The 163,640-nt window shown below is 72.7% G+C and carries 152 protein-coding genes, 6 tRNA genes, 2 pseudogenes and 1 riboswitch (1 of these 161 cut by a window edge); of the genes and pseudogenes, 76 read left to right on the top strand and 84 right to left on the bottom strand.

Translation table 11 applies throughout. From position 1 onward, the window contains the following. The 7 genes from ABD361_RS09460 to iolC all read right to left on the bottom strand — a co-directional run. On the bottom strand, positions 1 to 661 hold the beginning of the coding sequence (locus ABD361_RS09460; protein WP_344434424.1) for a sigma-70 family RNA polymerase sigma factor. Its footprint begins 1,049 nt before the window's first position; the window shows 661 of its 1,710 coding nt (coding positions 1-661); it begins with the start codon at positions 659 to 661; the stop codon falls past the left edge of the window. A gap of 164 nt (positions 662 to 825) precedes the next feature. Continuing rightward, positions 826 to 2,922 carry an FUSC family protein gene (locus tag ABD361_RS09465; protein ID WP_344434425.1) on the bottom strand — a complete coding sequence of 699 codons (2,097 nt, stop codon included), beginning with the start codon at positions 2,920 to 2,922 and terminating at the stop codon, positions 826 to 828. Between the two features lie 71 nt (positions 2,923 to 2,993). Further along, positions 2,994 to 4,490: a CoA-acylating methylmalonate-semialdehyde dehydrogenase gene (locus ABD361_RS09470; RefSeq protein ID WP_344434606.1), complete on the bottom strand. Its 1,497-nt coding sequence runs from the start codon at positions 4,488 to 4,490 to the stop codon at positions 2,994 to 2,996. Positions 4,491 to 4,520: 30 nt separating this feature from the next. Continuing rightward, on the bottom strand, positions 4,521 to 6,401 hold the full coding sequence (iolD, locus tag ABD361_RS09475) for a 3D-(3,5/4)-trihydroxycyclohexane-1,2-dione acylhydrolase (decyclizing) (protein ID WP_344434426.1): 1,881 nt from the start codon (positions 6,399 to 6,401) through the stop codon (positions 4,521 to 4,523). After that, positions 6,398 to 7,285, bottom strand: coding sequence for a 5-deoxy-glucuronate isomerase (gene iolB, locus ABD361_RS09480; RefSeq protein ID WP_344434427.1), 888 nt, complete (start codon positions 7,283 to 7,285; stop codon positions 6,398 to 6,400). The genes iolD and iolB overlap by 4 nt, the downstream gene beginning before the upstream one ends. Positions 7,286 to 7,331: 46 nt before the next feature. After that, positions 7,332 to 8,213, bottom strand: coding sequence for a Cgl0159 family (beta/alpha)8-fold protein (locus tag ABD361_RS09485; protein ID WP_344434428.1), 882 nt, complete (start codon positions 8,211 to 8,213; stop codon positions 7,332 to 7,334). Beyond that, complete coding sequence (gene iolC / locus ABD361_RS09490) at positions 8,210 to 9,163, bottom strand: 5-dehydro-2-deoxygluconokinase (RefSeq protein ID WP_344434429.1); 954 nt, start codon at positions 9,161 to 9,163, stop codon at positions 8,210 to 8,212. The genes ABD361_RS09485 and iolC overlap by 4 nt, the downstream gene beginning before the upstream one ends. Before the next feature lie 242 nt (positions 9,164 to 9,405). Here iolC and ABD361_RS09495 point away from each other — a divergent pair, with 242 nt between their 5' ends. The 5 genes from ABD361_RS09495 to ABD361_RS09515 all read left to right on the top strand — a co-directional run bounded on the left by ABD361_RS09495 (position 9,406) and on the right by ABD361_RS09515 (position 13,187). Continuing rightward, entirely contained in the window at positions 9,406 to 10,329 is a 924-nt protein-coding gene (locus ABD361_RS09495; protein ID WP_344434430.1) for a sugar phosphate isomerase/epimerase family protein, read from the top strand. A 30-nt stretch (positions 10,330 to 10,359) separates the two neighbouring features. Further along, positions 10,360 to 11,403 (top strand): Gfo/Idh/MocA family protein, encoded by a 1,044-nt coding sequence (locus ABD361_RS09500; protein WP_344434431.1) that lies wholly within the window; start codon positions 10,360 to 10,362, stop codon positions 11,401 to 11,403. Between the two features lie 61 nt (positions 11,404 to 11,464). Continuing rightward, positions 11,465 to 12,466, top strand: coding sequence for a Gfo/Idh/MocA family protein (locus ABD361_RS09505; RefSeq protein ID WP_344434432.1), 1,002 nt, complete (start codon positions 11,465 to 11,467; stop codon positions 12,464 to 12,466). Positions 12,467 to 12,677: 211 nt separating this feature from the next. Beyond that, a complete protein-coding gene (locus tag ABD361_RS09510; protein WP_344434433.1) occupies positions 12,678 to 12,872 on the top strand; it encodes a MerR family DNA-binding transcriptional regulator in 195 nt (64 codons plus the stop codon). Between the two features lie 102 nt (positions 12,873 to 12,974). Then, positions 12,975 to 13,187, top strand: coding sequence for a heavy-metal-associated domain-containing protein (locus ABD361_RS09515; protein WP_344434434.1), 213 nt, complete (start codon positions 12,975 to 12,977; stop codon positions 13,185 to 13,187). Between the two features lie 487 nt (positions 13,188 to 13,674). On the opposite strand, the gene ABD361_RS09520 is transcribed toward ABD361_RS09515, so the two are convergent. From ABD361_RS09520 to ABD361_RS09540, 5 genes are all read right to left on the bottom strand, one after another. After that, positions 13,675 to 14,964 (bottom strand): citrate synthase, encoded by a 1,290-nt coding sequence (locus tag ABD361_RS09520; protein ID WP_344434435.1) that lies wholly within the window; start codon positions 14,962 to 14,964, stop codon positions 13,675 to 13,677. Between the two features lie 169 nt (positions 14,965 to 15,133). Beyond that, positions 15,134 to 17,362, bottom strand: a complete 2,229-nt coding sequence (gene recD2, locus ABD361_RS09525; RefSeq protein ID WP_344434436.1) for an SF1B family DNA helicase RecD2 — start codon at positions 17,360 to 17,362, stop codon at positions 15,134 to 15,136. Positions 17,363 to 17,659: 297 nt separating this feature from the next. After that, positions 17,660 to 18,490, bottom strand: coding sequence for a sugar phosphate isomerase/epimerase family protein (locus ABD361_RS09530; RefSeq protein WP_344434437.1), 831 nt, complete (start codon positions 18,488 to 18,490; stop codon positions 17,660 to 17,662). Continuing rightward, positions 18,487 to 19,638 (bottom strand): DUF993 family protein, encoded by a 1,152-nt coding sequence (locus ABD361_RS09535; RefSeq protein WP_344434438.1) that lies wholly within the window; start codon positions 19,636 to 19,638, stop codon positions 18,487 to 18,489. Before ABD361_RS09535 ends, ABD361_RS09530 begins: the two co-directional genes overlap by 4 nt. Then, on the bottom strand, positions 19,635 to 20,795 hold the full coding sequence (locus ABD361_RS09540) for a Gfo/Idh/MocA family protein (protein WP_344434439.1): 1,161 nt from the start codon (positions 20,793 to 20,795) through the stop codon (positions 19,635 to 19,637). Before ABD361_RS09540 ends, ABD361_RS09535 begins: the two co-directional genes overlap by 4 nt. Positions 20,796 to 20,873: 78 nt before the next feature. Between ABD361_RS09540 and ABD361_RS09545 the strand changes: the two are divergent. Next, positions 20,874 to 21,656 (top strand): annotated as a pseudogene (locus tag ABD361_RS09545) (sugar phosphate isomerase/epimerase family protein); the annotation flags it as partial. Here the strand turns inward: ABD361_RS09545 and ABD361_RS09550 are convergent. Beyond that, entirely contained in the window at positions 21,538 to 22,512 is a 975-nt protein-coding gene (locus ABD361_RS09550; protein ID WP_344434440.1) for an EamA family transporter, read from the bottom strand. The pseudogene ABD361_RS09545 and the gene ABD361_RS09550 overlap by 119 nt on opposite strands. A 107-nt stretch (positions 22,513 to 22,619) precedes the next feature. Between ABD361_RS09550 and ABD361_RS09555 the strand changes: the two genes are divergently transcribed. The 3 genes from ABD361_RS09555 (at position 22,620) to ABD361_RS09565 (ending at position 25,142) form a co-directional block, all read left to right on the top strand. Beyond that, the gene (locus tag ABD361_RS09555; protein ID WP_344434441.1) at positions 22,620 to 23,534 is read left to right on the top strand and encodes a LysR family transcriptional regulator; all 915 of its coding nucleotides are present in this window, start codon (positions 22,620 to 22,622) and stop codon (positions 23,532 to 23,534) included. Positions 23,535 to 23,593: 59 nt separating this feature from the next. Continuing rightward, positions 23,594 to 24,220: a TetR/AcrR family transcriptional regulator gene (locus tag ABD361_RS09560; protein ID WP_344434442.1), complete on the top strand. Its 627-nt coding sequence runs from the start codon at positions 23,594 to 23,596 to the stop codon at positions 24,218 to 24,220. A 280-nt stretch (positions 24,221 to 24,500) separates the two neighbouring features. Next, entirely contained in the window at positions 24,501 to 25,142 is a 642-nt protein-coding gene (locus tag ABD361_RS09565; protein WP_344434443.1) for a hypothetical protein, read from the top strand. Positions 25,143 to 25,175: 33 nt separating this feature from the next. On the opposite strand, the gene ABD361_RS09570 is transcribed toward ABD361_RS09565, so the two are convergent. From ABD361_RS09570 to speB, 4 genes are all read right to left on the bottom strand, one after another. Continuing rightward, on the bottom strand, positions 25,176 to 26,606 hold the full coding sequence (locus ABD361_RS09570; protein WP_344434444.1) for a S28 family serine protease: 1,431 nt from the start codon (positions 26,604 to 26,606) through the stop codon (positions 25,176 to 25,178). A 111-nt stretch (positions 26,607 to 26,717) separates the two neighbouring features. Further along, positions 26,718 to 30,479 carry an ABC transporter ATP-binding protein gene (locus ABD361_RS09575; RefSeq protein ID WP_344434446.1) on the bottom strand — a complete coding sequence of 1,254 codons (3,762 nt, stop codon included), beginning with the start codon at positions 30,477 to 30,479 and terminating at the stop codon, positions 26,718 to 26,720. Positions 30,480 to 30,592: 113 nt separating this feature from the next. Continuing rightward, positions 30,593 to 32,749 (bottom strand): potassium-transporting ATPase subunit KdpB, encoded by a 2,157-nt coding sequence (kdpB, locus tag ABD361_RS09580; RefSeq protein WP_344434447.1) that lies wholly within the window; start codon positions 32,747 to 32,749, stop codon positions 30,593 to 30,595. 130 nt (positions 32,750 to 32,879) lie between these two features. Then, positions 32,880 to 33,851, bottom strand: a complete 972-nt coding sequence (speB, locus tag ABD361_RS09585) for an agmatinase (RefSeq protein ID WP_344434449.1) — start codon at positions 33,849 to 33,851, stop codon at positions 32,880 to 32,882. A 187-nt stretch (positions 33,852 to 34,038) separates the two neighbouring features. Between speB and ABD361_RS09590 the strand changes: the two genes are divergently transcribed. Further along, entirely contained in the window at positions 34,039 to 34,821 is a 783-nt protein-coding gene (locus ABD361_RS09590; RefSeq protein ID WP_344434450.1) for a phosphatase, read from the top strand. Positions 34,822 to 34,846: 25 nt separating this feature from the next. Here the strand turns inward: ABD361_RS09590 and ABD361_RS09595 are convergent, their stop codons facing one another. From ABD361_RS09595 to ABD361_RS09610, 4 genes are all read right to left on the bottom strand, one after another. Then, positions 34,847 to 35,071, bottom strand: coding sequence for a hypothetical protein (locus ABD361_RS09595; protein WP_344434451.1), 225 nt, complete (start codon positions 35,069 to 35,071; stop codon positions 34,847 to 34,849). A 14-nt stretch (positions 35,072 to 35,085) separates the two neighbouring features. Further along, positions 35,086 to 35,994: an acyl-CoA thioesterase II gene (gene tesB / locus ABD361_RS09600; RefSeq protein ID WP_344434452.1), complete on the bottom strand. Its 909-nt coding sequence runs from the start codon at positions 35,992 to 35,994 to the stop codon at positions 35,086 to 35,088. 10 nt (positions 35,995 to 36,004) lie between these two features. Beyond that, on the bottom strand, positions 36,005 to 37,162 hold the full coding sequence (locus ABD361_RS09605; protein ID WP_344434453.1) for an acyl-CoA dehydrogenase family protein: 1,158 nt from the start codon (positions 37,160 to 37,162) through the stop codon (positions 36,005 to 36,007). A gap of 103 nt (positions 37,163 to 37,265) precedes the next feature. Then, positions 37,266 to 37,892: an SACE_7040 family transcriptional regulator gene (locus ABD361_RS09610; RefSeq protein ID WP_344434454.1), complete on the bottom strand. Its 627-nt coding sequence runs from the start codon at positions 37,890 to 37,892 to the stop codon at positions 37,266 to 37,268. Positions 37,893 to 37,982: 90 nt separating this feature from the next. Here ABD361_RS09610 and ABD361_RS09615 point away from each other — a divergent pair, with 90 nt between their 5' ends. The 6 genes from ABD361_RS09615 to glmS all read left to right on the top strand — a co-directional run bounded on the left by ABD361_RS09615 (position 37,983) and on the right by glmS (position 46,189). After that, the gene (locus ABD361_RS09615; RefSeq protein ID WP_344434455.1) at positions 37,983 to 39,614 is read left to right on the top strand and encodes a carboxyl transferase domain-containing protein; all 1,632 of its coding nucleotides are present in this window, start codon (positions 37,983 to 37,985) and stop codon (positions 39,612 to 39,614) included. 8 nt (positions 39,615 to 39,622) lie between these two features. Continuing rightward, positions 39,623 to 41,704 (top strand): ATP-binding protein, encoded by a 2,082-nt coding sequence (locus ABD361_RS09620; RefSeq protein WP_344434456.1) that lies wholly within the window; start codon positions 39,623 to 39,625, stop codon positions 41,702 to 41,704. After that, the gene (locus ABD361_RS09625; RefSeq protein ID WP_344434457.1) at positions 41,701 to 42,651 is read left to right on the top strand and encodes a hydroxymethylglutaryl-CoA lyase; all 951 of its coding nucleotides are present in this window, start codon (positions 41,701 to 41,703) and stop codon (positions 42,649 to 42,651) included. The genes ABD361_RS09620 and ABD361_RS09625 overlap by 4 nt, the downstream gene beginning before the upstream one ends. A gap of 9 nt (positions 42,652 to 42,660) precedes the next feature. Next, complete coding sequence (locus ABD361_RS09630; RefSeq protein ID WP_344434607.1) at positions 42,661 to 43,821, top strand: acyl-CoA dehydrogenase family protein; 1,161 nt, start codon at positions 42,661 to 42,663, stop codon at positions 43,819 to 43,821. A gap of 157 nt (positions 43,822 to 43,978) precedes the next feature. Next, a complete protein-coding gene (locus tag ABD361_RS09635) occupies positions 43,979 to 44,254 on the top strand; it encodes a hypothetical protein (RefSeq protein ID WP_190128819.1) in 276 nt (91 codons plus the stop codon). A 114-nt stretch (positions 44,255 to 44,368) separates the two neighbouring features. Next, the gene (gene glmS / locus ABD361_RS09640; RefSeq protein WP_344434458.1) at positions 44,369 to 46,189 is read left to right on the top strand and encodes a glutamine--fructose-6-phosphate transaminase (isomerizing); all 1,821 of its coding nucleotides are present in this window, start codon (positions 44,369 to 44,371) and stop codon (positions 46,187 to 46,189) included. Between the two features lie 179 nt (positions 46,190 to 46,368). On the opposite strand, the gene ABD361_RS09645 is transcribed toward glmS, so the two are convergent. Next, entirely contained in the window at positions 46,369 to 46,890 is a 522-nt protein-coding gene (locus ABD361_RS09645) for a universal stress protein (RefSeq protein ID WP_344434459.1), read from the bottom strand. A gap of 365 nt (positions 46,891 to 47,255) precedes the next feature. On the opposite strand from ABD361_RS09645, the gene ABD361_RS09650 reads away from it, so the two are divergent. From ABD361_RS09650 to ABD361_RS09690, 9 genes are all read left to right on the top strand, one after another. Further along, complete coding sequence (locus tag ABD361_RS09650) at positions 47,256 to 47,588, top strand: hypothetical protein (protein WP_344434460.1); 333 nt, start codon at positions 47,256 to 47,258, stop codon at positions 47,586 to 47,588. Between the two features lie 348 nt (positions 47,589 to 47,936). Next, positions 47,937 to 49,328, top strand: a complete 1,392-nt coding sequence (locus ABD361_RS09655) for a helix-turn-helix domain-containing protein (RefSeq protein ID WP_344434461.1) — start codon at positions 47,937 to 47,939, stop codon at positions 49,326 to 49,328. 5 nt (positions 49,329 to 49,333) lie between these two features. Further along, positions 49,334 to 49,939, top strand: coding sequence for an oligoribonuclease (orn, locus tag ABD361_RS09660; protein ID WP_344434463.1), 606 nt, complete (start codon positions 49,334 to 49,336; stop codon positions 49,937 to 49,939). A 118-nt stretch (positions 49,940 to 50,057) separates the two neighbouring features. Then, positions 50,058 to 50,130: transfer RNA gene (locus ABD361_RS09665), tRNA-His, on the top strand. A gap of 146 nt (positions 50,131 to 50,276) precedes the next feature. Further along, positions 50,277 to 50,480 (top strand): cold-shock protein, encoded by a 204-nt coding sequence (locus ABD361_RS09670; protein WP_344434464.1) that lies wholly within the window; start codon positions 50,277 to 50,279, stop codon positions 50,478 to 50,480. Next, positions 50,480 to 51,802, top strand: a complete 1,323-nt coding sequence (locus tag ABD361_RS09675) for an ABC transporter substrate-binding protein (RefSeq protein WP_344434465.1) — start codon at positions 50,480 to 50,482, stop codon at positions 51,800 to 51,802. Before ABD361_RS09670 ends, ABD361_RS09675 begins: the two co-directional genes overlap by 1 nt. Beyond that, complete coding sequence (locus tag ABD361_RS09680) at positions 51,799 to 52,773, top strand: carbohydrate ABC transporter permease (protein ID WP_344434466.1); 975 nt, start codon at positions 51,799 to 51,801, stop codon at positions 52,771 to 52,773. The genes ABD361_RS09675 and ABD361_RS09680 overlap by 4 nt, the downstream gene beginning before the upstream one ends. A 9-nt stretch (positions 52,774 to 52,782) precedes the next feature. Further along, positions 52,783 to 53,622, top strand: a complete 840-nt coding sequence (locus ABD361_RS09685; protein WP_344434467.1) for a carbohydrate ABC transporter permease — start codon at positions 52,783 to 52,785, stop codon at positions 53,620 to 53,622. A 64-nt stretch (positions 53,623 to 53,686) separates the two neighbouring features. Beyond that, positions 53,687 to 55,078 (top strand): GH1 family beta-glucosidase, encoded by a 1,392-nt coding sequence (locus tag ABD361_RS09690; RefSeq protein WP_344434468.1) that lies wholly within the window; start codon positions 53,687 to 53,689, stop codon positions 55,076 to 55,078. Positions 55,079 to 55,085: 7 nt separating this feature from the next. Here the strand turns inward: ABD361_RS09690 and ABD361_RS09695 are convergent, their stop codons facing one another. Both ABD361_RS09695 and ABD361_RS09700 read right to left on the bottom strand, forming a co-directional pair. Continuing rightward, positions 55,086 to 55,955, bottom strand: a complete 870-nt coding sequence (locus ABD361_RS09695) for a spermidine synthase (protein WP_344434469.1) — start codon at positions 55,953 to 55,955, stop codon at positions 55,086 to 55,088. A 31-nt stretch (positions 55,956 to 55,986) separates the two neighbouring features. After that, the gene (locus ABD361_RS09700; protein WP_344434470.1) at positions 55,987 to 56,472 is read right to left on the bottom strand and encodes a hypothetical protein; all 486 of its coding nucleotides are present in this window, start codon (positions 56,470 to 56,472) and stop codon (positions 55,987 to 55,989) included. 277 nt (positions 56,473 to 56,749) lie between these two features. On the opposite strand from ABD361_RS09700, the gene ABD361_RS09705 reads away from it, so the two are divergent. Beyond that, on the top strand, positions 56,750 to 58,129 hold the full coding sequence (locus ABD361_RS09705) for an NsdA family TPR-like regulatory protein (RefSeq protein ID WP_344434472.1): 1,380 nt from the start codon (positions 56,750 to 56,752) through the stop codon (positions 58,127 to 58,129). A gap of 40 nt (positions 58,130 to 58,169) precedes the next feature. Here the strand turns inward: ABD361_RS09705 and ABD361_RS09710 are convergent, their stop codons facing one another. Continuing rightward, positions 58,170 to 58,763, bottom strand: coding sequence for a histidine phosphatase family protein (locus tag ABD361_RS09710; RefSeq protein WP_344434473.1), 594 nt, complete (start codon positions 58,761 to 58,763; stop codon positions 58,170 to 58,172). 224 nt (positions 58,764 to 58,987) lie between these two features. On the opposite strand from ABD361_RS09710, the gene ABD361_RS09715 reads away from it, so the two are divergent. The 7 genes from ABD361_RS09715 (at position 58,988) to ABD361_RS09745 (ending at position 65,442) form a co-directional block, all read left to right on the top strand. Continuing rightward, the gene (locus ABD361_RS09715) at positions 58,988 to 59,980 is read left to right on the top strand and encodes a phosphatase PAP2 family protein (RefSeq protein WP_344434474.1); all 993 of its coding nucleotides are present in this window, start codon (positions 58,988 to 58,990) and stop codon (positions 59,978 to 59,980) included. Next, on the top strand, positions 59,901 to 61,109 hold the full coding sequence (locus tag ABD361_RS09720) for a hypothetical protein (RefSeq protein ID WP_344434475.1): 1,209 nt from the start codon (positions 59,901 to 59,903) through the stop codon (positions 61,107 to 61,109). The genes ABD361_RS09715 and ABD361_RS09720 overlap by 80 nt, the downstream gene beginning before the upstream one ends. Continuing rightward, entirely contained in the window at positions 61,100 to 62,683 is a 1,584-nt protein-coding gene (locus tag ABD361_RS09725; RefSeq protein WP_344434476.1) for a hypothetical protein, read from the top strand. Before ABD361_RS09720 ends, ABD361_RS09725 begins: the two co-directional genes overlap by 10 nt. After that, positions 62,680 to 64,032, top strand: coding sequence for an AAA domain-containing protein (locus tag ABD361_RS09730; protein ID WP_344434477.1), 1,353 nt, complete (start codon positions 62,680 to 62,682; stop codon positions 64,030 to 64,032). The genes ABD361_RS09725 and ABD361_RS09730 overlap by 4 nt, the downstream gene beginning before the upstream one ends. Positions 64,033 to 64,128: 96 nt before the next feature. Next, on the top strand, positions 64,129 to 64,494 hold the full coding sequence (locus ABD361_RS09735; RefSeq protein WP_344434478.1) for a hypothetical protein: 366 nt from the start codon (positions 64,129 to 64,131) through the stop codon (positions 64,492 to 64,494). A 134-nt stretch (positions 64,495 to 64,628) separates the two neighbouring features. Continuing rightward, positions 64,629 to 65,312 carry a bifunctional DNA primase/polymerase gene (locus ABD361_RS09740; protein WP_344434479.1) on the top strand — a complete coding sequence of 228 codons (684 nt, stop codon included), beginning with the start codon at positions 64,629 to 64,631 and terminating at the stop codon, positions 65,310 to 65,312. Positions 65,313 to 65,368: 56 nt separating this feature from the next. Beyond that, positions 65,369 to 65,442 (top strand) — tRNA-Lys (locus ABD361_RS09745). A gap of 65 nt (positions 65,443 to 65,507) precedes the next feature. Here the strand turns inward: ABD361_RS09745 and ABD361_RS09750 are convergent. Next, on the bottom strand, positions 65,508 to 66,743 hold the full coding sequence (locus tag ABD361_RS09750; protein WP_344434480.1) for a M6 family metalloprotease domain-containing protein: 1,236 nt from the start codon (positions 66,741 to 66,743) through the stop codon (positions 65,508 to 65,510). A 547-nt stretch (positions 66,744 to 67,290) separates the two neighbouring features. Between ABD361_RS09750 and ABD361_RS09755 the strand changes: the two genes are divergently transcribed. Next, positions 67,291 to 68,955, top strand: a complete 1,665-nt coding sequence (locus ABD361_RS09755) for a putative bifunctional diguanylate cyclase/phosphodiesterase (protein WP_425583187.1) — start codon at positions 67,291 to 67,293, stop codon at positions 68,953 to 68,955. Positions 68,956 to 69,181: 226 nt separating this feature from the next. Here ABD361_RS09755 and ABD361_RS09760 read toward each other — a convergent pair whose 3' ends face one another. Continuing rightward, positions 69,182 to 70,282, bottom strand: coding sequence for an LLM class flavin-dependent oxidoreductase (locus ABD361_RS09760; protein ID WP_344434481.1), 1,101 nt, complete (start codon positions 70,280 to 70,282; stop codon positions 69,182 to 69,184). 183 nt (positions 70,283 to 70,465) lie between these two features. On the opposite strand from ABD361_RS09760, the gene ABD361_RS09765 reads away from it, so the two are divergent. From ABD361_RS09765 to ABD361_RS09785, 5 genes are all read left to right on the top strand, one after another. Further along, complete coding sequence (locus ABD361_RS09765; RefSeq protein WP_344434482.1) at positions 70,466 to 71,224, top strand: IclR family transcriptional regulator; 759 nt, start codon at positions 70,466 to 70,468, stop codon at positions 71,222 to 71,224. A gap of 98 nt (positions 71,225 to 71,322) precedes the next feature. Further along, positions 71,323 to 71,396 (top strand) — tRNA-Lys (locus ABD361_RS09770). Positions 71,397 to 71,481: 85 nt separating this feature from the next. Then, positions 71,482 to 71,883, top strand: a complete 402-nt coding sequence (locus ABD361_RS09775; RefSeq protein ID WP_344434483.1) for a hypothetical protein — start codon at positions 71,482 to 71,484, stop codon at positions 71,881 to 71,883. A gap of 78 nt (positions 71,884 to 71,961) precedes the next feature. Beyond that, the gene (locus tag ABD361_RS09780; RefSeq protein WP_344434484.1) at positions 71,962 to 72,729 is read left to right on the top strand and encodes a DsbA family protein; all 768 of its coding nucleotides are present in this window, start codon (positions 71,962 to 71,964) and stop codon (positions 72,727 to 72,729) included. Beyond that, positions 72,726 to 73,589: a cytochrome c biogenesis CcdA family protein gene (locus ABD361_RS09785; protein WP_344434485.1), complete on the top strand. Its 864-nt coding sequence runs from the start codon at positions 72,726 to 72,728 to the stop codon at positions 73,587 to 73,589. The genes ABD361_RS09780 and ABD361_RS09785 overlap by 4 nt, the downstream gene beginning before the upstream one ends. 49 nt (positions 73,590 to 73,638) lie before the next feature. Here the strand turns inward: ABD361_RS09785 and ABD361_RS09790 are convergent, their stop codons facing one another. Further along, a complete protein-coding gene (locus tag ABD361_RS09790; protein ID WP_344434487.1) occupies positions 73,639 to 74,229 on the bottom strand; it encodes a lytic polysaccharide monooxygenase auxiliary activity family 9 protein in 591 nt (196 codons plus the stop codon). Positions 74,230 to 74,408: 179 nt separating this feature from the next. Further along, positions 74,409 to 75,215 carry a C40 family peptidase gene (locus tag ABD361_RS09795; protein ID WP_344434488.1) on the bottom strand — a complete coding sequence of 269 codons (807 nt, stop codon included), beginning with the start codon at positions 75,213 to 75,215 and terminating at the stop codon, positions 74,409 to 74,411. 251 nt (positions 75,216 to 75,466) lie between these two features. Here ABD361_RS09795 and ABD361_RS09800 point away from each other — a divergent pair. The 3 genes from ABD361_RS09800 to glxA all read left to right on the top strand — a co-directional run bounded on the left by ABD361_RS09800 (position 75,467) and on the right by glxA (position 79,714). Then, positions 75,467 to 75,540 (top strand) — tRNA-Lys (locus ABD361_RS09800). Between the two features lie 323 nt (positions 75,541 to 75,863). Continuing rightward, positions 75,864 to 77,714 carry a glycosyltransferase family 2 protein gene (locus tag ABD361_RS09805; protein ID WP_344434489.1) on the top strand — a complete coding sequence of 617 codons (1,851 nt, stop codon included), beginning with the start codon at positions 75,864 to 75,866 and terminating at the stop codon, positions 77,712 to 77,714. Next, on the top strand, positions 77,714 to 79,714 hold the full coding sequence (gene glxA / locus ABD361_RS09810; RefSeq protein WP_344434491.1) for a radical copper oxidase GlxA: 2,001 nt from the start codon (positions 77,714 to 77,716) through the stop codon (positions 79,712 to 79,714). The genes ABD361_RS09805 and glxA overlap by 1 nt, the downstream gene beginning before the upstream one ends. Before the next feature lie 43 nt (positions 79,715 to 79,757). Here the strand turns inward: glxA and ABD361_RS09815 are convergent, their stop codons facing one another. The 6 genes from ABD361_RS09815 to ABD361_RS09840 form a co-directional block, all read right to left on the bottom strand. Then, on the bottom strand, positions 79,758 to 80,804 hold the full coding sequence (locus ABD361_RS09815) for a glycoside hydrolase family 6 protein (protein WP_344434492.1): 1,047 nt from the start codon (positions 80,802 to 80,804) through the stop codon (positions 79,758 to 79,760). 161 nt (positions 80,805 to 80,965) lie between these two features. Continuing rightward, positions 80,966 to 81,658, bottom strand: a complete 693-nt coding sequence (locus ABD361_RS09820) for a class F sortase (RefSeq protein ID WP_344434493.1) — start codon at positions 81,656 to 81,658, stop codon at positions 80,966 to 80,968. 23 nt (positions 81,659 to 81,681) lie between these two features. Then, the gene (locus tag ABD361_RS09825) at positions 81,682 to 82,332 is read right to left on the bottom strand and encodes a hypothetical protein (protein ID WP_344434494.1); all 651 of its coding nucleotides are present in this window, start codon (positions 82,330 to 82,332) and stop codon (positions 81,682 to 81,684) included. A 140-nt stretch (positions 82,333 to 82,472) separates the two neighbouring features. Further along, positions 82,473 to 83,252 (bottom strand): HAD-IIA family hydrolase, encoded by a 780-nt coding sequence (locus tag ABD361_RS09830; protein ID WP_344434496.1) that lies wholly within the window; start codon positions 83,250 to 83,252, stop codon positions 82,473 to 82,475. Positions 83,253 to 83,364: 112 nt separating this feature from the next. Further along, entirely contained in the window at positions 83,365 to 84,126 is a 762-nt protein-coding gene (locus tag ABD361_RS09835) for a hypothetical protein (protein ID WP_344434498.1), read from the bottom strand. A gap of 67 nt (positions 84,127 to 84,193) precedes the next feature. Further along, positions 84,194 to 85,321 carry an ROK family transcriptional regulator gene (locus tag ABD361_RS09840; protein ID WP_344434499.1) on the bottom strand — a complete coding sequence of 376 codons (1,128 nt, stop codon included), beginning with the start codon at positions 85,319 to 85,321 and terminating at the stop codon, positions 84,194 to 84,196. Positions 85,322 to 85,377: 56 nt separating this feature from the next. Here ABD361_RS09840 and ABD361_RS09845 point away from each other — a divergent pair, with 56 nt between their 5' ends. Further along, on the top strand, positions 85,378 to 86,460 hold the full coding sequence (locus ABD361_RS09845) for a Gfo/Idh/MocA family oxidoreductase (protein ID WP_344434500.1): 1,083 nt from the start codon (positions 85,378 to 85,380) through the stop codon (positions 86,458 to 86,460). Positions 86,461 to 86,585: 125 nt separating this feature from the next. On the opposite strand, the gene ABD361_RS09850 is transcribed toward ABD361_RS09845, so the two are convergent. After that, entirely contained in the window at positions 86,586 to 87,518 is a 933-nt protein-coding gene (locus ABD361_RS09850) for a phosphotransferase (RefSeq protein ID WP_344434502.1), read from the bottom strand. 92 nt (positions 87,519 to 87,610) lie between these two features. Between ABD361_RS09850 and ABD361_RS09855 the strand changes: the two genes are divergently transcribed. Then, entirely contained in the window at positions 87,611 to 88,243 is a 633-nt protein-coding gene (locus tag ABD361_RS09855; RefSeq protein WP_344434503.1) for a pyridoxamine 5'-phosphate oxidase family protein, read from the top strand. Between the two features lie 20 nt (positions 88,244 to 88,263). Here ABD361_RS09855 and ABD361_RS09860 read toward each other — a convergent pair whose 3' ends face one another. The 7 genes from ABD361_RS09860 to ABD361_RS09890 all read right to left on the bottom strand — a co-directional run bounded on the left by ABD361_RS09860 (position 88,264) and on the right by ABD361_RS09890 (position 95,025). Further along, positions 88,264 to 89,616, bottom strand: a complete 1,353-nt coding sequence (locus ABD361_RS09860) for a choice-of-anchor A family protein (protein ID WP_344434505.1) — start codon at positions 89,614 to 89,616, stop codon at positions 88,264 to 88,266. Between the two features lie 109 nt (positions 89,617 to 89,725). Then, positions 89,726 to 90,583 (bottom strand): fumarylacetoacetate hydrolase family protein, encoded by an 858-nt coding sequence (locus tag ABD361_RS09865; protein WP_344434506.1) that lies wholly within the window; start codon positions 90,581 to 90,583, stop codon positions 89,726 to 89,728. A 133-nt stretch (positions 90,584 to 90,716) separates the two neighbouring features. Further along, positions 90,717 to 91,457 carry a YidC/Oxa1 family membrane protein insertase gene (locus ABD361_RS09870; RefSeq protein ID WP_344434508.1) on the bottom strand — a complete coding sequence of 247 codons (741 nt, stop codon included), beginning with the start codon at positions 91,455 to 91,457 and terminating at the stop codon, positions 90,717 to 90,719. 117 nt (positions 91,458 to 91,574) lie between these two features. After that, positions 91,575 to 91,889 (bottom strand): DUF6412 domain-containing protein, encoded by a 315-nt coding sequence (locus ABD361_RS09875; protein ID WP_344434509.1) that lies wholly within the window; start codon positions 91,887 to 91,889, stop codon positions 91,575 to 91,577. Between the two features lie 72 nt (positions 91,890 to 91,961). Next, on the bottom strand, positions 91,962 to 93,449 hold the full coding sequence (locus tag ABD361_RS09880; RefSeq protein ID WP_344434610.1) for a sodium:solute symporter family protein: 1,488 nt from the start codon (positions 93,447 to 93,449) through the stop codon (positions 91,962 to 91,964). Positions 93,450 to 93,490: 41 nt separating this feature from the next. Continuing rightward, entirely contained in the window at positions 93,491 to 93,691 is a 201-nt protein-coding gene (locus ABD361_RS09885; RefSeq protein WP_344434510.1) for a DUF3311 domain-containing protein, read from the bottom strand. Between the two features lie 41 nt (positions 93,692 to 93,732). Continuing rightward, positions 93,733 to 95,025 (bottom strand): DUF445 domain-containing protein, encoded by a 1,293-nt coding sequence (locus ABD361_RS09890; protein WP_344434511.1) that lies wholly within the window; start codon positions 95,023 to 95,025, stop codon positions 93,733 to 93,735. 176 nt (positions 95,026 to 95,201) lie between these two features. On the opposite strand from ABD361_RS09890, the gene ABD361_RS09895 reads away from it, so the two are divergent. Next, positions 95,202 to 96,524, top strand: coding sequence for an SGNH/GDSL hydrolase family protein (locus ABD361_RS09895; protein WP_344434512.1), 1,323 nt, complete (start codon positions 95,202 to 95,204; stop codon positions 96,522 to 96,524). Between the two features lie 245 nt (positions 96,525 to 96,769). Further along, complete coding sequence (locus tag ABD361_RS09900; RefSeq protein WP_344434513.1) at positions 96,770 to 99,055, top strand: transglycosylase domain-containing protein; 2,286 nt, start codon at positions 96,770 to 96,772, stop codon at positions 99,053 to 99,055. A gap of 24 nt (positions 99,056 to 99,079) precedes the next feature. On the opposite strand, the gene ABD361_RS09905 is transcribed toward ABD361_RS09900, so the two are convergent. The 3 genes from ABD361_RS09905 to ABD361_RS09915 form a co-directional block, all read right to left on the bottom strand. Further along, positions 99,080 to 99,400, bottom strand: a complete 321-nt coding sequence (locus tag ABD361_RS09905; RefSeq protein WP_344434514.1) for a DMT family transporter — start codon at positions 99,398 to 99,400, stop codon at positions 99,080 to 99,082. Between the two features lie 31 nt (positions 99,401 to 99,431). Beyond that, positions 99,432 to 99,496: riboswitch (guanidine-III (ykkC-III) riboswitch) on the bottom strand. 16 nt (positions 99,497 to 99,512) lie between these two features. Then, entirely contained in the window at positions 99,513 to 99,815 is a 303-nt protein-coding gene (locus ABD361_RS09910; protein ID WP_048831771.1) for a GroES family chaperonin, read from the bottom strand. A gap of 122 nt (positions 99,816 to 99,937) precedes the next feature. Next, positions 99,938 to 100,288, bottom strand: a complete 351-nt coding sequence (locus ABD361_RS09915) for a DUF3618 domain-containing protein (RefSeq protein WP_344434515.1) — start codon at positions 100,286 to 100,288, stop codon at positions 99,938 to 99,940. 146 nt (positions 100,289 to 100,434) lie between these two features. Here ABD361_RS09915 and bcp point away from each other — a divergent pair, with 146 nt between their 5' ends. Then, positions 100,435 to 100,902: a thioredoxin-dependent thiol peroxidase gene (bcp, locus tag ABD361_RS09920; protein WP_344434516.1), complete on the top strand. Its 468-nt coding sequence runs from the start codon at positions 100,435 to 100,437 to the stop codon at positions 100,900 to 100,902. 61 nt (positions 100,903 to 100,963) lie between these two features. On the opposite strand, the gene ABD361_RS09925 is transcribed toward bcp, so the two are convergent. Both ABD361_RS09925 and ABD361_RS09930 read right to left on the bottom strand, forming a co-directional pair. After that, a complete protein-coding gene (locus ABD361_RS09925) occupies positions 100,964 to 102,226 on the bottom strand; it encodes a sensor histidine kinase (RefSeq protein ID WP_344434612.1) in 1,263 nt (420 codons plus the stop codon). Continuing rightward, positions 102,226 to 102,753: a hypothetical protein gene (locus ABD361_RS09930; protein WP_344434517.1), complete on the bottom strand. Its 528-nt coding sequence runs from the start codon at positions 102,751 to 102,753 to the stop codon at positions 102,226 to 102,228. The genes ABD361_RS09925 and ABD361_RS09930 overlap by 1 nt, the downstream gene beginning before the upstream one ends. Positions 102,754 to 102,995: 242 nt before the next feature. On the opposite strand from ABD361_RS09930, the gene ABD361_RS09935 reads away from it, so the two are divergent. Continuing rightward, positions 102,996 to 103,079, top strand: a tRNA-Leu gene (locus ABD361_RS09935). 47 nt (positions 103,080 to 103,126) lie between these two features. Here ABD361_RS09935 and rdgB read toward each other — a convergent pair. The 3 genes from rdgB to ABD361_RS09950 all read right to left on the bottom strand — a co-directional run bounded on the left by rdgB (position 103,127) and on the right by ABD361_RS09950 (position 104,862). Beyond that, positions 103,127 to 103,738: an RdgB/HAM1 family non-canonical purine NTP pyrophosphatase gene (gene rdgB / locus ABD361_RS09940; protein ID WP_344434519.1), complete on the bottom strand. Its 612-nt coding sequence runs from the start codon at positions 103,736 to 103,738 to the stop codon at positions 103,127 to 103,129. Then, entirely contained in the window at positions 103,735 to 104,466 is a 732-nt protein-coding gene (gene rph / locus ABD361_RS09945) for a ribonuclease PH (protein WP_344434521.1), read from the bottom strand. Before rph ends, rdgB begins: the two co-directional genes overlap by 4 nt. A gap of 96 nt (positions 104,467 to 104,562) precedes the next feature. Beyond that, on the bottom strand, positions 104,563 to 104,862 hold the full coding sequence (locus ABD361_RS09950; RefSeq protein WP_344434523.1) for a PTS sugar transporter subunit IIB: 300 nt from the start codon (positions 104,860 to 104,862) through the stop codon (positions 104,563 to 104,565). A 108-nt stretch (positions 104,863 to 104,970) separates the two neighbouring features. On the opposite strand from ABD361_RS09950, the gene ABD361_RS09955 reads away from it, so the two are divergent. Both ABD361_RS09955 and ABD361_RS09960 read left to right on the top strand, forming a co-directional pair. Next, the gene (locus ABD361_RS09955; RefSeq protein ID WP_344434524.1) at positions 104,971 to 106,284 is read left to right on the top strand and encodes a PTS transporter subunit EIIC; all 1,314 of its coding nucleotides are present in this window, start codon (positions 104,971 to 104,973) and stop codon (positions 106,282 to 106,284) included. Positions 106,285 to 106,544: 260 nt separating this feature from the next. Continuing rightward, positions 106,545 to 107,822 carry a PTS transporter subunit EIIC gene (locus tag ABD361_RS09960; protein ID WP_344434525.1) on the top strand — a complete coding sequence of 426 codons (1,278 nt, stop codon included), beginning with the start codon at positions 106,545 to 106,547 and terminating at the stop codon, positions 107,820 to 107,822. Between the two features lie 89 nt (positions 107,823 to 107,911). On the opposite strand, the gene ABD361_RS09965 is transcribed toward ABD361_RS09960, so the two are convergent. The 5 genes from ABD361_RS09965 to ABD361_RS09985 all read right to left on the bottom strand — a co-directional run bounded on the left by ABD361_RS09965 (position 107,912) and on the right by ABD361_RS09985 (position 111,100). Continuing rightward, positions 107,912 to 108,664 carry an MBL fold metallo-hydrolase gene (locus tag ABD361_RS09965; RefSeq protein WP_344434526.1) on the bottom strand — a complete coding sequence of 251 codons (753 nt, stop codon included), beginning with the start codon at positions 108,662 to 108,664 and terminating at the stop codon, positions 107,912 to 107,914. Positions 108,665 to 109,058: 394 nt separating this feature from the next. Beyond that, positions 109,059 to 109,193, bottom strand: coding sequence for an eL43 family ribosomal protein (locus ABD361_RS30640; protein ID WP_361746852.1), 135 nt, complete (start codon positions 109,191 to 109,193; stop codon positions 109,059 to 109,061). A 110-nt stretch (positions 109,194 to 109,303) separates the two neighbouring features. Beyond that, positions 109,304 to 110,254: a PLP-dependent cysteine synthase family protein gene (locus tag ABD361_RS09975; protein WP_344434528.1), complete on the bottom strand. Its 951-nt coding sequence runs from the start codon at positions 110,252 to 110,254 to the stop codon at positions 109,304 to 109,306. 13 nt (positions 110,255 to 110,267) lie between these two features. Next, on the bottom strand, positions 110,268 to 110,549 hold the full coding sequence (locus ABD361_RS09980; RefSeq protein ID WP_344434529.1) for a MoaD/ThiS family protein: 282 nt from the start codon (positions 110,547 to 110,549) through the stop codon (positions 110,268 to 110,270). Positions 110,550 to 110,677: 128 nt separating this feature from the next. After that, positions 110,678 to 111,100: a M67 family metallopeptidase gene (locus tag ABD361_RS09985; protein WP_344434531.1), complete on the bottom strand. Its 423-nt coding sequence runs from the start codon at positions 111,098 to 111,100 to the stop codon at positions 110,678 to 110,680. Between the two features lie 41 nt (positions 111,101 to 111,141). Here ABD361_RS09985 and ABD361_RS09990 point away from each other — a divergent pair, with 41 nt between their 5' ends. The 7 genes from ABD361_RS09990 to ABD361_RS10020 all read left to right on the top strand — a co-directional run bounded on the left by ABD361_RS09990 (position 111,142) and on the right by ABD361_RS10020 (position 117,398). Next, positions 111,142 to 111,513: a hypothetical protein gene (locus ABD361_RS09990; RefSeq protein WP_344434533.1), complete on the top strand. Its 372-nt coding sequence runs from the start codon at positions 111,142 to 111,144 to the stop codon at positions 111,511 to 111,513. A 120-nt stretch (positions 111,514 to 111,633) separates the two neighbouring features. Beyond that, positions 111,634 to 113,127, top strand: a complete 1,494-nt coding sequence (locus ABD361_RS09995) for an amidase (RefSeq protein WP_344434534.1) — start codon at positions 111,634 to 111,636, stop codon at positions 113,125 to 113,127. Positions 113,128 to 113,185: 58 nt separating this feature from the next. Beyond that, positions 113,186 to 113,878 (top strand): HAD family hydrolase, encoded by a 693-nt coding sequence (locus ABD361_RS10000; RefSeq protein WP_344434535.1) that lies wholly within the window; start codon positions 113,186 to 113,188, stop codon positions 113,876 to 113,878. Positions 113,879 to 113,907: 29 nt separating this feature from the next. Continuing rightward, positions 113,908 to 115,365 carry an MFS transporter gene (locus tag ABD361_RS10005; RefSeq protein WP_344434537.1) on the top strand — a complete coding sequence of 486 codons (1,458 nt, stop codon included), beginning with the start codon at positions 113,908 to 113,910 and terminating at the stop codon, positions 115,363 to 115,365. Positions 115,366 to 115,403: 38 nt separating this feature from the next. Then, positions 115,404 to 115,952 (top strand): RNA polymerase sigma factor, encoded by a 549-nt coding sequence (locus tag ABD361_RS10010; RefSeq protein ID WP_344434538.1) that lies wholly within the window; start codon positions 115,404 to 115,406, stop codon positions 115,950 to 115,952. Next, positions 115,949 to 116,755, top strand: coding sequence for an MGMT family protein (locus tag ABD361_RS10015; RefSeq protein ID WP_344434539.1), 807 nt, complete (start codon positions 115,949 to 115,951; stop codon positions 116,753 to 116,755). The genes ABD361_RS10010 and ABD361_RS10015 overlap by 4 nt, the downstream gene beginning before the upstream one ends. A 19-nt stretch (positions 116,756 to 116,774) precedes the next feature. After that, positions 116,775 to 117,398 (top strand): methylated-DNA--[protein]-cysteine S-methyltransferase, encoded by a 624-nt coding sequence (locus tag ABD361_RS10020; RefSeq protein WP_344434541.1) that lies wholly within the window; start codon positions 116,775 to 116,777, stop codon positions 117,396 to 117,398. Positions 117,399 to 117,473: 75 nt separating this feature from the next. Here ABD361_RS10020 and ABD361_RS10025 read toward each other — a convergent pair whose 3' ends face one another. The 3 genes from ABD361_RS10025 to clpS all read right to left on the bottom strand — a co-directional run bounded on the left by ABD361_RS10025 (position 117,474) and on the right by clpS (position 120,172). After that, positions 117,474 to 118,943 carry an amino acid permease gene (locus ABD361_RS10025; RefSeq protein ID WP_344434542.1) on the bottom strand — a complete coding sequence of 490 codons (1,470 nt, stop codon included), beginning with the start codon at positions 118,941 to 118,943 and terminating at the stop codon, positions 117,474 to 117,476. Between the two features lie 324 nt (positions 118,944 to 119,267). Beyond that, positions 119,268 to 119,861, bottom strand: a complete 594-nt coding sequence (locus ABD361_RS10030) for a DUF2017 domain-containing protein (protein WP_344434543.1) — start codon at positions 119,859 to 119,861, stop codon at positions 119,268 to 119,270. After that, positions 119,861 to 120,172, bottom strand: a complete 312-nt coding sequence (gene clpS, locus ABD361_RS10035) for an ATP-dependent Clp protease adapter ClpS (RefSeq protein WP_344434545.1) — start codon at positions 120,170 to 120,172, stop codon at positions 119,861 to 119,863. Before clpS ends, ABD361_RS10030 begins: the two co-directional genes overlap by 1 nt. A 112-nt stretch (positions 120,173 to 120,284) precedes the next feature. Here clpS and ABD361_RS10040 point away from each other — a divergent pair, with 112 nt between their 5' ends. Then, on the top strand, positions 120,285 to 121,616 hold the full coding sequence (locus tag ABD361_RS10040; protein ID WP_344434546.1) for a nicotinate phosphoribosyltransferase: 1,332 nt from the start codon (positions 120,285 to 120,287) through the stop codon (positions 121,614 to 121,616). 104 nt (positions 121,617 to 121,720) lie between these two features. Next, positions 121,721 to 122,314 carry an isochorismatase family protein gene (locus ABD361_RS10045; RefSeq protein ID WP_344434547.1) on the top strand — a complete coding sequence of 198 codons (594 nt, stop codon included), beginning with the start codon at positions 121,721 to 121,723 and terminating at the stop codon, positions 122,312 to 122,314. Positions 122,315 to 122,321: 7 nt separating this feature from the next. Here the strand turns inward: ABD361_RS10045 and ABD361_RS10050 are convergent, their stop codons facing one another. After that, positions 122,322 to 122,657 (bottom strand): hypothetical protein, encoded by a 336-nt coding sequence (locus ABD361_RS10050; protein WP_344434548.1) that lies wholly within the window; start codon positions 122,655 to 122,657, stop codon positions 122,322 to 122,324. A 131-nt stretch (positions 122,658 to 122,788) separates the two neighbouring features. Beyond that, a complete protein-coding gene (locus tag ABD361_RS10055) occupies positions 122,789 to 125,206 on the bottom strand; it encodes an immune inhibitor A domain-containing protein (RefSeq protein ID WP_344434549.1) in 2,418 nt (805 codons plus the stop codon). Between the two features lie 341 nt (positions 125,207 to 125,547). Here ABD361_RS10055 and ABD361_RS10060 point away from each other — a divergent pair, with 341 nt between their 5' ends. Continuing rightward, positions 125,548 to 125,811, top strand: a complete 264-nt coding sequence (locus tag ABD361_RS10060) for a hypothetical protein (RefSeq protein ID WP_344434550.1) — start codon at positions 125,548 to 125,550, stop codon at positions 125,809 to 125,811. On the opposite strand, the gene ABD361_RS10065 is transcribed toward ABD361_RS10060, so the two are convergent. Together ABD361_RS10065 and ABD361_RS10070 are read right to left on the bottom strand one after the other, a co-directional pair. Continuing rightward, positions 125,797 to 126,321 (bottom strand): RDD family protein, encoded by a 525-nt coding sequence (locus ABD361_RS10065; protein ID WP_344434551.1) that lies wholly within the window; start codon positions 126,319 to 126,321, stop codon positions 125,797 to 125,799. The genes ABD361_RS10060 and ABD361_RS10065 overlap by 15 nt on opposite strands. 100 nt (positions 126,322 to 126,421) lie before the next feature. Beyond that, positions 126,422 to 127,678 (bottom strand): RDD family protein, encoded by a 1,257-nt coding sequence (locus ABD361_RS10070; protein ID WP_344434552.1) that lies wholly within the window; start codon positions 127,676 to 127,678, stop codon positions 126,422 to 126,424. A gap of 194 nt (positions 127,679 to 127,872) precedes the next feature. Here ABD361_RS10070 and ABD361_RS10075 point away from each other — a divergent pair, with 194 nt between their 5' ends. Beyond that, entirely contained in the window at positions 127,873 to 128,289 is a 417-nt protein-coding gene (locus tag ABD361_RS10075; protein WP_344434554.1) for an SsgA family sporulation/cell division regulator, read from the top strand. 42 nt (positions 128,290 to 128,331) lie between these two features. Here the strand turns inward: ABD361_RS10075 and ABD361_RS10080 are convergent, their stop codons facing one another. Together ABD361_RS10080 and hppD are read right to left on the bottom strand one after the other, a co-directional pair. Then, a complete protein-coding gene (locus tag ABD361_RS10080) occupies positions 128,332 to 129,741 on the bottom strand; it encodes an FAD-binding oxidoreductase (RefSeq protein ID WP_344434555.1) in 1,410 nt (469 codons plus the stop codon). A gap of 151 nt (positions 129,742 to 129,892) precedes the next feature. Further along, positions 129,893 to 131,035: a 4-hydroxyphenylpyruvate dioxygenase gene (gene hppD, locus ABD361_RS10085; RefSeq protein ID WP_344434556.1), complete on the bottom strand. Its 1,143-nt coding sequence runs from the start codon at positions 131,033 to 131,035 to the stop codon at positions 129,893 to 129,895. Between the two features lie 124 nt (positions 131,036 to 131,159). On the opposite strand from hppD, the gene ABD361_RS10090 reads away from it, so the two are divergent. After that, entirely contained in the window at positions 131,160 to 131,624 is a 465-nt protein-coding gene (locus ABD361_RS10090) for an Lrp/AsnC family transcriptional regulator (protein WP_344434557.1), read from the top strand. Positions 131,625 to 131,637: 13 nt separating this feature from the next. Here ABD361_RS10090 and ABD361_RS10095 read toward each other — a convergent pair whose 3' ends face one another. Both ABD361_RS10095 and ABD361_RS10100 read right to left on the bottom strand, forming a co-directional pair. Continuing rightward, positions 131,638 to 132,432 carry a S16 family serine protease gene (locus ABD361_RS10095; RefSeq protein ID WP_344434558.1) on the bottom strand — a complete coding sequence of 265 codons (795 nt, stop codon included), beginning with the start codon at positions 132,430 to 132,432 and terminating at the stop codon, positions 131,638 to 131,640. Between the two features lie 100 nt (positions 132,433 to 132,532). Beyond that, complete coding sequence (locus tag ABD361_RS10100) at positions 132,533 to 133,174, bottom strand: IclR family transcriptional regulator (RefSeq protein ID WP_344434559.1); 642 nt, start codon at positions 133,172 to 133,174, stop codon at positions 132,533 to 132,535. 294 nt (positions 133,175 to 133,468) lie between these two features. On the opposite strand from ABD361_RS10100, the gene ABD361_RS10105 reads away from it, so the two are divergent. Further along, positions 133,469 to 134,464, top strand: coding sequence for an LAETG motif-containing sortase-dependent surface protein (locus ABD361_RS10105; RefSeq protein WP_344434560.1), 996 nt, complete (start codon positions 133,469 to 133,471; stop codon positions 134,462 to 134,464). 57 nt (positions 134,465 to 134,521) lie between these two features. On the opposite strand, the gene ABD361_RS10110 is transcribed toward ABD361_RS10105, so the two are convergent. Together ABD361_RS10110 and ABD361_RS10115 are read right to left on the bottom strand one after the other, a co-directional pair. After that, a complete protein-coding gene (locus tag ABD361_RS10110; protein WP_344434561.1) occupies positions 134,522 to 136,312 on the bottom strand; it encodes a DEAD/DEAH box helicase in 1,791 nt (596 codons plus the stop codon). Positions 136,313 to 136,493: 181 nt separating this feature from the next. Next, positions 136,494 to 137,861 (bottom strand): MFS transporter, encoded by a 1,368-nt coding sequence (locus tag ABD361_RS10115; protein WP_344434563.1) that lies wholly within the window; start codon positions 137,859 to 137,861, stop codon positions 136,494 to 136,496. 305 nt (positions 137,862 to 138,166) lie between these two features. On the opposite strand from ABD361_RS10115, the gene ABD361_RS10120 reads away from it, so the two are divergent. Further along, positions 138,167 to 138,778, top strand: coding sequence for a hypothetical protein (locus ABD361_RS10120; RefSeq protein WP_344434564.1), 612 nt, complete (start codon positions 138,167 to 138,169; stop codon positions 138,776 to 138,778). A gap of 37 nt (positions 138,779 to 138,815) precedes the next feature. On the opposite strand, the gene ABD361_RS10125 is transcribed toward ABD361_RS10120, so the two are convergent. The 3 genes from ABD361_RS10125 to ABD361_RS10135 all read right to left on the bottom strand — a co-directional run bounded on the left by ABD361_RS10125 (position 138,816) and on the right by ABD361_RS10135 (position 141,532). Next, positions 138,816 to 139,901 carry a YeiH family protein gene (locus ABD361_RS10125; RefSeq protein ID WP_344434565.1) on the bottom strand — a complete coding sequence of 362 codons (1,086 nt, stop codon included), beginning with the start codon at positions 139,899 to 139,901 and terminating at the stop codon, positions 138,816 to 138,818. Continuing rightward, complete coding sequence (locus tag ABD361_RS10130) at positions 139,898 to 140,506, bottom strand: cysteine dioxygenase family protein (RefSeq protein ID WP_344434566.1); 609 nt, start codon at positions 140,504 to 140,506, stop codon at positions 139,898 to 139,900. Before ABD361_RS10130 ends, ABD361_RS10125 begins: the two co-directional genes overlap by 4 nt. Positions 140,507 to 140,626: 120 nt before the next feature. Beyond that, positions 140,627 to 141,532, bottom strand: coding sequence for a LysR family transcriptional regulator (locus ABD361_RS10135; protein WP_344434567.1), 906 nt, complete (start codon positions 141,530 to 141,532; stop codon positions 140,627 to 140,629). Between the two features lie 88 nt (positions 141,533 to 141,620). On the opposite strand from ABD361_RS10135, the gene ABD361_RS10140 reads away from it, so the two are divergent. Then, a complete protein-coding gene (locus tag ABD361_RS10140) occupies positions 141,621 to 142,490 on the top strand; it encodes an alpha/beta fold hydrolase (protein ID WP_344434568.1) in 870 nt (289 codons plus the stop codon). A 109-nt stretch (positions 142,491 to 142,599) separates the two neighbouring features. Then, positions 142,600 to 142,671, top strand: a tRNA-Cys gene (locus tag ABD361_RS10145). Here the strand turns inward: ABD361_RS10145 and ABD361_RS10150 are convergent. Next, positions 142,672 to 143,364: a rhomboid family intramembrane serine protease gene (locus tag ABD361_RS10150; RefSeq protein WP_344434569.1), complete on the bottom strand. Its 693-nt coding sequence runs from the start codon at positions 143,362 to 143,364 to the stop codon at positions 142,672 to 142,674. A 247-nt stretch (positions 143,365 to 143,611) separates the two neighbouring features. Here ABD361_RS10150 and ABD361_RS10155 point away from each other — a divergent pair, with 247 nt between their 5' ends. From ABD361_RS10155 to ABD361_RS10165, 3 genes are all read left to right on the top strand, one after another. Beyond that, positions 143,612 to 143,887, top strand: a complete 276-nt coding sequence (locus ABD361_RS10155) for a hypothetical protein (RefSeq protein WP_344434570.1) — start codon at positions 143,612 to 143,614, stop codon at positions 143,885 to 143,887. 180 nt (positions 143,888 to 144,067) lie between these two features. Continuing rightward, positions 144,068 to 144,406 (top strand): hypothetical protein, encoded by a 339-nt coding sequence (locus tag ABD361_RS10160; protein WP_344434571.1) that lies wholly within the window; start codon positions 144,068 to 144,070, stop codon positions 144,404 to 144,406. Positions 144,407 to 144,501: 95 nt separating this feature from the next. Continuing rightward, positions 144,502 to 145,767, top strand: coding sequence for a hypothetical protein (locus ABD361_RS10165; RefSeq protein ID WP_344434573.1), 1,266 nt, complete (start codon positions 144,502 to 144,504; stop codon positions 145,765 to 145,767). Positions 145,768 to 145,774: 7 nt separating this feature from the next. On the opposite strand, the gene ABD361_RS10170 is transcribed toward ABD361_RS10165, so the two are convergent. Next, the gene (locus tag ABD361_RS10170) at positions 145,775 to 146,011 is read right to left on the bottom strand and encodes an ATP-binding protein (RefSeq protein WP_344434574.1); all 237 of its coding nucleotides are present in this window, start codon (positions 146,009 to 146,011) and stop codon (positions 145,775 to 145,777) included. 222 nt (positions 146,012 to 146,233) lie between these two features. Here ABD361_RS10170 and ABD361_RS30645 point away from each other — a divergent pair. The 6 genes and pseudogenes from ABD361_RS30645 (at position 146,234) to ABD361_RS10195 (ending at position 149,838) form a co-directional block, all read left to right on the top strand. Further along, positions 146,234 to 146,669, top strand: a pseudogene (locus ABD361_RS30645) (DUF5753 domain-containing protein). An 86-nt stretch (positions 146,670 to 146,755) separates the two neighbouring features. Then, positions 146,756 to 146,953 carry a DUF397 domain-containing protein gene (locus tag ABD361_RS30650; RefSeq protein ID WP_361746909.1) on the top strand — a complete coding sequence of 66 codons (198 nt, stop codon included), beginning with the start codon at positions 146,756 to 146,758 and terminating at the stop codon, positions 146,951 to 146,953. A gap of 123 nt (positions 146,954 to 147,076) precedes the next feature. Further along, positions 147,077 to 147,505: a hypothetical protein gene (locus ABD361_RS10180; protein ID WP_344434576.1), complete on the top strand. Its 429-nt coding sequence runs from the start codon at positions 147,077 to 147,079 to the stop codon at positions 147,503 to 147,505. 37 nt (positions 147,506 to 147,542) lie between these two features. Then, entirely contained in the window at positions 147,543 to 148,814 is a 1,272-nt protein-coding gene (locus tag ABD361_RS10185) for a hypothetical protein (protein WP_344434577.1), read from the top strand. Positions 148,815 to 148,843: 29 nt separating this feature from the next. Continuing rightward, positions 148,844 to 149,341 (top strand): hypothetical protein, encoded by a 498-nt coding sequence (locus ABD361_RS10190; RefSeq protein ID WP_344434578.1) that lies wholly within the window; start codon positions 148,844 to 148,846, stop codon positions 149,339 to 149,341. Positions 149,342 to 149,343: 2 nt separating this feature from the next. Then, positions 149,344 to 149,838, top strand: a complete 495-nt coding sequence (locus ABD361_RS10195) for a hypothetical protein (RefSeq protein ID WP_344434579.1) — start codon at positions 149,344 to 149,346, stop codon at positions 149,836 to 149,838. Between the two features lie 25 nt (positions 149,839 to 149,863). Here ABD361_RS10195 and mycP read toward each other — a convergent pair whose 3' ends face one another. The 8 genes from mycP to ABD361_RS10235 all read right to left on the bottom strand — a co-directional run bounded on the left by mycP (position 149,864) and on the right by ABD361_RS10235 (position 160,865). Then, positions 149,864 to 150,901 carry a type VII secretion-associated serine protease mycosin gene (mycP, locus tag ABD361_RS10200; protein WP_344434580.1) on the bottom strand — a complete coding sequence of 346 codons (1,038 nt, stop codon included), beginning with the start codon at positions 150,899 to 150,901 and terminating at the stop codon, positions 149,864 to 149,866. 1,709 nt (positions 150,902 to 152,610) lie between these two features. Further along, on the bottom strand, positions 152,611 to 153,057 hold the full coding sequence (locus tag ABD361_RS10205) for a hypothetical protein (protein ID WP_344434581.1): 447 nt from the start codon (positions 153,055 to 153,057) through the stop codon (positions 152,611 to 152,613). A gap of 81 nt (positions 153,058 to 153,138) precedes the next feature. After that, positions 153,139 to 155,505, bottom strand: coding sequence for a xanthine dehydrogenase family protein molybdopterin-binding subunit (locus ABD361_RS10210; protein WP_344434613.1), 2,367 nt, complete (start codon positions 155,503 to 155,505; stop codon positions 153,139 to 153,141). Positions 155,506 to 155,510: 5 nt separating this feature from the next. Further along, positions 155,511 to 156,932 carry a 2Fe-2S iron-sulfur cluster-binding protein gene (locus tag ABD361_RS10215; RefSeq protein ID WP_344434582.1) on the bottom strand — a complete coding sequence of 474 codons (1,422 nt, stop codon included), beginning with the start codon at positions 156,930 to 156,932 and terminating at the stop codon, positions 155,511 to 155,513. Beyond that, the gene (locus ABD361_RS10220; protein ID WP_344434583.1) at positions 156,929 to 157,843 is read right to left on the bottom strand and encodes an FAD binding domain-containing protein; all 915 of its coding nucleotides are present in this window, start codon (positions 157,841 to 157,843) and stop codon (positions 156,929 to 156,931) included. Before ABD361_RS10220 ends, ABD361_RS10215 begins: the two co-directional genes overlap by 4 nt. A 332-nt stretch (positions 157,844 to 158,175) precedes the next feature. Beyond that, entirely contained in the window at positions 158,176 to 159,825 is a 1,650-nt protein-coding gene (locus ABD361_RS10225) for a beta-N-acetylhexosaminidase (protein ID WP_344434585.1), read from the bottom strand. A 122-nt stretch (positions 159,826 to 159,947) separates the two neighbouring features. Then, positions 159,948 to 160,241: a DUF3039 domain-containing protein gene (locus ABD361_RS10230; protein WP_344434586.1), complete on the bottom strand. Its 294-nt coding sequence runs from the start codon at positions 160,239 to 160,241 to the stop codon at positions 159,948 to 159,950. 30 nt (positions 160,242 to 160,271) lie between these two features. Continuing rightward, positions 160,272 to 160,865 (bottom strand): YqgE/AlgH family protein, encoded by a 594-nt coding sequence (locus ABD361_RS10235; RefSeq protein WP_344434587.1) that lies wholly within the window; start codon positions 160,863 to 160,865, stop codon positions 160,272 to 160,274. Positions 160,866 to 161,250: 385 nt separating this feature from the next. Between ABD361_RS10235 and murA the strand changes: the two genes are divergently transcribed. Continuing rightward, positions 161,251 to 162,603, top strand: coding sequence for a UDP-N-acetylglucosamine 1-carboxyvinyltransferase (gene murA, locus ABD361_RS10240; protein ID WP_344434588.1), 1,353 nt, complete (start codon positions 161,251 to 161,253; stop codon positions 162,601 to 162,603). Positions 162,604 to 162,830: 227 nt separating this feature from the next. Here murA and ABD361_RS10245 read toward each other — a convergent pair whose 3' ends face one another. Together ABD361_RS10245 and ABD361_RS10250 are read right to left on the bottom strand one after the other, a co-directional pair. Then, positions 162,831 to 163,112, bottom strand: a complete 282-nt coding sequence (locus tag ABD361_RS10245; RefSeq protein ID WP_190128934.1) for an HU family DNA-binding protein — start codon at positions 163,110 to 163,112, stop codon at positions 162,831 to 162,833. A 286-nt stretch (positions 163,113 to 163,398) separates the two neighbouring features. Beyond that, positions 163,399 to 163,640 (bottom strand): malic enzyme-like NAD(P)-binding protein (locus tag ABD361_RS10250; RefSeq protein ID WP_344434589.1); only part of this gene is annotated, 242 nt, incomplete at its 5' end.

Raw genomic sequence — 163,640 nt, forward strand, 5'->3', positions numbered from 1 at the left:
GGGCGATGCGCTTGCGCCACAGGGCGGAGGGGATGCCGTCCCAATGCGCGACGACCTCCGACAGCTGGGCGCAGCGCGGTTGCGCCGCGAGGGCCTGGACCACGCCCCGCGCGATGTCGAGCTGGGCCTTGGTGCGCTGGATGCGTACGGCCGCGTGCTGCGGGGTCAGCTCCAGTGCGGCGGCGACCTCGGCGCGGGTGAGCTCGCCCGCCGCCTCCAGCCACCACAGCGACAGCACGTCCTGTTCGCCCTCGTCCAGCCAGCGCGTGGCCTCGGCGGCCTCCCTGCGCTGCCCCTGCAGCCCCAGCCGGACGATGGTCAGGTCGACGAAGTCGGCCTTGGGGTCGGCGACTTCGCCCACCACGTCGTGCAGGCCACTGACGGGTGCCTCGGGGTGCGGCTCCCGGCAGTGGCTGCGTATCTGGTTCATGGCTATGGCCACGACCCAGGAGCGGAAGCTGGCGGCGTCGCGCAGTCCGTCCAGGCCGTTGATCACGCGCAGCATGGTCTCCTGGACGACGTCGTCGACGTCCGCGTGGCCGTTCAGGGCCCGCCCGACGATGTTGTAGACCAGCGGCAGGTGGGTGGCGACGAGCTCGTCCTGTGCCGCCGTGTCCCCGGCCCGGGCCGCCTCGACCACGGCCACGTTCACACTCTCCACGCCCGCACCTCTCTGTCGTACCGCCACGTTGGCGTCCGTTCCGACACCTGGGAGACCCGCGGCGGACCGGCCGATAACAAAAAGCCGGGGGCGAATTTACGGAGGTTTCCGGGACCATTGTGTGAAGTGTGAGTGGCCTCACGTTTACACACCGTCAGAAATGGTCAAGGGCGGCGCGAGCTCCGCCTGCGGCCGCGCCCGCCCGGGGCGAGCGCCTGCGCGAGCTCCTGCAGGGCGTCGACCAGCAGCTCCGAGGCCCGTACCGGCACGCCCTCGTCGCCCTCGCGCACGCGCCACTCGGCCAGGGCCGCGCGCGGCCCGGACCAGTCCAGGACCCGGCGCTCGCGCACGGCCGCCTCCGCCGGCGGCAGGGCCTCGCGCAGCGCCGCGGCGAACCGCCCCGCGCCGGCCGACGGCTCGGCGCCGCGGTCCGGCAGGTGCGCCTCCATCAGCATCGTGACGCGGCCCATCGTCGTCAGCGCCGCCTCCGCCTCCCGCTCGGCCTTGCGCGAGATGCCCCGGTGGCGCACGGGTTCCTGCTGCGCGCGGGCGGCCGCGTCCTCCCACTCCCGGCGCGCGGCGCGCGCGTCCAGCAACACCTCGCGCACCCGGCGCGCGGCCCGGTCGGCGGGGCGGGCGTACGCGTCGAGGACGGCGAGCGCGTACTGGCCGTTGGCGGCCAGCCAGTCCGCCAGCCGGTCGCGCAGCCGGGGCGTCTCCCACGTGGGCCACAGGGCGTACGCGACCATGGCCAGCGCCCCGCCCAGCAGCGTCAGCGCCAGCCGGTCCTGCAGCGTCTGGGACCAGCCCTCGCCGGCAATGCCCAGCAGGAAGACGATGTACGCCCCGACGCACGTGGAGACGACGATGTAGCCGGTGCGCATCAGCAAGTACTGCAGCGCCACGGTCGACACGGCCAGGCCGGCGCTGACCCACGGCCCCGGGTGGAACAGCGCCATCAGGCCGGCACCGGCCCACACACCCACCAGCGTGCCCGCGAAGCGGGCGACACCGCGCTGGAAGGTCTGGGCGAAGTCCGGCCGCATCACCATCACCGAGGTCATCGGCGCCCAGTAGCCGTGCCCCAGCGGCAGGGCGCTGCCCAGCACATACGCCGCGCACGAGACCACCGCCACGCGCACCGCGTGCCGCCCCACCGGCGAGGACCACCGTGCCTCGCGGCGCAGCGCGCGCCAGGCCACCGGCAGCAGTCCCGCCCCCGTGGGCCGCAGCAGGTGCCGGCGCTCGGCCTCGGGAACCGGGCCCGTGGCGCGTACGGGCTCGTCGCTGGCCTCCACCGCGTCGCCGAGCAGCGCGGCGAGCCGCAGCGCGCTGCGGCGGGCGGGGCCGGTCAGCCGCCAGCCGGACTCGGCCTCCTGCAGGGTGGCCACGGCCTCCGGCGGCAGCCGCACCGGCTTGCCCCAGCGGATCGCGCGTGCCACCGCGTCCAGGACGGTCGCGGCCGCGGCCAGCAGGTCGCGGACCTGGTCGCGCTCCGGTCCCTCGGCGGGCGCGCCGAGGACGGGGTCGGCGAGCGAGGCCAGGACGGGCCGGATGCGCTCGGCCACGCCGCGCGGACCGCCCAGCTGGCGCGGCCGCGTCCGGGCCTGGCGCGGCGTCAGCACGGCGGCCTCGCGGGCCTCCATCAGCGGCTGCGGGTCGAAGGGCGCCACGGGGTCGTGGCGCAGCCGGCGCGCGTAGTCCGCCTCCGCGGCGAGCGCGTCCGCGAGCACGTCGCGCTGACGGCCCCAGGGGCGGATGGGGAAGAGCAGGATCAGCGCCGCCTGCACCACGCCGCCGAAGACGATGAGCGCGGCGTGCTCGGCCGCGCCGGCGACGGAGGAGGGCAGGGTGACGGTGACGAGCATGACGGCGATCGTCTGGGTGGCGACGAAGCCGGAGACCGGGCCGAGGGCCCAGGCGAAGCCCGACAGCAGGGTCCACGCGGCCAGGAGGACGACGAAGAGGGCGTGGTGGGCGGCGGCGAGATAGCCGATGAAGGTGCTGACGCCGAGTCCGGCGGCGACGCCGAGGGCCAGCAGGGGGCGGGGGCGCCAGCTGCGCTGGAAGGTGACGATGCCGGAGGCGAAGGCGCCGAAGGCGGAGGAGACGGCGAGGGAGGGGGTGGCCAGGGCGAGCAGGAGGCCGATGACGACGGCCACGCCGCAGGCGCCGCGCAGGGCCAGGAGCGGCTCGAGCCGGGCTCGCTCGACGGTGAGCCCGGCGCGGGCGGTCTTCTTCAGTGCGGTCGCCCAGCCCATGGGTGGAGCTTACGGTTCCGCTTCGTGCGGGGCCGGTACGCGGGGCGAGCCGCGGTGCGAGCCGGGGCCGCCTACTTGTGGCTCGGGAAGCCCAGGTCCACACCCGCGTCCGCCGGGTCGGGCCAGCGGGTGGTGACGACCTTGCCGCGGGTGTAGAAGTGCACCCCGTCGTTGCCGTAGACGTGCAGGTCACCGAAGAGCGAGTGCTTCCAGCCGCCGAACGAGTGGTAGCCCACCGGCACCGGGATGGGCACGTTCACGCCCACCATGCCCGCCTCCACCTCCAGCTGGAAGCGCCGGGCCGCACCGCCGTCGCGGGTGAAGATGGCGGTGCCGTTGCCCCAGGGGGAAGCGTTGATGAGGGCCACGCCCTCCTCGTACGTCGCGGCGCGCAGCACGCACAGCACCGGGCCGAAGATCTCGTCGCGGTAGGCGTCGGCGTCGGTGGGCACGTTGTCCAGCAGGGACAGCCCGATCCAGTGGCCCTCCTCGTACCCGGCCGGCGGGGTGAAGCCCGTGCCGTCGAGGACGACGTCCGCGCCCTGGGCGGCGGCGCCGCGCACGTAGGAGGCGACCTTGTCGCGGTGCGCGCGGGTGATGAGCGGGCCCATTTCGGAGGCGGGGTCGTCGCCGGGGCCGATCCGCACCTTCTCGGCCCGTTCGCGGATCTTCGCCACCAGTTCGTCGCCGGTGCCGCCGACCGCCACGACCGCCGAGATGGCCATGCAGCGCTCCCCCGCCGAGCCGTAGGCGGCGGAGACGGCGGCGTCGGCGGCGGCGTCGAGGTCGGCGTCGGGCAGGACCAGCATGTGGTTCTTTGCGCCGCCGAGCGCCTGGACGCGCTTGCCGTGCGCGGAGGCCGTGGTGTGGATGTGGCGGGCGATCGGCGTCGAGCCGACGAAGGAGACGGCGGCGACGTCGGGGTGCTCCAGGAGGCGGTCGACGGCGGTGCGGTCGCCGTTGACGACGTTGAGCACGCCGTCCGGCAGCCCGGCCTCGGCGGCGAGCTCGGCCAGCCGGACCGCGGCCGAGGGGTCCTTCTCGCTCGGCTTGAGGACGAAGGTGTTGCCGCAGGCGACCGCCAGCGGGAACATCCACATGGGCACCATCGCCGGGAAGTTGAACGGCGTGATGCCGGCGACCACACCCAGCGGCTGCCGGATCGCCGCCACGTCCACCCGGCTGGCCACCTGCGTCGACAGCTCGCCCTTGAGCTGCGTGGGGATGCCGCAGGCCAGCTCCACGATCTCCAGGCCGCGGGCCACTTCGCCCAGCGCGTCGGAATGAACCTTGCCGTGCTCGGCGGTGATCAGGCGGGCCAGCTCCTCGCGGTGGGCGTCCAGCAGGGCGCGGTAGCGGAAGAGCACGCCGGTGCGGGTGGCCAGCGAGGACGTGCGCCACGTGGCGTACGCGGCCTTGGCCGCCGCGACCGCCGCGTCGACCTCCTCGGCGGAGGCGAAGGCGACGCGCGTGGTGACGGCGCCGGTCGCCGGGTCGGTCACCGGGCCGTACGTGCCGGAGGTGCCCTCGACGGACTTGCCGTCGATCCAGTGGTGGACGGTCTTCATCTGCTCGACCTCTCTCGTCACATCGGCGGCTCACAGGTGGCGGCGGCGGGCGGCGGCGCCGCGGTCGTACTCCTCCCGCGCCCGCACCGCGGCCGGCCGGGTCGCGGTCTCGGCGACAGGCACATCCCACCACGCCTGTGCGGGGGGCGCGCCCGGCACTGTGTCGGCCGTTTCGGTCTCCACATAGACACATGTGGGCCGGTCGGCGGCGCGCGCCTCGGCGAGCGCCGGGCGCAGTTCCGCGGTCGTGCGCACCCTCAGCACTCCCATGCCCAAAGAGGCGGCATTGGCCGCGAGGTCCACCGGCAGCGGCTCGCCGGTGAACGTGCCGTCGGGGGCGCGGAAGCGGTACGCCGTGCCGAAGCGCTCGCCGCCGACGGCCTCGGACAGGCCGCCGATGGAGGCGTAGCCGTGGTTCTGCACGAGCACCATCTTGAGAGGGACGCCCTCCTGCACGGCGGTGACGATCTCGGTGGGCATCATCAGGTAGGTGCCGTCGCCGACCAGCGCCCACACGGGGCGGCCGGGTTCGGCCAGGCCGACGCCGATGGCGGCGGGGATCTCGTAGCCCATGCAGGAGTAGCCGTACTCCATGTGGTACTGGCGGCGGGAGCGGGCGCGCCAGAGCTTGTGCAGGTCGCCGGGCAGGGAGCCGGCCGCATTGACGATCACGTCCTCATCGCCGACGACGGCGTCCAGGGCGCCCAGCACCTGCGCCTGGGTGGGCCGGGCCCCGTCCTCCCGCCCGTCGGTGGGCCGGTACGCGCGGTCGACGACGCCCTCCCACTCGGTCTTGCCGGCCGTGTACACGCTCACGTACGCGTCGGGAACGCGGTAGCCGCGCAGTGCCTGCGCCAGCGCCTCCAGCCCGGCGCGGGCGTCGGCGACCAGGGGCAGGCCGGCCATCTTGTGGGCGTCGTGACCGGTGACGTTGAGGTTGACGAACCGCACGTCGGGCGCGGTGAAGAGCGTCGAGGAGGCGGTGGTGAAGTCGCTGTAGCGGGTGCCCACGCCGATGACGACGTCGGCCGTGCGGGCGAGGGCGTCGGCCACGGCCGTCCCCGTGTGCCCGATGCCGCCCACGTCAGCCGGATGGTCGTACCGCAGCGACCCCTTGCCGGCCTGGGTGGAGGCGACGGGGATGCCGGTGGCGTCCACGAAGGCGCGCAGCGCGTCCTCGGCCTCGCTGTGGTGCACGCCGCCACCCGCGATCAGCAGCGGCCGGCGGGCGGCGCGCACGGCCCGTACGGCCGCGTCCAGTTCGGCCGGGTCGGGGGCCGGGCGGCGCACGTGCCAGACGCGGTCGGCGAAGAACTCCTCCGGCCAGTCGCACGACTCGGCCTGCACGTCCTGCGGCAGGGCGAGGGTGACCGCGCCCGTTTCGGCGGGGTCGGCCAGCACGCGCATCGCCTGCAGGGCGGCGGGGATCAGCGTCTCCGGCCGCACGATCCGGTCGAAGTACCGCGAGACCGGGCGCAGGCAGTCGTTGACGGAGACGTCGCCGGCGCCCGGGTGCTCCAGCTGCTGCAGCACGGGGTCGGCGGGGCGGGTGGCGAAGGTGTCCCCGGGGAGCAGGAGGACGGGGATGCGGTTGATCGTGGCGAGGGCGGCCCCGGTGACGAGGTTGGTGGCACCGGGGCCGATGGAGGTGGTCACCGCGTGGGCGGAGAGCCGGTCGCGGTGGCGGGCGTAGCCGACGGCGGCGTGCACCATGGCCTGTTCGTTGCGGCCCTGGAGGTAGGGCAGCGCATCACCGGTCTCCAGCAGCGCCTGCCCCACACCGGCCACGTTGCCGTGGCCGAAGATGCCCCAGCAGGCGGCGATCAGGCGCTGCCGGCGCCCGTCCCGCTCGGTGTACTGGTGGGCGAGGAACTCCACCAGGGCCTGGGCGACGGTCAGCCGTCGGGTCATCGGTCTCCTCCCGGATGCTGGGGGAACGGCAGGCGCGGGTCGGGGTCGAGGTCCGGCCAGGTGTCGCGGATCCACGCGGCGTCGGGGTGGTCCCGGATGAGCCACTCGCGCTCCGCGCCGGGTCCCGCCATGACGTTGAGGTAGTACATGTCGTGGCCGGGCGCGGCGATGGACGGGCCGTGCCAGCCGTCGGGGATCAGGACGGCGTCCCCCGTACGGACCTCGGCGAGCACATCCGTGCCGCCGGGGCGCGAGGGCGAGACGCGGTGGTAGCCGTGGCCCGGGGTGCCGGTGGGGCCGCCGGCGATCTCGAAGTAGTAGATCTCCTCCAGCTCGGACTCGACGCCGGGCAGGTGCTCGTCGTGCTTGTGGGGAGGATAGGAGGACCAGTTGCCGCCGGGGGTGAGCACCTCGACGGCAATGAGCCGGTCGCAGTCGAAGACCCCGGCGGCGGCGAAGTTGTTGACCTGCCGGGAACAGGTGCCGGCGCCGCGCAGCTCGACGGGGACGGCGGGGGCCGGCCCGTGGCGCGCGGGCAGCGCCCGCTCGCACCGCGCACCGGCCAGGGCGATCCGCCCGCCGGTGGGAGCGGTGACGGTGACGCGCGCGTCGCGGGGGACGTACGCGAAGTCGGTGACGGCGGCGAAGACGCCGGTGCGGCCCTGCAGCTCGAACTCCGCCCCGGCGTCCGTTGCGACGGTGACGCCGGTGGCGGCGAGCGGCACGACGAGCCACTCGCTGTCGCCGGTGTCGAAGGTGTGGCTGTCGCCGCGCTCAAGGACGAGCACGCGCAGGGCGCAATAGGCCCAGCCGGCGCTCTTCGGGCTGACGTCCAGCACGTACGGGCTGTTGCCGGCGCTGCCGGCGGGCAGGTGGTAGCTCATCCAGCGACCTCCAAGGTTGTGGACAGTCGTGCCGCTGGGAGTGCCGTCACAGCAGTCCCACCGCGGTGTCGACAGCCGTTGCCACGTCGTCGTCCGGCGGGTACAGCAGGGTGCGGCCCACCACCAGGCCGTGGACGGTCGGCAGGCGCAGTGCCGTGCGCCAGCGGTCGTACGTCGCGTCCTGGTCGGGCCCCACGTCCCCGCCCAGGACGACGGCCGGCAACGTCGAGGCCTGCATCACCCGCGCCATGTCGGCCGCGTCGTCCGTCACCGGCACCTTCAGCCACGTGTACGCGGACGTCGCGCCGAGGCCCGAGGCGATGGCGATGGACGTGGTGACGGCCTCGGCGCCGAGGTCGTTGCGGACGGTGCCGTCGACGCGCCGGGAGAGGAACGGCTCGACGAAGACCGGCAGTCGCCGCTCCGCCATGGCGTCGATGGTGCGCGCCGCCGATTCGAGGGTGTCGAGGGAGCCGGGGTCGTCGTAGTCGATGCGCAGCAGCAGTTTGCCGGCGTCGAAGCCGCGGCGCACGAGGTCGTCGGCGCGGGGGCCGGTGAAGCGGTCGTCCATCTCGAAGGCGGCGCCCTGCAAGCCGCCGCGGTTCATGGAACCCATGACGACCTTGTTCTCCAGGGCACCGAGCAGCAGCAGGTCGTCGAGGATGTCGGCGGTGGCCAGGACGCCGTCCACGCCGGGGCGGGAGAGCGCGAGGCACAGGCGTTTGAGCAGGTCGGTGCGGTTGGCCATGGCCAGGGTGCGGTCGCCGGCGTCGAGGGCGCCGCGCGCGGTGTGGTCGGCGGCGACGACGAGCAGCCGGCCGCGGTCGCCGAGCAGGGGCCTGCGGGTGCGGCGGGCGGCGGCCTCGGCGACGGCCTCGGGGTGCCGGCTGCGCACCCGGGGCAGGTCGGCGATGGTCACGGCGGTCACGGGGTGCCGTCCAGCAGGGCGATGACCTCATCGTGCGTGGGCATGGCGGAGGAGCAGGCGAGCCGGGAGGCGACGAGGGCGCCGGCCGCCCCCGCGTAGCGGACGGCGCGGTCGAGGCCGGCTCCGGCGAGGAGCTGGTGGCACAGGGCGCCGCCGAAGGCGTCGCCGGCGCCGAGTCCGTTGACGACGTCGACGGGGACGGGCGGTACTTCGGCGACGGTGCCGTCGCGGTGGACGGCGAGCACGCCGTCGGGGCCTTGTTTGACGACGGCGAGTTCGACGCCGGCGGCCAGCAGGGCCCGGGCGGCGGCGTGCGGGTCGGACTCGCCGGTGGCGACCTCGCATTCGGCGGTGTTGCCGACGGCGACGGTGGCGTGGGCGAGGGCCCGGGCGTACCAGGGGCGGGCGGCGTCCGCGCCGCCGTTCCAGAACATCGGGCGCCAGTCGAGGTCGAAGACGGTGGTGGTGCCCGCGTCGCGGGCTTCGAGCGCGGCGAGGGTGGCACTGCGGCTGGGTTCCTCGCTCAGGCCCGTGCCGGTCATCCAGAAGATGCGGGCCGCGCGGACGGCGGCCAGGTCCAGTTCGGCGGTGTGGATCTCCAGGTCGGGGGCCTTGGGGTGGCGGTAGAAGTACAGCGGGAAGTCGTCCGGCGGGTGGATCTCGCAGAAGGTCAGGGGGGTGGGGTAGACGGCGACGGGGGTGACCCAGCGGTCGTCGACGCCGAAGTCGCGCAGGGCGTCGTGGAGGTAGGTGCCGAAGGGGTCGTCGCCGGTGCGGCTGATCAGTGCGGTGCGGCGGCCGAGGCGGGCGGCGGCGACCGCGACGTTGGCGGCGGAGCCGCCGAGGAACTTGCCGAAGGTCTCGACGCGGGAGAGCGGCACCCCGCTCTGGAGCGGGTAGAGGTCCACCCCCAGCCGGCCCATGGTGATGAGGTCGTACGGACCGGGCATCTCTTCCCCTCGTCTCCCCTGGCCGGCCAGGCGCTCTGGCTGCGGCTCAGGTCTAGCGGGGGGCGCCGGGGCCTGTCAAGCATTTGTCCTTACATACGGACGTGCAGACGTGCAGAGGCTCGTATTGACGTTACGTCCGTATGTCCGGACGTACCCTTGACACCCTTCCGGCCAGTCGGGAAGCTACCGAACGTCCCAGCCCTTGCCCGGTCGACGACGACCGGCGAGAGGAGAGCCGCCGCATGGACCCCACCGCCCCCGCCGCTGCCGCGCCGCTCGACCGGATCCGCGTCGGCTCCGCCCCGGACTCGTGGGGCGTGTGGTTCGCGGACGACCCGGCGCAGGTGCCCTGGCAGCGGTTCCTGGACGAGGTGGCCGAGGCGGGCTACGAGTGGATCGAGCTCGGCCCCTACGGCTACCTGCCCACCGAGCCCGACCGCCTGCGCGAGGAGACCGGCCGCCGGGGCCTGCGCGTCTCCGCCGGCACGGTCTTCACCGCCCTGCACCGGGGGCCGGGCGTGTGGGAGGAGACCTGGGAGCAGGTGGCCCGCGTGGCCGAGCTGACCCGGGCCGTCGGCGGCACGCATCTGGTGGTCATCCCCGCCTTCTGGCGCGACGACAAAACGGCCGAGGCCCTGGAGAGCCCGCACCTGACGGCCGAACAGTGGCGGCACCTCGCGCGCGGCACCGAGCGGCTGGCCGACCGGGTGCGCGACGCCTACGGGCTGACGATCGCCGTGCACCCGCACGCCGACACCCACATCGACACCGAGGCGAACGTCGCGCGCTTCCTGGACGCCACCGACCCCCGACGGGTCGGCCTCTGCCTGGACACCGGGCACTACGCCTACTGCGGCGGCGACAGCGTCGAGCTCATCAAGACCTACGGCGAGCGCATCGCCTACCTCCACCTCAAGCAGGTGGACCCCGCCGTCCTGGCCGGCGTCGTCGAGCGCGGCACGCCCTTCGGGCCGGCCGTGCGCCAGGGCGTGATGTGCGAACCGCCGCGGGGCGTACCGGCCCTGGAGCCCGTCCTGGCCGCGGCCCAGGGGCTGGGCACGGACCTCTTCGCCATCGTCGAGCAGGACATGTACCCCTGCCCGCCCGACCAGCCGCTGCCCATCGCCCGCCGCACCCGCGCCTTCCTGCGCACCTGCGGGGCCTGAAAACCCGCGGCCGACCGAGGAACGAAGACCATGACGCAGCAGACCCGTGCCCACGACATCCCCCTCGGCGTGGCCGTCATCGGCACCGGACGGATGGGCGCGGACCACGTCCGGCGCCTGGCGGAGGCGACGCGCGGCGCACGGGTGACCGCGGTCGTCGACGTCGACGCCGGGCGCGCGCGGGCGGCCGCCGCGCTCGCCCCCGGCTGCACCCCCTACACGGACGCGGCCGCCGCCATGGCCGCCGAGGACGTCGACGCCGTGCTCGTCGCCTCCCCCGGCCCGGCCCACGAGGCGGCCCTGCTGCAGGCGCTCGCCCACGACCTGCCCGTCCTGTGCGAGAAGCCGCTGACGCCGGACGCGGCCGCCGCGCTGCGGATCGTCGAGGCGGAGGCGCGCCTGGGCCGGCGCCGCGTGCAGGTGGGGTTCATGCGGCGGTACGACGAGGAGTACCGGCAACTGAAGGCACTGCTGGACGCCGGCGGGCTCGGGCGGCCGCTGATGCTGCACTGCGTCCACCGCAACGCCTCGACGCCGCCGGGATTCACCGACCGGATGCTCCTCGAGGACTCCGCCGTGCACGAGATCGACGCGACCCGCTGGCTGCTCGGCCAGGAGATCACGGCCGTGCGCGTGCTGCGGCCCGCGCCCTCCCCGGCCGCGCCCGAGGGGCTCGGCGACCCCCAGCTGGTGCTGCTGGAGACGGCCGCGGGCGCGGTCGTCGACGTCGAGGTCTTCGTCAACTGCGGCTTCGGCTACCAGGTGCGCTGCGAGGCCGTCTGCGAACGCGGCAGCGTGCGCATCGGCGAGGAACGCGGGCCGGCCGTCGCCGCGGACGGACGGTGGGGCGGGCCGGTCCCGCAGGACTTCCTCACCCGCTTCCGCGCCGCCTACGACCGCGAGGTGCAGGAGTGGGTGGACGCCACCCGGCGCGGCACGTGCACGGGCCCGAGCAGCTGGGACGGCTACGCCGCCGCCGCGGTGTGCGAGGCGGCCGTACGGGCCCAGGAGACGGGCGGGCGCGTCGAGGTCGCCCTGGCCGAGCGGCCGGCGCTGTACGACGAGGCCGGCTGACCGGGGCCGCCCCTCTCCCCTCTCGCCTTACTTCTGCACCACCAGGAACGGAGCACGTGACATGCGGATCGGACTGCTCGGCGCTGGACGCATGGGTTCCCTGCACGCCGCGGCGCTCACGGCGGCCGACGGGGTCGGCGAGCTGGTGATCGCCGACGCCGACCCGGGCCGGGCGGCGATCCTCGCCGAGGCCGTCGGCGCCCGCCCCGCCCGCAGCACCGGCGAGGTCTTCACCTCCGCCGGCGTGGACGCCGTGGTGATCGCCACCGCCAGCGCCTCCCACACGGGCCTGATCACCCGGGCGGCCCGTGCCGGGCTGCCCGCCTTCTGCGAGAAGCCCATCGCGCTGGACCTGGCGGGCACGATAGCCGCGCTGCGCGAGGTGGAGGCGGCGGGCACCCTGCTGCAGATCGGCTTCCAGCGCCGCTTCGACGCCGGCTACCTGGCGGCACGGGAGGCGCTGCGCTCGGGACGGCTGGGGCGGGTGCACACGATCCGGTGCGTGACCTCCGACGCGGCGCCACCGCCGGCGGACTTCCTGCCGCTGTCCGGCGGGCTGTTCCGCGACTGCCTGGTGCACGACTTCGACGCGGTGCGCTGGCTGACGGGCCGCGAGGTCACCGAGGTGTACGCGCGCGGCGCGAACGGCGGCGCCGACTTCTTCCGGCAGGCCGGCGACGTGGACACCGCGGCCGCCGTCCTGACCCTCGACGACGGCACGCTGGTCACGGCGACCGCCACCCGGTACAACGGCGCGGGCTACGACGTGCGCACGGAGCTGTCCGGCGAGCGCGACCAGTGGGTCGTCGGGCTCGCCGAACGGGCCCCGCTGACCTCGGCCGAGCCGGACGGCCCCGGCGCCCCGCCGCACCCCTGGGCGGACTTCCGGGAGCGCTTCGCGGACGCCTACCGGGCCGAGCTCGCGGCGTTCGTCCGCGCCGCCCGGGGGCTCGCCGGCAATCCGTGCCCCGGGGCGGAGGGGCTGCGGGCCCTGCACGTCGCGGAGGCCTGCGAGGTCTCGCGCCGGGAGGACCGCCCGGTGCGGCTGGCGGACGTCGGCTGACGCCGCGCACAGCCCCGCCCGCACTGTTACCGGGTCACTCCTGGGTCACGGCCGTCACGAACGGGCCGTCTTTCCGTCACAGAGCCCCGACAGGCGCCGCGCGTGATCACGCTACGTCGTTCCCAGGGGCGAGGCTCGCCGCGGAAGAAGCCGCGCCCGGCTCCCCCACGGATCCCCCCTCCGTGACCGCGGCGCGGCGGGAAGGCGAGAGATGACCGACCGCCGACTCTGGTCCTACCGGGAGATCGCCGCGCACATCGGCGTGCGGCCCGACACCGTGCGCTCGTACCGCAAGCACGGACTGCTGCCGCCGCCCGACGCCAGCGAGGGCGGCAGGCCGCACTGGTACGCCGACACCATCCGGCACTGGGTGACACAGCGCCCGGGTGCGGCGAAGAAACGTTGAATCCTCCGATCCCCCACCCCTGACATACCCCCAGGGGGTAAGCTGTCGATCGTTATCCCGGCCGTCGCCGACGCCGGACGAACACGCGCGAGGAGTACGCCCATGACCACCACCGTCTACAAGGTGACCGGCATGACCTGCGGCCACTGCGAGTCCGCGGTCACCAGCGAGCTGTCCGCCCTGGAGGGCGTGACCTCGGTGCGGGCCGTCGCCGCCACGGGCCTGGTCACCGTGGACTCGGCCGCCCCGCTGGACGAGGCCGCCGTGCGCGCCGCGGTGGACGAGGCCGGCTACGAGCTCGCCGGCCCCGCCTGAGCCGGAAGCGCCCCGGAACGGGCCCTCGGCCGAGCACCGGAAGCCTGACCGAAATCAGGTGCTCGATCCTCACAGAATCACCACAAGTGACCCCTTGCCCTCGTGTGCCCGTTATGGCAGGAGACCTAGATCACAGCGATTGGGAGGTAACCATCGCCGGGGGTTGTGGGTCTAACCGTGCAGTGCTGGACGTCTTGGGGGACGGCCCGGCGCAACGCGTGGCCGGGGCACGTACCCGGGGAGCTTTGAGCGGCCCTCCCGTACGTACGCGTCCCGGCAGATCGCGTCCGTCGGCTCCCGGCCGGATCCCGTGGGGGGAATCCGACCGGGGCAAGGAAAGCGCCTCGCTCCGACCCGTGGGGGGATCGGGGGCGGGGCGCTTTTCGCAGCAGCACAGCGACAGGGCCCCCGCACCGTGACGGTGCGGGGGCCCTGTCGCTTGCAGCTGTACGCGCCGCTTACGGCCGTACGGTGCGGCGCCTTCGCGTCAGCGCTGCTCGACCGGGACGAAGTCGCGCTGGACGACGCCCGTGTAGATCTGGCGCGGGCGGCCGATGCGGGAGCCCGGCTCCTTGATCATCTCGTGCCACTGGGCGATCCAGCCGGGGAGCCGGCCGAGCGCGAAGAGCACGGTGAACATCTCGGACGGGAAGCCCATGGCCCGGTAGATCAGACCGGTGTAGAAGTCCACGTTCGGGTAGAGGTTGCGCGAGACGAAGTAGTCGTCGCTGAGCGCGTGCTCCTCCAGCTTGAGCGCGATGTCCAGCAGCTCGTCGCTCTTGCCGAGCGAGGAGAGGACGTCGTGCGCCGCCGCCTTGATGATCTTCGCCCGGGGGTCGAAGCTCTTGTAGACGCGGTGCCCGAAGCCCATCAGGCGGACGCCGTCCTCCTTGTTCTTCACCTTGCGGATGAAGGCGTCGACGTCGCCGCCGGAGTTCTTGATGGACTCCAGCATCTCCAGGACGGCCTGGTTGGCGCCGCCGTGCAGGGGGCCCCACAGGGCGTTGATGCCCGCGGAGATCGACGCGAACAGGTTGGCCTGCGAGGAGCCCACCAGGCGCACGGTCGAGGTGGAGCAGTTCTGCTCGTGGTCGGCGTGCAGGATCAGCAGCTTGTCCAGGGCGCTGACGACGACCGGGTCCAGCTCGTACTCGGCGGCGGGCACCGAGAAGGTCATGCGCAGGAAGTTCTCGACGTAGCCGAGGTCGTTGCGCGGGTAGACCACCGGGTGGCCGATCGACTTCTTGTACGCGTAGGCCGCGATCGTCGGCAGCTTGGCGAGCAGCCGGATCGTCGACAGGTGGCGCTGCTTGTCGTCGAACGGGTTGTGGCTGTCCTGGTAGAAGGTGGACAGCGCGCTGACCACCGAGGACAGCATGGCCATGGGGTGGGCGTCGCGCGGGAAGCCGTCGTAGAACCGCTTGACGTCCTCGTGCAGCAGGGTGTGCTGGGTGATCTCGTTCCGGAAGGACGCCAGCTCGTCGACCGTCGGCAGCTCGCCGTTGATCAGCAGGAAGGCGGTCTCCAGGAACGTGCTGCGCTCGGCCAGCTGCTCGATCGGGTAGCCGCGGTAGCGCAGGATGCCCTGCTCGCCGTCGAGGTAGGTGATCGCGGATTTATAGGCGGCGGTGTTGCCGTAGCCGGAGTCCAGGGTCACCAGACCGGTCTGGGCACGCAGCTTGCCGATGTCGAAGCCCTTGTCGCCCACGGTGCTGTCGACCACCGGGTAGCTGTATTCGCCGTCCCCGTACCGCAGTACTACAGAGTTGTCGCTCACGTCATCCCTCACCGACGTTGTGCCTCTTCTTCGAGGTGCCCTGACTACCCCTACCTTCCCCCATTTGGACGCTGGACGTGCACTCGGGGTCGGCCGTAGGGCCCATGGACGGCACTCAGTGCCGTCCAGCCTGCCCATCCTGCCCCCTTCGCCCGGATTGGTAAACCGCTCAGAGACGAACACCACCTCCTCCCGCGGCCGCGAGCCGGAAATCCAGGGCCGTGCAGCGCCGGCCCGCCGAGACGGTGCGCACCGCCTGGCCGAGGGCGCGCCGGGAGCCGACCAGGACGACGAGGCGCTTTGCCCGGGTAACGGCGGTATAGAGCAGATTGCGCTGCAGCATCATCCAGGCGCCGGTGGTGACCGGGATCACCACCGCGGGGTACTCGCTGCCCTGCGAGCGGTGGATGGTGACGGCGTACGCGTGGGCGAGCTCGTCGAGCTCGTCGAAGTCGTAGCCGACCTCCTCGTCCTCGTCGGTGAGGACGGTCAGCCGCTGCTCGACGACGTCCAGGCCCGTGACCACGCCCACCGTGCCGTTGAAGACGCCGTTCTTCCCCTTTTCGTAGTTGTTGCGGATTTGTGTGACCTTGTCCCCGACGCGGAAGACGCGGCCGCCGAAGCGGCGCTCGGGCAGGTCGGGCCGGGCGGGCGTGATGGCCTGCTGCAGCAGGCCGTTGAGGGTGCCCGCGCCCGCCGGGCCGCGGTGCATCGGGGCGAGCACCTGGACGTCCCGGCGGGGGTCGAGGCCGAACTTCGCGGGGAGGCGCCGGGCCGCCACGTCGACGGTGAGGCGGCCGGCCTCCTCGGTGTCCTCCTCGACGAAGAGGAAGAAATCCTTCAGGCCCTGGGTGATGGGCTGCACGCCGGAGTTGATGCGGTGTGCATTGGTCACCACACCGGACTGCTGGGCCTGGCGGAAGATGCGGGTGAGCCGCACGGCCGGCACGGGGCCGCCCGGGGCGAGCAGGTCGCGCAGCACCTCGCCGGCACCGACGGACGGCAGCTGGTCGACGTCCCCGACGAGCAGCAGGTGCGCCCCCGGCGCAACCGCCTTGACGAGCTTGTTGGCCAGCAGCAGGTCGAGCATCGACGCCTCGTCGACCACCACCAGGTCGGCGTCCAGCGGCCGGTCCTTGTCGTAGGCGGCGTCGCCGCCCGGCTTGAGCTCCAGGAGCCGGTGCACGGTGGAGGCGTCCGCGCCGGTGAGCTCGGCCAGCCGCTTGGCGGCCCGCCCGGTGGGCGCGGCCAGCACCACCTTGGCCTTCTTGGCGCGCGCCAGCTCCACCACGGACCGTACGGTGAAGGACTTGCCGCAGCCCGGCCCGCCGGTCAGGACGGCCACCTTGCTGGTCAACGCGAGCTTGACGGCCTCCTGCTGCTCGGGGGCGAGCTCCGCGCCCGTGCGCCCCGCGAGCCAGGTCAGGGCCTTGTCCCACTGGACGTCGTGGAAGGCGGCCAGCCGGTCCTCCGGGGTGCGCAGCAGCCGTGCCAGCTGCCCGGCCAGGGACAGCTCGGCGCGGTGGAAGGGGACGAGGTAGACGCCGGTGACCGGCTCCCCGCCGTCCGGGGCGGGCACCTGCTCGCGCACCACGCCCTCCTCGTCCGCGGCGAGTTCGGCCAGACACTCGATGACCAGGCCCACGTCGACCTGCAGCAGCTTGACCGCGTCGGCGATCAGCCGCTCCTCCGGCAGGAAGCAGTGCCCCTGGTCGGCGGACTGGGACAGGGCGTACTGCAGGCCGGCCTTGACCCGGTCGGGGCTGTCGTGCGGGATGCCGACGGCCTGCGCGATGCGGTCGGCGGTCAGGAAGCCGATGCCCCACACGTCGGCCGCCAGCCGGTAGGGCTGGTTGCGGGTGACCGAGATGGAGGCGTCGCCGTACTTCTTGTAGATGCGCACCGCGATGGACGTGGAGACGCCGACGCCCTGCAGGAAGACCATGACCTCCTTGATGGCCTTCTGCTCCTCCCAGGCCGCACCGATCGAACGGGTGCGCTTGGGGCCCAGCCCGGGGACCTCGATCAGCCGGGCCGGCTCCTTCTCGATGACGTCGAGGGTGTCGGTGCCGAAGTGGGTGACGATGCGGTCGGCGATGCGCGGGCCGATGCCCTTGATCAGCCCGGAGCCCAGGTAGCGGCGGATGCCCTGGATGGTGGCGGGCAGGACGGTGGTGTAGTTCTCCACGGTGAACTGCCGCCCGTACTGCGGGTGGGAGCCCCAGCGGCCCTCCAGGCGCAGCGACTCGCCGGGCTGCGCGCCGAGCAGCGAGCCGACCACCGTGAGGAGGTCGCCGCCGCCGCGGCCGGTGTCCACGCGGGCGACGGTGTACCCGGTCTCCTCGTTGGCGTAGGTGATCCGTTCGAGGACCCCTTCGACCACTGCCAGTTGCACCATGCCCCGACGGTACAGCCGGGGCCCGACAGTCCGTTCGGCCTGTGGATATCACCGGTTCCGCTTGCCGGTCCGGTTCCTCCCCAGGGCCGGGCCGGCGGCCGCCGCACGGGCCCGGGGACGCTGCGAGGGGCCCGGTCCGACGGCCGGGCCCCTCGTGCTCCCCCCTCCGGGACTTCCTCCTCATCCCCCCGGATCACCCCCGAGGAAGCCCGACGCCGACTACGACCCACTACGGCTCCACGGGGTTGCAGCGATTTCCGACTGTTATCGTTCCGTTACTGACGGTAGAACCTGCGTTCACAGGACGTGTGCCCGATACCGCTCCAGCACCTCGGCCAGGACCTCCGCCCCCGCCCGCCGCCACAGCCGCTCACTGAAGATCTCCACCTCTGCGGGGCCGGTGAACCCGGCGGCCCGCACGCGCTCGTGGAACCAGCGCAGGTCCACGCACCCGTCCCCCAGCTGGCCCCGGCCCAGCAGGACGCCCTCGGGCAGCGGCGTGACCCAGTCGGCGAGCTGGAAGGCCGCGATCCGGCCCCCGCGCCCGGCCCGCTCCAGCTCCCCGGCGACGGTGTCGTCCCACCACAGGTGGTACGTGTCCACCACCACCCCCACCTGCTCGGCCGGGAAGCGTTCCGCGAGGTCGAGGGCCTGGCGCAGGGTGGAGACGACACAGCGGTCCGAGGCGTACATCGGGTGCAGCGGCTCGACCGCCAGCCGTACGCCGCACGCGGCGGCGTACGGGCCGAGTTCGGCCAGGGCGTCGGCCACCCGTTCCCGGGCCCCGGCCAGGTCCCGGCTGCCGGGCGGCAGGCCGCCGGAGACCAGCACGAGGGTGTCGGCGCCCAGGACGGCCGCCTCGTCGACGGCCGCCCTGTTGCCGGCCAGTGCCTCGGTCCGCGCCACCGGGCCCGGAGCCGTCAGAAAGCCGCCGCGGCACAGGCTGCTGACGCCCAGTCCGGCCGCCCGCAGCAGCCGTGCGGCGGCGGCCGGCCCGTACGCGCGCACGGGCTCCCGCCACAGGCCGACGCTGCGCACCCCCGCCTCCACGCATCCCGAGACCAGTTCGGGAAGGCTCCACTGACGCACGGTCTGCTGGTTGAGGGCGAAGCCGTCCGGGGCGGTCACTGCGCCACCCCGTACACCGCCAGCAGGCCGGCCATGCGGGCCTGCGCGCGCTCGGGGTCGGGGAAGAGACCGAGGCGGTCGGCGAGTTCGTAGGCGCGGGCGAGGTGCGGCAGGGAACGGGCCGCGTGCAGGCCGCCGGGCATGGCGAAGTGTTCCTGGTGCCCGGCCAGCCAGGCCAGCAGGACGACTCCGGTCTTGTAGAAGCGCGTCGGGGGCTCGAACAGGTGCCGGGCCAGGGCGAGGGTCGGGTCCAGGGCGGCCCGGAAGCCCCGGCGGTCGCCGGCGTCGAGCAGGCGCAGGGCGTGGCCGGCGATCGGTGCCAGCGGGTCGAGGACGCCCAGCAGGGCGTCGCTGTGGCCCGTCGCGTCGCCCTCGACGAGCTCCGGGTAGTGCAGGTCGTCGCCGGTGTAGCAGCGCACTCCGGCCGGCAGCCGGCGGCGCAGCTCCCGCTCGCGGGCGGCGTCCAGCAGTGAGACCTTCACGCCGGCCACCTTGCCGGGGTGTGCGGCCACGATCCGCAGCAGGACGCCGGCGGCGGCGTCCACGTCGTGGCTGCCCCAGTAGCCGGCGAGCGCGGGGTCGAAGTCCGCGCCGAGCCAGTGCAGGACGACGGGAGCGCTCGCCTGGCGCAGCAGGCCGCCGTAGACCTCCGCGTAGTCCTCCGGCCCGCGCGCGACGGCCGCCAGGGCCCGGGAGGCCAGGAGGACGGCGGGCGCACCCGCCTCCTCCACGACGGCCAGCTGCTCCTCGTAGGCGGCCGTGACGGCGGCCGGGGGGCCGTACGGCGGGGTGAGCTGGTCGGTGCCCGCGCCGCACACGAGGGTGCCGCCCACGGCGCGCGCCTCGGCGGCGGTGCGGCGGACGAGCTCGGCCGCGGCCGGCCAGTCGAGCCCGGCGCCGCGCTGGGCGGTGTCCATGGCCTCGGCGACGCCCATCCCGTGCGCCCACAGGTGGCGGCGGAATGCCAGCGTGGCGTCCCAGTCGAGCCGGGCGGGGCCGTCCGGTGTGGTGCCCGTCAGGGCGTCGGCGACCACGTGGGCGGCCGCCAGGACCGCGCGGCTGCGCGGGGGCGGGCCCGGCGGCGGGGGGACGGCGCGCCCGGGCTCGTACGTCCGCAGCCGCCCCGAGGCGTCGGGCAGCCGGATCACGGGGCCGGCTCCGGGACGGCCACCCGCCGGCCCTCGACGGAGGAGCGGCGGCCCAGTTCGGCCAGCAGGACGCCGCGGGCCCCGGTCAGCAGGTCGTGCCGCCAGGGGCCGCCCTGGGCCACGTGGCGCAGGAAGAGCTCCCACTGGGCCCGGAAGGCGTTGGGGTGGTCCTCGTCGTCGGGCACCTCCTGCCAGTGGGCGCGGTGGTCCCGGCGGTGGCGCACGTCGGGGTCCCAGACGTCCTTCGGCGTGGTGGCCCGGTGCTGGACGCGGCAGTGCCACAGTCCGGCGACGGCCGAGCCCTCGGTCCCGTCGACCTGGATCTCCAGCAGGTCCTCGCGGTGCACGCGCACCGCCCAGGAGGAGTTGAACTGCGCCACCACCCCGCCCTCCAGTTCGAAGACGGCGTAGGCGGCGTCGTCGGCGGTCGCGGCGTAGGCGGTGCCGTTCTCGTCCCAGCGCCGCGGCACGTGGGTGGCCAGCCGCGCCTGGACGGACCGTACGGGCCCGAAGAGCTCGCGCAGCACGTACTCCCAGTGGGGGAACATGTCGGCCGTGATGCCGCCGCCCTCGTGGGCGCGGTAGTTCCACGACGGCCGCTGGGCGGGCCGAGCGTCGCCCTCGAAGACCCAGTAGCCGAACTCGCCGCGCACCGAGAGCACCCGGCCGAAGAACCCGGACGCGAGGAGGCGGGCGAGCTTGCGGATGCCGGGCAGGAAGAGCTTGTCCTGCACGACCCCGTGCCGTACGCCGGCCCGGTCGGCCAGGCGGGCGAGCGCGAGGGCGGCCGCGTAGCCGGAGGCGACCGGTTTCTCGCAGTAGACGTGCTTGCCGGCCTGCAGCGCCCGGCGCAGTGCCGCCTCGCGGGCGGCGGTGGCCTGGGCGTCGAAGTACACCTCGACGGAGGGGTCGGCGAGCACGCCGTCCAGGTCGCAGCTCCACTCCGGCAGCCCGTACCGCTCGGCGAGCGCCCGCAGGCGGTCCGGCGAGCGCCCGACGAGCACCGGCTCGGGCCACAGGGTGCCGCCGTCGTCGAGACGGACGCCGCCGTCGTCGCGGATGGCCAGGATGGAGCGCACCAGGTGCTGGCGGTGCCCCATGCGCCCGGTGACGCCGTTCATGGCGATCCGCACCGTCCTGCCTGCACCGTCGGCCATGAGCACAACCCCCCTCGTGCGGACCGCTTGTTTCGCACTGGGGGCATTTCCCGGCGCGGGACGGGGAAACCGATCACCATGAAGCTGGCTTTCTCCACTCTCGGCGTCCCCGGCATGCCCCTCCCCGACGTGGTGGACCTCGCCGCGTCCTGCGGCTACGACGGGGTCGAGCTGCGGGCCCATCCGGAGGAACCGGTGCACCCGGGGCTGACGCCCGCGCAGCGGGCCTCGGTGGCCGTGCGCTTCGCCGAGGCCGGCGTGGCCGTCCTGGCGGTCGCCGGGTACGCGCGCGTGGCCGGAGCCGGGCCGGACGAGCCGGTCATGGCGGAGCTCGACGCGCTGGTGCACCTCGCGCGGGACGTCGGCGCGCCGTACGTGCGGGTGTTCCCCGGCGGCGGGGAGCGGCCGGCGCAGGAGGCCGACGCGGACGCCGCGCGGCGGCTGGGGACCATCGCCCCGGTGGCGGCGGACGCGGGCGTGCGCGTCCTGCTGGAGACGCACGACTCGCACCGCCGCGCCCAGGACGCGGTGCGCGTGCTCGGCCCCGTCGGGCACGGCAGCGTCGGTGCCCTGTGGGACGTGCTGCACACCTGGCTGGGCGGCGAGGAGCCGGCCGCGAGCTTCCCCGCGCTGGCCCCGCACCTGGGCTACGTGCAGGTCAAGGACGTCGCCTCGGTGGAGGAGACCGCGCCGCTGCCCCTGGGGTCGGGGGTGCTGCCGCTGGGCGCCTGCGTGGGCACGCTCAGCCGCGCGGGCTGGGACGGCTGGCTGTGCTGGGAGTACGAGAAGCGGTGGCATCCGCAGGCGGCAGACTTCGTGCAACTGGCCGGTCCGGGTGCGGAGTACCTGCGGGGGCTGGTCGCCGCCGCCCCGGCAGCGACGTGAGGGCGACGCCGCCGACCAGCAGCACGGCCGCGCACCAGCGCAGCGGGCTCACGCCCTCGCCCAGCAGCGCGAAGGCCGAGGACATCCCGAAGACGGGCACCAGCAGGGTGAAGGGGGCGACGGTGGAGGCGTCGTAGCGGCGCAGCAGGTGCCCCCAGGCGCCGAAGCCCAGCAGGGTGGAGACCCATGCCACGAACAGGACCGCGCCGACGCCGGTGAGGTCCGCCGAGCGCAGGGCGTCCAGGTCGGCCCGCGGTCCTTCGAAGACCAGGGAGAGCAGCAGCAGCGGCAGGACGGGCACGGTGCTCAGCCAGACGGTGAAGCGCAGCGCGTCCGGTGGTGCGGCCTTGCGGGTCAGGACGTTGGAGACGCCCCAGAAGGCCGCGGCGGCCACGACGCAGAGGAAGCCGGCGAGCGGCCCCGAGGCGCCCTCGTCCACGGCGGCCGCCGCGATGCCGGCCATGGCGACGGCCATGCCCGCCAGGCGCCTCGGGCCGGGGCGTTCGCCGAGGGCGGCCACGGCGAACAGGGCGGTGAAGACGGCCTGTCCCTGCAGCACAAGAGAGGACAGCCCGGCGGGCATGCCCACGTGCATGCCGATGAACAGCAGGCCGAACTTGCCCACACCCAGGACCAGTCCCACGGCGATGATCCACCGCCAGGCCACCGGCGGCCGGCCGACGAGGAAGACGGCGGGCACGGCGGCGGCCAGGAAGCGCAGGGCGCAGAACAGCAGGGGCGGGAAGCGGTCGAGACCGGCGTCTATGACGACGAAGTTGACGCCCCACAGGGCGGCAACGCACACGGCAAGGAAGGTGTGGAACGGGCGCATACGAGCCATCATCAGGAGACCCGACCGTGCAGCACCAGCACACGTTCGTACATGATGGATTTCAGCAACGCTCAACAATGACGGGCCGTCCGAGGGGGATCCGAGTCGTGCTGGACCTTGCCCGGCTGCGCGCGCTGTACGCCGTCTCCGTGCACGGCACGGTCACCGCGGCGGCCGACGCCCTGGGGTACACCCCCTCCGCCGTCTCGCAGGCCATAGCCAAGCTGGAGCGGGAGACCCGCACCACACTGCTGGAGCGCAGGGGGCGGGGCGTGGCCCTGACGGACGCGGCCGAGCGCCTGGCCGCTACCGCCAAGGACGTCCTGGCCATCGTGGAGCGGGCCGAGACCGATCTGGAGGAGCGGCGCGGCCTGCCGGCCGGGCGCCTGATGGTCGGGGCGTTCCCTTCGGCGGCCCGCGGTCTGCTGCCGTCCGTGCTGGCCGCCCTGGGCCGCGAGCACCCTGCCGTGGACGCCCGCCTGATGGAGGTCGAACCGCATCTGTCGGTGGGGCTGGTCGAGCAGGGCGTCCTCGACGTGGCCGTCGCGTTCGAGTGGGACGTCGCCCCGCTGCCGGCCCCGGACGGACTGCAGCGCGCCCCGATCGGCGAGGACCTGTGCGACCTGCTGGTGCCGCAGGACCATCCGCTGGCGGAGCGGTCACCGGTGCTCCCGGCCGATCTGGCCCACCAGCGCTGGATCAGCCAGCAGCCGGGCAGCGTCTGCTACGACTGGCTCGTGCGGACGCTGCGCGCCTCCGGCAGCGAACCCGACCTGGCCTACCAGGCCACCGAGAACCACACCCACATCGCCCTCGTCGCCGCCGGGCTGGGCATCGCCGTCGCTCCCCGGCTGGGCCGCGGTCCGCTGCCGCCGGGCGTGGTGGCGGTGCCCGTCGAGCCCGTACCCGTACGTCGGCTGTTCGCCTACTGGCGCACGGGGACCACCCGCCGGCCGGCGATACGGGAAACCGTGCGGCTGCTGTCGGCGCACTGGCACGAGCGGGAGCTGGGAGAGCAGTGACCAGCCCGGTTGAGCGACCGGTTCAACCGTATGATGAACGCTCGGCGAGAGGGCAGCAGATGTCGGTGGAGACCAAGGAACGGCTGATCACCGCCGCGGGCACGGTGCTGCGCACCCAGGGCTACGGCAAGGCCAGCGCCCGGACCATCGCCAAGGAGGCCGGCGTCAACTCGGCGCTGATCTTCTACCACTTCGGCGGTGTCGATCCCTTGCTGTTCGCCGCCCTGGACCGCTCCTCCGCCGAGCGGATGGCCCTGCACACCGCCACCGTGGCCGACGCCCGCACCCTCCAGGAGCTCGCCGAGCGCGCCACCCGCATCTACCGCGACGACCTCGAAGGCGGGCACATCACGCTGCTGTCCGAGCTGGTGGCCGCCGCCGTCGCCAAACCGGAACTGCGCGAGGGCATCCGGGTGCGGGTCGAACCATGGATGGCGTTCATCGAGGAGACGCTGGAGCGGGTCATCGGCGGCACTCCCCTGGCCCGCCTGACGCCACCGCGCGACCTGGCCAACGCCGCGGTCACCTTCTACCTGGGCGTGAACCTCTTCACCGTGCTGGACGCGGACCGCTCCCGCACCGAGTCGGTCTTCGCCATGGTGCGCCGGCTCGCCCCGCGGGCCGGGCTGCTGGCCGTGCGCTCGCCGATACGGGCCGCCCGGGCCCGCCGCCACGGCGCCCCATAGGGGCGCGGGGAACTGCGCGACAAGCCACGGCGGTCCCGCAGATGGAGTGCCGAGCTTCGCCCGGACCCTTCCTGCGGGCCGTCGGTGGCCGATCGCGCAGTTCACCGCGCCCCTATGGGGCACTGCAATCCGCAGGACACGCCGGGGAACCACCGCGGCCGGCGTCGCGTCCAAGCGCCGGAGGAGCGTGATCACCCTCCGCGAACCGTCCCGCACGCCTGGCGTGCGCCCGTGGCCGTCGGGTAACTCTGGAAGCCGGTTTGGCGGGTTGGGGGAAGAGATGCGCCATCGTGCGCTGCCGCGGGCGCTGTTCGCGTTCGCCGTGCTGTACGGATCCTGGGCGCTGACCGGTTGCCAAGCGCCGGCCCGCGGCGCGGCGGAGAGCGTCGTCCCGGGCGATCAGGCCATGGCGCCCGCCCCGACCGGCCCGGGAGCGGGTGCGACGTTCCTGGCGCGAGGCGCGTGCGCCGGCCGGCAGGCGCCGCAGGGCGCCTTCGGCGAGGTGGACTGCGCGAACGAGCGGGCGACGGCCAGCGTCCTGGCCCGCTACTACGGCCCGCAGTCGGGCGGCCCGCGCTGCCCCGACATCACCGACTTCGTGCTGCACATCACCGCCGTCACCGAGGGCACCTCGGAGGCGCTCAGCGCCCCGGAGGGCTACGCCTGCATGCGCAATCTCGCCCCGCCCCACCCGGGCGACCCCGGTATGGGCGGCGGCCCGCTGACGGTGCCCGGCGACTGCGTCTACACCGAGCACCGCGGGGTGGTGAAGGAGACGACGTGCGACGGCTCCCTCGGCCACGCGCCGGAGTACCGGATCGAGTCGACGGTGCGCACACGCTCCGCCTGCCCGCCGGACACCGACCTGTACGTACAGGTGGGCGGCGGGACACCCGTGGGGTGTGCCCGCCGCCTGCCCTAGAACACCGCTCTTGAGGCTCTTGCCTTGAAGCTCTTACGGCCGCAGCGCGTTCTGGCGCTCGACCTTCTGCTTGTCGAGCTTTTCGTTGTACGGGGCGAGCGGCTTGGCCTTGTGCTCGTCCTTCTGGACGGCCGCGGGGGCGACGCCCGCCCAGCGCAGCACCTCGGCCGTCGCGGTGGCCCGCTCGTCGGCGACCAGCTGGGAGATGTTGGAGCCGTGGTTGCCGCCGGGCGCGTAGAAGCGGTAGTCGTGGCGGGCGGTGGCGCCCCGGCCGAGGCGGAACGGTTCGGCGCTCCACGGGTCGTTCTGCCCGTAGACGAAGAGCATGTTGCTGCTCTTCTCGCGCACCCAGCGGTCGACGTCGGCCATCGCGCCGGGGCGGAACTTCATGGGGATGTCACGCGGCACGTAGGTGCGCGGCTGGTAGCTGTCGCGGTAGCGCAGCAGGTCCTTCAGGTGCGCGAACTTGGGCGTGGGCGAGCCCAGTTCGGTGCCGGCCTGGTAGTAGTACGGCGTGAAGCGCTCCAGGCCCTGGTCGGTGTAGCCGTCGAAGCCGGAGATGTCGTCGATGAACTTGTACAGCTCGTCGGTGGACGCCTTCGTCGCCGGGACGGTCTTGCAGTCGCTCTGCAGGTGGTATTGCCAGAACGCCCACACCAGGTCGAGGACGACGTTCTCGTAGGCCTTGTCGGCGCTGCCGACGGTCTTGAAGGTCTTGCCGTTCTCGTCGGCCCACTTCTGGTAGCGGGCGACGATCTCGCCGCGGCGGACGAGGGCCTCGCGCTGCACGGAGTTCAGCTGCGTGCGGCAGGCCTGGTCGCCGACGTTCGCCAGGAAGCGGTCGTAGGCGGAGTCCTCGTCGTTGACCACGTCGTTGGGTGCGACGTAGGCGACGGTGCCGTTCATGTCCTTCGGGTAGAAGCGGCGGTAGTACGTCGCCGTCATGCCGCCCTTGCTGCCGCCGGTCGCCAGCCAGTTCTTGCCGTAGACGGGCTTGAGGGCCTCGAAGAGGCGGTGCTGGTCGCTGGCGGCCTGCCAGATGTCGAGCTTCGACCAGTCGGCCGGCTGCGGCCGCGACGGGGTGAAGAAGCGGTACTCCATCGACACCTGGTTGCCGTCGACGATGCGCGTGGGCTCGCTGCGGGACGGGGTGGTGGAGACGTTGTAGCCGGAGGTGTAGAAGACGGTGGGCCGGTCGGTGGCCTTGTGCAGCAGCGTGAAGCGCTGCTGGAAGGTGCCCTTGGCCGGGTTCCTGTGGTCCACGGGCTGGGTGTAGTTCAGCACGAGGTAGCGGTAGCCCTCGTAGGGCTTCTCCTCGACGAAGCTCATCCCGGGGATCTTCAGGATGCGGTCCTTGATGTCCGGCGTGGCGGTCGTGTCCGCCGCCCCCGCCGCCGCGCTGCTGGCACCGACCGTCCCTATGGACATCGTCAGTGCCAGCAGCCATCTGACAGCCTTGCGCATGCGCCCTCCCCTTGGTTCGCGAAAGTCGCCGCGAACCTACCGGGGCGCACGGCCGCCACGCCAGAGCCCGCGGCGGCGGGAAAACGACCTTGACCGGCGGCCCGGTTCGCCCTAGGCGGGGACGGCCTCTCCCGTGAACGTCCGCCACAGCTGGGCGTACCGGCCGTCCTTGGCCAGCAGTTCGGCGTGCGTGCCGTCCTCGACGACGCGGCCGCGGTCGAGCACCACCACGCGGTCGGCGCGGGCCGCCGTCGACAGCCGGTGGGCCACCACCAGGGTCGTGCGCCGGCCGGCGAGCCGGTCGGTGGCCTGGTTGACCAGGGCCTCCGTCGCGAGGTCCAGGGCGGCCGTGGCCTCGTCCAGCAGCAGGACGTCGGGGTCGACGAGCTCGGCGCGGGCCAGGGCGATCAGCTGCCGCTGGCCGGCGGAGAGGTTGCGGCCGCGCTCGGCGACCGGGTGCAGGTAGCCGCCCTCCAAGGTGGCGATCATCGCGTGCGCGCCGACGGCCCGTGCGGCCGCCTCGACCTCGGCGTCGGTGGCCTCCGGGCGGCCGTAGGCGATGGCGTCGCGCACGGTGCCGGGGAAGAGGTACGGCTCCTGGGGCACGACGCCCAGGCGGTGGCGGTAGCCGACGGGGTCGAGCTCGCGCAGGTCGACCCCGTCGGCCAGGACGGCGCCGGAGGTGGGGTCGTAGAAGCGCGCGACCAGCTTCACCAGGGTGGACTTCCCGGCGCCCGTCTCGCCGACGAAGGCGACGGTCTGCCCGGCGGGCACCGTCAGCCGGATGCCGGACAGGGCCTTTTCACCGTCCCCGTAGGCGAAGTGGACGTCGTCGAAGACGATTTCACCCGTCAGCTCGCGCACAGGCTGCGGATCGGCGGCCACCGGCGTGGCCGTCTTCTCCCGCAGCAGCTCCTGGACACGGCCGAGGGAGACCATCGCCTGCTGGTAGCCGTCGAAGACCTGCGACAGCTGCTGGACGGGGGCGAAGAACAGGTCGATGTAGAGCAGGTAGGCCACCAGCGCGCCTGCGGTCAGCGTGCCGTCGCTCACCCGGCCCGCGCCCACGATCAGCACGCCGGCCGCGGCGACGGACGACAGCAGCTGCACGAAGGGGAAGTACACGGATATCAGCCACTGGCCGTGCACCCGCGCCTGCCGGTACTGCGCGCTGCGCTCGGCGAACCGGCGGGCGCCGGTCTCCTCGCGGCGGAACGCCTGCACGATCCGCAGCCCGGCGACGGTCTCCTGCAGGTCGGCGTTGACCACGCCCACGCGCTCGCGGGCCAGTTCGTACGCCTTGACGCTCTGCCGGCGGAAGACGACGGTGCCGAGGACGAGCGGCGGCAGCGTCGCGAAGACGACCAGGGCGAGCTCGACGTCGATGACCAGGAGGGCGACGAGGATGCCGAAGAAGGTGAGCACGGAGACGACGGCGGTGACCAGACCGGTCTGCAGGAACGTCGACATGGCATCGATGTCCGTGGTCATCCGGGTCATGATCTTGCCGGTCAGTTCGCGCTCGTAGTAGTCGAGCCCGAGCCGCTGCAGCTGGGCGAAGATCTTCACGCGCAGCGCGTACAGCAGCCGCTCGCCGGTGCGCCCGGTCATCCGGGTCTCGCCCACCTGCGCGGCCCACTGGCCGAGGACGACGAGCAGCGCGAGGGCGGAGGCCGCCCAGACCGCACCGAGGGCCAGCTTCTGGACGCCCTGGTCGATGCCGTGCCGGATCAGTACGGGCAGCAGCAGGCCGGCCACCGCGTCACCGGCCACCAGCAGCAGGCCGATGGCCAGCGGCACCCCGAAGCCCCGCAGCATCTGCCGCAGCCCGTAGGACTCCTCGGGCCGGGCGGCCTGCTCCTCGTCGATGTCCGGGGTGTCGGTGGCCGGGGGCAGCGCCTCGACCTTGGCGAGCAGTTCGGGGGAGGCGGGCATGCCGGCCGGCGCCCGGTGCGCGCCGTCGTCCTCCTTGCGCACCCACAGCTGCGGGGTGATGCCGTCGACGACGCGGCGGGGGCCCGCGGGGGCCTCCTCCTGGAGCGCCGGGCGCTCCATCAGGCCGGTGGCGGCCGCCTCGCCGCCGAAGGCGGCGCCGACGGTCACCGCGCCGGCGGGGTCCTTCGTCACCCCGGCGAGCTCCTCGGGGTCCGTCAGCAGGCGGCGGTAGAGGGAGCAGCGCTCCTGCAGCTCGTCCGCGGTGCCCACGTCGACGAGCCGGCCGCCGTCGAGGACGGCGATGCGGTCGGCGAGGGCCAGGGTCGAGGCGCGGTGGGCGATCAGCAGGGTCGTACGGCCCGCCATCACCCCGCGCAGCGCCTCGTGGATCTCGTGCTCCACGCGCGCGTCGACGGCGGAGGTGGCGTCGTCGAGCACCAGCAGCCGGGGGTCGGTGAGGATGGCGCGGGCGAGCGCGATGCGCTGGCGCTGGCCCCCGGACAGGCTCAGGCCCTGCTCGCCGACCTTGGTGTCGTAGCCGTCGGGCAGGGCCGAGATGAAACCGTCCGCCTGGGCCGCGCGGGCCGCCGCCCGTATCTGCTCGTCGGTGGCGCCGGGCACGCCGTAGGCGATGTTGTCGCGGACGCTGTCGGAGAACAGGAAGCTGTCCTCCGGCACCAGCCCGATGGCCGCGCGCAGCGAGGACAGCGTCAGCTCGCGCACGTCCTGGCCGCCGATGCGCACCGCTCCGCCGGTGACGTCGTAGAAGCGCGGCAGCAGCAGCGCGAGGGTGGACTTGCCGCTGCCGGAGGCGCCGACGACGGCCACCGTCTCGCCGGGTTCCAGGCGCAGCGAGACGCCCTGCAGGACGGCCCGGCCGGAGCCGTAGCCGAAGGTCATCTCGTCGAACTCGACGGTGGCGGGGGCGTCCGCGGGCAGCTCGCGCGCGTCCTCGCGCTCCTTGACGACCGGCTCGGTGTCGACGAGCTCCAGGACGCGCTCCACGCCGGCGCGGGCCTGCTGGCCGACGGTGAGCACCATGGTCAGCATCCGCACGGGGCCGACGAGCTGGGCGAGGTAGGTCGAGAAGGCGACGAAGGTGCCCAGGGTGACCTGGCCACGGGTGGCCATCCAGCCGCCGAGGGCCAGCATGGCGACCTGTCCGAGGGCCGGGACGGCCTGCAGGGCGGGGGTGTAGCGGGAGTTGAGCCGTACGGTGCGCATCCGGCCGGCGAACAGGCCGCGGCCGACCTCGCGGAGCTTGGCGGCCTCCTGGGCCTCCTGCCCGAAGCCCTTGACGACGCGCACCCCGCTGACGGCGCCGTCGACGACGCCCGCGACGGCCGCGGCCTGGGCCTGGGCGTGCCAGGTGGCCGGGAAGACCTTGGCGCGGCTGCGCTGGGCGAGGAACCACAGGGCGGGGGCGACGGCGAGGGCGACGATGGTCAGCAGCGGCGAGAGGGCGACCATCACCACGAGGGAGATGACGAACAGCAGGATGTTGCCGATCATCATCGGGAGCATGAACAGCAGCGACTGGATCAGCTGCAGGTCGCTGGTGGCGCGGCCGATGACCTGTCCGGTCGACAGTTCGTCCTGCCGCTTGCCGTCCAGGCGGGCGATCGCGGCGTACATCTCGGTCCGCAGGTCGTGCTGGACGTCCAGGGCCAGCCGTCCGCCGTAGTAGCGGCGCACGTAGGTCAGCGCGTAGACGACCAGCGCCGCGACGATCAGGAGGGTGGCCCAGGGGGCGAGGGGGCGCCGGTGGGCGCCTATGACGTCGTCGATGATCAGCTTGGGTATCAGGGGGACGAGCGCCATGACGGCCATGCCGGCGAGGGACGAGCCGAGGGCCAGCAGCACCGCCCCGCGGTACCGCCAGCAATACCCGGTGAGCCGCCTGGCCCACCCCTGACCGGTCGTGGTCGTCGCGGCCACCCGGAACCTCCCCGTCCTATTCCTGCCTGTCTCCGACGGAAGGCCCCAACGCTCTGGGCTGCGGATTTCATCCCGCTGCAATACGGCGCCTGCAATACGGTGCGCGGTTCGGATCACATGCCCGGCACGTATTGGATCACCAGGTCGATGAGTTTGATGCCGGCGAAGGGCGCCACCAGGCCGCCCAGCCCGTAGATGCCCAGGTTGCGGCGGAGCAGGGCGTGGGCGGAGGCGGGCACGTAGCGCACACCGCGCAGGGCGAGCGGGATGAGGGCGACGATGACCAGGGCGTTGAAGACGATCGCGGAGGCGACGGCGGAGGTGGGGCTGTGCAGGCCCATGATGTTGAGCTTTTCCAGCCCCTCGTAGCCCGCCACACCGCCGAACATGGCGGGGACGATGGCGAAGTACTTGGCGACGTCGTTGCAGATGGAGAAGGTGGTCAGGGCGCCGCGGGTGATCAGCAGCTGTTTGCCGGTCTCGACGATCTCGATGAGCTTGGTCGGGTTCGAGTCGAGGTCGACCATGTTGCCGGCCTCCTTGGCGGCGGAGGTGCCGGTGTTCATGGCGACGCCGACGTCGGCCTGGGCGAGGGCGGGGGCGTCGTTGGTTCCGTCGCCGGTCATCGCCACCAGATTGCCGCCGGCCTGTTCGCGCTTGATGAGCGCCAGCTTCTCCTCGGGCGTGGCCTCGGCCAGGACGTCGTCGACGCCGGCCTCGGCCGCGATGGCCTTGGCGGTGAGCGGGTTGTCACCGGTGACCATGACGGTCCTGATGCCCATGGCGCGCAGTTCGGCGAACCGCTCGGCGATGCCGGGTTTGACGACGTCCTTCAGGTGAACGGCGCCCAGGACGCGGGCCCCCTCGCTGTCCTCCATGGCCACCAGGAGCGGCGTGCCGCCGCCGGCGGCGATGCCGTCGGCGATCCATCCGGCCTCCGCGGGCACCTCGCCGCCGCGCCGGGCGACCCACTCGGTGACCGCGCTGCCGGCGCCCTTGCGGATGCGGCAGAAGTCGCCCTGGTGATGGAAGTCGACGCCGCTCATGCGCGTCTGTGCGGAGAACGGCACGAAAACGCCGTGCGCGAGTTCCGCGGGCGCGTGCCGGATGCCGTACCGCTCGGCCAGGGCCACGATCGAGCGGCCCTCGGGCGTCTCGTCGGCCAGTGAGGACAACTGGGCGGCGTCCGCGAGCAGCTCGGCGGCAACACCGCGGACGGGCACGAAGGAGGCGGCCTGCCGGTTGCCCAGGGTGATGGTGCCGGTCTTGTCCAGCAGCAGGGTGCCCACGTCGCCCGCGGCCTCCACGGCCCGGCCGGAGAGGGCGATCACGTTGCGCTGGACGAGGCGGTCCATGCCGGCGATGCCGATGGCGGAGAGCAGAGCGCCGATGGTCGTCGGGATCAGCGTCACCAGCAGGGCCACCAGGACGGTGATCGACTGGGGAGCGCCCGACCAGCCGGCCATGGGCTGCAGCGAGACCACGGCCAGGATGAAGATCACGGTGAGCGCGGCGAGCAGGATGTTCAGCGCCAGCTCGTTGGGGGTCTTCTGCCGGCTGGTGCCCTCGACCAGGGCAATCATGCGGTCGAGGAAGGTGCTGCCGGAACGCGAGGTGATCCGCACGACGATCCGGTCGGAGAGCACCGTGGTGCCGCCGGTGACGCCGGACCGGTCGCCGCCGGCCTCCCTGATGACGGGGGCGGACTCGCCGGTGACCGCCGACTCGTCCACCGAGGCCACGCCGTCGACGACCTCGCCGTCGCCGGGGACGGTCTCGCCGGCGTCCACCACGACCACGTCGTGGGGGCGCAGGTCGGTGGCCTGCACCCGCTCCTCGTACCACTCGCGGCGGTCCATGCCGACCCGCCAGCTGCGCAGCCGGCGGGCGGTGGTGCTGCTGCGGGCGCGGCGCAGCGACTCCGCCTGTGCCCGGCCGCGGCCCTCGGCAACGGCCTCGGCCAGGTTGGCGAAGACGACAGTGAGCCAGAGCCAGGCGCTGATGAACCAGGTGAAGAACGACGGGTCGAGGATCGCCGAGAGTGTGGTGAGCGCCGAACCGACCTCGACCACGAACAGCACCGGGTGACGGACCATCACCCGGGGGTGCAGCTTGCGCACCGCCTCCGGCAGGGAGGTGAGCAGCTGGCGGGGTTCGACGACCCCGGCTCCCACCCGCCGGTGCCGGCGGTGTCCGCTGCGGCGCGCCGCGGGTGCGGGCGTCGGGGGCTGCTGCTGAGCGGTGTCCTGTCCCGGTACCAGGTGAAGCATCGGCGGTGTCGGCCTTCGGCAGTCGGTGAGGTGATCGGTCACCTCCAGCCAACCGGGCCGGGACACCGCGGGGCCGGGCCCTGACGCCTCCTTGTTGCGTTCGGGGCCCGGCCTTACGCCGCCTTTACGATCAGCCGCGCGCGGCGGCGATCTGGCGCGACATGATCGTCGTCAGCTCGTAGGCGGTGTGCGAGGCGGCGACGCAGGTGATCTCCGCGTGGTCGTACGCCGGGGCGACCTCGACGACGTCGGCGGAGACGAGGTTGCAGGAGGACAGACCGCGGATGATCTCCAGCAGCTCGCGGGAGGTCAGGCCGCCCGCCTCCGGGGTGCCGGTGCCGGGCGCGTGGGCCGGGTCCAGGACGTCGATGTCGATGGAGATGTACAGCGGGCGGTCGCCGACGCGCTGGCGCAGCTGGTCGGCGATCTCGTCCACGCCGCGGCGCATCACGTCGGCCGAGGTGACGATGCCGAAGCCCATCTTCTCGTCGTCGGTGAGGTCCTTCTTGCCGTACAGCGGGCCGCGCGTGCCGACGTGGGACAGCGCCTCGGTGTCGAGGATGCCCTCCTCGACGGCCCGGCGGAACGGCGTGCCGTGGGTGTACTCGGCGCCGAAGTAGGTGTCCCAGGTGTCGAGGTGCGCGTCGAAGTGCAGCAGCGCGACCGGGCCGTGCTTCTTGGCCACCGAGCGCAGCAGCGGCAGCGCGATGGTGTGGTCGCCGCCGAGCGTCATCATGCGGGCACCGGTGCCCAGCAGGTCGTCGGCCGCGGCCTCGATCGTCTCGACGGCCTCGTCGATGTTGAACGGGTTCGCGGCGATGTCGCCGGCGTCCGCGACCTGGGCCAGGGCGAAGGGGGAGGCGTCCTGCGCCGGGTTGTACGGGCGCAGCAGGCGGGAGGCCTCGCGGATGGCGTTGCCGCCGAAGCGGGCGCCGGGGCGGTAGGAGACGCCGGTGTCGAAGGGCACGCCGACGACGGCGACGTCGGCGGTGCCGACCTCGTCCAGGCGGGGCAGGCGGGCGAAGGTGGCCGGGCCGGCGTAGCGCGGGATGCGCGAGGAGTCGACGGGGCCGCGCGGTTCACGGGGGGCGGGGGTGCTCATGCTTCTCGGGCCTCTCGGATCACGGACGGGGCGCCGCCGGGTCACGGTCGCGTCAACGCGCGAACGGCTGGCGTGCTCGTACCCGAGGGTAGGCAGGGAGGCCGTGTGCGCACATGTACGGATGTGCAGGTCCGGCCTCGCCATATGGACACCGCGTCCATCGCGCCGACCGGGGGAGAATGGGTCCATGCCGATAGCACCCAGCCGCAGCGAACTGATCGACCACCTCGTCCGGACGCGCATCGCGGGGAACGTCGCCACCCCGCGGGAGAACAACCTGGAGCACTACCGCAGGCTCGCCCTCGGTGATCGTCACTACTGGTTCGGGCTGGAGTTCGGCGAGCGCTGGACGGACGAGCAGGACGTGCTCGCCGTCATGGCGGAGCGCTGCGGCGTCAGTGACGACGTGGAGCACCGCGCGGGCCAGGACACCATCGACCCCGAGCTGACGGTGGCCGCGCTGGAGCGGGCCGCGGCGTTCCTGCGCAAGGCGGCGGAGGGCCGCCGGCGGGTGCTGTTCGCCACCGGGCACCCCGGGGGGCTGCTGGACGTGCACCGCATGACGGCGGACGCGCTGCGGGCCGCCGGCTGCGAGATCCTCTCCGTCCCGGGCGGTCTGCGGGCGGACGACGGCGCCGTCCACCAGGTCGCGGGCGTGGCGGTGTACGAGCGCGGCGCGACGCTGTGGCACACGCACTCCCCGGCGCCGATGGCGGCGATCCTCGACGGGCTCGCGGCGTGCGGCCTGCCGCTGCCGGACCTGGTGGTCGCCGACCACGGTTGGGCCGGCTGCGCGGCCCAGCGCGGCATCGACGCGGTCGGGTACGCGGACTGCAACGACCCGGCGCTGTTCCTGGCGGAGGCGGAGGGCACGCTGCAGGTGGCGGTGCCGCTGGACGACCACGTACTGGACCCGCGGTTCTACGAGCCGATGACGGCGTACCTGCTGGACGCGGCGGGGCTGCAGTAGGGGACGGGCCCCGGCCGGGGCCCTTTCACTGTGGTGTGCGGCCGCGCAGGCCGTTCCAGCCGCGGATCACCAGCCACGAGCCGCCGTAGAGCACCGCCACCTCGAAGGCCCGCAGGGCGAGGCCCCAGCCGAGCCGGTCCAGGCCGGTCATCTCCAGCACGCGGCCGTGCGCGAAGAACGCCAGCACGATGCCCGCGGCCATCGCGACCGCTCCCCCTGCCATCAGCAGGGCTCGTCCGGCCGCTCCCATCGCGTTCCCCTCCCCTAGGAACCACGCGGTACGCGGATCAGTCCCTCCTGGATGACCGAGACCGCCAACCGCCCGTCCTGGGTGAAGATACGCCCCCGTGCCAGGCCGCGCCCGCCCTGGGCGGTGGGGCTCTCCTGGTCGTACAGCAGCCACTCGTCGGCGCGGAAGGGCCGGTGGAACCACATGGCGTGGTCCAGGCTCGCGCCCACGACGTCGCCGACCGCCCAGCCGCCCCGCCCGTGGGCGAGCAGGACCGAGTCCAGCAGGGTCATGTCGGAGACATAGGTGGCGAGCACGATGTGCAGCAGCGGATCGTCCGCCAGTTTGCCGTTGGTCCGGAACCAAACCTGCGACTTGGCCTCCCTCGGCTCGCCGACGCTCGCGAAGGGCGGCTCGTCGGCGTACCGCAGGTCGACGGCGGCGCGGGCTTCGAGGATGCGCTCGACGCGGTCCTGCCCGCCCAGGTGGGTGGCGTAGCGCGGCAGCATCTCGGCGGCCGTGGGAAGGGTGGAGGGGTCGGCGGCCGCCGGCATGGGCTCCTGGTGTTCGAGCCCCTCCTCGTGCGTCTGGAAGGACGCGGAGAGGTGGAAGATCGGCTGTCCGTGCTGGACGGCGACGACGCGGCGCGTGGTGAACGAGCGGCCGTCGCGGATGCGGTCGACGGTGTAGACGATGGGCACCGCGGGGTCGCCGGGGCGCAGGAAGTAGGAGTGCAGGGAGTGGGCCTGCCGGTCGCCGGGGACCGTGCGGCCCGCGGCGACCAGGGCCTGGGCGGCGACCTGGCCGCCGAAGACGCGCGGCACGAGGATGGGGCGGTCGGTGGTGCCGCGGAAGATGTTCTCCTCGATCGGTTCGAGGTCGAGGAGGGCGAGCAGGTCGTCGAGCGGGGTGGGGGGCTCGCCGGCGGTGGGGGGCTTGTTCATCACGGACCGCCTACAGACCCATCGACTTGGCGATGATCGAGCGCATGACCTCACTGGTGCCGCCGTAGATGCGGCTGACGCGGGTGTCGGCGTACAGGCGGGCGATCGGATACTCCATCATGTAGCCGTAACCGCCGTGCAACTGCAGGCACTTGTCGATGACGACGGCGGCGCGTTCGGTGGTGAAGAGCTTGGCGGAGGCGGCGTCGGCGGCCGTCAGCTCGCCGGCGTCGTGCGCTTCCAGGGCCCGGTCGACGACCGCCTGCATGGCGTCGACGTCGGCCTTGCAGTCGGCGAGGACGAACTTGGTGTTCTGGAAGGCGGCGACGGGCTGCCCGAAGACGGTGCGTTCGCGCACGTAGGTCTTGGCGAACTCCACGGCGGCGGCCGACTGCGCGTAGGCGGTGAAGGCGATGCCGAGCCGCTCCTGCGGGAGGTTGTGGGTGAGGTAGCCGAAGGCCTTGCCCTCCTCGCCGAGGAGGTCTTCGGCGGGCACCTTGACGTCGGTGAACGACAGCTCGGCGGTGTCGGAGGCCTGCAGGCCCAGCTTCTCCAGCTTGCGGCCGACGGCGTAGCCCTCGGAGGAGGTGTCGACGACGAGGAGGGAGATGCCGCCGCGCCGGTCCTCGGGGGTGGCGGGCGAGGTGCGGGCGCACACCAGGACGCGGTCCGCCTGCACACCGCCGGTGATGAAGGTCTTGGCGCCGTTGAGGACGTAGTGGGTGCCGTCCTGCGACAGGCGGGCGGTGGTGCGCATCCCGGCCAGGTCGGATCCGGTGCCCGGCTCGGTCATGGCGATGGCGGTCATCATGTCGCCGGAGACGAACGGCGGCAGCCAGCGCCGCTTCTGCTCCTCGGTGCCGTAGGTCAGCAGGTAGGGCAGGCACAGTGCGGTGTGCACGCTGCTGCCGCCGAAGCTGACCCCGGCGCGGGCGCACTCCTCGCTGATGACCGCCTGGTACTTGTACGTGCGCTGGCCGGCGCCGCCGTACTCCTCGGGCACCTCGATGCCGAAGACGCCGAGCTCGCCGAGTTTCTTGTAGAAGTCGCGCGGGACGGCCCCGGCCTCGCGCCACTCGTCGTAGTGCGGCACGACCTCGGCGGCGATGAAGGCGCGGATCGTCTCCCGGAAAGCTTCGTGGTCCTCGTTGAAGACGGTGCGGCGCATCGCGTCCCCTCCCCGGCTGTCGCTGTATAAGCGCTTGCTCAGCGCAAGCTACCGGCCGGTCAGGGGGCTGTCCAGATCCTTGCCCTCCGCGCGCGGCGGCCGGTCAGCGCGCGAGGGCGGCCAGCGCGCCCAGCGCCAGGCGGCGCAGCAGTGCGGCGGTGGCGTCCCGGCCGGGCAGGGCGCCGGGGCGGCCGAGGTGCGGGGTGGAGTTCAGCAGGCCGAAGACGGCGTGCACGGCGGCCCGCACCTCGGTCTCGGCGGCCTCGGGGTGCAGCCGGCGGACCACCTCGACCCACAGCTCCACGTACTGCCGCTGCAGGGAGCGCACCAGCTTGCGGTCGCTGTCGCGCAGCTGGCCCAGCTCCCGGTCGTGGAGCGTGATCAGGTCGCGGTCGTCGAGGGCGAAGTCGATGTGCCCGTCGATGAGCGAGTCGAGCACGGCGGCGGGATCCGCGCCCGCCTCCGCCGCCTCGGCCACCCGTCGCCGGCCGCCCGCGAAGAGCCGGCCGCTGATGCCCACCAGCAGCTCCGCCAGCATCGCGTCCTTGCCGGCGAAGTGCCGGTACAGGCCGGGGCCGCTGATGCCGACCGCGGCCCCTATCTCGTCCACCCCGACCCCGTGGAAGCCGCGCTCGGCGAAGAGCCGCGCGGCCTGCTGGAGGATCTGCTCGCGGCGGGAGGCGGCGGCCGGGGCGGCGGCGGTGCGGGTGCGGGGGGCTGCGTCGTTCACGAAAAACAATTCTAGACAGCGGCGTTAGTGCTCGTTAACCTGAAGCCAGATGTGTTAACGCTCATTAACCGAGCAAGGGAGCTCGAGGACATGCAGCAGGCACCGGTGCTCGGGAGCGCCGCCGATCCGGCGTCCGAGGCCTGGCGGGGCAACGAGGCCGCCCACCACGAGCTGGTGGCGCAGTTGCGGGCCAAGCTCGCCCGGGCCCGGCTGGGCGGGGGCGAGAAGGCGCGCGCACGGCACACCGCGCGCGGCAAGCTGCTGCCGCGCGACAGGGTGGACGCCCTGCTGGACGCGGGCTCGCCCTTCCTGGAGCTCGCACCCCTGGCGGCCGACGGGATGTACGGGGATGCCGCGCCGGCCGCGGGCGTGATCGCCGGCATCGGCCGGGTCTCCGGGCGCGAGGTGGTGGTCGTCGCCAACGACGCCACGGTCAAGGGCGGCACCTACTACCCCATGACCGTCAAGAAGCACCTGCGCGCGCAGGAGATCGCGCTGGAGAACCGGCTGCCCTGCCTGTACCTGGTGGACTCCGGCGGCGCCTTCCTGCCCATGCAGGACGAGGTCTTCCCCGACCGCGAGCACTTCGGCCGCATCTTCTACAACCAGGCGCGGATGTCCGGCGCCGGCATCCCGCAGATCGCGGCCGTGATGGGCTCGTGCACCGCCGGCGGCGCGTACGTCCCGGCGATGAGCGACGAGGCCGTGATCGTGCGCGATCAGGGCACGATCTTCCTCGGCGGCCCGCCGCTGGTGAAGGCGGCCACGGGCGAGGTCGTCACGGCCGAGGAGCTGGGCGGCGGCGAGGTCCACTCGCGGGTGTCGGGCGTCACCGACCACCTCGCCGAGAACGACGAGCACGCCCTGCGGATCGTGCGCACCATCGTCTCCACCCTCCCCCGCCGCGGTCCCCTGCCGTGGGCGGTGGAGCCGGTCGAGGAGCCGAAGGCCGACCCGGCCGGCCTGTACGGCGTGGTGCCGGTCGACCCGCGCACCCCGTACGACGTGCGCGAGGTCATCGCGCGCCTCGTCGACGGCTCGCGGTTCGCCGAGTTCAAGGCGGAGTTCGGGCAGACGCTGGTCACCGGCTTCGCCCGCATCCACGGCCACCCGGTGGGCATCGTCGCCAACAACGGCATCCTCTTCGCCGAATCCGCCCAGAAGGGCGCCCACTTCATCGAGCTGTGCGACCAGCGCGGCATACCCCTGCTGTTCCTGCAGAACATCTCCGGCTTCATGGTCGGCCGGCAGTACGAGGCGGGCGGCATCGCCAAGCACGGCGCGAAGATGGTCACCGCCGTGGCGTGCACGCGGGTGCCCAAGCTCACCGTCGTCATCGGCGGCTCCTACGGCGCCGGCAACTACTCGATGTGCGGCCGGGCCTACTCGCCCCGCTTCCTGTGGATGTGGCCCAACGCCAAGATCTCGGTGATGGGCGGCGAGCAGGCCGCTTCCGTGCTGGCCACGGTCAAGCGCGACCAGCTGGAGGCGCACGGCGAGCAGTGGAGCGCGCAGGACGAGGAGGCCTTCCGGGCCCCCATCCGCGACCAGTACGAACGCCAGGGCAACGCCTACTACGCGACCGCCCGGCTGTGGGACGACGGCGTCATCGACCCCCTGGAGACCCGGCAGGTGCTGGGTCTGGCCCTGACCGCGTGCGCCAACGCGCCGCTGCCGCAGCGCGACGGCACGGCGCCCGGCTACGGCGTCTTCCGGATGTGAGGCGGAGCATGTTCGACACTGTCCTGGTCGCCAACCGAGGCGAGATCGCCGTACGGGTCGTGCGCACCCTGCGCTCGCTCGGGATCCACTCGGTCGCCGTCTTCAGCGACGCGGACGCCGGCGCCCGCCATGTGCGCGAGGCCGACACCGCCGTGCGCATCGGCCCGGCGGCCGCCGCCGAGAGCTACCTGTCCATACCGCGCTTGATCGACGCCGCCGCCCGTACCGGCGCGCAGGCCGTCCACCCCGGCTACGGCTTCCTCGCCGAGAACGCCGCCTTCGCCCGCGCCTGCGCCGAGGCCGGCCTGGTCTTCATCGGCCCGCCGGCCGGTGCGATCGAGCTCATGGGCGACAAGATCCGCGCCAAGGAGACGGTCCGCGCGGCCGGTGTGCCGGTCGTGCCCGGCTCCTCGGGCAGCGGCCTGAGCGACGCCGAACTGGCGGCCGCCGCGCGCGGGATCGGCATGCCCGTGCTGCTCAAGCCCTCGGCGGGCGGCGGCGGCAAGGGCATGCGCCTGGTGCGCGAGGAGGCCGCGCTCGGCGAGGAGATCGCGGCGGCGCGGCGCGAGGCGCGCGGCTCCTTCGGCGACGACACCCTGCTCGTCGAGCGCTGGGTCGACCGGCCCCGGCACATCGAGATCCAGGTCCTCGCCGACGGCCACGGCCACGTCGTCCACCTCGGCGAGCGCGAGTGCTCGCTGCAGCGACGGCACCAGAAGATCATCGAGGAGGCGCCCTCCCCGTTCCTCGACGAGGCCACCCGGGCGGCGATGGGCGAGGCCGCGGTGCAGGCCGCGCGCTCCTGCGGGTACACGGGCGCGGGCACGGTCGAGTTCATCGTGCCCGGCAACGACCCCTCCTCCTACTACTTCATGGAGATGAACACCCGGCTCCAGGTCGAGCACCCGGTCACCGAGATGATCACCGGGCTGGACCTCGTCGAGTGGCAGATCCGCGTCGCCTCCGGCGAGCACCTGCCCCTCGCCCAGGAGGACGTCACGCTCACCGGGCACGCGGTGGAGGCCCGCATCTGTGCCGAGACGGCGCGCGTCACGGGCGACCGCGTCGACTTCCTGCCCTCGGCCGGCACGGTGCTGACCCTGCACGAACCGACGGGAGACGGCGTCCGCGTGGACTCCGGCCTCGCGGAGGGCATCGCCGTCGGCACGTCGTACGACCCCATGGTCGCCAAGGTCGTCGCCCACGGCCCGGACCGCGCCACGGCACTGCGCCGCCTGCGCGGCGCGCTGGCCCGCACGGTCGTGCTCGGCGTGGACACCAACGCCGCCTTCCTGCGACGCCTGCTGGGGCACCCGGCGGTGGTGGCGGGCGAGCTGGACACGGGCCTGGTGGACCGGGAGGCGGCGACGCTCGTACCGACGGAGGTGCCGCAGGAGGTGTACGTCGCGGGTGCGTTGCTGCGCCAGAGGGAGTTGTTCCCGCGCGAAGACCGGGGCCCGGTGGCTCCCGCGTGGGTGGACCCGTTCTCCGTGCCGACCGGCTGGCGCCTCGGCGGCGAGGCCGCCTGGACGCAGCATCACTTCCGCGTTCCGGGGCACGCGCCGGTGACGGTCCGCGTGCGCGGGGCGGCGACGGACGCGCAGTTCCTGCTGCCGCCGGCCACGGAGGGCGCCACCGAGGCCCCCCGCAGCGCGAAGCTGCTGCCCGCCACGGCGGGAGGGGGCGGGGCGGCGGAGATCAGCCTTGAGCTCGACGGCGTCACCCACGCCTTCACCGTCAGCCACGGTCCCGAGGGCACATGGCTCGCCGGTGCCGAAGGCGCATGGCACCTGCTCCCCCACGACCCGGTCGATGCCGGTCTGCACGGCGGCGCGGCCGGCGCGCACGCCGGGACGCTCACCGCGCCGATGCCCGGCACGGTCACCGTCGTCAAGGCCGCGGTCGGCGACGAGGTCGCCGCGGGGCAGAGCCTGCTCGTCGTCGAGGCCATGAAGATGGAGCACGTCATCGCCGCCCCGCACGCCGGCACCGTCACGGAGCTCGATGTCACGGCCGGCAGCACGGTGGCCATGGATCAGGTCCTGGCCGTGGTCACCCCGGTGGCGTCCGACAGTGAGGTGGAGTCATGACCCACGCCGCCCTGCCCATGGTCGTCCCCGACCCCGCGCTGCCCTCCCGGGTGCGCATTCACGAGGTGGGCCCGCGGGACGGCCTGCAGAACGAGAAGGCCGTCGTGCCGACGGAGGTGAAGGCGGAGTTCATTCACCGTCTCGCCGACGCCGGCCTGACGACGGTCGAGGCGACCAGCTTCGTGCGCCCCGAGTGGGTGCCGCAGCTGGCCGACGCCGAGCAGCTGATGCCGCAGCTGGCCGACCTGAAGGAGGGCGGCGTCCGCCTGCCCGTCCTCGTGCCGAACCGGCGCGGCCTGGACCGGGCCCTGGCCCTGGGGGCCCGGGAGATCGCCGTGTTCGGCAGCGCCACCGAGTCCTTCGCCAAGGCGAACCTCAATCGCACCGTCGACGAGTCGCTGGCGATGTTCGAGCCGGTCGTGGCGTCGGCGCGCGAGGCCGGGCTGGCGGTGCGCGGCTACCTCTCCATGTGCTTCGGCGATCCGTGGGAGGGCGCGGTGCCCGTCGGGCAGGTGGTCCGCGTCTGCCGCAGCCTGCTGGAGATGGGCTGTGACGAGCTGAGCCTGGGCGACACCATCGGTGTGGCCACGCCCGGGCACGTCGCCGCCCTGCTGACCGCGCTGAACGAGGCGGGCGTGCCCACCGGCCGGCTGGCCGTGCACTTCCACGACACCTACGGCCAGGCACTGGCCAACACCCTTGCCGCCCTCCGCCACGGAGTGACCACCGTCGACGCCTCCGCCGGCGGCCTGGGCGGCTGTCCGTACGCCAAGAGCGCCACCGGGAACCTCGCCACCGAGGACCTGGTGTGGATGCTCCACGGCCTCGGCATCTCGACCGGGGTCGACCTCGGCCGTCTCACCGCCACCAGCGTGTGGATGGCCGGCCGGCTGGGCCGCCCCAGCCCCTCCCGTACCGTGCGTGCCCTCTCCCACCAGGAGCCCTGAGTCATGTCGCTGGACCACCGCCTCTCCCCCGAGCACGAGGAACTCCGCCGCACGGTGGAGGAGTTCGCACACGACGTCGTCGCGCCCAAGATCGGCGACTATTACGAGCGCCACGAGTTCCCGTACGAGATCGTGCGGGAGATGGGCCGCATGGGTCTGTTCGGTCTGCCGTTCCCCGAGGAGTACGGCGGGATGGGCGGGGACTACCTGGCCCTGGGCCTGGCCCTGGAGGAGCTCGCCCGGGTGGACTCCTCGGTGGCGATCACGCTGGAGGCGGGCGTGTCGCTCGGCGCGATGCCCGTGTACCGCTTCGGCACCGAGGAGCAGAAGCGCACCTGGCTGCCGCGGCTGTGCTCCGGCGAGATGCTGGGCGCGTTCGGCCTGACCGAGCCGGACGGCGGCTCGGACGCCGGCGCCACCCGCACCACGGCCCGGCTGGACGAGGCGACGAACGAGTGGGTGATCAACGGCACCAAGTGCTTCATCACCAACTCCGGCACCGACATCACCGGCCTGGTCACGGTCACGGCGGTCACCGGCCACAAGCCGGACGGCAAGCCGCGGATCTCGGCGATCATCGTTCCCTCGGGCACGCCGGGCTTCACGGTCGCGGCCCCCTACTCCAAGGTGGGCTGGAACGCCTCGGACACCCGTGAGCTGTCCTTCTCGGACGTTCGCGTCCCGGCGGCGAACCTGCTGGGCGAGGAGGGCCGGGGCTACGCGCAGTTCCTGCAGATACTCGACGAGGGCCGCATCGCGATCTCGGCCCTGGCCACGGGGCTGGCCCAGGGCTGTGTCGACGAGTCCGTGACGTACGCGCGCACCCGCGAGGCGTTCGGGCGCCCGATCGGCGCGAACCAGGCCATCCAGTTCAAGATCGCGGACATGGAGATGCGGGCCCACACCGCCCGGCTGGCCTGGCGCGACGCGGCCTCCCGGCTGGTGCACGGGGAGCCGTTCAAGAAGCAGGCCGCGCTGGCGAAGCTGTACTCGTCGGAGATCGCGGTCACCAATGCCCGCGAGGCCACCCAGATCCACGGCGGCTACGGCTTCATGAACGAGTACCCCGTGGCCCGCATGTGGCGGGACTCCAAGATCCTGGAGATCGGCGAGGGCACGAGCGAGGTGCAGCGCATGCTGATCGCCCGCGAGCTGGGCCTGCCGGCGTGATGAGCGCCACGCCCCGCCGCCCTTCCCGGTGATCGTTACGCGCGGAATCCGCCCTTCCTGAGGCTTTTCCCGCGTTTCTCACCACATTCGCTAGCCATCCTGCCCGATATCGGGCAGGATTCTTGCGAAACCCCCTCCCAGCCCTCAATATCGACGGGTGCTCGAACGCCGCATGTCCCACGACGACCTGGTCGACCACCTGGTGCGCAGCACACCGCTCCAGCGCGGTGAGGCGGCCCGGGTGGTGCTGGACGTGCTGGCGTACTTCGACGAGACGACCGAGGAGTTCGTGCGCCGCCGCCACCGCGAGCTTCAGTCCGGTGGACTGAACAACGCGGAGATCTTCGAGCGCATCGCGGCCGAACTGCCGCACCGTGCGGTGGCGCCACCGGAGCTCTCGCTGCGGCAGCTGCGCCGCATCGTCTACGGCTGACCGGCCGGGACACCCGGGGCTCCCGGTGGCACCGCACGGCCACCGGAGCAGCTCACCGCCGATCGCCGGAATGCGACGTCGGGCACCTCGAACGCCTACTTGGGAGGGTCACCTATGTGTGGAATCGTCGGCTACATCGGCAAGCGCGATGTCGCCCCGCTGCTGCTGGAGGGGCTGCAGCGGCTGGAGTACCGCGGCTACGACTCCGCGGGCATCGCCCTGCACGCCGGCGGCAAGACCGGCGGTCTGAAGAGCGCCAAGGCCAAGGGCCGCGTCCGTGAGCTGGAGGCCCGTCTGCCCAAGCGCTTCAACGGCACCACCGGCATCGCCCACACCCGCTGGGCCACCCACGGCGCGCCGAACGACGTCAACGCCCACCCGCACCTCGACGCCGAGGAGAAGGTGGCCGTCGTCCACAACGGCATCATCGACAACGCCGCCGAGCTGCGCACCCGCCTGAGCGCCGACGGCTTCACCTTCGTGTCCGACACCGACACCGAGGTCCTGGTCCACCTGATCGCCCGCTCCGAGGCCGCCACGCTGGAGGAGAAGGTCCGCGAGGCGCTGCGCCACATCGAGGGCACCTACGGCATCGCCGTCCTGCACGCCGACTTCCCGGACCGCATCGTCGTCGCCCGCAACGGCTCGCCCGTCGTGCTCGGCATAGGCGAGAAGGAGATGTTCGTCTCCTCCGACGTCGCCGCGCTGGTCTCCCACACCCGCCAGGTCGTCACCCTCGACGACGGCGAGATGGCCACCCTCAAGGCGGACGACTACCGCACCTACACCACCGAGGGCTCCCGCACCTCCGCCCAGCCGACCACCGTGGAGTGGGAAGCCGAGTCGTACGACATGGGCGGCCACGACACGTACATGCACAAGGAGATCCACGAGCAGGCCGACGCCGTGGACCGCGCGCTGCGCGGCCGCATCGACGACCGCTTCTCCACCGTGCACCTGGGCGGCCTGAACCTCGACGCCCGTGACGCCCGCGCCGTGCGCCGGGTGAAGATCCTGGGCTGCGGCACCTCGTACCACGCCGGCCAGATCGGCGCCCAGATGATCGAGGAGCTCGCCCGCATCCCCGCGGACGCCGAGCCGGCCTCCGAGTTCCGCTACCGCAACCCGGTCGTGGACCCCGACACCCTCTACATCGCGGTGTCGCAGTCCGGTGAGACCTACGACGTGCTCGCCGCCGTCCAGGAGCTCAAGCGCAAGGGCGCCCGCGTCCTCGGCCTGGTCAACGTGGTCGGCTCCGCGATCGCCCGGGAGACCGACGGCGGCATCTACGTCCACGCCGGCCCCGAGGTCTGCGTGGTCTCCACCAAGTGCTTCACCAACATGGTGGTCTCCTTCGGCCTGCTGGCCCTGCACCTGGGCCGCACCCGCGACCTGTCCGTCGCCGACGGCAAGCGGATCATCGAGGGCCTGCGCAAGCTGCCCGGCCAGATCGAGGAGATCCTGGCGAACGAGGCGCAGATCGAGGAGCTGGCCAAGGAGTACGCGGACGCCAAGTCGATGATGTTCATCGGCCGTGTCCGGGGCTACCCGGTGGCCCGCGAGGCCTCGCTGAAGCTGAAGGAGGTCTCGTACATCCACGCCGAGGCCTACCCGGCCTCCGAGCTCAAGCACGGCCCGCTGGCCCTGATCGAGCCGGCCATGCCGACCGTGGCGATCGTGCCGGACGACGAGCTGCTGGAGAAGAACCGCGCCGCGCTGGAGGAGATCAAGGCCCGCAGCGGCCGCATCCTCGCCGTCGCGCACCAGGAGCAGGAGAAGGCCGACCACACGATCGTCGTGCCGAAGAACGAGGACGAGCTGGACTCCATCCTGATGGGCATCCCGCTGCAGCTCTTCGCGTACTACACGGCCAAGGCCATGGGCCGCGACATCGACAAGCCGCGCAACCTGGCGAAGTCGGTCACCGTCGAGTAGTCGGCACCGGCCCCTCAAGGCTCTCGTACCTGTCCGCACCTGTCCGCGACAGGTCCGAGAGGACGGCCCTTCCCACGCGTGCCACCACACGCCGGGGAGGGCCGCTCCCTTTTTACGGAACGACCAGATCCGGGAACGACCAGGTCCCCGGAACGACCGGGTCCCCGGAACGACCGGGTCTACGGAATGACCACGACCGGGCGCTGGGCGCGGCGCGCGAGCCGGCCCGCCACGGAGCCGAAGATCCGCCCGACCAGCCCGTGCGTGGAGCCGACCACGATGGCGTCGGCGGCGTACTCCCGGCCGACCTCCTCCAGCTCGTGGCAGATGTCCCCGCCGCGCTCGACCAGGATCCAGGGCACCTCGGAGAGGTAGTCCGCGCAGGCCAGCTCCAGGCCCAGGACCTCGGTGCGGTGGTCGGGCACGTCCACGAAGACGGGGGGCTCGCAGCCCGCCCAGACGGTGGTCGGCAGCCGGTTGGCCACATGGACGATGATCAGCCCCGAGCCCGCTCGCCGGGCCATACCGATTGCATACGCAAGCGCTCGTTCACTCGACGTGGAACCGTCGAAGCCCACCACGACACCGTGCTGGAACGCCGGATCGCAGGAATGACGTGTTTCTTCCGCCGCTTCGGGATGCGCCGTCTGATCGGCGATCCGCTTGCGGTCCGCGGGTTCGGAGAATTCGTGACCGGCCATCGGTGTCTCGGCGAAGGAAGCCTCTGATCGAGGGGATCGGCGGGTGGACTGGTTGGAGTTGTCGAGGGGAGTGCCCGTCGATGGACCCCGGGTGGATCGCGGAGCGACCGGAGGGATCTTGGACGGCCAAATCCGTCCGGGATTCATCTTTTCAAGCGCTTACCCCCAGGGTACGGCGGTACTCGCCCCCTGCCCAGGGAGTGCCGGGCGGGCACGGACCCCCGTGGGCGTTCCCCGGAGCATGCACGAGCGCGGCGCGTAGCGCAATGGCCCGGACTGCCCCTCCCGGGCCCGCCGCGGCAGTGACCCGCGGCCCCGGCGCGGCGTTGTAGTACCGCCAGCAGCCGCCACCAGGGAGCCGTTCCGTGCCCGCACGCCGTGATGACGACCGCGAGGAAGCCCCCGAGGGGCCGTCCCCCGATCCGGTGAGCGATGTGGTCCGCTGGGCGGCGTTCAGCTGCGCCCTCGTGCCCGTCGTGCTGCTGATGTGCGGTCAGTCCTTCGGCGGTGCGGCCGGCACGGCGGCCGGTCTGGTGGCGCTCACGTGCGTCTGCCACGCCCTGCTGCGCCAGTCCGAGCGCACCGCCGCCAGGGTGTCCACGGAAAGCTCGGTTCCGCACCGCGGCCGGCACGGCCGGACGGGCAGCGGGAGCCATCGCGGAGCGCGTCATCCGGGCACCGGTAGCTCCGCGGACTGACCCCCTCGCACGCCTGGACCCATACGTTTTCAGCCAACTTCAGGCCGAACCTCGTACCTTGGCCGACACCCCTCCCAACAGCCGGTCGACCAGCAAGGAAAGAACCCCAAAACGCGGTTGCCGCCTACGGAGTGTGGGCAGGGGCGAGAGGCGTACTTTTCACCGGAGCCTGCAGGTGCAACGCTTCGTGATCGAACGCTTCGCGCCAAGTTGTCATGTCGACTTAGAGGCGGGTGGTGAACTGGTCATCGCGTCCCCAAGCGACGCAGTAGATTCGATCTTGGCCATGACCGGCGGGGGAACCGTTCAGGACCGAGGGGACTCGACCGCCGAGGGGGGCTTAGCGCCATGAGCCAGGACTCCACGACCGTACCGGAGACCGCGCGCAAGCTCTCCGGACGCCGCCGCCGGGAGATCGTCGCCGTGCTGCTTTTCAGCGGCGGACCCATCTTCGAAAGCTCCATTCCGCTCTCCGTCTTCGGCATCGACCGCCAGGACGCGGGAGTCCCCCGCTACCGCTTGCTGGTGTGTGCGGGCGAAGATGTGCCATTGCGAACGACCGGTGGCCTGGAACTGACCGCACCGTACGGCCTGGAGGCGCTCTCCAGGGCCGGCACCGTCGTCGTGCCCGCCTGGCGGTCGATCACCCAGCCGCCGCCCGCCGCCGCGCTGGACGCGCTGCGCCGGGCCCACGAGGAGGGCGCCCGCATCGTCGGGCTGTGCACCGGGGCCTTCGTACTGGCCGCCGCGGGGCTGCTGGACGGCAGGCCCGCCACCACACACTGGATGTACGCGCCCACGCTCGCCAAGCGCTACCCGTCGGTCCACGTGGACCCGCGGGAGCTCTTCGTCGACGACGGCGACGTACTGACCTCCGCGGGCACCGCGGCAGGCATCGACCTGTGCCTGCACATCGTCCGCACCGACCACGGCGCCGACGCCGCGGGGGCCCTGGCCCGCCGGCTCGTCGTGCCGCCCCGCCGCAGCGGCGGGCAGGAACGCTACCTCGACAGGTCTTTACCGGAGGAGATCGGCGCCGACCCGCTCGCCGAGGTCGTCGCCTGGGCGCTGGAGCACCTCCACGAGCAGTTCGACGTGGAGACGCTGGCCGCCCGCGCGTACATGTCCCGCCGCACCTTCGACCGGCGGTTCCGCTCGCTGACCGGCAGCGCCCCGCTGCAGTGGCTGATCACCCAGCGGGTGCTGCAGGCCCAGCGGCTGCTGGAGACCTCGGACTACTCCGTGGACGAGGTCGCCGGACGCTGCGGGTTCCGCTCGCCGGTGGCCCTGCGCGGCCACTTCCGGCGGCAGCTGGGGTCCTCCCCGGCCGCCTACCGGGCGGCCTACCGGGCCCGCCGGCCGCAGAGCGGCCCGGTGGACCGCCCGGAGCGGGGCGAGCGGCCCGAGCGGATGGAGCGCGGCGAGCGCGGGGAGCGGTTCGAGCGGCCGGACCCGATGGAGGCCCGGCCCGGCGAGCCGTCCTTGATGGCGATGCGCCGTCCGGCCTTCCCGGGCGCGCCCGGGTCCCCGGCCGCGCCCGCGCACGCCATGTCGGGCGCGCCCCTGGGCGCCGCTCCCCCGGGCGGGGGGCACGGCGCGGGACACGCCGGGCACCTGACCCATACGACCGGTCACTCCCAGGGTCACGGCCCCGGGGGCGGCACGGCGGACGCGGGACGGGGGGAGGCCGACCTGTACGCCCCACGGCTGCCCGGCCAGCGGGAGCGCCCCGTAGGGTGAGACGTATGAACGATCGCATGGTGTGGATCGACTGCGAGATGACCGGACTCTCGCTGTCGACCGACGCGCTCATCGAGGTGGCCGCCCTGGTCACCGACTCGGAGCTGAACATCCTCGGCGACGGTGTGGACATCGTGATCCGCCCGCCCGCCGAGGCCCTCACCACCATGCCCGAGGTCGTGCGCCAGATGCACACGGCCTCCGGGCTGCTCGCGGAGCTGGACTCCGGCACCACGCTCGAGGAAGCCGAGCGCCAGGTGCTGGAGTACGTCCGCGCGCACGTCCCGGAGGCCGGCAAGGCGCCCCTGTGCGGGAACTCGGTCAGCACCGACCGCGGCTTCCTGCTGCGCGACATGCCCGCGCTCGAAGGCCACCTGCACTACCGGATCGTGGACGTCTCCTCGGTGAAGGAGCTGGCGCGCCGCTGGTACCCGCGGGCCTATTTCGCCAGCCCCAAGAAGTCCGGCAACCACCGGGCACTGGCCGACATCCGCGAATCCATCGCCGAACTCCGCTACTACCGCGAGGCGATCTTCGTGCCGCAGCCCGGCCCGGACTCCGACACGGCGAGGACGATCGCGGCCAAGCACGTCCTGCCCGTTCAGGCGTAGCGAAGGCAACGTGACGCAGCTCGCTCCCGGCGAGGCGAAAGCCGGGAGCGAGCACCCCGAAAGACCCTGTACACTTTTTCTCGGCCGGTGGGAAACACGGAAACGAACGCCGGACGTGGTGGGTATAGCTCAGCTGGTAGAGCACCTGGTTGTGGTCCAGGATGTCGCGGGTTCGAGTCCCGTTACTCACCCTGATCGGTCGAAGAGCCCGGTCCGCGCAAGCGGGCCGGGCTCTTTGCCGTTCCCCCTCAGGGGTGATGACGGTGGCGGACGGGGAACGTCTGCCGCCCGTTCGGGGAAAGCTGAAGTGGCGGCACCGGACGAAGGGTCATGACCGATGGCTACAGGAACCGTGAAGTGGTTCGACTCCGAGAAGGGGTTCGGCTTCATCCAGCAGGACGACAACGGCCCCGACGTTTTCGTCCACTTTTCGGCGATCCAGGGGACGGGCTTCAAGTCCCTCGCCGAGGGCGACCACGTCAGCTTCGAGATCGTGCAGGGCGCCAAGGGCCCGCAGGCGGAGCAGGTCGTCCCCGACTGATGCCCTCCTGGTCGAGCGGAGCCGTGCGGCGCCGGGCCCTGTTGCTGGTCGTCGCCGCCCTGCTCGTGCTGGGCATGAGCGTGCTCGACGGCTGCTCGGGGGACGGCGCCGGCCGCGGCCGCGCCGCCGGGCGGACCACGGTCACCGTCGGCACCTTCGGCGTGTTCGGCTACCGGCAGGCCGGCCTCTACCAGGAGTACGAGCGGCTGCACCCGGACGTGACGATCAAGGAACACGTGATCGCGCGGAACGACGTCTACTACCCCCAGCTCCTCACCCACCTCGCCGCCGGCCGCGGCCTGGCCGACGTCCAGGCGATGGAGGTGGGCACCGTCCACGAGCTGGCCGAGGAGCGCGGCGACCTCTTCGAGGACCTCTCCCGGGCCCCCGGTGTGCACCGGGCGGACTGGCTGCCGTGGAAGTGGGCGCAGGCCACCACCCGGGACGGCCGCACGATCGGCCTCGGCACGGACATCGGCCCGCTCGCCGTCTGCTACCGCAAGGACCTCTTCCGCCGGGCCGGCCTCCCGGCGGACCGGGAGGCGGTGGGCCGGCTGTGGGCCGGCGACTGGCGGCGCTACCTCGCCGTGGGCCGGGCCTACCGGCGCCGGGCCCCCGCCGGCACGGTCTTCACCGACTCGGCGGCCGGGCTCTACAACGCCTCGCTCCACGGCCACGCCGAGCGCTACTACGACGCCTCCGGCCGCCTGGTCGCGGGGAGCAGCCCGGCCGTGCGGGCCTCGTGGGACCTGGCGATGGGAGCGGTGCGCGACGGGCTGACGGCCCGGCTGCGGCAGTTCGACAAGGCCTGGGACCAGGCGTACGCGAACGGGCGCTTCGCCACGGTGGCCTGCCCGCCGTGGATGCTCGCCTACATCAAGGAGAAGTCCGGCCCCGCCGGGCGCGACAAGTGGGACGTGGCCGCGGCCCCCCGCCCCGCCAACTGGGGCGGCTCCTTCATCGGCGTGCCGAAGGCCGCCCGGCACCGGGCGGAGGCGGTCCGCCTCGCGGTCTGGCTCACCGCGCCCGCCCAGCAGGCCCGGCTCTTCCGGCGGCAGGCCGCCATCCCCTCCACCCCCGCCGCCTACGACCTGCCGGAGGTGCGGAGCGCCCGGAACCCGTACTTCGGCGACGCGCCCATCGGAGCGATCTTCACCGCGGCCGCGCGGGGCGTGCCCACCCTGGTCTTCGGGCCGAGGGAGCAGCAGATCGGGCTCGCGTTCACCGACGTGGGCATCCCCCAGGTCGAGCAGCAGGGCAGATCCCCCCGGGCCGGCTGGCGGGCGGCGCAGAAGGAGATCGAGAACGCGGTGGACGCATGACGGCCACCGCCCCCGTCCTGGAGGGCGCGCCGCCTTCCCGGCAGAGCCCGCGGCAGGCCGCCGCCCGCGGCGGCCGGGCCCACCGGTGGGACGCACGCTGGAGCCCGTACGTCCTCGTCGCGCCGTTCTTCCTCCTTTTTGCGGCATTCGCGCTCTTCCCCCTCCTGTACACCGGCTGGGCCTCGCTGCACCGGGTGGAGCTGACCTCCCCCGACCGCGCGCAGTGGGTGGGCCTGCACAACTACGCCCGGCTGCTGGGCAACGACTTCTTCTGGAACGCCCTGCGCAACACCGTCACCATCGGTGTGCTCTCGACCGTGCCGCAGCTGCTGATGGCGCTGGGCCTGGCCCATCTGCTCCACCTCCGGCTGCGCGCCGCCACGTTCTGGCGGGTCGCGCTGCTGACCCCGTACGCCACGTCGGTCGCCGCCGCCTCGCTGGTGTTCGTGCTGCTCTACGGGCGCGATTACGGCATGGTCAACTGGGCGCTCGACGCGGTGGGCGTCGGCCCGGTGGACTGGCAGAACGGCACCTGGAGCGCGCGGTGCGCGGTCTCCTCGATCGTCGTCTGGCGGTGGACGGGCTACAACGCGCTGATCTACCTGGCCGCCCTGCAGGCGGTGCCCGACGAGCTGTACGAGTCGGCGGCGCTGGACGGCGCCTCGCGCCTGCAGCAGTTCCGCCACGTCACCGTCCCGGCGCTGCGGCCGACGATCCTGTTCACGATCGTGGTGTCCACGATCGGGGCCACGCAGCTCTTCGGCGAGCCGCTGTTGTTCGGCGGGGCGGCGGGGCAGAAGGGCGGCGCCTCGCACCAGTACCAGACGCTCGGGCTGTACTTGTACGAGCAGGGCTGGTTCGACTACCACCTCGGCCGGGCGGCGGCCGTCGCCTGGACGATGTTCCTGCTGCTGGTGCTGGCCGCGGGCGCGGGCGGGCTGCTGGCGCGCCGGCTGCGCGCGGACCGGTGAGGGGAACGGGTGACCGGGAGCGCTCCACGGGGCCGGCCGCGCGCCGGGCCGGTCGCGTACGCCGTGCTGGTGGTGTGCACCGCCGGCTCGCTCTTCCCGCTGCTGTGGACGGCCGTCGCCGCCTCGGGGGACGACGGCCGGCTGGCCCGCACCCCGCCGCCGCTGTGGTTCGGCGGCCGGCTGCCCGCCAACCTCCGTACGGCGTGGACGGAGGCGAACGTGGGCCGGGCGCTGGGCAACACGGTCCTCGTCGCGGGGACGGTCGCGGCGGGAACGGTGTTCTTCTGCACCCTGGCCGGCTTCGCCTTCGCCAAGCTGCGCTTCCGCGGCCGGCGGACGCTGCTCGCCGTGACGGTGGGGACGATGATGGTGCCGCCGCAGCTGAGCGCCGTACCGCTGTTCCTGCTGCTGTCCCGGCTGGGCTGGACCGACCGGCTGCAGGCGGTGGTGCTGCCGGCGTTGGTGAGCGCCTTCGGCGTCTTCTTCATGCGGCAGTACTTGCTGCAGGCGCTGCCCACCGAACTGCTGGAGGCCGCCCGGGTCGACGGCGCGAACAGCCGGCGGGTGGTGTGGCACGTCGTCTTCCCCATTGCCCGGCCGGCGATGGTGGTGCTGGGCATGCTCACCTTCGTCCAGGCGTGGAACGACTTCTTCTGGCCCGTGATCGCCCTCACCCAGGAGAACCCCACCGTGCAGGTGGCCCTGACCGGCCTCGGCCGCGGCTACGTGCCGGACCAGGCGGTGGTGATGGCCGGGGCCCTGCTGGGCACACTTCCCCTGTTGCTGGTCTTCGTCCTGTGCGGCCGCCGGATCGTCGGCGGCGTCATGCAGGGCGCGCTCAAGGGCTGAACCGTGCGCTGCTCCCACCGTCTTCGCACCTCCTCTCCCCTCTCTCCCGCAGGAGTGTCCGCCCATGACCGTGACCCGGCCGTCCGGCTTTCCCCCCGGCTTCCTGTGGGGCGCCGCCACCGCCGCGTACCAGATCGAGGGCGCCGCACGGGAGGACGGGCGCACCCCTTCCATCTGGGACGCCTTCTGCCATACGCCCGGCCGGGTGCTGGGCGGCGACACCGGCGACGTGGCCTGCGATCACTACCACCGGCGGGCCGAGGACGTGCGGCTGATGGCGGGCCTGGGTCTGGGCGCCTACCGCTTCTCCGTCTCCTGGCCGCGCGTCCAGCCCACCGGCCGGGGCCCGGCGAACCCGCGCGGCCTCGACTTCTACCGGGCGCTGGCCGACGACCTGCTGGCGCACGGCATCCGGCCCGTGGTCACCCTCTACCACTGGGACCTGCCCGAGGAGCTGGAGGAAGCCGGTGGCTGGAGCGCACGCGAGACGGCGCTGCGCTTCGCCGACTACGCGCGGCTGCTCGGCGAGGCGCTCGGCGACCGGGTCGAGCTGTGGACCACCCTCAACGAGCCCTGGTGCAGTGCCTTCCTCGGCTACGCCGCGGGCGTGCACGCCCCCGGCCGGCAGGATCCGGCGGCGGCGCTGCGCGCCGCGCACCACCTGAACCTGGCCCACGGGCTCGCCTGCGGCGCGCTGCGCACCGTGCTGCCGGGCACCGCCCGGCTGTCGGTGACCCTCAACCCCGGTGTCGTGCGGGCCCGCACCGGCTCGTGCGCCGACCTCGACGCTCAGCGGCGCATCGACGCGCTGGCCACCCGTATCTTCACCGGGCCCCTGCTGCACGGCGCGTACCCCGCCGACCTGCTGGCGGACACGCGGCGGATCACCGACTGGTCCTTCGTCCGCGACGGCGACACCGACGTCATCAAGCACCCCCTCGACGCGCTGGGCCTGAACTACTACACGCCCACAGTCGTATCAGCCGCCACTGACAACGACCCCCCGGCGCGTGGCGGCCCCTCGCCCTGGCCGGGTGCCGAGCGGGTGGTCTTCCACCATCCGCCCGGCAAGCGGACGGAGATGGACTGGGCCGTGGACCCCACCGGCCTGCACGAGATGCTGATGCGCTTCACCCGCGAGGTGCCCGGCCTGCCCCTGTACGTCACCGAGAACGGCGCAGCCTACGACGACAAGCCGGACGCCGGCGGGCAGGTGCACGACCCGGAGCGCATCGCCTATGTGCGCGCCCATCTGCGGGCCGTGCTGCGGGCGCTGGCGGAGGGCGCCGACGTGCGCGGCTACTTCCTGTGGTCGCTGATGGACAACTTCGAGTGGGCCTACGGCTACAGCAAGCGCTTCGGCATGGTCTACGTCGACTACGCCACCCAGGCCCGCATCCCCAAGTCGAGCGCCCAGTGGTACGCCCGGGTCGTCCGTACCGGCCGGCTGGACTGACGCGGCGTCACTCGAAGACCGAGGGCGGGGGCGCCGGGGACGGCCGGGCGGCGGCGTCGTCCACCGGGGCCGCGCCGCCGGTGAAGTCGTCGAGTTCCCGTCCGTGTTCGACCCGGCCCTGGTGCGGGTCGGTGGCGGCGCGCCGGGTGAGGTCGGCGAGCGGCAGCGGCCGGTCGGAGGCGAGCAGGACGGCGTTGCCGAAGCGCCGCCCGCGCAGGACCGCCGGATCGGCGGTCAGGCACACCTCGGGGAAGACGGTGCGCACGGTGGCTATCTGGGACTTGAGGTGGGCCAGCGGCGGCCCGTCGGCGAGGTTGGCGGCGTAGAAGCCGCCGGGGCGCAGCGCCCGGCGGACCTCGCCGACGAACTGCGTGCTCGTCAGGTGGGCGGGGGTGCGGGCGCCGCTGAAGACGTCGGCGATGATCAGATCCGCCCAGCCGTCGGGCACCTTGGCGAGCCCCTCCCGGGCGTCGCCGCCGCGCACCCGTATGCGCCAGGCGGGGTCGAACGGCAGCTCGGCCCGGACGAACGCCACGAGCGGGGCGTCGATCTCGACGACCTGCTGGGTCGAGCGGGGGCGGGTGGCGGCGACGTACCGGGCGAGGGTGAACGCGCCGCCGCCCAGGTGCAGCGCCTGCACCGGCCGGCCCGGGGGCGCGACGAGGTCGGCGACGTGCCCGAGGCGGCGCTGGTAGGCGAAGTCGAGGTACGCCGGGTCGTCGGGGTCGACGTGGGACTGCGGGGCGCCGTCGATCAGCAGCGTCCGAGCGCCGGGGCGGTCACGGTCCGGGACCAGCTCGGCGAGACCGCCCGCCACCTGCGCGGATATCGCCTCTGCCGCGCGCCCGCGCTCCTGCTTGCGTCTGCCCTTCGCCACCCGTCCAGTATCGCCGGTGCCGGGAGGTGGCTCAGCGGCAGCGGTCCACGGCCTCGATGGTGCGGGCCGCCTCGCCGAGGGCGGCGCGCAGCACGGCGGGGTCGGTGGCCGAGGCGTAGGCGGCCTCCGGGGCGACGAGCCAGCCGGCACCGCGCACGGGCGGGTCGGCGGGGACGCCGGCGGACAGGGCGTGGGCGTAGGTCTGGGTGCAGGCGCTGCCGGGCAGGTCCCAGGCGTCGGCGGTGCCGGGTGGGACGAGGAAGCCGAGGGTGTCGCAGTCGCCGTCGTGCAGGACGGGCCCGACACCGTCGCGCAGCCGCAGGATGTCGACCGCCTCCAGGCCCTGGCGGGCCGGCACGGTGACGAGGTCGCAGGGCCGGCCGTCGGCGTCCTGCTGGGCGTGCCGCTCCTGTGCCGTGCCGCCGGCGGGCGCCGGGCGCGGGCCGTGGTCCTGGCGCGGCCGGTGGTGCAGTGCCGTCGTCCCTGAGCCGCCGATGTCCACTCCGGCCTCCACCACGGGAAACCCCTCCTCACGCCGTGCCCTTAGCGTCGAGCGCACTCACGCTCACATGCTTCAACGGCGGAGATGCGTCAACGGCTACGGCGACATGCCGCCGCAAAGGATGGCAGTTCATGGCGGATGACAGGTGGGATATCCAGTTTGTAGCCAATTCCCCCATCGGACCCTCAATAGTGGGCCCGTCACAGCCGGTACGGTCATCACGCCGTACGGCAAGCACAGCCGCCGCTTCCGGGGAGCGTCCCGGAGCGGCTCGCCAGGGAGAGGGTCCGCCATGGCGCCGCCCCACCAGTCCCCGTCGCCCCGCCCGAACGTGAAGTTCCGGCAGTTGCGCGGACAGCTCTCACCAGGGGAGTTCGCGGCGGCGGTGCGCCGGGCCGCACGCGAGATCGGTGAGCACGTCTCCTGTGACGCGCGCTACGTCGGGCGCGTGGAGTCGGGGGAGATCCGCTGCCCCAACTACGCCTACGAGCGAGTGTTCCGGCATATGTTCCCCGGCCGGGAACCGGCGGACATGGGCTTCGCGCCGCGCGAGAGCGTGCGCGGCCGGGGGGCGCGCAAGAAGGGCTCCGCGCCGTCCGATCCAACCGAGAGCCCCGCCGAAAGCCGTACCCCCGGGACGGCGGAGAGATCCACCGAGAGCAACGAGGAGAGCGACGTGTTGCGTCGCGCGTTCATGACCTCCGGACCGGCCGCCCTGGCCGCCGCCTCGCTGGGCGGTCCGGCCCCGGCGGGGCCCGGCCACCGCCGCGCCGGCGAGGCCGAGGCCCGCGCCGTCGAACAGGCGGTGCGGCGCATCCGGCTGCTCGACGACCGGCACGGCGCCGACGGCCTCTACCGCCGCGCGGCCCGGCCGCTGCAGGCCGCCTACGACCTGCTGGACGCCGAGACCCGGCGGCGCTCGGTGGCCGACCGGCTGCACCGGGGCGCGGGGGAACTGGCCATCTCGGTCGGCTGGCTGGCCCACGACTCGGGCCGCTTCACCGACGCCCGCTCCCACTACGCCGAGGCACTGGCCACCGCCCGCGTCGCCGGGGACGCGGGCCTGGAGGCGCACGCGTTCTGCAACATGTCCTTCCTCGCCCGGGACGCCGGCCGGCCCCGCGAGGCGGTGCGCGCCGCGCAGGCCGCACAGCAGGCCGGCCGCGCTCTGGGCTCGCACCGGCTGATGTCCCTGCTGGCCCTGCGGGAGGCGGGCGGCCTGGCGGGAATGGGCGACCGCGCGGCGGCCGAGGAGGCGCTGCTGCGCGCCCGGACGCTGTTCGCGCACGGGGCGGACGAGGACGACCCGGAGTGGATGAGCTTCTTCGGCGAGGCGGAGCTGGAGTTCCTCGAAGCCCAGTGCTGGTCCGTGCTCGGCGACTGGCGGCGGGCGGTGGAGCACGCGCGGTGCGCGGTCGCCCTGCAGGACCCGCACTTCGCGCGGAACATCGCGCTGTACACCTCGCAGCTCGCCGGCGACCTGGCCCGCAGCGGTGCGCCGGACGCGGCGGCGGCCGCGGGCGAGCGGGCGCTGGGCCACCTGGACCAGGTGCGCTCGGCGCGGATCAGCTCGATGCTCGCCACGACGGGCCGGATGCTGCGCCGGCACGCGGCCGACCCGGCGGTGGCCTCGTTCCTGACACGCCACGAGACGACCGCCCGGGCGGTGTGAGTTCCGCCTCACCGCCCGGCCGGCCCGGCCGGCCCGGCCGTCAGTCGAGGTGGCCGGTGTCGTTCCAGCGCTCCAGGGCGGGCGCGCCGTACGCCCAGCCCAGCACGGACAGGGAGGTCGGGGCCAGGCGGATGCGGGAGGCGAAGAAGGCATCCTCGCCCATCCAGCGGGCGGCGATCGTGCGCAGGATGTGGCCGTGGGCGAAGACCAGCACGTCGCGGTCGGCCGACCGGGCCCAGGCCACGACCTCGTCCGCCCGCGCGCTGACCTGCGCGATCGTCTCGCCCTCGGGGACGCCGTCGCGCCAGATGAGCCAGTCCGGGCGGCCGGCCTTGATCTCGGCGGGGGTCATGCCCTCGTACGCGCCGTAGTCCCACTCCAGCAGCGCGTCCCAGGGGGTGGCCCGGTCGCCGAAGCCGGCCAGGTCGCAGGTCTCCTTGGCGCGCAGCAGGGGGCTGGTGCGCACCTCCAGGCCCGGCAGGCCGTCCCAGGGCGCGCGGTGCAGTCGCTCGCCAAGCAGCTTGGCGCCCCGCCGCCCCTCGTCCAGGAGCGGGATGTCCGTGCGGCCGGTGTGCTTGCCGGACAGCGACCACTCGGTCTGCCCGTGCCGGGCCAGCAGGATGCGCGGTGCCATGGTTCGGCCCCTCCGGGATGTGAGACGACGTGCGTCTCCATCATCACTCACGTCACTTCCGGGCAACCCTGCGGCCACCTGCGGCGTCTCCCGGACCGCGCTCCGTGGCTCCCGTGAAGTCGTGGGGCGGTGTGCGAGCAATGTGGCGTACACCGTACGGTTGGTTGCTTGCGCGCTCATGGGTCGCCTGAAGATGTCGCCTGAACCGATGGAGAGCCGTCCGGATGTACCGCACCGCACCGCTGGAGAAGCGGCCGCGCTGGTGGACCGAACTGCCACTGATAGCCGTGGTGTACGGGCTCTACTCGGCCGGCCGGCTCCTCGCCAGAGGCGATCAGCAGGACGCCGTGGATCACGGCCTGCGCATACTCGACCTTGAAAAAACGTTTCGCATCAATCTTGAGCACCCGCTCAACCGGTTCTTCACCGAGCACGCGTCGCTCGGCATACCCGCCGACTTCGCCTACGCCTCGCTGCACTACCTCGTCACACCGGCGCTGCTGGTGTGGCTCTTCCGGCGCCGCCCCGGCCACTACCGCCGGCTGCGCACCTGGCTGATGCTCTCCACCCTCATCGGCCTCATCGGCTTCACCCTGCTGCCCACCTGCCCGCCCCGGCTGCTCGACGAGGCCTACGGCTTCGTCGACACGATGCGCCAGTACTCCGCGTACGGCTGGTGGGGCGCCGAGGCCAGCGCCCCGCGCGGACTCGGCGGGCTCACCAACCAGTACGCCGCCATGCCGAGCCTCCACGTGGGCTGGGCCCTGTGGTGCGGCGTCGTCCTGTGGCGCCACGGCCGCTCCCTGTGGGCCAAGGTCGCCGGCGTCGGCTACCCCCTGCTGACCGCCCTCGTCGTCATGGGCACCGCCAACCACTACTTCCTCGACGCCCTCGCCGGCGCCGCCGTCATGGGCACCGGCTACCTGCTCGCACCCCGCGCCCTGCGCCTGGCCGACCGGATCCGGGCCCGGCTCACAGGCACGCCGGCGGCCGGGACGGCCGGTACGGCCGCGAATGTCAGTGGCGGGTGCGAGACTTCGGCGGGTACAGCGCCCACCGGCGCGACCCCGTCCGGCTCCCGCGCCGGGGCGGGCGTGGCGGCGCAGGCGCCACAGACACTTCGCGAGGCGGACGCCAGTGACCAGTTCCCCCGACAGCCGGCCCGGGGCGAGGCCGGAGACACCCGCACCGAAGGCGCTGCGACAGCGGCTCGCTGAGCTGCGCGGGCCGGCGGTGCCACCGCTGCCGCTCGACGCCCGCGCACTCGCCGCCCTGGCCGCCAACCCCGGCTGCCACCGCCGCGCCCTGCTCGACGGCGCGGGTATCGACAAGGCCGCCCTCGCGCGGGCGCTGGGGACGCCCTCGTCCTTCGGCCAGTCGCAGTTCGCCTTCATGCGCGGTCACTCCTTCGAGTCCCGCGTCAAGGCCGACGGCGGCGCGGAGCTGGCCCGCCTGCTGCACGAGCGGCTCGCCGACGGCTCCGAGCCGCCCGCCCCCGGCGCCGTGACCGCCCCCGACCTCACCGCAGCCGGCCCCGAGGGCCGCACGGCCCGCACCGCCCTCGCCCTGCGCGAGGCCACCACTGCCGGCGGATGGGCGGTGCTCGACCATCCGATGCTCGCGCTGCCCGTCGCCGGCACACCCGCCTACCTGGAGCCGGACGCGATCGTCGTGCACCCCGGCGGCGAATGGACGGTCGTCGAGATCAAGTCCTTCCCGATGATCGACGGCGCCGCCGACTCCGCGAAGGTGGGCGCAGCGGCCCGGCAGGCCGCCGTCTACGCCCTCGCCCTCGAAGCCGTCGCCGCGCACACCGAGGGCGCCACCGTGCGGTCCCAGGCCCTGCTCGTGTGCCCGAAGGACTTCTCCAACCTCCCCACCGCCGCCCTGGTCGACCTGCGCAAACAGTGCGCCACCACGCGCCGCCAGCTCACGCGGCTCACCGAGGTCGAGGACATCGCCGCCACGCTGCCCGACGGCACCAGCTTCGACGTGTGCCGCCCGGCCGGCGAGCTGACCGAGGCCCTCGACGCCGTGCCCGCCGCCTACGCCCCCGAGTGCCTGGCCGCCTGCGAGCTCGCCTTCCACTGCCGTGCCAAGGCCCGGGCGGGCGACTCCGTCCAGGCGCTGGGCCGGGGTGTGCGCGGCGAGCTGGGCGGCCTGACCACGGTCGGCTCGGTGCTCGCCGCCGCCCGCGGCGAGCACGGCGACGCGGCCGACCCCACGGTGGCCGCGCTGCGCCGGGCGGCGGCGCTGCGCGCGGAGGCGCTGGCGGGAGCGGGCCGGCCGATCGTGCAGTTCCCCGCGCCCTTGCGGGGCTCCCGGGAGGAGGCCGCATGTCGCTGATCGGTACGCTCGCGCGCCTGGAAGCCGTGCGGGAGGGGCGGGCCACACCGCTGGCCACCGTGCGCCACCGGCACCTCGCCGAGCGCCCGCTCGTCCTCGTCCCCCTGACCACCGCCGGCGAGGCCGGCGCGCCGCTGGGCGCCATGGTGGGCACCGACCGCGACGCCCCCCGGCTGCTGATCGTGCCCCAGCCGCGCGACCGCGACCTGCGCTCGGCGTTCCTCGCCGAGCTGGCCGACGCGCTGCTGCCGCACATCGAGGAGCACCTCGACGCCACCGAGCCCGGCTCGGAGCTGTGCGCCGACGCCCCGCAGCTGCTCGTGCCCGGAGCCGCGGCCGTGGAGTACGTCCGCCTGCTCGGCCGCTCGATGCGCTTCCGCCGCACCGCCGAGCAGGACCCCGACACGCCCCACCCCGCCCCGCCGCGCGTGCCGCTGCTGGGCCGCTGGCTGACCCACTACGGCGAGCGCGCACGGATGCCGGGCTCCTCGCTGCTGCTGGCCATGACCCAGGTCCTGGGCCGGCACTGGGCCACCGGCCAGAGCGTCCTGGAGGACCAGCACCTCGGTGCCCTGCTCGCCTGGATCGACCCGCCCGAGGGCACGACGGGCGCCGAGGCCGCCCTGCGCGCGGAGACCGAGCGCGGCCCGGACGGGCTGCTGCGGCAGCCCCCGGCCGGCCCCGCCACCGACCCCGTCTTCGACAACAAGCTCCTCGGCCCCGCCGTCGCCCGCTACGACACCGCCCGCAGCCGGCTGCTGGAGGCCGCCCCGCACGCCACCGCCGCGGCGCGGGAGCAGCTCGCCGCCGCCGAGCGGGAGATACGCGACCTGCTGGCCGGCCAGCTGCGCCCCACCTGGGACGCCGTCTGGCACGGCCTCGACCTGCTGCGCGCCCTGCCCGAAGGGGCGCACGTGGCCGAGCGCTGGAAGCGCGACCGCTGGTCGTACACCGCCCACCGCGACCGGCTGCGCGCCGGCGAGCCCCCGCAGCCCCGGCGGGACGACGCGGTGACCGCCGCCCGCAAGCTCGCCTCCCGCGAGACGGCCCAGGCGCAGCTGTACGCCCAGGAGGCGCTGGACGACGCGCTGGTGATGGCCGAGCGGCGGCTGGCCGGGGAGGCGTTCGCGGGCGAGGTGAGCGCGGTCGTGATGCTCCACACCGACGCCAAGGTGCCGCGACCGCGGCCGCTGGTGACCCTGCGCACCGGCGACACCCCGCACCTGGCGGACGGCGCCCGGGTGTACCGCGTCCTGCCCGACGGCAGCGGCCGCTCCCAGCCGGCCGAGTTCGTGGCGTACGACGAGCCGACGGGCGAGATCACCGTGCGGCTGACCGGCGGGATGGGACGCGGCAAGGTGCCCGAGAAGGGCTCGGTGCCGGTCCCGGGCGACACCGTGTGCTGGACGCTGTTCGAGCACGCGCCGCGCGGCGGGCCCGAGCTGCCGGACCCCGAGGAGACGCCGTGGACCCACGGCGGCCCGCCGGACGGCCCCGCGGGCGCCCTCGCGAGCGGACCGGCGGGCGGAGAGGCGGGCGGCCCCGATCCCGTGACCCCGGAGGACTACCTGTGACCGTACGCACGGCGCACGGCCGCGTCTTCGACCCCGCCCGGGCGGCCGCAGCGGCCACGGACGCGATCCTGCACGACACCCTGCACGGCCCGCACCGCGGCGTCGTGGTCGACTCCCCGCCGGGCGCCGGCAAGTCGACGCTGGTGGTCCGGGCGGCCCGGGAGCTGGCCGCCGCCGGCCGCCGGCTGATGATCGTCGCCCAGACGAACGCACAGGTCGACGACCTGGTCCTGCGGCTGGCGAAGGAGGACCCCGACCTGCCGGTCGGCCGGTTGCACAGCAACGACAAGGGCGCCTACGACCCCGCCCTCGACGGCCTCGCGTCGGTGGTCACCTCGGCGAAGGCGGCCGAGCTGGCCGGGCTGGAGGTGGTGGTCTCCACGGCCGCGAAGTGGGCGCACACCAAGGTCGCCGAGCCGTGGGGCCACGCGATCGTCGACGAGGCCTACCAGATGCGCTCGGACGCGCTGCTGGCGGTGGCCGGGCTGTTCGAGCGGGCCCTGTTCGTCGGGGACCCCGGCCAGCTGGACCCGTTCAGCCAGGTCGCCGCGGAACAGTGGGCCGGGCTGTCGTACGACCCGTCGGCGAGCGCCGTCAGCACGCTGCTCGCCCACAACCCGTCGCTGCCGCAACACCGGCTGCCGGTGTCCTGGCGGCTGCCCGCGACGGCGGCGCCGCTGGTGTCGGACGCGTTCTACCCGTACACGCCGTTCCGCAGCGGCACCGGCCACGGCGAGCGGCGGCTGGCCTTCGGCGTGCCCTCCGACGGCACGGGCCCGGACCAGGTGCTGGACGAGGCGGCCGCGTCGGGCTGGGGCCTGCTGGAGCTGCCGGCCCGGCACACGCCGCGCACGGACCCCGAGGCGGTGGGTGCGGTCGCCCTGGTGGTGCGCCGCCTGCTGGACCGCGGCGGCGCGGTGACCAGCGAGCGCTCCCCCGAGCCGGCGCCCCTGACGGCCGACCGCATCGCGGTGGGCACGGCCCACCGCGACCAGGCGGCGGCCGTCCGGGCGGCCCTGGCCGGCCTGGGCGCGACCGGGGTGACGGTGGACACGGCGAACCGTCTGCAGGGCCGCGAGTTCGACGTGACGGTGGTCCTGCACCCGCTCTCGGGCCGCCCCGACGCGACGGCGTTCCACCTGGAGACGGGCCGCCTGTGCGTCCTGGCCTCGCGCCACCGCCACGCGTGCATCGTGGTCTGCCGCGCGGGCGTGGACCGCCTCCTGGACGAGCACCCCTCGACGGAGCCGGTCCAGCTGGGCGTGACGGTGAAGTTCCCGGACGGGTGGGAGGCGAATCACGCGGTCCTGGCCCATCTCGCGGAACACCGCATCCGCTGGCAGCCGTGATCGCAGGCCGTGGCAGCGCGCGGGACGAAGTGGGGGCGCACTTGCGCGTGGCAGGACAATGGATGGCGGTGCAGACGAATCTGTGGAGGTATGTACATGTGCGAGCCGAAGCAGGCTCCCGGCGCGCAGGGCAGTGCCCCGCGCCGCCTGAAGCCCGCGCAGCTGCTCTTCGAGCCGCCCGAGGCCGTCGCCGACCCCGAGCACTTCTTCGACCTCGAGTCGATCGAGGATCCGCGTGAGCTGCTGACCCGTTCCACGGAGCTGGCACTGGCCTTCCGGGCGGCCGCGGACCGGGCGATGGAGTTCCAGGCGGTGGCGGCGGCTCAGCTCGCCGATCCCCGGCGCTTCGACCGGCTGCCGATGGCGGTGATCGCGGCGCGCGCCGAGTGGAGCGAGGACTACACCAAGAAGATGGTCGAATTCGGCCGTGACCTGCTGCGGGGCAGCGCCGCCGCCGAGTGACCCGTACGGCCCGTGGTCCCCGACCATGGGCCGTTGGCATATGCGGCGCACAAAGTAGCGCACGGTCCGGGCCTCTGTCCCGAATTCCGGGAAGTAGCCCGAAGACCCCCCGGCGGGGCCCCGACGATGGGGCCATGAGCACCCGGTCGTACCTTCCGCACCCCGTCCCCTCGCCCTCCCCCTCCCCCGCTCGTCGCACCCCCGATCACCGGCCTTCCGCCCGGGGCACCGGAACCGGCACCCGCGCCGGCGCCGGCCCGCGGGCGCAGGGTGCCTTCGTCACGCTGGCGGGCATCGACTGGCTGGCCTCCGCGGACCGCTTCCCCCACCGGGTGCACACGCTGTGGGCGCATCACCCCGGTGCCCCGGTAGAGCTGCCCTGCGGCACCGTCTTCGACGTGATCGACGCGCCCGTGCTCTTCGGCCGCGGGATGCTGGACCGCCTGTGGTCGCCCGGCGCCCCCGGGTCCGGCCCGGTGGCCGCGTACCGGGGCAGGCTGCTGCTGTTCGCCGCGCCGGGCACGGCCCAGCGCCTGCCGGCGCTGCTGGCCTGGGAGGAGTGGAGCCGTACGGGCCGCAGTGCGCCGTCGCTGCTGTACTACGGCACGGGCGACGCGGTGACCGTGCCGCCGCCGTTCCCCGCGGGCGGGGAGGACGGGCCGGCCGCCGCGCGCTGGCTGGTGGCCCCGGAGGTCCGCCGCCCGTGGCTGCCGGGCGCGGACGTGCTGCTGTGGGCGTGTCTGCGGGCCGCGGCGGAAGGAGCCGCAGGGAAAGGCACCGCAGGGAAAGCTCCTGTACCCACGCATCCCGCCCGCTGAAACATACGGATTTTCTTTCCACCGGATCGGGGTGCTAAAGTCTTCCACGTCAGCAGGCGCCGCTAGCTCAGTTGGTTAGAGCAGCTGACTCTTAATCAGCGGGTCCGGGGTTCGAGTCCCTGGCGGCGCACAGACAGCCGAAGGCCCCCACCGCATGGTGGGGGCCTTCGGCGTACGCGCTCCCGGTACGGGGCGTCACCCTCTGGTGACCCTCAGGTTCCAGGCGCCGGTGGGCGCCCGGCCGCGCACCTCCACCCGTACGCCGTCCGCCTCCAGGGACTCCCCCGCGCCCAGCGGGGCGTCCGCGAGCGGGGGGTAGACGGACTCGCCCCAGCAGGCGTGGCCGGCGGGGTGGCCGTCCAGCACCTGGATGGGTCCGCTGCCGGAGGCGGTGTCGCTGCGCACCCGGTAGACGAGCACGCCCTCGGTGCAGGTGCCGGCGTCGTTGCCGTTCGCGGTGCGCGCCTCGACGACGATGGCGCTGGCCGCGCCGGTGCGCACGACCACCATCCGGGTCCGGCCGTCCCCGCTGCCGCGCATGGGCGACTCCAGCGGCTGCAGGGTGTGCAGGGTGCTGCCGGAGCTGCTGACGCAGTGGACCTGGCGGGGGCCGAGCCAGCCCAGCTTCCACTTGTGCCAGGCGAAGGGCTCGGAGGCCAGCCCGAACTGGCTGCCCATGATGTCCCAGTCGCCGACGTGGGTGTCCCAGTCGCCCTTGCCGTCGGTGGGCCGGTGGTACAGGTCGGGCAGGTCCAGGACGTGGCCGGTCTCGTGGGCCAGGACGTTGCGGTCGGGCGGGTGGTGTTCGAAGACGGTGACGACGCGCTGCAGCTCGGTGCCGTCGACACGGATGGGCTCCTCCAGGTTGACGACCTTGGTCGCGTCCGAGTCGACGCCGGGGGCGTCGGGGTCGGCGACGAGGTACACGAGGTTGAAGTGGCGGAAGTCCACCGTCTTGTCCGCGGCGGCGACGGCGTCGCGCAGGTAGGCCGAGCGCCGCTCGCCGTCCCAGTCACGCTGTATGTGGTACTCGCCGGAGGGCCTGGGCATGCGCAGCCACCGCTTGAGGGGGTGCACGCGCAGCGTGAAGCGCCCGTAGGAGGCGCGCTCGAAGAAGCGCGACGTGCCGGGGAAGTGGTCGGCGGCGAGCCGGTCGGGGGTCACCACGGGGCGGGAGTCCGGGAAGGACAGGAAGATCATGACGGCGTCGAGGCGGCCGAGGGGGCGCGGGTAGTCCGGGTTCCAGGTGTCGAGGCCCTCGGAGTGGTGCGCCTGGCTGCGCGGGAGCGCGCAGGGCCCGCCCGGGCCGGTGGTGTGCGCCGGGGCCGCGGCGATGGTCGTGGCGATGGCGCACAGGCTGGTCAGGACCGCGCCCGCGCGGCGCAGCCGGGGCCGCTGCGGGCGGCGGGGCCGCAGCGGGTCCACTCCCATGGGTGTCAGCGGACGCACCACGTCGACCTCCGGGGACGGAATTGGGAGACCTCACCCACCCTCTTGTTATTTGCGGTGTTATGCCCCGTTTCACTACCCCAGTCGAGTGACTAAGCCGACTTCTGGGTACATCACACTCAGTCACGGACGGTCAATCGAGGAAGACAATCAAGAAGATTTGCCAAGCAGTCCCGGGCACGACTGTGCACACGCGCTCACGGACGGACGGAATCGGTCGGGACCACGCCTGCGGCACCACCCCTCGCGGCCGGGCCGCTGGAACGGTCCCTGCGCGGGCTCTATGCTCGCCACACTTCCAGCACGGAATCCCCCTACAGGCGGCCATTTGCCGCCTTTTCCACCACGCGTACGAGACACACGACACCCGCACGGGGATCCGTGCGGAACCGATGCCACGCGGGAGCGAGCGTTGAGCGGAGCACTCGACGGCCGGGACGGAACGCCCGATTCGGAGCCACCAGTCGTCACGCAACGTAACGTCACGTCAATTGAATTCCGCGCTGCCTTCCGAGCCGCGCGCCTCGGCATGGCCGTCGTCGGCAGCGACGGCCTCGTACGCACCGCCAACGACGCCCTCGCCGCCCTGCTGGGCACCGATCCGGAGCACCTGCGGGACCGCCCCGCCGCGGAGTTCACCGGGCTGCGCGACGACCTGCGGCTGTGGAGCGCCTACCGGGAGGTGCTGCTCGGCCGCCGCGAGAGCCTGCACTGCACGCGCAGGCTCAGACAAGCCGGCGGCGGACGGCTGTGGGCGGAGGTGACCGTGACCCCGCTGCCCGAGACCCGCACCGCGCTGCTGTCGGTGGCCGACATCAGCGACCGCCGCGACCTGCGGGCCCGGCTGCGGCACCTGCGGATGCACGACCCCGTCACGGGGCTGCCCAACCGCAGCCTGTTCTTCGAGCGCCTGGCCGGGGCGCTGGCCGCGCCCGAGGCGCTGCCGGCGCCGGCCGGCGAACGCCCCCGGCGCAGCGGCCGGATCGGGCTGTGCTACCTCGACCTGGACGGTTTCAAGGCCGTCAACGACACGCTCGGCCACCGTGCCGGCGACCGGCTGCTGACCGCGGTGGCACGGCGGCTGGCCGAGTGCGCCGCGCCCGGCGGCCACCTGGTGGCCCGGCTCGGCGGGGACGAGTTCGCCCTGATGGTGGAGGACTCCACGGGCACCCAGCAGCTGATCGACCTCGCCGGTGCCGTGCAGAGCGCGCTCGCCCGTCCGTTCGAGGTGGCGGGCCAGCGCCTGGCGGTCTCGGCGAGCATCGGGGTCGTCGAGCGTCCGTGCGCCGGGACGCACGCGACCGAGCTGATGCAGGCCGCGGACACCACGCTGTACTGGGCGAAGGCGGACGGCAAGGCCCGCTGGACGCTCTTCGACCCCGAGCGCAACGCCCACCGCATGACCCGGCAGACGCTGTCGAACACCCTGCGTCCCGCTGTCGAGCGCGAGGAGTTCGACCTGCAGTACCAGCCGCTGGTGGGGCTCGGCGACGGCGTCGTGCGCGGGGTCGAGGCGCTCGTGCGCTGGCGGCACCCGCAGTTCGGCACGCTGGGCCCCAACCGGTTCATCGGGCTGGCCGAGGAGACCGGCGCCATCGTGCCGCTGGGGCGCTGGGTGCTGGCCACCGCCTGCCGCCAGGCCCGCCGCTGGCAGCTGGACCACCCCGGCGAACCGCTCGTGGTCAGCGTGAACGTGGCGGTGCGTCAGGTGTGGGACTCCGACCTCGTCGCCGACGTGGCCGGCATCCTCGCCGAGACCGGGCTGCCGGCGAGCCTGCTGCAGTTGGAGCTGACGGAGTCGGCGGTGATGGGGTCGGCCGGGCGGCCGCTGCAGCAGTTGCAGGCGCTCAGCGACATGGGCGTGGCCATCGCCATCGACGACTTCGGCACCGGCTATTCCAATCTTGCCTACCTCAGTCGCCTGCCGGTCTCCACGCTCAAACTGGACGGATCCTTCGTCCACGGCTTCCGCGCCGAGGAGCACCCCAATCCGGCGGACGAGACGATCGTCGAGGCGCTGGTGCAACTGGCGCACCGGCTGGGGCTGACGGTGACGGCGGAGTGCGTGGAGAGTGCGGAGCAGGCGGAGCGGCTGGGGCGGATCGGGTGCGACACCGGGCAGGGCTGGTTCTACTCCCGCCCGGTGCCGGCGGAGCGCATCTCGGCGCTGCTGAGCACCGGCGTACGGCCGTAGGCCGTGTCCGGCCACGGCGTCCCTCAAGGGGCGCGGGGAACTGCGCGATCGGCCACCGACGGCCCGCAGCCGACACGCCACCTTTGGCCCCCGCCTGCGGGCGCGTCGTGGATTGTCGCGCCCGCGCGGCGGAGCCGCAGATTGACGCTGCCCCGCGCCCCTGCGGGGCACTGCGCGATCCGCCGGACACGGCCTGGCGTGGGGCCGCCCCCGTCCGGCGCGTGGGCTACCGGCCGGCCGGGAAGCCGTACGCGTCCGCGATCAGCTCGTAGCTGCGCAGGCGGGCCTGCGGCCCGTGGACGTTGGCGGTGATCATCAGCTCGTCCACGCCCGTCCGCTTCACCAGCGCGTCCAGCCCCTCGCGCACCTGCTCGGCCGTTCCGTACACCACGTTGTGCAGCCAGTCGGCGACGAACTCCTGCTCGGCGAGCCCCAGGGCGTGGCTCTCGGCCTCCTGCGGCGACGGCACCAGGCCGGGCCGGCCGGTGCGCAGGCGCAGCATCGACAGCGCGCCGGTGAGGACCTGCCGGCGGGCCTCGGCGGGGTCGTCGGCGGCCAGCGCCTGCACGCCGATCTTGGCGTAGGGACGGTCGAGCACGGCCGAGGGCCGGAAGGACTCGCGGTACAGCTCGAGCGCCGGCAGCGTGTTCGCCGAGGAGAAGTGGTGGGCGAAGGAGAACGGCAGGCCCAGCAGCCCCGCCAGGCGGGCGCTGAAGCCGGAGGAGCCCAGCAGCCAGATGGAGGGCCGGTCGGCGCGCTGCACCCCGCCGGGCACCCGGCCCTGGACGGGCCCGGGGACGGCGTGGATGCGGGCGTAGGGGTGGCCGTCGGGGAAGTCGTCGTCGAGGAAGCGGATGAGCTCCGAGAGCTGCTCGGGGAACTCGTCGGCGCCCTCGGCGAGCCGGTCCCGGCGGCGCAGGGCGGCGGCGGTGGCGCCGTCCGTGCCGGGTGCGCGCCCCAGCCCCAGATCGATGCGCCCGGGGGCGAGCGCCTCCAGGGTGCCGAACTGCTCGGCGATCACCAGGGGCGCGTGGTTGGGCAGCATCACGCCGCCGGAGCCGAGGCGTATGCGGTCGGTGCGGGCGGCCAGGTGGGCGAGGATCACGGCCGGGGAGGAGCTGGCCACGCCCGGCATGGAGTGGTGCTCGGCGACCCAGAAGCGGTGGTAGCCGCGCCGCTCGGCGAGCCGGGCGAGCTCGACGGTGGTGCCCAGGGCCTGGTGGGCGGTGCGGCCGGTGCCGACGGTCGCCAGGTCCAGTACGGACAGGGGCACGGGGGCGCTCCCGAGCGCCGTCGCGCGGATGGTGTCGTCCTGTACGTCGGCCACGGTGGCCCGCCTCCTTGATGAACGCCTGTGCCTGCGAGCCGGTGGGCTCGGCCGGTGTTCAACCGGAGTGCCTCTCCGTTTATTCCGGCTGCGCCTCGATCCCGTCAAGTCCCTCTCATGAGCGGCCGGTTCGCCCTTATCGTGGGCGGAGGTACACCCACAGGTAACCGCTAGGGGGAGACCGTGGCGCTCAGGCACGAGCCGACCGCACCGTTCCACGCGGTCCAGCACGCCCTGCGCGTGCTGGAGACGGTCGCCAGGCACACCGGCGGCGTCGGCGAGGACCAGCTCGCCCGCGAGACCGGGCTGCCCGCGACCCACCTGGCCCGCCTGCTGGCGATGCTGCGCCGCGAGCAGTACGTACGGCGCACCGGCGACGGCGGCTACGTCACGGGCGAGGCCCTGGTCCTGCTGAGCGCCGGGTACGACCGCAAGACCGCCCTGGAGCGCAAGCTGCAGCACTCGCTGTCGAAGCTGCGCGACACGGTCGGCGCGGCCGTCTACCTCAGCAGCTACGTGGACGGCGAGCTGCGCATCACGCAGTACGCGGACGGGCCGCGCACCCCCAAGGTCAACGAGTGGGTCGACTTCCGGGCGGCCGCCCACGCCACGGCGCTCGGCAAGTGCCTGCTCACCCAGCTCGACCACGACGGCCGGCGCGACCACCTCTCCCGGCACCGCACGGCGCGCCTGACCTCCCGGACGATCACCAACGAGAAGGTGCTCTTCAGCAAGCTGGACGCGCATCCGGCGAGCGTGCCCGTGCTCGACCTGCAGGAGTACGCGGTGGGCACCGTGTGCGCGGCGGTCCCGATGACCGCGGGGCGCTCGGTCGGCTCCTTGGCGCTGTCCCTGCCGGTGCGACACGCGCACCGGCTGCGCGAGGCGGCGGAGACGCTCAGCCGGCACGCCGCGCCCCTGCTGCTGTCGATGGCCCTGTGAGCCGGCCGGAGCCCTTGCCGGACCGGGGCGCGCGGGGCCGGTGGGGCACGTGGTTCGGAGCACCCCCGGACATCAGGTAGAGTTTTCTCTGTCAGCAGGCGCCGCTAGCTCAGTTGGTTAGAGCAGCTGACTCTTAATCAGCGGGTCCGGGGTTCGAGTCCCTGGCGGCGCACAGACAGACGAAGGCCCTCACCACACGGTGGGGGCCTTCGCCGTACTACGGCCGGACAGCGGGCATCGGCGGAAAGGAGCAGCGCGTGTCGCCCACGTCGCAGTGGCAGCGCCCTGCCCCGCTCGCCGTGCTCCTGCTCCTCCTGGCCGTCGTCCTCGCGCCCCTGGTCGGCGCGGCCGCGTCCGGCGGGGGCGCGCCCGGCGGGCCCACCACGGCGCGGGCCGCCTCCGCGGTCCGTACCCCCGAGGCCGTCCCCGTGGCGGACCTCCGCGTGGACACCTCCTCCGGCGGCTCCTGCCGCCAGCAGGACGGCCCGCTGGGCGGCGTCCAGGCGGCCGTCGCCGTCCCGCACGCCGATCCCGTCACCTGCCCGGCCGGCGCCCGCGGCACCCTGCCGCAGGACCGGGCGCCGCGGACCGGGGGCGTGCGCGCCCCGCCCGCTCCCCCGGCCGGCACCACCGGCCCGCTCCCCGTCCTACGAATCTAGACGGCCCCGCGGCGGCCCGCCGCCGGGCCGCGCTCGAGCACGCCCAGATCCCGTACGACCCAGGGAGTCACGTTCCCCATGTCCGCACGCATCTCCACGCCCTCCCGCCGGTGGGCGGCCGTGGGCGCCATAGTCGCCCTCCTGGTGGCCCTGGTGGCCGCCGGCATCGCCATCGGCAAGGGTTCCTCCGGCAGCAGTTCCGGCACGCAGGCCTCCGCCGACCCGCAGCCGGCCTACGACCCGCAACAGGCCACCTACGACAAGCTCGAACAGGCGACCAGTCGCCGGCAGCTGGGCGACCCGCTCGCCACCGGCAGCCCCCACGCGCCCGTCGTGCTCGTCGAGTACGCCGACTACCAGTGCTCCTACTGCGGCCGCTTCACCCGCGAGACCCAGCCCGAGCTGTTCGCGAAGTACGTCGACGCCGGCGTGCTGCGCATCGAGTTCCGCAACTTCCCGATCTTCGGCAAGGACTCCGAGCGGGCCGCCCGCGCCTCCTGGGCGGCCGGCAAGCAGGGCCGCTTCTGGCAGTTCCACTCCCTGCTGTTCGCCGAGCACCGCAAGGGCGACGCGCTGGCCGAGGACAAGCTGGCCGCACTGGCCCGCTCCGCGGGCGTCGCGGACCTGGAGAAGTTCCGCGCCGACCTGGGCAGCGACGAAGCCGCGGCGGCCGTGAAGAAGGACCAGGAGGAGGGCTACTCCCTGGGCGTGCAGAGCACGCCCTCCTTCCTCGTCGGCGGCCGGCCGCTGGCCGGCGCCCAGCCGCTGAAGGAGTTCGAGGCCGCCATCGCCCAGGCCAGGGCCGTGAAGGAGGCGGCCGCGGCGTCCGGGAAGGCGGGCCGGTGACCGACATCGGCTACCTCGCCGCCTTCCTGGGCGGCGTCCTCGCCCTGGTCAGCCCGTGCAGCGCGCTGCTGCTGCCGGCGTTCTTCGCCTACTCCCTGGCCACGCCGGGCCGGCTGCTGGCCCGCACCTGCGTGTTCTACCTCGGGCTCGCCACCACGCTCGTCCCCCTGGGGGCGGCCTCCTCCACCGCCAGCCGGCTCTTCAACGGCCACCGCGAGCTGCTGATCACCGTCGGCGGCTGGACGGTGATCGCGCTGGGCGCGGCCCAGATCCTCGGCCTGGGCTTCGCCTCCCGGCGGGCGCAGGAGGCGGCGGGCCGCATCACGCCGACGTCGGCGGCCTCGACGTTCCTGCTGGGCTGCGTGTACGGGCTGGCCGGCTTCTGCGCCGGGCCGATCCTGGGCGCCGTGCTGACGATGACGGCGCTGCGCGGCAACCCGGTGCACGGCGCCTCGATGCTGGCCGTCTACGCGCTGGGGATGGCGCTGCCATTGTTCGTGCTGGCCCTGTTCTGGGAGCGCTTCCGGCTGGGCGGCCGGGCCTGGCTGCGCGGCCGGGAGCTGCGGCTGGGCCGGCTGCGGCTGCACACCACGTCCCTGCTGTCGGGGCTGTTCTTCATCGGGATCGGGGTGCTTTTCCTCGGCTGGGGCGGCACGACCGCGCTGCCGGGGCTGGTGGACGACGCGTCCGAGTCCCGTCTGCAGGAGCTCGCCGCGCGGGCGGGCGACGCGGTGCCCGACTACGCGCTGCTGGCCGTGGTCGCCCTGGTCGTCGCGGGCCTGCTGGCCCGGTACGCGCTGCGGCGCGACCCCGCCGAGCAGCAGCGGGACGGCGACGGCGGGGCGGGCCGGCCGTCCTGACGGTACGCATTCCGGTGCCGGGGCCGCGCCCCGGCACCGGAGGCGGGCGTCAGAACTGCACGTCGGAACACGCGTAGAACGCGTTGCCCGTGTCGGCGATCGTCCAGACCGCCAGGACCAGCTGCTTGCCGCTGCGGCCCGCCGGGATCGTGGCCTGGTGGGTGACGGTGGCGTCGGGGACGCGACCGCCGTAGGGCACGGTCAGGAATGGCTGCAGGTCGAGGTCGGCGCGGGTGAGCGGCCGGTCGGGCCGGTAGTGGTCGTTGGTGAGGTAGTAGCGGAAGTCCGTGGTCGCGTGGCGGGCGGTGAGCCGCCAGCGGAACGTGTAGCTCCGGCCCGCCGTGACCTGCGTGGCGGGCCAGGCGCCGCCGCGCGGGTCGTCGAGCTCGGCGAAGCGGCTGTTGCCGCCGGCACAGAGCGTGCCGTCGGCCGGACCGTGGGACGGGAAGCCCTTGGGGCCCTCGACGGACTGCGGCTCCCACTGGATCTCGCCGCAGTCCTCCACCGCGCCCTGGGCGCAGAAGGCCTGGCGGCTGGTGGGTGCGTCGGTGTAGCCGTGGCTGCCGGCACTGCCGGCGGGGAAGAGGGAGATGCAGGCGACGCTCAGGCCGATGATCGTCGCGCTGATCTTTTTGCGCATACGTCACTCCTCGCGAACGTGGGGGGTTCTGTGAGACGAGTGGAACGCGGTCTAGACCAACAAGGAGGCTAGTACCGGCCCGTAGTCATGTCCAGGCCAAAAAGGCGCCCTTGACGAACGCCGCGGACCCCCGCCCGATCACGCCACGCACCGTGACCGGGCGGCCGGACCGGAACCCCTCAGCCGCACCCCGCGGCATCGTCCGAACAGGTGACGTGCGCGTCCGCCTCGTCCTCGCCCAGCAGGACGTGCGCCGGGCCCGCCCCCACCACCCGCCCGTAGAGCTGCGGCGGGTAGTACGCAAGGGTCGAGACCCGGACGCGGGTGCCGGGTCGGGCCGCCTCGATGTAGCGGCCGCCGCCCGCGTAGATGGCCACGTGGTGCACCCCCGAGGCCCTGCCGTCGGTCGACCAGAAGACCAGGTCGCCGCGGCGCAGCGCGCTGCGCGGAATGTGCCGGGTGGCGCGGTACTGGTCGGCGGCCAGGCGCGGCAGCCGCACGCCCGCGCGCCGGTACGCCTGCTGGACGAGGCCGGAACAGTCCCAGCTGTGCGGACCCTCGGCGCCGAAGGCGTACGGGTCGCCGATGTGGCGCAGCGCGTAGGCGACGGCGGGCTCCAGGTCGGGGGCGGCGGGCCGGCTCCCGGCGGGGACGCCGGCATCCTCGGCGGCGTCCTCGGTGGTGCCCTCGGTGATGCCCCCGGCGGTGTCCTCGGCGCCGGCCGGGGCCGTCTCGCGGTCCGCGTCCTGCCCGGCGCCGCCGCGGGGATCCTCGTCGGCGCCGTGCCGGGCGTCCTCCTGGACGGCCGTGCCGGCCTCCGACCCCACTCCGGGCGACGGGTCCGACGGTTCCGCTGCCGCCGCGACCGGGCCGGCGCCGGCGATCACGGCTGCTCCGACGGCGGCGACCAGGGCCCCGCGCGCCGGGTGCCGCCGGGCGCGGGCGGGGCCTGCGGTGGATATGTCCTCGGGTGCGTCCTCGGCCATCTCGCTGCCACCTTCCCCTCACGAGGATCATGAGAAAACTTTCGCCTCGTTCGCCACAGCTTCCCAGCGGTCGCACGGAACCGCATGCCGCGCGCCGATTACCCTACGTAAAGGAAATCTCCGCATAAATGGACAGAACGCCCAGCCTGCCGGCCCTGCCCGGCAGGAACGACCGGACGCCGCCCGCCGAGCGGCGTCCGGGGTGGTCGGAAGTACCTCCGGACGTCAGGTAGAGTTTTCTCTGTCAGCAGGCGCCGCTAGCTCAGTTGGTTAGAGCAGCTGACTCTTAATCAGCGGGTCCGGGGTTCGAGTCCCTGGCGGCGCACGCGAGACTCAGGGCTCCTCACGCACGTGAGGAGCCCTGAGTCGTTCTGTGCGTCCTGCGGGTCACGAGGACACAAGCGTGTCAGATGTGACCACTTTCCTTCCCTTCCGCAACCTTCATGGGCATCTTCGTTCGACGCACCACTTTGCCCGCTAAGCACCGCGTTTCACCCTTGCGATCATGACCTTGGGTTCGAGATCCTGAAACGCACGTCTTCGCCCAATATCACTGGGAAATCCGTGAGTTGGGCGGGGTCGAGGGGGGCCGGGGGGCCCACGTACGGCACGTACACACGCAGTCGCATGCGTGCGGGGGGAATGACTATGACGTCGACGCCTGCCGGTGCCCGGCAGCAGAGATCCGTTTCTGCACCGCCCGAGGGGGTGCTCGTGCCCGCGCCGGCCCGCTCGCCGGACCGGCCGCGGCGCACCGGCCCGCCGGGGCGGACCTCCCCGCCGTACCGCCGCAAACCCCTGCCCCGCTACGACTACGAGCACTACAGCCGGCTGGCCGGCCCGCTGAGCCGGCCGCCCGAGGGGCCCGGCCCCTACCGCGTCCGCTACCGCAGCCTGCTGGCCGACGAGCCGCACCGGATCCAGGCCGCACTGCTGCTCGGGGCGGCGCCCGTGGTCTCGCTGGGCCTGCTGATCTGGCTGATGCAGCCCGCGCACTGGACGCAGCGCGACCACGCGAGTGCGCTGATGCGGGCCCTGGACGCGGTGATGCTGGTGTCCATCGGGCTGATCGAGCTCTTCCGCACGCTGAACGTCGTCTCCAACGCCCACGCCACCCTGGTGGCCCGGGATCCCATACCGGTGGTGCCCGAGTCGGGCACCAAGGTCGCCTTCCTGACGTCCTTCGTGCCCGGCAAGGAGCCCCTGTCCATGGTCACCAAGACCCTGGAGGCGGCCGTCCGGGTCCGCCACCGGGGTCCCGTGCACGTCTGGCTCCTCGACGAGGGCGACGACCCCGAGGTCAAGGCGGTCTGCGAGCGGCTGGGCGTACGGCACTTCAGCCGCAAGGGGATCGAGAAGTGGAACACGCCCAAGGGCCCGCACCGGGCCAGGACGAAGCACGGCAACTACAACGCCTGGCTCGACGCGCACGGCGACGACTACGACTTCTTCGCCTCCGTCGACACCGATCACGTGCCGCTGCCCAACTTCCTGGAGCGCATGCTCGGTTACTTCCGTGACCCGGATGTCGCTTTTGTCGTTGGACCGCAGGTGTACGGGAACTACGACACGGCGGTGACCAAGGCCGCCGAGAGCCAGCAGTTCCTCTTCCACGCCCTGATCCAGCGCGCCGGCAACCGCTACGGCGCCCCCATGTTCGTCGGCACCAACAACGCCGTGCGCATCTCCGCGCTCAAGAGCATCGGCGGCCTGTACGACTCGATCACCGAGGACATGGCCACCGGCTTCGAGCTGCACCGGCACCGCAACCCGGCCACCGGTCGCAAGTGGCGCTCGGTCTACACCCCCGACGTCCTCGCCGTCGGCGAGGGGCCGAACGCCTGGACGGACTTCTTCACCCAGCAGCTGCGCTGGTCGCGGGGCACGTACGAGACCATCCTCAAGCAGTACTGGAAGGGGCCCTTCACCCTCGGGCCGGGTCCGTTCCTCAACTACACGCTCATGGTCATCTACTACCCCATGACCGCGATCAACTGGATGCTCGGCGCCCTGAGCTGCACGCTCTTCCTCGGACTGGGCGCCTCCGGCATCTCGATCGACTCCGAGATCTGGATGATGCTCTACAGCGACGCCGCCGCCCTCCAGATCGGCCTGTACATCTGGAACCGCCGGCACAACGTCTCCCCGCACGAGCCCGAGGGCTCCGGCGGCCTGGCCGGCATGGTGATGTCCGCGCTGTCGGCGCCCGTCTACGCCCGTTCGCTCATGGATGCCGTGCTGCGCCGCAAGAGCCGCTTCGTGGTGACGCCCAAGGGCGACTCCGCCAGCCCCGACACCCTCTTCGGCACCTTCCGCATCCACCTGTTCTTCCTGGTGGTCTTCGGCGGCTCGCTGGCGGCCTCGTTCGTGCTGGGCCACACCCACGTGGCGATGCGCACCTGGGCCGTGCTCGCCCTGGTGATCACCGTGGCGCCCATCGTCGCCTGGCGCTGGGGCCTGCACCGCACCCGGCGGCCCGCCGAGGAGGCCGCCCGGTGATGCGCCTGCGTCCGAGCCGCCGCACCCGGCGCACGGCCCTCGGGGCCGCCGCCCTGATGGCGCTGGCCGGCATGAACGGCCCGGCCCTGTGGGGCTACGCCGCGCACCAGTACCACGACTACAAGATCAACCAGCCGGACTACAAGGCGCGCAACGGCCACTGGGACGTCGTGGACGTGCCCCGCGAGTACCGCATCAACACCATTCACGCGGCCCTGCTGCACACGGGGAAGGTGCTGCTGGTCGCGGGATCGGGCAACAACGCGGCGAACTTCAAGGCGAAGACCTTCCGCACGGTCCTGTGGGACCCGCGCAAGAACACCTTCAAGAACATCCCCACGCCCAAGGACCTCTTCTGCGCCGGCCACACCCAGCTCGCCGACGGCAAGCTGCTGGTGGCCGGGGGCACCCAGCGCTACGAGAAGCTGGAGGGCGACGTCACCAAGGCCGGCGGCCTGATGATCGTCCACAACGAGAACCCCGACAAGCCGATGACCTTCCCCGCCGGCACCCGCTTCACCGGCAAGGACAACCACAAGACCTTCGAGTCGAAGGACGCCGTTCTCGTGCCGCGGGCCCGCAAGACCGGCGAGGGCGACCGGGTCACGGTCACGGCCAGCACGGCGCGCGTCTATGTGGAGGCCCTCGGCAAGGGCGCGCAGTACGAGACGGGGACGACCGACAACTACCGCATCGAGGGCCTCACCGGCGAGGACGCCCGCAACGCGTACGGCATCGCCAACAAGCTGTCCTTCGACAAGAAGGACTTCCAGGGCATCAAGGACGCCTTCGAGTTCGACCCGGTCACCGAGCGCTACATCACCGTCGACCCCATGCAGGAGGCCCGCTGGTACCCCACGCTGACCACCCTGCAGGACGGCAGGGTGCTGTCGGTGTCCGGGCTGGACGAGATCGGCCAGGTCGTCCCCGGCAAGAACGAGGTCTACGACCCCGCGAGCCGCACCTGGCGCTATCTGCCCACCGAGCGCTTCTTCCCCACCTATCCCGCCCTCTTCCTCGCCGACCGGGGCCGGATCTTCTACACCGGCTCCAACGCCGGCTACGGACCGGCCGACAAGGGCCGCACCCCGGGCCTGTGGGACCTGGAGACCAACGAGTTCACCGAAGTGCCCGGCATGAGCGACCCGGACCTGCTGGAGACCTCGATGTCGGTGCTGCTGCCGCCCGCGCAGGAGCAGCGCTACATGGTCCTCGGCGGCGGCGGGGTCGGGGAGAACCGCAGGTCCACGGCGAAGACCCGGATCGTGGACCTGCGCGAGGAGGCCCCCCGCTTCCACGACGGTCCCGAGCTGTACGCCAAGGTCCGCTACCCCAGCAGCGTCATCCTGCCGGACGACACCGTGCTGACCACCAACGGCTCGGGCGACTACCGCGGCCGCAGCGACTCCAACGTCCTCAAGGCCGAGCTGTACGACCCGGCCACCGACACCACGCGAGCGGTGGCCGACCCGCTGGTGGGCCGCAACTACCACTCGGGCGCCCTGCTGCTGCCGGACGGGCGGGTGATGACCTTCGGCTCCGACTCGCTCTTCGGCGACAAGGCCAACAGCAAGCCGGGCACCTTCCAGCAGCAGATCGACCTCTACACCCCGCCGTACGGCTTCCGCGACGACCGGCCGGAGTTCAAGGACACCGAGCCGAGGACGGTCAAGCTCGGGGAGCAGAGCACCTACCGCACCAGCGATCCGCGCAGGATCGCCCGGGCGCGGCTGATCCGGCCGGGCTCCTTCACCCACGTCACCAACAACGAGCAGCGCTCGATCGCCCTGGACCTCGCGCGGACGGACGGCGGCGTGACCGTCACCGTCCCCAAGGACCCCTCCCTGGTGCCGCCCGGCTGGTACATGCTGGAGGTCGTCGACGACGAGGGCACCCCGTCCGAGGCGGTGTGGGTCAAGGTGCCGGTCGCGGAGGAATTCGCCCCGGAGCCGCGGGAGTCGCGGGAGTCGCCGGAGTCGCGGGAGTCGCGGGACGAGTGACGCGCGGGACGGCTGGCCCGCAACGCGCACTGACCGGCGCCGGTCAGTGGGCGTTGCGGGCCAGCTCCAGGGCGTACGGCTCCCACCACTTGCCCGCGTCCGGACCGCCCCGGCAGGCGCCGTCGGACTCCCCCGGCCGCTTGACCCACAGGAAGGCGTCCACCAGGTCGTCGCCGGTGCGGACGGTCGGGGGGTCGCCGAGGGCGCGGCCCGCGGGGTTGCACCACGCCTTGTCGTGGTCGCCGGAGAGCGGGCCGTTGCCGTTGCGGCTGGTGTCGATGACGAAGTGCTTGCCGCCCAGCAGCTCCGACAGGCGGTGGCCGTACTCCTTGCTGGCGTCCGTGGTCTGGAAGTTGGAGACGTTCAGGGCGAAGCCGTCGGCCCGGTCGATGCCGGCGCGGCGCAGCGGCTCGGCCATCCGGTCGGCGGGGGTGACCCAGCTCGGGTTGCCCGCGTCCAGGTAGACCTTGGTGTGCGGCAGGGCCTTGAGCCTGCCGACGGCATCCTTAAGCAGGGCGTAGCGCTCCTCGTGGAACTGCTGCGGGGTGCAGCCGTCCTCCATGTGCGGCAGCGCGTCGGGTTCGAGGATCACGGTGGCCCGGCGGTCGCCGATGCCGCTCGCCGCCTTCTCCAGCCAGGCCCGGTAGGCGTTGCCGTCGGCGGCGCCGCCCCGCGAGTACTGGCCGCAGTCGCGGTGGGGGATGTTGTAGAGCACCAGCAGCGCCTCGCGGTCGGCGCCCGCGGCGGCCTCGGTGAAGCCGCGCGTCTGTCCGTCGGGGTCGTCGGGGCCCACCCATTCGGCGACCGGGCGGGCGGAGATCTTCTGCAGCAGGGCGGCGTCGTGGGCGTTGCCGTCCTTCATCAGCCGGACGGCCGCGCGGGCCGCCGTGCCGTCCGGGTTCACCCAGAAGGGGGTGCGGTCCTTGGGCAACTGGGAGGGCGGGCTCAGGGAGGCCGCGCCCGTGGCCGGGCCCTCGTCGGGGGACGTCGAACAGCCCGCGGCGGCCAGCAGCACGAGCACCGCCGCCGTGCCCCGGGCCACCGCCGCCCTGCGTCCCCGGCGCGGGCGGCCGGACCGACTGCGGTACATCCACTCCCCCTTGGGTGTACTGCCTGTGGAGGTGACGTGCCAACGTGCCTGGGCCCTGCGGGCCCCGTCCATGCTGGCACAGGTGCACCCCCCTGCGGGGGCGGTCCCGGTACGACACGGGGCGCTTCGCCCTCCCGGGCGACCGGCCGGCCGGGGGGTCCTCACGCCGTCCGGCCGGCGGCGGGGGCGGGCTCGACGACCCCCGTCAGGTAGGCCGAGACGACGAGGTTGGCGGTGTAGGAGGCGGCGTCGTGGTCGTAGGTGCCACCGCAGGTGATCAGGCGCAGTTCGGCGCGGCCCTTCTCGCGCGGGCCGTAGACCTTGGCGGCGTCGAAGCGGTCCTTGCCGTAGACGGAGACGTCCTCGACCGTGAACTCGGCGATGGAGCCGTCGGCCCGGGCGATGCTCACCTTCGCGCCGCGCCTCAGCTCGCCGAGCCGGTAGAAGACGGCCGGGGCGCGGTCGGTGTCCAGGTGGCCGACGAGGACGGCGGCCCCGGCGCTGCCGGGCTGGGGCCCGTCCCGGTACCAGGAGACGGCGCCCGGGCGGTCGTAGGGGGGCGGGTCCACCGCGCCGAGCGGGTTCAGGCCGTGCTCCTCGATGGGGGCGCGCACGTTCATGGCCTTGATGGCCAGGCCCTGGGGGCGGGCCCCGGCCAGCGGCGGGTGCGCCGGGGGCAGCTCGCTGGGGGCGGGCCGGCCCACGGCGGCGACGTCGCCGGTGGTGGTGTCGCCGGCGACCGGCACCTCGGTGATGTCGCGGCCCCACAGCCACAGGGCGGCCAGCAGGGCGGCCCAGGCCACGCCGGTCAGCAGGCGGCCGGTGCCGCTCGAACGCGCAGAGGGGGCAGACATGGCAGCCGTTCGCCTCCCGGGCCCTAGCGCCCGGCCGCGTCGGTCCGCCTCCGGTACCAGATCAGCCCGCCGGCGATGGCCGCGGTCGTGCCGGCGAGGACGAGGCCGGCGGTGTCGGGCCGCTCGGGCGCCGGCACGCTGCCGCCGCCCCCGGCGGGCACCGGGGCGACCGGCGAGGCGTGCGGGTGCGCCCGGTCGCGGCCGGCGGCGTCGCCGAACCCGTCGTCGTCCTCCTCGTGAGCGCCGTACGCGTCGTGGCCGGCGCGCCCGGGGGCGGCGACGTCGTCGTCGGGGGCGTCGTGGGGCGCGGTGCCGCGGTGGGCGTCGACGACGGTCAGCCGGCCGTCGGCGGTGGCGTCCGTGCCGGCGCAGGTCACCTTCACCGGGTACGTGCCCGGGCGCACCGCCCGGCGGATGGTGGCCTCGGCGAACAGGCCCGTGGTGTCCTTGGCGAGCCGGGCGTCGGTGACGAACGCCTCGGAGGAGGCGGTGCCGCGCTCCCCGGCGCAGCCGGAGACCCGCAGCCGCACCTCGCCGCCGGGTCTGCCGGAGACCGGGGCGAGCTGCAGGGGTCCGGAGCGCAGGGCGGGACCGTCGTGGGCGTGGGCGGGGCCCGCGCAGACGGCGATGGCCGCCGTCACGGCTCCGCAGAGGGCGAAGCGGACTGCATCCATGGTGAACCTCCTGTCATCCAGAGGTTCACCCGGTGCGGTCCGCCGCCGCATCCGGACCGTAGTCCTATTGCTCCATCCGGTGATCGGCTCAGCCGACCGGGCGGCGATCGGAGCAATGCCGGCGGGCCGGCGAGGATCCGTCAGATCAGCTCGACGAGGTCGGCGATGGAGTCGACGACGCGTGAGGGGCGGTAGGGGAAGCGGTCCACTTCCTCGGGCCGGGTCAGCCCGGTGAGCACCAGGAAGGTCTCCATGCCGGCCTCCAGGCCGGCCCGCACGTCGGTGTCCATGCGGTCGCCGATCATCGCGCTGGTCTCGGAGTGGGCGCCGATGGCGTTGAGGCCGGCGCGCATCATCAGCGGGTTCGGCTTGCCGACGAAGTACGGCTCGGCGCCGGTCGCCTTGGTGATCAGGGCCGCGACGGAGCCGGTGGCCGGCAGCGGGCCGCCGGCGGACGGGCCGGTCTCGTCGGGGTTGGTGGCGATGAACCGCGCGCCCTGTTCGATCAGCCGGATGGCCTTGGTGAGCGCCTCGAAGGAGTACGTCCGGGTCTCGCCGAGCACCACGTAGTCGGGGTCGGAGTCGGTCAGGACGTAGCCGATGTCGTGCAGCGCGGTGGTCAGGCCGGCCTCGCCGATGACGTACGCCGTGCCGCCGGGCCGCTGGTCGTCCAGGAACTGGGCGGTGGCCAGCGCGGAGGTCCAGATGTTGGGCACCGGCACCTCCAGGCCGATGCGCCGCAGCCGGGCGTGCAGGTCGCGCGGGGTGTAGATGGAGTTGTTGGTCAGGACGAGGAAGGGCTTGCCGGACTCGCGGAGCCGGTTGAGGAAGGTGTCCGCACCGGGAATCGGAATGCCCTCGTGCATGAGGACACCGTCCATGTCGGTGAGCCAGGACTCGATCGGCTTGCGCTCTGCCACAACGGACTCCTGCCGTGCTCGCGCCCCGCGGCGGGGGCCTGCTGACAACCGGAACGGCACCACTCGTGCGCCGTCCCGGCACCCCCAGCCTAGTCAGTCGCCCGGCAGGTCATCAGCGCCGCAGCCGGCGGCCCCCGAACAGCAGTCCGGCACCGGCGACGAGCAGGACGCCGGAGACCGCGCCCAGGCCGAACATCAGCCGGGCGTCACCGGTGTCGGCGAGCCCGCCGGCCACCGGCGCACGGGCGGGGGTGCCCCGCGGGGACGGCGCCGCGGCGGCCGTACCACCGGCACCGTCACGGGCACGGTCACCGGCACCGACGGTGAAGGCGTAGTCGCCGGACTCCCCCACCCACGCGCCGTCCGTGCCGCGCCGCTGCACGGTCGTGACGTTGGCGGTCACCGGCCCCTCGGGGGCGTCGCCGGAGAAACCCAGGCGCACGGGCACGACGAGCGTGCCGTGGCCGGGAACGGCCAGACCGGACTCCAGGACCCCGACGTTCTCCGCCTCGTCGGTCCGCTCGAAGCGCACCGGCTGCCAGCGGGAGTGCGCGGTGTCGTAGAAGTCCAGGTGGAAGTGGCCCGGCTGCAGGGCGCGCCGGCGGTCGGCCAGGACGGCGACGGGATGGACGTCCCGGCACGCGCCGGCGGTGGTGTTGCGCAGCTCCAGCCGCCAGGCGGCGGGCGCCCCGCCGCGCTCGTACGCGGCCGGGCCGCCGATCAGACGTGACGTGATGGGGAACTCGGTGCTGCGCGGGTCGCCGCAGTGCAGCCCGGGGGTGTCCGCGGACGGGCGCGCCGCGCCGGTCGCGGCGCCGAGCGCGAGGACGGCGGCGCCGGCGAGAAGGGCACGCCGCAGGCGTCGTGGAGGCATGTGAGGGAACCTCCCACGGTGCCCGCGGCACCGGAGGGCGGAGCGGGCGTTTACACCCGACTGGCCGTCAAACGCCGCTCATCGGGGCGACGATCACATCATCCGGGCGGGTGGCCGGCCCGAACAGCGGAGCCAGCACCGACTCCGCCGCCCCTTCGGCGACGGTGCGCTCCCCGGCGGGCGCGACGGCCACCGCGACGGTGGCCGGCACCTCGGCCCGTACGCCGCGCAGGTAGACGTCCGGGTCGGCCAGCACCGTACGGCCGCCCAGCACGACGCAGTCGACGTCGAGGAGCTGGACGAGGTTGGCGGCACCGGTGCCGAGCAGGCGCGCGGCCTGCGCACGGTCGCCCGCGGCGACCGCCCGCAGGCACAGCACCTCCAGGCAGCCGCGGCGGCCGCAGGCGCACGGGGGCCCGTCGAGCTGCAGCACCTGGTGGCCGAACTCGCCCGCTCCCGTCCTGGCGCCCCGGTGCACCGCCCCGCCGAGCACGAGGCCGGCGCCCAGACCGGTGCCGAGGTGGAGATAGGCGAAGGAGCCGCCGGGCCGCGCCGTGCGGCGGGTGAGGCCGAGGGCGGCGGCGTTGGTGTCCTTGTCGAGGACGACGGGCAGAGCGAGCCGCTCGCGCACCGCGTCCCGCAACGGAAACCCGTCCCACTCCGCGAACCCGGTCACCTTGCCGAGCACCCCCCGCCGGTGGTCGAGCGGCCCGGGCACACCGATCCCGACGCCGAGCAGCCGGTTCCCGTGCCCACCGGGCCGCACCACTCCCACACCGCCCACGAGGGCCCGCACCTCGTCCGCGACAGCGGACAGCACCGCCTCCGCCCCCGCCCCCGCCCCGAACGCCAGCGGCGCCGTCCGCACGGCGCGCACCGCCCCCGCCAGGTCCACGAGCACGGCCGTGATCGCATCCCGGTCCACCTGCACCCCCACCGCCAGCGCAGCATCTGCCACCAGCCGCAGCGCCGCCGCCGGCTTGCCGCCGGTGGAGGCGCGGCGGCCCGCGTCGGCGGCCAGCCCTTCCTCCCGCAGCCGGGCCGTGATCTTGCTGACGGCCTGCGGCGTCAGCCCCGTGGCGGCCGCCAGCTCGGCGCGGCTCGCGCCGTGCCCGCCCGCGTCGCGCAGCAGCCCGAGCACCACGGCGGTGTTGTGGTCGCGCAGGACGGAGAGGTTGGCCCCAAGATTGCTCACGGGCCCATTCTCGCCCCCGTTTGCACTTACGCAACACTGTTGCCAAAGTGGAGCCCATGGACCATCCCTTCCGCGTCGGCCTCCTCGGCTACGGCCTCGCCGGCTCCGTCTTCCACGCCCCGCTGGTCGCCGCCACCGACGGGCTCGTCCTGGACACGGTGGTCACCGCCAACCCCGACCGCCGCGACCAGGCCCTCGCCGAGCATCCCGGCGTCCGCGTCGCCGGCACCGCCGACGAGCTGTGGGCCCGCGCCGGCGAGCTCGACCTCGTCGTCGTCGCCACCCCCAACCGCACGCACGTCCCCCTCGCCCGCGCCGCGCTGGAGGCCGGGCTGGCCGTCGTCGTGGACAAGCCGCTGGCCGCCACCGCCGCCGAGGCCGAGTCGCTGGCCCGGCTGGCCGCGAGCCGGGGCCTGCTGCTGAGCGCCTTCCAGAACCGCCGCTGGGACAACGACTTCCGTACCGTCGCCAAGCTGATCGACGACGACGCGCTCGGGCAGGTCCAGCGCTTCGAGTCGCGCTTCGAACGCTGGCGGCCGCACCCGAAGGGCGGCTGGCGGGAGTCCGGCGACCCGGCCGAGGTCGGCGGGATCCTCTACGACCTCGGCAGCCACCTGGTCGACCAGGCGCTGACCCTCTTCGGCCCGGTCACCACCGTCTACGCCGAGGCGGACGTGCGTCGTCCGGGCGCCGAGGCCGACGACGACACCTTCATCGCCCTCACCCACACCGGTGGCGTCCGCTCGCACCTGTGGATGAGCGCCACCGCCGCCCAGCTCGGCCCCCGCTTCCGGGTGCTGGGCAGCACGGCGGGCTACGTGAAGTACGGCCTCGACCCCCAGGAGGCCGCTCTGCGCGAGGGCCTGCGCCCGGGCACGGCGCCCTCGTGGGGCGTCGAGGCGGAGTCGGCCTGGGGCCGGCTGGGCGCGGGCGAGTCCCCGCTCACCGGCGGCGGCGAACCGGTGCGCACTCTTCCGGGCGACTACCCCGCGTACTACGCCGCCGTCGCCGAGGCCCTGCGCACGGGCGGCGAACCGCCCGTCACGGCCTGGGAGGCGGCGGCCGCGCTGCGGGTACTGGAGGCGGCCAGGGAATCGGCCACCAAGGACACCACGGTCACGTTGCCCGGAGCCCCGTAAGGGGCGCGGGGAACTGCGCGATCGGCCACCGACGGCCCGCAGCCGACGTGCCGCCCCGGGCCCGGGCGCAGCCCGGTGCTCCGTCTGCGGGCGCGTCGTGGCTTGTCGCGCAGTTCCCCGCGCCCCTACGGGGCGCTCCGCGGCAGCGTGAGCGGGGCCCGGCTGCGCCACAGGTCGATGGCGGGCACCATCATCGGCCCCATCTCCGGCATCTGCGGTACGAGCGCCAGGGCACCGACCACCTGCAGCAGGCGGGCACCCTCCATGACGTCCAGCAGCGCGCGGTCGACCGGCCGGCCGCCGGCGCGCTCGTAGACCTCAATGGCCTGCGGGCCGGCAAGGGTGAGGTCCCACTCGACCGGGCCCCGCGTGACGTCCTCGAAGTCGCTGTAGAGGGGACCACCGGTGGTGCGCAGCATGTTGTACGCCGGCGAGTCGCCGTGCAGGGTCTGGACGTGTGCACCGGGGAAGTGCGCCGTCAGGTCGCGCACCAGCACCTCCAGGACGGCGTACTCCCGCTCGGCCCGCTGCAGTTCGGCCTCCGTCAGGCCGTGGCCGTCCTGGGTGCGCAGGCGGGCGAGGGCGGTGCCGATCGCGGGGACGAGCGGGGAGAGCACGGGCAGTTCGCCCGCGCCGGGGTAACCGGCCAGCAGCCGGTGCAGCGCGGCCGCGTCCGCGGCCTGGCGGACGAAGAGTTCTGCCAGGTCGGCGCCGTCGGCGAGGGGTTCCTCCGTCACGAACTCCCAGAACGTCAGGGACCGCCCCTCGCACTCCACGGGCTCGCGCGGCACCAGCGGGCTGGGGCGTACGACCGGCGCACCGGTGTCGGCGAGCCAGCCGGTGACGGCCAGTTCGTGGCGCTGCTTGACCGCCTGTTCCCCGGCGGTGGCCAGCGTCAGTGACGGCACGCGCACGACCACGGGGTGCGGGGCGAGGTGCACGAGGACGTTGAACACGTCGTGCAGGACGCGGGGTTGCTCCGCCCGCAGACCTAACCGCTCTCCCGCCGCTGTGGCCAGTGCCACAGCTCGTTCGGCACGCTTGCTGAGGTTGTTCATGCGTGCGATCTTCCCCTCGGGAACCGCGCTCCGTCGAAGTGTTTTCGTACGGCAGGCGCGCGGGCGCGACTGCACGAAGGGACGAGGCACCGATGGGGACCGCCGCGGACACAGCCGAGATCACCACGCACGAGGAACTGACGGAACTCCTCGGTCCGCCACTCCCCCGGGCCCGGGACAAGGTGCGCCACCGCCTGCACGAGCTGGACCGGCAGTGGCTGGCGCAGTCGCCGTTCTGCCTGGTGGCCACGTCGGCCGCCGACGGCACCTGCGACGTCTCGCCCAAGGGCGACCCGGCCGGCTTCACGCTCGTCCTGGACGACACCACCGTCGCCCTGCCCGAACGCCCCGGCAACCGCCGCGCGGACGGCTTCCACAACATCCTGTCCAACCCGCACGTCGGCCTGATCTACCTCATACCCGGCCGCGGCGACACCCTGCGCATCAACGGCAGGGCCCGCCTGCTGCGCGACGCCCCCTTCTTCGACCGCCTCACCGTGGCCGGCCACCGCCCCCAGCTGGCACTGGTCGTCGAGATCGAGGAGGTCTTCCACCACTGCGCGAAGGCCTTCCTGCGCTCCAACCTGTGGAAGCCGGAGACCTGGACCCCCCAGGCGATGCCGTCCCGGGCCCGCATCGCCAAGACCCTGGAGGCCTCGGAGCAGTCCCTGGAGGAGCTCGAGCACTACTACGGCCCGCGCTACGCCGAGAGACTCTACGGCTGAGGGAGCGGGAGTCGTGGGCGTCAGCGATCGACCCGCGTGCGGTACAGGACGGCCAGCGCCAGCACCGCGCCCGTGGCGACCAGGGCCGTGCCCAGGGCCAGGGCGGGGCTCATCGGGGGGCCACTGCGGGCGGGCGTGCGGCGGGCGCGGGGGGCCTCGGCGGCAGGGGCGGCAGGGTGTTGCTGGGGGCCGGCGAGGCCGGCCGGGTCGGGGGGCCGCGGGCCACTGGGCACCGGCAGGGGCAGGGGTTCGCCGGAGTCCTCGGGGCCGGCCGTGGGGGCCGCAGCGCACTCCGGCAGGGTGCCCTCGAAGGGGTACGCGTACAGGGTCTGGCCGCTGGTACCGGCGCGGGACTCGTGGACGAGCGAACCGGCGGTGAACAGCCGCCCGTTCACCGCCGGAACGCTGACCCGCACGGTGCTCGTGCGCCGGCCGATCAGGACGCTGCCGTCCAGGCGGCCGCTGCCGTCCAGCCGGACTTCCTGGGCGTCGGGGAAGTTCCACAGCAGCTTCTCGCGTCGCACTCCGGTGACCGAGCCTGCGGTGCTCAGGGTGCGGGTCCGCCCGCTGGGGTTGGTGAGGTTGACCAGGACGGTCACGCCGGGCGGCACGTTGCGGAAGGACACCTCCTGCGGGCCACCGCCGGGGGCCGCGATGTCGAAGGGGACGTCGAAGACCTGCGGGGCGGAGCTGCCGTCGCCGGTGAGGACCGTGGTGCCGCCCCGGTTGACGGCGCTGCCGGTGGTCCTGCGCGGCCGGCCCCTGTCGTAGGCGTAACAGGTGCTGGCGGCCGTCAGCCGGTCGCGGACGGCCCCGTACGCGGCGACGGCCCCCGCATCCCGTACGGTCTTGGGGGCGACGGTGCCGGTGTGGACGCGGCCGGCGTAGGCGACGGTGCCGGCGACCGGGCCCTCCTGGGCCACCAGCCGCTGGCCGGCCGCGACCTTGACGTCACCGCCGGCCCGCAGGAACGGCGAGCCGTCGTCCGGCACGACGCGCGAACCGGTGGCGAGGACGCCGACGTTGTAGTCGGGCGGCGCTCCGGCGGCCTTGGCGACGTCGACGTCGCCGAGGACGACGACGCGGCCCTCGGCTCCGGCCGCGGCCGCCCGCACGGCGTAGTCGCCGCCGACGAAGACGTTGACGCCGTTGTCACGGCCGCTGAGGGGGCCGTGGTGCGGTTCGGGGTACGAGCGGGGGCAGCTGCCCGGGACGCACGGGCCGGGTCCGGTGGGGGCGGGTGCCGTGCCGGTGCCGCCCAGCAGGGTGAAGGCGCCGGCCAGCAGCGTGCCCCCGATGAGGGAGAGCAGGGCCATGCCGGACGCCGCGGGGCGGTTCACCCTGAGCCAGCGCACGTACTCCTTCTGCTCCATGTACGAAAATATGCATAACGGGCGGACCGGAAGCCGGCAGCACACGCCACCGACTGCCCCGGACGGCCCAGCGGCCCGGCTCGACTCGGGGCGTCAGGGTGTCGGGGCGTCAGGCGTCCTTGAGTTCCTGCCGCTGCCGGCCGAGCCCCTCGATCTCCAGCTCCAGGACGTCCCCGGCCCGCAGGTACGGCTTGGGTTCGGGCTGGGCCAGGGCCACGCCCGCCGGGGTGCCGGTGTTGATCACGTCGCCGGGGTGGAGGGGCATGTAGTGGCTGAGGTAGCGGATCAGCCGGGCCACCGGGAAGATCATCCGGTCCGTGCCGGAGTCCTGCGCCAGGCGGCCGTTGACCCACAGCCGCATGCGCAGGTCCTGCGGGTCGGGGATCGCGTCGGCGGTCACCAGCCAGGGGCCGAGCGGGTTGAACGTCTCGCAGTTCTTGCCCTTGCCCCACTGGCCGGCGCGCCCGTGGTGGAAGTCCCGCTCGGAGAGGTCGTTGGCGACGGCGTAGCCGGCGACGGCCGCCATGGCCTCCTCGTCGGAGTCCAGGTAGCGCACGGTGCGCCCGATGACGACGGCCAGTTCGATCTCCCAGTCCGTGCGCACGCTGCCGCGCGGCACGAGCACGGTGTCGTCGGGGCCGACGACCGTGTCGGGCGCCTTGAGGAAGACGACCGGCTCGGTGGGGACGCCCACCCGCATCTCGGCGACCAGATCGTGGTAGTTGACACCGATGCCGACCATCTTGCCGATGCGGGCGACCGGCGGGCCGATGCGCAGCCCCGACGGGTCGAGGGCGGGAAGGACGCGTGCGCCCACGGCCGCCCGGATGCGGTCGAGCGCGGCGGGGTCGGCGAGCAGCGCGCCGTCGACGTCCGGCACCAGGGCGGACAGGTCCCGCAGGGTGCCGTCCTCCTCGAGCAGCGCCGGACGCTCGCCACCGGCGGGTCCGACCCGCAGCAGTCTCATCGCCACACTCCGGTTGTCCTCAGGTCGTCGGGCCCGGCTTGATCGTCCAGGACCGGAGGCCCTCTTTACAAGCCCCCTTTCGGCCCGGGGGACCCGCCCGCCCCTGTCGCAGGGCGCTGTTCCCCCGGGTGGCTCAGGCCCGTTCGGCCGGTGTGCGCAGGGGCTGCAGCACCAGCCGCTCCACCGCCGTCCACGTGGTGGACGTCACCAGGTACAGGCCGGCCGCGAGCGGCACGACGGCCACGGTGACGAGGGTGCCGAAGGACAGCAGCGGCAGCACCTTGCCCATGCGGGCCAGCACCGCGGCGCCCGGCACCTCCTCGTCGCCCGCGACGGGCGCCGGAAGGGCGGCCGCTGCCTTGCGGGCGCGCACGTACGTCCAGGTGGCGACGGCCGCGACCAGCACGAACAGGCCCAGGTAGACCAGCCCTCGCGCGCCCAGCGGACCGCCGTCGGCCAGGGCGTCGGCCCACCGGTCGCCCAGCGGCGCGCCCAGCAGGGTGTGCCGCAGCAGGTCGCCGCCGCCGTCGGTGGAGAAGAGGTGGTACATGACGTAGAAGACCGGCAGCTGGACGGCCATGGGCAGGCAGCCGGCCAGGGGCGAGGAGCCGGCCTGCCGGTACATCTCGGCGGCCTCCTGCTGCAGCCGCTCGGGGTTCTTGCGGTGCTTGCGCTTGAGCTCGGCGAGCCGGGGCGCGAGCTCGGCGCGGGTGCGCTCGCCGCGCGCCGCGGAGCGGGCCAGGGGGTGCAGGGCGAGCCGTACGGCCATGGTGAGCAGGACGACCGCGGCGGCCGCGGCCGAGGCGCCGAACAGCGGGTCCAGGGCGTCGGCGACGTGGCCGAGGAGCGAGGCGAGGAATGCGAAGACGGACATGGGTGAGCCCTCCGGGGGTCCCGTCGTGCCGATGGGGAAGGTGGAGCGATCGGCGTGACGAGTCGCCAGGGCAGCTGGCGCGGCAGGGACCTTGCGGCCCGGTGCGTTGCGGAGTGCCTAGGCGGTCGCCGGGAGGGCGTACCCGGGTGCCCGGGGACGGCGGCGGCCCCGCGCGTCGGGGTCGCGCTGGGCGAGGAAGGCCGTGCGCAGCTCGCGGTCGCGTATCGCGGTGCGTATGCGCGTGGGGGTGAGCGGACCGCTGGAGCGGGCGGCGGCCGCGGCGCACAGCAGCAGCGCCGCCGCGGCGACCACGGCGGTGGCCGTGGCGAGGGCGAGGGCGCCGAGCAGGCCGCCCAGACCGCTCTGGGTCAGCAGGAGTTCGGCGAGCAGCAGCAGGAGCAGGCCGACGTGCGTGCGGAACACGGCACTCATGGCACACCCCTCCCGGACCGTCCGGCCCTTTGCTCGTCGAACTCCTGAGCACTCATCGGCTCGCCACCGATACTAGACGCACCCGCTGACAGCGGTCGCGTCCGGGCCCGGGTCCCGGGCCAGGACCTCCTCGTCGGGCCGGGCCGCGTCGGCCGCCGACGGCTTCGGCCCCCACACGGAGACCCCCACCGCGACCAGCAGGTTCACGGCCAGCGCCAGGGCGCCGGCGTTCACCCCGCCCACCGGGTCGTGCTCGGTGAAGACCAGGGCGCACACCAGCGTCCCGCCCACCGCGAGCCCGCTCAGGGCGCCCCACAGCGTCAGCCTGCGCCACATCAGCCCCAGCAGGATCATCGGGACGAGCTGGGCCATGCCCTCGTACGAGATGAGCGACAGCCGCACGAGCGTGTTCGGCTCGGTGTACGTCAGGAGCAGCGCGAGCGCGCCGGAGAGCACCACGACGACCTGCGCCGCGGTCTTCTGCCGGTCCGGCCGGCCCGCGAGGCGGGGCACGGCGCCCAGCACGCTGCGCCCCCACATGGTGCCGATGACCAGCATGAACACCGCCATCGGCACGATCGACGACAGGGCCGCGGCCACCCCCGTGACCCCCACGGCCCAGGCCGGCAGCGAGTCGACGACCAGCTTGAACAGGGCGAGGTTCGAGCCCGCCCCCGTGAGCCCCGGCACGACGAACAGGGCCGCGAGACCCAGCAGCATCGGCACGAACAGCAGCACGTTGTAGAACGGCAGCAGGACGGCGTTGCGGCGCAGCGCGTCGGCATTGCGGGCGCCCAGGTAGCCGGCGACCGTGGTGGGGAAGATGACGACCGTCAGGGAGTTCAGCAGGCTGGTCGTGGCGAACCAGCTCACGCCCATGCCGCTGCCGCCGTGCCCGGTCAGCGTCAGCCAGTCCGGCTTCTGCGTCACCAGCCGGTCCAGGAAGGGCCCGTAGCCGCCGAAGTAGTGCAGCGGCACATAGCCGGCGAGGAAGCCGAGGGTGAGGATGACCAGGGCGTCCTTGAGCGCGGAGACCCAGGCGCTGCCGCGCAGCCCGCTGACGACCACGAAGGCGGTCGTCACGGCGAAGGCGATGAAGTAGGCCCAGTTCAGGCTGATGGTGCCGTAGGAGATGGTGGAGACGACCACGCCCATGCCGGTGATCTGGAGCTGGATGTAGGGCAGCAGGCAGACGGTGGCCAGGACGGCGACGAGCGTGCCGAGCCAGGGCCGCCCGTAGCGGTGGGCCACCATGTCGGTGATGGTCACCAGGTTGTGGCGGCGCGCGTACGCCCACAGGGCCGGTCCCACGACGTACCCGATCGCGTAGCCGCACGACAGGTACGCGATCACGTACAGCACCGGTGCACCGTGGTTGTAGCCCCAGCCGGCGGCGCCGAGGTAGCTGAAGCTGGTGTAGCCCTCACCGGCCATCAGGACCCAGATGAAGACGCTGCCCAGACTGCGCCCGCCGACCGACCAGTCCGCGAGGGCGCCGTGCGGGTCGCGGCGGGTGCGGCCGCGCACGGCGAGCAGCCCGAGGGCGACGGTGAGCACCATGAAACCGCCGAAGATGCCGGTCGCGACGGCGGCGTTCGCGCTCACGCCCGGCCCCGCTTGCGGTCGCCCCGCCAGGCCAGCCAGACGGCGAGGGGAGTGGCGAGGGTGGCCAGCAGCAGCCAGAAGAACAGGAAGGGCAGGCCCGCGACGGTGGGCCGCAGACGGTTCACCAGGGGCAGGGCCACCAGGTACAGCCCGTAGGGCACCAGGAGCCACAGCAGGTGGGGACGTTTCTTCAGCACGTTGTCCGACCCTAGGCGCGAGCGGCGGCCCGCGCTGCCCCTCACGCCCCCAGCAGCCGGGACGCGGCGTAGATGCACAGCCCCGCCAGCGCACCGACCACCGTGCCGTTGATGCGGATGAACTGCAGGTCCCGGCCGATGTGCGCCTCGATCTTGCGGGAGGTGTGCTCGGCGTCCCAGCTCGCGACGGTATCCGTGATCAGTGCGGTGATCTCGTTCTGGTAGGTCGTCACCACGTACACCGCGGCGTCCTCCAGCCAGCCGTCGACCTTCGCCCGCAGCCGGTCGTCCGCCGTCATCCGGGTGCCCAGCGACAGCACCGACTCCCGGGTGCGCCGCCGCAGCTCGCTGTGCTCGTCCTCCGCGGCCGCCACGATCATCCCGCGCACCGCGGACCATGCGGAGGCGATCACGTCCTGCACCTCGCCCCGGCCCAGCAGCTCCGACTTCAGCCGCTCCACCCGCGCCCGGGTGTCGTCGTCCGCCTGCAGGTCGTGCGCGAAGTCGGCGAGGAAGCGGTCCACGGCGCCGCGGGCCGGGTGGTCGGGCATGTCGCGCATCTCGGTGACGAAGCGCAGCAGCTCCTTGTGGACCCGCTCGCCCACCTTGCGGTCGACGAAGCGCGGCGTCCACCCCGGCGCCCCGCCGGTGACGGCGGCCGCCACCGAGTCGCCGTGCAGCACCAGCCAGTCGCGGGCCCGGGCGCACACCAGGTCGACCACCCGCCGGTGGCCGCCGTCGGCGACGATGCGCTCCAGTGCCGCCCCGATGCCCGGGGCGACCTCCGCCGCCTCCGCGCGCCGGGTGACGGTCTCCCCCACCACCGCCTGCACGTCGGTGTCGCGCAGCACGGTCAGCGCCCCGCGCAGGGCCGTGGCCAGCTCGGCCGTCACCCGGTCGGCGTGCGCCGGGTCCGCCAGCCAGGCCGCCAGCCGGGAGCCGATGCCCACCGAGCGCAGCCGCAACCGCACCACTTCGGGCGACAGGAAGTTCTCCCCCACGAAGTCGCCCAGTTGCCGGCCGAGCTGGTCCTTCTTCGTCGGGATGATCGCCGTGTGCGGGATCGGCAGCCCCATCGGCCGCTTGAAGAGCGCGGTGACGGCGAACCAGTCGGCCAGCGCGCCGACCATGCCGGCCTCCGCCGCCGCGGCCACGTACGCCGCCCAGCCGCCCGCACCCGCCGCCTGCGCCCACTTCGCCAGCGCGTACACCAGCGCCACCGCCAGCAGCAGACCCGCCGCGAGCGCCTTCATCCGGCGCACACCGCGCCGCTTCTCGGCGTCGGCCGCGCTGTCGGCGCCGCCGAGTGCGAAGCCGCCCGGACGGCCGGGCATCACCCCATCGGCGGCATTCGCGCCGCCTCCGGCGGCAGCCGGCCCCGCACCGTGGAACCGTTTCATCCACACCACCCGTTCCGGCTGTCGCCCCTGTGCATTGTCCCTACCCGACCGACTCGGGGGACGGACGAAGAGTTCCCCGTGTCCGACGCCTCGGACAGGAGATCGCCGCCATGACCAGGCCCCCGGCCCCGCGCGGCGCGGTCCGGGCCGTGCTCGCCGCGCTGGCGGCCGTGCTGCTGGCCGTGTCGGTCCCGATATGGGCGGGCACGCACGGCGCCGCCGCGCCCGCGCAGCGCCGGCCGGCGGTCCCGGCGCGCCCCGCGACGCCGGCCGCCGGCCGCTGGGCCGGCTCCTGGGCCGCCGCCCCGGCCGCCGCCGAACCGGGCACCGCCCACGGCTACGCCGGCCGGTCCATCCGCAACGTCGTGCACACCACGCTGGCCGGCTCCGCCGCCCGGGTGCAGCTGTCCAACCTCTTCGGCACCACCCCGCTGACCATCGGCCACGCCTCCCTCGCCCTGGCCGCCGCCCCCGGCAGCCCCGCCGCCGTACCGGGCAGCGTGCGCGCCATGACCTTCGGCGGGCGGACGTCGGTGACCATCCCGGCCGGGCGGGCGGCCGTCAGCGACCCGGTGCGCCTGGCCGTCGGCTATCCGGCGGACCTGCTCGTCACCACCTACTCCCCCAGCCCCTCCGGGCCCGTCACCCTGCACCCGCACGCGCGCCAGCTGTCGTTCCTCGCGGCCGGCGACCACACCCTGGACGGCGACGGCAGCGCGTACACCACGCCCACGCCCTTCTGGCGCTACGTCACCGCCGTCGACGTTCGCAGCACCGAGGCGCAGGGCGCGGTCGTGGCCCTCGGCGACTCCATCACCGACGGGGTCTCCGCCACCGTCGGCGCCGACCGCCGCTGGACCGACTTCCTCGCCCGCCGCCTGCACACCGAACCCGGCGCCCCGCGCTACGGCGTGCTCAACGAGGGCATCAGCGGCAACCGCGTCCTGCTCGGCGGCATGGGCGCCTCCCGGGTGAACAACCCCAGCGCGCTGGAGCGTTTCGACCGCGACGTGCTCGCGCGCGCGGGCGTGCGCGCCGTCGTCGTCGAGCTCGGCGTCAACGACATCCTGCGCCGCCCCCGCCAGACGCGCCCCGAGGCGATCGTGGCGGGCCTGCAGCGACTGGTGGACCGGGCCCACGCGCACGGGCTGCGGGTGGTGGGCGCGACGCTCTCGCCCTTCGGCGGGCGCGTCGGCACCGGCCCCGAGCAGGAACTGGTCCGTCAGGGCGTCAACGACGCCATCCGCACCGGGCTCGTCTTCGACGACGTCGTCGACTTCGACGTGGTACTGCGCGACCCGGCCGACCCGCAGCGGCTGCTGCCCGCCTACGACTGCGGGGACCACCTGCACCCCAACGACACCGGCTACCTGGTCATGGCGAAGGCCCTGGACCTGGCGACGCTCAAGGGACAGGGCCCGGCCCGGCTGTAGTGCGCCCCCGATGGGGTGAGGCGCGAACCTCGAATCACCGCTTTTCACTCCCAGGAGTGGTCGGACCGGCCCGATAGGCCCTTCCGGGGCCCTCAACGGTGCGCTGGCCCCCGCACCGGAACGCATGATGCGACAGTGTCCCGGGGGCGTGGAACGCAGTCCCGCAGCGCTCTCAACCGCCGTCAGACGACAGCCCGTCGCCGGGGCCGCACAACCCCGGCGGCGGCCGAGGAGTCCCAAGAGACATGAGCGACGAGCAGTCACAGCAGCGTCCCGCTGGTGGCGGCCACGCACCACCGGGCTGGGCCCCCCGGGGCCGGGTCGCCACGGACCCCGGACGGCCGGCCGGGCCGGGCCGGCCCGGGCGGGCGCGCCGCCACGGCTGGCGCCGGCTGCTGCCCACCTGGCGCATGGTCCTCGGCGCCTTCCTGCTGATCGTGCTCCTCGTCGTGGGCGGGCTCGTCGCCGGCTACCTGCTGGTCGACATCCCCCCGGCCAACAAGGCCGCCACGGCCGAGTCCAACGTCTTCCTCTACTCCGACGGCTCCCAACTCGCCCGCGACGGCGAGGTCAACCGCGAGAGCGTGTCCTTGAGCAAGGTCCCCAAGGACGTGCAGCACGCCGTACTGGCCGCAGAGGACCGCGACTTCTACTCCGAGTCCGCCGTCAACCCCGAGGCGATGCTGCGCGCCGCCTGGAACACCGCCACCGGCAAGGGCAAGCAGTCCGGCTCCACCATCACCCAGCAGTACGTCAAGAACTACTACCTGGTGCAGGCGCAGACCATCAGCCGCAAGGTCAAGGAGTTCTTCATCGCCATCAAGCTGGACCGCGAGTACAGCAAGAACGACATCCTCGAGGGCTACCTCAACACCAGCTACTTCGGCCGCAACGCCTACGGCATCCAGGCCGCCTCCCAGGCGTACTTCAACAAGGACTCCGACAAGCTCACCACCGCCGAGGGTGCCTACCTCGCCACCCTCCTCAACGCCCCCAGCGCCTACGACGTCGGCGCCCACCCCGAGAACCGCGGCCGGGCCCTGGCCCGCTGGAACTACGTCCTCGACGGCATGGTGAAGAAGAAGTGGCTCACCCCCGCCCAGCGCTCGGCCATGGCCTTCCCCAACCCCGGCAAGAGCCGGCCGCGCCTGAACATGTCCGGGCAGCGCGGCTACCTCGTCGAGGCCGTCAAGGACTACCTCACCAGCAACAAGATCGTCGATGAGACGACGCTCGCCGCGGGCGGCTACCGCATCACCACCACCATCGACAAAAAGAAGGAGGACGCCTTCGTCTCCGCCGTGCGCACCGAGCTGATGAACGACCTCGGCACCAGCCGCACCGTCGACCGGTACGTGCGCGCGGGAGGCGCCTCCGTCGACCCGAGAACCGGCAAGGTCGTCGCCCTCTACGGAGGCATCGACTACACCAAGCAGTACGTCAACAACGCCACCCGGCGCGACTACCAAGTCGGCTCCACCTTCAAGCCGTTCGTCTTCACCTCCGCCGTCGACAACCACTCCACCACCCAGGGCGGCCAGACCATCACGCCCTACACCGTCTACGACGGCACCAACAAACGGCCCGTCCTCGGACCGAACGGACCGGTGGGCTACAGCCCCGAGAACGAGGACGGCATCTCCTACCCGAACATCACCGTCACCCGCGCCACCGACCTGTCCGTCAACGCCGTCTACGCCCAGATGGCCCAGGACGTCGGCCCGGACAAGGTCAAGGACACCGCCGTCGCCCTCGGCGTCCCCGAGAAGACCCCCGACCTGACGGCCACCCCCTCCATCGCCCTCGGCCCCGCCACCGCCAGCGTCCTGGACATGGCCCAGGCGTACGCCACCCTCGCCAACCACGGCCGGCACGGCCCGTACACGCTGGTCGAGAAGGTGGCCAAGGGCGGCGAGGAGGTGCAGCTGCCCGACGGGCACGACACCCGGCAGGCCGTCTCCCGCGAGGCCGCCGACACCACGACGTCCATCCTGCAGAGCGTGGTGGAGTCCGGCACCGGGCGCCGCGCCCAGTCCGCGGGACGGCCCGCGGCCGGCAAGACGGGCACAGCGGAGGAGGACAAGGCCGCCTGGTTCGCCGGCTACACGCCCGACCTGGCCACCGTCGTGGCCGTCATGGGCCAGGACCCCGACACCGGCGACCAGAAGTCCCTGTACGGCGCCGCGGGCGAGCCCCGCATCAACGGCGGCGGCTACCCCGCGCAGATCTGGGGCGCCTACACCGCCAAGGCGCTGGAGGGCACCGAGGCCACCGACTTCGACCTGGTGCTCGAAAGCGGCGCGACGCCGCCCGCCCCGGAGCCGACGCCGTCCTCGGCGTCGCCCTCGTCCAGCGGCCCGCCGAGCCCGACGGGGCCGCCCACGGGCCCGCCGACGTTCTCCCCGCCGCCGCGGGAGCCCACGTTCCCCGGCCCGCCGCCGGTCACCCCGCCGGGCTTCCCCACTCCTCCGGGGCCGCCCACGTTCGGGCCGCCGGGCGAGGGCAGGGACCTGCTGGGGTACGAGTACTGAGGCGGGCCTCAGTGGCCGGCCGCCTCAGTGGCCCGCCGTCGCCTTCAGGCCCACCACCGCCACCAGCAACAGCACCACGAAGAAGATCCGCCAGGCCGTCGCCGGCTCGTCCAGCAGGACCATGCCGGCCACCGCGGCGCCGGCCGCGCCGATGCCGACCCAGACGCCGTACGCCGTGCCGATGGGCAGCGTCCGCGCGGCGCGCGAGAGCAGGTACATGCTGGCGGCGATGCCCGCGATCGTCAGCGCGCTGGGCAGGGGGCGCGTGAAGCCCTCGGTGTACTTCATGCCGACCGACCAGCCGACCTCCAGCAGGCCGGCGACGACGAGCAGGAACCATGCCATGACGGGCACCTCCGGGAAAGGAACGTCCAGGGGTGCGTCGTCTTGTCCTGACCCGGTACGGCGCGTCTCGTCGGGTACGTACGAAGGTAACAAACAGCGGGCCCGAGGGGCCTCAGAGGTACAGACCCGTGGAGTCCTCCGACCCCTCCAGGCGCTCCGCCGCCACCGCGTGCAGGTCCCGCTCGCGCATCAGGACGTACGCGACGCCGCGCACCTCCACCTCGGCGCGGTCCTCCGGGTCGTACAGCACCCGGTCGCCCGGCTCCACCGTGCGCACGCTCTGCCCGACCGCGACCACCTCGGCCCAGGCCAGCCGGCGGCCCACCGCGGCCGTCGCCGGGATGACGATGCCGCCGGTCGACCGGCGCTCGCCCTCCGGGATGTCGGTCCTGACCAGAACCCGGTCGTGGAGCATGCGGATGGGCAGCTTGTCGTGGCTGGTGTTCGTCCTCACGCCCACGACGGTACCCGGCCCCGGCCGGGACCGGTGTCACAGGGCCGTCATCCGTACAGGAACCTGCCGGAATCCGCCCCCGTCTAGCGGCCCCGGCGGCGGCTGCCCTTGGCGTCCTTGCCCGAGCTCTTGGTGGACGCCGTCAGCAGGCCGAGCACGCCCACCGCGACCAGCGCCACCGGGACGATCCGCTCCAGCCGCGGCCGGCCCTCCTCGTCCACGAAGCGCGAGCGCACGTCGGAGACGACGCGGTTGGCCGCCACGTACGCCCGGCCCGCCGTCCGGTCCACCTTCGACGCCACCTTCGCCCGGGCGTCCCCGATGATCGTCTTCGGGTGCATCCGCACCCCGATCTCGTCGAGCACCACGGCGAGCTCCTGCCGCCGGCGGGCGATGTCCGCCTCGATCTGCGCAGGGGTCCTGGCCTCAGCCACCGCGCTGCCTCCGTCTCGTCGATAAGAATGATGAAGAGTGATGACTACAGTCTGTCAGCTGCGCCCCGGCCACGCCCCGCGGCACCCCCGATCCGTGACCTGACTACGCTCGGGACGGACCGTAACGCGACCTCCCGAGGAGAGCCATGAGCCAGCGACTGCAGCCCGGCGACACCGCCCCCGCCTTCACCCTCCCCGACGCGGACGGGACCGAGGTCTCCCTCGCGGACCGCAAGGGCCGCAAGGTCATCGTCTACTTCTACCCCGCCGCCCTGACCCCCGGCTGCACCAAGCAGGCGTGCGACTTCACCGACAACCTCGACCTGCTCGCCGGCCACGGCTACGACGTCATCGGCATCTCCCCCGACAAGCCGGAGAAGCTGGCCAAGTTCCGCGAGAAGGAGAGCCTGAAGGTCACCCTCCTTGCGGACCCCGACAAGTCGACCCTGGAGGCGTACGGCGCCTTCGGCGAGAAGAAGCTGTACGGCAAGACCGTCACCGGCGTGATCCGCTCCACCGTGATCGTGGACGAGGAGGGCAAGGTCGAGCGCGCCCTGTACAACGTCAAGGCCACCGGCCACGTCGCCAAGATCATCAAGGACCTGGGGCTGTAACGCCCGGGCCCGGACGTAAGGGGCTGCAGCCACGGGCGACGGGCCTTACACGGCCCGCGCCTCACGGCGCCGAGGCCGTCACCGCCACGTCCTCCGGCACGTCCTCGGCCTCCGGCAGGTCGAGGACGGCCATGGCACCACCGCCGGCCGCCTCCCCGAACGACAGCCGCGCCCCCAGCACCGCCGCCTGGCCCACCGCGATCGTCAGCCCCAGGCCGTGGCCCGTGCCCCGCTCCGGCGCCGCCGTACGGAACCGGCGCGGCCCCTGGTCCACCAGCCCCGGCGGGAAGCCGTCCCCGTGGTCGCGCACCACGATCCGCGTGCCCTCGACCGTCACCTCGATCGGCGGCCGCCCGTGCTTGGCCGCGTTGGCCAGGATGTTGACCAAAATGCGCTCCACCCGGCGCGCATCCGTGCTCACGATGCGGCCCTCACCGACCACCGACACGGCCACGTCGGCCACCCCGCGCTGGCCCTGCGCCCGGCCCACGACCCCGCGCACCAGCGACGGCAGCTCCACCGCGTCCAGCTGGGCGCTCTCCACGCCCGCGTCCAGCCGGGAGACCTCCAGCAGGTCCTCCACGAGCGCCCGCATCGTCTGCGCCCGTTCGCGCACCATCTCCACCGCGCGCGGGTGCGGCAGCAGCTCCGCCGACGCCACCAGGCCGGCGACCGGGGTGCGCAGCTCGTGTGCCACGTCCGCGGTGAACTGCCGCTCCGCGGAGACCCGCGCGGCCAGCGACGTCGCCATGTGGTGCACCGAGCGGCCCAGTTCCGCCACCTCGTCCCGGCCACCGCTGTCCAGCGCCCGGGCGTCCGGCGCCTCCCCCGCCGCGATCCGCCGCGCCGCCGCCGCGCTCAGGCGCAGCCGCCGCGACAACCCCTGCGCCACGAACCACGCGACCACGGCCATCAGCGCCACGGTCGCCGCACCCGCCACCACCAGCGCCTTGTCCAGGGCCGTCTGGAACGGGTCGCGCGCCGGGTACGACGCGGAGATCGACAAGACCTTGTCGCCGCCGACGGGCGTCGCCGCCCACACCCGGGGATCCTCGCCCCCGCTGATGTACGTCCCGGACTCTCCCTTCGCCGTCGCCTGCCGCAGCGGGAACGGCAACGTCGAGTCGTCGAGCTGCGCCCCCAGCGCCAGCGACCCGTCGCGCTGGTAGATCTGCAGCGCCGAGCTCAGCAGGCCGTCCTGGTAGGCCTTGGCCTGGCGCTCCCGCTCCAGGCCGGAAATGTGGTGCACGGCCACGCCCAGCACCACCACGGCCAAGGCGGTGACGAAGGAGATCGCGAACGCGATCCGGCCCCGGATACCCATCACGCGATCGGGAGCACCTCTCGGTGCTCACCCGCCGGGGTGGCACCCGTGTAGACGACTTCCAGCGCGGTGAACGCCACGGAGCCGTCCACCTCCTTGGGGCCGTACAGGCGCAGCTTGGCCGGGAACGACTTGCCCGCGCCGCCCGCCGCGCCACCGGAGACCTGCACCACGCCGCTGCCGGCGGCGCCGTCCGCCGCGTAGTCGTCCCAGCGGATGCCGCTGGCGACCCGGCCCGAGGTCGAGCAGTCCAGCGTGATGATCGTCGGCTCCGGCACCGGCTCGCCGACCCCGCAGTCGCGTACGCCCGGCAGCTGCCGCGACGTGGCGCCGTCCAGCTCCACCTGGGAGTCCTGCTGGGCGCTCGACTTCTGGGCGGCCGCCGTCTTCGGTGCCGAGTCCACCACGCTCGCCCGGTCCGTGACGGCCCCCAGCCACACCGCACCCAGCACCAGCGCGAGCACCCCGGCGAGCCCGGCAACCACGGTACGCAGGCCGGCCCACCGGGCCGCGGCGCGATCGGTCATCGGCTCTCTTCCTCGCTCACGGGCGGCCGTTCCTGCGGGGGCCTGCCCTCCCCACCCTGAGTGACGGAGAAATACGGCCGGACGTTCCCTTGTGCCCGGACGGACACGCGTACCGCCCCGGCCGGCGGCGGGCGAACTGCCGTGCCCGGGCGAGGAGCTCGGGGTGGAGGCGGCCGCGGGCGGCCGAATAGCGATGACCGTGGTCACGGCCGGGCTGCGGCCCAGTACGATGGCCGTGCCGAGCGGCCGTGATGGAATTGGCAGTCATGCTGGGTTTAGGTCCCAGTGGGTTCACACCCGTGAGGGTTCGAGTCCCTCCGGCCGCACAGAGAACAAAGGGCCGTCCGCGTTCAGCGGGACGGCCCTTCGGCGTTCACGGGGTCAGCAGCTCCCGGATCACCGGCACCAGCCCGCGGAAGGCCTTGCCCCGGTGGCTGATCGCGTTCTTCTCCTGCGGCGTCAGTTCCGCGCACGTGCGCGTGTCGTCCAGCGGCTGCAGGATCGGGTCGTAGCCGAAGCCGCCGCTGCCCGACGGCGCACGCCGCAGCGTGCCTTCGAGGCGGCCCTCGACGACGCGTTCGGTGCCGTCCGGCAGGGCCAGGGCGGCGGCGCAGGCGAAGTGGGCGCCGCGGTGCTCGTCGGCGATGTCGGAGAGCTGGGCCAGCAGCAGCTCCAGGTTGGCGCGGTCGTCGCCGTGGCGGCCGGCCCAGCGGGCGGAGAGGATGCCGGGGGCGCCGCCGAGGACGTCGACGCACAGGCCGGAGTCGTCGGCGACGGCGGGCAGTCCGGTGGCGCGGGCGAGGGCGTGGGCCTTGAGGAGGGCGTTCTCGGCGAACGTGACGCCGGTTTCCTTCACGTCGGGGACGTCGGGGTAGGCGTCGGTGCCGACGAGTTCGACGTCGAGGCCGGCCGCGCCGAGGATGGCGCGCAGCTCGGTGATCTTCCCGGCGTTGCGGGTGGCGAGAACCAGACGCCGGGCGCTCACAGGGTGCCCTCCAGGGCCTGGCGCTGGGCGGCGTCGAGGGAGGCGCAGCCGGCGACGGCGAGGTCGAGGAGGCGGGTGAGCTCGTCACGGGCGAAGGGGGTGGCCTCGGCGGTGCCCTGGACCTCGACGAAGCGGCCGTCGCCGGTGCAGACGACGTTCATGTCGGTCTCGGCGCGCACGTCCTCCTCGTAGCACAGGTCGAGCAGGGGGGTGCCGTCGACGATGCCGACGCTGACGGCGGAGACGGTGCCGGTCAGCGGCTTGCGGCCGTGCTTGACGAGCTTCTTGCCCTGGGCCCAGGTGATGGCGTCGGCCAGGGCCACGTAGGCGCCGGTGATGGCGGCGGTGCGGGTGCCGCCGTCGGCCTGCAGGACGTCGCAGTCGAGGACGATCGTGATCTCGCCCAGGGCCTTGTAGTCGACGACGGCGCGCAGGGAGCGGCCGATGAGGCGGGAGATCTCGTGGGTGCGGCCGCCGATCTTGCCGCGGACGGACTCGCGGTCGCCGCGGGTGTTGGTGGCGCGCGGGAGCATCGCGTACTCGGCGGTGACCCAGCCCTCTCCGGTGCCCTTGCGCCAGCGGGGTACCCCTTCGGTGACGCTGGCGGTGCAGAGCACCTTGGTGTCGCCGAAGGAGACGAGGACGGAGCCTTCGGCGTGCTTGCTCCAGCCGCGCTGGATGGTCACGGGGCGGAGCTGGTCGGGCGTGCGGCCGTCGATGCGAGACATGACGGTGAGCCTATCGGGACAAGAGAGGGCCCCGTTCCGGTTGACCGTTTCGGTGCGGTTCCGGCGGGGCCCGGCTGCGGAGCGCGGTGGCTCAGCTCACAGCATGTCCTCGATCTCCGCGGCGATGGGGTCCGCGTCGGTGCCGATGACGACCTGGATGGCGGTGCCCATCTTCACGACGCCGTGGGCGCCGGCGGCCTTGAGTGCGGCCTCGTCGACGAGGGAGGCGTCGGCGACCTCGGTGCGCAGGCGGGTGATGCAGCCCTCGATCTCCTCGATGTTGTCGATACCGCCGAGGCCGGCGACGATCTTCTCAGCCTTGCTGGCCATGTGCACTCCTGAGTTGTCTTGCGCCCTTCGGCGGTGCCGCCGACCGGCTTTCCCACGGTATTCCACGTTCGGACCAGCTGTGCGGGCGTTCGTCCGCCATCTGGCGAAGGATGGGTCCCGAAAAGCGCGCCGCAAGTGGTCTACACCAGTATGCCAGCCGCCGGGAGGACGCCGATGAGCTCGACCGCCGCCGCGGCTTCCGGCGGCCGCATGCGGCTGCAGGGGCTGTTCCAGGGCCTGCAGAAGATGGGCCGCAGCCTGCAGCTGCCGATCGCGGTGCTGCCCGCGGCGGGCATCCTCAACCGCCTGGGCCAGCCCGACGTCTTCGGCAAGGACGGCCTGGGCTGGACCGACGTCGCCAAGGTGATGGCGGGCGCGGGCGGGGCGCTCCTGGACTCCTCCCTGGGGCTGCCGCTGCTGTTCGCGGTCGGTGTGGCGATCGGCATGGCGAAGAAGGCGGACGGTTCGACGGCGCTCGCGGCGGTGACGGGCTTCCTCGTCTATTACGCGGTGGTGCACCAGTTCCCCGAGACGTGCCCGGGCGGCGGGCACTTCACGGGCCTGGGCCTGCTGGGCGGGGTGTGCGTGGGGACGACGGGGCCGGCGGGCCCGGCGACGTACCAGAATCCCGGCGTCTTCGGCGGCATCGTCATCGGGCTGCTGGCGGCCTGGTTCTGGCAGCGGTACCACCGGGTGCGGCTGGTGGACTGGCTGGGCTTCTTCAACGGGCGCCGGCTGGTGCCGATCATCATGGCGTTCGTGGCGATCGCCTTCGCGGCGCTGTGCCTGTGGATCTGGCCGCCGGTGGGCCGGGGACTGACGAGCTTCAGCGAGTGGCTGTCGGACCTGGGCGCAGGAGGCGCCGGGATCTTCGGCGTGGCGAACCGCGCCCTGCTGGTGATCGGCGTGCACCAGTTCCTGAACGTCTTCGTCTGGTTCCAGTTCGGTTCGTACACCAAGCCGGACGGCCAGGTGGTGCACGGCGACATCAACCGCTTCCTGGCGGGCGATCCGCACGCCGGTCAGTTCACCTCGGGCTTCTTCCCCATCATGATGTTCGCCCTGCCGGCCGCAGCCCTGGCGATCGCCCACTGCGCGCGGCCGGAGCACCGCAAGGCGGTGAGCGGCATGATGCTCTCGGTCGGCCTGACCTCCCTCGTCACCGGCATCACCGAGCCCATCGAGTACTCCTTCCTCTTCATCGCGCCGGGGCTGTACGTGGTGCACGCGCTGCTGACGGGCGTGTCGATGGCCGTCACCTGGGGGCTGGGGGTGCACGACGGCTTCAGCTTCTCGGCGGGCCTGATCGACTACGTCATCAACTGGGGGCTGGCCACCAGGCCGTGGCTGATCATTCCCATCGGCCTGGTCTTCGCCGCCGTCTATTACGTGCTCTTCCGCATGGCGATCGTTTTCTTCGATCTGCCGACTCCGGGACGTGAACCGGAGGAGATCGCGGAAGAGATCGAGAAGAAGACCGTCGAGTAGAACCGTCCGGTCGCACGGACAGGAACCCTTCAGCGGTTTTCGCCGCTTTTGCGGCCCGCGCGGCAACGGCACGTGAGGGGCGGGTGACCCAGCGCAGAGCGCTGACGCCATCCTTAACCTTGTGGTCCCCACCACTTGGAACAGTGGATTCCTTTATGCCCGGCGTACGTGCTACAACAGGTCTAAACCACTAGTGGTGTAGACCAAAATGCGGGCCCCTCCCACTCCCCCCGAGCGCCCGCCTCACCTGGAGGAATCCGATGAGTACGGCAGCCAAGGCGGCGAAGAAGGCGCCTGAAAAGGCCGCACCGGAAGAGAAGAAGAAGTTCGGCGCCGGTGCCATGGCGGTCGCGCAGCGCATCGGCCGCAGCCTCATGCTGCCGGTGGCCGTCCTGCCGGCCGCGGCGCTCCTGGTCCGGCTGGGCAACAACGACATGCTCGGCCGCGACTCCTTCCCGGAGTTCATCACCAAGATCGCGGGTTACATGTCCGCGGGTGGCGGCGCCCTGCTGGACAACATGGCCCTGCTCTTCGCCGTCGGTGTCGCCATCGGCTTCGCGAAGAAGTCGGACGGCTCCACGGCGCTCGCCGCCGTCACCGGTTACCTGGTCTTCCAGAAGGTCCTGGCCACCTTCACCGACAGCAACCTGCCCAAGGTCGCCAAGGTCGTCGACGGCAAGATCGTCATGACGGAAGCGCCGGTCAACGCCGGTGTCCTCGGCGGCGTCGTCATGGGCATCGTCGTCGCCCTGCTCTACCAGCGCTACCACCGCAAGAAGCTGCCCGAGTGGCTGGGCTTCTTCGGCGGCCGCCGCCTGGTCCCGATCATCTCGGCCTTCGCCGGCCTGCTCATCGGCGTCGTCTTCGGTCTCATCTGGCCGGTTCTGGGCACGGGTCTGCACAACTTCGGCGAGTGGCTGGTCGGCTCCGGCGCGGTGGGCGCGGGCATCTTCGGCGTCTTCAACCGCGCGCTGATCCCGGTGGGCATGCACCACCTGCTCAACTCGTTCCCGTGGCTGCAGGCCGGCGACTACCACGGCAAGCACGGCGACATCGCCCGCTTCCTGGCCGGCGACCCGAGCGCGGGCCAGTTCATGACCGGCTTCTTCCCGATCATGATGTTCGGCCTGCCCGCCGCCTGCCTGGCGATCGTGCACTGCGCCCGCCCCGAGAACCGCAAGCGCGTCGCGGGCATGATGGGCTCGCTGGCCCTGACCTCCTTCGTCACGGGCGTCACCGAGCCGATCGAGTTCACCTTCATGTTCCTCGCCCCGGCCCTGTTCGCGGTGCACGCGGTGCTCACGGGTGTCTCCCACGCCCTGACCTGGGCGCTCGGCATGAAGGACGGCTTCGGCTTCTCCGCCGGTGTCATCGACTTCCTGCTGAACCTCGGCATCGCCACCAAGCCGTGGATGCTGATGCTCGTGGGTCTGTGCTTCGGCGCGCTGTACTACGCGATCTTCCGGTTCGCCATCACGAAGTTCAACATCCCGACCCCGGGCCGTGAGCCCGAAGGCCAGCTCGAGGACGTCAAGTGACGTCCTGACCGGGCCCCGAAACCCGAAGCCCCCGGAACCGTCAGGTGTTCCGGGGGCTTCGTCGTACCAGCTGTACGGGAGCCGGGGGATTACAGCTCGTACACCGCGCCCGCGCGCGCCAGTTCCGCCGGCCCGCCGTAGACCGCGCGCGCGTCGCGCAGATTGGTCAGAGGGTCCGTCCACGGCGGGATGTGCGTCAGCACGAGCCGGCCGACGCCCGCCGCGTGGGCCACCTCGCCCGCCTGGCGGCCGTTGAGGTGGAGGCCGGGGATGTCCTCCTTGCCGTGGGTGAAGGACGCCTCGCACAGGAACAGGTCGGCGCCGCGGGCGAGCTCGTCGAGGGCCTCGCAGGGGCCCGTGTCGCCGGAGTACACCAGCGAGGAGCCGCCGTGCTCCACCCGGAAGGCGAACGCCTCCACGGGGTGGCTCACCCGTACCGTACGCACCGTCAGCGGGCCCACCTGGAACGTGCCGGGGGTCAGGGTGCGGAAGTCGAAGACCTCGCTCATGCACGCCTCGTCGGGCACGTCGCCGTACGCGGTCAGCAGCCGCTTCTCGGTGCCCTCGGGGCCGTGGACGGGGATGGCGCCGGCCCGGCCGCCGTCGTGACGGTAGTAGCGGGCGACGAAGTACCCGCACATGTCGATGCAGTGGTCCGGGTGCAGGTGGGAGAGGAGCACGGCGTCGAGGTCGTACAGACCGACGTGGCGCTGGAGCTCGCCGAGGGCGCCGTTGCCCATGTCGAGGAGGACCCGGTGGCCGTCGGCCTCCACCAGATAGCTCGAACAGGCCGAGTCCGTGGACGGGAACGAGCCCGAGCATCCGACGACGGTGAGCTTCATGCGGGCCTGAACCTCCGTGGGCCGGTTACGGGGGGCCATGCGTGCAGTCGAGGGTAAGGCGAGATCCGGTCGGTGACTCCTCCGGGAACGGGGCGTGTGGGCGGAATCACCAGGACGGACGTGGCCGGGCCGGGGCTCGGTCACCCCGGGCAGACGCGGGGCCCCGGCCGCGCTGCCGGTGAGGGCGCGCGACCGGGGCCCGGGGGCGTACAGAAGTGCGGAGGGCGCTCGCCGGGGGCGTGCAGTCCTGGGCGGGCGCGGCTACAGCGGGCGGTGCCGCTCCGCGCGGTCCAGCGTCTCCATGAAGCGCTGGAAGCGGTCGGCCGACTCCTCGCTGCCGGCCGTCACCGTGAACACCTCCGGCGTCATGAACGCCGAGAGCCGCTCACGCGTCTCAGGGGCGAGCGCTTCCCAGGCCGCCCTGTCGAGCCGTGTGCGCTCCAGCCGTGACCGCGCCGCAGTTTCCGCACTGCCAGTTTCCATTGTTGAGTTGCCTCATGTCCGAAGATCCACATGCGGGACAGTTCATGTGCGTCTCCCACGTGATGATGTCAGCAGCGTCCCAACATCGGTAGTAGCGACTTCACCCGTGCGCGGGGTACCCCCGCGCATGCGCGCGCCGTGCGCCCGCCGGCCCGGTCAGGCCCAGAGCTGGCCGTGCAGCGCCTCGACGGCCTCTTCCGTGGTGGCGGCGGTGTAGACGCCGGTGGACAAGTACTTCCAGCCGCCGTCGGCGACGACGAAGACGATGTCGGCGCTCCGCTGCGCCCGTACGGCCTTACGGGCGACACCGAGCGCGGCGTGCAGGACGGCACCGGTGGAGATGCCGGCGAAGATTCCCTCCTCGGCGAGGAGTTCGCGGGTGCGGCGGACGGCGTCCTCGGACCCCACCGAGAAGCGGGTGGTGAGCACCGTCGCGTCGTAGAGCTCGGGCACGAAGCCCTCGTCGAGGTTGCGCAGCCCGTAGACCAGATCGTCGTAGCGCGGCTCCGCCGCGACGATGCTCACGTCCGGCTTGTGCTCGCGCAGGTAGCGGCCGACGCCCATCAAGGTGCCGGTGGTGCCCAGCCCGGCGACGAAGTGGGTGATCTCCGGCAGGTCGGCGAGGATCTCCGGACCGGTGGTGGCGTAGTGCGCGCCGGCGTTGTCGGGGTTGCCGTACTGGTAGAGCATCACCCAGTCCGGGTGCTGCTCGGCGAGCTCCTTGGCCACGCGCACGGCCGTGTTGGAGCCGCCGGCGGCAGGAGAGGGGATGATCTCGGCGCCCCACATGGCCAGCAGTTCCCGGCGCTCCTGGCTGGTGTTCTCCGGCATGACGCACACCATGCGGTAGCCCTTGAGCCGGGCCGCCATCGCCAGGGAGATGCCGGTGTTGCCGGAGGTGGGCTCCAGGATGGTGCAGCCCGGGGTCAGCCGTCCCGCCTTCTCCGCCTGCTCGATCATGTGCAGGGCGGGGCGGTCCTTCACCGAGCCGGTCGGGTTGCGGTCCTCCAGCTTGGCCCAGATCCGCACGTCGGCGGACGGGGACAGGCGGGGCAGGCGGACGAGCGGGGTGTTGCCCACCGCCGCCAGGGGGCTGTCGTAGCGCACGCCGGGCGCCCGATCAGGCCATGCCGCCGGCGACGGCCGGGAGGATGGTGACGCTGTCGCCGTCACCGAGCTCGGTCGCGATGCCGGAGATGAAGCGGACGTCCTCGTCGTTGAGGTAGACGTTCACGAAGCGGCGCAGCTCACCGGATTCGTCCACCAGGCGCTCGCGGATGCCCCTGTGCCTGCTGTCGAGGTCGCGGAAGAGCTCGTCGAGCGTGGCGCCGCTGCCCTCGACGGCCTTCTGCCCGTCGGTGTACGTGCGCAGGATGGTCGGGATGCGGACCTCGATGGCCATGGTGTGTGCTCCTGCCGGAGTGCGGAGGGATTCCTGGTACGTCGTGGGGAACCGTGGGCGCATCGTATCGATTCCCCGTGCGCCCACCGCATGTTCGTCCCATGTGGCGGAATGCGGCGTCTCACCGCTCAGTACGCGTCGACCACCTCGACCGCTTCCTCGGTGACCTCGCCGTCGAGGATGCGGAAGGAGCGGAACTGGAAGGGGCCGGCGTCGTCGGTGTCGGCCGTGGAGACCAGGACGTAGTGGGCGCCGGGCTCGTTGGCGTAGGAGATGTCGGTGCGCGAGGGGTAGGCCTCGGTCGCCGTGTGCGAGTGGTAGATCACGACGGGCTCCTCGTCGCGGTCGTCCATCTCGCGGTAGAGCTTGAGCAGGTCGGTGGAGTCGAACTCGTAGAACGTGGGCGAGCGGGCGGCGTTGAGCATGGGGATGAACCGCTCGGGGCGACCGCTGCCGACCGGACCGGCGATCACTCCGCACGCCTCGTCGGGGTGGTCGGCGCGGGCGTGCTCGACGATGCGGTCGTACAGGGCCTGCGTGATGGTCAGCATGCGGAAAGGATAGGCAGGGCGCAACGCTCGGGGGCGCGCCGGTGTTTCACCTGCATGAACAAAGATCCACGGTTACCTTCGGGCTCCTCCTCGGCACCGGCGGCACCGGGGGCGGCGGCGATACGGCCGCAGTGGCGGCCCGGCTCAAGGAGCTGGACCCCTGCTGCGTCGTCGCCGGTACGGAGACGGTGATCCCGCAGATCTGCACGGACGACGCCGGGGAGGTGGAGTCCTGGATCGAGCGCGAGGGGCTGGCCGGCGCCGACCTGGTGACCAAGGACCTGCTGGCCACGCTGTCGCTGGGCTTCGTGGTCCTGGCGCACGCGGACCGCGAGCAGGTGTGGGCGGACTGCCGTGCGGTCCGGGAGATGGAGAAGCGGCTCGTGCTGCAGGAGCCCTGTCCCGCGGAGTGAACCGTGCGGTGCAACCCGGCGGCGTCCGCCGGTGTTTCCCCTATGACGAGACGATGACCTGCTGACCGGCCATGGTCCGCGGTCGTTCGATCCGTACCGATTCCGAAGAGGACGAGGTCCATGGAAGATTTTGCGTCACTGACCGCCGGCCGCCTTGCCGAGCTCATCCGGGCCGGGGACGTCTCCCCTGTCGAGGTGGTGCGCAAGAGTCTTGAGCGCATCGAGGAGTACAACGGAGTGGTCAATGCCTTCGTCACGGTGTGCCACGACGAGGCACTGGCGGCGGCCGAGCGGGCGGAGCGCGCGTTACTGTCGGGCGCCGAGGTCGGGCCGCTGCACGGTGTGCCCATCGGGGTGAAGGATCTCGATCCGGTGGCGGGGGTCCGGACCACCCGTGGATCGTTGATCTTCGCCGACGAGATCGCACCGGACACGATCGAATGCGTCGACCGGCTGGTGCGGGCGGGTGCCATCGTGGTCGGGAAGACGAACACACCGGAGTTCGGCTTCAAGGCGACGACCGACAGCGCCCTGTTCGGCCCGGCGTCCACCCCGTTCAACCCCGCCATGAACGCCGGCGGGTCGTCCGGGGGCAGCGCGGCCGCCGTCGCCTCGGGGATGGTGCCACTGGCCCAGGGCTCGGACGCGGGGGGTTCCCTGCGGGTCCCCGGGGCGTTCTGCGGCGTGTTCACGATGATGACGACCTTCGGCAGGGTCGCCGTGCCCGCCCGGCCCAACGCCTTCCGGCGGCTGAACCCCATGGTCTGCTACGCACCCCTGGCACGGACCGTGGAGGATGCCGTCCTCGGGCTGGACCTGATGTCCGGGCCCCACTCGAGGGACCCCTACTCCTTCCCCGTCGGTGACACGCTCGCCTCCGCACTGACGCCCTCGCTCCAGGGCATACGCATCGCCTACAGCCCCGATCTCGGGGGATATCCGGTCGAGGCGGAGGTGGAGCAGCTGGTGCGGGCGGCCCTGCCGGCGTTCACGGAGGCGGGCGCGGAGGTCGTCGAGGCGGGCTTCCGGCTGCCCGTGCCGCACGCGGAGCTGACCGCGACCTGGCGGCGCTACCTCTCGCTCGCCCACGCCGAGTCCGCCGAGATCAGCCGGCCGATGGGGCTGGACTTCGCCGGCGACGAGCGGATCGACCCCGCCTACCGCGAGAGCGTGGCGGTCGGTGCGGGCCTGAGCGCCGTGGACTTCCGCCTGGCGGACCTGCTGCGCACCCAGGTGCTCGACACCTTCGAGAGCGTCTTCGACGAGTTCGACCTGATCATCAGCCCGGTCAACTCGATTGCCGGGATCCCCAACGACGCCACGCGCACCACGGTCGGCCCCACGCAGGTCGGGGGCGAGGCAGTCGACAGGTTCGTCGGCTGGTCGATGACCAGCCCCTTCAACCTGATCGGCAGCCCGGCCGCCACCGTCCCCGTCGGCCTGGCCTCCAACGGTGTCCCCGTCGGCCTGCAGATCGCCGCCCGGCGTCACCATGACGCGGCGGTGGTGCGAGGTGCCGCCGCCCTCCAGACGCGGCGGCCGTGGCAGCACCTTTACGAGGGTCTCGAAGACACCCTCGCGGCGGCCGCGAAGGCCGTGCGCGCGGACGCGTGACGAAGCAGCACAAGACGCAGGAGAAGCACAGAACGCAGGAAAGGCTGGCACTCACCTCATGACCGATCCCTCCGTGGCGCGGACGGAATCCAGCAGCCCACCGTGGCACGCCGCGCTCTTCGACCTCGACGGCACACTGGTGGCCACCGAACACCGCAGCCGTGCCGCATGGACCCGCCTTTTCCAGGCCCACGGCCTGGAGGTGGACGACGCGTTGCTCGCCTCCTTCGTCGGACGGCGGGGCAAGGAGGCGCTGGCCGACCACGTCCACCGCTTCCCGGGCAGCACCGTGGACGAGCTCTTCGACGAGGCCGTGGGATATCTCAACGGGCCCGGCATTCCTGCCGCGTACGCGGTTCCGGGGGCGGAGGCCCTGGTCAAGCTGCTGGCCGCCGAGGGCGTGCCGATGGCGGTGGTCACCTCCGGCCTGCGGGAGCACGCCCGGGAGCTCCTCGCGCTGGTCGGCGGGGCCGAGTTGTTCTCCGCCCTGATCACCGCGGAGGACGTGAGCCGGGGGAAGCCCGACCCCGAGGGTTATCTGGCCGGGTGTGCGGCCCTGGCAGTGGAGCCGGCCCGCGCCGTGGCCTTCGAGGACGCCCCTGCAGGTGCGGCCGCGGCCAAGGCGGCCGGAATGGCCTGCGTGGGGATCACCACCACCCACTCGGCCTCCGAGTTGCGGGCCGCTGATCTGGTGGTGCCGGATCTCAGAGAGATCGGCTGGCCTCCGTTCGCCCACGGCATCTCCGGCTGACCACACCGCTCAGGAGGGTGGGAGACAGCATGTCGCGACCCGGCGCAGTGCAGGAGGGGGCGGCGCTCACGGACGGGCGTCGCTGGCGTGTGCTGGCGGTGCTGCTGGCCGCGCAGTTCATGGCCAATGTGGACACCGCCATCGCCAACATAGCGGCGCCGTCCATACAGTCCGGGCTGGGCGCATCCGGCGGCGAGGCCGGGCTGGTGGTGTCGGGCTATGTGGTGGCCTACGCGGTGCTGCTGGTGGCCGGGGCCCGGCTGGGAGCGGCACACGGTCATCGCCGCGTCTTCAATGCGGGGATGGCGGTCTTCACCGGTGCGTCGCTGGCCTGCGCCCTGGCCACCGGGCCCGTCCAGTTGATCGTGGCCCGGCTGGTGCAGGGTGCCGGGGCGGCGCTGATGGTGCCGCAGGTGCTCAGCGGCATCCAGCTGCACTTCCGCGGGGATCAGCGCATCAAGGCACTGGGCTACTACGCCGTCGCCCTGTCGGGAGGCGCCGTGGCCGGGCAGGCGCTGGGCGGTCTGCTGATAGCGGCTGACATCTACGGCACCAGCTGGCGGCCCATCTTCCTGATCAACGTGCCCGTGGGGCTGTTCCTGATCTACGCGGCGATGCGCTGGATCCCGCAGGACGAGGGCGACCGGCGAGCCGAGGAGCTCGATCTGCGGGGCATGTCGCTGCTGGCGGCCGCCGTGCTGCTCCTCATCGTCCCGCTCCTGCTGAGCACGGACCAGGGATGGTCGGTGTGGATGTGGGTCTCCCTGGCCGCCAGCGGTGCGCTGTTCGCCGCCTTCCGCATCGGGCAGCGCCGCCTGGCGGCGAAGGGCGGGCGGCCGCTGATCGCCGAGGAGGTGATACGCGAGCCGGCGGTGCGGTGGCCGCTGGTCGCCCACGGCGTGACCACGCTGACGTACTTCGCCCTGCTCTTCGTGCTCGCCGTCTACCTGCAGGACGGCTTGGGGCACGGGCCGACGTACGCGGGGCTGGCGATGGTGTCCTGGGTGACCGCCTTCGGGTTCGCCGGTCCGCTGCTCGCCCGGATACCCGAGGAGCGCCGGGCCGCGATGCCGGTGGTGGGCTGTCTGGTCCTGGCCGTGGGCTATGCCGCGGTGTGGGTCTATGTGCTCTGCGGCCACCACAGCGGGCCGACGCTCTTCGTGCTGCTGGGCATCGGTGGGCTGGGGCTCGGCATCAGCTCCAACGCCCTGATCGGCTGGATGACGTTCGCCATGCCGGACCGCTATGCCGCCGACCTGTCCGGGGTGATCAGCACCAACGCCCAGCTCTGCGGGGCGCTGGGGGTGGCCGCCCTGGGCGGCGGCTACCTGGCCCTGGCCGGGAGCGGCTCGCCGGACCGGTCCGCCTCGGCGCTGGGCCTGGTCCTCGCCGCGTGCATGGTCATGGCCGTGCTCAGTGCCGGTGCGGCCCGGCTGGGCACCCGGCGGCGGGCAACCGATGGCGAGCCGTCGGTGTTCATTGGGTAATGGACGAGATGACAGGGCAACTGACTGATCGTCTGGCCTTGGACCTCGACGACGGCTTCGTGGAACTGGTCCGGGTCCATGGCTCGGCGATCCGCACGTATTTATTACGCCTCACCGGCTCACCGGCCGAGGCGGACGACCTGGGGCAGGACACGTTCCTGCGCGCCTACGTGGCGCTGCGGCAGTTCTCCCCCTCCCGTCGCCGCTCGCTCCGGCCACGGGCGTGGCTGATGAGCATCGCGACGAACGTCTGGCGCAACGACCTCCGGTCCAAGAGCAGACGACCGGTCTCGGCGGGCCGGGTGGAGGAGGCCGGCCTCGGCTGGCCCGACGACCAGCCGGGGCCGGAGGAGCGGGCCACGGCCACCGTCGACCGCAAGGCGCTCGTCGACGCGCTGGCCACGCTGCCGGAGCGCTACCGGGCCGCTGTGATCATGCGCCATGTGATCGGGCTCAGTTACGCCGAGGTGGCCGAAGCGCAGCAGTGCGCGGTCGGCACGGTCAAGGCACAGGTCTCCCGGGGGCTCGCCAAGCTCCGCGAAGCCCTGGAGACGGAGGAATCCATGCTGAAGGAGGTGATGACATGAGCAGTGTCAACGGCCCCTCGGGGGTGACGCCCCTGGAGGGGATGCTGGCGGCGTTGGGGGCCGAGGACGCCCCGACGGGATTCGAACTGGGGGTCCTCAAGGCTCTGGGGATCACGCAGAGCCGCTACGACACCTACGCCCTGGTCGACTCACCCGCAGGCGGCCTCTATGTCGCGGGCAACGGGCGGGCGCTGACCGGTGCCACGCTGGCAGCGGTAGTCGCCGACCGGCGGGAGTTCGAGGAGAAACATCTGGCGCGCACCGGGCGTTCGGTGATCTCCGCCGCGGACCCGCCCGCCGGGGTGCGGCCCGCGCTGCGGACGGGGCGAGCTTCAGGAGTCGCCATCGACCTGGCGGGGCTGAGCGCCCTGGAGCAGGCCGTGCTGGGAGCCGTGCGCCGCATTCCGCGGGGGCAGATACGGCCGGTCTCCTGGGTGGCCCACGAAGCAGGGCTCGCCGGGACGGCCCCGGTGGCCGAGGCGCTGGCGAGGAATCCGGTGCATGTGCTCATTCCCTGCCACCGGGTGGCCGACGACAGCGGACGCCCCTACGACGCGGCCTACGGCCGTGATGTGGGAGACGCGCTGCGCCGGGCGGAGGGGATCGACCCGGAGTACGTCGAGTCGTTGACGCGGCTGAAGATGGTCTTCCTGGGCAGCGACACGACCCACATCTACTGCCACCCGACCTGTGCGCACGCCCGCAGGATCACGCCGCCCCACCGGGTGCCCTTCCGCTCGGCCGCGGAAGCCCGGCACGCCGGGTACCGCCCGTGCAAGAGCTGCCGGCCCGTGCCGGCCTGAACCGGACAAGGAGGTCCCGGTGACCGAGAACCGCTCGCCTCTACTGGACTCCGTGGCGGTGACGAGGCACGACACCGCAGTGGGCCGGCTGTCGCTCGCCGCTTCGGACGACGCCCTGCTCTACTGCGGCTTCGCCCCCGTGGACGTGGCGCAACGACTGCTGTCCCGGGTGGCCCGGCACTGCACCGACGACCCGAGCACCATCCGTCCCGGCCGGCGCGCGGTGCTGGAGCAGGCGCAGGCGGAGATCGACGCCTATCTCGCCGGTGAGCGCCGCACCTTCTCCGTGCCGCTGGATCCAAGGCTGGCCAGTGACTTCACCCGCGAGGTGCTCCGGGCGGTCGACGGGCAGGTGGGCTACGGCCGCACCTCGACCTATGCGCAGATCGCGGCGGCGATCGGCCGGCCCGGTGCGGCGCGGGCCGTGGGCGTGGCGCTCGGGTCCAATCCGTTGTGCCTGGTGCTGCCCTGCCACCGGGTCATAGGCGCGCACGGCCGGCTGACGGGCTACGCCGGAGGCATACCGGCCAAGCAGTTCCTCCTCGATCTCGAAGCACGGCCCTCGGCATCCGTTGCGGCGGAGAGGCGATGGGAGAAGGCACGAAAAAGTACAGGCCCCAGCATGCCTGCAGGGGGCAACTAAACGATTCAGCCAAAAACCAACGGGCCCGCCCGCACCCCGGAGGGTGCGGGCGGGCCCGGCGAGGGACGCCTGCGGTCAGGCGGCCGTTCCGGCCTCCTCGACGGCGGCCGTGTGGTCACGGCGCGCGAACGCCTGCGGGTTGCGGCGCTTGAGGACGAGGTACGAGACCCACATGATCGCGGCCCAGACCGGCGCGCAGTACAGGGAGATCCGCGCGTCCTCGTCGATGCCCATCAGGACGATGACCATGATGATGAACGCCAGGGCGAACAGGCTGGTCCAGGGGGCGCCCGGGGCCTTGAACTCCGACTGCGGCAGCAGGCCCGCGTTGGCCATGCGGCGGTAGCGCAGCTGGCAGAGCAGGATCATGATCCAGGCCCACATGCCCGAGATCGTGGCGAAGGAGACGACATAGTTGAACGCGTCGCCCGGCCACTGGTAGTTGATCCACACGCCCACCAGCATCAGCGCGGCCGAGAAGGTGGTGCCGCGGAACGGCAGGCCCTTCTTGGACAGCTGGCCGAAGAACTTCGGGCCCTGGCCGTTGAGCGAGAGGTCGCGCAGCATGCGGCCGGTGGAGTACATGCCGGAGTTGCAGGAGGACAGCGCCGCGGTGAGGACGACGAAGTTGACGATGCCCGCACCGGCCGGCAGGCCGATCTTGGCGAAGGCCGCCACGAAGGGGCTCACGCCCGGCATGAACTCGGTCCACGGGACGACCGACAGGATGATGATCAGCGCGCCCAGGTAGAAGACGGCGATGCGCCACGGCACGGTGTTGATGGCCTTGGGCAGGGTCTTCTTGGGGTCGGCGGCCTCGCCCGCCGTGACGCCGACGAGCTCGACGGCGAGGAAGGCGAACATCACGATCTGCAGGGTCATCAGCGTGCCGCCGATGCCCTTGGGGAAGAACCCGTCGTGGTCCCACAGCAGGCTGAAGGAAGCGGTGTCACCGGCCTTGGAGAAGCCGAGGATGATCACGCCGAGGCCGATGAGGATCATGCCGATGATGGCGGTGACCTTGACCATCGAGAACCAGAACTCCAGCTCGCCGAAGAGCTTCACGGAGATCAGGTTGACGAAGTAGAGCAGGACGGTGAAGACCAGCGCCGAGGCCCATTGGGGAATCGACTTGTTCCAGTACTGCACATAGGTCGCCGCGGCGGTCACCTCGGTGATTCCGGTGACGACCCAGAAGAGCCAGTAAGTCCATCCGGTCACATAGCCCCAGAAGGGGCCGAGGAACTCCCGGGCGTACTCGGAGAAGGAGCCCGACACCGGGCGGTACATGAGCAGCTCGCCGAGCGCTCGCATGATGAAGAAGATGACCAGGCCGGCTATCGCATAGGCCAGGATGAGGCTCGGTCCGGCCTTGGAAATGGCCTTGCCCGCGCCGAGAAACAGACCGGTTCCGATGGCGCCACCAATGGCGATCATCTGGATCTGACGGTTGCCCAGTCCCCGCTGGTAACCCTCGGAAGCTTCCTTGTCGCTTCCGTCGCCGTCCCGCACTGCGGTCCGGTCCGCGACCTGCTCAGAGGTCATGGTGGTGCGCCTTTCTCCATACCGATCCGGTTGCTCCGGATCGGGTACCGATCCCCCCGGATGGAGTTCCTGCTAGGCGCCGGCGGTCGGCCGGCAAAGCGCTCCCGCCGTGACAGGGGTGGCGTCACGGAGGCAGGTCGGCAAGATGTATCACGGTTGACCGGGAGATCGTCTCGGCATACGAGCAGCTGGAGTGGCCTGCATCACAAATAAATCAGGACAAAAGCAATAACGGCGGCTAATAGCCGCCGTTACAGTGATTCGATCGTTATCCGGAATTGAGCGTTCGGTGAGCGGACGCGTATGGATACCGACAAGTAACGATCAAGCCATCAGTGCTTCCACCAGCGTTTCCTGAAGTCCGCCCAGCCACAGGTACGCCATGACCATGGGCTTGCGCGGGTCGGCGTCCGGCAGCCGGTACAGCGCGTCGCTGTCGTCCTCGGTGGTGATCTCCAGCCGGGCCGCGATCGTCAGGCGCAGGTCGTTGAGCGCGCCCAGCCACTGCCGGCCCTCCTGCGGGGCCAGCCGCAGCACGGCCACGCCGTCGCCGGCGACGGTGAGCGCGTCCAGCGAGCGCACCACCCCGAGGGCGTCCTCGCGTTTGCGTTCGCGCAGGTCGTTCTCCGTGTAGCGGCGGAACTCGGCGGCGTACGCACGCTCCTGCCGGTCCTGCTCGGCGCCGGGGGTGCCATAGGCATCGGGGAAGAGCCGGGCCAGGGCGGGATCGGCAGGAGGCTCACTGGGGCCCTCCGCGAACAGGCGGGCCAGCGGGTCGGCCGCTTCGGGGCCGTCCGTCTCGCCGGGGCCGATCAGTTCCAGCAGCTGCACGGCCAGGCTGCGCAGGATGGAGATCTCGACCTCGTCCAGGGCAACGGCGGCCCCGCCGCCGGGGAGCGGCTCGAAGTGCCCGGCCATCAACGGTCCTGCGACAGGGTCGCCCACAGTCCGTAGCCGTGCATCGCCTGCACGTCGCGCTCCATCTCCTCGCGCGTGCCGCTGGAGACCGTCGCGCGGCCCTTGTGGTGGACGTCGAGCATCAGCCGGTGCGCCTTGTCCTTGGGGTAGCCGAAGTACGCCTGGAAGACGTAGGTCACGTAACTCATGAGGTTGACGGGGTCGTTGTGGACCAGAGTCACCCAGGGGACGTCGGGCTCGGTCACCGCGAAGGGCGACTCCCCCGTATCGGGCCGTTCGATCTCGACCGGTGCAACACTCACAGGTTCCATGCTGCCACTTGCCGACTTCGCCCGCACAAACGGCCCCCCGCAACGGTCCCCCGCAAGGACCCCGCGCCGGGAAATCGTCACTCTGACGAGTATTGGGGGTAGCATCGGCGCCATGAACACTGCGGACCTGGGACTCCCGGTGACCGTGCCGTCCACGGCGCTGTTCACCGACCGGTACGAACTGACGATGCTGCAGGGCGCCCTGCGGTCCGGCACCGCGCACCGCCGCTCGGTCTTCGAGGTCTTCACGCGCCGGCTCCCCGAGGGCCGGCGCTACGGCGTGGTCGCGGGCACCGGACGGGTCCTGGACGCCGTGGAGAACTTCCGCTTCGACGGCGCCATCCTCGACTTCCTCGCCGCCGGCAAGGTCGTCGACGACGCCACCCTGGCCTTCCTCGCCGACTACCGCTTCAGCGGTGACATCTGGGGCTACCCCGAGGGCGAGGTGTACTTCCCCGGCTCGCCCGTCCTGCGCGTCGAGGGCACCTTCGCCGAGGCGGTGCTGCTGGAGACGGTGATCCTGTCGATCCTCAACCACGACTCGGCCGTGGCCGCCGCCGCATCCCGGATGTCGGTCGCGGCCGGCGAGCGGCCGCTGATCGAGATGGGCGCCCGCCGCACGCACGAGCTGGCGGCCGTGGCCGCCGCGCGCGCCGCCTTCGTGGGCGGCTTCAGCTCGACCTCCGACCTGGCCGCGGGCTTCCGCTACAGCATCCCCACCGTCGGCACCAGTGCGCACGCCTTCACGCTGCTGCACGACAGCGAACGCGACGCCTTCACGGCGCAGGTGGCCTCGCTCGGCTCGAACACCACCCTGCTGGTGGACACCTACGACGTGGCCGAGGCGGTCCGGATGGCCGTGGAGATCGCCGGCCCGGACCTGGGCGCGGTGCGCATCGACTCCGGCGACCTGCTGCTGCTCGCGCACCGGGTGCGCCGGCAGCTGGACGAGCTGGGCGCCAAGGACACGAAGATCGTGGTCACCAGCGACCTGGACGAGTACGCCATCGCCTCCCTCGCCGCCGCCCCGGTGGACGCCTACGGCGTCGGCACCCAGCTGGTGACCGGCAGTGGCCACCCCACCTGCTCGATGGTCTACAAGCTGGTCGCCCGTTCGGACGAGGCGGGCCCGGACGCGCCGCTGCGGCCCGTGGCCAAGAAGTCCATGGGCGGCAAGGCCTCCCTCGGCGGCCGCAAGTGGGCGGCACGCCGCGTGGACGCGCACGGGGTGGCCGAGGCCGAGGTCGTGGGCACCGGTGCCGTCCCGGAGGGCCTCGCGGACCGGCAGCTGCTGGTCGAGCTGGTGCGCGGGGGCACCGTCGTCGGCCGGGAGCCGCTGGCCGCGGCCCGCGAGCGGCACCGCACGGCGCTCGCGGGGCTGCCGATGTCCGCCACGCAGCTCTCCCGCGGGGAGCCGGTCCTGCCCACGGAATACGCTTCCTGAGCGCCCCCAGTGCCCCTCCCGCACCGCCACCCGACTCACTACCCTCGGTCACACAGGCTGATCCGTACGACCGGCCGGGGGCCCCTCACATAAGGATCTGCACCATGACCCGTGCACTGATCATCGTCGACGTGCAGAACGACTTCTGCGAGGGCGGCAGCCTCGCGGTGGCCGGCGGCGCCGACGTGGCCGCGGCCATAACCGACCTGGTGGGCGAGGCGCCCGCCGGGTACGCCCACGTCGTGGCCTCCCGGGACATGCACGTCGACCCCGGGGAGCACTTCTCCGACGAGCCGGACTACGAGCACTCCTGGCCCCGGCACTGCGTGGCCGGCACCGAGGGCAGCGGCTTCCACCCCAACCTGGCGCCCGCCATCGCCTCGGGGGCCGTGCAGGCGGTCTTCGACAAGGGCGCCTACGAGGCCGGCTACAGCGCCTTCCAGGGCGTGGACGAGACCGGCGCGAAGCTCGCCGACTGGCTGCGCGAGCGCGAGGTGACCGAGGTGGACGTGGTGGGCATCGCCACGGACTACTGCGTCCGGGCGACCGCCCTGGACGCGCAGCGGGCCGGCTTCGCCACCCGGGTGCTGCTGGACCTGACGGCCGGGGTGGCCCCGGAGACCACGCAGCGCACGCTGCAGGAGCTCGGCGCCGCGGGCGTGCAGCTGCGCGGCGAGCCGGTCGTCCAGGCGGCCTGAGGGCCCGCTAGGGCCGATCGGCGGAGCGGGCGGGGCGCAGCAGGCTGCCGATCGGGTGCCAGGACTCGGTCCGCCCGTGCGGCAGCGAGCGCCACAGCAGCCCGTCCGGGTGGTGCAGGACGGCCGTGACCTCGTCGGGGGTGGGCGGTTCGGTGTTGCCGCGCAGGTAGACGGCGCGCAGCCCGAGGTTGCGCAGCCGGGTCAGGGCGCGGGCCCGGTTCGGGGCGCGCACCAGGACGCGTACGCGCCCGTCCGGCGGGGCGGACCCGGCGTGCGGGGCGGCCAGGGACAGGGCGACGACGACACTGCCGTCGGGGAGCCGCACGAAGCCTCCGCCTGCCATCTCACCCCCGCCGGGGGGACGGGGACGCCGGTGGCGTCCGTAAGACCATCATGAGAAGCATTCTCGGCACGAACGGCCGGTGCCCGCCAGACGGGCACCGGCCGTACAGCTGTGCTACGAGCCCTGCGGGGTTACTTGGCCGGGCCCACCTGGATCGTCATCGTGGAGCCGGTGAGCGCCTCGTTGAGGATCCGGATGCGGGTGTTGGTGTCGGTGATCTTCACACCGCCCGAGGGGTTGGCCGGGTCGACGTAGGTGTTGCGGTGGTCGTCGAAGACCGGGGTGCCGAGCTTGCCCTTGACGCGGGTGGCGACACCGTTGCTGTGCACGGTGTAGCCGTCGGTCGGGTACCAGCTGAAGGGCGAGTCGTACGCCTGGAAGCGGTTGCGCATGATCGTGCCGTCGGCCCACTTCTCGGCCTTCGGGTGGGCGTCGATCGGCAGGATGCGGCCGGCGCCGGGGTGCACGCCGACGTTGTTGTCCGCCTGCGAGGTGTCCCACTGCCAGATCAGCAGGCCGTTCTGGTACGGGTAGTGCTCGACCCAGTTGGGCTTGGTGTTGCGGAAGCCGAAGTTGTACGGGCCGACGCGCAGGGTGCGGTCGTAGGAGACGTACTGACGGTTCTCCGCGATGTAGTACTGCGGGTACTCCTTGGTGAAGGAGGCGCCGATGCGCGAGAAGCCCTGGGCGGTCCAGCCGTTGTCGCCGTTCTCGGCGCCGTCGGCGAAGAGCTGGGTGCCGTCGGCGGTCAGGGTGATGGCGTCGGCGGTGAAGCCCTTGCCGGAGGTGCCGCCGTCGGTGGCGTAGCGGAAGCGCAGACCGATCTTCTTGCCGGCGTAGGCGTCGAGCGCGTACGACAGCTTCTTGTAGGCGCCGGAGGTGCCGGTCAGGGCGGGCTTGTTGCCGCCGTCACGGGTGATCTGCTTGCCGTCGGCAGTGCCGTCGACGGGCGTCCAGTTGGCGCCGCCGTCCGTGGAGACCTCGGCGTAGAGGTAGTCGTAGTTCTCCTCGATGTCCCACCAGCCGGACAGGTCGAGGGTGGCCTTGGACTTGCCGGTGAGGTCGACCTGGCGGGTGAGGGTGTTCTTCAGGTCGTCGCCCTGGCCGCTCCACCACTGGCTGCTGCCCTCGGCGGGCTTGACCACGTCGGTGGTGACCTTCTTGGCGGGCAGGTCGACCACGACGGCCTGCTTGTCGCGCGTGTTGTACTCGGCGACGCCCAGCTTGTGGGTGGACTTCGTCGCGGCCTTGGCCTTGTCGTAGTTGAGCCAGCCCAGCTGCAGCTTGTCCCAGGCGCTCATGTCGCCGGGCATGTCGCCGATGGTGTCCTTGCCCTCGCCCAGCCAGGAGCCGGACGACATCAGGGACCAGTAGGCGACGGAGGACTCACCGGTGCCGGTGGTGTCGTACTCGTCGGGCAGGCCCAGGTCGTGGCCGTACTCGTGGGCGAAGACGCCGAGGCCGCCGTTCTCCGGCTGCATGGTGTAGTCGCCGACCCAGAAGCCGGTGTCGCCGATCTGGGTGCCGCCCGCCTTGTTGTTCCCGGGGCCGGTCTTGCCGGCGTCGGAGCCGTAGGCGTACCAGCGGTGGGCCCAGATGGCGTCCTTGCCCTGGGCGCCGCCGCCCGCGGACTCGTCCTCGCCGGCGTGGACGATCTGGAAGTGGTCGATGTAACCGTCCGGCTCGTTGAAGTTGCCGTTGTGGTTGTAGTCGTTGCGGTCCCACTGGTCGTACTGGGCGAGGGTGGCCTTGATGTCGGCGTCGCTGCGGCCGGCGGCCTTCTGGTCCTTCACCCACTGGTTGACCGCGTCGCGGATCAGGTCCCAGGCGCTGGGGCAGTTGGTGGAGCCGCAGTAGTTGGAGCCGTAACGGGCCTCGTTCCAGGGGACCCTGACCCAGTCGGTGACGACGCCGTCGACCGAGTAGCGGCCGGAGGACTGCTTCTCGTAGTACTTGGCCAGGGACTCCTTCTTCTCGTCGTGCGAGAAGTAAAGGTCCTGGAAGTACTGGCGGTTGTAGTCCTGCTGCCAGGCGGTGCTGTTGTCCTTGGAGCGGTCCGGCTTGGGGATGGTGTTGTGCGCCGGGCCGGGGGTGCCGCCGTACTTCTTCACGGGCGGCTTGGGGCCGTCGGGGCCGTCCGGGTCGTACATCGTGGTGTCGTCGACCTTGTCGCCGAAGTCCACCAGGATGGTGAATATCTTGTCGGTCTTCTCCCGGCCGAGCTCGACGTACTTGCCCTTGCCGAGCTGCACGACCTTGGACGCGCCGCGCTGCTGCGCCGTGGCGTCGCCGGATATGACCTGCTCCAGCGCGGCCTTGCGCTGGTCCTCCTGCTTCTTGCTGAACGGGCCCTTGAGGTCGTGCTCCGCACCCTTCTTGACCTGCGCCGGGTCCTGGCGCTCGATGGTCGCGGGGCGGTCGGACGCGCCGGACGGGGTGGTCACGCCCGCCGCCTGCGCGATCCCGGCCGACAGGGTGCCCGTGCCGAGGGCCGCGACCACGGCGGCCACCGCGGCGGATCGGACGACCCGACGTTGGCTGATCTTCACTTGTGAATGTCCTCCCCAGTAAGAACTGTGGAGGTATTTGATCGGAGTGACGCCAGAAAAGACAGATCTTGACTGTGCAAGGTCAAGCAAGTACGTTATCCGGCCTTTAAGTTGCGGATAACGGGCAAGCCCGAGCGCGACGGCTCACTCCGGGCGCGCCGAACACCCCCGTGCACCCCTTGTGCTCCCGGTACCGTGGGTTAGGTCACGCTTACCACCCGTTCCGCCAGGGCAGAGACCCTCGTAGAGTCGAAGGCGGTACATACCAGGGGTACGTACCAGCGACTCGATCCCCTCCCCTGTCCGCTGACGCCTTTGATGCCTTGAGGACGGATCCCGCCATGCCGCGTCCGGCTCCTGCACAGATCGCGTACGGATCGGCCACCGTCGTCTGCGCCGCCCTGGCCATGCTGCTGCTGGCACCGGGCGCCCCGGGCGCCGCACTGGGCGTCATCGCCCTGGCCGCACTCGCCCTGGGGGTCGCCGTGGCCCTCCTCGTGCCGTCCCCGCGGCGTACGAGGACACGGCGCGAGCGCCGCCGATGCCCGGCCGCCGAAGGGGCCCTGGCCGACCAGCGCACGCCGGCCGCCTCACTGCACGGTTGAGACCACCACCGTCTTCGCGGCCTTGTCGTGGATGCACTGGTGGTACGGCTCGTCCCAGGTGCACCACAACACGTTGACCAGCCAGAAGACGAAGCCGCAGCACGGAATGACCTCCGGCAGCGAGTACACCGCCGCGCGCGTCCAGCCCGGCCTGCCGTGCGGGATCGCGCCGTTGTCCAGCATCGCGACCCGGATCCTCATCGCCATCTTGCCCACGGTCTGGCCACGCGCCGAGAGCATCAGCCCCTCGTAGAGGAAGTAGACGATGGCGACGATGATCGACAAAGAGGTCGAACGGCCCTGGTCGTTGCGCCAGTCCCAGGCGTCGTGGTCCTGGCTCCAGGTGGCGGCTGCGTAGATCACGCTGATCGGAACGCTGATCAGGAGGCCGTCGATGATGCGGGCGACCAGCCGCTTGAAGCGGCTGCCCAGCGGCGGCATCCCGGCCAGGGGATCGGCCGGCCCCGGGGCGGGCGGCGGTGGCGGGAACGGCGGCGGCTCCGTGCTCATGGCCCGAGTACACCGCGCCGGCCGGCCCGTCGCATCCGACCGGCCGCCGTTCGGGGGGCTGCGCCCACGGCGGGTGGGCGCACGGAGTGGGGCGGCCGGCTCAGCCGCTCGCCACGAACGTACGGGCCGCCTTGTCGTGCCAGCACTGCCGCCAGGGGCGGTCGAAGAGGCACCACAGCACGTTCAGCACGCCGACCACCAGCACTCCCAGCACCCCGTAGACCAGCCACCTGCGCACCGCCGCGCCGAAGCCCGCCACGTCGTGCGACTCGATGTCCACCACGCGCACCTTGAAGAGCTTCTTGCCCAGCGTCCGCCCCCACTTCGCCGTGGGCAGCGCCTCGTAGAGCAGACCGCCGACGAAGAGCACGGCCAGCACCACGGCCAAGTACGTGCCGGTCGTGCCGTCGAGGAGCCAGACCGTCACCGTCCGCCCCGTCTGCCGCGCCTGCTCGACCTTCTCGTCGATGTGCTCGACCGACTTCGCCCACAGCGGCACGGCCACCGCGCCGACCGCGCCGCCGAGCACCACCGTGTCCAGCAGCCGGGCGGCCAGCCGCCGGCCCAGCCCGGCCGGCCGGGCCTGGGCGGCCTGCGCGGCCCGCACGAACGGGTCGTCCACGACCGGCTTCCACGGCGCCCCGGGCGGCGCCTGCTGAGCCAGCTGCTGCACCTGCTGCGCCCAGCCCACGGGCTGCTGCTGCCGGGGCACGGGCGCGGACTCCGGGCGCCGGGCCGGGAGCCCGGCGGCCTCGGCCTCCGCCGGGGCGGCGGGGGCTGCGGCCGGCTCCTGGGCGCGCCGGTCGGGCCAGGCCACGGGAGCCGCCACCGGTGCGGGCGAGACGGCGGGGGCGGGCGAGGAGGCGGGGACGGGCGAGGAGGCGGGGGCGGCGCCGTGCGCCGTGGGGCGCAGGTCGAGGGTGCCCTGGCCGCTCTCCACGGCGGCCGCCGCCTCGGGGCGCTGCGGGGGCTGCTGCGCGGACCGCAGCGGCTCCTTGACGGGTAGTTCGGCCAGCCGCGGGTCACGGGCCCGCGGCAGGGCCGGCGTCGCCGGAGCCGTGCCGGCTGCTGCTGCCGTCGTCGCCGCCGCCGCCGAGGGAGGCTCCTCGTCGAGGAACACCGGACCGGTCTCCTCCGCCCCGCGGGGGGTGGCGGGCGCGGGCGGTGCCGGGCGCGGCGCGACGACCGCCGAGGGCGGCGGCGCGGGCATCGGCTCGCCCTCGGCGGGCGCGGGCCGGCTGGTGCCGGGCACCCAGGCGGTGCCGCTCCAGTAACGGATGTAGCCGGGGATCGACGGGTCCGGGTAGTACCCCTGCGGGGGGCTGCTGTCAGCGGATCCCGAGGTGGGTGCGCTCATGGTCTCCGGTGTCCCGTATCTGCTCGGCCGTACTTGGGTGGTCACCAGGTCTACCAGACCGCCCCGCCCTCCGTGACGCACCCGCGGCGGACCACTCACACGTGCGAACCGTACCGATGGCCGGAAGTCGCGTCATGAATCGCGCCCTCCGCCCTCTGGGGAAATGCTGATCCCCGAGCAGAGAGGGCGCACTCATGCACACCGTGGTGGAACGAGAGCTGGAGACCGACCTGGTGCTGTCGCCGGAGCGCAGCATCCCCGTACCGTCCCGGCTGACCTACCGGACGGCCGACCCGTACGCCGTCCACCTGACCTTCCACATCACCTCCAAGCAGCCGGTGACCTGGACGTTCGCGAGAGACCTGCTGGTGGAGGGGGTGTTCCGGGCGGCCGGCGCCGGGGACGTGCGCATCTTCCCCGGGCGCGACGGGGACCGCGCGGTGGTCTGCGTCGCGCTGTCCTCTCCCGACGGCACGGCCCTGCTCAGGGCGCCGGCGCGGGCGGTCTCGGCATGGCTGGACCGCACGCTGCGGGCCGTGCCGCCCGGTGAGGAGCGCGCGTGGCTGTCCCTCGACGAGGCGCTGCGCGAGCTGCTGGCCTCGGGGGCGTAAAGCCGCGGGCGGTGCGGGCGGAAGGGCTCCTTCGGGTGCGCCTCACGTGGGGGTGGGAAACCCGATGGGGTGAGGGGCGGCAACGTCGAGCACCTTTCCGGGGTTGAGAAGACCGAGGGGGTCGAAGACGGCCTTGATGCCCCGCTGGAGCTCCATGGCCAGCGGCCCGGCCTCCTCGGCCAGCCACTGCTTCTTCAGCAGCCCCACGCCGTGTTCGCCGGTGATGGTGCCGCCGAGCTCCAGGCCGAGGGCCATGATGCGGTCGAAGGAGGCCCGGGCGCGCCGGGCCTCCTCGGGGTCGGCGGGGTCGAAGCAGACGACGGGGTGGGTGTTGCCGTCCCCGGCGTGGGCGCACACGCCGATGGTCAGGTCGTGTTCGCGGGCGATGGCCGCGGTGCCCTGCAGCATGTCCGCGAGCGCCGAGCGGGGCACGCACACGTCGTCGATCATGGTGGCGGGGCGCAGCCGTTCCAGGGCGGGCAGGGCCATGCGGCGGGCCTGCAGCAGCAGTTCGGATTCGGCGGCGTCCTCGGCCGGTACGACCTCGGTGGCGCCCGCCCGCGTGCACACCTCGGCGACCGCGGCCAGGTCGGGGGCCGGGTCGGGGGTGTCGAAGGCGGCCAGCAGCAGGGCCTCGGTGCTCTCCGGCAGGCCCATGTTCCCCAGGGCGTTGACGGCCCGCACGCAGGTGCGGTCCATCAGCTCCAGCAGGGAGGGCGCGTGCCCGCCCGCCATGATCTGCCGCACGGCCTCGCAGGCGGCGGCGACGGAAGGGAACTCCGCGGCCAGCGCCAGCTGCTGGGGCGGTGCGGGCCTGAGGGCGAGCACGGCCCGTACGACCACGCCGAGGCTGCCCTCGGAGCCGACGAACAGGCGGGTGAGGTCGTAGCCGGCGACGCCCTTGGCGGTGCGCCGGCCGGTCCGCAGCAGCCGGCCGTCGGCGAGGACGACGTCCAGCCCGAGGACGTACTCGGCGGTGACGCCGTACTTGACGCAGCACAGGCCGCCGGAAGCGGTGCCGATGTTGCCGCCGATGGTGCACTGCTCCCAACTGGAGGGGTCCGGCGGGTAGTACAGCCCCTGATCGGCCACCGCGCGGGAGAGGTCGGCGTTGACGACGCCCGGTTCCACGACGGCGATGCGCTCGACCGCGTCGATTTCGAGGATGCGGTCCATCTTGACGAGGGACAGCACGATGCACCCGTCCGTGGCGTTGGCCGCCCCCGACAGCCCCGTACGGGCGCCCTGCGGCACCACCGGCACGCGCAGCGCGGTGGCGGTGCGCATCACGTGCTGCACCTGCTCCACGGTGCGCGGCAGGACGACCACGGCGGGCGCGCCGGCGGCGCAGAAGCTCGCCATGTCGTGCGCGTAGGAGGCGGTGACGTCGGGGTCGGTGACGACGGCTTCGGGGGGCAGTCCCGCGCGCAGCATTTCGGTGAGATCACCCATGACCCCACCCTGTCATCGCACGCCTCCACAGGGGAAGCGCCCCGAAGGGGCGCGGGACAGTGTCGATATGCGGCTACCGCCGCGTGGGCGCGACCGGCCACAGCCGGCCCGCAGCCGAAACAATCGCACCCCTTCGAACCCCGCCGGGAGGCTAGAGGTTGCCGCGCTTCTCCTGTTCGCGCTCGATGGCCTCGAAGAGGGCCTTGAAGTTGCCCTTGCCGAAGCCCATGGAGCCGTGCCGCTCGATCATCTCGAAGAAGACGGTGGGACGGTCCTGGACCGGCTTGGTGAAGATCTGCAGCAGGTAGCCGTCCTCGTCGCGGTCGGCGAGGATCTTCAGCTCGCGCAGCGTGTCGATGGGCACGCGGGTCTCGCCGACCCACTCGCCGAGCGTGTCGTAGTACGAGTCGGGCGTGTCGAGGAACTGCACGCCGGCTTCCCGCATGGCGCGCACGGTGGCCACGATGTCGTTGGTGGCCAGGGCGATGTGCTGGACGCCGGGGCCGCCGTAGAACTCGAGGTACTCGTCGATCTGCGACTTCTTCTTGGCGATCGCCGGCTCGTTGAGCGGGAACTTCACCTTGCGGGTGCCGTCGGCGACGACCTTCGACATGAGCGCGGAGTACTCGGTGGCGATGTCGTCGCCCACGAACTCCTTCATGTTGGTGAAGCCCATCACCTTGTTGTAGAAGCCCACCCACTCGTCCATTTTGCCGAGCTCGACGTTGCCGACGCAGTGGTCGATGGCCTGGAAGCGGCGGGGGCCGGGCTCGACGATGGGCCGGGCGGCGGCGAAACCGGGCAGGTACGGGCCGCTGTAGGCGGAGCGCTCGACGAGGGTGTGCCGGGTCTTGCCGTAGGTGGCGATGGCGGCGAGGACGACGGTGCCGTGCTCGTCCTTCACCTCGTGCGGCTCGGTCAGACCGGTGGCGCCGTGCTCGACGGCGTACGCGTACGCCGCCCGGGCGTCGGGCACCTCGATGGCGAGGTCCACCACGCCGTCGCCGTGCTCGGCGACGTGTGCGGCCAGGAAGCGGCCGTGCTCGGTGGAGGCCTTGATCACCGTGGTGAAGACGAACCGGGCGCTGCCGGACTCCAGGACGTAACTCGCGGTCTCCCGGCTGCCGTTCTCCGGTCCGGAGTAGGCGACCAGCTTCATGCCGAAGGCGGTGGAGTAGTAGTGCGCGGCCTGCTTGGCGTTGCCGACGGCGAAGACGACCGCGTCCATCCCCTTGACCGGGAAGGGGTCGGCCTGCCGAGCGGTGTGCGGGGTGTGATCCGTGGTCTGAGTCATGGCCGCAGGGTCTCTCCGAACCGCAAGATGCGCAATACTTTGCGTTTTCACTGGGCAATGTGTTCAGCGATGCCCCGGGAGGTGCGGGCGATCCGTGCAGGATGACCACGAGAGGTGGCCGAGGGTGATCGATCGTTTGGACGGCCGGCTGATCGAGCTGTTCGCGCAGGAGCCGCGCATCGGGGTCCTGGAGGCCTCCCGGCGCCTGGGGGTGGCCAGGGGCACGGTGCAGGCGCGCCTGGACCGGCTGCAGTCCCAGGGCGTCATCCGCGGCTTCGGCCCCGACGTCGACCCGGCGGCGCTGGGCTATCCGGTGACCGCCTTCGCGACCCTGGAGATCAAGCAGGGCCAGGGCGCGGACGTGCGCACCCACCTCGCGACGGTGCCGGAGGTGCTGGAGCTGCACACCACGACCGGGCACGGCGACATGCTCTGCCGGCTGGTGGCCCGCTCCAACGCCGACCTGCAGCGGGTGATCGACAAGGTGGTGGCCTTCGAGGGCATCGTGCGCGCCTCGACGGCCATCGTCATGGAGAACCCCGTGCCGCTGCGGATCATCCCGCTGGTGCGGCAGGCTTCGCAGGACTGACGTCGCGTGCCGGTCAGCAGGTGGGGACGCGCCCGCCGTCCTTGAGCGCCTTGAGGGACGCCACCGCCTGGTCGAGCGTCGTGACCGGCACCAGCCGCATGCCCTTGGGCAGCTCCGCGCTCGCGTCCGAGCACTCCCCCTTCGGCACGAGGAAGACGGTGGCGCCGTCCCGGGCGGCCGCCTGCGTCTTCAGCGAGACGCCGCCCACCGCGCCGACCTCGCCCTCCGGGGTGATGGTGCCGGTGCCCGCGATGACACGGCCGCCCGTCAGATCGCCGCCGCGCCCGTCACCGGCCAGCTTGTCGACGACGCCGAGGGAGAACAGCAGCCCCGCGCTCGGGCCGCCGACGTCCGCCAGGCTCAGCTCGACCTTGACGTCCTTGGACGAGCGGTGCAGGTAGCGCAGGGCGGCGTCGGCGGCCGCGTCCTGCGACTTCTTCATCTCCGCCACGTTGTGCTGCTCGATTTCCCGGTCGGACTGCCCCGAGGGGTAGACCGCCTCGCGCGGCATCACGGCCCGGTCGGTACGGAACCAGCTGTCGACCACGTCGCCCAGCCGGATCTGCGTGTCCGGCCCGGTGGCCTCGATCGTCGTCATGCGCAGCTGCCCGCTCGTGAGGCGCGTCGGCGCACCACTGATGGTGATCACGGGCTTGTTCTTGTGCTCCCCGAGCACGTTCGCCGTCGTCGTGCCCGGCTGGGCGATGACGAACGGCAAAGGAGCGAGCGCGACCACGGCGAACAGGGCGACGACGAGAACGCCGCACACGGCGAGGGCCCGGCGGGACGAGGTACGAGCAGCTGGCATGCTGCGACCCTATTTCACCGCAAGGACGACCGCCCTACCGGTGCCGGTGGACGGGCGGGGGTGGGACCCGTCCACCGCACGGTGCGCGTGCCTCCCCGCACTAGCGCAGGGCGTCCGCCACCTCCTTCGCGGCCGCCATCACCCGGGCGCCGACCCGGTCCGGCACCGAGTCGGCGAGCATGACCACGCCGACGCTGCCCTCGATGCCCGAGACGCCGAGCAGCGGCGCGGCCGCACCGCTGGCCCCGGCCTCCAGCTCGCCGTGGGTCAGCGCGTACCCGGGGTTGTCCACCTCGCCCCTGCGGGCGGCGAGTATCGCCCGGCCGGCCGCACCGCGGTCCAGCGGGTGACGGAACCCGGTGCGGTACGCGACGTGGTAGTCCGTCCAGCTCGGCTCGACGACGGCCACCGCGAGCGCCTCGGTGCCGTCGACGAGCGTGAGATGGGCGGTGGCCCCGACGTCCTCGGCCAGGGCCCGCAGCGCGGGCAGGGCCGCCTCCCGCACCAGCGGATGCACCTGCCGGCCCAACCGCAGCACCCCGAGCCCCACCCGGGCCCGCCCGCCGATGTCGCGGCGCACGAGCGCGTGCTGCTCCAAGGTGGCCAGGAGCCGGTAGACGACGGTCCGGTTGACCCCGAGCCGGGTGGACAACTCGGTGACGGTCAGCCCATGATCGGTGTCTGCCAGCAATTTGAGGACTCTGAGCCCTCTGTCGAGCGTCTGCGAAGTCTCCGCGGTCACGACGCCCCTCCTCCGATGAGAGGCGGCCCCTCGTCACGGTGGGGTTGCGCCGGCCGGTCCCGTCCGGCAGCGCGCGAGAAGAGGCCGCCGGCGGCTTGACGCATGTTCCGGCTGCGCTCCGCGGCGGCGCTGCCACGGGGCGTGTGCGTGACCGGCACCGTAGCGCCGCCGGTCCGCTCAGCGGAAGAGTCTGCCCACAATCCGGGCAGGGTGCACGGCATTTCACGGGCCGGACGCCGTGAGTGCAGCGATCCAGGGGGCCGTTGACGTTGCAGGGGCTTTAGTGTGATCGCCATGCAGATTTCCCGAATAGCCACGATCGTGGCGGCCGGTGTCATCACCCCGGCCCTCTTCCTGGCCGCGCCGGCCGTCGCCGCCGACGCCCCGGCCACGACGGGACAGACGACCGAGCAGACGACGCAGACGAACCAGACGACGACGGGGACGACGGACGCGGGCAAGGAGAAGCCCGCCACGGTGGTCAACCCGCTGACCGTCCGCGGCCTTCCGAAGACCGTGAACGCGGGCACCACGCACGTTTTCGAGATGGTCTTCAACAACGGCAGTGAAAACGACGTGGTCTTCACTCCGCAGGTCGCCTACCGCACCACGGACCCCGATGCGGCCAAGCCCGGGGACTACCCGGTCAAGCTGTGGTACCGGCATGGCCCTCACGGCCAGTGGGTGGAGGCGAAACTGACCCGGCGTGAGAGCCAGAGCGGGAAGGAGCAAGGTTTCTTCGACCGCGTCGGCAGCCTTGGCGACGCCAAGGGCTTCACGGTGGAAAAGGACAAGCAGGAGGCGTTCGAGCTACGGCTGGAATTCGGCAAGCAGACCGCCGCAGGCAAGAACGTCCGCTTCACCGTGACGGACGCCAAGGACCTGAACGCCACCGGCGAACAACAGTTCGCTATTGAAGCCGCCAAGGACGACACCGCACCGACCGGCAGCGCCTCGCCCACCGCCACCGGCAAGACGACGCCGACTTCCGGCAGCTCCAAGGCGCCGACGGCCTCCGCCTCGCCGACCACGTCGGCTTCCGCTTCCGCTTCCGCCTCCGCCAGCGCCTCCGCCTCGCCCACGACGTCCGGCAGCGGCTGGTCCTCCGGCGGCAACAGCGCCAGCGGGTCCGGCTCCAACAGCGCGAGCGGCCAGCTGGCCGCGACCGGTTCCGACCCCGCCACGCCGTGGATCGGCGTGGCCGGTGCCGCCGCGATCGCCGCGGGTGCCGGTCTCGTCGTGGCGACGCGGCGTCGCCGCTCCGGCTCCGCCGCCGCCGAGCAGGCGTAACGCACGACGGGCCCCGGACGCGAGACGCGTCCGGGGCCCGTCGACCGGGTCATCCGGTCACTTCATGCGCGTGGCCCACTCGCGCACCTTGGTGATGCGCTCGGTGAGCTGTCCGGCCGTCGCTTCCGCCGTCGGGGGGCCACCGCACACCCGTCGCAGTTCGGTGTGGATGACGCCGTGCGGCTTGCCGCTCTGGTGGGAGTAGGCGCCGACCAGCGTGTTGAGCTGCTTGCGCAGTTCCAGCAGCTCCTTGTGGGTGACGACCGGCCGGCGCTCGGCGGGGATCTCCAGCAGGTCCGCCTCGGCGTCGGGCTTGCGGCGGCTGTGGGCGATCTGGCGGGCCTGCCGCTTCTGGAGCAGGAGCTGGACCTGTTCGGGCTCGAGGAGGCCGGGGATGCCGAGGTAGTCCTGCTCCTCCTCGCTGCCGGGGTGGGCCTGCATGCCGAATTCGGCGCTGTTGTAGAGCACGCGGTCGAAGACGGCGTCGGACTCCAGGGCCTCGAACGGCAGCATGTCCTGCTCGCCGGTGTCCTCGTCCTGCTGCTTGTTCGCCTCGTCCATTTCCTTCTCGGACTCGGCGTACGGGTCCTCCTCCTCGCCCTCCTTCTTGGGCTTGTCGAGGACGTGGTCGCGCTCGGCCTCCATCTCGTTGGCGAAGGAGAGCAGCATGGGGATCGTCGGCAGGAAGACGGACGCGGTCTCACCGCGCCTTCGTGAGCGCACGAAGCGGCCCACGGCCTGGGCGAAGAACAGGGGCGTGGAGATCGTCGTCGCGTACACGCCGACCGCGAGGCGCGGTACGTCGACGCCCTCGGACACCATGCGGACGGCGACCATCCACCGCGAGTCGCCGGCGGAGAAGTCGTCGATGCGCTGCGAGGCGCCGGAGTCGTCGGAGAGGACGACCGTGGGCCCCTCCCCGGTGATCTCGCGCAGCAGCTTGGCGTAGGCGCGCGCCGAGTCCTGGTCGGAGGCGATCACGAGGGCGCCCGCGTCCGGGATGGACTTGCGCACCTCGGTCAGGCGGCGGTCGGCGGCGCGCAGCACGTTGGGCATCCAGTCGCCGCGCGGGTCGAGGGCGGTGCGCCAGGCCTGGGAGACCGCGTCCTTGGTCATGGGCTCGCCGAGGCGGGCCTCCAGCTCGTCGCCGGCCTTGGTGCGCCAGCGCATGTTGCCGCTGTAGGAGAGGAAGATCACGGGCCGCACGACGCCGTCGGCGAGGGCGTTGCCGTAGCCGTAGGTGTAGTCGGCGGAGGAGCGGCGGATGCCGTCGTTTCCCTCTTCGTAGGTGACGAAGGGGATGGGGTTGGTGTCGGACCGGAAGGGCGTTCCGGTCAGGCACAGGCGGCGGGTGGCCGGCTCGAAGGCCTCCAGGCAGGCGTCGCCCCAGGAGCGCGAGTCGCCGGCGTGGTGGATCTCGTCGAGGATGACGAGGGTCTTGCGCTGTTCGCAGCGGTTGCGGTGCAGCATGGGCCGTACGCCCACGCCGGCGTACGTGACGGCGACGCCGTGGTACTCGCGGCCCAGCGGTCCCGCGCTGTACTCCGGGTCGAGCTTGATGCCTATGCGGGCTGCGGCCTCCGCCCACTGCTTCTTCAGGTGCTCGGTCGGGGCGACGACCGTCACCTGCTGGACGACGTGGTGGTGCAGCAGCCAGGAGGCCAGGGTGAGCGCGAAGGTGGTCTTGCCGGCGCCGGGCGTGGCGACGGCGAGGAAGTCGCGCGGCTGCGTCTGGACGTACTTGTCCATGGCGCCCTGCTGCCAGGCGCGCAGCTTGTTGGCGGTACCCCAGGGGGCCCGGCCGGGGAAGGCGGGCGAGAGATGGTGAGTGGAGGTGGTGGTAGTCACGGTCTCCGTCGGCTGGCTCGGCGATCGGCAACCGCGTCAGCCTAACCGCGTCCGCGGGGGCGACCGGGTACGACCGGCCCTCCTCACCCGGCGGTGGGACCGAGGTCACAACACGCTGCGTGGCGGGTGCGTCCCCCGATCCTCCCCGTCCTGCCCTCCCCAGTCCCTCCCTGCCCGCTCCCTACCCGCGCGGCCGCAGCCGCGTCGCCACGTAGGCGCCGGTCAGCGCGCACCCCGCCGCCAGCGCGAACACCGGTACGAAGGCCCGCCCGCCGAGGGCGAAGAGCACCCCGGCCACACCGACGAGCACGATGCTGCCGAGCGCGTCCGAGACCTGCAGCGACGCCGAGTTCGCGCCTTCCTCGCCCTTCCGCGACAGGCGCAGCAGCAGCACGGCACCGCTGGAGATCGTCAGCCCCATCCCGTAGCCGCCGATCACCCAGGCCACGGCCACCGTCCAGGCCGGTACGGCCCCGATCAGCACGGTGGGGGCGAGGGCGATGGCCGCGGCCAGCAGGGTCATGCCGAGGACGACCAGGCGCTCGCGGTGCGGCTCGACCCACGACCGGCTCTGGGTGAAGGAGGCCAGGGCCCAGCTCAGTCCGCCGCCGGTCAGCGACAGGCCGGCCAGCGTGGGCGAGAGCCCGCGTTCGCTGACCAGCATCAGCGGGACGAAGCTTTCCGCCGCCAGGAAGGAGCCCTGCGCGATGCCGCGCAGCAGCACCACCGCCGGCAGTCCCCGTCCGGCCCGGAACGTGCCGCGCGGCAGCAGCCGCAGCGCGGCCGGTGCTAGCAGGGCCAGCCCCAGCACCGCCGGTACGGCGGAGAGCGGGCGCAGGTCCTGCCCGGCGTACTGCAGCAGTCCGGCTCCGGCGGCGACCGCGAGGGCCAGCAGGATGCGCCGCCGGTCGAGCCGGTCGCTGCGCTGCCCGGCGGGCATCCGGCGCAGGGCCGGCAGCATCACGATCAGCGGCGGCACGATCAGTACGGGGATGGCCAGGAACACCCAGCGCCATCCGAGGTGCTCGGTCACGCTGCCGGCGACCAGCGGGCCGACGATGACGGGGACGACCCAGGCGGCAGAGAAGGAGGCCATGACCGCGGGCCGGAGCCGTTCGGGGTAGGCCCGGCCCACGACGACGTACAGGGCGACGATCACCAGTCCGGCGCCGGCTCCCTGCACGCCGCGCGCGGCGACGAACATCCACATCTGCTGGGCGGAGCCCGCGCCCACCAGCCCGAGCCCGAACGCCGCGATGCCGCTGAACAGCGGCGCGAGCGGTCCGGCACGGTCGCACCACTCCCCCGACAGCACCATGGCGAACAGGCTGGCGGTGAAGAAGGCGGAGAAGGAGAAGGCGTACAGCCCGATGCCGTCGAGGGCGCGGGCGGCGACCGGCATGGCGGTGTTCACCGCGCTGGCCTCGAAGGCGATGAGGGAGACGACGGAGACTATGCCGAGGGTGAGGGCGCGGTACCGGCGCCCGAGAACGCCTTCATCGGTGTCCGCTGCGGACCGTCCGGCTATGGCATCGGCGGTGGTGGTCATGACCTTCAGAGTAAGAGGCGAAGGCCGGTTTGACCCCTGTCGCGAGCCCGAGATCCACTCGGCCTTGCGATCTAGTCACGTGGTCGGTCCGGGGCTCGGCCCCTGGTCCTTCCGAGGCCCGGCGCACCGCCGGCCCGGCACTCGGTCACGACTGGCCACGGATCGGCCACAGCTCCGTCCTGGTTCTGCCGCGATTCGATCATGATCAGGCAAATCGTCGACTTTTCGCCATGATCATGTCCATACACTTCCTGGCGATCGGCGCCACCCGGCGCCCGCAACCAGCACCACCACGGGGGATTCCAGTGTCCATTCGTCATGCCGTCGCCGCCGCACTGCTCGTGTCCGGCGCGCTCACGCTGACCGCCTGCGGGCCCACCGACGACGACGGCGGCAAGAACGACGCCAAGGGCTCGGCGAGCGCGGCCCCGTCGAAGCCCACCGGCGACAAGGGCGGAAAGGGCGACAAGGATGGCAAGGGCGGCAAGGGCAAGGACGGCTACAAGGACCCCTGCGCCCCGCTGCCCAAGGGCCACAAGCTCATCCACGTGAACCTCGTCGAAGGCGCAATGAACAACATCGTCGCGCAGGACGCCAAGGTCTCCTGCAACACGAAGATGGACGAGGGCGCCTTCTACCGCCCCGAGGGCGAGACGCGCACCTACGCCTTCGACAACGACAACGCCAAGGTCACCGTCCTGACCCTGGACGGCCCCCAGGCCCGTCCGACCAAGCCCACCGGCACCGCCATGTCCGGGATCGGCCACGTCAAGGAGTGCGCGGACCCGAACCACCAGCAGTACGACAACCAGTCCAAGGCGGACCACAAGGAATGGTGCGCGGGCCAGAACTACTACGACGTGACGATCGGCCCCGGCAACAAGATCACCGAGATGACCGAGCTCTCGGGTTCGTGAACCCCTCATTGGCTTAGGTGTAGACGCAGGCGTTCGCTCACGTCGTGAGCAGGACGCCCCCGTACGACAGCCCGGCGACGACGATCCACGCGCCCAGCCCGAGGGCGGCGACCCGCCCGCCCGTGCGGGCCAGCGAGGGCAGGTGCACGGCGCTGCCCAGGCCGAAGAGGGCCGCGGCGAGCAGCAGTTCCTGCGCGTGCCGGGCCGCGGCCAGGACCGTGCCGGGCACCAGGCCGGTGGTGCGCAGGCCGGCCGTGAGAAGGAAGCCGAGCACGAACAGCGGCAGGACGGCCGGCCGCTTCGCCGTCGCCTTCCCGGCCGTCGTCCTCCCGGCCGTCGTCCTCCCGGCCGTCGTCCTCCGGGTCGTCGTGCTCCCGCGCCTGCGCAGGGCCACCGCCACCGCCGCCACGAGCGGGGCGAGCAGCGCCACCCGCAGCAGCTTGACCAGGACGGCCTGCCCCAGCGCCGCCGCCCCGGCGGTCTGCGCGGTGGCCACGACCTGGCCGACGTCGTGCACGCTCGCGCCCGTCCAGCGCCCGAACCGTGCCGCGTCCAGCCCGAGCGGGTGCTGCAGCAGGGGCAGGACGGCGATGGCCAGCGTGCCGCATAGCGTGACCAGGGCGACAGAGGTGGCGACGTCCTCCTCGTCGCTGCCGGCCGCCTCGCCGACCGCGCCGATCGCCGAGGCGCCGCATATCGCGTACCCGCTCGCGACGAGCAGCGGCTGGTCGCCGGGCAGCCCCAGACGGCGGCCCAGCCACAGCGTGCCGGCGAAGGTCGCGGCGACGACGGCGAGCACCATGGCGACGGTGGTCCAGCCGAGGGCGAGGACGTCGCCGAAGCCCAGTCCGAGGCCGAGCAGCACGATGCCGGCGCGCATCAGCCGCCTGCCGGCGAACGCCAGGCCCGGCCTGGCGCTGCCGCGCACGACGCTGCGTACGCCGGGCAGGTGGGCGGCGGCGATGCCGAGGACGACGGCCGCGGTGAGCGCGGGTACGGTGGGCAGCAGCCGGTGCGCGGTCCACGCCAGGGCGGGCCCGGCGGCGGCGAGGGCGAGCCCGGGGCGCAGCGAGCGGGAGCCGGCGACCGGGTACGTGCGCACCTGCTGTTCGGTGACCGTCACGGCGACGTGCCCCCGGCCCGGCACTCACGCTCGCGCTCGTGCTCGCCCTCGTTAGCCGGCAGGTCGTACACGCGGCGCACGCTGGAGCCCAGGCGCAGGACGTCGGCGCCGTAGACGTGCAGGGAGATCGCGACGGAGGCCGAGGCGTTGCCGACCCGGTGGATGTCGCCGGGCGGGGCGAAGCCGCACACGTCGCCCTGCCGGTTGACGACGTCCGCGGTGGCGACGAGGCGGGCGGTCGGGCCGTCGGGGACGAGCCGGTAGCGGCGCTCGCTCTCCCGGCCGCGGTGGACGCCGGTGACGCACCAGGAGACGTGGTCGTGGACGGCGGTGTGCTGGCCGGGCAGCCAGACCAGGGCGACGACGGAGAAGCTGCCGTCGCGCTCGGCGTGCAGCACGTGCTGGCGGTAGTGGTGGGCGTCGCCCCGGCACTGCTCGGCGGTGAGCAGGTCGGGGGCGCCGAGGTGGGGGGCGAGGCGCTCGCCGACGAGGTACGCCGTGGTGTCGGGGGCCAGGCCCCGGGCCACGGTGTCCCCGATCTCGCCGACGAGCCGCGCCATGCGGGTGGTCACCGGGAGGGTGCGGGGGGCGGCGTGGGTGGTCATGCCAGGAGGATCGCCCCGGTCGTTCCCCCTGGTCCAACGACGGTTTCTTGCCGGGATGCCAACACCGGCTTATGGGTGGCGGCCGGATGACGTCTCGTGTGCGCTCCGGCCCGTACGTTCTCAGCAGCCGACGCGGCGGGCGGCCGCGGCCCGTACCTCGTCGAGCACCAGCGCCGTGGCGGGGATCCGCAGGTGCTCGCGCAGCACGTAGGCGGCGACCTTGCGGCGCGAGGCCGGGTCCAGGGCCCGCCCGGTGATGCGGTCGTGCCGCAGGAACGACAGCACGAGCCCCGGCATCATCGCCACGCCCAGCCCCTCGGCGACGAGCGACTGCACGACGAGGTTGTCGTTGGTGGTGAAGGCGATGTCAGGTGCAAAGCCCTGTTCGGCGCACTCGTGCAGGAGGTTGGCCCGGCAGCGCAGGCAGCCGGCGATCCAGCGCTCGCCGGCGAGGTCGGCGAGCTTGACGGCGCGGCGGCGGGCGAGGGCGTGCCCGGCGGGCAGCAGGACGGTGAGCTGGTCCTCGAACAGCGGTATCTCGGCGAGCTCCGCGGGCACCTGTTCGTGCAGGCCGGGATAGGTGAAGGCCAGCGTGATGTCGCACTCGCCGCGCACCAGCCGGCCGAGCGAGTCGGGCGGTTCGCCCTCCTGCAGCTCGACGCGGACGCCGGGGTGCTCGGCGCTCAGGCGGGCCAGCGCCTCGGGGACGAGGGTCGCACCGGCGCTCGGAAAGGCGCACACCCGTACGCGTCCGGCGCGCAGCCGGGTCAGGGAGCTCATTTGCCGCTGTGCGGCCGCAATGCTCTCCAGGATGATCCCGGCGTGCCGGGCGAGCGCCTCGCCCGCCTCGGTCAGCCGCATCCGCCGCCCGACGCGGGTGAACAGCGGGGTGCCCACGGCACGTTCCAGGGCCTTCATCTGCTGGGTGACGGCGGGCTGGGTGTAGCCGAGGACGCGGGCCGCGGCGGAGTAGGACCCGGCGGTGACCACCGTATGGAAGGTCTTGATGTGCCGCGAGTCGAACACGCCGGAATCATAAGCGGAATTTGGGACAGGCGCGGGGGTACTCGGGGGTTGCTTCTGGATCGCTGGACATATCCGTCATGGTGGACTCATGCCGCACTACACCTCATACGACTCGGCCGAGCTGAGCTACCGGATCCTCGGCGAGGACTCCGGCGGGCCGCCCCTGCTGTGCCTGGCCGGCGGCCCCGGCCGCGACGCCGCCTACCTCGGCGACCTCGGCGGCCTCGCCGCCCACCACACCCTCGTCGTCCCCGACAGCCGCGGCACGGGCGCCTCCCCGCCGGCCGGCGACCCGGCCGCGTACGCCTTCCCCGCCCTCGCCCGCGACCTCGAAGCCCTGCGCGCCCACCTCGGCCTGGAGCGCTTCGCCCTGCTCGCCCACGACGCCGCCTGCGCCACCGCCCAGGCCTACGCGGCCGCCCACGGCGACCGCCTCAGCCACCTGGTGCTCGTCACCCCCGGCTCCCGCCTGCAGGGCGAACTGCCCACCGACGCCGAGGAGATCTTCGAATCCCGTACCGACGAACCCTGGTGGGTCGACGCCTACGTCGCCGTCCACTCCCTGCCGGACGCCGCCGACCTCGCCGAGGTCCGCTCCCTCCTGCTGCGCGCCGCCCCGATGGCGTACGGCCGCTGGGACGCCCCGCAGCGCGCCCACGCCGCCGGCGAACCCGACCAGCTCAACCCCGTCCCCCGCGCCGGCTTCTGGCAGGGCGTGGACGAGCCCGTACGCCTGGGGATCCTGCACGCCCTGCGCGAGCTGCCCGTCCCCGTCCTCGTCGTGACCGGCGACCTCGACGCCGTCACGGGCATGCGCGCGGGCGAAGCGGTCGCCGCCTCCTTCCACCACGGCACCCTGCGCCCGCTGCACGGCGTCGGCCACTACCCGTGGGTCGACGAGCCGGACCTCTTCCGCCCCCTGGTGGACGACTTCCTGCGCACCCCGCTGGGACTGTGAACCGGCACTGCGAACCGGCACTGTGACGGCCGCGTGTCCGCAAAGTGACAGCCCGGCCGGAACGCTTGAGGCCACCCACGGCCACCCCTACGGTGGTCTCACGAACGCTGGCCGTGTGCCCGAGTGGCTCAGGGGCTCGCCTGCAAAGCGAGTTACGCTGGTTCGATTCCAGTCACGGCCTCTACAACAATCCGAGATCGCGCAGTTCCTTGTGCAGGTCGCCCCGCGGATGCCCGGCGGCAACGGTCTCTTCCTTTGCCTCTCCCTTTGTCTCCCCCTTCCGCCGGTCCCGGAAGACCCACCCCCCGACCAGGCCCCCGACGAGCCCACCGAGGTGCCCGAGCCAGCTGATGCCCGGAGTGCCCGGCACGGCGAGCGTGAGCAGATAGGCGTACGAGGCGCCCATGACGACGCCCACGAGGCTGTCGACGAGCCGCCGGTCGAAGAACCCGCGCACGACCACGTACCCGAAGTACCCGAAGACCAGCCCACTGGCCCCGACCGTCCCGGAGTGCGCCCGCTCCAGACACCACACGGCCACCCCGCTCGCCACGGCCACCAACACCGTCAGCCCCAGGAACCGGGCCACCCCGCGATAGGCCGCGAGGAAAGCGAACACGAACAGCGGCCCGGAATTGCTCTCGATGTGCGCCCAGCTCCAGTGCAGCAACGGCGCGGCAAACACGTCCGGCAGCCGCCCGACCTCGCCCGGCACGACGGCAAACGTCCGCGCCAGCTCGTACCCGCTCCCCCAGTTGGCCACCTGCAGGGCCCACACGACCGCCAGCAACCCCACCACGACGAAGAACGCCTTCCGCGCCTCCGCCACCATCCGCACCGCGTCCACGGGGACCGCTGCCTCTCTCCTGCTCATCCGCGTAGGTTACGGCGGCCCTGCGGGCTGGTACGGAACCGGGCGCATGTTCCCCTCCTGACACGGTTTTCGCCACACGCGTCAGAGGACGTTCAGATTTCCACCCTTCCGGGGCACCCCTCGTCACGACCGGGTGATCAGCGGATTGATGACGTGTCGGGTATTCCTATTCGCCGCTAACCTCACGCAGGGATGCCGGGGCCCGGCCCGCAGCCGTGTGCCGGCGTCCAGAGGGAGGGAGCACGCGATGGGACCCGCCGTGACCTTCGGCGAGCTCGAACAGCTGCAGGGTGAGGAACTTCCCCCGCGCATCGCGCTGTCGAGCGTGGCACCGGTGGCCGGTGGCAGCGATCAGCCGGTGTACCCGACGCTGGTCAGAACCGAGCACGGTGCGACGGTCGCCTACGCCTGCCAGTACCGGCAGAACGACGCCGGTCCGGCGCTCCTCGTCGCCCTGGGGCTGGCCTCCAGCAACCCCGGCTACACCACCACCTGCGTTCCCGCGGCCATTTCCACCCACTGACAATTTCACTTCTTTCACTTCCTGCTCACTTCCTGCCAGGGAACCCCAGAACTCGTTCTCGGCCCGATTCCCTGACGCACTTACGCAGCGGAAATCGTGCGAGGACGACCTGCCCGGCGCGCCGTTCCGGCGGACCGGGTGACGTACCGGAGTGCGGAAACCAGAGAAAGGGGAACGGAAATGAACAACGCCGTCAGCTTCGAGGAACTCGCCGGTATTGCAGGAGAGGTCCTTCCCGAGCGCACGGTCATGGGCATCGTCGCCAGCCCGTTCGGACGCCTCGCGGCCGGACCGGGTGACGGTACGGGCGCGGGTGCCGCGTCCGGCGCCAGCTCCTCGGCGGCCTCGGGCGGCGGGGTGTTCGCCCCCGTACCGCACGACCACGGCACCACGATCCTCTCGTCCTGCCAGTCCATCGACCGCCAGGGGACCCCGGGCCTGTTCGGCAGCCTCGGCCTGGGCTCCGAGAACCCGGCCAGCAACGTGACCTGCACGCCCGCGGCGATCGCCAGCCACTGACCGTCGCCGCCTAGCCGCTCGGCGCACCGCCGGGGGAAGGGCCGGGAGCTCCCGCCGGCCCTTCCCCTCGGCCCGGATCCTGGGGAGAGCCGACCATGACGACCCTGCCATCCGTCCCCGCTCTGGTCACCGGCACCGAGCTGGTCGGCGAGTTCGAAGGATCCGGCTACCGCGAACCACCCCAGCTCGTCTGCCGCCCCGACGGGCAACTCGTACGGCTGCCCCCACTTCTGTACCAGGTCGCCAAGGCGCTGGCCGGAGGGGCGACCGCCGCTCAGGTGGCCGACGACCTCAGCCGGGAAACCGGCCGGGAATTCACCGAAGAGCACGTCGTCTTCCTCCTGGACAAGAAGCTCGCACCGCTCGGCATCACGACGTACAGCGACGGCTCCCCGCCTCCGCCCACGGCCAAGAGCGACCCGTTCCTCTCCTTCCGCTTCCGGATCGCGGTCCTGCCGGAACACGTCACCTGGTTCCTCTCGGGTCTCTTCGCCTGGCTCTTCCGGCCCTTTCTCGTCGCCTTGGCCGTCGCCGCCTTCGTGGCCGGTGAAACCTGGCTGTGGACGACCCAGGACACCGGCGCCGCCCTGCAGACCACGCTCACGGACCCGGCCGGCGTCCTGCTCGTCCTCCTCCTGGCCATCGCGTCGTGCGTCTTCCACGAAATGGGCCACGGCGCGGCGTGCCGCTACGGCGGCGTACGCCCGGGAGCGATGGGCTGCGGCATCTACCTCGTCTGGCCGGCCTTCTACACCGACATCACCAACTCGTACCGCCTCGGCCGCGCCGGCCGCATCCGCGCCGACCTCGGCGGCGTCCACTTCAACGCCCTCTTCGTACTGGGCCTGCTGGGCGCCTACGCCGGTACGGGCTTCCAGCCGCTGCTGGTGGCCGTCCTCTCCGTCCACCTGGAAATGATCCAGCAGCTCCTGCCCACTCTCCGCTTCGACGGCTACTACATCGTCGCGGACCTGATCGGCATCCCCGACCTCTTCAAGTACATCGCCCCGATCCTGAAGCGCGTCCTGCTGCGCCGCCCGGACGAGGACGGCCGCCTGGCCGCCTTGAAGCGCGGCCCGCAGATCGTAGTGGCGGCATGGGTGCTGGTGCTGATCCCGGCGATCGTCCTGCAGCTGGGGATGGTGCTGATCAACCTGCCGGAGCTGCTGGTGGCCGACTGGCAGCACATCTCCTTCCTGCTCACCACAGCGGACTCCTCCAACAACCGCCTGCTCGGCCTGACATCGGCCCTCATCCAGAGCCTGCTGCTGGTGCTGCCGCTGGCGGGGCTGGCCGTGGCACTGGCGCGGCCGGTACGGGGGCTGGTGCGGTGGGCGCGAACCACCGCCTTCAGCCGGTGAGCCGGAATCACACCCCCTTGCCGGGCCCCGGCCCGTGCCGGCAGACGCCCCACTCCTGCACACAAGCCCGCACGAGCAGCAGCCCACGGCCGGTCTCGTCGTCGCCCCGGCCCGCGTCGTCCTCCTCGTCCTCCCGCGCCGCCCGCACCCACCCGGGCGCGGGCGGGAAGACGGGCGAGAAGTCGCTGCGAGGCGGAAAGTGGGCGGCAGAGGCGGCGGCTGGTGCGGTGGTGCCGGGACACATGATGTGACTCCCCCAGGGTTTCACCGGTTGCCCTCCGAGCGACGTGCGGTGGCTTGCCGCGCGCAGGCATACGGACGAAGGCATGCGGACGCGGTGCGCTTCCGGCTTACGGCCGCGGAGGGCGGGACGCTTCGACGGCAGGGAGAGCGGTTTCCGATCAGCAACCCGATCGCCTCGATTCACCCCCAACGAGTGCCCCACACCTCCCGTTTACCGGCGTGGGTGCACATCCCGGGCCCGCTCCAGACAGCCGACTACATGCGGGTCCTCTTCGAGAGCGCCCAGCCGGAGGCAACGGCTGCCAGCATCGACAAGCAGATCGAGTTCCGGCTGCGTCGCCACCAGCTACTCACCGGCCCGCCCCCCGACGTTCCACGCCGTGATCAGCGAGGCGGCGTTGCGTATGCGCTTCACGAGCGCCGAGGTCATGCGTGCACAGATCGAGCACCTGGTGGAACTGGCGCGCATGCCACACATCCGCATCCAGATCCTTCCGTTCGAGACCGGCGGCTTCCCAGCCGGTTCGGCACCCCGTTCGTGGTCTATGAGCACGCCGTACAAGAACTCAGCACAACGTACGTCGAGCAGCCCACCTCTTCCCCGTTCATCCCCGACCAAGCGCTGCGCACACGCTTCGCCGAGACGTTCGAGCACTTGACCAAGGCGGCACTTGAGCCGATTGGCCTCGTCACCGAACCCTCTCACTCATTCAACACATCCTCTACACGCCGTGAAAGGTCAACCGTGCCTGTCCTCACGTGGCTTAAGTCAAGCTTCAGCTCGGGCGGGCCCGACGACGAATGCATAGAACTGGCCGCTTCGGCCGGCACCGTCCACCTCCGTCAGAGCGACGCCCCGAGCACGGTCCTGACGGTGACGCCCGCTGCACTCCGCACGCTGCTCACGCACACGCGAGCAGGGGGACTGCACAGGCCAGCGTGACCAAAAATGTCCACATGCGATCTCTCGCTGATCACTCCCTGTAAGGTGCATGCCAGGCTCTGCCTGTAATGCGTTCGCTCGACGTTGCGCAGGCAGCTACGCAAGCGCGAGGGGGGATTGTCCGTGGGTTCAAATGCCGGTGGAGCAGGGGACAGCCAGGGCAAGCTGGCGAGCTCCGCGAGCGACAAGCAGCAGGCCGCGACGTTCATGGAGCAGCACTTGCTGCCCGACACTCAGCTCGCCGGCCGCATCGGGATAGGCGGCGCCATGCAGCCGCCCCTGACCGGCCTAGGAGCCCCGCAGTCGGGCCTGCTCAAGCCGGACACCGGGCTGAAGGGGCTATCGGCTTGGGCCACGGAAAAGGGGCTGTCGGAGGCGATGAGCATATGGCAGTCGCAGGCGAGCGGTCTCATGAGCCGGCTCAGCCGCGAACTGGACGCACTGCGCAGCACGAACACCCTCCTCCAGGGCCAGGACATCGCCGTCGGAGCGCAATTCGGCTCGACAACCGCGGGGCAGGGGCCGCTCCACAGTCGAATAGACGAGTGGTGAGCAGGTAACAACCGTGTCATTGACCTATCGGGATGTCATGACGGCCGACCTGTCGCCGCTGCTGAACGCGTCCGAGCTCTGGCAAAAGATGGGCAAGCGCTTCGGCGAGCTCAAGGAAGACTACGAAAATCACGTCCAGCGTGCCCTGGCCAATGGGAACTGGCAGGGCCAGGCGTTCACTGCGCACCAGAGCAGCTCTACCGCTACGGCCTCCGAATACGCTGCGGCCAAGACTGAAGCACTGGCCCTCGCCAGCCTTCTGCAGCAGGCGCACACCGAGCTCACCCGGCTGCAGAAGGCAGCGAAGGACCTGGTCGCCGAGGCCGAGGCGAAGGACTACAAGGTCGACGACTCGGGCAGGGCCACGTACGTCGGCTTCGGCAAGCTTTCCCCCCAGGAGCAGTCCGCTCTCCAGCGCGACCCGGACTACCCAAAGCTGGTGGCCGACGCCCGACAAAAGACACAGGAGTGGACCGACGCCATCGCCAAGGCCGTGCGAGCCGTGGACGAGGCCGACCAACTCGTCAACCGGGCGCTGATAAGCACGGCTGGCTTCGGCGGCTTCAACGCGCACGCCGAAGGCGACTTGGCCAAGGCGGGAGCGCCGGAGGCAGCCGCCACACGAACCGACGGCTGGAAGGTCACGAAGACCGGACCCGGTATCGGCTTCAAGGTAACCGACAGCCCCTCATACGGCAAAGAGGGCAGGCTCAAACTCTACGGCGATCTGGGCCACGTGACGGCGGAGCGATCACTGACCGACGGTCCGGCGGATGTCCACGTAATCGCCGATGCCTACGCGGGCTCGCGGGCCACGGCAAATTACGGCTTCAGCAACAAGAGCATCAGCGCTGCTGCCGAGATGTCCGACGGTGGGCGCGGCATGGTCGAGGTGCGCGAGAACCACGGCCCGATCACCTACTACACGCGGGCAGATGCGTTTATCGGCAGTGAAGCCGGAGCCAGCATCAAAGCGACCAAGGGCGAGATCGCTGCGGGAGTGAAAGGGTTTTCGGGAGCGAAGGGCGGTGTCGCCGGAGGCTTCGAATTCGCCGGTATCAGCATCGGCGGGACGGCCGAAGGATGGGCCGGCTCCGGCATCGAAGGCAAGGCTGCTTACAGCAAGGACGAGGACACCGGCAAATGGAAGATCGGCGGCAAAGCCGGTGCTGCCGACGGGCTCGGCGGCGCCGTGGGAATCGAGATTACCGTCGACCCGCACAAATTCGAAAAGGCCGTCGGCCGCGCAGCCGACGCAGTGGGTGACGCCGCCCGCTCCGTCAAGGACACGCTGAGCAGCTGGTTCTGATGCATGCCTCCATGAAAGAAGGGGCCGAGATGGCCGCGACACTGCCGGTTCCCATCGAATTTCGCCTGCCCGCCGGCTGGCGCCCGACAGATGTCGATGGTCGCGCTGCCGCAGAAGTAGCTTTTGCTGCAGTGCATCCGGAGCCCGCCGACGGATTCACCGCCAATATCACAATCAGTGGCGAGTACCGGTCCGGCGCAACGACGCTTACCGAGCTCGCTGACGATTCGGTGGAACGTCTCCGCAGGCTCGCCGAGTCGGTGGTGGTGGCGCAGCGCCACGAAATCGGCCCCCTCGACACCCCTGCCCTGACACAGCGCTTGGTCTTTTCCGTCCGCATTGGCGATGCATATCGCGACCTCGTCCAGTCCCAGGTTTACCTTTGCATAACGGACGTCCTTGACTCACACCGATGGGCAGTGGTCCGCCTGGCCCTGACCGCCGCCGCCTCCCAGCACGACGACATCCTCGAGGAATTCCAGGGCTTCGTGCGCACTGTACGCCTCACCATGGATTCGGAGGCATAGCGATGGGCAGCCTTCTGGACAAGCTGGACCGCCTTCGGGATAAATGGCGTGGAACCCAGTATCCCGACGGCAACGTCGTACCGCTCTCCACCACTGAAGTCCTGGACGCACTGCTATCGGTCGGCTCGCCTCCGGCCCCGTACCGCGTGCACAAAGCCATCACTTCGGAAAGCATTGATTTGATAGCGGAGTGGTCGCTCCAATATTCTTCGTTCGGTGAGCGCGTAAGCCAGAGGATCAAGATCCAGATGCGTCTGCATCCGGCACTGCACGAGGTCTGGGCTGTCCAGGAGAACTGGAGCATCACCAAGGGCCAGCTGACACGATCGTGGTCACATGGTCGCGGGTCGGGGTTCTATGTGGAGTGGACGTACGAGCGCGGGCCCGACGGCCGGCGACGCAAAGTCAAAACCCTGGACACGCGCGACATGCGGAACACCCTGCGAAAGGTGGTCGTCAGCTCAGGGTGGACTTGGCGCGCACTGGGCACAATGTGACCGACGCCGCCCCGCCACGTCCACCTCAGTTGGTATGGGCCCTGCGGCGGCGAAAGAGCAGTGCGGCTGCCGTCGCCGCTCCCGCAACGGCGACGCAGGCGCCTGTGGTGATCAGGTTGCGCTTAGACAGCAAGCTGTCGTTGTCGTGCGCGCTGGCCCGACCGGCCTCGGGCCCCGGTGACTTGGCGGCTGCCAGCTCCGGGAGAGGGCTCACGTCCGGGGGGCCCGGGTCTCCGGGGTTCTGCAGGGCGATGCGGGGGCGGACCACGCCGTAGCCGATGCTGTCGCTGCGCTTGTCACCGTTCTTGGGGCCGCCGGCGGTGTTGATGAGGACACGGAGGACCTGGTTGGCGGTCCAGTCGGGGTGAGCGGACCAGATGAGGGCGGCGGAGGCGGAGGCGAGGGCAGCGGCATCACTGGTGCCGTGGGAGCGGCATACGCCGGTGCCACCAAGGCATGTGGTCACCATGTTGTCGCCCGGGGCCGCGAGATCTACCTGCGGCCCCCGCACGGACCATGAGGGGGCTTTGATGTCCTGATCCACCGCAGCGACACCCACTACGCCTGGGTAAGCCGCCGGATATTCAGCCCCGTTCTCCTTGTCGCCCCTGTTTCCTGCAGAGGCGAATACCAGCTTCCCCTTTCCGATCGCGTACTCGATCGCCTTGGCGTCCTCGGGGTCAGCAGCCGGCGCTCCCATGGAAACGTTGATGACCTTTGCATCGGAGTCTGCTGCAGCACGGATGGCTCTGCGTACGGTCGCTCCGGGCAACAGATGTGTTCGCGGCGCCCTGAGGCTGGCGACCTTGAAGGGAAGGATCTTCGCGCCTGGCGCCAAGCCGAACGAGCCACGGCCGCCGTCACCCTTGCCCGAGATCAGAACAGCCATTTTCGTCCCGTGGCCGTCATAGTCCGGCCTGTCGTCTCCTTCGATGCCGGAGAGGTCCTGGCCCGGCAGAACCTGGCCTTGCAGGTCCGGGAGACTGGGGTCCACTCCGGTATCGACGACGGCAACTGTCACACCCGCACCAGTGCTGACCTTCCACATCTCTTCGGCATGCATCGCATCCAGCCACCACTGCTGGGAGCGAAGAGTGTCCGCATGAGCGGATGCCGGTGACAAGAGCCAGGGCAGGAGCGCGACAACAGCGCAGGCCGCGCTCCTCCATCGAGTAGTGACCATTCGCAGACGCATGCTTTCTATCGGTCTTTACGATCAGTCGATGACCGGCGGAACCACGCGGCGGTTGGTCTGGTCCCAGGTCGCCTCGTCCTCCACCAGGTAGTCGGGACGCTGACCCTTCCGAGCAGTGCGGCTTTGGCTACGGCTCGGCTCACCTGGGCCGCGCACTAGTCCCATGCCTCCAGGAGTGAATGTTCCGTTACCGCTCGCACCGGGACGCCGCTGGGCAGTGCCTCCCACCACTCCCCCGGGGTTCGTCGCCAGGCGACGCCCCGGGGTTGCGCTTCCCGCTCGTCCTGCAGGCCCTCCGGGCGCAGCACCGTGAGCCGGTGTATATCCCATGGGAGAAGCCGCCTGGCTGCGCCCCTGGCCAAGTTGCGCGCCCCCTACCGTGCCGCCCGTCGCGGGGGCCTCAAGCTGATTCGGAGTGCGAGGGAATCCCCGGCCACCGACAATGCCATCGCCAGGCAAACGCACGCCGGGGAGGGGAACCCGGCCGCGACCAGCGCCTCGTTCCGGCATGCCCGGAGCGATATCGAAGCGGCCTCCACCAATACCCCGTGCAGCCTCGGCAACCGCTTGTCCGCCTGCACGAGTAGTGGCGGGGCCGGGGGCAACATGCGGTACTGGAGGCACAACAGGCATGTCGCGGCTGCCACCAATCTGCGGTGTTCCCTCCAGGCCCGGTGTTGCTGCCGGAACATGCGGTACAGCTAGCCCTCCGTCCACCCGGAGGTGAGAGGAGGCCGCACCGGATCTGGCATTTGGCAGTAGGTCCGGCGCACTTACATGCCCACCTGCGCTGCCAGAGAGTCCGGTGGTGTATCCCTGCCTCTGCCCTCCTCCAGCGACTACAGGAAGGGCTTCATGGTTTCCACCACCTACGCTCCCAGATGTTCCGCGTCCTGACGGTGCTGGGATGTACTCGGAAGCATCCCTGGGATCAGGCATGAGGCCCCGAGGCGGAGGCGGGAAAGTAGGCCGCGGCGCCGTCTGCAGGTTGTGGGTCGACCACGAGTACGACTCCGCCAGTTGGCGCATCAGGCGGGCTGCTTCCAGGCGCTCCTTCTCCAGGCGTTGCTGGGCGGCGTATGCCTGTTGCTGGGTCGGGCCCTGCGGTTGGAGGCCGGTGGGTTGTTCGGTGAGGACGGACTGGGGTACCGAGCCCACCTGGCCGGGGTGGTTCTGGTGGTACGAGGCCAGCGTGGTCCTGTCGGCAGCGGGGATGTCCGGCATTGCCTTTTTGACGTCGCTCAGGGTCGAGGCCGCGTGGCCCATCCACGTGCTCGCCGTTTTGGCGAAGTCGCCGAGGCGGAGGGTGGAGTTGGCCATGTTGGCGCCCCAGGTGCGGAAGGCGTCGCCGCCTTCGCCTTCCCAGTGGACGGCTGCCATGTGTTCCTTGAGCCGGGTGCCGATCCTGGTGATGGCTGCTGCGGCTGTGCTCAGTTTCTCGCTCAGGGCCCTCGTCTGGCCCGGGTCCGCGTTCGCCACCATCGCGCGCAGTTCCTCGTGGGACTTCGACTCGAAGTCCGACGTGGTGAACAGGCCGCTCACCGGCTGGTTGATCACGGGGCCGACCGGAGTCGTCATCAGATGGCTCCTTCGTCGCTGCCGCGCTTGGCGGGGGCTGCCGGGGTGGCGTTCGGGTCCAGGGTGGGGTTGTAGAGCTGTTCCGTGCGGTGCTGGATGGCCCACATGCGGTCGCGGAGGTCGGCGTCGACGTTTTCGTAGCCGATCCGGGCGCCCAGGACCGCGGTGCTCAGGGCTTCGATCTGGTCGGCGAGGAGCCGGGAGAAGGTCTCCAGTTGGGTGTGGACCTCGTTATAGGCGCCGTGCAGCCCGTTCGCCTCGGTGAAGTTCACGCCCAGGTGGCCAGCGGCCAGGCGGGCGTCGGCTATGCGGGGTGGGGCCGCCTCGCCTTCGTGGAAGGTGGTCAGGAGCTCGTCCACCTGGCCCTTGAAGGTTTTGAGCGTGTCCAGTTCCGCCTGCAGTCGTGATGCTGAACGCGGGCCCGCGGCCGCCACCTTGTTCCCCACCCCTCAGTTGTCCCTGCTGTCCCGTTTTCCGGTGGGGTCAGGTTACTAAGGGGGACCGACAGGTCACCTGAGTAGAGGTACTCAGTTCACCGTCGCGGTTTGCGGGCGGATGGGCAGGCGGTTCACCGGGCGACCCGTGGCGGCGCGTACCGCGGAGGCCACCGCCGCCGGGGAGGTGACGACCGGGACCGCGCTGATGGCCTTGGCGCCGAAGGGGGCGACCACGTCGCGTTCCTCGACGAGCTTGACCACGTGGATGTCGGGGGCGTCCAGTGACGTCGGCAGGGCGTACGACGTGAGGTCCGGGCGGCGGACCTGGCCGCCTGCCGTGCGGAGGTTCTCCGTCAGGGCCGCGCCGATGCCCTGGGTCACTCCTGCTTCGATGCGGGCGCGGGCCTGGGCGGGGTTGAGGACGCGGCCGACGTCCTGGGCGACGGCCATCTCCACCACCCGTACGGTGCCGAGTTCGACGTCGACGTCCACGACGGCGCGCACCGCGCAGAAGGCCATGCCCACGAAGGCGTCGCCCTGGCCGGTCGCGTCGAGGGGTTCGGTGGGGTGGGGGCGGCACTGGGCGGTGGCCCAGAGCTCCTTGCCGGCCAGGGCCTCGTCGACGCTGGTGCTGAGCACGCCGTCGTACGACGTGATCTTGCCGTCGGCGATGGTCAGCAGCTCGGTCGACATGCCGAACTGGTGGGCCAGCGGCTGCAGGAGCTGGGTGCGCACCATGCGGGCGGCGCGTTCGACGGCGCCGCCGGAGACCCAGGTGTGGCGGCCGTGGCCGGCGGGGCCGGAGGGGGGCTGGTCGGTGTCGACGGGGGCGACGTGGACCTCGTCGATGCCGAGGACGTCCTGCACGATCTGCCGGGCGAGGGTGGTGAAGCCCTGCCCGGTCTCGACGGCGGCGCAGATGACCGTGGCCACCGAGCCGGTGACCTTGACCGTGGCGGTGGAGACCTCGTCGGCACCCTCGGCGCCGAGCATGTGGACCATGCCCACGCCGTAGCCGACGCCGCGCCGCACCGCGCCCGGTTCGCCGGCGCCGTCGGGGCCGCCGGGCAGCAGCCAGTGGTCGTCGGTGCCGGAGGGGTCGTCCACCGGGAGCGGCGGGAGGGGGTAGTCGCGTACGGCGCGCAGGAGCTCGGCGACCGGGGCCGGGCAGGTGACGGTCTGGCCGGTGGGCAGCACGTCGCCGGTGGCCATGACGTTGCGCAGGCGCACTTCGGCGGGGTCGAGGCCGAGCTGGGCCGCGAGCTTGTCCATCTGGCCCTCGTAGGCGGCGCACACCTGCAGGGCGCCCTCGCCGCGCACGTGGCCGGAGGGCGGGTTGTTGGTGCGGACGGCCCAGCCCTCGACGAAGGCGTTGGGGACGACGTACGGGCCGCAGGCGAAGGCGACGGCGGCGGCGAGGGCCTCGGAGGAGGAGTCGGCGTAGGCGCCGGCGTCCATGAGGATCTGCGCCTCGACCTTCAGCAGCCGGCCCTCGGCGTCGGCGTGGTGGCGGTAGCGCAGCAGGGTGGGGTGCCGGTGGGGGTGGCTGAGGAAGGACTCCTCGCGGGTGGCGACGAGCTTGACCGGGTGGCCGGTGCGCAGGGCGAGCAGGCCGAGGGCGAGCTGGGTGCCGGGGTCCTCGCGGTCGCCCATGGCGCCGGGGACGCCGGTGACGACGACCTTGACGCGTTCGGGTTCCAGACCGAGGCGGGCGGCGACGAGGTCGCGGTCGGCGTGCGGGTCGGTGGAGGCGGTGTAGATCTCGACGCCGCCGTCGGGGCGGGGTACGGCGAGGGCGGCCTCGGCGCCGATGGGCGCGGGGTCCTGGCGCCCGATGCGGTACAGCCCCTCGACGATCACGTCGCCGACGACCTCCGGGTCGCCGAAGCTCAGCGGGATGTGGCGGACGAGGTTGCCGTCGGGGTGCAGGGGTTCGGCGGCGAAGGCCTGCTCGGGGTCGGTGACCGGGTCCAGCAGCTCGTACTCGACGGCGATGGCCGCCGCGGCGAGGCGGGCGGTGTCGGGGTGGTCGGCGGCCACGGCGGCGAGGGGCTCGCCGTGGTGGCGCACGACGTCCGAGGCGAAGACGGGCCGGTCGGCGGTGCGGTGGCCGTGCGGGCCCCGGCCGGGCACGTCGGCGTGGGTGACCACGGCGCGTACGCCCGGCATCGCGGCGGCGGCGGAGGTGTCGAGCGAGACGATGCGGGCGTGGGGGTGCGGGGAGCGCAGGACGGCGGCCCACAGCAGGCCCTCGGCCCACAGGTCGGCGGCGTAGGGGAAGGTGCCCTGGGTCTTGGCGGGGGCGTCGGTCGCCGGCAGGGAGACGCCGATGCCGCGCAGCCGGGCCGGAGGGGTGGTGACGGGCAGGGCGAAGGCCGTGGCGACGGAACCGGGGTCGTCCAGGCCCGGCGTGCCCGCAGCTCCACCCGCCCCGCCCATGCCGGACGTGCCGCCCATTGCCGTCATGCCGTCGCCTTTCCGAAGCCGCTGCCGGTGCCGTCGTCGCCGTACGGGGCCGCCTGGTGCGGGATGCGGGCCGTGCCGTCGCCCTGGCCGCCCTCCTGCTGTTCCTGGGCCTCGGCCAGGGCCGCGGCCGCTTCGGCGCGCTCCTCGGCGACCTGGCGGACGGCGGCGAGGACGCCCTGGTAGCCGGAGCAGCGGCACAGGTTGCCGCACAGGGCCTGGCGGGTCTCCAGGTCGCTGGGAGCGTGGTTGCCCTCCAGCAGGTCGTGCACGGTCATGGCCATGCCTGGTACGCAGAAGCCGCACTGGACGGCGCCGCAGTCGATGAGGGCGCGCTGCACGTCGGAGGGCCGGCCGTGCTCGGCCAGGCCCTCGACGGTGCGGATCTCGGAGCCGGCGGTGGTCGCGGCGGGCACGAGGCAGGAGGCCACGAGGCGGCCGTCGACCTGGACGGAGCAGGCGCCGCACTCGCCCTGCGAGCAGCCGTCCTTGGCGCCGGCGAGACCGAGGCGCTCGCGCAGCACGTACAGCAGCGACTCGCCGATCCAGGCGCCGGTCACGGGCCGGTCGGTGCCGTTGACGCGCAGGACGTAGGAGGCGCAGGGGTGTTCGTTGTGGGGGTGCGCCTCGGCGGCCGGTCCGGGCTCGGCGTAGCCGGTGGCCGCGTCGGCGTAGTCGGTGGCGGCGTAGTCGGTGGCGGCGTCGGCGTGGTCTGCGGTGTCCGCGGGCTCGGCCGGGTGGTCGGGGGTGTCCGCGTGGTCCGTGTGGTCGGCGTGGTCCGCGTGGTCGGCCGCGGCCGCGTCCCCTTCCGCGGTTGCCGCGGGAGCAACCGGCTCCTCCACCGGTTCCGCCACGTCAACGGCCGGGCTCTCGGCAGGAGTACCGGCCGGAGTGGGCGTCCACTCCTGCGGGCCGTGATCGCCCGCACCGGTGACGGCGCCGGCGTCGCGCAGCGCGTACTCGCCGGACTCCTCCACGGAGTCGTCCCCGGCGGCCGGGACCGTCCACTGCCCCGTGCCGTGCACGTCGTGGACGTGCGCGGGCGCGGGCTCATGTGCGGGCTGCGCGGGCTCGTGTGCGGGCTCGTCAGCGGTGGCGAACGGCATGGCCCACTGCTGCGTGTCGTCGAGCCCCTCCGCGGCAGGAGCGGCAGGGGCAGCAGGAGCGGCCGGGGCCGGCGCGGCGGCCGGCTCGTACGCCGTCTGCCAGTGGCCGGTGTCGGCCGGCGGCGGCGTGTAGCCCGTGCCGGGCGCGGTGAGGGGGTCCCAGGAACCGGTGGCGCCCGGGCCCGGGTGGGCGAGCAGCTCGGGCGGGAGCTGTACGAAGGTGGTGCCCTCGGCGTCGAGGCCGGCGCCCTGCGGGATGGGCTGCCAGGTGCCCGCGCCGGGCGCGGCGGTGTGGTGCTGCTGTTCGTCACTCACGCGAGTGCCCTCCCCAGTGCTCGGCGGGCCAGGGTCGCCACCGTACGACGCAGGTGCAGCACGGCCGGCGGCAGGGTACCGGGCGCGGCCGCCCCGTGGTCGGTCAGGGCGTCCGGCGCGGGTGTCGGATCGGGGATGCAGGCGGTGGCGACGTACTCGCCGAAGGCGGCCAGGACGTCGGGCGCGAGGGCGCGTTCGCCGTCCCAGTCGACGATCGAGGACACCCAGCGCTCGGCGTCGAACGGGCGCAGCGGCATGGGTGCCACGGCGCCGACCGCGCAGCGCACGCTGCGCCGCGCCGGGTCGAGGACGACGGCCACGGAGGCCGTGGCGCGGCCGGGGCCGGTGCGGCCGGTGGCCTTGAGGAAGGTCTGCGGGGCGTGCAGCAGGGGCACGCGGACGTAGCCGATCAGCTCGCCGGGGCGGAGCATGTCGAGGCCGGCCAGGAGGTGGCCGACGGGGACCTCCCGGCGCGTGCCGCCGGGGCCGGCGATGACGAGGGAGGCCTCCAGGGCGGCGAGGACGGGCAGGCAGTCGCCGGTCGGGGCGGCGGAGGCGATGTTGCCGCCGAGGGTGCCGGCGTTGCGGATCTGGGGCGGTCCGGCGGTGCGGGCGGCGGCGGCGAGGGCGGGCATGAGGGCGGCGAAGTCGGGCCGTCCCATGCGGGCGTGGGTGAGCCCGGCACCGAGCAGGGCGGCGCCGTCCTGGTACTGCCAGCCGCGGATCTCGTTGATGCGGCCGAGGCCGACGAGGCCGGCGGGGCGCAGCAGGCCGGCGTTGACGGCGGCCATCAGGTCGGTGCCCCCGGCGACGGGCACGGCCGTGGGCATGGCGGCCAGCGCTGCCACGGCTTCGTCGAGCGAGCCCGGCAACGTCACGGTGTGCGCCGCCTGTGGTGCGTGCGTGGTCAACCCAGCTGCCCCTTCCCCGGTGGTCCCGGTGGTCCCGACTGTTCCGCCAGGTCTCGCCGTACGGTACGTGCTGTCGGCCCGGACGTGGAAACTGTGGCACATCTTCCGGGTCCGCCGTCGTGAGGGTCCACGAACCACCGGAACGCACCTGCTTACACAAAAGGTCCGTATGTGGCGACCGGCTCCACCCCGGGCCGGATGGCCGATTTGGTCATGATGGGGACGATTGCCCGCGTAATGCCATGCTTCGGAACCCTTGTGCGACTTACGGCGGTGTGCGAAGGACCACCGTGCCAGGAGCCGTCGTACGGTTCGTCAGCTTCCCGCCGGGCTCACACGATCGGGGGCGCGCCCTCGATCGGGCGTCCGAGCACGCCGGGCCGGCGCTGCCAGGGGCGGGGGCCGGCGGGCGGCCGGTAATCGACGCCGAGGGCGTCCAGGCGCGGATAGTGGGCGGCCATGCGCCGTTCGAACCCGGCGAAGTCGCGCTCCGCGGGCGCGGGCAGCACGGACCACACGGTCTCGGCGAACGCGGCCAGGCGGGGGAACGCCTGGTAGTCCACGCGCTGCTGGTTCTCCATCACCTCGGTCCACAGGTTGGCCTGCGCGCCCAGCACCCGGCGCGCCTCCTCGCCGGTCAGACCGGGCGGTACGGGCTCGAACCGGTGGACGTCCTCCAGGGTGCGCACGTAGCCGATGGGCACGGGCTCGTCGGGGCCGGGAGCCTGCCGGTGGTCGAGGTAGACGTGCTGCTCGGGGCACATGACGACGTCGTGCCCGGCCCGGGCGGCGGCGACCCCGCCCGCGTAGCCGCGCCAGGAGGAGACGACCGCCCCTTCCGCCAGGCCGCCTTCGAGGATCTCGTCCCAGCCGACGAGGCGGCGGCCGCGCTGCGCGAGCCAGCGGTCGAAGTGGCGGATGAACCAGCTCTGCAGCTCCTCCTCGTCCGCCAGCCCCTCCGCCGCCATCCGCGCCTGCGCGGCCGGCGAGGCGCGCCACTGGTCCTTGGGGCACTCGTCGCCGCCGATGTGCACGAACGGCGACGGGAAGAGGTCGAGGACCTCCGTCAGGACGTCCTCGTAGAAGGCGAGGACGCGGTCGGTGGGCGCGAGCACGTTGGGGTTGATGCCCCAGGTGTCCCAGACCCCGAGGGCGGCGGTGTCGACGACGTCGGTGTTGCCCAGCTCGGGATAGGCGGCGATCGCGGCCTGCGAGTGGCCGGGCAGGTCGATCTCGGGAACGACCATGACGTGCCGCTCGGCGGCGTAGGCGACGATCTCGCGCACGTCGTCCTTGGTGTAGTGACCGCCGTGCGGCCGCTCGTCCCACAGCGGCGAGGCACGGTGCCCCACCTTCGTACGCGCCCGCCAGGCGCCGACCTCGGTCAGCCGGGGGTGGGCGTCGATCTGCAGCCGCCAGCCCTGGTCGTCCGTCAGGTGCAGGTGCAGGACGTTGAGCTTGTGGGCGGCCAGCAGGTCGATGTAGCGCAGCACGCCGTCCTTGGGCATGAAGTGCCGCGCGACGTCGAGCAGGACACCGCGCCAGGCGAAGCGGGGGGCGTCCTCGACGACGACGCAGGGCAGGTGCCACTCCCGCCTGCCCGTGACCGGCGCGCGCCGGAACGCGTCCGGGCCGAGCAGCTGGCGCAGGGTCTGGGCCGCCCAGAAGACGCCGGCCGGGCTGCCGCCGTCGAGGCGTACGGCGTATCCGTCGACGACGATCCGGTAGCCCTCCGGGCCGAGCTCGCGCTCCACGGCGGGGTCGACGGCGAGGACGAGGCGGTTGTCGTCGTCATCGCCCGGGGCGAGGGGCAGGCCGGTGGCGGCCCCGACCGTGGCGCGCAGCCAGCGGGCGGTGCCCTCGGTGCCGGGCCGCGCCTCGACGAGGGTGTCCTCGTCGAGGACGTACAGGCCCGCGGGCGGCACCTCCCGGACGGAGCGCGGCGCGGGGATCAGCGTGTGGGCGGCGTCGGCATCGGTCATGCCCCGATCATCGACAGCCGCAGGCCGTCGTATGCACGCACGCGTATGCACGCACGGCTCCCGGAGCGCACGCCAGGTGCGTCCCGGGAGCCGTGGCAGAGCCGAGGCGGGCAGGGAGGGGGCTACTTGTCGCCCTTGCCGCCCTTGCCACCCTTGTCGTCGCCGCCGGCGCCCATGCCGTCGAAGATCTCCTTGCACATCGGGCAGACCGGGTACTTCTTGGGGTCGCGCCCGGGCACCCAGACCTTGCCGCACAGGGCGACGACCGGGGAGCCGGAGAGCGCGCTCTCCATGATCTTGTCCTTCTGGACGTAGTGGGCGAAGCGCTCGTGGTCGCCGTCGCCGTGCGACACCTGCGGTGTCGGCTCTACGAGGGTGCCGGTACCTGCTCCGCGCTCGGGCTCGAGAGTGCTCATGGTCTCCAAGGGTACTGGGGCGGAGCCGGGTCAGTTGAGGCTCGGGTCGTCCGGATAGGTGGCGACCATCGCCAGTTCGTTGCGCTGGCGGCGCAGCACGGCCCGCCACAGCCGCTGCGGGTCGGGCGAGGAGACGTCGCCGGGCTCGGACTCCACCACGTACCAGGCGCCCTCGACCAGCTCCTCCTCCAGCTGGCCCGGGCCCCAGCCCGAGTACCCGGCGAAGATCCGCAGCGAGCCCACCTGTCTGGCCAGCAGCTCCGGCGGGGCCTCCAGGTCGACCAGGCCGATCGCCCCGTGCACCCGGCGCCAGCCCAGCGGCCCGGGCGCGGCGCCGGCCCCGGCGCCGCCGCCGTGGGCCTCGCCCGGCACCACGGCCACGCCGAGGGCCGAGTCCAGCGAGACCGGACCGCCCTGGAAGACGACGCCCGGCTCCCCGGCGAGCGCCGCCCAGGACTGGAGGATGTCGCCGACGCCGATGGGGGTCGGCCGGTTGAGGATCACGCCCAGGGAGCCCTCCGCGTCGTGGTCGAGCAGCAGGACCACGGCCCGGTCGAAGTTCGGGTCGGCCAGAGCCGGCGTCGCCACGAGCAGTCGCCCTGTGAGCGAGGACACCTCGGTCATGGCGACATGATCCCGCATTTCGGGCCGCTGTGGGGAGTGCGGTGGCCCGCCCGGCAGGGGCGGGCGGGGGCGTACGAGAGCAGCCCTGCAGCGTTCCGGGGCACCGCTGCGGGCCGCGGGGGCCGGAATGCCTGCGCCGCAACCGGGGAACCCGGAAGGGTCCGGGAGCGTCTTGCGAGTGCGTGCAGCGCCCGTAAGGGGTCATACCGCCCGTAGCCGCCCGGCCGCGACGGCGGCGTGATAACCGGTAGCGACCGTTCCATTAACGGAGCGTGTTGTGACAAACCCATGACGTTCCCGCACCCCCTGCGGGGCGGCAGAAGGGCCCCGCGGTCGCATTACCCTTTCTTCTTGCCCCTTGCCCAACTCCAGGAACGCGAGATCCATGACCGGCCCTGACGATGTCCTGCTTGTCCACGGCGGTACCCCGCTCGAGGGAGAGATCCGCGTCCGCGGCGCCAAGAACCTCGTGCCCAAGGCCATGGTCGCCGCCCTGCTCGGCACCGGGCCGTCCCGGCTGCGCAACGTCCCCGACATCCGCGACGTGCGCGTGGTGCGCGGCCTGCTGCAGCTGCACGGCGTGACCGTCCGCCCGGGCGACGAGCCCGGCGAGCTGGTCATGGACCCGACCTACGTGGAGAGCGCCAACGTCGCGGACATCGACGCGCACGCCGGCTCCTCGCGCATCCCGATCCTCTTCTGCGGCCCGCTGCTGCACCGCCTCGGCCACGCCTTCATCCCCGGCCTGGGCGGCTGCGACATCGGCGGCCGGCCGATCGACTTCCACTTCGAGGTGCTGCGCCAGTTCGGCGCGACCATCGAGAAGCGCGAGGGCGGCCAGTACCTGGAGGCCCCGCAGCGGCTGCGCGGCTGCAAGATCCGCCTGCCGTACCCGTCGGTCGGCGCGACCGAGCAGGTGCTGCTGACGGCCGTGCTCGCCGAGGGCGTCACCGAGCTGTCCAACGCGGCGGTCGAACCCGAGATCGAGGACCTCATCTGCGTGCTGCAGAAGATGGGCGCGATCATCGCCATGGACACCGACCGCACCATCCGCATCACCGGTGTCGACACGCTCGGCGGCTACAACCACCGCGCCCTGCCCGACCGCCTGGAGTCCGCCTCCTGGGCCTCGGCCGCCCTGGCCACCGAGGGCAACATCTACGTCCGCGGCGCCAGCCAGCGCGAGATGATGACCTTCCTCAACACCTACCGCAAGGTCGGCGGCGCCTTCGAGATCGACGACGACGGCATCCGCTTCTGGCACCCGGGCGGCTCGCTCAAGGCCATAGCGCTGGAGACGGACGTCCACCCCGGCTTCCAGACCGACTGGCAGCAGCCGCTGGTCGTCGCCCTGACGCAGGCCAGCGGCCTGTCGATCGTCCACGAGACGGTCTACGAGTCCCGCCTGGGCTTCACGTCGGCGCTGAACCAGATGGGCGCGCACATCCAGCTGTACCGCGAGTGCCTGGGCGGCTCGGCCTGCCGCTTCGGCCAGCGCAACTTCCTGCACTCCGCGGTCGTCTCCGGCCCGACGAAGCTGCAGGGCGCCGACCTGGTCATCCCCGACCTGCGCGGCGGCTTCTCGTACCTCATCGCCGCGCTGGCGGCGCAGGGCACGTCGCGGGTGCACGGCATCGACCTGATCAACCGCGGCTACGAGAACTTCATGCAGAAGCTGCGCGATCTGGGCGCCAACGTGGAACTGCCCGGCGGTGCGGAGGCTGCTGCGCAGGGCTGAGCCGGGGCGACTGCGTCACGACTGCATCAACGGAAGGGCGGGCTGCATGCGCAGCCCGCCCTTCCGTTTGCGGCCGCGCGCCCTGACGGGGCGCCACGGGGCGGGCGCGAGGCGGTTGGGCCCTGGGCACCCTGACGAGGCGTTAGGGGGTTCACGGGCCGTTCACGGGCCGTTTACGCCGAAAGGGCGGCCACCCCGGTGGGGTGGCCGCCCTTCCTGCTGAAGGTTTACTTGCCCTTCGCGGCTTCCTTGAGCTTGGAGCCCGCGGAGACCTTCACGCTGTAACCGGCAGCGATCTGGATCGGCTCGCCCGTCTGCGGGTTGCGCGCGGTCCGAGCGGCACGGTGCGTGCGCTCGAAGGTCAGGAAGCCGGGGATGGTGACCTTCTCGTCGCCCTTCGCGACGATCTCGCCGACGGTCTCGGCGAAAGCAGCCAGAACGGCGTCGGCGTCCTTGCGGGTCACCTCGGCGCGGTCGGCCACTGCGGCCACCAGCTCACTGCGGTTCATGTTGTACTCCCGTGTTCTTCTTGCCAATGAGGCGTGAGATCGAAGCCGATGCTGCCAGGGCCCTCGGACAGTCCCCGGACCCGGGTCCGTTTGCCAGACCCTCGCGCCCGGTTACGCATCCTGCCCCCACCAGTGGCGGGAAAGCCAATCCGGCACCCTGGAGAGTCACACGGAAAGCGCCACGGCCAGCGCCACAGCCTCGGATGCAGCCGCATTTCTGCAGCCGGATGTCTGCCCGACACCTTATGGGGGGCCAAGTGGCGTCGCGCCACTCGACGCGCCGTGCTCAGAGCGTCGTGGTGGCCGTCACAGCCGCTCCGGCCGCCTTGGCGGCCTCCCGGACCGCACCCGCGACCGCCCCGGCGACCTTGTCGTTGAAGACGCTGGGGATGATGTAGTTCGCGTTGAGTTCCTCGCCGTGGACGACGTCGGCGAGGGCGCGGGCGGCGGCGAGCATCATGTCGGTGTTCACGGTGCGGGACTGGGCGTCGAGCAGGCCGCGGAAGACGCCGGGGAAGACCAGGACGT

It is taken from the genome of Streptomyces luteosporeus (assembly GCF_039532865.1).
GTDB lineage: Bacteria > Actinomycetota > Actinomycetes > Streptomycetales > Streptomycetaceae > Streptomyces > Streptomyces luteosporeus.

Bases quoted from the DNA above. Each gene is read 5' to 3' on its own strand.
- ABD361_RS09465 (WP_344434425.1), bottom strand. From the start codon at position 2,922: ATGGGCTGGGCGACCGCACTGAAGAAGACCGCCCGCGCCGGGCTCACC.
- ABD361_RS09470 (WP_344434606.1), bottom strand. From the start codon at position 4,490: ATGAAGACCGTCCACCACTGGATCGACGGCAAGTCCGTCGAGGGCACC.
- iolD (WP_344434426.1), bottom strand. From the start codon at position 6,401: ATGACCCGACGGCTGACCGTCGCCCAGGCCCTGGTGGAGTTCCTCGCC.
- iolB (WP_344434427.1), bottom strand. From the start codon at position 7,285: ATGAGCTACCACCTGCCCGCCGGCAGCGCCGGCAACAGCCCGTACGTG.
- iolC (WP_344434429.1), bottom strand. From the start codon at position 9,163: ATGCCCGGTCCGTACGACCTCATCACCATGGGCCGGCTGGGGGTGGAC.
- ABD361_RS09495 (WP_344434430.1), top strand. From the start codon at position 9,406: ATGGACCCCACCGCCCCCGCCGCTGCCGCGCCGCTCGACCGGATCCGC.
- ABD361_RS09500 (WP_344434431.1), top strand. From the start codon at position 10,360: ATGACGCAGCAGACCCGTGCCCACGACATCCCCCTCGGCGTGGCCGTC.
- ABD361_RS09505 (WP_344434432.1), top strand. From the start codon at position 11,465: ATGCGGATCGGACTGCTCGGCGCTGGACGCATGGGTTCCCTGCACGCC.
- ABD361_RS09510 (WP_344434433.1), top strand. From the start codon at position 12,678: ATGACCGACCGCCGACTCTGGTCCTACCGGGAGATCGCCGCGCACATC.
- ABD361_RS09515 (WP_344434434.1), top strand. From the start codon at position 12,975: ATGACCACCACCGTCTACAAGGTGACCGGCATGACCTGCGGCCACTGC.
- recD2 (WP_344434436.1), bottom strand. From the start codon at position 17,362: ATGGTGCAACTGGCAGTGGTCGAAGGGGTCCTCGAACGGATCACCTAC.
- ABD361_RS09540 (WP_344434439.1), bottom strand. From the start codon at position 20,795: ATGGCCGACGGTGCAGGCAGGACGGTGCGGATCGCCATGAACGGCGTC.
- ABD361_RS09550 (WP_344434440.1), bottom strand. From the start codon at position 22,512: ATGCGCCCGTTCCACACCTTCCTTGCCGTGTGCGTTGCCGCCCTGTGG.
- ABD361_RS09560 (WP_344434442.1), top strand. From the start codon at position 23,594: ATGTCGGTGGAGACCAAGGAACGGCTGATCACCGCCGCGGGCACGGTG.
- ABD361_RS09565 (WP_344434443.1), top strand. From the start codon at position 24,501: ATGCGCCATCGTGCGCTGCCGCGGGCGCTGTTCGCGTTCGCCGTGCTG.
- ABD361_RS09570 (WP_344434444.1), bottom strand. From the start codon at position 26,606: ATGCGCAAGGCTGTCAGATGGCTGCTGGCACTGACGATGTCCATAGGG.
- kdpB (WP_344434447.1), bottom strand. From the start codon at position 32,749: ATGCTTCACCTGGTACCGGGACAGGACACCGCTCAGCAGCAGCCCCCG.
- speB (WP_344434449.1), bottom strand. From the start codon at position 33,851: ATGAGCACCCCCGCCCCCCGTGAACCGCGCGGCCCCGTCGACTCCTCG.
- ABD361_RS09590 (WP_344434450.1), top strand. From the start codon at position 34,039: ATGCCGATAGCACCCAGCCGCAGCGAACTGATCGACCACCTCGTCCGG.
- ABD361_RS09595 (WP_344434451.1), bottom strand. From the start codon at position 35,071: ATGGGAGCGGCCGGACGAGCCCTGCTGATGGCAGGGGGAGCGGTCGCG.
- tesB (WP_344434452.1), bottom strand. From the start codon at position 35,994: ATGAACAAGCCCCCCACCGCCGGCGAGCCCCCCACCCCGCTCGACGAC.
- ABD361_RS09605 (WP_344434453.1), bottom strand. From the start codon at position 37,162: ATGCGCCGCACCGTCTTCAACGAGGACCACGAAGCTTTCCGGGAGACG.
- ABD361_RS09615 (WP_344434455.1), top strand. From the start codon at position 37,983: ATGCAGCAGGCACCGGTGCTCGGGAGCGCCGCCGATCCGGCGTCCGAG.
- ABD361_RS09620 (WP_344434456.1), top strand. From the start codon at position 39,623: ATGTTCGACACTGTCCTGGTCGCCAACCGAGGCGAGATCGCCGTACGG.
- ABD361_RS09625 (WP_344434457.1), top strand. From the start codon at position 41,701: ATGACCCACGCCGCCCTGCCCATGGTCGTCCCCGACCCCGCGCTGCCC.
- glmS (WP_344434458.1), top strand. From the start codon at position 44,369: ATGTGTGGAATCGTCGGCTACATCGGCAAGCGCGATGTCGCCCCGCTG.
- ABD361_RS09645 (WP_344434459.1), bottom strand. From the start codon at position 46,890: ATGGCCGGTCACGAATTCTCCGAACCCGCGGACCGCAAGCGGATCGCC.
- ABD361_RS09655 (WP_344434461.1), top strand. From the start codon at position 47,937: ATGAGCCAGGACTCCACGACCGTACCGGAGACCGCGCGCAAGCTCTCC.
- orn (WP_344434463.1), top strand. From the start codon at position 49,334: ATGAACGATCGCATGGTGTGGATCGACTGCGAGATGACCGGACTCTCG.
- ABD361_RS09670 (WP_344434464.1), top strand. From the start codon at position 50,277: ATGGCTACAGGAACCGTGAAGTGGTTCGACTCCGAGAAGGGGTTCGGC.
- ABD361_RS09675 (WP_344434465.1), top strand. From the start codon at position 50,480: ATGCCCTCCTGGTCGAGCGGAGCCGTGCGGCGCCGGGCCCTGTTGCTG.
- ABD361_RS09680 (WP_344434466.1), top strand. From the start codon at position 51,799: ATGACGGCCACCGCCCCCGTCCTGGAGGGCGCGCCGCCTTCCCGGCAG.
- ABD361_RS09690 (WP_344434468.1), top strand. From the start codon at position 53,687: ATGACCGTGACCCGGCCGTCCGGCTTTCCCCCCGGCTTCCTGTGGGGC.
- ABD361_RS09705 (WP_344434472.1), top strand. From the start codon at position 56,750: ATGGCGCCGCCCCACCAGTCCCCGTCGCCCCGCCCGAACGTGAAGTTC.
- ABD361_RS09710 (WP_344434473.1), bottom strand. From the start codon at position 58,763: ATGGCACCGCGCATCCTGCTGGCCCGGCACGGGCAGACCGAGTGGTCG.
- ABD361_RS09715 (WP_344434474.1), top strand. From the start codon at position 58,988: ATGTACCGCACCGCACCGCTGGAGAAGCGGCCGCGCTGGTGGACCGAA.
- ABD361_RS09725 (WP_344434476.1), top strand. From the start codon at position 61,100: ATGTCGCTGATCGGTACGCTCGCGCGCCTGGAAGCCGTGCGGGAGGGG.
- ABD361_RS09735 (WP_344434478.1), top strand. From the start codon at position 64,129: ATGTGCGAGCCGAAGCAGGCTCCCGGCGCGCAGGGCAGTGCCCCGCGC.
- ABD361_RS09740 (WP_344434479.1), top strand. From the start codon at position 64,629: ATGAGCACCCGGTCGTACCTTCCGCACCCCGTCCCCTCGCCCTCCCCC.
- ABD361_RS09750 (WP_344434480.1), bottom strand. From the start codon at position 66,743: ATGGGAGTGGACCCGCTGCGGCCCCGCCGCCCGCAGCGGCCCCGGCTG.
- ABD361_RS09755 (WP_425583187.1), top strand. From the start codon at position 67,291: ATGGCCGTCGTCGGCAGCGACGGCCTCGTACGCACCGCCAACGACGCC.
- ABD361_RS09780 (WP_344434484.1), top strand. From the start codon at position 71,962: ATGTCCGCACGCATCTCCACGCCCTCCCGCCGGTGGGCGGCCGTGGGC.
- ABD361_RS09790 (WP_344434487.1), bottom strand. From the start codon at position 74,229: ATGCGCAAAAAGATCAGCGCGACGATCATCGGCCTGAGCGTCGCCTGC.
- ABD361_RS09795 (WP_344434488.1), bottom strand. From the start codon at position 75,215: ATGGCCGAGGACGCACCCGAGGACATATCCACCGCAGGCCCCGCCCGC.
- ABD361_RS09805 (WP_344434489.1), top strand. From the start codon at position 75,864: ATGACGTCGACGCCTGCCGGTGCCCGGCAGCAGAGATCCGTTTCTGCA.
- glxA (WP_344434491.1), top strand. From the start codon at position 77,714: ATGCGCCTGCGTCCGAGCCGCCGCACCCGGCGCACGGCCCTCGGGGCC.
- ABD361_RS09815 (WP_344434492.1), bottom strand. From the start codon at position 80,804: ATGTACCGCAGTCGGTCCGGCCGCCCGCGCCGGGGACGCAGGGCGGCG.
- ABD361_RS09820 (WP_344434493.1), bottom strand. From the start codon at position 81,658: ATGTCTGCCCCCTCTGCGCGTTCGAGCGGCACCGGCCGCCTGCTGACC.
- ABD361_RS09825 (WP_344434494.1), bottom strand. From the start codon at position 82,332: ATGGATGCAGTCCGCTTCGCCCTCTGCGGAGCCGTGACGGCGGCCATC.
- ABD361_RS09835 (WP_344434498.1), bottom strand. From the start codon at position 84,126: ATGCCTCCACGACGCCTGCGGCGTGCCCTTCTCGCCGGCGCCGCCGTC.
- ABD361_RS09845 (WP_344434500.1), top strand. From the start codon at position 85,378: ATGGACCATCCCTTCCGCGTCGGCCTCCTCGGCTACGGCCTCGCCGGC.
- ABD361_RS09850 (WP_344434502.1), bottom strand. From the start codon at position 87,518: ATGAACAACCTCAGCAAGCGTGCCGAACGAGCTGTGGCACTGGCCACA.
- ABD361_RS09855 (WP_344434503.1), top strand. From the start codon at position 87,611: ATGGGGACCGCCGCGGACACAGCCGAGATCACCACGCACGAGGAACTG.
- ABD361_RS09860 (WP_344434505.1), bottom strand. From the start codon at position 89,616: ATGGAGCAGAAGGAGTACGTGCGCTGGCTCAGGGTGAACCGCCCCGCG.
- ABD361_RS09865 (WP_344434506.1), bottom strand. From the start codon at position 90,583: ATGAGACTGCTGCGGGTCGGACCCGCCGGTGGCGAGCGTCCGGCGCTG.
- ABD361_RS09870 (WP_344434508.1), bottom strand. From the start codon at position 91,457: ATGTCCGTCTTCGCATTCCTCGCCTCGCTCCTCGGCCACGTCGCCGAC.
- ABD361_RS09875 (WP_344434509.1), bottom strand. From the start codon at position 91,889: ATGAGTGCCGTGTTCCGCACGCACGTCGGCCTGCTCCTGCTGCTGCTC.
- ABD361_RS09880 (WP_344434610.1), bottom strand. From the start codon at position 93,449: ATGGTGCTCACCGTCGCCCTCGGGCTGCTCGCCGTGCGCGGCCGCACC.
- ABD361_RS09890 (WP_344434511.1), bottom strand. From the start codon at position 95,025: ATGCCCGGCCGTCCGGGCGGCTTCGCACTCGGCGGCGCCGACAGCGCG.
- ABD361_RS09895 (WP_344434512.1), top strand. From the start codon at position 95,202: ATGACCAGGCCCCCGGCCCCGCGCGGCGCGGTCCGGGCCGTGCTCGCC.
- ABD361_RS09900 (WP_344434513.1), top strand. From the start codon at position 96,770: ATGAGCGACGAGCAGTCACAGCAGCGTCCCGCTGGTGGCGGCCACGCA.
- ABD361_RS09905 (WP_344434514.1), bottom strand. From the start codon at position 99,400: ATGGCATGGTTCCTGCTCGTCGTCGCCGGCCTGCTGGAGGTCGGCTGG.
- ABD361_RS09910 (WP_048831771.1), bottom strand. From the start codon at position 99,815: ATGCTCCACGACCGGGTTCTGGTCAGGACCGACATCCCGGAGGGCGAG.
- bcp (WP_344434516.1), top strand. From the start codon at position 100,435: ATGAGCCAGCGACTGCAGCCCGGCGACACCGCCCCCGCCTTCACCCTC.
- ABD361_RS09925 (WP_344434612.1), bottom strand. From the start codon at position 102,226: ATGGGTATCCGGGGCCGGATCGCGTTCGCGATCTCCTTCGTCACCGCC.
- ABD361_RS09930 (WP_344434517.1), bottom strand. From the start codon at position 102,753: ATGACCGATCGCGCCGCGGCCCGGTGGGCCGGCCTGCGTACCGTGGTT.
- rph (WP_344434521.1), bottom strand. From the start codon at position 104,466: ATGTCTCGCATCGACGGCCGCACGCCCGACCAGCTCCGCCCCGTGACC.
- ABD361_RS09955 (WP_344434524.1), top strand. From the start codon at position 104,971: ATGAGCTCGACCGCCGCCGCGGCTTCCGGCGGCCGCATGCGGCTGCAG.
- ABD361_RS09960 (WP_344434525.1), top strand. From the start codon at position 106,545: ATGAGTACGGCAGCCAAGGCGGCGAAGAAGGCGCCTGAAAAGGCCGCA.
- ABD361_RS09965 (WP_344434526.1), bottom strand. From the start codon at position 108,664: ATGAAGCTCACCGTCGTCGGATGCTCGGGCTCGTTCCCGTCCACGGAC.
- ABD361_RS30640 (WP_361746852.1), bottom strand. From the start codon at position 109,193: ATGAACTGTCCCGCATGTGGATCTTCGGACATGAGGCAACTCAACAAT.
- ABD361_RS09980 (WP_344434529.1), bottom strand. From the start codon at position 110,549: ATGGCCATCGAGGTCCGCATCCCGACCATCCTGCGCACGTACACCGAC.
- ABD361_RS09985 (WP_344434531.1), bottom strand. From the start codon at position 111,100: ATGCTGACCATCACGCAGGCCCTGTACGACCGCATCGTCGAGCACGCC.
- ABD361_RS09995 (WP_344434534.1), top strand. From the start codon at position 111,634: ATGGAAGATTTTGCGTCACTGACCGCCGGCCGCCTTGCCGAGCTCATC.
- ABD361_RS10000 (WP_344434535.1), top strand. From the start codon at position 113,186: ATGACCGATCCCTCCGTGGCGCGGACGGAATCCAGCAGCCCACCGTGG.
- ABD361_RS10005 (WP_344434537.1), top strand. From the start codon at position 113,908: ATGTCGCGACCCGGCGCAGTGCAGGAGGGGGCGGCGCTCACGGACGGG.
- ABD361_RS10015 (WP_344434539.1), top strand. From the start codon at position 115,949: ATGAGCAGTGTCAACGGCCCCTCGGGGGTGACGCCCCTGGAGGGGATG.
- ABD361_RS10025 (WP_344434542.1), bottom strand. From the start codon at position 118,943: ATGACCTCTGAGCAGGTCGCGGACCGGACCGCAGTGCGGGACGGCGAC.
- ABD361_RS10030 (WP_344434543.1), bottom strand. From the start codon at position 119,861: ATGGCCGGGCACTTCGAGCCGCTCCCCGGCGGCGGGGCCGCCGTTGCC.
- clpS (WP_344434545.1), bottom strand. From the start codon at position 120,172: ATGGAACCTGTGAGTGTTGCACCGGTCGAGATCGAACGGCCCGATACG.
- ABD361_RS10040 (WP_344434546.1), top strand. From the start codon at position 120,285: ATGAACACTGCGGACCTGGGACTCCCGGTGACCGTGCCGTCCACGGCG.
- ABD361_RS10045 (WP_344434547.1), top strand. From the start codon at position 121,721: ATGACCCGTGCACTGATCATCGTCGACGTGCAGAACGACTTCTGCGAG.
- ABD361_RS10050 (WP_344434548.1), bottom strand. From the start codon at position 122,657: ATGGCAGGCGGAGGCTTCGTGCGGCTCCCCGACGGCAGTGTCGTCGTC.
- ABD361_RS10060 (WP_344434550.1), top strand. From the start codon at position 125,548: ATGCCGCGTCCGGCTCCTGCACAGATCGCGTACGGATCGGCCACCGTC.
- ABD361_RS10065 (WP_344434551.1), bottom strand. From the start codon at position 126,321: ATGAGCACGGAGCCGCCGCCGTTCCCGCCACCGCCGCCCGCCCCGGGG.
- ABD361_RS10070 (WP_344434552.1), bottom strand. From the start codon at position 127,678: ATGAGCGCACCCACCTCGGGATCCGCTGACAGCAGCCCCCCGCAGGGG.
- ABD361_RS10075 (WP_344434554.1), top strand. From the start codon at position 127,873: ATGCACACCGTGGTGGAACGAGAGCTGGAGACCGACCTGGTGCTGTCG.
- ABD361_RS10080 (WP_344434555.1), bottom strand. From the start codon at position 129,741: ATGGGTGATCTCACCGAAATGCTGCGCGCGGGACTGCCCCCCGAAGCC.
- hppD (WP_344434556.1), bottom strand. From the start codon at position 131,035: ATGACTCAGACCACGGATCACACCCCGCACACCGCTCGGCAGGCCGAC.
- ABD361_RS10095 (WP_344434558.1), bottom strand. From the start codon at position 132,432: ATGCCAGCTGCTCGTACCTCGTCCCGCCGGGCCCTCGCCGTGTGCGGC.
- ABD361_RS10105 (WP_344434560.1), top strand. From the start codon at position 133,469: ATGCAGATTTCCCGAATAGCCACGATCGTGGCGGCCGGTGTCATCACC.
- ABD361_RS10115 (WP_344434563.1), bottom strand. From the start codon at position 137,861: ATGACCACCACCGCCGATGCCATAGCCGGACGGTCCGCAGCGGACACC.
- ABD361_RS10130 (WP_344434566.1), bottom strand. From the start codon at position 140,506: ATGACCACCCACGCCGCCCCCCGCACCCTCCCGGTGACCACCCGCATG.
- ABD361_RS10140 (WP_344434568.1), top strand. From the start codon at position 141,621: ATGCCGCACTACACCTCATACGACTCGGCCGAGCTGAGCTACCGGATC.
- ABD361_RS10150 (WP_344434569.1), bottom strand. From the start codon at position 143,364: ATGAGCAGGAGAGAGGCAGCGGTCCCCGTGGACGCGGTGCGGATGGTG.
- ABD361_RS10155 (WP_344434570.1), top strand. From the start codon at position 143,612: ATGGGACCCGCCGTGACCTTCGGCGAGCTCGAACAGCTGCAGGGTGAG.
- ABD361_RS10160 (WP_344434571.1), top strand. From the start codon at position 144,068: ATGAACAACGCCGTCAGCTTCGAGGAACTCGCCGGTATTGCAGGAGAG.
- ABD361_RS10165 (WP_344434573.1), top strand. From the start codon at position 144,502: ATGACGACCCTGCCATCCGTCCCCGCTCTGGTCACCGGCACCGAGCTG.
- ABD361_RS10170 (WP_344434574.1), bottom strand. From the start codon at position 146,011: ATGTGTCCCGGCACCACCGCACCAGCCGCCGCCTCTGCCGCCCACTTT.
- ABD361_RS10185 (WP_344434577.1), top strand. From the start codon at position 147,543: ATGACGGCCGACCTGTCGCCGCTGCTGAACGCGTCCGAGCTCTGGCAA.
- ABD361_RS10190 (WP_344434578.1), top strand. From the start codon at position 148,844: ATGGCCGCGACACTGCCGGTTCCCATCGAATTTCGCCTGCCCGCCGGC.
- ABD361_RS10195 (WP_344434579.1), top strand. From the start codon at position 149,344: ATGGGCAGCCTTCTGGACAAGCTGGACCGCCTTCGGGATAAATGGCGT.
- mycP (WP_344434580.1), bottom strand. From the start codon at position 150,901: ATGCATGCCGAAGAGATGTGGAAGGTCAGCACTGGTGCGGGTGTGACA.
- ABD361_RS10210 (WP_344434613.1), bottom strand. From the start codon at position 155,505: ATGGGCGGCACGTCCGGCATGGGCGGGGCGGGTGGAGCTGCGGGCACG.
- ABD361_RS10225 (WP_344434585.1), bottom strand. From the start codon at position 159,825: ATGACCGATGCCGACGCCGCCCACACGCTGATCCCCGCGCCGCGCTCC.
- ABD361_RS10230 (WP_344434586.1), bottom strand. From the start codon at position 160,241: ATGAGCACTCTCGAGCCCGAGCGCGGAGCAGGTACCGGCACCCTCGTA.
- ABD361_RS10235 (WP_344434587.1), bottom strand. From the start codon at position 160,865: ATGACCGAGGTGTCCTCGCTCACAGGGCGACTGCTCGTGGCGACGCCG.
- murA (WP_344434588.1), top strand. From the start codon at position 161,251: ATGACCGGCCCTGACGATGTCCTGCTTGTCCACGGCGGTACCCCGCTC.
- ABD361_RS10245 (WP_190128934.1), bottom strand. From the start codon at position 163,112: ATGAACCGCAGTGAGCTGGTGGCCGCAGTGGCCGACCGCGCCGAGGTG.